This window comes from Pseudomonas sp. SORGH_AS_0199, assembly GCF_031453735.1.
Lineage (GTDB): Bacteria > Pseudomonadota > Gammaproteobacteria > Pseudomonadales > Pseudomonadaceae > Chryseomonas > Chryseomonas aestiva.
Window position 1 is genome coordinate 3,004,289 of the sequence record NZ_JAVJAE010000001.1, and the last position, 225,270, is coordinate 3,229,558.

214 protein-coding genes, 1 tRNA gene, 1 other RNA gene, 8 pseudogenes and 1 riboswitch (2 of these 225 only partly in view) are annotated in these 225,270 nt (G+C 64.9%); of the genes and pseudogenes, 143 read left to right on the forward strand and 81 right to left on the reverse strand.

Annotation, left to right across the window (positions count from 1 at the left end):
* Together QE444_RS14105 and QE444_RS14110 are read right to left on the reverse strand one after the other, a co-directional pair.
* Window positions 1-988, reverse strand: partial view of an ATP-binding protein gene (locus QE444_RS14105; RefSeq protein ID WP_285386733.1) — the 5' portion only. It extends 71 nt beyond the left edge of the window; the window shows 988 of its 1,059 coding nt (coding positions 1-988); it begins with the start codon at window positions 986-988; its stop codon lies beyond the left edge, outside the window.
* A 2-nt stretch (window positions 989-990) separates the two neighbouring features.
* Complete coding sequence (locus QE444_RS14110) at window positions 991-1,731, reverse strand: response regulator (protein ID WP_273861528.1); 741 nt, start codon at window positions 1,729-1,731, stop codon at window positions 991-993.
* Window positions 1,732-2,082: 351 nt separating this feature from the next.
* Here QE444_RS14110 and QE444_RS14115 point away from each other — a divergent pair, with 351 nt between their 5' ends.
* From QE444_RS14115 to QE444_RS14160, 10 genes and pseudogenes are all read left to right on the forward strand, one after another.
* Window positions 2,083-2,658 carry a sigma-70 family RNA polymerase sigma factor gene (locus QE444_RS14115; RefSeq protein ID WP_273861527.1) on the forward strand — a complete coding sequence of 192 codons (576 nt, stop codon included), beginning with the start codon at window positions 2,083-2,085 and terminating at the stop codon, window positions 2,656-2,658.
* Window positions 2,655-3,362, forward strand: a complete 708-nt coding sequence (locus tag QE444_RS14120; RefSeq protein ID WP_273861526.1) for an anti-sigma factor domain-containing protein — start codon at window positions 2,655-2,657, stop codon at window positions 3,360-3,362. The genes QE444_RS14115 and QE444_RS14120 overlap by 4 nt, the downstream gene beginning before the upstream one ends.
* A gap of 74 nt (window positions 3,363-3,436) precedes the next feature.
* A complete protein-coding gene (locus tag QE444_RS14125; RefSeq protein ID WP_273861525.1) occupies window positions 3,437-4,000 on the forward strand; it encodes a fasciclin domain-containing protein in 564 nt (187 codons plus the stop codon).
* 236 nt (window positions 4,001-4,236) lie between these two features.
* Window positions 4,237-4,737: a signal peptidase II gene (lspA, locus tag QE444_RS14130; RefSeq protein WP_263259211.1), complete on the forward strand. Its 501-nt coding sequence runs from the start codon at window positions 4,237-4,239 to the stop codon at window positions 4,735-4,737.
* Window positions 4,731-5,052, forward strand: a pseudogene (locus QE444_RS14135) (phage late control D family protein); the annotation flags it as partial. The gene lspA and the pseudogene QE444_RS14135, both read left to right, overlap by 7 nt.
* Before the next feature lie 68 nt (window positions 5,053-5,120).
* Window positions 5,121-5,495 carry a metalloregulator ArsR/SmtB family transcription factor gene (locus QE444_RS14140; protein ID WP_309739246.1) on the forward strand — a complete coding sequence of 125 codons (375 nt, stop codon included), beginning with the start codon at window positions 5,121-5,123 and terminating at the stop codon, window positions 5,493-5,495.
* The gene (locus QE444_RS14145) at window positions 5,489-6,778 is read left to right on the forward strand and encodes an arsenic transporter (RefSeq protein ID WP_187979308.1); all 1,290 of its coding nucleotides are present in this window, start codon (window positions 5,489-5,491) and stop codon (window positions 6,776-6,778) included. Before QE444_RS14140 ends, QE444_RS14145 begins: the two co-directional genes overlap by 7 nt.
* Window positions 6,779-6,786: 8 nt before the next feature.
* Window positions 6,787-7,260, forward strand: coding sequence for an arsenate reductase ArsC (locus QE444_RS14150; RefSeq protein WP_187979309.1), 474 nt, complete (start codon window positions 6,787-6,789; stop codon window positions 7,258-7,260).
* Entirely contained in the window at window positions 7,257-7,979 is a 723-nt protein-coding gene (gene arsH / locus QE444_RS14155; RefSeq protein WP_187979310.1) for an arsenical resistance protein ArsH, read from the forward strand. Before QE444_RS14150 ends, arsH begins: the two co-directional genes overlap by 4 nt.
* A gap of 129 nt (window positions 7,980-8,108) precedes the next feature.
* Window positions 8,109-8,564, forward strand: a pseudogene (locus tag QE444_RS14160) (phage late control D family protein); the annotation flags it as partial.
* Here the strand turns inward: QE444_RS14160 and QE444_RS14165 are convergent.
* The gene (locus QE444_RS14165; RefSeq protein ID WP_309739250.1) at window positions 8,561-9,094 is read right to left on the reverse strand and encodes a hypothetical protein; all 534 of its coding nucleotides are present in this window, start codon (window positions 9,092-9,094) and stop codon (window positions 8,561-8,563) included. The pseudogene QE444_RS14160 and the gene QE444_RS14165 sit on opposite strands and share 4 nt — an antisense overlap.
* Before the next feature lie 240 nt (window positions 9,095-9,334).
* The gene (locus QE444_RS14170; protein WP_337960392.1) at window positions 9,335-10,000 is read right to left on the reverse strand and encodes a DUF4113 domain-containing protein; all 666 of its coding nucleotides are present in this window, start codon (window positions 9,998-10,000) and stop codon (window positions 9,335-9,337) included.
* A 1,157-nt stretch (window positions 10,001-11,157) separates the two neighbouring features.
* Between QE444_RS14170 and QE444_RS14175 the strand changes: the two genes are divergently transcribed.
* The 3 genes from QE444_RS14175 to QE444_RS14185 are packed head-to-tail and all read left to right on the forward strand — an operon-like array spanning window position 11,158 to window position 13,122.
* The gene (locus QE444_RS14175; protein ID WP_309739252.1) at window positions 11,158-11,688 is read left to right on the forward strand and encodes an ATP-binding protein; all 531 of its coding nucleotides are present in this window, start codon (window positions 11,158-11,160) and stop codon (window positions 11,686-11,688) included.
* Window positions 11,689-11,690: 2 nt separating this feature from the next.
* The gene (locus QE444_RS14180; RefSeq protein ID WP_309739253.1) at window positions 11,691-12,734 is read left to right on the forward strand and encodes an N-acetyltransferase; all 1,044 of its coding nucleotides are present in this window, start codon (window positions 11,691-11,693) and stop codon (window positions 12,732-12,734) included.
* Window positions 12,712-13,122 (forward strand): ASCH domain-containing protein, encoded by a 411-nt coding sequence (locus QE444_RS14185; protein ID WP_309739255.1) that lies wholly within the window; start codon window positions 12,712-12,714, stop codon window positions 13,120-13,122. The genes QE444_RS14180 and QE444_RS14185 overlap by 23 nt, the downstream gene beginning before the upstream one ends.
* A 26-nt stretch (window positions 13,123-13,148) precedes the next feature.
* Here QE444_RS14185 and QE444_RS14190 read toward each other — a convergent pair whose 3' ends face one another.
* From QE444_RS14190 to QE444_RS14200, 3 genes are read right to left on the reverse strand one after another with little or no spacing between them, the layout of a single operon-like run.
* On the reverse strand, window positions 13,149-13,940 hold the full coding sequence (locus QE444_RS14190; RefSeq protein WP_309739257.1) for a DNA adenine methylase: 792 nt from the start codon (window positions 13,938-13,940) through the stop codon (window positions 13,149-13,151).
* A gap of 8 nt (window positions 13,941-13,948) precedes the next feature.
* Window positions 13,949-14,962 carry a phage portal protein gene (locus QE444_RS14195; RefSeq protein WP_309739259.1) on the reverse strand — a complete coding sequence of 338 codons (1,014 nt, stop codon included), beginning with the start codon at window positions 14,960-14,962 and terminating at the stop codon, window positions 13,949-13,951.
* Window positions 14,962-16,749 (reverse strand): terminase ATPase subunit family protein, encoded by a 1,788-nt coding sequence (locus QE444_RS14200; protein WP_309739261.1) that lies wholly within the window; start codon window positions 16,747-16,749, stop codon window positions 14,962-14,964. Before QE444_RS14200 ends, QE444_RS14195 begins: the two co-directional genes overlap by 1 nt.
* Before the next feature lie 154 nt (window positions 16,750-16,903).
* Here QE444_RS14200 and QE444_RS14205 point away from each other — a divergent pair, with 154 nt between their 5' ends.
* The 31 genes and pseudogenes from QE444_RS14205 to QE444_RS14355 all read left to right on the forward strand — a co-directional run bounded on the left by QE444_RS14205 (window position 16,904) and on the right by QE444_RS14355 (window position 39,593).
* On the forward strand, window positions 16,904-17,749 hold the full coding sequence (locus tag QE444_RS14205; protein ID WP_309739263.1) for a GPO family capsid scaffolding protein: 846 nt from the start codon (window positions 16,904-16,906) through the stop codon (window positions 17,747-17,749).
* Between the two features lie 28 nt (window positions 17,750-17,777).
* A complete protein-coding gene (locus tag QE444_RS14210) occupies window positions 17,778-18,794 on the forward strand; it encodes a phage major capsid protein, P2 family (RefSeq protein WP_309739265.1) in 1,017 nt (338 codons plus the stop codon).
* Window positions 18,795-18,797: 3 nt separating this feature from the next.
* Window positions 18,798-19,499: a phage terminase small subunit gene (gene gpM, locus QE444_RS14215; protein ID WP_309739267.1), complete on the forward strand. Its 702-nt coding sequence runs from the start codon at window positions 18,798-18,800 to the stop codon at window positions 19,497-19,499.
* Between the two features lie 102 nt (window positions 19,500-19,601).
* A complete protein-coding gene (locus QE444_RS14220; RefSeq protein WP_309739270.1) occupies window positions 19,602-20,063 on the forward strand; it encodes a head completion/stabilization protein in 462 nt (153 codons plus the stop codon).
* Window positions 20,063-20,287 (forward strand): tail protein X, encoded by a 225-nt coding sequence (locus tag QE444_RS14225; protein WP_309739272.1) that lies wholly within the window; start codon window positions 20,063-20,065, stop codon window positions 20,285-20,287. The genes QE444_RS14220 and QE444_RS14225 overlap by 1 nt, the downstream gene beginning before the upstream one ends.
* Before the next feature lie 22 nt (window positions 20,288-20,309).
* The gene (locus QE444_RS14230; RefSeq protein ID WP_027599397.1) at window positions 20,310-20,624 is read left to right on the forward strand and encodes a phage holin, lambda family; all 315 of its coding nucleotides are present in this window, start codon (window positions 20,310-20,312) and stop codon (window positions 20,622-20,624) included.
* Complete coding sequence (locus tag QE444_RS14235) at window positions 20,621-21,445, forward strand: N-acetylmuramidase domain-containing protein (RefSeq protein WP_309739276.1); 825 nt, start codon at window positions 20,621-20,623, stop codon at window positions 21,443-21,445. The genes QE444_RS14230 and QE444_RS14235 overlap by 4 nt, the downstream gene beginning before the upstream one ends.
* Window positions 21,442-21,648 carry a hypothetical protein gene (locus QE444_RS14240; RefSeq protein WP_309739278.1) on the forward strand — a complete coding sequence of 69 codons (207 nt, stop codon included), beginning with the start codon at window positions 21,442-21,444 and terminating at the stop codon, window positions 21,646-21,648. The genes QE444_RS14235 and QE444_RS14240 overlap by 4 nt, the downstream gene beginning before the upstream one ends.
* A pseudogene (locus QE444_RS14245) lies at window positions 21,645-21,998 on the forward strand (LysB family phage lysis regulatory protein); the annotation flags it as partial. The gene QE444_RS14240 and the pseudogene QE444_RS14245, both read left to right, overlap by 4 nt.
* Window positions 21,922-22,179 (forward strand): Rz1-like lysis system protein LysC, encoded by a 258-nt coding sequence (gene lysC, locus QE444_RS14250; RefSeq protein ID WP_309739280.1) that lies wholly within the window; start codon window positions 21,922-21,924, stop codon window positions 22,177-22,179. The pseudogene QE444_RS14245 and the gene lysC, both read left to right, overlap by 77 nt.
* Entirely contained in the window at window positions 22,176-22,706 is a 531-nt protein-coding gene (locus QE444_RS14255; protein WP_309739282.1) for a phage tail protein, read from the forward strand. Before lysC ends, QE444_RS14255 begins: the two co-directional genes overlap by 4 nt.
* Window positions 22,699-23,148: a phage virion morphogenesis protein gene (locus QE444_RS14260; RefSeq protein ID WP_309739284.1), complete on the forward strand. Its 450-nt coding sequence runs from the start codon at window positions 22,699-22,701 to the stop codon at window positions 23,146-23,148. The genes QE444_RS14255 and QE444_RS14260 overlap by 8 nt, the downstream gene beginning before the upstream one ends.
* Window positions 23,120-23,995 (forward strand): DUF2971 domain-containing protein, encoded by an 876-nt coding sequence (locus QE444_RS14265; protein WP_309739286.1) that lies wholly within the window; start codon window positions 23,120-23,122, stop codon window positions 23,993-23,995. The genes QE444_RS14260 and QE444_RS14265 overlap by 29 nt, the downstream gene beginning before the upstream one ends.
* A 175-nt stretch (window positions 23,996-24,170) precedes the next feature.
* Window positions 24,171-24,764, forward strand: a complete 594-nt coding sequence (locus tag QE444_RS14270; RefSeq protein ID WP_309739289.1) for a phage baseplate assembly protein V — start codon at window positions 24,171-24,173, stop codon at window positions 24,762-24,764.
* Complete coding sequence (locus QE444_RS14275; protein WP_309739292.1) at window positions 24,761-25,102, forward strand: GPW/gp25 family protein; 342 nt, start codon at window positions 24,761-24,763, stop codon at window positions 25,100-25,102. The genes QE444_RS14270 and QE444_RS14275 overlap by 4 nt, the downstream gene beginning before the upstream one ends.
* Window positions 25,102-26,025 carry a baseplate J/gp47 family protein gene (locus QE444_RS14280; RefSeq protein ID WP_017641673.1) on the forward strand — a complete coding sequence of 308 codons (924 nt, stop codon included), beginning with the start codon at window positions 25,102-25,104 and terminating at the stop codon, window positions 26,023-26,025. The genes QE444_RS14275 and QE444_RS14280 overlap by 1 nt, the downstream gene beginning before the upstream one ends.
* Window positions 26,018-26,653 carry a phage tail protein I gene (locus QE444_RS14285; protein ID WP_309739294.1) on the forward strand — a complete coding sequence of 212 codons (636 nt, stop codon included), beginning with the start codon at window positions 26,018-26,020 and terminating at the stop codon, window positions 26,651-26,653. The genes QE444_RS14280 and QE444_RS14285 overlap by 8 nt, the downstream gene beginning before the upstream one ends.
* Window positions 26,646-28,214: a sialidase family protein gene (locus QE444_RS14290; RefSeq protein ID WP_309739296.1), complete on the forward strand. Its 1,569-nt coding sequence runs from the start codon at window positions 26,646-26,648 to the stop codon at window positions 28,212-28,214. Before QE444_RS14285 ends, QE444_RS14290 begins: the two co-directional genes overlap by 8 nt.
* 2 nt (window positions 28,215-28,216) lie before the next feature.
* The gene (locus QE444_RS14295) at window positions 28,217-28,741 is read left to right on the forward strand and encodes a DUF4376 domain-containing protein (protein WP_309739299.1); all 525 of its coding nucleotides are present in this window, start codon (window positions 28,217-28,219) and stop codon (window positions 28,739-28,741) included.
* Window positions 28,738-29,232 carry a DUF1353 domain-containing protein gene (locus QE444_RS14300; protein ID WP_309739301.1) on the forward strand — a complete coding sequence of 165 codons (495 nt, stop codon included), beginning with the start codon at window positions 28,738-28,740 and terminating at the stop codon, window positions 29,230-29,232. The genes QE444_RS14295 and QE444_RS14300 overlap by 4 nt, the downstream gene beginning before the upstream one ends.
* A 2-nt stretch (window positions 29,233-29,234) precedes the next feature.
* Complete coding sequence (locus tag QE444_RS14305; protein WP_309739303.1) at window positions 29,235-30,629, forward strand: phage tail protein; 1,395 nt, start codon at window positions 29,235-29,237, stop codon at window positions 30,627-30,629.
* Window positions 30,630-30,637: 8 nt separating this feature from the next.
* Entirely contained in the window at window positions 30,638-30,919 is a 282-nt protein-coding gene (locus tag QE444_RS14310; RefSeq protein WP_309739306.1) for a phage tail protein, read from the forward strand.
* A gap of 166 nt (window positions 30,920-31,085) precedes the next feature.
* Window positions 31,086-31,775 carry a hypothetical protein gene (locus tag QE444_RS14315; protein WP_309739308.1) on the forward strand — a complete coding sequence of 230 codons (690 nt, stop codon included), beginning with the start codon at window positions 31,086-31,088 and terminating at the stop codon, window positions 31,773-31,775.
* A 93-nt stretch (window positions 31,776-31,868) separates the two neighbouring features.
* Window positions 31,869-33,035 (forward strand): phage tail sheath protein, encoded by a 1,167-nt coding sequence (locus QE444_RS14320; RefSeq protein ID WP_309739310.1) that lies wholly within the window; start codon window positions 31,869-31,871, stop codon window positions 33,033-33,035.
* A gap of 48 nt (window positions 33,036-33,083) precedes the next feature.
* Window positions 33,084-33,599, forward strand: coding sequence for a phage major tail tube protein (locus QE444_RS14325; protein ID WP_309739313.1), 516 nt, complete (start codon window positions 33,084-33,086; stop codon window positions 33,597-33,599).
* Between the two features lie 61 nt (window positions 33,600-33,660).
* Window positions 33,661-33,966 (forward strand): phage tail assembly protein, encoded by a 306-nt coding sequence (locus QE444_RS14330; RefSeq protein ID WP_309739315.1) that lies wholly within the window; start codon window positions 33,661-33,663, stop codon window positions 33,964-33,966.
* Window positions 33,967-33,974: 8 nt separating this feature from the next.
* A complete protein-coding gene (locus tag QE444_RS14335) occupies window positions 33,975-34,094 on the forward strand; it encodes a GpE family phage tail protein (protein ID WP_268581700.1) in 120 nt (39 codons plus the stop codon).
* Complete coding sequence (locus tag QE444_RS14340; RefSeq protein ID WP_309739318.1) at window positions 34,084-36,681, forward strand: phage tail tape measure protein; 2,598 nt, start codon at window positions 34,084-34,086, stop codon at window positions 36,679-36,681. Before QE444_RS14335 ends, QE444_RS14340 begins: the two co-directional genes overlap by 11 nt.
* 5 nt (window positions 36,682-36,686) lie before the next feature.
* Window positions 36,687-37,130 carry a phage tail protein gene (locus QE444_RS14345; protein WP_017641662.1) on the forward strand — a complete coding sequence of 148 codons (444 nt, stop codon included), beginning with the start codon at window positions 36,687-36,689 and terminating at the stop codon, window positions 37,128-37,130.
* On the forward strand, window positions 37,127-38,395 hold the full coding sequence (locus tag QE444_RS14350; protein ID WP_309739322.1) for a phage late control D family protein: 1,269 nt from the start codon (window positions 37,127-37,129) through the stop codon (window positions 38,393-38,395). Before QE444_RS14345 ends, QE444_RS14350 begins: the two co-directional genes overlap by 4 nt.
* A gap of 40 nt (window positions 38,396-38,435) precedes the next feature.
* Window positions 38,436-39,593, forward strand: coding sequence for a hypothetical protein (locus tag QE444_RS14355; protein WP_309739324.1), 1,158 nt, complete (start codon window positions 38,436-38,438; stop codon window positions 39,591-39,593).
* Here the strand turns inward: QE444_RS14355 and QE444_RS14360 are convergent, their stop codons facing one another.
* The 4 genes from QE444_RS14360 to QE444_RS14375 all read right to left on the reverse strand — a co-directional run bounded on the left by QE444_RS14360 (window position 39,594) and on the right by QE444_RS14375 (window position 43,797).
* Window positions 39,594-40,856: a Y-family DNA polymerase gene (locus QE444_RS14360; protein ID WP_309739326.1), complete on the reverse strand. Its 1,263-nt coding sequence runs from the start codon at window positions 40,854-40,856 to the stop codon at window positions 39,594-39,596.
* Window positions 40,853-41,281: a hypothetical protein gene (locus tag QE444_RS14365; protein ID WP_309739328.1), complete on the reverse strand. Its 429-nt coding sequence runs from the start codon at window positions 41,279-41,281 to the stop codon at window positions 40,853-40,855. The genes QE444_RS14360 and QE444_RS14365 overlap by 4 nt, the downstream gene beginning before the upstream one ends.
* A gap of 660 nt (window positions 41,282-41,941) precedes the next feature.
* Window positions 41,942-43,027 (reverse strand): putative phage abortive infection protein, encoded by a 1,086-nt coding sequence (locus tag QE444_RS14370; RefSeq protein WP_309739329.1) that lies wholly within the window; start codon window positions 43,025-43,027, stop codon window positions 41,942-41,944.
* A gap of 425 nt (window positions 43,028-43,452) precedes the next feature.
* Entirely contained in the window at window positions 43,453-43,797 is a 345-nt protein-coding gene (locus QE444_RS14375) for a helix-turn-helix domain-containing protein (protein ID WP_309739331.1), read from the reverse strand.
* 86 nt (window positions 43,798-43,883) lie between these two features.
* On the opposite strand from QE444_RS14375, the gene QE444_RS14380 reads away from it, so the two are divergent.
* The 9 genes from QE444_RS14380 (at window position 43,884) to QE444_RS14420 (ending at window position 49,745) form a co-directional block, all read left to right on the forward strand.
* A complete protein-coding gene (locus tag QE444_RS14380; protein WP_309739333.1) occupies window positions 43,884-44,114 on the forward strand; it encodes a DNA-binding protein in 231 nt (76 codons plus the stop codon).
* 29 nt (window positions 44,115-44,143) lie between these two features.
* Window positions 44,144-44,626: a YmfL family putative regulatory protein gene (locus QE444_RS14385; protein ID WP_309739335.1), complete on the forward strand. Its 483-nt coding sequence runs from the start codon at window positions 44,144-44,146 to the stop codon at window positions 44,624-44,626.
* 105 nt (window positions 44,627-44,731) lie between these two features.
* A complete protein-coding gene (locus tag QE444_RS14390) occupies window positions 44,732-45,085 on the forward strand; it encodes a hypothetical protein (protein WP_309739337.1) in 354 nt (117 codons plus the stop codon).
* Entirely contained in the window at window positions 45,082-45,438 is a 357-nt protein-coding gene (locus tag QE444_RS14395) for a hypothetical protein (RefSeq protein ID WP_309739339.1), read from the forward strand. The genes QE444_RS14390 and QE444_RS14395 overlap by 4 nt, the downstream gene beginning before the upstream one ends.
* A 74-nt stretch (window positions 45,439-45,512) precedes the next feature.
* Entirely contained in the window at window positions 45,513-45,752 is a 240-nt protein-coding gene (locus QE444_RS14400; RefSeq protein ID WP_309739341.1) for a hypothetical protein, read from the forward strand.
* 2 nt (window positions 45,753-45,754) lie between these two features.
* Window positions 45,755-48,568, forward strand: a complete 2,814-nt coding sequence (locus tag QE444_RS14405; protein WP_309739343.1) for a toprim domain-containing protein — start codon at window positions 45,755-45,757, stop codon at window positions 48,566-48,568.
* Between the two features lie 104 nt (window positions 48,569-48,672).
* A complete protein-coding gene (locus QE444_RS14410) occupies window positions 48,673-48,930 on the forward strand; it encodes a hypothetical protein (protein ID WP_309739344.1) in 258 nt (85 codons plus the stop codon).
* A gap of 2 nt (window positions 48,931-48,932) precedes the next feature.
* On the forward strand, window positions 48,933-49,472 hold the full coding sequence (locus QE444_RS14415) for a BRO family protein (protein ID WP_309739346.1): 540 nt from the start codon (window positions 48,933-48,935) through the stop codon (window positions 49,470-49,472).
* Between the two features lie 3 nt (window positions 49,473-49,475).
* Window positions 49,476-49,745 carry a pyocin activator PrtN family protein gene (locus QE444_RS14420; protein ID WP_309739347.1) on the forward strand — a complete coding sequence of 90 codons (270 nt, stop codon included), beginning with the start codon at window positions 49,476-49,478 and terminating at the stop codon, window positions 49,743-49,745.
* On the opposite strand, the gene QE444_RS14425 is transcribed toward QE444_RS14420, so the two are convergent.
* Complete coding sequence (locus tag QE444_RS14425; protein ID WP_309739349.1) at window positions 49,742-50,857, reverse strand: tyrosine-type recombinase/integrase; 1,116 nt, start codon at window positions 50,855-50,857, stop codon at window positions 49,742-49,744. The genes QE444_RS14420 and QE444_RS14425 overlap by 4 nt on opposite strands.
* A 105-nt stretch (window positions 50,858-50,962) precedes the next feature.
* Between QE444_RS14425 and dusA the strand changes: the two genes are divergently transcribed.
* Entirely contained in the window at window positions 50,963-51,973 is a 1,011-nt protein-coding gene (gene dusA, locus QE444_RS14430; RefSeq protein ID WP_309739351.1) for a tRNA dihydrouridine(20/20a) synthase DusA, read from the forward strand.
* 47 nt (window positions 51,974-52,020) lie between these two features.
* Window positions 52,021-52,947: a transaldolase gene (tal, locus tag QE444_RS14435; protein WP_133861615.1), complete on the forward strand. Its 927-nt coding sequence runs from the start codon at window positions 52,021-52,023 to the stop codon at window positions 52,945-52,947.
* Between the two features lie 12 nt (window positions 52,948-52,959).
* On the opposite strand, the gene rssC is transcribed toward tal, so the two are convergent.
* Together rssC and rssB are read right to left on the reverse strand one after the other, a co-directional pair.
* Window positions 52,960-53,442, reverse strand: coding sequence for an anti-sigma factor antagonist RssC (gene rssC, locus QE444_RS14440; RefSeq protein ID WP_007158388.1), 483 nt, complete (start codon window positions 53,440-53,442; stop codon window positions 52,960-52,962).
* Window positions 53,439-54,623 carry a two-component system response regulator RssB gene (gene rssB, locus QE444_RS14445; RefSeq protein WP_133861614.1) on the reverse strand — a complete coding sequence of 395 codons (1,185 nt, stop codon included), beginning with the start codon at window positions 54,621-54,623 and terminating at the stop codon, window positions 53,439-53,441. Before rssB ends, rssC begins: the two co-directional genes overlap by 4 nt.
* Before the next feature lie 204 nt (window positions 54,624-54,827).
* Between rssB and QE444_RS14450 the strand changes: the two genes are divergently transcribed.
* On the forward strand, window positions 54,828-55,127 hold the full coding sequence (locus tag QE444_RS14450) for a PilZ domain-containing protein (protein WP_187979315.1): 300 nt from the start codon (window positions 54,828-54,830) through the stop codon (window positions 55,125-55,127).
* A gap of 59 nt (window positions 55,128-55,186) precedes the next feature.
* Here the strand turns inward: QE444_RS14450 and QE444_RS14455 are convergent, their stop codons facing one another.
* Complete coding sequence (locus QE444_RS14455) at window positions 55,187-55,813, reverse strand: VacJ family lipoprotein (RefSeq protein ID WP_273861521.1); 627 nt, start codon at window positions 55,811-55,813, stop codon at window positions 55,187-55,189.
* 219 nt (window positions 55,814-56,032) lie between these two features.
* Between QE444_RS14455 and QE444_RS14460 the strand changes: the two genes are divergently transcribed.
* On the forward strand, window positions 56,033-56,302 hold the full coding sequence (locus tag QE444_RS14460) for a DUF4404 family protein (RefSeq protein ID WP_007158392.1): 270 nt from the start codon (window positions 56,033-56,035) through the stop codon (window positions 56,300-56,302).
* Here QE444_RS14460 and queF read toward each other — a convergent pair whose 3' ends face one another.
* Genes queF through QE444_RS14475 form a run of 3 tightly spaced genes read right to left on the reverse strand, consistent with a single transcriptional unit; the run spans window position 56,303 to window position 58,852 of the window.
* Window positions 56,303-57,130 carry an NADPH-dependent 7-cyano-7-deazaguanine reductase QueF gene (gene queF / locus QE444_RS14465; RefSeq protein ID WP_273861520.1) on the reverse strand — a complete coding sequence of 276 codons (828 nt, stop codon included), beginning with the start codon at window positions 57,128-57,130 and terminating at the stop codon, window positions 56,303-56,305.
* A gap of 13 nt (window positions 57,131-57,143) precedes the next feature.
* Window positions 57,144-57,923 (reverse strand): ABC transporter permease, encoded by a 780-nt coding sequence (locus tag QE444_RS14470; protein WP_133863077.1) that lies wholly within the window; start codon window positions 57,921-57,923, stop codon window positions 57,144-57,146.
* The gene (locus tag QE444_RS14475; RefSeq protein ID WP_309739368.1) at window positions 57,920-58,852 is read right to left on the reverse strand and encodes an ABC transporter ATP-binding protein; all 933 of its coding nucleotides are present in this window, start codon (window positions 58,850-58,852) and stop codon (window positions 57,920-57,922) included. Before QE444_RS14475 ends, QE444_RS14470 begins: the two co-directional genes overlap by 4 nt.
* A gap of 142 nt (window positions 58,853-58,994) precedes the next feature.
* Here QE444_RS14475 and QE444_RS14480 point away from each other — a divergent pair, with 142 nt between their 5' ends.
* Window positions 58,995-59,405 carry a PA2817 family protein gene (locus QE444_RS14480; protein ID WP_133863079.1) on the forward strand — a complete coding sequence of 137 codons (411 nt, stop codon included), beginning with the start codon at window positions 58,995-58,997 and terminating at the stop codon, window positions 59,403-59,405.
* Window positions 59,406-59,464: 59 nt separating this feature from the next.
* Here the strand turns inward: QE444_RS14480 and nfuA are convergent, their stop codons facing one another.
* The 3 genes and pseudogenes from nfuA to QE444_RS14495 form a co-directional block, all read right to left on the reverse strand.
* The gene (gene nfuA, locus QE444_RS14485; protein WP_133863080.1) at window positions 59,465-60,049 is read right to left on the reverse strand and encodes a Fe-S biogenesis protein NfuA; all 585 of its coding nucleotides are present in this window, start codon (window positions 60,047-60,049) and stop codon (window positions 59,465-59,467) included.
* 81 nt (window positions 60,050-60,130) lie between these two features.
* Window positions 60,131-61,097 (reverse strand): annotated as a pseudogene (locus QE444_RS14490) (diguanylate cyclase).
* A gap of 2 nt (window positions 61,098-61,099) precedes the next feature.
* Window positions 61,100-62,062, reverse strand: coding sequence for a response regulator (locus QE444_RS14495; protein ID WP_405046427.1), 963 nt, complete (start codon window positions 62,060-62,062; stop codon window positions 61,100-61,102).
* 266 nt (window positions 62,063-62,328) lie between these two features.
* Here QE444_RS14495 and metH point away from each other — a divergent pair, with 266 nt between their 5' ends.
* Together metH and QE444_RS14505 are read left to right on the forward strand one after the other, a co-directional pair.
* Window positions 62,329-66,045, forward strand: coding sequence for a methionine synthase (metH, locus tag QE444_RS14500; RefSeq protein ID WP_309739375.1), 3,717 nt, complete (start codon window positions 62,329-62,331; stop codon window positions 66,043-66,045).
* A gap of 93 nt (window positions 66,046-66,138) precedes the next feature.
* Entirely contained in the window at window positions 66,139-67,266 is a 1,128-nt protein-coding gene (locus QE444_RS14505; protein ID WP_187979320.1) for a PQQ-dependent sugar dehydrogenase, read from the forward strand.
* Window positions 67,267-67,301: 35 nt separating this feature from the next.
* Here the strand turns inward: QE444_RS14505 and QE444_RS14510 are convergent, their stop codons facing one another.
* Window positions 67,302-67,604: a DUF1883 domain-containing protein gene (locus QE444_RS14510; RefSeq protein WP_133863084.1), complete on the reverse strand. Its 303-nt coding sequence runs from the start codon at window positions 67,602-67,604 to the stop codon at window positions 67,302-67,304.
* Between the two features lie 85 nt (window positions 67,605-67,689).
* On the opposite strand from QE444_RS14510, the gene QE444_RS14515 reads away from it, so the two are divergent.
* From QE444_RS14515 to QE444_RS14560, 10 genes are all read left to right on the forward strand, one after another.
* Window positions 67,690-68,718, forward strand: a complete 1,029-nt coding sequence (locus tag QE444_RS14515; RefSeq protein ID WP_280307486.1) for an RNA methyltransferase — start codon at window positions 67,690-67,692, stop codon at window positions 68,716-68,718.
* A 100-nt stretch (window positions 68,719-68,818) separates the two neighbouring features.
* Window positions 68,819-69,223, forward strand: coding sequence for a 3-phosphoshikimate 1-carboxyvinyltransferase (locus QE444_RS14520; RefSeq protein ID WP_133863086.1), 405 nt, complete (start codon window positions 68,819-68,821; stop codon window positions 69,221-69,223).
* 51 nt (window positions 69,224-69,274) lie between these two features.
* A complete protein-coding gene (locus tag QE444_RS14525) occupies window positions 69,275-70,297 on the forward strand; it encodes a twin-arginine translocation pathway signal protein (RefSeq protein ID WP_309739380.1) in 1,023 nt (340 codons plus the stop codon).
* A 149-nt stretch (window positions 70,298-70,446) separates the two neighbouring features.
* Window positions 70,447-71,301, forward strand: a complete 855-nt coding sequence (efeU, locus tag QE444_RS14530) for an iron uptake transporter permease EfeU (RefSeq protein WP_133863088.1) — start codon at window positions 70,447-70,449, stop codon at window positions 71,299-71,301.
* A 41-nt stretch (window positions 71,302-71,342) separates the two neighbouring features.
* On the forward strand, window positions 71,343-72,497 hold the full coding sequence (gene efeO, locus QE444_RS14535; protein WP_309741992.1) for an iron uptake system protein EfeO: 1,155 nt from the start codon (window positions 71,343-71,345) through the stop codon (window positions 72,495-72,497).
* The gene (gene efeB / locus QE444_RS14540) at window positions 72,494-73,786 is read left to right on the forward strand and encodes an iron uptake transporter deferrochelatase/peroxidase subunit (protein ID WP_187979323.1); all 1,293 of its coding nucleotides are present in this window, start codon (window positions 72,494-72,496) and stop codon (window positions 73,784-73,786) included. The genes efeO (QE444_RS14535) and efeB overlap by 4 nt, the downstream gene beginning before the upstream one ends.
* A gap of 21 nt (window positions 73,787-73,807) precedes the next feature.
* Window positions 73,808-74,623 carry an iron uptake system protein EfeO gene (gene efeO, locus QE444_RS14545; RefSeq protein WP_309739383.1) on the forward strand — a complete coding sequence of 272 codons (816 nt, stop codon included), beginning with the start codon at window positions 73,808-73,810 and terminating at the stop codon, window positions 74,621-74,623.
* Between the two features lie 61 nt (window positions 74,624-74,684).
* Window positions 74,685-74,761, forward strand: a non-coding RNA gene (locus QE444_RS14550) — sX9 sRNA.
* Between the two features lie 203 nt (window positions 74,762-74,964).
* The gene (locus QE444_RS14555) at window positions 74,965-76,623 is read left to right on the forward strand and encodes a nitrite/sulfite reductase (RefSeq protein WP_273861513.1); all 1,659 of its coding nucleotides are present in this window, start codon (window positions 74,965-74,967) and stop codon (window positions 76,621-76,623) included.
* Complete coding sequence (locus QE444_RS14560) at window positions 76,607-77,107, forward strand: DUF934 domain-containing protein (protein WP_133863093.1); 501 nt, start codon at window positions 76,607-76,609, stop codon at window positions 77,105-77,107. The genes QE444_RS14555 and QE444_RS14560 overlap by 17 nt, the downstream gene beginning before the upstream one ends.
* Window positions 77,108-77,165: 58 nt before the next feature.
* Here the strand turns inward: QE444_RS14560 and QE444_RS14565 are convergent, their stop codons facing one another.
* Both QE444_RS14565 and sohB read right to left on the reverse strand, forming a co-directional pair.
* The gene (locus QE444_RS14565) at window positions 77,166-78,158 is read right to left on the reverse strand and encodes a YhdH/YhfP family quinone oxidoreductase (RefSeq protein WP_187979326.1); all 993 of its coding nucleotides are present in this window, start codon (window positions 78,156-78,158) and stop codon (window positions 77,166-77,168) included.
* A gap of 49 nt (window positions 78,159-78,207) precedes the next feature.
* Window positions 78,208-79,233, reverse strand: a complete 1,026-nt coding sequence (sohB, locus tag QE444_RS14570; RefSeq protein ID WP_133863095.1) for a protease SohB — start codon at window positions 79,231-79,233, stop codon at window positions 78,208-78,210.
* Window positions 79,234-79,491: 258 nt separating this feature from the next.
* Between sohB and QE444_RS14575 the strand changes: the two genes are divergently transcribed.
* Window positions 79,492-79,803 carry an SCP2 sterol-binding domain-containing protein gene (locus QE444_RS14575; protein WP_017640561.1) on the forward strand — a complete coding sequence of 104 codons (312 nt, stop codon included), beginning with the start codon at window positions 79,492-79,494 and terminating at the stop codon, window positions 79,801-79,803.
* A 51-nt stretch (window positions 79,804-79,854) separates the two neighbouring features.
* On the opposite strand, the gene QE444_RS14580 is transcribed toward QE444_RS14575, so the two are convergent.
* The 7 genes from QE444_RS14580 to QE444_RS14610 all read right to left on the reverse strand — a co-directional run bounded on the left by QE444_RS14580 (window position 79,855) and on the right by QE444_RS14610 (window position 94,982).
* A complete protein-coding gene (locus tag QE444_RS14580) occupies window positions 79,855-81,336 on the reverse strand; it encodes an efflux transporter outer membrane subunit (protein ID WP_309739389.1) in 1,482 nt (493 codons plus the stop codon).
* Entirely contained in the window at window positions 81,333-84,443 is a 3,111-nt protein-coding gene (locus QE444_RS14585; protein ID WP_309739391.1) for an efflux RND transporter permease subunit, read from the reverse strand. The genes QE444_RS14580 and QE444_RS14585 overlap by 4 nt, the downstream gene beginning before the upstream one ends.
* A gap of 1 nt (window position 84,444) precedes the next feature.
* Entirely contained in the window at window positions 84,445-87,576 is a 3,132-nt protein-coding gene (locus tag QE444_RS14590; protein WP_263259696.1) for a multidrug efflux RND transporter permease subunit, read from the reverse strand.
* 9 nt (window positions 87,577-87,585) lie between these two features.
* Entirely contained in the window at window positions 87,586-88,821 is a 1,236-nt protein-coding gene (locus tag QE444_RS14595; RefSeq protein ID WP_133863099.1) for an MdtA/MuxA family multidrug efflux RND transporter periplasmic adaptor subunit, read from the reverse strand.
* Window positions 88,822-88,979: 158 nt separating this feature from the next.
* Window positions 88,980-89,480 carry a thiol peroxidase gene (gene tpx / locus QE444_RS14600; RefSeq protein ID WP_208691293.1) on the reverse strand — a complete coding sequence of 167 codons (501 nt, stop codon included), beginning with the start codon at window positions 89,478-89,480 and terminating at the stop codon, window positions 88,980-88,982.
* 79 nt (window positions 89,481-89,559) lie between these two features.
* Window positions 89,560-93,252: a translocation/assembly module TamB domain-containing protein gene (locus QE444_RS14605; RefSeq protein WP_309739398.1), complete on the reverse strand. Its 3,693-nt coding sequence runs from the start codon at window positions 93,250-93,252 to the stop codon at window positions 89,560-89,562.
* A complete protein-coding gene (locus tag QE444_RS14610; RefSeq protein ID WP_309739402.1) occupies window positions 93,249-94,982 on the reverse strand; it encodes an autotransporter assembly complex family protein in 1,734 nt (577 codons plus the stop codon). Before QE444_RS14610 ends, QE444_RS14605 begins: the two co-directional genes overlap by 4 nt.
* A 121-nt stretch (window positions 94,983-95,103) precedes the next feature.
* Here QE444_RS14610 and xthA point away from each other — a divergent pair, with 121 nt between their 5' ends.
* Window positions 95,104-95,916 (forward strand): exodeoxyribonuclease III, encoded by an 813-nt coding sequence (xthA, locus tag QE444_RS14615; RefSeq protein WP_309739403.1) that lies wholly within the window; start codon window positions 95,104-95,106, stop codon window positions 95,914-95,916.
* Between the two features lie 69 nt (window positions 95,917-95,985).
* Entirely contained in the window at window positions 95,986-97,341 is a 1,356-nt protein-coding gene (locus QE444_RS14620) for a substrate-binding domain-containing protein (RefSeq protein WP_309739405.1), read from the forward strand.
* A 211-nt stretch (window positions 97,342-97,552) separates the two neighbouring features.
* On the opposite strand, the gene QE444_RS14625 is transcribed toward QE444_RS14620, so the two are convergent.
* On the reverse strand, window positions 97,553-98,026 hold the full coding sequence (locus QE444_RS14625; RefSeq protein WP_187979334.1) for a DUF192 domain-containing protein: 474 nt from the start codon (window positions 98,024-98,026) through the stop codon (window positions 97,553-97,555).
* Window positions 98,027-98,090: 64 nt separating this feature from the next.
* On the opposite strand from QE444_RS14625, the gene QE444_RS14630 reads away from it, so the two are divergent.
* Both QE444_RS14630 and QE444_RS14635 read left to right on the forward strand, forming a co-directional pair.
* Window positions 98,091-99,299, forward strand: coding sequence for an MFS transporter (locus QE444_RS14630; protein ID WP_187979335.1), 1,209 nt, complete (start codon window positions 98,091-98,093; stop codon window positions 99,297-99,299).
* Window positions 99,296-100,504 (forward strand): MFS transporter, encoded by a 1,209-nt coding sequence (locus QE444_RS14635; protein ID WP_309739411.1) that lies wholly within the window; start codon window positions 99,296-99,298, stop codon window positions 100,502-100,504. Before QE444_RS14630 ends, QE444_RS14635 begins: the two co-directional genes overlap by 4 nt.
* Window positions 100,505-100,575: 71 nt before the next feature.
* On the opposite strand, the gene QE444_RS14640 is transcribed toward QE444_RS14635, so the two are convergent.
* Window positions 100,576-100,770, reverse strand: coding sequence for a hypothetical protein (locus QE444_RS14640; protein ID WP_187981395.1), 195 nt, complete (start codon window positions 100,768-100,770; stop codon window positions 100,576-100,578).
* A gap of 250 nt (window positions 100,771-101,020) precedes the next feature.
* Between QE444_RS14640 and QE444_RS14645 the strand changes: the two genes are divergently transcribed.
* From QE444_RS14645 to mqo, 3 genes and pseudogenes are all read left to right on the forward strand, one after another.
* Window positions 101,021-101,437 carry a response regulator gene (locus QE444_RS14645; protein WP_273861502.1) on the forward strand — a complete coding sequence of 139 codons (417 nt, stop codon included), beginning with the start codon at window positions 101,021-101,023 and terminating at the stop codon, window positions 101,435-101,437.
* 239 nt (window positions 101,438-101,676) lie between these two features.
* Window positions 101,677-103,267, forward strand: a pseudogene (locus QE444_RS14650) (ABC-F family ATPase).
* Window positions 103,268-103,722: 455 nt separating this feature from the next.
* Window positions 103,723-105,219: a malate dehydrogenase (quinone) gene (gene mqo / locus QE444_RS14655; protein ID WP_187979341.1), complete on the forward strand. Its 1,497-nt coding sequence runs from the start codon at window positions 103,723-103,725 to the stop codon at window positions 105,217-105,219.
* A gap of 142 nt (window positions 105,220-105,361) precedes the next feature.
* On the opposite strand, the gene QE444_RS14660 is transcribed toward mqo, so the two are convergent.
* The 3 genes and pseudogenes from QE444_RS14660 to QE444_RS14670 form a co-directional block, all read right to left on the reverse strand.
* Window positions 105,362-107,155, reverse strand: coding sequence for a gamma-glutamyltransferase family protein (locus QE444_RS14660; protein WP_405046429.1), 1,794 nt, complete (start codon window positions 107,153-107,155; stop codon window positions 105,362-105,364).
* 77 nt (window positions 107,156-107,232) lie between these two features.
* Entirely contained in the window at window positions 107,233-107,733 is a 501-nt protein-coding gene (locus tag QE444_RS14665; RefSeq protein WP_273861501.1) for a DUF1294 domain-containing protein, read from the reverse strand.
* Window positions 107,730-108,567: pseudogene (locus QE444_RS14670) on the reverse strand (undecaprenyl-diphosphate phosphatase). The gene QE444_RS14665 and the pseudogene QE444_RS14670 overlap by 4 nt, the downstream one beginning before the upstream one ends.
* A gap of 266 nt (window positions 108,568-108,833) precedes the next feature.
* Here QE444_RS14670 and pnuC point away from each other — a divergent pair.
* From pnuC to QE444_RS14695, 5 genes are all read left to right on the forward strand, one after another.
* Window positions 108,834-109,397, forward strand: coding sequence for a nicotinamide riboside transporter PnuC (pnuC, locus tag QE444_RS14675; protein WP_280307727.1), 564 nt, complete (start codon window positions 108,834-108,836; stop codon window positions 109,395-109,397).
* A complete protein-coding gene (locus QE444_RS14680) occupies window positions 109,394-109,921 on the forward strand; it encodes an AAA family ATPase (RefSeq protein ID WP_187979344.1) in 528 nt (175 codons plus the stop codon). The genes pnuC and QE444_RS14680 overlap by 4 nt, the downstream gene beginning before the upstream one ends.
* A gap of 37 nt (window positions 109,922-109,958) precedes the next feature.
* Window positions 109,959-110,513, forward strand: a complete 555-nt coding sequence (locus tag QE444_RS14685; RefSeq protein ID WP_309739416.1) for a Smr/MutS family protein — start codon at window positions 109,959-109,961, stop codon at window positions 110,511-110,513.
* 63 nt (window positions 110,514-110,576) lie between these two features.
* Window positions 110,577-111,125, forward strand: a complete 549-nt coding sequence (folE, locus tag QE444_RS14690; RefSeq protein ID WP_133863117.1) for a GTP cyclohydrolase I FolE — start codon at window positions 110,577-110,579, stop codon at window positions 111,123-111,125.
* A 64-nt stretch (window positions 111,126-111,189) separates the two neighbouring features.
* Window positions 111,190-111,495 (forward strand): putative quinol monooxygenase, encoded by a 306-nt coding sequence (locus tag QE444_RS14695; RefSeq protein ID WP_187979346.1) that lies wholly within the window; start codon window positions 111,190-111,192, stop codon window positions 111,493-111,495.
* Window positions 111,496-111,705: 210 nt separating this feature from the next.
* Here the strand turns inward: QE444_RS14695 and QE444_RS14700 are convergent, their stop codons facing one another.
* Both QE444_RS14700 and QE444_RS14705 read right to left on the reverse strand, forming a co-directional pair.
* Window positions 111,706-112,674: an IS110 family transposase gene (locus tag QE444_RS14700; protein ID WP_252977129.1), complete on the reverse strand. Its 969-nt coding sequence runs from the start codon at window positions 112,672-112,674 to the stop codon at window positions 111,706-111,708.
* A 435-nt stretch (window positions 112,675-113,109) separates the two neighbouring features.
* Window positions 113,110-113,658 (reverse strand): adenine phosphoribosyltransferase, encoded by a 549-nt coding sequence (locus QE444_RS14705; RefSeq protein ID WP_187979347.1) that lies wholly within the window; start codon window positions 113,656-113,658, stop codon window positions 113,110-113,112.
* A gap of 209 nt (window positions 113,659-113,867) precedes the next feature.
* Between QE444_RS14705 and QE444_RS14710 the strand changes: the two genes are divergently transcribed.
* Genes QE444_RS14710 through rbsD form a run of 6 tightly spaced genes read left to right on the forward strand, consistent with a single transcriptional unit; the run spans window position 113,868 to window position 119,689 of the window.
* Entirely contained in the window at window positions 113,868-114,824 is a 957-nt protein-coding gene (locus tag QE444_RS14710) for a sugar ABC transporter substrate-binding protein (protein ID WP_309739419.1), read from the forward strand.
* 16 nt (window positions 114,825-114,840) lie between these two features.
* On the forward strand, window positions 114,841-116,397 hold the full coding sequence (locus QE444_RS14715; protein ID WP_309739421.1) for a sugar ABC transporter ATP-binding protein: 1,557 nt from the start codon (window positions 114,841-114,843) through the stop codon (window positions 116,395-116,397).
* Window positions 116,394-117,371: an ABC transporter permease gene (locus QE444_RS14720; RefSeq protein ID WP_133860615.1), complete on the forward strand. Its 978-nt coding sequence runs from the start codon at window positions 116,394-116,396 to the stop codon at window positions 117,369-117,371. The genes QE444_RS14715 and QE444_RS14720 overlap by 4 nt, the downstream gene beginning before the upstream one ends.
* Entirely contained in the window at window positions 117,371-118,390 is a 1,020-nt protein-coding gene (locus QE444_RS14725) for a LacI family DNA-binding transcriptional regulator (RefSeq protein ID WP_309739426.1), read from the forward strand. The genes QE444_RS14720 and QE444_RS14725 overlap by 1 nt, the downstream gene beginning before the upstream one ends.
* Entirely contained in the window at window positions 118,380-119,288 is a 909-nt protein-coding gene (gene rbsK / locus QE444_RS14730) for a ribokinase (RefSeq protein ID WP_280307517.1), read from the forward strand. Before QE444_RS14725 ends, rbsK begins: the two co-directional genes overlap by 11 nt.
* Window positions 119,285-119,689 (forward strand): D-ribose pyranase, encoded by a 405-nt coding sequence (rbsD, locus tag QE444_RS14735; RefSeq protein ID WP_273862017.1) that lies wholly within the window; start codon window positions 119,285-119,287, stop codon window positions 119,687-119,689. The genes rbsK and rbsD overlap by 4 nt, the downstream gene beginning before the upstream one ends.
* Here the strand turns inward: rbsD and QE444_RS14740 are convergent.
* A complete protein-coding gene (locus QE444_RS14740) occupies window positions 119,686-122,550 on the reverse strand; it encodes an EAL domain-containing protein (protein ID WP_273862018.1) in 2,865 nt (954 codons plus the stop codon). The two genes, rbsD and QE444_RS14740, sit on opposite strands and share 4 nt — an antisense overlap.
* 352 nt (window positions 122,551-122,902) lie before the next feature.
* Here QE444_RS14740 and QE444_RS14745 point away from each other — a divergent pair, with 352 nt between their 5' ends.
* The 3 genes from QE444_RS14745 (at window position 122,903) to QE444_RS14755 (ending at window position 125,116) form a co-directional block, all read left to right on the forward strand.
* Complete coding sequence (locus QE444_RS14745) at window positions 122,903-123,415, forward strand: ferritin-like domain-containing protein (RefSeq protein WP_187979352.1); 513 nt, start codon at window positions 122,903-122,905, stop codon at window positions 123,413-123,415.
* Window positions 123,416-123,454: 39 nt separating this feature from the next.
* A complete protein-coding gene (locus QE444_RS14750; protein WP_309739430.1) occupies window positions 123,455-124,354 on the forward strand; it encodes a manganese catalase family protein in 900 nt (299 codons plus the stop codon).
* Window positions 124,355-124,693: 339 nt separating this feature from the next.
* Window positions 124,694-125,116: a hypothetical protein gene (locus tag QE444_RS14755; RefSeq protein ID WP_273862020.1), complete on the forward strand. Its 423-nt coding sequence runs from the start codon at window positions 124,694-124,696 to the stop codon at window positions 125,114-125,116.
* A 46-nt stretch (window positions 125,117-125,162) separates the two neighbouring features.
* On the opposite strand, the gene QE444_RS14760 is transcribed toward QE444_RS14755, so the two are convergent.
* Both QE444_RS14760 and QE444_RS14765 read right to left on the reverse strand, forming a co-directional pair.
* A complete protein-coding gene (locus QE444_RS14760) occupies window positions 125,163-125,762 on the reverse strand; it encodes a glutathione S-transferase family protein (protein WP_285389810.1) in 600 nt (199 codons plus the stop codon).
* 1 nt (window position 125,763) lies between these two features.
* The gene (locus QE444_RS14765) at window positions 125,764-126,933 is read right to left on the reverse strand and encodes a PLP-dependent aminotransferase family protein (protein WP_309739433.1); all 1,170 of its coding nucleotides are present in this window, start codon (window positions 126,931-126,933) and stop codon (window positions 125,764-125,766) included.
* Window positions 126,934-127,013: 80 nt separating this feature from the next.
* On the opposite strand from QE444_RS14765, the gene QE444_RS14770 reads away from it, so the two are divergent.
* The 5 genes from QE444_RS14770 to QE444_RS14790 all read left to right on the forward strand — a co-directional run bounded on the left by QE444_RS14770 (window position 127,014) and on the right by QE444_RS14790 (window position 131,537).
* Window positions 127,014-127,493: a MarR family transcriptional regulator gene (locus QE444_RS14770; protein WP_309739437.1), complete on the forward strand. Its 480-nt coding sequence runs from the start codon at window positions 127,014-127,016 to the stop codon at window positions 127,491-127,493.
* A gap of 87 nt (window positions 127,494-127,580) precedes the next feature.
* Complete coding sequence (locus QE444_RS14775) at window positions 127,581-128,186, forward strand: LysE family translocator (protein ID WP_133860624.1); 606 nt, start codon at window positions 127,581-127,583, stop codon at window positions 128,184-128,186.
* A gap of 9 nt (window positions 128,187-128,195) precedes the next feature.
* On the forward strand, window positions 128,196-129,383 hold the full coding sequence (locus tag QE444_RS14780) for a benzoate/H(+) symporter BenE family transporter (protein ID WP_309739440.1): 1,188 nt from the start codon (window positions 128,196-128,198) through the stop codon (window positions 129,381-129,383).
* Window positions 129,384-129,438: 55 nt separating this feature from the next.
* Window positions 129,439-130,440: an NADP-dependent oxidoreductase gene (locus QE444_RS14785; protein WP_309739442.1), complete on the forward strand. Its 1,002-nt coding sequence runs from the start codon at window positions 129,439-129,441 to the stop codon at window positions 130,438-130,440.
* A gap of 173 nt (window positions 130,441-130,613) precedes the next feature.
* Complete coding sequence (locus tag QE444_RS14790; protein WP_280307526.1) at window positions 130,614-131,537, forward strand: GGDEF domain-containing protein; 924 nt, start codon at window positions 130,614-130,616, stop codon at window positions 131,535-131,537.
* Between the two features lie 30 nt (window positions 131,538-131,567).
* Here QE444_RS14790 and rluB read toward each other — a convergent pair whose 3' ends face one another.
* From rluB to zwf, 4 genes are all read right to left on the reverse strand, one after another.
* Window positions 131,568-132,629: a 23S rRNA pseudouridine(2605) synthase RluB gene (gene rluB / locus QE444_RS14795; RefSeq protein ID WP_133860628.1), complete on the reverse strand. Its 1,062-nt coding sequence runs from the start codon at window positions 132,627-132,629 to the stop codon at window positions 131,568-131,570.
* Window positions 132,630-132,922: 293 nt separating this feature from the next.
* Window positions 132,923-133,561, reverse strand: a complete 639-nt coding sequence (locus QE444_RS14800) for a bifunctional 4-hydroxy-2-oxoglutarate aldolase/2-dehydro-3-deoxy-phosphogluconate aldolase (protein ID WP_309739446.1) — start codon at window positions 133,559-133,561, stop codon at window positions 132,923-132,925.
* A gap of 20 nt (window positions 133,562-133,581) precedes the next feature.
* Window positions 133,582-134,292, reverse strand: a complete 711-nt coding sequence (gene pgl / locus QE444_RS14805) for a 6-phosphogluconolactonase (RefSeq protein WP_273862026.1) — start codon at window positions 134,290-134,292, stop codon at window positions 133,582-133,584.
* Window positions 134,279-135,748: a glucose-6-phosphate dehydrogenase gene (zwf, locus tag QE444_RS14810; RefSeq protein ID WP_027602213.1), complete on the reverse strand. Its 1,470-nt coding sequence runs from the start codon at window positions 135,746-135,748 to the stop codon at window positions 134,279-134,281. Before zwf ends, pgl begins: the two co-directional genes overlap by 14 nt.
* 164 nt (window positions 135,749-135,912) lie before the next feature.
* Here zwf and QE444_RS14815 point away from each other — a divergent pair, with 164 nt between their 5' ends.
* On the forward strand, window positions 135,913-136,782 hold the full coding sequence (locus tag QE444_RS14815) for a MurR/RpiR family transcriptional regulator (protein WP_133860632.1): 870 nt from the start codon (window positions 135,913-135,915) through the stop codon (window positions 136,780-136,782).
* Between the two features lie 186 nt (window positions 136,783-136,968).
* On the opposite strand, the gene QE444_RS14820 is transcribed toward QE444_RS14815, so the two are convergent.
* From QE444_RS14820 to QE444_RS14850, 7 genes are all read right to left on the reverse strand, one after another.
* Window positions 136,969-138,018, reverse strand: coding sequence for an AI-2E family transporter (locus QE444_RS14820; RefSeq protein WP_017640512.1), 1,050 nt, complete (start codon window positions 138,016-138,018; stop codon window positions 136,969-136,971).
* A 123-nt stretch (window positions 138,019-138,141) separates the two neighbouring features.
* Window positions 138,142-139,683 carry a methyl-accepting chemotaxis protein gene (locus QE444_RS14825; protein WP_405046430.1) on the reverse strand — a complete coding sequence of 514 codons (1,542 nt, stop codon included), beginning with the start codon at window positions 139,681-139,683 and terminating at the stop codon, window positions 138,142-138,144.
* Window positions 139,684-139,886: 203 nt separating this feature from the next.
* Window positions 139,887-141,224, reverse strand: coding sequence for a sensor histidine kinase (locus QE444_RS14830; protein WP_309739451.1), 1,338 nt, complete (start codon window positions 141,222-141,224; stop codon window positions 139,887-139,889).
* Complete coding sequence (locus QE444_RS14835) at window positions 141,221-141,886, reverse strand: response regulator transcription factor (protein WP_309739452.1); 666 nt, start codon at window positions 141,884-141,886, stop codon at window positions 141,221-141,223. Before QE444_RS14835 ends, QE444_RS14830 begins: the two co-directional genes overlap by 4 nt.
* Window positions 141,887-142,162 (reverse strand): PepSY domain-containing protein, encoded by a 276-nt coding sequence (locus QE444_RS14840; RefSeq protein ID WP_309739454.1) that lies wholly within the window; start codon window positions 142,160-142,162, stop codon window positions 141,887-141,889. It abuts the gene before it with no gap.
* A 20-nt stretch (window positions 142,163-142,182) separates the two neighbouring features.
* Window positions 142,183-142,491, reverse strand: a complete 309-nt coding sequence (locus tag QE444_RS14845; RefSeq protein WP_158896648.1) for a PepSY domain-containing protein — start codon at window positions 142,489-142,491, stop codon at window positions 142,183-142,185.
* A 74-nt stretch (window positions 142,492-142,565) separates the two neighbouring features.
* Window positions 142,566-142,823, reverse strand: a complete 258-nt coding sequence (locus QE444_RS14850) for a DUF3253 domain-containing protein (RefSeq protein WP_187979363.1) — start codon at window positions 142,821-142,823, stop codon at window positions 142,566-142,568.
* A gap of 90 nt (window positions 142,824-142,913) precedes the next feature.
* Between QE444_RS14850 and QE444_RS14855 the strand changes: the two genes are divergently transcribed.
* The 4 genes from QE444_RS14855 (at window position 142,914) to QE444_RS14870 (ending at window position 146,820) form a co-directional block, all read left to right on the forward strand.
* The gene (locus QE444_RS14855) at window positions 142,914-144,011 is read left to right on the forward strand and encodes a DNA topoisomerase IB (RefSeq protein ID WP_285389055.1); all 1,098 of its coding nucleotides are present in this window, start codon (window positions 142,914-142,916) and stop codon (window positions 144,009-144,011) included.
* A gap of 276 nt (window positions 144,012-144,287) precedes the next feature.
* The gene (gene aztA / locus QE444_RS14860) at window positions 144,288-145,022 is read left to right on the forward strand and encodes a zinc ABC transporter ATP-binding protein AztA (RefSeq protein ID WP_309739457.1); all 735 of its coding nucleotides are present in this window, start codon (window positions 144,288-144,290) and stop codon (window positions 145,020-145,022) included.
* Window positions 145,019-145,888, forward strand: a complete 870-nt coding sequence (locus QE444_RS14865; protein WP_064308864.1) for a metal ABC transporter permease — start codon at window positions 145,019-145,021, stop codon at window positions 145,886-145,888. The genes aztA and QE444_RS14865 overlap by 4 nt, the downstream gene beginning before the upstream one ends.
* An 11-nt stretch (window positions 145,889-145,899) precedes the next feature.
* Window positions 145,900-146,820 (forward strand): metal ABC transporter substrate-binding protein, encoded by a 921-nt coding sequence (locus QE444_RS14870; protein WP_309739461.1) that lies wholly within the window; start codon window positions 145,900-145,902, stop codon window positions 146,818-146,820.
* 128 nt (window positions 146,821-146,948) lie between these two features.
* Here the strand turns inward: QE444_RS14870 and QE444_RS14875 are convergent, their stop codons facing one another.
* Genes QE444_RS14875 through cobW form a run of 4 tightly spaced genes read right to left on the reverse strand, consistent with a single transcriptional unit; the run spans window position 146,949 to window position 153,467 of the window.
* A complete protein-coding gene (locus QE444_RS14875) occupies window positions 146,949-147,557 on the reverse strand; it encodes a VWA domain-containing protein (RefSeq protein ID WP_309741996.1) in 609 nt (202 codons plus the stop codon).
* A gap of 56 nt (window positions 147,558-147,613) precedes the next feature.
* On the reverse strand, window positions 147,614-148,657 hold the full coding sequence (locus QE444_RS14880; RefSeq protein WP_309739463.1) for an AAA family ATPase: 1,044 nt from the start codon (window positions 148,655-148,657) through the stop codon (window positions 147,614-147,616).
* Window position 148,658: 1 nt separating this feature from the next.
* Window positions 148,659-152,408, reverse strand: a complete 3,750-nt coding sequence (gene cobN, locus QE444_RS14885; RefSeq protein ID WP_309739465.1) for a cobaltochelatase subunit CobN — start codon at window positions 152,406-152,408, stop codon at window positions 148,659-148,661.
* 6 nt (window positions 152,409-152,414) lie between these two features.
* The gene (cobW, locus tag QE444_RS14890; RefSeq protein ID WP_158893935.1) at window positions 152,415-153,467 is read right to left on the reverse strand and encodes a cobalamin biosynthesis protein CobW; all 1,053 of its coding nucleotides are present in this window, start codon (window positions 153,465-153,467) and stop codon (window positions 152,415-152,417) included.
* A gap of 102 nt (window positions 153,468-153,569) precedes the next feature.
* A riboswitch (cobalamin riboswitch) is annotated at window positions 153,570-153,753 on the reverse strand.
* A 256-nt stretch (window positions 153,754-154,009) separates the two neighbouring features.
* Here cobW and QE444_RS14895 point away from each other — a divergent pair.
* Window positions 154,010-154,385 (forward strand): annotated as a pseudogene (locus QE444_RS14895) (cobalamin biosynthesis protein).
* On the opposite strand, the gene QE444_RS14900 reads toward QE444_RS14895, so the two are convergent.
* From QE444_RS14900 to QE444_RS14910, 3 genes are all read right to left on the reverse strand, one after another.
* The gene (locus QE444_RS14900) at window positions 154,376-155,104 is read right to left on the reverse strand and encodes a ScpA family protein (protein WP_309741997.1); all 729 of its coding nucleotides are present in this window, start codon (window positions 155,102-155,104) and stop codon (window positions 154,376-154,378) included. The pseudogene QE444_RS14895 and the gene QE444_RS14900 overlap by 10 nt on opposite strands.
* Window positions 155,105-155,214: 110 nt before the next feature.
* Complete coding sequence (locus tag QE444_RS14905) at window positions 155,215-155,844, reverse strand: L-threonylcarbamoyladenylate synthase (protein ID WP_158893925.1); 630 nt, start codon at window positions 155,842-155,844, stop codon at window positions 155,215-155,217.
* On the reverse strand, window positions 155,841-156,713 hold the full coding sequence (locus QE444_RS14910) for a PHP domain-containing protein (RefSeq protein WP_187979370.1): 873 nt from the start codon (window positions 156,711-156,713) through the stop codon (window positions 155,841-155,843). Before QE444_RS14910 ends, QE444_RS14905 begins: the two co-directional genes overlap by 4 nt.
* Before the next feature lie 60 nt (window positions 156,714-156,773).
* Here QE444_RS14910 and QE444_RS14915 point away from each other — a divergent pair, with 60 nt between their 5' ends.
* The 4 genes from QE444_RS14915 to QE444_RS14930 all read left to right on the forward strand — a co-directional run bounded on the left by QE444_RS14915 (window position 156,774) and on the right by QE444_RS14930 (window position 160,203).
* Entirely contained in the window at window positions 156,774-157,358 is a 585-nt protein-coding gene (locus QE444_RS14915) for a septation protein A (RefSeq protein WP_183629893.1), read from the forward strand.
* Between the two features lie 4 nt (window positions 157,359-157,362).
* Window positions 157,363-158,040 (forward strand): response regulator transcription factor, encoded by a 678-nt coding sequence (locus tag QE444_RS14920; protein WP_133860652.1) that lies wholly within the window; start codon window positions 157,363-157,365, stop codon window positions 158,038-158,040.
* A 111-nt stretch (window positions 158,041-158,151) separates the two neighbouring features.
* Window positions 158,152-158,586, forward strand: coding sequence for a Spy/CpxP family protein refolding chaperone (locus QE444_RS14925; protein WP_187979372.1), 435 nt, complete (start codon window positions 158,152-158,154; stop codon window positions 158,584-158,586).
* 243 nt (window positions 158,587-158,829) lie between these two features.
* Window positions 158,830-160,203 carry a HAMP domain-containing sensor histidine kinase gene (locus tag QE444_RS14930; RefSeq protein ID WP_309739469.1) on the forward strand — a complete coding sequence of 458 codons (1,374 nt, stop codon included), beginning with the start codon at window positions 158,830-158,832 and terminating at the stop codon, window positions 160,201-160,203.
* Here the strand turns inward: QE444_RS14930 and QE444_RS14935 are convergent.
* Entirely contained in the window at window positions 160,178-160,744 is a 567-nt protein-coding gene (locus tag QE444_RS14935) for a nitroreductase family protein (RefSeq protein ID WP_309739471.1), read from the reverse strand. The genes QE444_RS14930 and QE444_RS14935 overlap by 26 nt on opposite strands.
* Window positions 160,745-160,944: 200 nt before the next feature.
* Here QE444_RS14935 and QE444_RS14940 point away from each other — a divergent pair, with 200 nt between their 5' ends.
* From QE444_RS14940 to QE444_RS14955, 4 genes are all read left to right on the forward strand, one after another.
* On the forward strand, window positions 160,945-162,327 hold the full coding sequence (locus QE444_RS14940; protein ID WP_133860656.1) for an adenylate/guanylate cyclase domain-containing protein: 1,383 nt from the start codon (window positions 160,945-160,947) through the stop codon (window positions 162,325-162,327).
* Between the two features lie 1,013 nt (window positions 162,328-163,340).
* Window positions 163,341-164,441 carry an amidinotransferase gene (locus QE444_RS14945; RefSeq protein WP_309739475.1) on the forward strand — a complete coding sequence of 367 codons (1,101 nt, stop codon included), beginning with the start codon at window positions 163,341-163,343 and terminating at the stop codon, window positions 164,439-164,441.
* 168 nt (window positions 164,442-164,609) lie between these two features.
* Entirely contained in the window at window positions 164,610-165,833 is a 1,224-nt protein-coding gene (locus QE444_RS14950) for an ATP-grasp domain-containing protein (protein WP_309739477.1), read from the forward strand.
* A 63-nt stretch (window positions 165,834-165,896) separates the two neighbouring features.
* Window positions 165,897-167,141 (forward strand): serine kinase, encoded by a 1,245-nt coding sequence (locus QE444_RS14955; RefSeq protein WP_309739479.1) that lies wholly within the window; start codon window positions 165,897-165,899, stop codon window positions 167,139-167,141.
* 309 nt (window positions 167,142-167,450) lie between these two features.
* Here QE444_RS14955 and QE444_RS14960 read toward each other — a convergent pair whose 3' ends face one another.
* Window positions 167,451-169,145 carry a DEAD/DEAH box helicase gene (locus QE444_RS14960; RefSeq protein WP_133860657.1) on the reverse strand — a complete coding sequence of 565 codons (1,695 nt, stop codon included), beginning with the start codon at window positions 169,143-169,145 and terminating at the stop codon, window positions 167,451-167,453.
* A 281-nt stretch (window positions 169,146-169,426) separates the two neighbouring features.
* A complete protein-coding gene (locus QE444_RS14965; protein WP_208691347.1) occupies window positions 169,427-170,176 on the reverse strand; it encodes a spermidine synthase in 750 nt (249 codons plus the stop codon).
* A 112-nt stretch (window positions 170,177-170,288) separates the two neighbouring features.
* Here QE444_RS14965 and QE444_RS14970 point away from each other — a divergent pair, with 112 nt between their 5' ends.
* Window positions 170,289-171,635, forward strand: a complete 1,347-nt coding sequence (locus QE444_RS14970) for a class II 3-deoxy-7-phosphoheptulonate synthase (protein WP_133860659.1) — start codon at window positions 170,289-170,291, stop codon at window positions 171,633-171,635.
* Between the two features lie 19 nt (window positions 171,636-171,654).
* On the opposite strand, the gene QE444_RS14975 is transcribed toward QE444_RS14970, so the two are convergent.
* Window positions 171,655-172,854 carry a winged helix-turn-helix domain-containing protein gene (locus tag QE444_RS14975; RefSeq protein WP_285389022.1) on the reverse strand — a complete coding sequence of 400 codons (1,200 nt, stop codon included), beginning with the start codon at window positions 172,852-172,854 and terminating at the stop codon, window positions 171,655-171,657.
* A 34-nt stretch (window positions 172,855-172,888) separates the two neighbouring features.
* Window positions 172,889-173,140, reverse strand: coding sequence for a DUF1127 domain-containing protein (locus QE444_RS14980; RefSeq protein WP_187979382.1), 252 nt, complete (start codon window positions 173,138-173,140; stop codon window positions 172,889-172,891).
* A 101-nt stretch (window positions 173,141-173,241) separates the two neighbouring features.
* On the opposite strand from QE444_RS14980, the gene QE444_RS14985 reads away from it, so the two are divergent.
* Window positions 173,242-174,093, forward strand: coding sequence for a LysR substrate-binding domain-containing protein (locus QE444_RS14985; RefSeq protein WP_309741999.1), 852 nt, complete (start codon window positions 173,242-173,244; stop codon window positions 174,091-174,093).
* Window positions 174,094-174,237: 144 nt separating this feature from the next.
* Here QE444_RS14985 and QE444_RS14990 read toward each other — a convergent pair whose 3' ends face one another.
* From QE444_RS14990 to earP, 3 genes and pseudogenes are all read right to left on the reverse strand, one after another.
* On the reverse strand, window positions 174,238-174,978 hold the full coding sequence (locus tag QE444_RS14990) for a sulfite exporter TauE/SafE family protein (RefSeq protein ID WP_187981359.1): 741 nt from the start codon (window positions 174,976-174,978) through the stop codon (window positions 174,238-174,240).
* Between the two features lie 121 nt (window positions 174,979-175,099).
* The gene (efp, locus tag QE444_RS14995) at window positions 175,100-175,666 is read right to left on the reverse strand and encodes an elongation factor P (RefSeq protein ID WP_166655901.1); all 567 of its coding nucleotides are present in this window, start codon (window positions 175,664-175,666) and stop codon (window positions 175,100-175,102) included.
* 48 nt (window positions 175,667-175,714) lie between these two features.
* Window positions 175,715-176,842: pseudogene (gene earP, locus QE444_RS15000) on the reverse strand (elongation factor P maturation arginine rhamnosyltransferase EarP); the annotation flags it as partial.
* Window positions 176,843-176,980: 138 nt separating this feature from the next.
* Between earP and QE444_RS15005 the strand changes: the two are divergent.
* A complete protein-coding gene (locus tag QE444_RS15005; RefSeq protein WP_133860664.1) occupies window positions 176,981-177,682 on the forward strand; it encodes an endonuclease in 702 nt (233 codons plus the stop codon).
* Between the two features lie 6 nt (window positions 177,683-177,688).
* Here QE444_RS15005 and QE444_RS15010 read toward each other — a convergent pair whose 3' ends face one another.
* The 3 genes from QE444_RS15010 to QE444_RS15020 form a co-directional block, all read right to left on the reverse strand.
* Entirely contained in the window at window positions 177,689-178,300 is a 612-nt protein-coding gene (locus tag QE444_RS15010; protein WP_166655902.1) for a tRNA-(ms[2]io[6]A)-hydroxylase, read from the reverse strand.
* A 73-nt stretch (window positions 178,301-178,373) separates the two neighbouring features.
* Entirely contained in the window at window positions 178,374-178,850 is a 477-nt protein-coding gene (locus tag QE444_RS15015; protein ID WP_309739483.1) for a DUF1289 domain-containing protein, read from the reverse strand.
* Between the two features lie 109 nt (window positions 178,851-178,959).
* The gene (locus QE444_RS15020; protein WP_187979383.1) at window positions 178,960-180,405 is read right to left on the reverse strand and encodes an NCS1 family nucleobase:cation symporter-1; all 1,446 of its coding nucleotides are present in this window, start codon (window positions 180,403-180,405) and stop codon (window positions 178,960-178,962) included.
* 298 nt (window positions 180,406-180,703) lie between these two features.
* Here QE444_RS15020 and QE444_RS15025 point away from each other — a divergent pair, with 298 nt between their 5' ends.
* The 12 genes from QE444_RS15025 (at window position 180,704) to QE444_RS15080 (ending at window position 195,048) form a co-directional block, all read left to right on the forward strand.
* Complete coding sequence (locus QE444_RS15025; RefSeq protein WP_133860668.1) at window positions 180,704-181,408, forward strand: GntR family transcriptional regulator; 705 nt, start codon at window positions 180,704-180,706, stop codon at window positions 181,406-181,408.
* Between the two features lie 8 nt (window positions 181,409-181,416).
* Window positions 181,417-182,148, forward strand: coding sequence for an aspartate/glutamate racemase family protein (locus QE444_RS15030; RefSeq protein ID WP_187979385.1), 732 nt, complete (start codon window positions 181,417-181,419; stop codon window positions 182,146-182,148).
* Between the two features lie 350 nt (window positions 182,149-182,498).
* On the forward strand, window positions 182,499-185,099 hold the full coding sequence (gene acnB, locus QE444_RS15035) for a bifunctional aconitate hydratase 2/2-methylisocitrate dehydratase (protein ID WP_285389016.1): 2,601 nt from the start codon (window positions 182,499-182,501) through the stop codon (window positions 185,097-185,099).
* A 220-nt stretch (window positions 185,100-185,319) separates the two neighbouring features.
* Window positions 185,320-185,532, forward strand: coding sequence for a hypothetical protein (locus QE444_RS15040; RefSeq protein WP_082900463.1), 213 nt, complete (start codon window positions 185,320-185,322; stop codon window positions 185,530-185,532).
* A gap of 43 nt (window positions 185,533-185,575) precedes the next feature.
* Complete coding sequence (locus QE444_RS15045; RefSeq protein ID WP_309739494.1) at window positions 185,576-186,643, forward strand: endo-1,4-beta-xylanase; 1,068 nt, start codon at window positions 185,576-185,578, stop codon at window positions 186,641-186,643.
* A 280-nt stretch (window positions 186,644-186,923) separates the two neighbouring features.
* On the forward strand, window positions 186,924-187,142 hold the full coding sequence (locus QE444_RS15050) for a hypothetical protein (RefSeq protein WP_158897040.1): 219 nt from the start codon (window positions 186,924-186,926) through the stop codon (window positions 187,140-187,142).
* Between the two features lie 142 nt (window positions 187,143-187,284).
* Window positions 187,285-187,374 carry a potassium-transporting ATPase subunit F gene (locus QE444_RS15055; protein ID WP_017640468.1) on the forward strand — a complete coding sequence of 30 codons (90 nt, stop codon included), beginning with the start codon at window positions 187,285-187,287 and terminating at the stop codon, window positions 187,372-187,374.
* A gap of 9 nt (window positions 187,375-187,383) precedes the next feature.
* On the forward strand, window positions 187,384-189,081 hold the full coding sequence (gene kdpA, locus QE444_RS15060) for a potassium-transporting ATPase subunit KdpA (RefSeq protein WP_309739498.1): 1,698 nt from the start codon (window positions 187,384-187,386) through the stop codon (window positions 189,079-189,081).
* A 1-nt stretch (window position 189,082) separates the two neighbouring features.
* The gene (gene kdpB, locus QE444_RS15065; RefSeq protein WP_273862043.1) at window positions 189,083-191,113 is read left to right on the forward strand and encodes a potassium-transporting ATPase subunit KdpB; all 2,031 of its coding nucleotides are present in this window, start codon (window positions 189,083-189,085) and stop codon (window positions 191,111-191,113) included.
* Window positions 191,114-191,123: 10 nt separating this feature from the next.
* Complete coding sequence (gene kdpC / locus QE444_RS15070) at window positions 191,124-191,675, forward strand: potassium-transporting ATPase subunit KdpC (RefSeq protein WP_273862044.1); 552 nt, start codon at window positions 191,124-191,126, stop codon at window positions 191,673-191,675.
* On the forward strand, window positions 191,672-194,296 hold the full coding sequence (locus QE444_RS15075; RefSeq protein WP_285389008.1) for a sensor histidine kinase KdpD: 2,625 nt from the start codon (window positions 191,672-191,674) through the stop codon (window positions 194,294-194,296). The genes kdpC and QE444_RS15075 overlap by 4 nt, the downstream gene beginning before the upstream one ends.
* A gap of 62 nt (window positions 194,297-194,358) precedes the next feature.
* Entirely contained in the window at window positions 194,359-195,048 is a 690-nt protein-coding gene (locus QE444_RS15080) for a response regulator (RefSeq protein WP_208691362.1), read from the forward strand.
* 303 nt (window positions 195,049-195,351) lie between these two features.
* On the opposite strand, the gene QE444_RS15085 is transcribed toward QE444_RS15080, so the two are convergent.
* The 4 genes from QE444_RS15085 to QE444_RS15100 all read right to left on the reverse strand — a co-directional run bounded on the left by QE444_RS15085 (window position 195,352) and on the right by QE444_RS15100 (window position 197,996).
* The gene (locus tag QE444_RS15085; protein WP_208691363.1) at window positions 195,352-195,726 is read right to left on the reverse strand and encodes a histone-like nucleoid-structuring protein, MvaT/MvaU family; all 375 of its coding nucleotides are present in this window, start codon (window positions 195,724-195,726) and stop codon (window positions 195,352-195,354) included.
* Between the two features lie 350 nt (window positions 195,727-196,076).
* Window positions 196,077-196,652 carry a hypothetical protein gene (locus tag QE444_RS15090; RefSeq protein ID WP_187979391.1) on the reverse strand — a complete coding sequence of 192 codons (576 nt, stop codon included), beginning with the start codon at window positions 196,650-196,652 and terminating at the stop codon, window positions 196,077-196,079.
* Between the two features lie 155 nt (window positions 196,653-196,807).
* Window positions 196,808-196,884, reverse strand: a tRNA-Asp gene (locus tag QE444_RS15095).
* 164 nt (window positions 196,885-197,048) lie between these two features.
* Complete coding sequence (locus tag QE444_RS15100) at window positions 197,049-197,996, reverse strand: LysR family transcriptional regulator (RefSeq protein WP_133860679.1); 948 nt, start codon at window positions 197,994-197,996, stop codon at window positions 197,049-197,051.
* Window positions 197,997-198,174: 178 nt separating this feature from the next.
* Between QE444_RS15100 and QE444_RS15105 the strand changes: the two genes are divergently transcribed.
* From QE444_RS15105 to aldA, 5 genes are read left to right on the forward strand one after another with little or no spacing between them, the layout of a single operon-like run.
* On the forward strand, window positions 198,175-199,473 hold the full coding sequence (locus QE444_RS15105; RefSeq protein ID WP_187979392.1) for an MFS transporter: 1,299 nt from the start codon (window positions 198,175-198,177) through the stop codon (window positions 199,471-199,473).
* Between the two features lie 12 nt (window positions 199,474-199,485).
* Entirely contained in the window at window positions 199,486-200,670 is a 1,185-nt protein-coding gene (gene rhmD, locus QE444_RS15110) for an L-rhamnonate dehydratase (RefSeq protein ID WP_187979393.1), read from the forward strand.
* A 21-nt stretch (window positions 200,671-200,691) separates the two neighbouring features.
* Window positions 200,692-202,026 carry an MFS transporter gene (locus QE444_RS15115; RefSeq protein WP_187979394.1) on the forward strand — a complete coding sequence of 445 codons (1,335 nt, stop codon included), beginning with the start codon at window positions 200,692-200,694 and terminating at the stop codon, window positions 202,024-202,026.
* A 20-nt stretch (window positions 202,027-202,046) separates the two neighbouring features.
* Window positions 202,047-202,847, forward strand: a complete 801-nt coding sequence (locus QE444_RS15120; RefSeq protein WP_133860683.1) for an aldolase/citrate lyase family protein — start codon at window positions 202,047-202,049, stop codon at window positions 202,845-202,847.
* Between the two features lie 13 nt (window positions 202,848-202,860).
* Window positions 202,861-204,294, forward strand: a complete 1,434-nt coding sequence (gene aldA, locus QE444_RS15125; protein WP_280307574.1) for an aldehyde dehydrogenase — start codon at window positions 202,861-202,863, stop codon at window positions 204,292-204,294.
* Between the two features lie 146 nt (window positions 204,295-204,440).
* Here aldA and QE444_RS15130 read toward each other — a convergent pair whose 3' ends face one another.
* The 5 genes from QE444_RS15130 to glnT form a co-directional block, all read right to left on the reverse strand.
* Window positions 204,441-205,754 carry an ammonium transporter gene (locus tag QE444_RS15130; RefSeq protein WP_280307575.1) on the reverse strand — a complete coding sequence of 438 codons (1,314 nt, stop codon included), beginning with the start codon at window positions 205,752-205,754 and terminating at the stop codon, window positions 204,441-204,443.
* A 287-nt stretch (window positions 205,755-206,041) separates the two neighbouring features.
* The gene (locus QE444_RS15135; RefSeq protein ID WP_187979397.1) at window positions 206,042-207,367 is read right to left on the reverse strand and encodes an FMN-binding glutamate synthase family protein; all 1,326 of its coding nucleotides are present in this window, start codon (window positions 207,365-207,367) and stop codon (window positions 206,042-206,044) included.
* Between the two features lie 18 nt (window positions 207,368-207,385).
* The gene (locus tag QE444_RS15140) at window positions 207,386-208,069 is read right to left on the reverse strand and encodes a protein glxC (RefSeq protein WP_187979398.1); all 684 of its coding nucleotides are present in this window, start codon (window positions 208,067-208,069) and stop codon (window positions 207,386-207,388) included.
* Between the two features lie 12 nt (window positions 208,070-208,081).
* Window positions 208,082-208,987, reverse strand: coding sequence for a glutamine amidotransferase family protein (locus QE444_RS15145; RefSeq protein ID WP_280307577.1), 906 nt, complete (start codon window positions 208,985-208,987; stop codon window positions 208,082-208,084).
* Window positions 208,988-209,057: 70 nt separating this feature from the next.
* Entirely contained in the window at window positions 209,058-210,392 is a 1,335-nt protein-coding gene (gene glnT / locus QE444_RS15150) for a type III glutamate--ammonia ligase (RefSeq protein WP_187979400.1), read from the reverse strand.
* Window positions 210,393-210,667: 275 nt separating this feature from the next.
* Here glnT and QE444_RS15155 point away from each other — a divergent pair, with 275 nt between their 5' ends.
* From QE444_RS15155 to QE444_RS15195, 9 genes are all read left to right on the forward strand, one after another.
* Window positions 210,668-211,267 carry a helix-turn-helix domain-containing protein gene (locus QE444_RS15155; RefSeq protein ID WP_187981360.1) on the forward strand — a complete coding sequence of 200 codons (600 nt, stop codon included), beginning with the start codon at window positions 210,668-210,670 and terminating at the stop codon, window positions 211,265-211,267.
* Between the two features lie 195 nt (window positions 211,268-211,462).
* Window positions 211,463-212,326 (forward strand): formyltetrahydrofolate deformylase, encoded by an 864-nt coding sequence (purU, locus tag QE444_RS15160; RefSeq protein ID WP_187979401.1) that lies wholly within the window; start codon window positions 211,463-211,465, stop codon window positions 212,324-212,326.
* Window positions 212,323-213,195, forward strand: coding sequence for a bifunctional methylenetetrahydrofolate dehydrogenase/methenyltetrahydrofolate cyclohydrolase FolD (folD, locus tag QE444_RS15165; RefSeq protein ID WP_280307579.1), 873 nt, complete (start codon window positions 212,323-212,325; stop codon window positions 213,193-213,195). Before purU ends, folD begins: the two co-directional genes overlap by 4 nt.
* A gap of 13 nt (window positions 213,196-213,208) precedes the next feature.
* The gene (locus QE444_RS15170; RefSeq protein ID WP_280307581.1) at window positions 213,209-214,450 is read left to right on the forward strand and encodes an FAD-dependent oxidoreductase; all 1,242 of its coding nucleotides are present in this window, start codon (window positions 213,209-213,211) and stop codon (window positions 214,448-214,450) included.
* A 9-nt stretch (window positions 214,451-214,459) separates the two neighbouring features.
* A complete protein-coding gene (locus tag QE444_RS15175; protein ID WP_187979404.1) occupies window positions 214,460-214,756 on the forward strand; it encodes a sarcosine oxidase subunit delta in 297 nt (98 codons plus the stop codon).
* A complete protein-coding gene (locus QE444_RS15180; RefSeq protein ID WP_309739519.1) occupies window positions 214,753-217,656 on the forward strand; it encodes a 2Fe-2S iron-sulfur cluster-binding protein in 2,904 nt (967 codons plus the stop codon). The genes QE444_RS15175 and QE444_RS15180 overlap by 4 nt, the downstream gene beginning before the upstream one ends.
* The gene (locus tag QE444_RS15185; RefSeq protein WP_187979405.1) at window positions 217,653-218,342 is read left to right on the forward strand and encodes a sarcosine oxidase; all 690 of its coding nucleotides are present in this window, start codon (window positions 217,653-217,655) and stop codon (window positions 218,340-218,342) included. Before QE444_RS15180 ends, QE444_RS15185 begins: the two co-directional genes overlap by 4 nt.
* Complete coding sequence (locus tag QE444_RS15190; RefSeq protein ID WP_309739521.1) at window positions 218,339-219,151, forward strand: IclR family transcriptional regulator; 813 nt, start codon at window positions 218,339-218,341, stop codon at window positions 219,149-219,151. The genes QE444_RS15185 and QE444_RS15190 overlap by 4 nt, the downstream gene beginning before the upstream one ends.
* A 67-nt stretch (window positions 219,152-219,218) precedes the next feature.
* A complete protein-coding gene (locus QE444_RS15195; RefSeq protein ID WP_187979407.1) occupies window positions 219,219-219,785 on the forward strand; it encodes an NUDIX hydrolase in 567 nt (188 codons plus the stop codon).
* Between the two features lie 198 nt (window positions 219,786-219,983).
* Here QE444_RS15195 and gabD read toward each other — a convergent pair whose 3' ends face one another.
* Both gabD and QE444_RS15205 read right to left on the reverse strand, forming a co-directional pair.
* On the reverse strand, window positions 219,984-221,429 hold the full coding sequence (gabD, locus tag QE444_RS15200) for an NADP-dependent succinate-semialdehyde dehydrogenase (protein ID WP_309739523.1): 1,446 nt from the start codon (window positions 221,427-221,429) through the stop codon (window positions 219,984-219,986).
* A 52-nt stretch (window positions 221,430-221,481) separates the two neighbouring features.
* Complete coding sequence (locus QE444_RS15205; protein WP_309739525.1) at window positions 221,482-222,888, reverse strand: cytosine permease; 1,407 nt, start codon at window positions 222,886-222,888, stop codon at window positions 221,482-221,484.
* Between the two features lie 272 nt (window positions 222,889-223,160).
* Here QE444_RS15205 and QE444_RS15210 point away from each other — a divergent pair, with 272 nt between their 5' ends.
* The 3 genes from QE444_RS15210 to QE444_RS15220 form a co-directional block, all read left to right on the forward strand.
* Complete coding sequence (locus QE444_RS15210) at window positions 223,161-224,198, forward strand: LLM class flavin-dependent oxidoreductase (protein ID WP_309739527.1); 1,038 nt, start codon at window positions 223,161-223,163, stop codon at window positions 224,196-224,198.
* A gap of 84 nt (window positions 224,199-224,282) precedes the next feature.
* Window positions 224,283-224,873 (forward strand): amino acid synthesis family protein, encoded by a 591-nt coding sequence (locus QE444_RS15215; protein ID WP_133860690.1) that lies wholly within the window; start codon window positions 224,283-224,285, stop codon window positions 224,871-224,873.
* Between the two features lie 13 nt (window positions 224,874-224,886).
* Window positions 224,887-225,270, forward strand: the beginning of a protein-coding gene (locus tag QE444_RS15220; RefSeq protein ID WP_187979411.1) for an alpha/beta fold hydrolase. The gene runs 456 nt beyond the window's last position; 384 of the gene's 840 nt are visible here — the first part of the coding sequence; the start codon lies at window positions 224,887-224,889; the stop codon falls past the right edge of the window.

Genomic DNA, 225,270 nt, shown 5'->3' on the forward strand with positions numbered 1-225,270 from the left:
CCATGTGCGCCGCCGCTTCCCGCGCGATGGCCAGCCCCAGCCCGGTCCCACCCGAGGATCGATTGCGCGAGCCCTCCAGGCGATAGAAGGGTTCGAACACCGCTTCCCGATACTGGGCTGGTATCCCCGGCCCGCGGTCGAGGATGGAGATCAGCAGCCGCTCCGGTTGCTCGCTCAGGCGGATCTCCGCCTGGCCGGCGTAGCGCAGGGCATTCTGCAGCAGATTGCCCAGGCAGGAGCGCAACGCCATGGGCGCCACCTTCAACGGCTGGCAGCTGCCCTCGACAGCGACCTGGGCGCCCTCCTCCGCCGCATCTTCGGCCATGGCCTCGACCAGCGCCTGCACGTCGCAGAGGATGGGACGCTCCTGGCGGTGCTGTTCGCGGAGATACCTCAGGGTGCCGTCGAGCAACTCGATCATGTCATCCACGTCCTGGCTGACCCGGGCATGCAGGCGCGGATCGTCGATGTCCTCGATGCGCAGCTTCACCCGCGCCAGGGGCGTGCGCAGGTCATGGGAGATGGCCGTGAGCATGCGCCCGCGCTGCTGGAGCTGTTCGAGCAGATGCTGGTGCATGCGGTTGAGCGCCCGCGCGGCTTCCCGGGTCTCCCAGGGGCCGGTGACCGGAATGGGCGAACCGTCGAGGTTATGGCTGAGGTGTTCGGCGGTCTCGGTCAGCTGGCGTAGCGGCCGCGTCAGCAATCGCGCACCGAGCCAGGCGGCGATCACCAGCGAGCCCAGCTGGAAGATCAGCGGGCCGCCGAGAAACCACTCGATGCGCCGCCAGACGCCGGGCTCCCGGTGCGGGAAAGGCCCGGGCGGCGGTGGCCGATCGAAGGCGGCTTCACCCTCCATGGGTGGCGGCGGTGGCGCCGGTCGCTCGCCGAGTCCATGCCGAAACCAGAAAAAGGCCAGCAGATGGCCCAGCAGGATGGCCAGTAGAAAGACCGCGAACAGGCGGGCGAACAGCGTATCCAGGCGGCGCACGGCTAGTGCCCTATCTGCCTGGCATCGAACAGATAGCCCTCGCCGCGCACCGTCTTGATCAACTGCGGCGCGCGGGGATCGTCGCCCAGCTTGCTGCGCAAGCGCGACACCTGCAGATCGATGCTGCGATCGAAGGCCTCGATCGCCCGGCCGCGGGTGGCGTCGAGCAACTGCTCGCGGCTCAGGACCTGGCGCGGCTGCTCGATGAAGACCCACAGCAGCCGCACCTCGGCATTGGACAGGGGTACCATCACCCCGGCCGGCGAGTGCAGCTGATGCAGGATGCCATCGAGCTTCCAGCCATCGAAGCTGACACTGGTCCGCGGCGCCTTGCGCTGGGGCACGCGGCCATCCTGGGTCCGGCGCAGCACCGACTGGATCCGCGCGACCAGTTCCCGGGGCTCGAAGGGCTTGGCCATATAGTCGTCGGCGCCCAGCTCCAGGCCGATGATGCGATCCGCCGGCTCGCACTGGGCGGTCAGCATCAGGATGGGAATGCCGCTGTCGCGCCGCAGTGAACGACAGAGGGAAAGCCCGTCCTCCCCCGGCAGCATCAGATCCAGCACCACCAGATCGAAGGCCTCCTCCGCCAGCGCCCGGCGCATCTCCAGGCCGTCACCCACCCCCCGGGCATTGATGCTGAAACGCGCCAGATAGCCACAGATCAACTCGCGGATCGACGGATCGTCATCCACTAGCAGGATGCGCGAGGTCCAGCGCGGGGATTCGGATGACAGCGACATCGGGGCTACCTGAACAGTCGGACGATCTGGACGTGCATGCTAGCCGCTCAGCCCGCGAGGCAGCTACGGCCTGGCATGTAGCCTTGTGTAAAGGTGGTCAAGGAGCGGATACGGAGAGGGAGCCGGCAGGCCCGCGCGCCCTAAGCCACCCGAGCAAGCATTAGCGCACGAGGGTAATCGCGATTGCGAAGCCGCCCGTTCGATGGTAAATCGGACAGATCGCCCCTCGCTGCTGCGGTCGTCCGAGGCGGTGAAGCCATCAAGCACCGCAATCCCGGGCCTCTTGCTGCTCGGTCCCGATAGGGCTGACGCCCAGCTACCTTTGTTGCGCCTCCTTTCGGAACGCCATCCTTGACGAGCAGATCAGCCGTATCGGCCAGCCCTGAAACGAACCCGGAGCCCGTTGCGCTCAATGTCCTGCTGCAGGCCTGCGGCCAGGGCAATCGCCTGGCCTTCGAAACGCTCTACCGCGTGACCGCGAGCAAACTGTTCGGCGTGTGCCTGCAGTACGTGGGGGATCGCGCGGAGGCGGAAGAGGTCCTGCAGGAGGCCTATACCGCCATCTGGCTCAAGGCCGGCACCTTCGACGCCACACGTTCCAGCGCCCTGACCTGGATGGCGACCCTGGCGCGCCACAAGGGCATCGATCGACGCCGCGCCCAGCATCGACACGAGCCGCTCGACAGCCTGGCCGAGTGGCCGGCAACCCAGTCCGTCGCCGAAGACTTCGAAGCCCATCGCCAGCGTCGCCAGATCGAGCTCTGCCTGAAAACCCTGGGCAAGGACCAGCAGACCTATATCCGGGTCGCCTTCTTCGAGGGCTATTCCTATGCCGAACTGGCCGCCCGCCACAGTATCGCGCTCGGCACGATGAAAAGCTGGATCCGGCGTGGCCTCCTGCAACTGCGCGCGTGCCTGGGCCTATGAACGACAAGGAGATCCCCCCTTCCGACCGACAGGCGCTGCTCATCGCGGAATACGCCCTGGGCGTACTGTCCGCCGAAGAACGCCTGGAGGTGGAAGAACTCGTGCGGCGGGAGCCTGCTTACCAGGCGCAACTGGCGGCCTGGCAGCGGCATTTCGCCGAGTGGCTCGATGAGTTTCCGGTCGTCGAACCGCCGGCTCACGTCTGGCACGGTATCCAGAAACGGCTGTTCCCGACAGAGGAACCGGCACCCGAGCCGATCCGCCGCTGGAACAATCCGCGCCTGTGGCGCTGGACGACCGGGCTGACGCTGGTCGCTGCCCTCGTGCTGGCGCTGCTCGTGTTGCTGCGCCCGGTCCAGGTCGCGACACCTGCCCTGCTCGCCCGCCTGGAACAGAGCAATGGCAGCCTGGCATTCAGCGTCACCCTGCAGGGGAACGGCCGGCAGCTGCTGTTCGTGCCCACCGGCAAGCCGGATTGGCCAGACAGGAGCGCCGAGGCCTGGATCATCACGACGGATGGCAGACCCCATTCCCTGGGCCTGCTCGACGACGCTACGGCCGTGACCCTGGCCGTTCCCGCGGGACTCGCTTCGGCACTGACGCCAGGGGCGGTACTGGCGGTCTCCCTCGAGCCGCGGACCGGCTCGCCGACAGGCGCGCCGACGGGGCCGGTCATCGCCCAGGGAAAAATAATCGCGCTTTGATGCATCCGTTTGCCGGGCCGCTCCGTACATTCATCACCCTCATCCGGAGGGCCGAAGAACTCAGGAGACGCACCATGCACACCTTGCTCAAGCGCATCGCCATCGTAGCCAGTCTCGCGATCCTAGGTGCCACCGCCCCGCTCAGCTTCGCCGCCGATACCGTCATGGTCGGCGGCGCGCCCATGTACCCGTCCAAGACCATCGTCGAGAACGCCGTCAACTCCAAGGACCACACCACGCTGGTGGCGGCCGTCAAGGCGGCGGGTCTGGTCGACACCCTCAATGGCAGCGGCCCCTTCACCGTCTTCGCGCCGACCAACGAAGCCTTCGCCAAGCTGCCGGCCGGCACCGTCGATACCCTGGTCAAGCCCGAGCACAAGGCCGACCTGACCAGGATCCTGACCTACCACGTGGTGCCCGGTACCCACACCGCCAAACAACTGATGGCCGAGGCGAAGATGCATGGCGGCATGACCAAGCTGAAAACCGTCCAGGGCGAAGACCTCACCGTGAAGCTGCATGACGGCAAACTCTGGCTGGTCGACGCCAAGGGCGGCAAGGCCGCCGTCACCATCGCCGACGTGATGCAGTCCAACGGCGTGATCCACGTGGTCGATACCGTACTGATGCCGAAGTAACGGGCAGGCGGCGGGCGGACACCTGTGAGGGGTGTCCGCTTTTACTGGGTAGCGATCCGTGGGGCGGTTGCCTCTTCCGTGGCGAGCCATACCAGACCGCATTCTGACTGGTCAGCTGCGCGAGACGCGCCCGGATCCTGCGCCCTTGGAGTCTCGGCGAAATTCCCATCTGCGAAGCTAAAAGGCAGCTTTGATGCGATCATGCCGCCAGCTAACGTAGATAGATGGAGATTTGGATGAAGCGGAGCACTTGGACCCTTTGGGCCATCGCAGGGGCGGGACTGGCTTTTGTAGCGATAGACCAACTGATTAAGCTCGCTGCGTTGGCTCAGCTTGCCGCAATTTCCTATCGGCTTGGCACCTCCAGCCTATGGATGGATGTGGTCCTGAGTCTGAATCCTGGCGCCTTCCTCAGCATCGGTCAGGATCTGCCATCGACAGTGAAATCAGTGATTTTCCTTTGCGCGCTGGCAGCTGTCGCAGGCGTCAGCTACTGGGCGCTCTCGCGTTGGCAGCAGTCCCCAGGTCGCTCGGCGGCTCTGTACCTGATCGCTCTTGGAGGCGGTTCGAATCTCATCGATCGATTCTTTCGCGATGGCCACGTTGTCGACTACCTGGTCCTGAACCTGGGCTCACTCCACACAGGCGTCTTCAACCTCGCGGACGTAGCGATCATGGCAGGTGTGGCCTACCTGGCCCTGTCAGGATTTTCGAAAGAACAGAAGGCGCTAGCCTGATCTGCGAAGACGACGACCAGCACGGTAACTGCAGGGCTGCTCGCGAGAGCCACGACGCCATGCGGGCCTTCTGCCACGACATCTACAGCGCTAAAAAGCAGGAGGCCATTGCCGGCGGTGGCGACAACGTGAAGGACCTGCGCCACACCTTCGCCTACCAACTCGTCCCGGGCCGTCCTGAGCTCATGCCCGAACTCACCTACCCCCTGCAGGGCGTGAAGGCCGAGTATCTGGTACGGAGGAAGCGCGCAGCACAGCTTCATCGCAGACGGCGGCTACACCCTCCGCCTCGAGCTGGAAGCCAAGCTGCCGGAAGCTAGACCGCCAGCTGATACATATGTATTTTCGTATATACGGATTTTCATATATTCAAGGCTCCGGCTATGTCGCCCACCAGCTTCTTCAAATGTCTCGCTGACGATACGCGTGGGCGCATCATGCTCATGCTCTGCGCCGAGGCGGAACTGTGCGTTTGCGAACTCATCCACGCGCTCGACGACAGCCAGCCGAAAGTCTCACGCCACCTTGCGCAGCTACGCGCCTGCGGATTGCTTGAGGATCGGCGCCAAGGACAGTGGATCTACTACCGGCTGCACCCCCAATTGCCTGCCTGGGCCCGGGAGGTTCTGGAGCTGACGCTCGGGGCAAACCTGCCGTGGGTACAGCCTCAGATGGATCGCCTCGCCGCAATGGACAGCCGGCCTACCAGGCAGGCTGCTTGCTGCCCGCCAGGCGCGGTGGAGACCGCGTCATGCTGATTGCTGCATCGATCTTCCTTCTGACCCTGGTACTGGTGATCTGGCAACCAAGAGGGCTTGGCGTGGGCTGGAGCGCAGCGGGCGGTGCGGTACTGGCGCTACTGACGGGCACCGTCAGCCTGGCCGACGTCCCTGTTGTCTGGAACATCGTCTGGAATGCGACGGCTACCTTCATCGCCGTGATCATCATCAGCCTGGTACTGGATGAAGCGGGCTTTTTCGAGTGGACAGCGCTCCATGTCGCCCGCTGGGGACGCGGCAAATCAGGCAGGCTGTTCGCCTACATGATCCTGCTGGGCGCCGTCGTGTCCGCCCTGTTCGCCAACGACGGCGCAGCCCTCATCCTGACACCCATCGTGATCGCCATGCTGGTAGCGCTGCGCTTCAGTCCGGCCTCGACGCTTGCCTTCGTCATGGCTGCGGGCTTCATCGCCGATACGGCCAGCCTCCCACTGGTGGTGTCCAACCTGGTCAACATCGTTTCCGCTGACTTCTTTCAGATCGACTTCGGCGAATACGCCTCGATCATGTGGCCGGTCAATATCGTGAGCGTCGCCGCGACGCTATTGATGCTGTGGCTGTTCTACCGCAAGGACATCCCGGCGTCTTACGACCCGCACGCGCTCGAACAGCCGCAGAACGCCATTCGCGATCGCGCTACCTTCCAGGCGGGATGGTGGATCCTGGGTTTCCTCCTGGTCGGGCTATTCGCCCTGGAGCCGCTCGGGATTCCGATCAGTGCAGTAGCAGCGGTCTGTGCAGCTGTGCTGCTCATCATCGCCGGCAAGGGATCGGTCATCTCCACACGCCAGGTACTCGCCAAGGCCCCCTGGCAGGTCGTGCTCTTCTCGCTGGGCATGTACCTGGTGATCTACGGCCTGCGCAATGCGGGGCTCACCGAGGCCCTTTCCTCCCTGCTCAACACCTTCGCCAGTCATGGCCTGTGGTCGGCAACCCTGGGCACCGGCCTCACCGCTGCGCTGCTCTCCTCGATCATGAACAACATGCCCAGCGTCTTGATCGGCGCCCTGTCCATCCAGGGCGGTGAGGCCAGCGGGGTCGTCCAGCAGGCCATGATCTACGCCAACGTCATCGGGTGCGATCTGGGTCCGAAGATCACGCCGATCGGCAGCCTGGCCACCCTGCTCTGGCTCCACGTCCTGGCCCAGAAAGGCATCCGCATCACCTGGGGCTACTACTTCCGAGTGGGCTGCGTGCTCACCTTTCCCATCCTGATCGCCACCCTCGCCGCCCTGGCCGTGCGCCTCAGCATTCATCCGTAGGAGAAGCCATGAAAGTCCTCTTTATGTGCACGGCCAATAGCTGCCGCAGCGTTCTGTCTGAAGGTCTCTTCAACCACCTTGCACCTGCTGGCTGCTCTGCCGTGAGCTCAGGCAGCTTTCCCAGCGGACGGTTGAACCCTATCGCGGTCCAGACGCTGGAGGGCCTGGGCATCGATACTTCCGGCCTCTACAGCAAAGGGTCCGAGACCTTTGAAGGCAACCCGCCAGACATCATCATCACGGTCTGTGACAAGGCGGGAGGCGAGCCCTGTCCGGTCTTCTTTGGTCCCTCGATAAAAAGCCACTGGGGCTTGGCGGATCCTTCTGACGTTGTCGGCAATAATGACCAGGTCCAGGCCGCGTTCGATGCAACGGTGGCTCAGATCCGCAGAAGACTGGACGCCTTTTTCCGTCTAGACCCGAACGCATTGAGCCCAGCGCAACTGAAGCAGGCGCTCGATGAGATCGGAGAGATCCAATGAGCGCCACTCTCGAAACCAGCCCCAACCTGGACGAATCGCTATTCGACGTCCCTACCGTCGATAAGCTCTCCGAGCCGGAACAGCTTCAGCACAAGCCGCGCATCCTGCTGCTGTACGGATCGAATCGGGAGCGCTCCTTCAGCCGGCTGCTGGTTGAGGAAGCAGCCCGAATCCTGCAGCTCATGGGCGCCGAGACGGCAGTCTTCAATCCAACCGGCCTGCCGCTGCCTGACGACGCGCCGGTAGAGCATCCCAAGGTTCAGGAGCTTCGCGATCTGGTGCTCTGGTCCGAAGGGCAGGTGTGGTGCTCCCCCGAGCGCCATGGCTCGATGTCAGCGGTATTCAAGGCGCAGATCGACTGGATTCCGCTCACGCTGGGCGCGGTACGTCCTACCCAAGGCAAGACGCTCGCTGTCATGCAGGTCAGTGGCGGATCCCAGTCGTTCAACACGGTGAACCAGCTGCGGATCCTCGGCCGCTGGATGCGCATGGTGACCATCCCCAACCAGTCATCGGTCCCCAAGGCGTTCCTGGAATTCGACGAAGCGGGTCGCATGAAACCCTCGGCCTACTACGACCGGGTGGTGGACGTCATGGAGGAGCTGATGAAATTCACGCTTCTCACCAGAGGCCGGGACGCCTACCTGGTTGATCGCTACTCCGAGCGCAAGGAGAGCGCAGAAGCACTTTCAGCGCGGGTCAATCAGCGCTCGATCTGATCGACGGCCTTCCAACCTGTCCGCGGCAACTCCCCGACCGCGTCGTATACCCCCCGACAGCAGCTCCCGCCGCATCTACCACCGGATCGGCGGGCACAAGGCCGTAGCGTTTCCAGTCCTCAACTTGCTGCGTCTCGCCAGAGTCCCCTTTCAGCCTACGCCACACGACATTTTCCGCGCACTACCGCCACCCTTGCCTACCCGCTCGCCCTGGCCCGACCGAAGCTCATGCCCGAACCCGCCTACACCCTGCAGGGTGTGAAGGCCGAGATCGACGCCATCATCTGGTACGGCGGGAACGTGCAGCACAGTCTCACGGCGGACGGCGGCTACACCACGCGCCTCGAGCTGGAAGCCAAGCTGCCGGAAGACCTGGTCGCCGACCTGGTCGACGAGATCCAGGGCGACTACACCGGCATCATCGCCTACTACCGAGATCCCGAGACCGGCAAGGAGCACACCCTCACCGAGGGCGACCAGAGCAAGCCGCGGCGGCTCAGGCACCTGTACGCCACCAAGGCGACGGCGAAGCGGGCCGTGGAAAGGGAGTGGAAAAAGCTGAAAGAAACTGACCTGGCTACCTAACGCGGTAGAGCAGGCTGACAGTCCGAGGCACTAGCCAATGGAGAAACAACCCACTCACTACCTGGATCAATAATGGAAAACCTTTGGCGAGCTTCGCAAGGCAGTACCAAATACTTACCATTCACAGAGCCCACCAATATTGATTTATCAGCTCCAGAGAGCCTAGACGCCATATAAGTAGAACCCAGCCCTTTAGCAACTTCCTTATATTTCGAATCCGTAGCTATATAAATTAATACAGAGAGTAGAACAGGAACCCCCATGAAGTAAATTGAAAGATTCTTCGCCTCACGCTTCTCATATATGGAAAAAAATAAATCATAAAATATTGGCCCCATATAAACATAAGGGAACACCTCCATTACGGGGTCAAAAAACACTGACGATTTGGAGAATAATTTCGAAAGCCCGCCAGCGATCAAGAGGGAGACCAACCCTATCAACCCTAGGATAACCTGAGAATTCTGAAGCGAATTCTCTCGCCATTTTGTAAAGCTAAATATTACTGCCGAGACAAACGCCGCTGCCACCCCAACAGCGCCATTCGCTATAAAGTCTTGTGGCCCATGAAACCTAAGAACCTACGTGCAATCCAGAACCGCATATAGGACTGCTAGCTTTAGATAGCCCAGAGCATACGTGACAAGTGTAAGAGTCGTTATAATTGCCCCAAATTCGATGATTCGGCGGGGTGGTTTTTCAATGTCAGCAGAACCTTCCATGCTCGCACTTTCCTAACAGGCAAATTGTTATTAACCAATCATAGCGGATTAGATTGCATAATCTAGCCAGCCTGCGGTAACTCCCCCCCACCTTGTCATATACCCCCGCGACAACAGCTCCCGCCGCATCTGCCACCCCGGATCGGCGGGCACCCGCCCCACGTGTAGCGCCGCCCGCCCGTATCGCGCATTGATCCGGTCCACCACCCGCATCCGCTCGCTGGGCCGCCCCTGCCAGGCCGGGGCGAAGAGATCCGGCGTGAACTCGTCCGTCTGCACGATGCTGCCCAGCACCCCGGCGCACTTCGAGTAGGCGTAGCCCTCGCGATAAATGGGGTCCAAGCCGGCCAGAACGACCTGCACCAGGAGGCGGGTGTAATCGATAGGGTGCGCGAGCGGGATACACAGGCTGCGGTAGTAGCGGCGCTCCTCCAGCTCATGCTGCCCGGTCTGGATGCTCACCAGCGCCAGCGTTCGGGTGCTGGATATCCCGACGCCGATGGGCATATGCACTCGCGTCAGGCTCTTACGGTCCAGCCCCAGGACGCCAAGCAGGCCGATGAGGTCCGCCCAGCACTTGTTGATCGAATACGCCTCCACGTCCAGCACCATCCCCTGGATGGTCCGCACCACCCGGTTCGAGACGTCGGCGTAGAGCTTGTAGTTGGAATTGAGGAAGCCCACGTTGTGCTCTGGACACGCGCCATATCTCACTTTCTCATCGATACTTAAAGGGTCCGCTTCCAATCGGATGCCTGGCTTTCCTGATAGACTCAACCCTGAACTCCAGCATGCTGCAGACCCGGATTTCTACGCTTGTTCTGCCGTTTTTTGGCAGTGAGACGTTAGCGTTCCCCTTCCGATTCAACTCATGCTCCTTACGCTTGCGACCTTGCAGCTACAGCTCTACTGAAGCGGCTGAAAGGTAGCAAACCAGCTCCACACAGACGTACCGAGATGCTTGCCGAAACCGCCTCAAACCCAGCAACCACGCGCCCTGAGCCGTCCCGCCGCTTCTCCGTGGCGCCCATGATGGATCGGGTCGACTGAAGCTGAAACGCCCGTCTGGCGCGGCCTCCAGAACCTCCCGCTTCGCTTCGTAGCAAATTTGTAGCACTGACCTCTTCCAACCCCTCCTTTTCGCCCTCCTCCACTCGCGTTTCCGGGCTGTTTGTCGACGCCTCAGCCAGCGCCTGAGCGTCAGCATGTGAGCGTCTGTGAACGTGCGAGTGCGTCAGAGCGAGCGGCGGACGTTTAGCGCGCTAATTGGTCACTATCCCCGTTTTATATTCAGGCCAGGGGATACCGTTATTTCTGTTACCACTTTGGCGGATTCCCCTGGAGCCCTTGTGCCATGCGGCCTCCAACGATTGGTCTTACTGTTCCGGCTGCGTAATTTCACCGTTCTCCAGTAACAAACCCTACTGTTACGATGAAAAATAGATAAATCTATGTAATTCAGTAACTTAGAAAACTGGAACGCTGACAGGAACAGTGCCGTAACAGTAGCCAGGAAAGGCCACAGTCCAGGCGTGGCGCGGGTTGTAGCGGATTGGACTGGCTCGGGAACGGCGGTAACGGCCCCCCAGCCCTCTATGGAAAATGAGGGTCGCGGGCTTCGTGAGAAAAGCGTGGGTGGTGCAGGGATTCGCAGGGATTTTTAGCCTACGGTATCCCCCTTCCGCCCCAGTAGCGGCGCCGGCCGTAGCCTGGTGCAGGGCTGCAGAAAAAGTGACCCATTTAGCCCGCAGGCGTGGCGGGGGGACGACGGCGCGCGCTAGGTACACGACCGTAGCCGTTGAGCCGTCCCAGCTAGCGAGCTGGCTATCCGTTGTGATATCCATCACACAATCACTAAGCAAGGAGGCTGTATGACTGTGTTCGTCGCTGGCATTCATGGAGTGGGTAAGACGTACCTTTGCGAGGGGTTTTCCGTTCACACGGCGATACCTCATCGCAGCGCAAGCACACTGATCAAAAGCGAAAGGGAAAGAGTCGACTGGGGCAAGGACAAGCTAGTCAGCGGTATCGATGAAAATCAGCAGGCTCTTGCTACCGCCGTTAGCAAATGCCTACTGGAAAATGCAGACCTGCTGCTTGATGGTCACTTCGTGCTTAAAGACGCTTCCGGTAACTTCGTCAGACTGGCGCCACCGATATTCACATCTCTTGCGATCACTGCGGTAGTGCTTATAGAGAACGCGCCCGACGTCATTGCATCGAGACTATCTGAGCGGGACGGAACAGCAGTTCCGGACAATATTTCAGAATTTCTTACCGCAGAGCGAGAACAGTCTAAACTGGTAAGCAATATACTTGCTTGCCCGCTGATCACGCTCAACGCCCCTTCCGCGGCTGAATTTTACGACGCAGTTTTACCGCTATTTCAAAGGAGAGTATAAAGATGGAACTTAAATCCACCCAATTCAAACACGTAAACCTTGCCGATAGCTTTTTCGACTCACTAAAGGCTGCATATGCAGAGTTCAGTGATTGGTTCGAAAGGAAAGCGGATGAGTCGGCATATGTATTTGAAAATGAAAACGGCGTCCAAGGCTTTCTATACTTGAAACCGGAGGACGGGATCATTGACGATGTCAGCCCGCCTCTTCCTGCAAAGCGCAGGATCAAAGTAGGCACAATGAAAATTGTCGCTCACGGTACTAAAATGGGTGAGCGATTCGTCAAAAAAATCTTTGACCATGCGGTGTCAGCTTCGGCGGAAGAAATATACGTAACAGTATTTGAGGAACACGAAGGTCTCATTCGTCTTCTTACACGCTACGGATTCAGATTGATCGGAAGCAAACAAACAGATAACGGAACTGAGCAGGTGATGCTCAAGTCGCTCGAAGCGCCATTTGAAAATTTCTATTCTAGCTATCCGAAAGTCAGCTTGAGAAATGCCAACTGCTACGTACTTTCCATTTATCCACAATGGCACACTAGGCTTTTACCAGACTCCATTCTGAGAACTGAGCGGAGTGATATCGTCGAAGACATATCTAGTGCAAACAGCATTCATAAGGTATACCTCACCTCGATGAGAGGTGTGGAAGTCCTCAAGCCAGGAGACGCCATCGTTGTGTACAGAACAAGCGATGGTCAAGGCCCAGCTCATTATCGCTCCGTAACCACCTCGATTGGAGTGATTGAAGACTACAAGAACATCCGAGAATTTGCCACTAAAGATGATTTTTTCCGATACTGTAGAGCCCATAGCGTATTTACTCATGAAGAGCTTGAAGAATTCTGGAAAAGCAAAAAATACTTTCACGTATTCAAGTTTACGTATAATATAGCTTTCAGAAGGCGTGTAAATCGCGCAACCCTCATTGAAGAGCTAGGATTATCTTCGTCGTATTGGGGATTCTTCCAAATAAGTGACGAGCAGCTACGAGCGATCGCAGCTAAAGGCGAGGTAAATGAAAGTCTTATTGTCGATTAAGCCGGAATATGCTGAAAAAATTCTAAAGGGCACGAAGAAGTTTGAGTTTAGAAAAGCAATTTTCAAAAACCCAAGCGTTAAAACGGTCGTAATCTATGCCACCTTGCCAGTAGGCAAGGTGGTAGGCGAGTTCGACTTCGACGAGGTCTTATCAGGCAATCCTGAAGAGATCTGGCTAGAAACAAGGAAGCACTCTGGCATCACGAAAAAGTTTTTCAAGAGCTATTTCGACGGGCGAATAACAGCGCATGCCATTGCCGTTCGAGAAGTACGGCGATACGATTCGCCGCTAGAGCTAAACCAAGTAATACCAAGTGGATGCGCGCCTCAGTCTTTCTGCTATCTGTCTGAAAAGGCGCCGCAGCCACCTCTATCGCTTGCAAGTTAAAAAAGCCCCTTTTAGGGGCTTTTTTTTTAGAACAGCGACGGCGGCTCGGCCTCAGTGTCCCAGCTGAAGATCAGCACCTCCCCAGCCTTGCTGCCCTTTCCGCCGCCCACCGTATAGTTGATCTCAGTCGCCTCGATCCGGAACGCCTTGAAGCACTCGCGGATGGCTGGGTGATCGTTGAGGCTGATTATCGCCTTGCCCTTGAGCTGGCCCAGCATCCTGGCCATCTCCTCATACTGCTCGAAGCCGAAGGGCGCGCCGTACCCTTCCGTCTCCCAGTAGGGCGGGTCCATGTAGAAGAGCGTGTGCTCCCGATCGTACTTGCGCAGGCAGTCCTGCCAAGCCAGGTGCTCGACGTAAACCTCAGACAGCCGCAGGTGCGCAGCAGATAGGGTCTCCTCGAGGCGCAGCAGGTTCAGCCCGGGCGGCGTGGTCGTGGCGGTGCCGAAGGTCTGGCCAGCGACCTTGCCGCCGAAGGCGGACTGCTGAAGATAGTAGAAGCGTGCAGCGCGCTGGATGTCCGTCAGCGTTTCCGGGTTCGTCATCTGCAGCCACTTGAAGACCTGGCGGGAGCTCAGCGCCCATTTGAACTGGCGGACGAACTCCTCCAGGTGGTGCTGGACGACCCGGTAGAGATTGACCAGGTCGCCGTTGACGTCGTTGAGGACCTCCACCTCGGCGGGTACCGGGCGAAGGAAGAACAGCGCTGCGCCCCCGGCGAAGGGTTCGACGTAGCAGCTGTGCCTGGGGAAGAGCGGGAAGATTCGGTCGGCAAGGCGGCGCTTGCCGCCCATCCATGGAACGATAGGTGCGGACATCGGTTTCCTTACTGTGGGAGTTGCGTGAGTTCGTATGGCCGGAAGCGAATCACCTCCTCCCCCAGCCATTCGTTGACCTGGGCCAGGCGAGCCTGCAGCGGCTCAAGCTCATTGGCGGCGTAGACCAGGGCGGCATCGCGGATCGAGCCGAAACCGCCCGCGTTCTGCGGCACGATCCCCATCAGCTGCGGCGGAATGCGCAGGCCCGCGAGCATGTCGTCGCGGGTGATGCTCTTGATCGAGTTGAATTCGTCCTTCGCTGCCACCTCGCTGACCGGGATCAGCTGGATACCGTCTTTCTTGCCGTTGGGCGCGTAGACGAAGAGATTGCGGAAGTTGCCTGGGCCCTTGGCAGAGCGCAGCGCGGTGCGCAGGGAGTCGATGTCTTCCTCTTTCTGCGCGGCGTCGGTCATGTAGAAGATGAAGCCGGCGTGACTGCCGTTGTTGTAGTACTTGCGCCGGAACAGCGTGGCCGACTCGTTGAGCAGCGCCGACTGCATGGCCGCGAGCCACTCGGGCATGCCGTAGATCTCCTGGTTGATGTCGGCCTCGCGCAGGTGACAGATGGTGCCCGGCGCGAACTCATGTTCGTCCTGCCAGCCGCGCACCTGGAAGAAGCGGCCCTCCTCCCCTCGCCGCATATATTTGGCCAGCGGCGGCTGCAGGCTGATCGGCGTGCCCAGGCGCGATTGCCTGCGCTCCAGGTAGGCGTTGCCGCACCAGAGGTAGTCCAGGGCCAGTTGTTCGAAGGCAGCGCGGCTCAGCAGCGGGTGCGGGATGAAGGTGCGGGCCAGGAGGTTGCGCTTGAACTTGAGGCCCGAGTCCAGATAGACGCTGGCCCGGGTGGCCTTGGCCAGGCCGTCGAGGGATAGCGGCGGGTCGTAGTAGCGGCCGTTGAACCAGCACTCCAGGTAGTCAAAGACCTCGCGGCCGTCGAGCACCGGCGCCGGTTCGCCGAAAGTGAAGGCTTCGACGCCAGGCGCGTGGACGGCCGGGCTGACCAAGGCGGTGGAATCGCTCATCAGTAGATCTCCATGACGCCGGTGTTGCGGCCGGTCTGGCCCTCCAGCGGCTCGTTGTGCAGGGCATGAAAGAGGGCCCACGCGAGATCCGCGTGGCCCGTGGTGTCGTTGCGGCCGGCGGTATAGGTGAATTGCCGGCCGCTGGCGGTGGTGGTCTTGCGAATGGCCATGAGCGACTGGGCGACGTCAGTCCAGCCGGCGTCAAATTCGAGCCGGCCGTTCTTGATCACGTCGTAGGCCTTGAGCACCAGGCGGGTCTTCACCTCGGGCGAGTAGCTGAAGGTGGTCAGCCCCGGGAAGAACTGACGCACCAGCTGGGCCACGCCGCTGCCCATACCGGTGACATCGATGCCGATATAGCTCACCCAGTAGCGCTGACAGACCTGGCGGATCGCCTCGGCCTGCGCCGCGAAGTCCATGCCGCGGAACTGGTGACGCTCGAGTACGCGAAATTTGCCACCCGGTACCGCCGGCGGTGCGACCACCACCAGGCCGGCGGTGTCGCCGGTCTCGGCCGGGTCATAGCCGACCCAGACCGGGCGATCACCCAGCGGCCGGGCGGCGAAGGGCTTGTAGTCCTCGGCCCACTCGACCCAGCTGTCCACCATGCAGGGCTGCAGCATGGCCAGCGGGAAGATGCTCGCGCCGTCGTCGACGAACTGGCACATCAGCAGGTTCTGGAAGGCCTCGGCCGAGTATTCGAGCTTGAGCTCCTCCAGGTCGAACAGGTCGCAGCCGCGGGCCTCGGCATCCAGGATGGTGACGATCTGCCGCCAGATCCGGTCCTCGCAGAGCCGGCCCTGCTGCAGGGCGTCGTGTGAGACGTCCAGTTTGAGATGCTGGGCGACCGGCTTGCCCTTGTTGAAGCGCTCGCCGGTCCAGAAGGTGTAGGCCTCATGGGCCATCGAGCTGGGCGTCGAGAAGTAGGTTCGGCGGTACTGCTTCTGCATGGCCATGCCGCTGGCCACCTTGTTCAGCTCCTCGAAGCGGAAGGTCCAGAAGAATTCGTCGAAGTAGAAATTGCCGTGGTAGCCCTGGGCGGTGCGGGCATTGGTGCCGAGGAAGTGCAGCTCGGCGCCGTTTGCCAGGATGATCGGATCCCCGGTGACATCGACGCCACAGACCTCCCGGGCGAAGGCCTGGATATACGCCTTGAAGATATGCGCCTGATTCTTGCTGGCCGACAGGAAGATCTGATTACGCCCGGTGATCAGGGCGTCCAGGAAGGCTTCGCGGGCGAAGTAGAAGGTGGCGCCGATCTGCCGGCTCTTGAGGATGGCGCGGGTCCGCTGCTGGCCTGCCCGATACCAGTCGAGCTGGTAGCCGAAGCACTGGTCGCGGAACGCGCTCTCAAGGGCCTCGATCTGCTCCTCGGTGAATTCGTTGCGCGCGGCCTTCTTCTTGGGCCCGGCATTGCGGTTGTCCAGCTTGGGATTGAGCTCGGCCTCGGTACCGCCGCCTTGGAAGCGCTGGATCCGCGCCTGGCGCTCCAACTGGCGGTGCAGCAGGTCGATCTCCTTGAAGTCGCCACCGGTCTTGGCCTCCTTGAGGATCAGCTGCACCAGGCGCGCCTCCAGCGCCCCACCGATGCGCTCGACGTTGTCCGCCCGATCCCATTCGTCCCGAGCCTTCCAGCTATGGACGGTCTTTTCCTTCTCCTCGATCGCCTCGGCGATCTCCGTTACCCGCCAGCCCATCCAGTAGAGATGCTTGGCGCGGCGGCGCACGTCCATCAGCAGGTCGGTGGACGGGATAGGCACGGAGTCGGATTCAGGTAGGCTTTTCATGGCCGCCAGACTGCCGCCCTGGCTCCCTCCTCCATAGCGCGAGGATTTGTACAGCGCGTCGCTACAACGGCCTCTCGTTGCTGGGACGCGCGCGCGTCCCGACCATGCCCCTCATCGCCCAAGCACTCCCGCTAAGCCTTTGAGGATCCCCGGCATGGCCGACCCCAAGACCCCGAAACTTCGCTCTCCCTTCTTCCGCGTCGCCGTCGAGGGCGCCACCAGCGATGGCCGCCAGATCGAGCGCGCCTGGATCGAGCAGGCTGCGGCCAGCTACAACCCCAAGACCTACGGCGCCCGCATCTGGATGGAGCACATCCGCAGCAGCGTGGCGGACAGCCCCTTCAAGGCCTACGGCGATGTGGTCGCGGTGAAGGCCGAAGAGGTCGAGATCAACGGCCAGAAGAAGCTGGCCCTCTTCGCCCAGATCGAGCCCACCGCCGACCTGGTGGCCATGAACAAGGCCAAGCAGAAGATCTACACCTCGATCGAGATCTCGCCCAAATTCGCTGACACCGGCGCCGCCTACCTGGTCGGCCTGGGCATCACCGACAGCCCCGCCAGCCTGGGTACCGACGTGCTGTCTTTCGCCGCGGCCAATCCGGCGGCCAACCCCTATGCCAGTCGCAAGCTGCATGCGGACAACCTGTTCACCGTGGCCGAGGAAACCGCCCTCACCTTCGACGAGGTCGAGGACAAGCCCGGCCTGGGCGCTCTGCTTTTCGCCAAGGTCCAGGAGCTGCTCAAGGGCAAGGAGACGCAGACCCAGGGCGAGTTCGCCCAGTTCGGCGCCGCGGTCACCGCCGTGGCCGAGCACGTTCGCGAGCAGGACGAGCGCTTCACCCGCGCTGAGGCTGCCCTCACCGAGCTGGCCGGCAAGCACCAGCAGCTGCAGACCGACTTCGCCGCCCTGCAGCTGCAGCTTAGCCAGACCCAAGACCCCAACCAACCCAAGCGCCCTCCGGTCACCGGCGGCGATGGCCAGAACCTGACCGACTGCTGATCAGCCGTTCACCTTTCCGGAGAGATCCATGCGTAACGATACCCGTGTGCTGTTCAACCAATACCTGGAGCAGGTCGCCAAGCTGTCCGGCGTCTCCTCCTCCGCGGCGACCTTCGCCGTGGCGCCCACCGTCCAGCAGAAACTGGAGACCCGCATCCAAGAGTCCAGCGACTTCCTGAGCAAGGTCAACATCATCCCCGTCGACGAGCTGATGGGCGAAAAGGTCGGCCTGGGCGTCTCCGGCACCATCGCGGGCCGCACCGATACCAGCGGCACCGCCACCCGCCAACCCCGCGAGATGCAGGCGCTCGACAACCGCGGCTACGAGTGCAAGAAGACCGACTTCGACACCGCCATCACCTACCAGCTGCTGGACACCTGGGCCAAATTCCCGGACTTCCAGTCTCGCCTGCGTGACGCCATCGTGAAGCGGCAGGCCCTGGACCGGCTGATGATCGGCTTCAACGGCACCAGCGCCGCGGCCACCACCAACCGCGCCACCAATCCGCTGCTCCAGGACGTGAACATCGGCTGGCTGCAGCAGTACCGCAGCAACGCGCCCCAGCGCGTGCTGAAGTCGGGCAAGGCTGCTGGAAAGATCGTGATCGGTACCGGCAGCGACGCCGACTACAACAACCTGGACGCCCTGGTCTTCGACGCGGTCAGCAACCTGATCGACCCCTGGTACCGCAAGGACCCGGGCCTGGTGGTGATCCTCGGCCGCGACCTGGTGCACGACAAGTACTTCCCGCTGGTGAACAAGGAGCAGCCCGCCTCCGAGAAGCTCGCCACCGATGTGATTCTGGCCCAGCGCCGCATGGGCGGCCTACAGCCGGTGGAGGTGCCGTACTGCCCGGACAGCGGGATGCTCATCACCTCGCTGCAGAACCTGTCGCTCTACTACCAAACCGGCGGCCGCCGCCGCTTCGTCAAGGAGGCGCCGGAGAAGAACCGCATCGAAAACTACGAGTCGAGCAACGACGCCTACGTGGTCGAGGACTACGGCTTCGGCTGCCTGATCGAAAACATCGTGACGGGCATGTAAGCCATGGCCTCCTCTCCCGCGAAAAGCCACTTCCAAGCAGCTGCAGCGGCACTCGCCGCCGCGGCCGCCGGTCCGGCCGACAGCATGGCGGGTCGCACCGTGTACGAGCAGCAGCTGGCCCAGCTGCTGCAGGACCGGCTGCGACTCAAGCAGGTGCAATCCACTCAAGCCAAGGCCGAGCTCAAGCGGCAGCTGCTCGGCGCCTACGCCGACTACGTCAGCGGCGTGCTCGAGGGCGGCAACGGCGCCCAGGACGAGGTGCTGGTCACCGTGATGATCTGGCGCATCGATGCCGGCGAGTTCGCCGGTGCCCTGGACATTGCCGCCTACGTGCTGCGCCACGGCTTGCTGATGCCCGATCGCTTCGAGCGCACCCCGGGCTGTTTGATCGCCGAGGAAGTGGCCGAGAGCGCCTTGGCCGCGCAGAAGGCCGGCCAGACCTTCGACCTGGACATCCTGATCCGCACTGCCGTGCTCACCGATGAGCACGACATGCCCGACGAGGCGCGCGCCAAGCTCTATCTGGCCATCGGCCGGGCCGAGCTGGCGGACGTCGACGAGGATCGACCCGGCCGACCGGGCCAATTGGTCTCCGCGATCGAGATGCTGCGCAAGGCGATCGGCCTGCACGACCGCTGCGGCGGCAAGAAAGACCTGGAACGGGCCGAGCGCCTGGCCAAGAAACATGCCGCCCCTGGCGGTTAACCGAGCGGTCCCCCGCAACCCCGCCGGCTCGGGGCGGATCGGCCAGGCCTCGCCTGGGACCGTGAAGCCCCGACCACCGGCGACCCATTCGAGAGCAGCACCATGAGCGGATTCGTTGCAGGCGGCACCATCGTAAGCGGTCAGGTGGTGTCCGACCCCTTCTGGCCGGCGATCGATCTGGACCAGGTCCGCGCGCGGCTGCGGATCGACAGCAGCGTCAGCACGGAAAAGCTGAAAGCCGCGGTGATCGCCGCCGCCATCGGCGTCAACCGCGAGCTTGCCGGCTACCGCTTCGCCCAGTCCACCAGCGGCTACGCGACCCTGGCCACCGTGCCCGGGCTACTGGTCGACGGCATCAGCGAGCGTGCCCACCTGTACCTGCGCGCGATCGATGCCGCCACCGCGGCCGAGGTCGCCGAGCGGTACCGCAGCTACGACAGCACCGCCAAGGGCGACAAGGACGCTGAGGCGCTTACACCCACCATTGACGAGTACCGCCGCGATCAGCGCTGGGCCATCCGCGACTTCCTGGGCCTGGCTCGGACCACCGTGGAGCTCATCTGATGGCCACCGTCGTGCGCGCCCAGCAAGGCGACACCCTGGACCGGATCTGCCTGCGGCACTACGGGCGCACCCAGGGCGTCACCGAGGCCGCGCTCGAAGCCAACCCGGGCCTGGCGGAGCTCGGCCCCATCCTGCCGATCGGTACCCCTATATCCCTGCCAGACGCCCCCGCCCAAGCCTCTGCCGTCATTGCCGCGCAGCAGCCGGTGAACCTCTGGGACTGACCCCATGCACGAGAAACCTCCTATGCCCGACCGTCCCGACACCTGGGCCTGGCTCGCCGCCTGGCTCGAACACAACTGGCCTGCGCTCTACGCCGGGCTGGTCGCTGGCGTCATCGCCGCGCTGCGCATCGCCTACGGCGGCGGCACCCTGCGCCGCGTGCTGCTCGAAGCGCCTCTCTGTGGCGCCCTGGCCCTGGCCGCCAGCCATGGCCTCTCCCTGCTGGGCATCCCTGCCAGCACCGGCCCCTTCTGGGGCGGAATCATCGGACTGCTTGGCGTCGAGGGCACTCGCGCCGCGGCCAAACGCTTCGTCGAACGCAAGGTGGAAACGCAATGAACCAGCCCAAGACCCTGATCATCGGCGCCCACGGCCTGGCCGTGCGCGACCTGCAGAAAGCCCTGGCCGCGGCCGGCTTCACCGTCGACCTGGACGGCGACTATGACGAGGGCACCGAGCAAGCAGTCGCAGCCTTCCAGCGCTCGGTCGGCCTGGTGGCCGATGGCATCGCCGGACCGAAGACCTTCGCCGCCCTCCTCGGTAAGCGCGACCCGCTGCACCTGGGCTACGCCGACCTCGAGCTCGCCGCCAAGACCCTAGGCGTCCCCGTCGCGGCCGTTCAGGCGGTCAATGAGGTCGAGTCCAAGGGCGAAGGCTTCCTGGACAACGGGCGGGTGGTGATCCTGTTCGAGCGCCACGTCTTCTACCAGCGCCTGGTAAAGGCCCACGGCCAGGCCGAGGCTGATCGCCTGGCTGCGCTCAATCCGAACCTGATCAACCCGAAGTCCGGCGGCTACGCCGGCGGTGCGGCGGAGTGGCAGCGCCTGACCTCGGCCCGGCAGATCGATGAGGCCTGCGCGCTGGAGTCGTGCAGCTGGGGCCTGTTCCAGGTCATGGGCTACCACTGGCAGAACCTGGGCTATGCCAACGTCCAGGACTTCGTCACCCGCATGCAGGCCAGCGAGGCCGAGCAGCTCGACGCCTTCGTCCGCTTCGTCAAAGCGGAGCCCGCGCTGCTCAAGGCCCTAAAAGCCAGCAAGTGGGCCGACTTCGCCCGCGGCTACAACGGCCCCGCCTACGCCCGCAACCTCTACGACGTGAAGCTTGAGCGCGCCTTCGCCCGCTACGGCGCCGCCGCCCCGGCTAAGGACGCCGCATGAGACCCATCACCGATGTGCAGCGCCTGGTGCTACAGGATGGGGAAGTCTTCATCCTGCCGGCCGGCGCGTCCTTTGAAGAAGCCGAGCGCCTCTGCGAAGCCATCCAGACCGCCAAGCCGGGCGTGCTGGCTGTCGTGGTGATCGGCGAGCTCGAGCACCTGGACCAGGCGGCGTTGAACCGCGCTGGCTGGTACCGCCAATGATCAGCTGGAAGGAGAAGGCGCTCTTCGCGCTCGCCCTGGCCCTGACGATCGCCGTGCTGTACCTGACCCTCTATGCGCAAGGCCTGCGCATCGACCAGGCCAACCTGAAGCGCGAGGCCGCCGAGGACCAGGTCACCCAGCTGACCGGCGAGCGCGACCACCTCACCGCCACCCTCACCCAGCAGCGGGCCGCCCAGGCCCAGCTGCAGACCACCCAGACCGACCTGCGCCGCGAGATCGATGTCCGCAAGCGCCGGATCCAGGAGCTCGAAGATGAAAACGCCGACCTCAAGGCTTGGGCTGGCCAGCCTCTGCCTGCTGCTGCTCGCCGGCTGCGCCAGCGGCCCGTCCTCACCGGAGCCGCGGCTTACCGTGAGTGGCTGTCCAGTGGTAACGCGCTGCCAGCTGCCGTCGACCGCCCCGCGCAATAACGGCGAGCTCCTGGACGACAGCGAGGTCCTGGAAGCGGCCTGGGCCGACTGCGCCGCCCAGGTCGATATGGTCTATGACGCACAGCAGGCACGCCCATGAACAAGCCCGAAAGCCTCCGCGCTCACCTGCTCGCCGCTGTGCCGGAGCTGCGCCACAGCCCTGACCGGCTGCTGGTCTTCATCGACAAGGGCAAGCTGCGCTGCACCGCGGCGGCCAGCCTGTCCTGGGAGTACGGCTACGAGCTGCAGATCATCCTGACCGACTTCGCCGGCCACCCGGACGCCGTGATGCTGCCGCTGCTGGCCTGGGTCCGGACGAACCAGTCCGAGTTGCTCGTCAACCTGGACAAGTCCGCCCAGGGCATCGGCTTCGAGGCCGACATCCTGGACAACTCCAAGGTGGATCTGGCGATCACTCTGCCCCTCACCGAGCGCGTGGTCGTCAAGAGCCAGCCAGACGGCACCTATCAGCTGAGCCACGTTCCAGAATCGAAATACACCGAGTACCAGGAGCCAGGCACCTGGCAGGTCTTCGCCGGTGGCGAGCTGCTGGCCGAGTGGCAGTCCGGATCCGGTGGCGACGCACTCGCCCTGGAGACACCGCAGCCGGGCCGCAGCCGTGGCTGATCTCGAGGCGCTGGAGACCTGGCTCTCGCCGCTCCTGCAGAAGCTCGACGGCCGCGGCCGGGCTCAACTGGCACGGAAGGCTGCCCAGCACCTGCGCCGCAGCCAGCAGCAGCGGATCCGTGCCCAGATGAATCCGGACGGCTCACCGTTCGAGGCCCGCAAGCCGCGGGATCTGCGTGGCAAGAAGGGCCGCATCAAGCGGCGCATGTTCGAGAAGCTCAAGATGGCCCGGTACCTCAAGGCCAAGGGCTCGCCGCAGCAGGCGGTGATTGGCTTCGCTGGCCGCGTCTCTCGCATCGCCCGCGTCCACCAGTACGGCCTGAAAGACCGCGCCGAGCACGGGGCCCCCGAGGTCCGCTACACCCGTCGTGAACTGCTAGGATTGCAGAGTGACGACATCCAAGATTTGAGAGATGTCATACTCGAACAACTCGGCATTTAATATGAAAAATCCAACTGTCGATGCGCCAAGCAAAACCCTTTCTAAATTTTTCACTTTCAATGAGAACAGTCTTCAAGCTCTTTCCGAGCCCTATTTCTGGTTTTCAAGGCCTGAGGACTTCAATGATCCATTCGAAAGCAAGGTTTCTATAATTTATCCAGACAACGTTTGGAAATGTATAGAAGCGTTTGACGCACTCGCCGCCAGAAGCACACAAGAGGACTGGAGAGAACGCTCAGCTGCAGCTAGAGAAACAGCACAAACCGATCCTAACTACGTACTGGAACAACTGAGACCAAGGCTCGAAGAGATCGAAACCTTTTCATTCGAAAAAGTTAGAAAGGCATCAATGTGCTGCTTCTTTAATGAGCAAGATAACAAAAAAGACGATCTCAACATCCTAATGTGGGCCCATTATGGCAACGGATTGAAAGGCTTCAAAGTGGAATTCGAATCTCAGATTCTTATAGACACTCTCCCAAAAGAAATAGCAATGCTCCCAGTAGCGTACTCAAAAAAGTTTCCTACCGTGAAAATGCTGGATCTAGTTAATGCATATGCCAGAAGTGATATTTCGGGCGCAGCGTTGCTACTCGTAGCTCACATAGGAACGAAGCATTCCGCATGGAAGTACGAAAAGGAATATAGATTTATATCTGATACTCGTGGAGAGCATAAATACGATGCGAAAGCTATCAAAACAGTCACTTTTGGAGAAAAGATGCCTGAAGCTCAGCGAAAAGTGATCGCTGCAGTTACCAGATCAATAAATCCTAACATTCATTATTATGAAGCCAAACGAAGTTCAGATAGCTATCAGCTTATTAAAACACCCTTAACCCTCTGACCCAGTAAGGCGAACGTGCTAGTAAGTAATTACTGATTCATACCCCAAAAAATCATTACCACATACTCTATGTACAGAGGTTTTCACGAGGCTCCGCGGGATAGATTTTTGTAGCACACGCAGGTACACCGTCTAATAGCTGCAACCCGCGTACACGACCGCCATCCTCCGCGGCATGACCGACATCGCCGCCCTTTCCCGCCTCATCGAGAACCTGATCCGCCTTGGCACCGTTGCCGAGGTCGACCATGGCAGTCTCCAAGACAAACGCCCTGCCCGGGTTCGGGTTCAGAGCGGCGACCTGCTGACCGGCTGGCTGCCCTGGACCGCCCTGCGCGCCGGCACCACGCGCGACTGGGACCCGCCAACCGTGGGCGAGCAGGTCCTGGTCCTCAGCCCCAGCGGCCAGACCGCCCAGGGCATCGCCGTCACTGGCCTGTTCAGCGCCCTCATCCCTGCCAACGGCGATCGCGCCGGCCTGGACCGCCGCACCTACCCAGACGGCGCCGTCGTCGAGTACGACAGCGAAGCCCATCGCCTGCGCGCCATCCTGCCCGCCGGCGGCGTCACCGATCTGACCAGCACCGGCGGCATCAACATTATCGGCCCGATCAACCACCAGGGCGACTACACCCAGACCGGCAACCAGAACGTCACCGGCAAGGTGACCGTCAGCGAGGACGTGGTCGCTGGCGGCATCAGTCTGGTCAAGCACCCGCACGGCGGCGTGCAGCCCGGCAACGGTAAGACCGGAGCGCCCACGGCATGAACCGAACCACCGGCCTCACCGTCACCGAGCTCGAGCACCTGCAGCAATCCGTGGCCGACATCCTCACCACGCCGATCGGCACCCGGACCATGCGCCGCGAGTACGGCTGCGATCTGTTCAGCCTGATCGACCAGCCGCTCAACCCGGCCCTCGCCCTGCAGGCCAAGGCCACCGCCGTGACCGCCCTGCTGCGCTGGGAGCCGCGCCTCAACCTCACCTACATCGGCATCAGCCTGGGCGACGCCCCGGGCCAGGCCTTCGTTGACCTCGAGGGCTACAGCACCGTCAACGATGCCGCCGTCAGCCTCCGCGCACCGCTCACCCTGGGAGGCCTGTAATGGTCGACACCTTCAGCCCCATCGACCTCAGCCAGCTGCCGGCCCCGACCATCGTCGAGACCCTGGACTTCGAGACCCTGCTCACCGCCCGCAAGGAGCGACTCATCAGCCTCTACCCCGCGGCCGAGCGCGCCGCCATCCGCGAGCGCCTGGCCCTGGAGTCGGATCCGGTCAACAAGCTGCTACAGGAGAACGCCTACCGGGAGCTGGTGCTGCGCCAGCGGGTCAACGATGCCACCCGCGGCGTGATGTTGGCCTTCGCCGTGGGTACCGACCTGGACCAGCTGGGCGCGAACTTCAGCGTGACTCGGCTGCTGCTCAAGGCTGCCAACCCCAACGCCGTGCCGCCCACCGCGGCCGTCTACGAATCCGACGACGACTTCCGCGCGCGGATCCAGCTGTCCCCCGAGGGCTACACCACCGCCGGCAGCCAGGGCAGCTACGTCTTCCACGGCCTGTCCGCCGATGGCAACGTCCGCGACGTCCAGGCCATCAGCCCGGCGCCGACCCAGGTGACCATCTACGTGCTGTCGCGCCTGGGCACCGGCTTGGCCTCGCCCGAGCTGCTGGCCAAGGTCACCGCCGCGCTCAACGCCGAGAAGGTCCGACCGCTCACCGACAAGGTGACCGTGCTGTCGGCCAACATCGTGGACTACCAGGTCAACGCCGAGCTCACCCTCTACGACGGCCCGGATTCCGATGTCGTGGTCGCGGCCGCCTACAAGGCGGTCGAGGACTACGCCGCCAGCGTGAAAAAGATCGGCTATGACGTCGCCCTGTCCGGCCTGTACAAGGCCCTGCACCAGTCCGGCGTCCAGGCGGTCAAGCTCACCCAGCCCGCCGCCAGCCTGGTGCTGGGCAATGGCGAAGCCAGCAACCTGACCGGCGTCACCCTGACTGTGGCGGGTGCTACCAATGTCTGAGCTGCTGCCACCCAACAGCACGGACCTGGAGCGGCGCCTGGCTGAAACCGGCAGCGCCATCAGCGACGTGCCGGTGCCCACCCGGTCGGTCTGGGACCCGAACACGGCCCCGGCCGAGCAGCTGCCCTGGCTCGCCTGGGCGCTATCCGTCGACGCCTGGGATCCGCTGTGGAGCGAGAACCAGAAGCGCCAGACCATCCGCGCGAGCATCCAGGTCCACCGCACCAAGGGCACCTTCGGCGCCATCAAGGACGCCCTGGCCGCCCTGGGTTTCCCGATCCGCGTCCAGGAGTGGTACCAGCAGGATCCGCCCGGCAGGCCCGGCACATTCCGTCTGCTGATCGACGTCGACCAGGTCGGCGTGCCCAACAGCAGCGCGCTGCGCTTCATGCCTGTCGTTGAGGCGGCCAAGAACCTGCGCTCGCACCTGGACACCATCGAGCTGCGCGTCGCGACCAAGACCCGCGCCTATCGCGGCGCCGTCTCCGCGGCCGGCTTCGAGCTGACCGTTCGCCCCTCCGACACCCAATACGCCGCCCTGGAGCCTGGCTTCGTCCTGGCTGAATCCGAGCTGCACCAACTCACCAACGTGGACCTGGTCCAGGCGCTGGAACTGAAAAATGGCTGACTTGACCCTACCCGAGGTAATCACCCGCTTCCGGGGGAATGAGGCGCGCATCGCTGAATTCACCAACGGCAACGCCGCGGGCTACTACATCACCGTCGACGGCAAGAAAGTGGAGACGCTGCCCAGCGTGGTCTCCCGCCTTGCCGCTGCGATAGCGGCCGCCAGCGCTACCCGAAACGACCTGGCCGCCGCCGGCGGCGCGAAGCTGATCGGATTCGGAGCCGTCACGCTCGACGCGGCCCTGGTCGCCCAGGCGAAGGGCATCGCTGACAACGCGAAAGCCATCGCCGACCTGGACACCGCCAAGCTCGCCAAGGGTGGCGGCACCATGACCGGCGCGCTCACGCTGGCTGGCGCTCCGACCGACGCGCTCCACGCGGTCCCTAAGGGCTGGGCGGACGGCACCTACTGGAAGCCGGGTATCGGTGACGTGCTGGCCACTATGCGCGGTGCGCCAGATGCGTCGTGGATTCCCGACAACGCGACATACCTACAGGCCAGCTATCCAGCGCTGTTCGCAAGGGTCGGCACCATCAATTACGACTCCACCGCCTCAGGCTTCACCAAGCCCGGCTATTCGTTCAACACCACGGGAGGACTCTGTCTTTTAGGTATGGGCGGAGTCTTTCTGACTACGGATAGAGACCCGAACAATAGCCAACAATACCTGCTCCGTAGCACGACCAACGGCGCCTCCTTCACGCAGACAACGCCGCCATACTCGCTAATCAACTGCGGCGCTACCGACGGCGCAGGCGTCTGGATTCTCGGATGCACCGGCGGCCGCGTCCTGCGCAGCGTGGACAACGCCCAAACGTGGACGGTTATCGACACGGGCGGCGCGAACGACTTCAACGCCATCGCTACCGACAAACTTGGCCGCTGGATTGCCCCATCCTCGGGCAATTTCATGATGCGCTCGACCGACAACGGGCTGACCTGGACCAAGGTTCTCAGCCCGAACAGCAACGCCGGGGCTTGCATCGCGGCCAATGGCAAAGGGACCTGGGTCATTGGTAGCACCGGCGGCGGGCACTACTTTTCTACGGACAACGGCGCCACCTGGGCGGTCAATGTGCTGCAAGTCGGCTCGTGGGTTACCAACGTATGGTCGGATGTCGCCTATGGCGGCCCCGGTGTGTTTGTCATGGTCGGCTACATGAACACGAATAGCGGGTGGTATGCCGCCGCCGCGTATTCCGCCGATGGCGTGACCTGGAAAACCAGCACCCTCCAAAACAACACCGCCTCTTCAAGCTGGCGGGTAGCAATCGGCAAGGATGGGACGACCATCATGGCCGGCTACACCCAAGGGATGAACCGGACCATTGTCTCCCTCGACGCCTCTGGCCAGCCTACCTGGTCGGCATTTTCCGGAGGCGGCGCCGGCCTCTATCCGCTGACCATCGCAACGGACGGAATGGGGACCTGGATGTCCACCGCCTCCAGCGACAAGTTCCTCTGGCGCTCTGTCCCTAGCTACGACATCAAGACGCAATTCTACGTCCCCAAGGCTGCTGCCCAGCCGGCCCCCTACGCCAACTTCATCAAGGCCAAATGACCATGGACACCATCACCCTCTACCAATGGGGCGCCGATGGCGTCCTGGCTGGATCCATCCAGGCCGACCCTATGGCGGGCATTCCCGAGCGCAGCACACCGACTGCACCGCCCAAGCTCAAGACTGGCCAGGTGGCCGTCTGGAATGGCCAGGGCTGGAGCGCTGCGGACAAGGCCCCCGGGCATCCTGGACCGTCCCAGGCTGAGCAGTTGGCCGCCATCGCTGCCAAGCGCTTCACCGTCGAAACCGGCGGCATCTCCGTGCAGGGTCTGGCTATCGACACCTCCCGCGACAGCCAGAACTTGATTACCGGCGCTGCCTTGGCTGCGGACCGCGACCCGGCCTATAGCGTGAAGTGGAAGACGGCGGGCGGCTTTGTCGAGCTATCCGCCGCGCAGCTGCTGGCCCTGGCCGACGCCGTTCGCAAGCACGTCCAGGCCTGCTTCAACCGCGAGGCCGACCTGGCCGAAGCGGTCGACACCGGCACCTACCAGGCGGCGATGCTCGAGCAAGGGTGGCCGGTATGACCAAGGGCCACTTCGAGAGCCGCCCGGCCATGCGCCAGGTGGACCGCTGGACCTGGGAGCTGGTCGAGCCGCTGGTCTTCGTCGACCCGGTCTACGGCCGCATCGTCGTGCCCGTAGGCGAGCGCAGCGACCTGGCATCGATCCGTTTTCTGCGCGAGGTCGCGCGCTGGGCCCTGATCCTGGCGGCTGTGACCTGGGCCGCCGGCGCACTCTGCGCCCTGCTGCTGCCCCTGCAGGCGGCCGCGGATCCGCTGCTGTGGACCAGCCTGGCCGCCACCGGCATCTATGCCGCCCTGGCCGGCTACGCCGTGCTGGCGGCGTTCGTCCACGACTTCCTCTATCGCACCGGCCAGCTGCCCCGGGCGGCGGCGGACGCGGTGCTGTACCGCGCCTGCCGGGCTGAGGGCGAAGCGCGCTGGCGGGCATTCATCTTCTGGATCGGGCCACGCCTCGGCGGGGCCAGTCACTACCACACCGGCAGCAAGGGCTGATCATGGACTTCCACACGATACACACCGCCTACGGGCTCAAGCGCCTGGCCCAGGCTGAGGCTGCCGGCGTCGCTATCAACCTGACCCAGGCGGCCGTGGGCGATGGCAACGGCAACCCCGTCACGCCGGCCGAGGGCATGACCCAGATGGTGCGCGAGCGTTATCGCACCACCATCAACCGTGTCTACCAGGATCCAGACGAGCCGCGCGGCTTCATCGCCGAGATCGTGATCCCAGCGGCGACCGGCGGCTTCACCCTGCGCGAGGTCGGCCTCTTCGACGACCAGGGCAGCCTGTTCGTAATCGGCAACCTGCCGGACACCTACAAGCCACTGCCCGGCGAGGGCGCCTACTCGGACGCCGTGCTGCGCGTGCAATTCCTGGCCTCGAATGCCTCGGTGATCAATCTGCAGGTGGACCCGAACCTGGCGGTAGCCAGCCACACATGGGTGCTCAACACCTTCGCCAAGGCCTTGATCATCCCCGGCGGCACCACGAACCAGGTGCTGGCCAAGACTGGCAACGCCGACGGCGCCTATGCCTGGACCGACCCCACGCAGGCCAATGTGGTAGTGCGCTCGATCGAGGAGATCCAGACGCTGGCCGCCAACCAGACCGTGGTCAACCTGGCCAAGACCACCACCGTGGGCCTGGCGGTCTACATCGCGGGAACTCGGCTGCGCGCTGGCGAGGAGTGGACCGCTACCAGCAGCACCGCGCTCAAGCTCACCAGCAGCTACGCCGCCGGCACCAAGATCGTGCTGGCCCAGAATGACCCGCTCGGCACCTTCTTTGATCCGCTGCTGCGCGCCCAGAACCTGGCCGACGTGCCAGACAAGGCCAAGGCCCGGACCAACCTAGAGCTCTACAGCAAAACCGAGGTGGACGCGCTGATCACCCGGGTACCAGCGGGCACGGTCAGCTACTTTGCCGGCACCACCGCCCCGGCCGGCTGGTTCAAAGCCAACGGCGCGGCGATCTCGCGCACCGCCTACCCCGATCTATTCGCCGCTCTGGGCACCTATCACGGCGCGGGTGATGGCTTCACCACCTTCAACCTGCCGGATCTGCGCGGCGAATTCATCCGCTGCCTGGACGACGGCCGCGGGATCGATAAAGGCCGCGGCCTGGGTACCGGCCAACTGAGCCAGAACCAGGAGCACACCCACACCGGCAAGACGGCCCAGGCCGGCGCGCATTCCCACGTCTACACCAACACCGATACCGCCGAGACCAGCAGCAGCGGCCTGTCCGGCGGCAACAACTTCACCGACCGCGACACCAACTACAACACCACCACCAACGGCGACCACAGCCACGTCGTCACCATCGATCCGAGCGGCGGCAGCGAGGCGCGCCCGCGCAACATCGCGCTGCTGGCCATCATCAAGTACTGAGGCAACCCATGGACAAGATCGTCTATCAAACCGACCAGGCCGGCTTCTACCAGGGCCAGACCTCCGCCGACGAGTCGCCGCTCGAGCCTGGCGTTTACCACCTGCCGGCGCGCTGCGTGGAAACGCCGCCGCCCGCCACCTGGGAGGACAACGAGTGGCCGCGCTGGGACGGCACCGCCTGGCGTCTGGTCAACCGCCCGAAGGCCTTTGACGCCGAGGATCCAATTGAGAAGCTCAAGTCTTTTCTCGCGGGAAATCCCGACATTGCTAAAATCATCTACTCAGGCTAAAAAACAGCTCCTCAACAACTTTTGCCTAACCCAAATGCATTATCAAGATTTTCAGAAATTAGCCAAAGAATACAACAAGATATTTGGATACAGCCTTAGAAAAGAGTCATTCAAGAGTAAGCTATTTTGGATAATAGTTGTCTCTTTCCTGATCACGATAACGCTCATGATTTCGCGCATAACAGAATTAATACCGCTCATACCAGGAACATATGCGCTAGCAGGAGCAGCCTTATTCGAAATAACAACTATCGTTTTGTATGCATATTTTCTGGAAGAACAGAAAAAAGCCAAACTAATCTTCCTTGGTGTGTTCAACCCAGAAGCTGACAACGATCGACTTCCATTAGAGGTCCGGGGTGACTGGCTACGCAGCAGAATCCCCTACTCTCGTGATCAGTACTTAGATTTAGTGGAAGGTTTCGAAAAGCTGGATGCTCGGCTGAATGTAAAAAAGCCAAGCACCTATTTCTTTGAAAGCTATATACAGGGAATTATTAACTGGACGAACAAAACAAAGTCTATAGTGACACTACTTTTTATTCCGATCGCCATATTTATCACACAAGCGATCCTGGAGGATAAGCCATGGACGAGGCCTATAAAGCTCAACCTCACCACTGAAAATCTTGGCAATGCCGGCCTGCTAGTATCAGCCCTAATCGTACTCGGCGCAGTCCTCGCATTCATTGTAAGCATGATTAAGCTGGCATTTGACTATTGGTTAGATGTGATAACGCCACATGGCGTCAGCGACGTCAGTGTTACGAGACTGACACACGACCTGCTACGCCTGTCCAAGATAAGCATGCCGCCTACAGCAACAGATCCTGACCAAACCAAGCTCAATATGTAGCAACCTCCGCTACAACTCCCGCCCCGCGACCCGCGCGCGCGGATCCGCCAGCCTGTGCAGCGTCACCTACCCACCTGCGCAGGATTACCCTCCATGGCTGACTTCCATCACGGCGTGCGTGTCCTCGAGATCAATCAGGGCACCCGCTCCATTTCCACCGTTTCCACGGCCGTCATCGGCATGGTTTGCACCGGCAGCGATGCCGATGCCACCACCTTCCCGCTCGATACGCCCGTTCTGCTGACCAACGTCCAGGCCGCTGTCGGGAAGGCCGGCACCAAGGGCACGCTGGCCCCTTCTCTGCAGGCGATCGCCGACCAGTCCAAGCCCGTCGTGGTCGTGGTCCGAGTCGCAGACGGCGCCAGCGCGGCCGAGCTGCAATCCAACCTGATTGGTGGCGTCGTCGCCGGCCGATACACCGGCATGAAGGCCCTGCTCGCGTCCAAGGCCAAGCTCGGCGTGACGCCGCGCATCCTGGGCATTCCCGGGCTCGACACCCAGGCTGTGACCGCCGCCCTGCTGCCGATCGCCAAGCAGCTGCGCGCCTTCGTCTACGCCAGCTGCTATGGCTGCGCCAGCAAGGAAGAGGCCGTCGCCTACCGCACCCAATTCAGCGCCCGCGAGCTGATGCTCCACTGGCCGGACTTCCTAGCCTGGTCCACCACCGACAACAAGACCGTCACCGCGGCCGCCACCGCCCGCGCCCTGGGCCTGCGTGCCCAGATCGACCAGGAGACTGGCTGGCACAAGACCCTCTCCAATGTCGCCGTGGCCGGCGTCACCGGCGTTTCCAAGGATGTCTTCTGGGACCTGCAGAACACCGCCACCGACAGCGACTACCTCAACGGCAACCAGATCACCACGCTGATCAACCATGAGGGCTACCGCTTCTGGGGCTCGCGCACCTGCAGCGATGACGCGCTCTTCACCTTTGAGAACTACACCCGCACCGCCCAGGTGCTGGCGGACACCATGGCCGAGGCGCACTTCTGGGCGGTCGACCGCCCGATGCACCCGAGCCTGGTGCGCGACATCGTCGAAGGCATCAACGCCAAGTTCCGCGAGCTGACCCGCCAGGGCTACCTGCTGGGCGGCGAGTGCTGGTACGACGCCGACGGCAACGCTGCCAGCACCCTCAAGGCCGGCAAGCTCTTCCTGAACTACGACTACACCCCCGTCCCGCCGCTGGAAGACATGACTCTGCGCCAGCGCATCACCGACCGCTTCCTGGCCGACTTCGCGACCCGCGTTAACGCCTGATCCTGATCACCCGGCGCCCCTACGGGCACCCACTGGAGAGCTGCCCTCATGGCCATGCCCCGCAAACTCAAGAACATGATGCTTTTCAACGACGGCCACTCCTACCTGGGCGTCGCCAAGTCCGTCACCCTGCCGACCCTCGGCCGCAAGATGGAAGCCTTCCGCGGCGCCGGCATGAACGGCCCCGTCAAGGCTGACCTGGGTATGTCCGACGACGGTATCCAGCTGGAATGGACCCTGGGCGGCCTGGACCTCACCGTCCTCAAGCAATTCGGCGCCGTGGGCGCCGCAGCCGTGCCCCTGCGCTTCACCGGCAGCTACCAGCAGGACGACACCGGCGAGGAGACCGCCGTCGAGATCGTCGTCCGTGGTCGCCATGAATCCATCGAGATGGGTGAAGCCGCCGCCGGCGAGGACACCGAGCACAAGATCACTACCGCCGGCAGCTACTACAAGCTGATCGTGGACGGCGAGACCGTGATCGAGATCGACCTCCTCAACTTCATCGAGATCGTGGGCGGCGAAGACCGCCTGGCCAAGCAGCGCGCCTCGCTCGGCATCTGATCCCGCCCCTTTTCAGCCCGCCCCGGCGGGCAATCCCTAGCCTATTCCCTGGAGTACCACCATGAGCGATACCACCCCCGAGAACGTCGTCGTCTTGGACCAGCCCATCGTCCGCGGCGCCACCACCATCGACCAGATCACCCTGCGCAAGCCCAACGCTGGCGCACTGCGCGGCATCACCCTGTCCGACCTGCTGCAGATGGACGTCAACGCCATCGTCCGCGTGATCCCGCGCATCAGCACCCCGACCCTCACCGAGGCCGAGGTCCGCGCCATGGACCCCGCCGACCTGGTCGACGCCGGGAGTGTCGTCGCCAGTTTTTTGCTCAAGAAGTCCATGAAGGCGGATCTCTTCCCCGCCACGTAGAGGATGCGATGGCGGATCTCGCCATCACCTTCCACTGGCACCCCGCTCAGCTCGACCAGCTGAGCATTTCCGAACTGATGGACTGGCGCGAACGCGCCCGCAAGCGAGTCTCCCCCGATGGCCAATGACCTGCAGATCCGCGTCCTCTTGTCCGCCCTGGACAAGGTCACGGCCCCGCTCAAACGCATCGCCGGGGGCGGCAACGCGACCGCCCGGGCGCTCAAGGCTGCCCGGGACCGGGTCAAGGAGCTCAACCAGCAGCAGCAAGACATCAGCGCCTACCAGCGCCAGCGCGAGGCCGTGCGCCAGAGCGCCGAGGCCCTGGCCAAAGGCCAGGAGAAGCTGCGCGCCTACCGCGAGCAGCTCAAGGCCATGGACGCCCCGTCCGCCGCCTTCCAGAAGACCTTCGCCAACACAGCCGCTGCCGTCGACAAACTGCAGGCCAAGCACACCGCGCAGCGCACCGAGCTGCAGCGCCTGCTGCCCGTCATGCGCGCCAGTGGCGTTGATACCCGCGACCTCGGCGGCGCCCAGGCGCGGCTGCAGGCGCAACTCACCAGCGCCAATGCCGCGATCGACACCCAGCGGGGCAAGCTCGAGCGCCTCAATCGTATGCAGGAGAAGCTGGCCAGCGTCCGCAACAAGCTCAAGCGCGGCCAGGAGTTCGCCGGCAATGCCGCCATGGCCGGAGCCAGCTCGGCTGCCACCGGCGCCGCGATCGGCGGCCCGGTGCTGGGCATGATCAAGGCCTTCGCCCCAGCCGAGGATGCGGCCACCCAGCTGCGCGCCTCGCTGATGCTGAGCGACGGCACCGCCCCCAAGGAATTCAAGGAAATCTCCGACCTGGCCACGCGCCTGGGCGATCGCCTGCCCGGTACGACGGCTGAATTCCAGGAAATGATGACCATGCTGGTGCGCCAGGGGATGTCGGCCAAGACCATCCTCGGCGGCATGGGCGAGGCTGCGGCCTATCTGGGCGTCCAGCTCAAGATGCCCGTCACCGAGGCCGCGGAGTTCGCCGCCAAGATGCAGGACGCCACCCGCACCAGTGAGAAGGACCTCATGAGCCTGATGGACACCATCCAGCGCGGCTTCTACCTGGGCGTCGAGTCCAACAACATGCTCGAGGGATTCAGCAAGATCAGCCCGGCGCTGGACATCATCAAGAAGGAGGGCCTCGAGGCCGCCAACGCCCTTGCTCCCTTGCTGATCCAGCTCGATCAGACCGGTATGGAGGGCGGCGCTGCCGGCAACGCCCTACGCAAGATCTTCCAGATGGGCATGGATACGGACAAGGTCGGCAAGGCCAACAAGGGCCTCAAGGACAAGGGCATCAAGCTGGACTTCACCGACGGCAAGGGCGAATTCGGCGGCATGGAGAAGCTCTACGCCCAGCTGGACAAGCTCAAGGGGCTCAACACCGAGACCCGCCTGGGTGTGCTGAAACAGGTCTTCGGCGACGACTCCGAGACCCTCACCGCGCTCAATACCTTGATGTCCAAGGGCCTGGCCGGCTACCAGGAAGTCCAGGGCAAGATGAAGGCCCAGGCGGACCTGCAGATGCGCGTCAACGAGCAACTCAAGACCGTGACCAACCTCTGGGATGCCGCCACTGGTAGTTTCACCAACGCTCAATCCCAATTCGGGGCGGCCGTCGCGCCTCAGCTCAAGGAAATCATCACCTGGCTGACCGATGCTGCCTCCGCCACGGGCGCCTGGGCCGAGGCCAATCCCACGCTCGCCGGCAACCTGGTCAAGGTTGCCGCCGTGATCTCGGCCGTGTCGATCGCCTTCGGTACCGTCGCCCTGGGCGTCGCCGGCGTGCTCGGCCCCTTCCTCGCGCTGCGCTTCATGCTTGCCCAAGTCGGCATTCGCCTGCCGAACCTCATCGGCCTGCTGTTCAACCTCGGCAAGACTGCCCTGCCCCTGGTGGCTGCCGGCTTCCGGCTGCTCGGCGCCGCCGTGATGGCCAACCCCATTGCCGCAATCATTCTCAGCCTGGTCACCGCCGGCTCCTTGCTCTACGCCAACTGGAGCACTGTTGGCCCGTGGTTCAGAGGGTTATGGGAAGAGATGAAGACGGGAGTCAGGGGTGGTATTACCGGGATCGCCAAGCTGATCCTGGACTTCTCCCCGATCGGGCTCTTCTACCGCGCCTTCGCGGCGGTGATGAACTACTTCGGCGTCGAGCTGCCGGCCAAATTCACCGACCTCGGCGGCATGATGATGCAGGGCCTGGTCAACGGCATCACCAGCGGCCTGGGCGCGGTGAAAAACGCGGTGATGGGCGCCGGCGAGAGCGCGATCAACTTCTTCAAGGAGAAGCTCGGCATCCACTCGCCGTCCCGCGTCTTCGCCTCCCTGGGTGAGTTCACCATGCAGGGCCTGGCCATCGGCCTGGGCAAAGGAGAAGGCAGCCCGCTGGCCCAGATCGCCGATACCGCCAAGCGCATTGCCAGCGCCGGCGCGGTCGCCCTGGGCGTCGGTACTGCCGCCACCCCGGCGCTAGCCAACGGCATCACCTTTGACGACCGACCCGCGATGTCCGCCGCCGCGCCTGCTGCGCCGGCAGGCGGCGACGCCTACCACATCACCATCAACGCGGGTGCCGGTACGGACGCCCAGGCGATCGCCCGCGAGGTCCAGGCCGCCCTGGCCCGCATCGAGAGCCAGAAGGCCGCCCGCAGCCGCAGCAGCCTCAAGGACAGGACCTGACCACCATGATGATGGCCCTCGGCAATTTCATCTTCAGCCTCTACACCCTCGCCTACCAGGAGCTCCAGCGGCAGACCGACTACCGCCACGCCACCAGCTCCCGCGTGGGCGCCGCGCCGGCGCGCCAGTTCCTGGGCAAGGGCGACGACAGCATCACCCTGCCCGGCTGGCTCGCCCCAGAGCTCGCCGGCACGCCCAGCAGCCTGGACGTCCTGCGCTACATGGCCGGTACCGGTGGCGCCTGGCCGCTGATCGAGGGCAGCGGGCGGATCTACGGGCTCTGGGTCATCGAGAGCATCACCGAGACCAAGACCCTCTTCTTCCAGGACGGCACCCCGCGCCGCATCGAATTCAGCATCGCCCTCAAGCGCGTCGACGACGACACCGGCCGCGAGCTACTCGGCGCCGGCATGGCCGGCATGGGCACCCTGCTGAGGAAGCTGCTGTGATCCAGGAGCTGCTCGACACTGCCACCGGCCAGCTGCGCACCCTCGGCCGCGACCTGGTGCAGGGCGCTACCTATGCCCAGGCGCGCTACCAAATCCTGGTCGACGGCAAGGACATCAGCGCCCTCATCGCGCCGCGGCTGATCAGCCTGGATCTGACGGACAACCGCGGCCTTGAGGCCGACCAGTTGAGCCTGGTGCTGTCCGACCACGACGGCCTGCTGGCCATCCCGCCCCGGGGCGCCAAGATCCGCCTCTGGCTGGGCTGGTCCACCACCGGTCTGATCGACAAGGGCCTCTACCTCGTCGACGAGACCGAACACAGCGGCGCGCCGGACGTCCTCAGCATCCGCGCCCGCAGTGCAGACCTGCGCAAGGGCCTCAAGACCAAGCGCGACCAGAGCTACAGCGCCACCACCCTCGGCGCCGTGCTGCGCACCCTGGCCGCGCGCCAAGGCCTCACACCGGTGATCGCGCCAGACCTCGAGGCGCAGCAGATCCTGCAGCTGGACCAGACCGGCGAATCGGACGCCAACCTCCTCACCCGCCTGGGCGAGGACTACGACGCGGTAGCCACCGTGAAGGCGGGACGGCTGCTGTTCCTCCCGGCCGGCGGCGGCAAGGCCGTCAGCGGCGCCGACCTGGGCCACGTCACCCTCACCCGCCAGGACGGCGACCAGCACAGCTACCTGCAGGCCGACCGCGAGAGCTACGACGCCGTGCGCGCCTTCTACTACGACGTCAACAGCGCAAAGAAGCAGGAGGCCATCGCCGGCGGTGGCGACAACGTGAAGGACCTGCGCCACACCTACGCTGACCAGCTCTCCGCACTACGCGCCGCCCGGGCCGAGTGGAACCGCCTGCAGCGCGGTACCGCCACCCTCACCTACCACCTCGCCCTGGGCCGCCCGGAGCTCATGCCCGAGCTCACCTACACCCTGCAGGGCGTGAAGGCCGAGATCGACGCCATCATCTGGTACGGCGGGAACGTGCACCACAGCCTTACCGCGGACGGCGGCTACACCACGCGCCTCGAGCTGGAAGCCAAGCTGCCGGAAGACCTGGTAGCCGACCTGGTTGACGAGATACAGGGCGACTACACCGGCATCATCGCCTACTACCGCGACCCGAAGACCGGCAAGGAGCACACCCTCACCGAGGGCGACCAGAGCAAGCCGCGACGACTGCGACACCTGTATGCCACCAAGGCCACGGCGAAGCGGGCGGTAGATCGCGAGTGGAATAGGCTATTTTATTCAGGTAGATAAGCTAATGATTTGGCGAGCAATTGAAAGGATTACAAAAATTATGGACTACTCGTTCTTTTTGAGGCGATCAAATCCGGAACTCGACGCAATTCTAGAGGTTAAAGGTGGACTTTTTTACCCACCAGAGGGCGACGAACCAGCCCCTCTTTTACTTTATACTCACCAGCGCCTAGCGGGTCTAAGGTCTTGGGCCGAGAACACACTATACGATAAGCGCCCCTGCCCTATTGAGTTTGGATTAATATGTGCAAACGAACTTAATGCCTTTGCATATACATCAAAAAACGAAGACCCTAATAAACTGGATTTTATAGGAATAAACATCGGACCAATCGGAACTCTATACAATATATTCCATAGAATACTATCAGTGCCAGATAGCTTCTCTGAGATAGGAAACCCCGATCTAGAAACGAAAGATAGAGGCGCACTACCCTACCTGACCACAAACACCAGACAGTCTGGATTTGAATTTCAATTTCCTAACTGCCCTATAAGACAGCAATTTGCCAGTGAACTTGCACAAATCGCTATCGAGTTTCTTTTTCTTCATGAACTAGGACATCTAAGAAATGGACATGTGGATTTTGTAAGGCAAGAAATGTCTTTCGACTATCTCCCAGAGGCGTTCGATGGCAGAGGCATGCGCAACGCAAATCTTATTTGGCAGACCCTCGAATTTGACGCTGACGCTGCGAGCTTGGTGCTATGCGCAGCTCAGGCACATACCAGATCCAGAATAGTCTCATCGAACATAAAAGATTATGAGTCAAACAGCGCACTAAAAGCAATCTACGAAAACTTTGAAACTACAATGCAAATGGTCAGCTATTCAATCTACATAGCATTCAGGCTATTTGACCTCTCAGAATGGTCTTGGATGAATCAGCCTAATCTTTCCCATCCTTCCCCGCTATTCAGACTAGGAAGTATCGCACCAACGTTCTTTCAGTTATTCTCTGTCAAACCCATATACGAAACCTCACCCCAATTATACATGACTAACTTTGAGCAAACCCTATACAGAGCCGAAATTGATTGCGGCCTAATTCAAGGCACCGAACCTGACCCCCGTGGAATTTATGACTTTGCCAATAGCCCTCAACGCTACGACTACCTGCACCAACTAGAAGCCTGCTGGAAAGAAATCCGCCCCCTACTGAACAACTACGTAAGAGGCGGAAACTTAGCTCCTTGATTACCCCGCCCGCGGCAACTCCCCCCACCGCGTCGTATACCCCCGCGACAGCAGCTCACGCCGCATCTGCCAACCCGGATCTGCGGGCACCCGCCCCACGTGCAGCGCCGCCCGCCCGTATCGCGCATTGATCCGGTCAACCACCTGCATCACCTCGCTAGGGCGCCCCTGCCCGGCCGGGGCGAAGAGGTCCGGCGTGAACTCGTCCGTCTGTACGATGCTGCCCAGCACCACGGCGCACTTCGAGTAGGCGTAGCCCTCGCGATAGATGGGGTCGAGTCCGGCGAGGGCTGCCTGCACCAGGATGCGGGTATCGTCGGTCGGATGCGCCATTTGGATGCCCAGGCTGCGGTAGTAGCGGCGCTCCTCGGGTTCGTGCTGGCCGGTCTGCACGCTCACGAGCAACGTGGAGCACAGCGAGCCTTGCTCGCGTAGCTTCTCAGCCGCCCGAGTCACGTAGGTGGCCATCGCCTCGCGCAACGCCTCCAGGCGATACACCCGGTGGCCGAACATGCGCGAGCTGATGATTTCCTTCTTCAGCGGGGGCGCCTCGTGCAGGCGCATCCACTGCTCGCCGCGCAGCTCCCGCGCCGTCCGCTCCAGGACGCGGGAGAATTCCTTGCGCAGCACCCGCAGATCCGCCCGGGCCAGGTCCTGGGCCGTGGTGATGCCGAGCCCCTGCAGGCGGGTGGTCAGCTTGCGGCCCACGCCCCATACATCGCCCACCGGCGCCAGCGGCAGCAGACGTCCCCGCCGGAGCGAGTCGGTGAGATCCACTACCCCGCCGGTCGCGCGCCAGGTCTTGCCCGCCCACTGGGCCAGCTTCGCCAGCGTCTTGGTGGTCGAGATCCCGACGCCGACCGGAATGCCCACCCAGCGGTGCACCCGCGCCTGGATCTCGCGGCCGAATGCTTCCAGATCACCAGGCATGCCGGTGAGATCCGCCCAGCATTCGTCGATCGAGTACACCTCCAGGTCCGGCACCATCCCCTGGATGGTCCTCATCACCCGATTCGAGACATCGGCATAGAGCTCGTAATTGGAGCTGAAGACAGCCACGTTGTGCTGCCGCAGGAAGGCGCGGTTCTGGAAGTACGGCACGCCCATGCCGATACCCAGCGCCTTTGCCTCACGGCTTCGGGCGATCACACATCCATCGTTGTTCGACAGCACCACCACCGGCCGGCCTTTCAGCTCGGGCCGGAACAGCCGCTCGCAGCTGCAGTAGAAGGAGTTGCAGTCGATCAATGCGTAGACGCTCATGGCCGCAGGTCTCGCATCAGGAAATCCACCACGCCCCAGAGCTCTACCTCGCCTACCAGGTCGAGCGTGCGCGGGTGTCCGTCGCGCCCGATTGTCGCCAGCAGCTGCTGCCGCTCCTGGTTGGTCAGCACCGTGCAGAGCCGGTGCTCACAGTCGGCCACGACGATCACTGCGCGTCCGGGCTCGACATCGCCGGCACGGTCCACGACCAGCACGTCCCCCTGGTGGATGCTCAGCCCCGCCAGGGCTTCGCTGTTCACCAGCCAGAGCCAGAGGTTCGGCGCTCCCCAGCCAATCGCCTCATCGATCGAGAGTGGCAACTGCGCATGATCCTCGGCCGGGCTCTGAAAGCCGGTGATCTTCAACCGCGCCTGGGAAAGCGCGAGCTGGGCGAGTCTGCGACCCCGTGTCTGAAAAGCGTCCATGATGGCACCTTGATACTGTACGTTTAAACAGTATAGGTGACGGCATCAGAACTAGGTCAACAGACGAAGCGACGAGTGGTGCCCTAGTGCCTGGGAAAGAGGGGACCGGTAGTGCGGGCAATGCCACGGATGACCAGCAGTACCCGCTCTTGATCGGCATCAGGTAGCTGCCGAAAGATGTCCAGCATCTCGACTTCGCGCCTGATCAAACGCCGATAGCGCTTCTTCCGATTTCCGAAAAATCGTTGGGGTAAAATTACCTGGTCCATGGTCGGATAATCCTCCAATAGCTGTATTTGCGTACAGTACCGCCTAGCACGCAGGTAGCCAACCCTCTACTATCTTAAGGAAACGCTTCGTAAGGAGGACCGTGCCTAGATTGCAATACCCATACTATTTAAAGATTGACTGAGCCCAGTCACGCTGCCCTACTAGCTACTTAAATACACGATGGCAAATAACTCTCTTTCTCTCAAGCACCGAACTAAAGTACTAATACGCCCTCATTGCCAGTCATCTCTTCGGTATTAGATATCACACCCTTTAAGGTCTCAGCTAAAGAATATTTAGCGAAGGCCAGCTAAACTGAAGACCCGACCAAGCTCGATTCTTTAAATTTCATTCAACAACATAGCATCTAAACATGAAAATTCTAAAAAGTTATCTTGACGAGCTTGTTCGCTGAAAAGCTCTTCTCATTAAATCCTTTTCATGCTTCCTTTCCAAATCAAAGATCGCTCTTATATCCAAATCCTCATAATCAGCGAACGCTGAGTTATCAATTTTTTCAATCAAACCAGGATGATCGGAAAAAAAACTCGTATCCAGCCCCTTAAGCAGAGAGTATTTTTCCACGTAATATCTCAAGCCCTCGCCTTTAAAACTGAGCGAATTCAAGAAAATTAGTATTAATTCATTCTGACTCAACTGGGATCTTAAAATATTTGAAAACTGCCTCTTCTCGATGTAACTCACTCTGAACCTGCGGATCGACTTTACATCACGCCCTAAAACCTCGTCACCAACATGATCGTAAGCATCTACACGGGAATCAATGAATTTCATTACTTGAAACAAACTCCTCATATACCTGGAATTTGTATCACCTAGCGACGCCGTATATACGAAAGGCAGCGTCTCAAGCTTTTTAGTCAACTCAATGTAATTCGGATCGTGGGGGACCGACTCATATACTCTCCGGTCACGTTTATAGTTATCTCTATAACTGCAGAAATCTTCGACAATCGCCATTATGGCCGCCCTACCTTTAAGCGTTCCGCGTCCGTAAGCAAAAGACATATCCTCGACAACTTTCAAATGAAGAGTTATCAGGGTTAGCAGACTAGCCTCGACACTTTGGCGCCTGTAGATTCCAGTCTGTGAGTTTTGTATAACGTTGGCTCTACTCGCTTCTTTACGGGCCTCCTGTATATCCTTACGCTGGAGATTCAAACCGTACACCACACTCATCAAAGCAGCAAAACTCAATATAGGATTCAGCATCCCTCCAAAAAAGTCGCCAAGTTGCCCCCAGTAAGCAGCACTGGTAGAATTCTTGAACTCCAGATAAGGCAAATCAACTCCTAAGAAAAAATGACAAACGGCAACAGTCAATATAATAAAAACAAAAGAAGCAGGGAAAAATATTAGCAGTACAGTTATCCAGTGCTCTTTCATCCACCCAATTAAGAGCTCCGACCTACTCGGCCTCACCGGACTACCATCCATCGTCATTCTAATTTTCACAAAACAGCTCCAAATTTGAATTTGCTATTAAAACCCAAGCAAAAACCTGAGTTTAAATTTAAGTTCATGGTTATATTTATTTAACTTTATATATCTCACTGACAATCGCCATAGCGTCGTATTAGCTTATGCTCGAAGTCCATTCCACTAACCAAAGGGCTGAGCGCGTAAAGTAGTTAGATCTAGGCCCCTGGAAAACTGCGCGCCCTCTGGTCGAGCCTGTGGCGCATGAGAGAGGCGCATTAGGAGATAACTATCACTTTGAAGGTAATAGTTTTTGACCCTGGCCCAGGAAAAGGAGGTTGAGGCGGCCGGCATGCTTGCCAGAGAGAAGCGGTGCTCTGTAGTGGAGAGATGCACAGCCATGAAACTGCTCCTTGCTGGTATCCACTCTTCCCGACCCTCATGGCCAGGGCCGGCAGCGCTTACGCACTACCGGAATCCAGTACGCCATCCGCCGCTGCCAGTCCGAAAACCACCCGGCGGGCAGCGTCTTTGCTCTCCTCTGACATTCCCCGGAAGTACCTAAGCAGCTCCACCTCATCATCACTAAGGCTATCCAGCGCCGTTGGTGTCTGCTTGCCGAAGAGGACGAAATTTACATCGACGCCAAGGGATGCAACGGCTATCAGATAACCCGCATCGGGGTTGCGCTCATCTTTTTCATAGTTGAGTTGAGTGTTCTTAGAAACACCAGCCGCCGAGGCCAAATCGGTCTGGCTCATGCGTAGCCGCGCCCGCTCATCCTTCAGGCGTCCACCGATAGTCATAAAATTTGTACCTCGACGCGTTGAAAGTCCCAAAAAATTGGACCAATCTTCACGTCACTCCACTCATAATCACACGATTGTTCACTATGGCCGACACCTACGCTACCGAGCAAGCCTGTAAGGAAGCCCGCGTCCGCCTTGAGATGCAGGGGATCTCTGTCAAGGATTTCGCGCTCAAGCATCAGCTCAGTCCCAGCACTGTGTACGCGGTAATCAATGGGCAAAAGAAGTGCCTGCGTGGCGAAGCACATCGAGCTGCGGTGCTGCTCGGCATCAAGCAAGGCGAGATCCCTGCCACTACCGCGACCCAACACTAGGGCCGCCTGGCCCAGGGAGAAACTGGAAGATGAAACGCCCTGCCCTAGAGACCCGTCGCCAGGTCATCAGCGCCGTGATCTGCGCCTACCCGGGCGGTCGTGAGTGCGCCGCCGCCCGCCTCGGCCTGCCGCTCAAGAAATTCGACAACCACGCCTACGAGACCGCCGGCTGCCGCCCGCTCAATGACCACCAGATCCTCCTGCTGGAGCAGGAGACCGGCACCACCTACCTGGTGGACTACCTCGCGGCTCAGTACGGCGGCTTCTTCGTGCGCCAGGCCGAGGTCGGTGATCTGGACAACCTGGACCTCTACGCCCGCGCCGTGAAGACCGCCGTCAAGCGCGGCCTGGTGGACCAGATCATCGGCCAGGCGCTGGAGGACGGCGTCATCGATGAGCAGGAAGTCGTCCAGATCCTCGGCGCCCACCGCCGGCACCTGGCAGCGCGCGAGGAAGAGATCTGGGCGGTGATCACGCTGCATGCGGCGAGAGGCAGCGGCCGCAAGCACTAGTCACAAGACACACCCTGAAAGCCTGCCAGGACGGCGGGCACGAAGTCGGCGCGGAGCGCCAGAACCCGGCGAGGCCGGAGCCGCAACAGGCGGCAGGGAAGAGAAATGGCGTTGTTCAAGAAACAGAAGAAGGGGCAGTTCTGGTGCTGCTTCTGTGGTGCGCCCCTGGTCTGCCGGACCAGTTGGTTCGCCCACGTATTCCTGCGCCAGCAGGTGTTCCAGTGTCACTTCGCGCCCTGCAGCGCGTCGTTCTATGCCCACACCGAGCTGACCCACCTGGCGAGCCCCAGCGGCCTGCCCAACGCACCCGCCTGCGAGCTGCCGCCCAGCACCAGCCACCTCAACGCCATGGCGCAGAAGGTGTACGCCAGCAATCTCGCTATGCGTGAGCAGCAGCTCGGTCTGCTCGACGACCAGGAAGAAGCCCAGCAGCCCGCCAGAGAGGACATCGCATCGTGAACACCGCCAACCACCCCGCTGACTACCTCGACACCATGCAGGCCGCTGCCCTGACCTACCTACGCCGGCATGAGTGCGAACACCTGGGCCACAGCCAGGCCCTGTTCACCTGCGCCGCCGAACACCTGCAGCTGATGGGCGTGCCCCAGCACACTGCCGAGCGCCTGGTGGTCCGCGCCCATGACCAGATCGAAGCCCTCAAGGGTCATCGTTTCCTGGACATCGACTCCAGCACCGGCGACGTCGTCGTCCTGGTCAACCCGGCCACCGGCCTCCGCTACCGCATTCCGGTCCAGGAGATCTTCGACGCCCTGATCGACGAAGACCCCGGCACCCAGCGCGCCACCCGCTAACCCACTGTCTGCCTGATCCATGCCCGCCTTGCGTGGGTATGGGTGAACTGCGCCTTTTTGCCGCGAGAACCACCATGCCGAACCCCCTTCCCGTCCACATCGAGCTGCCGCCGGCGGTCGCCGAAACCTTCGCCCGCTGGCTCCAGGGCCGCGCCGATTACACCGTCAACCAGCACTGGAACGAGCCGCGCTATGTCCGCATCGAGGACACCGACAAGCGCCGCGCCGCCATCCTGCGCCGCTTCCCCTCCATGCTCGCCGCCCACCAGACCGCCACCCAGATCCGCGCTCAGCTCGCCCAGGTGGAGTGCTGAGCATGTACGCGATGGATCACCAGCTCCGCGCCGACGTGCTGCAGCGCCTCGAGGGCGATCTCGGGATGCGGCACATCGCCGGGACGAACTACATGCGCAAGGGCGAGTGCCCGGCCTGCCACAAGCGCGAGCTATTCACCGATCACCGCGCGCCCTGGGTGCTCAAGTGCGGCCGCGAATCGAAGTGCGGCCAGACCTGGCACGTCAAGGAGCTCTACAGCGACCTGTTCGAGGACTGGTCCGAGCGCTTCAAGCCCACCAGCGACGCTCCGGCCGCGAGCGCCAATGGCTACCTCCAGTTCGCCCGCGGCTTCGACCTGAGCCTGATCAAGGGCTGGTACAGCCAGGAAAACTACTGGGACCGCGCCCAGAGCATCGGCTCGGCCACCGTGCGCTTTGCGCTGGCCAAGGGCGGCTATTGGGAACGGCTGATCGATCGGCCAGCGCGCTTCGGCAGGCAGAAGGCCCGCTTCCAGCCCGGCGCCAGCTACCGCGGTGTCTGGTGGTGCCCGCCGAGCCTGGATCTGCAGACGGTCCAGGAGCTCTGGATCGTCGAGGGCATCTTCGACGCCATCGCCCTGACTCACCACGGCATCGCCGCCGTCTCGGCCATGAGCAGCAACGCCTACCCCGAGCATTCCCTCAAGGACCTGGCCAGCGCGCGCCAGGGCAAACTGCCGAAACTGGTCTGGGCCCTGGACAACGAACCCGGTGCCCACCGCTACATCCGCCGCTGGGCCCGCCAGGCCCGCGAGCTAGGCTTCAAGTGCGAGGCCGCGCAGATCCCGCAACTGTCCAGCCGCAAGGTCGACTGGAACGACCTGCACCAGCGCTGGGCCTTCGAACAGGACGACGCAAAGCGCGAGGAGCGCCGCGGCCAGGACTTCAAGGAGGCGCGGTACCACGGCGCCCTGCTGCTTGCTGACACCGCTGCGGAGAAGGCGGTGCTGATGTACGAATGGCGCGAGCGCCATGAATTCCACTTCACCTTCGAGAGCCGCCTCTACTGGTTCAAGCTCGACCTGGACAAGTACAACAAGGCCCTCACCCACATCGAGGAGTCCGAGCGCGACGAAGACCGCGAGCTGACCACCAAACAGCAGCGCGACAAAGCCATGCGCCTGGCCGGCAACGTGGTCGAGATCGCCAACTGCGCGCCCCAGGCGCTGTACTTCCAGCGCAACGAGGTTACCGACGAGTCCTGGTACTACTTCCGCGTCGAGTTTCCCCACGACGGCGCGCCGGTGAAGAACACCTTCACCGGCGCCCAGGTCGCCGCCGCTAGCGAATTCAAGAAGCGCCTGCTCAGCATGGCCGCCGGCGCCGTCTTCACCGGCAGCGGCACCCAGCTCGACAAGATCATGAAGGACCAGCTCTTCGGCCTGAAAACCGTGGAGACCATGGACTATGTCGGCTACAGCCGCGAGCACGGCTGCTATGTCTTCGGCGACTTGGCAGTGCGGGACGGCCAGCTGCACCAGGTCAACGACGAGGACTACTTCGACTTCGGCAAGCTGCGCCTCAAGACCCTGCAGAAGACCATCGGCCTCAAGCCCAACCCTGCTGCCGGCGACTACCGCAGCGACTGGCTGCCGCTGCTCTGGACCTGCTTCGGCGCCAACGGCCTCACCGCCCTCACCTTCTGGTTCGGCTCGCTGTTCGCCGAGCAGATCCGCGCCCGCTACCAGTCCTTCCCCTTCCTGGAAGCCACCGGCGAGGCCGGCGCCGGCAAGACCACGCTGCTGACCTTCCTCTGGAAGCTGTTCGGCCGGGCCGGCTACGAAGGCTTCGACCCGTCCAAGTCCTCCACCGCCGGCCGCAGCCGCGCCATGGGCCAGGTCGCCGGCATGCCCATCGTGCTGATCGAGGGCGATCGCAATGACCCGGAGAAGGCCCACGCCAAGAGCTTCGATTGGGACGAGCTGAAGGACTTCTTCGGCGGCGGCACCCTGCGCACCCGCGGCATGAAAACGGCAGGCAACGAGACCTACGAGCCGCCCTTCCGCGGCACTATCGCCATCAGCCAGAACGCCCCGGTCAGCGCCTCCGAGGCCATCCTCACCCGGATCGTGAAGCTGCACTTCACCCGCCCGGTGCTGACCGACGAGAGCCGCGCTGCGGCCGACACCCTGAGCCGTATGGACGGCGAGGCCCTGAGCCACTTCCTGCTGCTGGCCACCCGCAAGGAGGCCGAGGTGCTGGCCCGCTTCCACGAGCTCTTCCCGCAGTACGAGGCCAAGCTGCGCCGCCTGGGCGACACCTGCTTTTGCTGCGGTGCCCGCCTCAGCATAGGCGACCACCACTGCCACAGCTGCCAGAGCGACCTGGTCGGCCACCTGCGCATCGAACGGATCGTGAAGAACCACGCCATGATGCTGGCCCAGCTCGATTGCCTCTGCCTCGTAGTGGCCATTCCCGAGGGCATGGTGCGCCAGACCCAGCGGACCATGGTTCGTATTGCCTTGGAGCGCCAAGCCGCCATCAGCGCGGACAACCCGGTCGTCACCGAATTCTGGCAGGTCTACGACTACCTCGAATCCATGAGCAGCGACCCTGTCGTCAACCACAGCGACGACGACAGCCTCATCGCCATCAACCTCAACGAGTTCATCGAGCGTGCTGCCGAGCACCGCCAGCGCCTGGCCGACCTGAGCACCCTGCGCGAGCTGCTCAAGGACAGCCGCCAATTCCGCTACCTGGACAACAAGGTCATTACCAGCCGCATCCGCAAGAACCAGCGCCGCGCCAACCCCCTGGACACCCGCGCGGACAAGGTCCGCTGCTGGGTCTTCGCCAACCCGGCGGGCCCAGCATGACCGGCTTCGAATTCCCTCCCTGCGCGGGCCAAAGCGCGGAAACGAAAAAGCCCGGAGGAGCGGCAACTCCCCCGGGCCCTACCACCAACCCCTGGAGAACCATCATGCGAATGATCCAGAGCAGCAGCACCACACAGCCTATCACGCTCCACCCAACCCTCGCCCACCGGTGCCGAGCCACGGCCCTGCTCGGCGAGGCGCTGATCCGCTACCAGGTCAGCCACACCCTGGGCGACCGCATCCACCTGCTGGCCCTGGCCAGCATGGCCAACGCCCTCGGCGCCCTCACCCAGCAAGACGCCGAGGTCATCAACACCGCTCTGGCCAAGCCGGCCCAGCAGCACACCGGTAAAGGGGCTTGAACATGAACAACCTCAATCTCATCAGCAACGCCTTCCAGTTCGCCGAGCGCGACGTTCGTACCGCCATCGGCGCCGATGGCGAGGTATGGTTCTGCGCCAAGGACGTCTACGAGGTGCTTGGCATCAGCTGGAAAGGTGCGTCAGGCAGTCTGAAAAACATACCCGAAGAGTGGCGGGGGGTATGCTACTGCCAGACCCCTGGCGGGGGTCAGGAGGTGATTTTCATCTCAGAACCCGCTGTCTATCAGACCATCTTCGCCTCTCGTAAACCGGAGGCACAGGCCTTCGCTGGATGGGTCTGCGGTGAGGTACTGCCCGCCATCCGCAAGCAAGGCTTCTTCGGCACCGTCCCCGGCCCGCAGCGGGCCGCCTACTCCCGGCAGATCGCCAAGCTCACTCAGCAGCTGGTGGGCACCAAGGACGCTTTCGCCCGCCAGCTCTTCATCGGCGAGTTGCGCGACCTGTGCAATCTGGTGGGCAGACCGATGCCGGACCTGGCCTTGCTGGGCAAGGACCATCAGCAACTGCCGCTGGAGGTGTGACCGGTGAACACCCTCTTCCTGCTCATGGCCCAGTACCAGGGCGCCGCGGTGGTTCCGCTGGAGCGCCTCTGCACCGACTACTTCAGCCACCTGACGCCCACCAAGCTACGGAGCAAGATCATCGCCGGCGTGATCGACCTGCCGCTGGTGCGGATCGAGAACAGCCAGAAGGCCGCCCAGGGCGTCCACCTCGCTGACCTCGCCCGCTACCTGGACGTGCAGCGCGAGCGGGCCGTCCGCGAGAACGACAAGCTGCACAACCGGGCGAGCTAGCCCGGGACGCGCGCGCCGAGCGTCACCGGCGCCGCGATGATCCTCTCCAACCAGGGCCATCCCGCATAGGGATCGCCCCGGCCTCTCAGGTGCGTATAGCGCCGCAGCGAATTCCAGTCCCGATGGCCCGAGACGCTGGCCACTCGCGGAATGTCCCAGTCCATTTCGAACAGCCGGCTCACGCCGTCGTGCCGCAGATCATGGAAGCGCAGATCCTGCAGGCCGAGGAGCTGGCAGGCCTTGGTGAACGAGGCCGAGATCGAGTCGCCGTTGTAGGGAAAGATCTCCGCGCGCTCGCGCGGCATCGACTGGACGATGGCCCAGGCTTCGTGCGGGAGGTGGCACCAGACGTGGTTGCCGATCTTCTGCCCAGGGTTCTTCATGTCACGCACCAGCACCGCCTGCCGGCGTTCGTCCAGGTCGTCCCAGCGGATCCGCGTGATCTCTTCCTGGCGCCGGGTGGAGAAGATGGCGAAGGCAATGACCTTGGGCATGTTGATCGACGCCGGCCGACGTCGCTGCATTTCGAAAAAGTGCTCCAGCAGCAGATCCAGCTCCTGCAGCTCCGGCCGCCGATCGCGCTCCTTGCTCTTGCTGACCATGCCCATCTTCTTCAGCACCCGGCGGGCGTCGCTCATGGCGTGCGGATCGATCTCGTAGCCCCACGCCGGCCTGGCGATCGACAGCACCGCCGCCAGGTGCGAAAGGTCATTGCCCACCGTCTGCGCCTGCACGCCACCACCCTCGGCACCCATCCGCCACTGGCCGTACTCCACCAGCCGCTGGCTGGTGAGCTCGCGATCCTGCAGGTCACCTAGCCAGGTCTCGCCGATGGCCTTCAGCGTCGCCTCCTTGGTCCGCCCCAGGGTGCCGCCGTACTGCTCCAGATACTTCCCGATCATCTGGCGAACGGTCGTGCCTTGCCGCTGGGCCCGCGCCAAGGCACCTGGCTGGGCCAGCTCCGTTTCCCGCTTGCGAATCCAGGCCTGTGCGGTCTGCTTCCGCTCGAAGGTCTGGGATTCTTGGTAGACTATGACTCCTTCGCGGCGCAGCCTGATCTGGGCGGTATACCTCACGCCCTTCTTGGTTTCCCGCCGTGTAATCGTGCCCATTTGCCGTCCAGTGCTTAAAGTTTTTCCGTAGTGCTTAAATTTAGCACTGACCTCCGAAAAACCAGCAAAAACACGGCAAAACAGTGCTACAAACGAAGCCTCTCAATGCTAGCCGAAACCGCCTCAACCCCAGCCACCACGCGCCCTGAGCCGTCCCGCCGCTTCTCCGTGGCGCCCATGATGGATTGGACGGACCGCCATTGCCGCTATTTCCATCGTTTGCTGTCCCAGCATGCCCTGCTCTATACGGAGATGGTCACCACCGGTGCCCTGTTGCATGGCGATGCCCAGCGCTTTCTGCGCCATGACGAGACCGAGCATCCCCTGGCGCTGCAGCTAGGCGGCAGCGTGCCGGCCGAGCTGGCCGCCGCGGCGCGGTTGGGTGAGCAGGCGGGGTATGACGAGATCAACCTGAATGTCGGCTGCCCCAGCGACCGGGTGCAGAACAACATGATCGGCGCCTGCCTGATGGCCTATCCCGAGCGGGTGGCCGACAGCGTCAAGGCAATGCGCGATGCCGTGGCTATCCCGGTGACGGTCAAGCACCGCATCGGCATCTCCGGGCGCGACAGCTACGAGGCCCTGCGGGACTTCGTCGGCCAGGTCGCCGAGGCCGGTTGCCGCAGCTTTACCGTGCACGCGCGCATCGCCATCCTCGAAGGGCTGTCGCCCAAGCAGAATCGCGAGATCCCGCCGCTGCGCTACGACGTGGCCGCGCGGCTGGTGCAGGATTTTCCGGATCTCGAATTCATCCTGAATGGCGGGATCAAGACCCTGGACACCTGCCGCGAGCAGCTGGAGGTCTTCGATGGGGTGATGCTGGGTCGCGAGGCCTACCAGAATCCCTACCTACTGGCGGAAGTGGACGCGGCGCTCTACGACTGCGACCGCCCGCAACTGACCCGCCATGAGGTCATGCTGCAGCTGCGGCCCTATGTCGAGGCGCATCTGCAACAGGGTGGGCTCATCCATCACGTCACCCGCCATATCCTGGGCCTGGCGCAGGGCTTTCCCGGCGCGCGGCGCTTCCGTCAACTGCTGTCCACCGATCTGCATCGCAGCCCTGAACCGCTGCGCCTGTATGACGAGGCCACTGAACTTCTCAGGGGCCACTGAGTCACGTCTCCACGATGTCCATTCGTTAACCGAAGGAAAGACCTGCCATGAGCAAGCTGGAACAACTCAAGCAATACACCACGGTCGTCGCCGATACCGGCGATCTGGACGCCATCGCCCGCCTCAAGCCCTACGACGCCACCACCAACCCCTCGCTGCTGCTCAAGGCCGCTGCCCTGCCCCGCTACGAAGAACACCTGCAGGCTGCCTTCAGCGGCGCCAAGGGTGACATCGGTCTGGCCTGCGATCGCTTCGCCGTGGCCGTCGGTGGCGAGATCCTCAAGCTGATCCCCGGTCGCATCTCCACCGAGGTGGACGCGCGCCTGTCGTTCGACACCGCCGCCACCCTGGATCGCGCCCATCGCCTGATCGAACTGTACGAGAAGGCCGGTATCGGCAAGGACCGCGTGCTGATCAAGATCGCCTCCACCTGGGAAGGCATCCGCGCCGCCGAGCAACTGGAGAAGGAAGGCATCCAGACCAACCTGACCCTGCTGTTCTCCTTCGCCCAGGCCGCCGCCTGCGCCGAAGCGGGCGTATTCCTGATCTCGCCCTTCGTCGGTCGCATCTACGACTGGTACAAGAAGGCCGAAGGCCGTGACTACGAAGGCGCGGAAGATCCGGGCGTGAAGTCCGTGACCCGCATCTACCAGTACTACAAGGCCAATGGCTACGACACCGTGGTGATGGGTGCCAGCTTCCGCAACCTGAACCAGATCGAGCAGCTGGCCGGCTGTGATCGCCTGACCATCAGCCCCGAATTGCTGCAGCAGCTGTCGGAAGCCCAGGGCGACCTGCCGCGCGTGCTGAACGCCGACAGCACCGGTGGCGAGCCCAAGCAGCAGCTGAACGAGGCCGCCTTCCGCTGGGCGCACAACGAAGACGCCATGGCCACCGAAAAGCTGGCCGAAGGCATTCGCCAGTTCGCGCGGGATCAGGAAAAGCTGGAAGTGCTGCTGCCCGGCAAGCGCTAAGGGATCATTCGGTCAGTGCCTTTCGAGGGCACTGACCAGATCGCGAAAGGCATTGCGGTTGGATTCATTGAGGCCCATCAACACCCGATGGGCTTCAAGCACGCGACTGCGCACCTCGGCTTCGGACTGGTCCTGCGGTGGCAGGTCGGTCAGGCAATCCGGGCAAGGCAGTACGGTCTCGACGATGTTGAACACCTGATCGAAACCCATGGAATCCAGCAGGCGCAGGATGTCCGGGTTGTTGGTGGTCAGCATGGGCAGCAGCCCGATGCGCTGCCGCGACAGGATCGACAGCTTGGCCAGGAGGCCCAGGGTGGTGCTGTCGATACTCTGCGTCTCGGTCAGGTCGATGACGATGGACGAGAAATTCAACGACGAGAAGATGTGTTCGATGGTCGCGTCCAGCGCCGAGCACAGGGTGAGACGCACCTCGCCGGTAAACTTCAGGACGAAGGTGCCATCCTGCTCGGCAAATTGGATTTTTCCGGTGCTCATGCCAGGTTCCTGCTCAACACCAGCAAAGCGATATCGTCGGGCATCTCGGTGACGGATGCCAGATCCAGGGCTTCGCTCAGGCCTGCCAGTGTACCGCCGGCGCGGCGGACGTAGTCGGGCAAGCTGTGTTCTTTCTCTTTCAAATTGTCTCCCGGCAGCAGGTCGAAGATGCCATCCGAAAAGAGGGTCAGGCTGAAACGCTCGGGCAGATCCATCTGGTGGTCATTGTAGGTCGCCTCTTGGAACAGGCCGACCGGCAGCCCCTTGCCGACCAGGAATCGCGTTTCTTCCGGGGTATGCAGGACCGGCAGCGGCAGATGGCCACCGATGCTGTACGCCAGGGTACCCGTGGTTTCGTCGATGACGCCACCCAGCATGGTCACGTGCTTGCCCAATTTGCAATCCAGTAGACCCCTGTTGATGTGGCCGAGCACATCCGAGGGCTTGAATTCGGGCAGGGTGCCGTTGCGCTTGGACTCGTAGAGCAGGCGCGTGGTCATGAACTTGAGCAGCACGGTCACGAAGGCCGAGGACGCGCCATGGCCGGAGACGTCGGCCAGGTAGAAGGCAACACGGTGTTCGTCGATGCGAAAGTAGTCGACGAAGTCGCCGGACAGATACAGCGACGGAATGATCTCGTGGGCGAAGTTCAGCCCTTCGGTTTCCCAGGGCGTCACTGGCAGCATGTTCATCTGCACGTGGCGTCCGGCGTTCTGATCTTCCTGCAGCAGGCTCAGGCTGGCCTGCAGCTCGCGATTGGTGTTTTCCAGCTTGACCCGGTAGCGATCGTTTTCCAGACGCAGACGAGCGCGATCCAAGGCACGGTTGACCGAGTGCTCGAGCACCATCAGGTCTTCCAGCGGCTTGATCAGGTAATCGGCGGCGCCCAGGCGCAGGGCTTCCACGACGTCGCTCATGACGCCGGCGCCGGACAGCACCAGCACGGGCGTATCGATGGACAACTCGCTGATGCGGCGCAGCAGCGTCAGCCCGTCGACCTGCGGCATGCGCAGGTCGCAGATGATGAGGTCGGGCTGTTCGCGCTCGAATATTTCCAGGCCCTGCTGACCATTGCTGGCCTGCAGGACGTTGAAGCCACTGTCTTCGAGATAGTCGGCGAGACTGAGGCGAACCACCTCGTCATCGTCAATGATCAAGAGCGTGGCAGGCGAATTAGACATAGAGGATCCAGGCATGCACCCGAACGGCAAACCGGCGGACACTATCCGACACGGGCCACGGTGATTACGACACGGCGGAGACACTACTCCCATCCACCGGGGCGTTCAAGCTTGCCAACCGGATGGAATTTCTTTACAGGGTGCCGTTATGGAGTTTATACCTCCAGCAACCCGTCATCCATCCTCCCAAGCAGTAGGATTGCCATGAGTACCATCGACCGTTCTTACAGTGAAAAGCGCGACTTCATTCGCATGCATGTCGACTCCAAGGCCTTATTGAAGGTCGGCGACGCCTCCTTCGAGGCGCGTTGCGTCGATCTGTCCAGCACCGGCTTCCAGATCGAGGCCGCCACCAGCCTGCAGATCGGCGACAAGGTGACCGTGCTCATCCCCTCCAGCCATGCCGAACTCCCCGGCCTGGAAGCCGATACCGAGGTCCTGCGCGTCCAGGCGACGGACTCTGGCAAGCAGCTGCTCGGCCTGTCCGTACTGGAAATGCGCTAGAGGCTCCGATCCCCAATAAAAAAGGCAGCCCGTAGGCTGCCTTTTTTATTGGACGGCGACTAGAAGTCGTCGACCACCTGGCCATCCTTGACCTTGAATTCGCGGGTCTGCAGGTAGGCATTGCGGATGAAAACATACTTGTCGCCGGTGATCAGGCGCTCGGCCTGCAGCAGACCGGCCCGGGTGTCGACGGTGCTGAGGGCGAAGGCGCTGTTGCGCACGGCGACATCGTCGACATAGGGATAGGCGCTGGTGTAGCTGTCCGGAATGCGGCCAAGGCCGTCACGCACGCTGCTGGGACCGAAGAATGGCAACACCAGGTAGGGACCGCTGTTGGCGCCCCACTTGCCCAGGGTCTGGCCGAAATCCTCGTCGTTGCGCTGCAGACCGGCCTTGGTCGCCACGTCGACCAGGCCGAGGCCACCCAGGGTGGTGTTCATCAGCAGGCGCGCGGTATCGACCCCGGCGTGCTCGACCTTGCCCTGCAGCAGATCGTTGGCCAGGTTGCGCACGTCACCCAGGTTGTTGAAGAAGTTGCTCACGCCGGTCTGCACGAAGCCGGGCGTGAAGCGCTGATAGCCCTGGGCGACCGGCTTGAGGGCATAGGTATCCAGGGTATCGTTGAACACGAAGATCTTGCGGTTGAAGCCTTCCCAGGGATCGGGATTCTCGGCTTCGGCCGCCATCGCCTGACCGGCAAACGTCAGGGCCGTTGCAAGGAGCGCTCCCCAAACCCTGGAACCACGTCGCTCGACCGTCATCGCTTCTCTCCTCGTTGCACTCAGACGCCTGAAAGGCGCCGATTATAGTCATAGCTTTGCCAGTTTGGCTTAGGGCCCGGCGCTGTGACTCGATCTTTGACCCAAGGTTGCGGTCAAAGAATCCGAACACAGGAGAAACGCCTTATGACCACCTCTCATCTGCAGGAACAACTCGACCACCTCCGCCACCAGTTGGACCAGGATCCGCCCGCCTCGCCCGAGGACCGGGAAGAACTGGAACTGCTGATCCGGGATATCGAATTCCAGCTGGCCAACGAAGATGCCACCCATACCCGGGATGGCAGCCTGGTGGAAGGCGTCAATCTGGCGGTGGAGCGCTTCGAGGTCAGTCACCCGACCATGGCCGGCACGCTCCGCTCGATCATGAACAGCCTGAGCAGCATGGGCATCTGATCACTGCCGGACGTAACGTTCCGCGGCGGGCTGGATGGCGTCACTGCTCCGGTAGGGATTGATGTCCAGTCCGCCACGCCGCACATAGCGGGCGAACACGGTTAGCTTCGCCGGCTTGAGCAGCCGCCACAGATCCAGATAGATGCGCTCGACGCACTGCTCGTGGAAATCCGCATGCTGGCGGAAGGCGACCAGGTAGCGCAGCAGACTGGCCGCGTCCAGCGCCAACCCCTCTTCATAGTCGATCACCACCGTGCCCCAGTCCGGCTGGCCGGTGACCGGGCAGTTCGACTTGAGCAGGTGGCTGTAAAACCTCTGACTATCCCGCGCCTCACTCACGCTCAACAGTTCAACCTGCGGGTGGGCGTAGCGATCCAGGCTGATATCCAGATCGTCGACGCACTGGCCAGCGGGGCGTCGCACACCCCGTGCCGTCCAGTCATCCAGGGATACCAGGCTGACACCGACGGTACCGCCGGCTGCGGCGCTCAGATCTTTGACCAGTACGGCTTCGAGTTCGGCCGGGCTGGCGAACATCGACTGGTTCAGGGAGTTGAGGTACAGCTTGAAGGACTTGGACTCGATGATGTTCGGCGAATCGGCCGGGATGGCGAATTCGCCAATGGCCACCACCGGCTTGCCGGACGGCAGCAGCCAGGACAGCTCGTAACAGGTCCAGACGTCCACCCCGTGAAACGGCAGGTCCTGCCCGTCCAGGCCCAGCTCCGCCCACTTGGGCGCGCGCGGGATCGGATACAGCAGCGTCGGCGCGTACTGGCTGACGTACTCGGTGCTTTTGCCCAAGGGCGATTGTTCTACGCTATGCATGAAGCTCTGACACTCAATGACGCATGCCGCGCCCGCTCACGAGCAGGCGGATGCTGACCAGATAAAGCACGACCACGGCGAACAGCATGAAGGCGATCGCCACCCCGATGCGGATGTCGGACACCCCGAGGATGCCATAGCGGAAGGCGTTGACCATGTGCAGGATCGGATTGATCAAAGACACCTTCTGCCAGAAGGCCGGCAGCAGGTCGATGGAGTAGAAGACCCCGCCCAGGTAGGTCAGCGGCGTCAGCACGAAGGTCGGCACGATGGAGATGTCGTCGAAGTTGCGCGCGTAGACGGCGTTGATGAAGCCGCCCAGGGCGAAGATCGCTGCAGTGAGGATGATCACCAGCAGCATGATGCCCAGGTGGTGCACCTGCATGTGGGTGAAGAACAGCGACAGCACGCTGACGATGGCGGCCACGGCCAGGCCGCGCAGGATGCCGCCCATGGCATAGCCGATGAGGATGACGTGCGGCGACACAGGCGAGACCAGCAGTTCTTCCACCGAGCGCTGGAACTTGCTGCTGAAGAAGCTGGAGACCACGTTGCTGTAGGCGTTGGTGATCACCGACATCATGATCAGGCCCGGCACAATGTACTGCATGTAGGTGAAGCCACCCATGCCACCGATGCGATTGCCGATCAGATTACCGAAGATCACGAAGTACAGGACCATGGTGATCGCCGGGGGCAGCAGCGTCTGCGCCCAGATGCGGGTGAAGCGGCGCACTTCGCGATGGACGATGGTCCGCAGCGCCACCATGTTGGCTTGGAATTCGGTACTCATCGGGCGACCTTGGCTAGATTCTTTTCCACCAGGGAGACGAACAGCTCCTCCAGGCGATTGGCTTTGTTTCTCAGGCTCTGCACCTGGATGCCGGCGGCGTCCAGCTGGCGGAACAGGGCGTTGACCCCACTGGCCTTGTCGATCTGCACCTCGAAGGAGTGCTCGCCCAACAGCTTGGCCGGATAGCCGTCCAGCTGCGGCGCTGCCGTCAACGGCTGGACCACGTCGACGATGAAGGTCTCGACGTTGAGCTTCTGCAGCAGCTTGCGCATGCTGGTGTGCTCGACCAGCTCGCCATGGTCGATGATGGCGATGTTGCGGCAGAGGTGCTCGGCCTCTTCCAGGTAGTGGGTGGTGAGGATGATGCTGGTCCCCTGCTTGTTCAGCTCGGTGAGGAAGCTCCACATGGAGCGGCGCAACTCGATGTCGACCCCGGCGGTGGGTTCGTCGAGGATCAGCAGGCGCGGCTTGTGGATCAGGGCGCGGGCGATCATCAGACGGCGCTTCATGCCGCCGGAGAGCATGCGCGACGGCGTATCGCGTTTGTCCCACAGCCCGAGCTGGGTCAGGTACTCCTCGGCGCGTTCACCGGCGATGCGTGCCGGGATGCCGTAGTAGCCCGCCTGGGTCACCACGATGTCGAAGGCTTTCTCGAACTGGTTGAAATTGAATTCCTGGGGCACCACACCGAGGCAGCGCTTGAGGCCTGCCGGATCCTTGTCCAGGTCGTTGCCGAACACCGACACCTCACCGCCCGACTTGTTGACCAGGGTCGAGAGGATGCCGATGGTGGTCGACTTGCCCGCTCCGTTCGGACCGAGCAGTGCGAAGAAATCACCTTCGACCACATCGAGGTCGATGCCCTTGAGGGCGGTGAAGCCGTTGTTGTAGGTCTTGGTCAGACCTCGAATGGAGAGAGCTAGACTCATGTGCCTCCCGGCAAGAACTGATTCGCAAAGAAAAGTGCTACTTCCTATAACCCCGGCAGAGGGCAAAGGTTCGATCCTAGTCGAACCAGACAACGTCGGACAGTGCCCCTATACTGCGCAGCCGCTTTTTCAGGAGACACCCATGGCCACTTCCTATCTCGACCACCACGTTGCCCTCCTCGCCCAGTTGCGTGCGCTCCTGGCCGACGTCGGCACGGCCGAGCAGGTGCCGTCGGAAAATCACGCGCTGTTCCTCGACCGCTTCGACGAGCTGGTCGCCGGCCTGCCGCAGGCGCCCGAAGAATACGCCTATCTCGGCCAGGACCTGCTCAGCCAGATCTTCAGCCGCTATCCGCAGATCGCCCACCGGGTACCACGCGACCTGCTGTGGTTCTTTGGCGGCGATTGCCTGCACTTCATGCCGGACGAAGAGCTGGCGCTCTATCAGCGACTGGACGAGCGTCGTCACGAGGCGGAATCCCGCGGCGAGGTCTTCGACTGGGCGCAGGAACAGCGCCTGATGGCCCTGCCGGCTGACGCCGCGCGCCACTGAAACGCCGAAGGGCTATCGAACCGGTCGATAGCCCTTCGTACCCGCAAAACGCGCTATCTCTAGTAGTAGGCGTTTTCGCGGTTGGTATGGTCGGTCACGTCGCGCACGGCGGTGAGCTCGGGGATCCGTTCCAGCAGGGTGCGCTCGACGCCATCCTTGAGGGTCAGATCGACCTGGCCACAGCCCTGGCAACCACCGCCGAAACGCAGCACGGCCACGTTGTCATCGACGATGTCCACCAGGCTGACCATGCCACCGTGGCTGGCGAGCCCCGGATTGATCTCGGTCTGCAGGTAGTAGTCGACGCGCTCGTTGAGCGGGCTGTCCTCGTTGACCATGGGCACCTTGGCATTGGGCGCCTTGATGGTCAGCTGGCCACCCATACGGTCGGTGGCGTAGTCCACCAGGGCATCTTCAAGGAAGGGCTGGCTGATGGCATCGAGGTAGGCGGTAAAGCTCTTCAACCCTACGGGCTGATCATCGGGCTTCTCTTCGCCAGGCTTGCAATAGGCGATGCAGGTCTCGGCGTACTGGGTGCCGGGCTGGGTAATGAAGATGCGGATACCGATCCCGGGGGTGTTCTGCTTTTCCAACAGGTCGGCCAGGTAATCCTGAGCCGCGTCGGTAATCGTGATGGCGCTCATGGTCACTCCTCAACAGGTGTCCCAAGTTTACGCCACCCCACCCCGCGACGAAAGCCCTAGTGAAACAGTCGGATAATCGACTCAATCGAGCCGCTGCACGAAGCTGGTCACCCGGTTGCGCCCGGCGTGCTTGGACTCGTAGAGCGCCTTGTCCGCCTGCTGGATCATCTGCTCGTGATTTGCCCAAGGGCACCGACAGATCGGTAAGACCGATACTGATGGTGAAGGCGATGGGTGTTCCCAGCACATCGAGACGCATGGCCTCCACGGCCTCGCGCAGGCGCTCGGCGAGCAGCCGCGCGCCTTCCACGCCGGTGTCGAGCAGCACCACGCCGAATTCCTCGCCACCGTAGCGCCCGGCGATGTCGGCGTTGCGCACATGGGTCTTGATCACCCCGGCCAGCGCCTTGATCGCCTGATCGCCGACGGCGTGGCCGTGGGTATCGTTGATGCGCTTGAAGTGGTCGATGTCGAGCATCATCAGCGCCAGGCGGCCGCCATAGCGCTGGTGGCGGGCGAATTCCTCGGTGAGCCGCTCTTCCCAGTAACCGCGATTGGCCAGCCCGGTGAGGCGATCGGTGCGCGACAGCTCCTGCAGCTTGTCGTTGGAAAGCTCCAGTTGCCGCTTGTTGATGGCGACATCGGTGACGTCGTAGATCACCACGCAGATATGGGCGATGGCCCCGGTGGAATCCCGCAGCGGCAGCAGGGTCACGTTCTGGTACATGAAGGCTTCCACGCCGGTGATCGGCTGGTAGCTCTTGAAGTGGACCAGGTAGGGTCGCTGTTCCCAGATGGAAAAGGCCCGGGTGCCCAGCAGCACCACGCTCTCGGCCTTGGCGCGAAACCAGGCTTCGTCGATCTCGGCGAAGACGGCGAACAGCGACTGCTGGCTGACCTCGCTGAGGATCCGCCCGGAATGGTTTTCCATGAAGCTGTTCCAGACCTCGATACGGTAGTCGAGATCCAGCACCACCACGCCGACATCGATGTTCTGCACGATGTCCAGCAACCAGTGGAGTTCGTTGATATCGATCTGTGCGGCCATGCTCAACTCATCAGGTAGCCGATCTTGCGGGTGATGCGCTTCACCGAATCCTCGGTGAACAGCAGCAGCAGATCGAAGTGGACGTTATGGCCTTCCAGGCTGTAGCTGAGTTCGACCGCCAGGGTCTTCTTCCAGCGCGTCTTGTTGACGACGATGAGTTCGTCGATGGACGCATGGTGACCGAGGATGGTCGGGTGGCCCTGGGAAAAGCGGATGTCGAACTGTTCGGCGATGCCGGCCAGGCAGGCGCCGATGATGATGCTCGACAGGTCCAGCAGCATCTCGATGTCGCCGGACTCCCCCGCCTCGCGCCAGCGCACCAGCTGGGCCATGTCGTCGAGTTCGGAATCATGGAAGATCAGCAGCGCCTCGCCGGCGATGCCCTCGCCGATGTAGCCCTGGCAGACCGCACTGAGGCGATCCTCACGCTGGGCGTCCACCAGCGTCATGTGCAGCTCGCTGACTTCCAGGATATTGACGTTGGGAATCGGCAGCTGGACGAAGACGTTCAGCGCCTTGGCCAGCAGCGCCCCGGCACGGCCCATGGAAACGTTGACCACCTCGCGGAAGGCATCGCGGAAACTGACCTCGAACTCGGGGCGCGGGACGGGCTCCGCCGGTACCGCCGGATTGGGGCTGTAGAGGCCGTGGCGTGCGAGCACCGCGGCCAGTTCGGCGGGATCGGCGGGCTTGCGCAGGAAGTCCAGGGCGCCCAGTTCACGTACCCGGGCCACCGCCTGCTCCTGGACGTCGCCGGAGACGACGATCACCTTGACCGCCAGGCCTTCGTTGCGGATGGCCGCCAGGGTGCCATAGCCATCCAGGATCGGCATGGTCAGGTCCAGCAGCATCACCTGGCCCAGACCCTGGCGCAGCGCCGTGAGGGCTTCCTCGCCATGGGTGGCCTGGGTGATGGATACCGCCCAGCCTTCGGGCAGGGAGCGAACCAGCTGCTTGCGCGCCATGTTCGAGTCGTCGCATATCACCAGAGGAATCACGGCCACCTTCCATGACGCAGTTTTGACGCACAGTAAACGTCGGTCATCTGTCAGTAAAGCAGCACTTCGAGGGCTTGCCCACCGGCCGCTCTAGATCGCGAAATATCCCTGGCATGAAAGACTCGCCGACCCTTCATGAGCGCTGCTCATCATGGACCACTGCCGATACCGGGGCGGGCGCCGGCTTTTGCTATGCTGCCACCCTTTGTCCAGCGTCTCTTCATCTCTGTGGAATGCCCATGACCGATCGCAGCTCTCGCCTCGCCGCCCTCCGCCACGCCCTCGCGCAGCGCATCCTCATCCTCGACGGCGGCATGGGCACCATGATCCAGAGCTATCGGCTGGAAGAAGCCGACTACCGCGGCGAGCGCTTTGCCGACTGGCCAAGTGACGTCAAGGGCAACAACGACCTCTTGCTGCTGACCCAGCCGCGGATCATCGCCGAGATCGAAAAGGCCTATCTGGACGCCGGCGCCGATATCCTCGAGACCAACACCTTCAACGCCACTCGCGTCTCCCAGGCCGACTACGGCATGGAAGAGATCACCTACGAATTGAACCTGGCCGGTGCCCGGGTCGCCCGCGAGGTGGCCGATGCCAAGACCCTGGAGACGCCGGATCGACCACGCTTCGTCGCCGGGGTCCTCGGCCCGACCAGTCGGACCTGCTCCATCTCCCCGGACGTCAACAACCCCGGCTACCGCAACGTCACCTTCGATGTGCTGGTGGAGAACTACACCGAGGCCACCCGTGGCCTGATCGAAGGCGGCGCCGACCTCATCCTGATCGAGACCATCTTCGACACCCTCAACGCCAAGGCCGCGATCTTCGCCGTCCAGGGCGTGTTCGAGGAGGTCGGCATCGAGCTGCCGATCATGATCTCCGGCACCATCACCGACGCCTCCGGCCGCACCCTCTCCGGCCAGACCACCGAAGCCTTCTGGAACTCGGTGCGGCATGCCCAGCCGATTTCCGTGGGCCTCAACTGCGCGCTGGGGGCAAAGGAACTGCGGCCCTACGTCGAGGAGCTGGCAACCAAGGCCGACACCTTCGTTTCCGCCCACCCCAATGCCGGCCTGCCCAATGCCTTCGGCGAATACGACGAAAGCCCCGAGCAGATGGCGGCGGTGGTCGAGGAATTCGCCGCCAGCGGCCTGCTCAACATCGTCGGCGGCTGCTGCGGCACAACGCCGGCGCATATCCAGGCCATCGCCGAAGCCGTCGCCCGCCATGCCCCGCGGCAGCTGCCGAATATCCCCAAGGCCTGCCGCCTCTCCGGCCTGGAGCCCTTCACCATCAGCCGCGAGTCGCTGTTCGTCAACGTCGGCGAGCGCACCAACATCACCGGTTCAGCCAAGTTCGCCCGCCTGATCCGCGAAGAGAATTACGCCGAGGCCCTGGAAGTGGCCCAGCAACAGGTGGAAGCCGGGGCCCAGGTCATCGACATCAATATGGACGAGGGCATGCTGGATTCGAAGGCGGCCATGGTCACCTTCCTCAATCTGATCGCCTCCGAGCCGGACATCTCCCGGGTGCCGATCATGATCGACTCCTCCAAGTGGGAGGTGATCGAGGCCGGTCTCAAGTGCATCCAGGGCAAGGGCATCGTCAATTCCATCTCCATGAAGGAAGGCGTCGAGTGCTTCATCCATCACGCCCGGCTGTGCAAGAGATACGGCGCGGCGGTGGTGGTCATGGCCTTCGACGAAGACGGCCAGGCCGACACCGAGGCGCGCAAGAACGAGATCTGCGCGCGCTCCTACGACATCCTCGTCAACCAGGTCGGCTTCCCGCCGGAAGACATCATCTTCGATCCCAACATCTTCGCCGTGGCGACCGGGATCGAGGAGCACAACAACTATGCGGTCGACTTCATCAACGCCTGCGCCTATATCCGCGACAACCTGCCCTACGCCCTGACCTCGGGCGGCGTATCCAACGTCTCCTTCTCCTTCCGCGGGAACAACCCGGTGCGCGAGGCCATCCACTCGGTCTTCCTCTACCACGCCATCCAGAACGGCCTGACCATGGGCATCGTCAACGCCGGCCAGCTGGAGATCTACGACGAGATCCCGGCCGCGCTGCGCGAGCGGGTCGAGGACGTGGTGCTCAACCGCACCCCGGCCGGCACCGACGCCCTGCTGGCCATCGCCGACGACTACAGGGGCGGTGGCGCGGTCAAGGAAGCCGAGACCGAGGAATGGCGCGGCCTGCCGGTGGGCAAGCGACTGGAGCATGCGCTGGTCAAGGGCATCACCACCCATATCGTCGAGGACACCGAGGAGTGCCGCAAGCAATGCGCGCGCCCCATCGAGGTCATCGAAGGCCCGCTGATGAGCGGCATGAACGTGGTCGGCGACCTGTTCGGCTCGGGCAAGATGTTCCTGCCCCAGGTGGTCAAGTCCGCCCGGGTGATGAAGCAGGCGGTGGCGCACCTGATCCCTTTCATTGAAGCGGAAAAAGGCGACAAGCCCGAGGCCAAGGGCAAGATCCTCATGGCCACGGTCAAGGGCGACGTCCACGACATCGGCAAGAACATCGTCGGTGTGGTGCTGGGTTGCAACGGCTACGACATCGTCGACCTGGGCGTCATGGTCCCGGCGGAAAGGATCCTGCAGACCGCCATCGCCGAGAAGTGCGACATCATTGGTCTGTCCGGCCTGATCACCCCCTCGCTGGACGAGATGGTCCACGTCGCCAAGGAAATGCAGCGCCAGGGCTTCACCCTGCCGCTGATGATCGGCGGTGCCACCACCTCCAAGGCCCATACCGCGGTCAAGATCGAGCCGCAGTACAAGAACGATGCCGTGGTCTATGTCACCGACGCCTCCCGTGCGGTGGGCGTGGCTACCCAGCTGCTGTCGAAAGAACTCAAGGCCGGCTTCGTCGAGCGCACTCGCGCCGACTACGTCGAGGTCCGTGAGCGCACCGCCAACCGCAGCGCCCGCACCGAACGCCTGTCCTACGAAAAGGCCGTGGCCAACAAGCCGGCCTTCAACTGGCTTGGCTACAAGGCACCCAAACCGACCTTTACCGGTGCCCGGGTGCTGGAAGACATCGACCTGGCGGTGCTGGCCGAGTACATCGACTGGACCCCCTTCTTCATCTCCTGGGACCTGGCCGGCAAGTACCCGCGCATCCTCAGCGACGAGGTGGTGGGTGAAGCCGCCACCGCGCTGTTCGACGATGCCCAGGCCATGCTCCGCAAGCTGATCGACGAGAAGCTGATCAAGGCCCGCGCCGTGTTCGGCTTCTGGCCGGCCAATCAGGTCCGTGACGACGACCTGGAAGTCTACGGCGAGGACGGCCAGCCCCTGGCCACCCTGCACCACCTGCGCCAGCAGACCATCAAGCCCGAGGGCAAGCCCAACCTGTCCCTGGCCGACTTCGTCGCGCCAAAGGAGACGGGCGTGACCGACTACATGGGTGGCTTCATCGTCACCGCCGGCATCGGCGCCGAGGAACTGGCCAAGAACTACGAGCGCAAGGGCGACGACTACAACTCGATCATGGTCAAGGCCCTCGCCGACCGCCTCGCCGAGGCCTGCGCCGAATGGTTGCACGAGCAGGTGCGCAAGGAGCACTGGGGCTATGCCGCGGACGAGACCCTGGACAACGAGGCGCTGATCCGCGAGCAGTACAAGGGCATCCGCCCTGCCCCCGGCTATCCGGCCTGCCCCGATCACACCGAGAAGGCCACCCTGTTCAAGCTGCTGGACCCCGAGGCCAGCTTCAACGAGGCCGGTCGCAGTGGCGTCTTCCTCACCGAGCACTACGCCATGTTCCCGGCCGCCGCCGTCAGCGGCTGGTACTTCGCCCATCCCGAAGCCCAGTACTTCGCCGTGGGCAAGATCGACCGGGATCAGGTAGGCAGCTACACCGAGCGCAAGGGCCAGGAGCTAGCGGTGACGGAGCGGTGGCTGGCGCCGAATCTGGGGTATGACAACTAGCCCGGCAGACGCCTCAGGTAACAAAAACGCAGCCCTTTTCGCGGGCGTCCCTACTAGGGTGTAGGGACTTCCATCGACGAGGACCGCGTGCCCATGAAAGGCCTTACCTTAGCCGCCGGCAGTCTCCTGTTCGGTCTCGCCACCCTGAACGCCAATGCCGCACCCCAGGCGCTGAGTGAAGCTCAGTGGCCCTTCACCGCGACGTCACGAGCCACCCTGGATGCGCCCTGGGCCATCGCCTTTCTCCCGGACGGCACGGCGCTGGTCACCGAGAAAGGCGGCGTCCTCAAGCACCTGAACGTGCAGACTGGCAAGGCGCAGGACATCGGCGGTGTGCCCAAGGTGGTCGCCGCCGGCCAGGGCGGGCTGGGCGATGTCATCCTGCATCCGCAATACGCCAGCAATCAGCTGATCTACCTGAGCTACGCCGAAGCCGGCGAAGACGGTACCCAGGGTGCTGCCGTGGCCCGTGCCAAGCTGACCTTGAAAGAAGATGGCAGCGGGTCGCTCAGTGACCTCAAGGTGATCTGGCGGCAGACCCCCAAGGTCAGTGGCAATGGTCACTATGGCCATCGTATGAGATTCGGCCCGGACGGCAAGCTGTGGATCACCTCGGGTGAGCGGCAGAAATTCACCCCGGCCCAGGATATGACCGGCAACCTGGGCAAGCTCATCCGCCTCAACGATGACGGTAGTACGCCTGCGGACAACCCCTTCGCCCAGCAGGGCGGCGTAGCGGCGCAGGTCTGGTCGCTGGGTCACCGCAACCCGCTGGGCATCGCCTTCGATGCCCAAGGCCGCTTGTGGGAACAAGAGATGGGTCCCCAGGGCGGTGACGAGCTGAACCTGATCCAGCGCGGCGGCAATTACGGCTATCCCGAGGTCTCCAATGGCGATCACTATGGCGGCAAGCCGATCCCGGATCACGCGACCCGCCCGGAATTCATCCCGCCGAAGATCACCTGGACGCCGGTGATTTCCCCGGCCGGATTGATGATCTACGAGGGCAGCCGCTTCCCGGCCTGGAAAGGTAATGCCTTCATCGGCGGCCTGTCTTCCAAGGCGCTGGTGCGGATCGAACTCAAGGGCGAAGAGGCACGCGAAGTCGAGCGCTATGCCATGGGCACGCGCATCCGCGACGTCGAGGAAGGTCCCAACGGCAGCCTCTGGGTACTGGAAGACGGCGCCAACGCACGGCTGCTGGAGTTGCAGCCGAAATAGCCAGCAGGATCACCCAGGGACGGGTGACCGCTGTCTCAACGCAACTCGGAAGGCGAGCGACGGACGATCTTGATCGAGTGCTTGATCTCGGGCTTGCGGGTAACGCTGATCGGCCGCTTGGTGACGGTGTCCAGGGTGATGTTCCAGAAGCCGGTGCTCGGGACGGTGATGCGCGCCGGAAAGGTGTCGAAGGCGCCGCCGTGATAGGAGTGGCGGCCGCCGTTCTTGAAGCTGCGGAAATTGGCATCGTTCATCAGGCGGATGTTGCACACCCCCGAACTCTGGATGACGACCAGATCGCCCTCGTTGAGATGCTCGCGCTGGTGGATGAACTTCATGACGGGTCCTCGTCTTGCAAAGGACTAGGATAGCATCCCTGCCCTGTCCTATTATCGCCGCCCGCCCTCGACCTGCCCTTTTCCCATGCGTATTTCCGATGTCGTCCAGTTGCTCGCCGATGCCGGCGCCAAGCCCAAGCACAGTGCCCGTATCCTGCGCGCCTGGTGCCAGGGACTGGCCCTGGATACCGGCACCCGGCGCCAGCAGGCGGAAAACTTCCTGCCGCTGGAGGTACGCCAGGCCATCCCGGCACTGACCGCGCGGCTGGAAGGCCTGGCCCGGGTGACCTCGGAGCATCCGGGAGCCGACGGTTCGGCGCGGATGCTGGTGACCCTGGGCGATGGCCAGGCGGTGGAAAGCGTGCTGCTGCCGCGCGACGGGCTCTGCGTGTCGTCCCAGGTCGGCTGCGCGGTGGGCTGCGTCTTCTGCATGACTGGCAAGAGCGGCCTGCTGCGCCAGGTGGGCAGCGCCGAGATCGTCGCCCAGGTCGCCCTGGCGCGACGCCTCAGGGCGGTCAAGAAGGTGGTCTTCATGGGCATGGGCGAGCCGGCGCACAACCTGGACAACGTGCTGGAGGCCATAGACCTGCTGGGCACCGCCGGCGGTATCGGCCATCGCAACCTGGTGTTTTCCACCGTCGGCGATCCGCGGGTGTTCGAGCGACTGCCCCAGCAGACGGTCAGGCCGGCATTGGCGCTGTCGTTGCACAGCACCAATGCCGAGCGTCGGGCCCGCCTGCTGCCCAAGGCGCCCCGCTACGAACCCGGCGAGCTGATCGAACAGGGTGAAGCCTATGCCCGACTGATCGGCTATCCCATCCAGTACCAGTGGACGCTGCTCGCCGGCATCAACGACGGCCAGGACGAGATGGACGAATTGCTGCGGCTGATGAAGGGCAAGTACGGCGTACTCAACCTGATTCCCTACAACAGCCTGGAAGTGGACGACTACCAGCGCCCCGACGGCGAGCGCATCGTGCAGATCGTGCGCTACCTGCACAGCCGCGGCCTGCTGACCAAGGTGCGCAATTCCGCGGGCCAGGATGTCGACGGCGGTTGCGGCCAGTTGCGCGCCCGGGCCGAGGTGCTGCGCCCCGTACGCGTCAGCGCCTGACCGATCGTCCTGCGCGGGGCCCCGCCCATCAGGTGCGGCGGAACGCCCGGTCGGGCGCCCCCTCAGAGTGCATTCGCACCATTCAGAGGGAAGCTTTTCCATGCAGGATCGCATCAAACGCCACGACCCCTTCATCGCCGGTCTGAAGGAACGCCTGCCCGAAGCGCTGCGTGAATCCTTTACCGAGGAGCAGCTGGAAGCCCTCAAGCTGGCTTTCGGCACCCGCAGCTGGGGCAAGCACAGTGTCGATCTGCGCGGCACCGTCAAGTTCTGGCACCGCCGCTACTACTTCGTCTTCCTCGCCGGTCGCAACTACCGTCAACTCTCGCGCCTGGAGCAGGAATTGTCCCTGCTCGGCAAGGCCACGGTGCTGGCGGTGATCCTGCTGGCCTGCGGCCTGGTGGGCCTCTTGCTGCTCTATCTGCTCAAGTCCGCGCTGGGCATCGACATCTTTCCCGACTACTCCTTCGGAGTTTGGACCTGGTTCAAGGGTCTATTCGAGTAGCACGGATTCGCTTGACCCTGGCAGGGAGGCTTGCCCCTTGGGAGACCTCCTATGCCCCACCTGAATCGCCGTCAGACCCTCGGCCTGCTGGCTGCCAGTGCCGCCCTGCCCCTGCTGGGCGGCTATCCGCTCCGCGCCTTCGCAGCGGGCAATGGATACCTCGCCCTGGTCGAGAAGGAAGCCCCCGGCATCGGCTTCTATCGCCTGGCCGATGGCAAGCGCGTCGGCAGTCTGGAATTGCCGGAGCAACCCCATGAGATCGTCGCCGACCGCCAGGGTCGCTATGCCTATGTCGGCCAGTATGGCGTCAAGAGCTGGCAGGCGCCTGGCGAGGGCGGCCACCAGGTCAGTGTGATAGATCTCGCCGAGCGCCGCCTGGTGAGATCCATCGACCTGTCGCCCTATCACCGCCTGCACGGCATGCGCCTGGACGACCAGGGTCGCCTCTATGTGCTCAGCGAAACCGACTCGCTGCTCATCCGCTTCGATCGCCCCGCCACCGCCGAATCGCCCAGCCAGATCGTCCCGGTCGGCGGGACCCGCAGCCACTACTTCGTACTGACCCGTGACGGACGCCGTGCCTACGTCGCGGATACCCTGAGCGGCCTGGTGATCCTGGTGGACGCGCACAATCCCGCCGTGCTGCCGGTCAAGAAATATCTCGGCCAGGCGCCGGAGGGCTGCTGCCTGAGTCCGGACGAGCGTACCTTCTATGTACTCGACCGTTTCGCCGGCATCCTCCATGCGCTGGATGCCCGCGACCTGGCGCCGATCCGCCAGATCAAGCTGCGGGGCGAAGCGGTACGGGTAGCCGCCCTGCCCGATGGCCGCCTGCTGGTGTCCAATCTGGCGGACAAGAGTCTTTCGCTGCTGCGGCCCGATACCCTCGCCGAAGTGGCCTATCTGCCCATGGGCAGCGCGGTGCCCGGCCTCAACCTCGATCCCCGCGGCGAGCGGCTGTTCGCGGCGCTGGAAGATAATCAGCTGGCAGTGGTCGACCTGCGCAACTGGCGGGAGATCCGTCGCTTCGCCACCGGCAAGGCTCCGGATACCGCCGTGGTCTTCCAGGCCTGACGCGCGCCTCCACGCTGATCCGCTGCCAACCAGTCGGCGGATCCATAAGGCACGAGAATCATCCGCATTTAACAATCCGAATCATTGTGATACAAATCACCGACCTCCGGGCGCGTCGGCGCCCTTAGCTTCCGTCGGTGATAGCTTTCATGCTCGTTCCCTTTCTGATCATGCTCCGCGAAGGTATCGAAGCGGCGCTCATCGTTGGCATCATCGCCAGCTATCTGCAACGCACCGGTCGTGGCCACTGGATGCCCGCGGTCTGGATCGGGGTGATGCTGGCCGCCGCCCTGTCCCTGTTCGTGGGCGCCGGACTGCAACTGGCCAGTGCCGAATTCCCGCAGCGTCAGCAGGAACTGTTCGAAGCGGTAGTCGGCCTGGCGGCCACCGCCATCCTCACCTCCATGGTGTTCTGGATGCGCAAGGCGGCGCGCTCGATCAAGACCGAACTGCACGACTCCCTGGAAAACGCCCTGTCCGCCTCGCGCAACCAGGTCTATGCCCTGATCGGCATGGTCTTTCTGGCGGTTGCGCGGGAGGGCCTGGAAACCGTGTTCTTCCTGCTCGCCATCTTCCAGCAGAGCGCCGGCCCCGGTGCGCCCCTGGGTGCCCTGCTTGGCCTGATCATCGCCATCGCGGTGGGCTACGGCCTCTATACCGGCGGCGTGCGACTGAACCTGGGCAAGTTCTTTCGCTTCACCGGCCTGTTCATCCTCTTCGTCGCGGCCGGCCTGTTCACCAACTCGGTCAAGGCCCTGCATGAAGCCGGCCTGTGGAATTCGCTGCAGCAGGTGCTGTTCGACTGGAGCCACGTGCTGCCCGCCGACGGCCCGGTGGGTACGGTGCTGGCCGGCATGTTCGGCTACCAGGACACCCCGACCGTGAGCACCCTCGGCGCCTATCTGCTGTTCCTGGCGGTCACCCTGCCGCTGTTCTTCCGCACCCCGGCGCCGCCCCAGCGTCCTGTGGTAACCACCCCCGCCTCGCTGGAGCGCCCGTCTTGAACAACGCCAACCCCCATTCGCCGAAGCAGGGCTCCACGGCCATGCGCCTGGCCCTGATCGGCTCGGCAACCCTGCTGATCGCCGCGGGCGCCGCCTTCTATTACGCCTCGCGCTCCGCAGGCGAGCGTCACGCGACCGTCGCCGACGGCGAGATCAAGGTCGATATCCTGGCCAATCGCTGCGAGCCCAACGCCCTGGAAGTGCCTGCCGGACCGGCGCGCTTTCGTATCGTCAACCGCTCGGATCGGGCGGTGGAGTGGGAAATCCTCGACGGCGTCCTGGTGGTCGAGGAGCGCGAGAACATCGCCCCCGGTCTCAGCCAGGTCATCAATGCCACCCTGGCGCCTGGCGACTACGCCATCACCTGCGGGCTGCTGAGCAATCCGCGGGGTACGCTGAAGGTACTCCCGACCGCCGCCTCGGAAGCCGCCAGCAAGGCCGGCCCGACCCTGACCCAGTTCGTCGGTCCGCTGTCGGAATACCGCGTCTATCTGAATCAGCAGAGCCGCCTCTTGCTGCAGGGTCTCACTACCCTCCAGCAGGCCCTGCCCGCGGGCGATCTGGCGCAGGCGCGCGCCGCCTATGCCGCCGCTCGCCTGCCCTACCAGCGCCTAGCGGCAACCGCGCAGCGCTTTGCCGAACTGGACAATCGCCTCAACGCCCGCGCCGACTACTACGAAAAGCGCGAACAGGATCCGGCCTTCGGCGGCTTCCATCGGCTCGAACAAGGCCTCTTCGCCGGCAACAGCACCCGGGACCTGGAACCCGTTGCTGCCCGCCTGCAACAGGACGCCGCCGCCCTGCGCGATGCCCTGCTCGGCCAGTCGCTGCCGCCCGAGCAACTCAGCGGCAACGCCGCACGCCTGCTGCACAACCTGGCCAACACCCGGATCTCGGGCGAGGAAGAACGCTACAGCCAGCTCGTGCTGCCCGGCTTTGCCGCCAATCTGGACGGCACGCGCAAGGTGATCGAGTTGCTGCGCCCGCTGCTCGGCAAGGGGCATCCCGAGCTGCAGCAAAGCCTGGATACCCAGGCCGACGCCCTGGCCGCGGCCCTGGGCGATGTTCAGCGTCCCTACTCTTCCCTTTCCCCTGACGACCGCCAGCGCATCGCCGCCGCGGCCCAGGCCCTGGCCGACTCCCTCGACCAGGTCGCCCCGGCCCTGGGCCTGGCCGCGACCAAGACCACGCCATGAAGAAGTCCGCTCCCGATCAGCCCAATATCGACCGTCGCCGCCTGCTGGGTGGGCTCGGCGCCGCCAGCGTGGCCCTGGCCGGTGCCGGGCTCTGCCCGATGCACGCCCGGGCGGCCAGCACCGCCGAGGTGACCCGTGCCCCCGGCAGCGCCAATACCCACCAGCGCCAGGCGTTCCTCGGCCAGCACCAGAGCGGCATCGTCACCCCACGGCCGGCGGCCGGGATGATCGTGGCCTTCGATGTGCTGGCCAGCGACCGTGACGACCTGGAACGCCTGCTGCGGACCCTCGACGAGCGCATCCGCTTTCTCATGCAGGGCGGCCCGGTACCGGAGGTCGATCCCAGGTTGCCGCCGCTGGATTCCGGCATCCTCGGTCCGGTGGTGACGCCGGACAACCTCACCATCACCGTCTCGGTGGGCGAGTCGCTGTTCGATGACCGTTTCGGCCTGAGCGCGGTAAAGCCGCGCCAGCTGCAGCGCATGACCGGCTTTCCCAACGACGCCCTGGAAGCGGACTGCTGCCACGGCGATCTCTGCCTGCAGTTCTGCGCCAATACCCCGGACACGAACATCCACGCCCTGCGCGACCTCCTGAAGAATCTGCCCGACCTGCTGGCGATCCGCTGGAAGCAGGAAGGCAGCGTGCCGGTGCAGGATCCGCCACCCGGGCAACCGGCGGAAAGCGCGCGCAACTTCCTCGGCTTTCGCGACGGCTCGGCCAACCCCGATTCCACCGACGCCCAGGCGATGGACCGGATCGTCTGGGTCCAGCCCGGCAGCGGCGAGCCCGCCTGGGCCGCCCAGGGCAGCTACCAGGCGGTGCGCATCATCCGCAATTTCGTCGAGCGCTGGGATCGCACCCCGCTGCAGGAGCAGGAAGCCATCTTCGGGCGGCGCAAGGCCAGTGGCGCGCCCATGGCCGGCGGTCACGAGACCGATGTGCCGGATTACGCCAGCGATCCCAAGGGCAAGGTCACGCCGCTGGACGCCCATATCCGCCTGGCCAATCCCCGTACCCCGGAGAGCCAGCGCAACCTGATCCTGCGCCGCCCCTTCAACTACTCCAATGGCGTGCGCAAGAACGGCCAGCTCGACATGGGCCTGCTGTTCATCGCCTACCAAGCCGATCTGGAGCAGGGCTTCATCGCCGTACAGAAACGCCTGGATGGCGAGCCCCTGGAGGAATACATCAAGCCCATCGGCGGCGGTTACTTCTTCGTCCTGCCGGGGATCACCGATGCCAAGGACTATCTCGGCCGCAGCCTGCTGGCCGCCGCATCGCTTTAAAACCTCGACAGGAGAAGTCGAATGAAACGCTCGTTCCTCGCCGCTGCCCTCGGTCTGGCCCTCGCCACGCCGGCCTTCGCTGCCAACTCGCCGCTGGATCTGGTCGGCCCCATCTCCGACTACAAGATCTATGTCACCGACAACCTGGCCAAGCTCACCGAGCAGACCCAGGCCTTCACCGCGGCGGTCAAGCGCGGCGACCTGGCCACCGCGCGCAGGCTCTATGCCCCGACGCGGGTCTCCTACGAGCAGGTCGAGCCCATCGCCGAACTCTTCAGCGACCTCGACGCCGCCATCGACTCCCGCGAAGACGACCACGAGCAGGGGGTCAAATCCGAGGACTTCACCGGCTTCCATCGCCTGGAGCACGCCCTCTTTACCCAGAACACCACCGAAGGCCAGGGTCCCCTCGCCGACAAGCTGCTGGCAGACGTCAAGGACCTGCAGGCCCGCGTCGATGGCCTGACCTTCCCGCCGGAAAAGGTGGTGGGTGGCGCCGCGGCGCTGATGGAGGAAGTGGCGGCGACCAAGGTGTCGGGCGAGGAAGAGCGCTATAGCCACACCGACCTCTATGACTTCCAGGCCAACGTCGATGGCGCCAAGAAGATCGTCGACCTGTTCCGCCCGCAGATCGAGAAGCAGGACCAGGCCTTCGTCGCCAAGGTCGACAAGAACTTCGCCACGGTCGACAGGATCCTGGCCAAGTACAAGACCAAGGACGGCGGCTTCGAGACCTACGACAAGGTCAGCGAGCGTGATCGCAAGGCCCTGGTCGGTCCGGTCAACACCCTGGCGGAAGATCTCTCCACCCTGCGCGGCAAGCTGGGCCTGAACTAACCGCGGCTGCTAAAACTACTGCGCGTCCGCCAAACGGGCGCGTGCAGTGCTCGGAATCCTCATGTACCGCTCGTACACTCCGGTTCCTGCGCGCCGCGCGCACCCGCCCTGACAGCCGCTCGCTACGTTTTATCAACCACGGTATTCATAAGTGGTATCCGGCGCCGCCCACCCTGCTCTCGCTTATCGCCGGAATAGATTTATATATAAAGAAACATCGCTTTTAAGCATATAGACCTGCTGCTATCGTGCACGGCCTAGAAAAGTCTCCAGAGCACCCCAGGGGTGCCCAGGACTTCGATCACGCGCAGCCGTGCGCGCCGCCTGACAGCAGGATGACCATGTACGTTTACGATCAGTACGATCAGCGGATCGTCGAAGAGCGTGTCGCCCAGTTTCGCGACCAGACCCGCCGCTTCCTGGCCGGAGAGCTGGGTGGCGAAGAATACCGCCCGCTGCGCCTGCAGAACGGTCTCTACATCCAGCGCTACGCGCCCATGCTGCGGGTCGCGGTGCCCTACGGCCTGCTGAACACTACCCAGGTGCGCAAGCTGGCGCAGATCGCCCGTGACTACGACAAGGGCTACGCCCACATCAGTACCCGGCAGAACTTCCAGTTCAACTGGCCGGAGCTGGAAGACGTCCCCGAGATCCTTGCCGAGCTGGCCACCGTGCAGATGCACGCCATCCAGACCAGCGGCAACTGCATCCGCAACACCACCACCGACCAGTTCGCCGGCGTCGCCCATGACGAACTGATCGATCCGCGCCCCTGGTGCGAGATCATCCGCCAGTGGTCGACCTTCCACCCCGAATTCGCCTTCCTGCCGCGCAAGTTCAAGATCGCCGTCAACGGCGCCGCCCTGGATCGCGCCGCCATCGAGGTGCACGACATCGGCCTGGAAGCGGTGCGTAACGAGGCCGGCGAGCTGGGCTTCCGCGTGCTGGTCGGCGGCGGCCAGGGCCGTACTCCCCACACCGGTGAATTCATCCGTGAATTCCTGCCCTGGCAGCACCTGCTCAGCTACCTGGAAGCCACCCTGCGGGTCTACAACCGCTACGGCCGCCGCGACAACAAGTTCAAGGCGCGCATCAAGATCCTGGTCAAGGCGCTGGGTGCCGACGCCTTCGCCGAAAAGGTCGAGGCCGAGTGGGCCCACCTCAAGGACGGCCCCGTCACTCTGACCGACGCCGAGGTCGCGCGGGTCTCCGCCTTCTTCGTCGATCCGCCCTATGCCGAGCTGCAGGACCAGGACGCCGCCCTCGCCCGCCTGGACGCCGAGCACCCCGGTTTCTCCCGCTGGCGCCAGCGCAACACCTTCCGCCACAAGCGTCCGGGCTATGTCGCCGTGACGCTGTCGCTCAAGCCCACCGGCGTCGCGCCGGGGGACGTGACCGATCTCCAGCTGGACGCCATGGCCGAGCTGGCCGATCGCTACAGCTTCGGCGAGCTGCGCACCTCGCACCAGCAGAACGTCATCTTCGCCGACGTCCGTCAGGACCAGCTGCTGGAGCTCTGGCACGAGTTGCGCGAGCATGGCTTCGCCACCCCCAACATCGGCCTGCTGACCGACATGATCTGCTGCCCGGGCGGTGATTTCTGCTCCCTGGCCAACGCCAAGTCGATCCCCATCGCCGAAGCCATCCAGCGCCGTTTCGACGACCTGGACTACCTGTTCGACATCGGCGAGCTGGACCTCAACATCTCCGGTTGCATGAACGCCTGCGGTCATCACCACGTCGGCCACATCGGCATCCTCGGCGTGGACAAGAAGGGCGAGGAGTTCTACCAGGTGTCCCTGGGCGGCGACGCCGGCCGTGACGCCACCCTGGCCAAGATCCTCGGCCCCTCCTTCGCCCAGGACCAGATGCCCGAGGTGATCGGCAAGCTGATCAACGTCTACGTCGAGCGACGCACCGAAGACGAGCGCTTCATCGACACCTACCGCCGTATCGGTATCGACCCCTTCAAGGAGCGCGTCTATGCAAAGAATCATTAAGGGCGACCAGCTGGTCACCGACAACTGGCATCTGCTGCCCAAGGACGTCGCCTTGGCAGACGTCCCCAACAGCGACGACGTGATCATCCCGGCCGCCCTGTGGCTGGAGCACGGCCATGCCCTCACCTGCCGCGATGGCAAGCTGGGCATCTGGCTGGACAGCGATGAAGAGCCGGAGAGCATTGCCGGCGACCTCGCGCACTTCGCCCTGATCGCCATCAACTTCCCGGCCTTCGTCGACGGGCGTGGCTATTCCTATGCCCGCCTGCTGCGCGAACGCTTCGGCTGGACCGGCGAGCTGCGCGCCATCGGCGATGTCCTGCAGGACCAGCTGTTCTTCCTCAAGCGTTGCGGCTTCGATGCCTACGTGGTCCGTGCCGACCGCGATCCGGAAGCGGCCCTGGCCGGTCTGCGCGACTTCAGCGTGACCTATCAGGGCGCGGTCGACCAGGCCGAGCCGCTGTTCCGCCGCCGCCAGGCCTGATCGCCGCGGACGCAAAAGAAAACCCGCCGCGGCGGGTTTCTTTTTGTCTGGCCTTCGCTCAACCGAGATCGACCACCACACGCCCCACCATCTTGCCCGCCAGGATCTGACTGATGGTGTCGGGCAGTTCGGCAAGGCCGACCTCGCGGGTCAGGCTGTCCAGGTCGTCCAGCTTCCACTGCACCGAAAGCTTGTCCCAGAGCGCGGCCTTGGCCATCAGTGGCAACTCGACAGAATCCACGCCCAGCAGATTCACCCCGCGCAGGATGAAGGGAAAGACCCCGGCGGCGAAGGTGGTGCCGGCGGTCATGCCGCAACAGGCCACGCTGCCGCCGTATTCCAGCGACTTGATGACGTTGAAGAGGATGTCGCCGCCGACGGTATCCACCGCCCCGGCCCACTGCTGGTCCAGTAGCGGCTTGCCGACGCCATCGGCCAGGGTGGCACGGTCGAGGATCTGCCGGGCACCCAGCCGATGCAGCCACTCCGCGCGCTCCAGCTTGGCCGTGGACGCCGCCACGTGATAGCCCAGGCGTGCCAGCAACTTGACCGCCAGACTGCCCACGCCACCACTGGCACCGGTGACCAGCACGGTACCGGCTTCAGGGGTCAGGCCCATCTGTTCGAGCTTCTCGACGCACAGCGCCGCGGTGAGCCCCGCGGTGCCCAGCACCATGGCTTCACGCAGGCCGAGATTGTCCGGGCGGCGGATCACCCAGGCGGCCGGCACCCGGATGTACTGGCCGAAGCCGCCGGGAGTGCTCATGCCCAGGTCGTAGCCCGTGACCAGGACCTCATCGCCCACGGCGAATTCGCCAGCGTTGGAGTGCTCCACCACCCCGGCAGCGTCGATACCCGGGGTATGGGGATAGCGCCGGGTCACGCCGCGGTTGCCGATGGCCGACAGGGCGTCCTTGTAGTTGAGCGAGGAGTAGCGCACCCGGATCAGCACCTCGCCCGCGGGCAGGTCGTCCAGGCTGCGCGTCACCACCTCTTGCCGGAAAGCACCATGGGCCCCTTCGGTCACCCAGAGCGCCTGAAAATTGCTCATCGCATAACCTCCATTGGAGTCTTGTTATGGGCCGTCAGTCCCTTGGACCTCAGCGCCAGCGGGTCGACTCGGCCAGGCGCTCCCACCAGGTGCTCACCAGACGATCGACCCCGAGGCTCGCGGCCATGCCCAGGCGCTCGGGCAACGACTTCTTCTCGACGAAGCGCAGCGAAAAGACTTCGACCACCTGGGCCCGTTCGGCCAGGTATTCGTCACTGGTGCGCAGCTCGTCCACCAGTTGCTTGCCCAGCGCGGCCTGGCCGAGCCAGACCTCGCCGGTGGCGACCTCGTCGATATTGAGCTGCGGCCGGTAGTGGGCGACGAAATTCTTGAACAGCACATGGGTAGTATCCAGATCGTGCTGGAATTTTTCCTTGCCCTTCTCGTCGTTCTCGCCGAACACCGTAACGGTGCGCTTGTACTGGCCGGCGGTGAAGACCTCGAAGTCCACGTCATGCTTCTTCAGCAGGCGGTGGACATTGGGCAACTGGGCGACCACACCGATGGAGCCGAGGATGGCGAAGGGCGCACAGAGGATACGGTCGCCGATGCAGGCCATCATGTAACCGCCACTGGCCGCTACCTTGTCGACGCAGATGGTCAGGGGAATTCCCGCCTGGCGGATGCGCGCCAGCTGCGAGGCGGCCAGGCCATAGCTGTGCACCAGGCCACCGCCGCTTTCCAGCCGCACCACTACCTCGTCCTTGGGCGTCGCCAGGGTCAGGACGGCGGTGATCTCGTTGCGCAGGTGTTCGTTGGCCGTGGCCTTGATGTCGCCATGGAAATCGAGCACATAGACCCGCGACTTGCCGGTCTCGCTCTTGCGCTTGGTCTTCTCGGCCTTGGTCTCGCGCTTGCGCAGGGCCTTGAAGGCTTCCTTGCCCAGCACGCTCTGCTGCAACCTCAGCCGCAGATCGCGATAGAAGTCATTGAGCTTCTGTACCTGCAACTGGCCAGCGGAGCTGCGCCGGTTGCGGCCGCGGACGGCGACGGTGAACAGCAGCACGGCGATGATGGCGACCACCACGGTGACGGTTTTGGCCAGGAAACTGGCATAGTCGGCAAGAAACTCCACGGACTCTCCTAGGATGGCGGCAGCAGTGCCCTGCCCAGCATACCGAGTCGCCCGACCGATAGAAACTCGGCGATTCCCGGCGGTCTTCCGGCACCGGCTAGCCATTGGCAGCGATCAATCCGTGCACGCGCACCAGCCTTTCAAACAAGCGTATGAATATCCGTTGACAGGCCTCCTGCCGCCCCCTACCCTCGGTCGAGTGCCCTGCCCCTCCCGCCGGAGTGGGCCTCATCGAAAAAGACCACAAGGACCCTCGCCATGAGCGCAGCCGAAGCCATCGCCACCCTGAAGAGCAAGTTCGACCCCTCCGCCGCGGCCGGCCTGGATCTCACCTATCAATTCGACGTCGAGGGCGGTGACAACTACTACGTGGTCGTCAAGGACGGCACCTGCGACGTCCAGCAAGGCGACGCCGCCGACCCGGATTGCACCCTGATCATGGACCAGGACACCCTGGCTGGCATCGTCAGCGGCGAAACCGACGGCATGCAGGCCTTCATGTCCGGCAAACTGCGCGTCGAAGGCAACATGATGCTGAGCATGAAGCTGGGCGAACTCTTCCCCAACTAAGCGCCAGTCATGAAAAAGCCGGGCAATCGCCCGGCTTTTTTGTGCCCGGGATCAAGGTCGCCGCGGCGGCGCCGGTAGGGTGACGTTGCCATCCCAACCACCACCGAGCGCGGCGATCAGTTGGACGCTGGCACTGAGGCGGCTGCCCAGCAGGGTCAGGTTGGTGCGCTCGTTGCTCAGGGCGGTGGTCTGCAGGGTGACCACGTCGAGATAGCCAATCAACCCGGCCTGGTACTGGTTCTCGGCCAGTTGCAGGGCGCGCCGCGCGGCATCCAGGGCATCCTGGCGCACGCCGGCTTCGTCGCCGTAGGTGCGCAGCTGCACCAGATAGTCCTCCACCTCGCGGAAGCCATCGAGCACGGTCTGGCGATAACCGGCGACGCTGGCGTCGTAGCTGGCTTCGGCCGACTCCACCTGGGCGCGGCGCAGGCCACCATCGAACAGCGACAGGGCAAAGGATGGCCCGATCGACCAGAAGCGATTCGGCGTGCTGATCAGATTGCCCCACTGGCTGGCACTGTAGCCACCGCTGGCACTCAGGGTCAGATCGGGGTAGTAAGCCGCTTCGGCGACGCCGATGGCGGCATTGGCGGCCATGACCTGGCGCTCGGCCTGGGCGATGTCCGGACGCCGCTCCAGCAGGGTCGAGGGCACGGCGCTCGGCAGCGGCGGCAATTCGGGAACTGTCTTGACCGCGCCCAGCTGGAAATTGGCCGGGACTTCGCCGACCAGCACCGCGATGGCGTTTTCCAGCTGGGCACGCTGGTACCTGAGGTCGATGGCGTCGGCCTGGGTGCTCTTCAGCTGGGTGGTCGCCTGGGCCACATCCGCCGGCGTGACGATGCCGGCGCGGTACTGGTTCTGGGTCAGGCGCAGGGATCGCTCGTAGGCGGACACGGTGGCGTCGAGCAACCGCTGCTGGGCGTCCAGCACCCGTAACTGCAAATAGTTGGTCGCCAGTTGCGTCTGCAGACTCAGGCGGGTGGCCGCCAGCTCCGCAGCGCTGGCCTGGGCGGAAGCCCGATCCGCCTCCACCTGGCGCCTTACGCGCCCCCAGAGATCCAGCTCCCAGCTCACCCCCAGGCTGGCGTCGTAGGCGTTGCTGATGGTGCTGGTGCCACCGCTGCTGAAGGTGCTGCTGGTGCCATTGGAGTTGCGGATGACGGTGTTGCTGCCCGAACCGCCCCCGCGCCCGGAGCGGGTGGCGCCCAGGCTGCTGGACAGGGTCGGGAACAACGCGGCCCGCGCCTGACTGACCAGGGCCAGGGATTGCCGATAGGTCGCCTCGGCCTGGGCCAGGCTCTGGTTGCGCTGGTTCAGCTGGACCATCAGGCGATCCAGGGTCGGATCATCGTAGCGGCGCCACCAGTCGCCACGGACCTCCAGATCCCTGGGCGCGGCGGCCTGCCAGCCCTCGGCATGACGGTAGGCGACCGGCACCGCAGTGGTTGGCCGCTGGTAATCCGGGCCCAGGGTACAGCCGGCCAGTAGCAGAGCCAGGGTCAGCGTCGGCAGGCGCAGGGTTGGAGTCATAGCGGCGTATCCAGGGCAGCGTCGGTACGGATGCCGCGCCAGCGATTGACGCGGCGGCGCAGGCGTTCGAAATAGAGATAGACCACCGGGGTGGTGTAGAGGGTGAGGATCTGGCTCAAGACCAGGCCACCGACGATCACCAGGCCCAGTGGCTGGCGCATCTCTGCGCCTTCGGTATTGCCGATCAATAGCGGTACGGCACCGAGGATGGCGGCCATGGTGGTCATCAGGATGGGCCTCAGGCGCAACAGACAGGCCTGGCGAATGCCCTCCTCGGGCGTCAGTCCCTGCTGGCGCTCCAGCTGCAGGGCCAGATCCACCATCATGATGGCATTCTTCTTCACCACCCCGATCAGCAGGAACAGGCCGAGCATGGAAATCAGGCTGAACTGGCCACCGGTGAGCTGGATGGCGAGCAAGGCCCCTACCCCGGCCGACGGTAGCGTCGAGAGGATGGTCAGGGGATGCACGTAGCTCTCGTAGAGCACGCCTAGGACGATATAGACCAGCACCAGGGCGCCGAGAATCATCAGCGGTTGCCCCGACACCGTGCTGGCGAAGATGTTGGCGGATCCGCCCAGGCGACCCTGGACATCGGTCGGCAAGCCGATGGCCGCCACCGCGCGCTGTACCGCCCGGGTCGCCTGTTCCAGGCTGACGTCCGGCGCCAGGTCGAAGTTGATGCTCTCCGAGGCGAACTGGCCATCGTGGGTAACCCGGTCCTCGGCGAGGCTGTTGGTGTAGTAGGCGAAGGCCGACAGCGGGACCTGGGCGCCGCTGGCGGTGATGACCCGCACCTGCTCGAGGACGGTCGGATCCTGGGCATAGCGCGGATTGATCTCCATCACCACCTTGTACTGGTTGAGCGGCTCGTAGATGGTCGAGATCTGCCGCTGGGCGAAGGAGTTGTTGAGCACCGCAGCGACGGTCTCCATGTCCACGCCGAGGCGCTTGGCCTTCTCGCGGTCGATCTGCAGGGTGATCTGCTGGGTGCTGCCTTCGCGGCCGTCCACCGCGGTCAGCTCCGGCAGCGCCTTGAGTGCGGCCAATACCTTGGGCTGCCAGGTTTCCAGCAGCCCGACGTCGCCCGAGAGCAGGTTGTACTCATAGGACGAGGTGCTCTGCTGACGACCGCCGAATCTCAGGTCCTGGTCGGCCATGAGGAACAGCTGGGCGCCCGGCACCTTGGGCGCGTTGGCGCGGATGCGCTCGATGACCTTTTGCGCATCCAGCTGGCGCTCGGCGATGGGCTTGAGGCGAATCAGCATCACCGCGTTGTTCACCCCACTGCCGGAGCCGGAACTGCCGACGAAGCCGGAGGCGCTGGCCACCGCCGGATCGGCCAGCAGCGACTTGCGCAGGATCTCGATCTTCGGCTGCATGACCTGGAACGACAGCGCATTGTCGCCGCGGATGAAACCGATCAGCTGGCCGGTGTCCTGCTGGGGCATGAAGGTCTTGGGCACCACGACATAGAGCAGCACATTGAGCGCTATGGTCGCGATCAGACTCAGCAGGGTCAGCCGCCGATGACGCAGGGCCCAGCCGAGGCTGCGGTCGTAACCCGCCACCAGCCGGCGATGGGCCCGCTCGCTGAAGCGCTGCAGGCGGCTTTCGGTGGCGGGATCGTGAGGCCTGAGCCAGCGCGCGCAGAGCATGGGCGTCAGCGTCAGGGACACTACCAGCGACACCAGGATGGCGGCGGCCAGGGTCAGGGAGAATTCGCGGAACAGCTTCTCGACGATGCCGCCGATGAAGAGGATGGCGACGAAGACGGCCACCAGGGAAACATTCATCGACAGCAGGGTGAAGCCCACCTCGCGGGTGCCCTGGTAGGCCGCCTTGAGCGGCGCCATGCCGTTATCGATGTGCCGGGCGATGTTCTCCAGCACCACGATGGCATCGTCCACCACCAGCCCCGCCGCCAGGATCAGCGCCATCAGCGACAGGGTATTGAGCGAGAAGCCGAGCAGGTACATGACGGCGAAGGTACCCACCAGGGAGATGGGCACCGCCAGGGCCGGAATCACCGCGCTGCGCAGCCGGCCGAGGAATAGCCAGACCACGCCGATCACCAGGAAGACGGCGATGATCAGCGTCAGCTCGGCTTCATGCAGGGTGGCCTTGATCACCCCGGATCTGTCCATGGCCACTTCCAGGCGCGCGCTGGCCGGGACGATGGCCTCCAGCGCCGGCAGGCGCGCCTTGAGCGCGGCGATGGTCTCGATGATGTTGGCATTGGCCTGCCGATTGACCACCAGCAGCACGGCGCTCTGGTCGTTGTAGAAGCCGGCGTTGTAGCGGTCTTCCACGGCATCGCTGACCTTGGCGACATCGCGCAGGCGCAACGTCGCGCCATCCTGGTAGCGGATGATCAGGGGCGCATAGTCGGCGGCCTTGAACAGCTGGTCGTTGGCCTGGATCTGCCAATTGTGTTCGTCATTGGCCACCGCGCCCTTGGGGCGGCGCTGGTTGGCACTGTTGATGGCGGTACGGACGTCGTCCAGCGCCAGCCCGTAATGCTCCAGCTGGCGCGGTTCCAGCTCGATGCGCACCGCCGGCAGGGAGCTGCCACCGATCTGCACCTCGCCCACGCCGCTGACCTGGGACAGGCTCTGGGCCAGCACCGTGGACGCCAGGTCGTAGAGCTCGCCCTTGCTCAGGGTCTTGGAGGTCAGCGAGAACACCATGATGGGTGCCTGGGACGGATTGACCTTGCGATAGCGTGGCATCTGGCGCATGCCGCTCGGCAGCAGGTTGCGCGAGGCATTGATGGCCGCCTGCACCTCGCGGGCGGCGGTGTTGACGTTCTTGTCCAGATCGAACTGGATGATGATCTGCGTCGAGCCCTGGCTGCTGCGGCTGGTCATGGAGCTGATGCCGGCGATGGTGCCCAGGGAACGCTCCAGCGGCGTGGCGACGCTGGAGGCCATCACCTGGGGACTGGCCCCGGACAGGGTCGCCGAGACCGTGATGGTGGGAAAGTCCATCTGCGGCAGGGGCGCCACCGGCAACAGCCGGAAGGCGATGGCGCCCAGCAGCAGCAACGCCAGGCTCAGCAGCAAGGTCGCGACCGGCCGGGCGATGAAGGGCGCCGAGAGATTCACCTCAGACCGCCCTGCGTCGACCCAGGCGCTCGCCCAGGCTGTCGAAGGCCAGGTAGATCACCGGGGTGGTGAACAGCGTCAGCACCTGGCTGACCAGCAGGCCGCCGACCATCACCAGGCCCAGCGGCTGGCGCAACTCGGCGCCGGCGCCGGTGGCCAGCATCAGCGGCACCGCGCCGAACAGCGCCGCCAGGGTGGTCATGAGGATCGGCCGGAATCTCAGCAGCGCCGCCTGGTAGATGGCCTCCTCCGGCTGCAGTCCCTGGTGGCGTTCGGCATCCAGGGCGAAGTCGATCATCATGATGGCGTTCTTCTTGACGATGCCGATCAGCAGGATGATGCCGATCACCGCGATCAGGCCGAGGTCATTGCCGGTGAGCAGCAGCGCCAGCAGCGCGCCGATGGCCGCCGAGGGCAGCGTCGAGAGGATGGTCAGCGGATGGATGAAGCTCTCATAGAGCACCCCCAGGACGATATACATCACCACCACCGCCGCCAGGATCAAGAGCAGGGTACTGGACAGCGACGCCTGGAAGGCCGCTGCCGCGCCCTGGTAATGGGTATTGATGCCTACCGGCAGGCCGATCTCCTGCTTGGCCGCGTCGATGGCCGCCACCGCGGCGCCCAGGGAAACGCCGCTGGCCAGGTTGAACGACAGGGTCACCGCAGGGAACTGGCTCAGGTGGTTGATCACCAGACGGGTCGGCCGCTGTTCCATCTTCACCAGGCTGGACAGCCGCACCGGGGCGCGACTGGTGTCCGTGGTGGTCTCGGTGTTGGTGGCCGTACCGGTGCCGCTGCTGCCGCTGGACGAGGAGCCACTGCCCGCCTTCACCCAGACCTGGCTGAGGGCATCCGGTCCCAGGCTGTCGGCGGCGGCGCTGGCCAGCACCACCCGGTACTGGTTGGCCTGGGTATAGATGGTCGAGATCTGCCGCTGACCGAGGGCGTCATAGAGGGCATCGGTAATGGCCGAGACCTGTACGCCGAGCCGCGCCGCGGCGTCGCGGTCGATGGTCAGGTACAGCTGCAGCCCCTTGTTCTGCAGATCGCTGGTGACATCGGTGAGTTCCGGGCGCTCGTGCAACGCCTCGATCAGGCGCGGCACCCAGGTGTCGAGCAGGCTGGCGTCGGGCGAGTCCAGGCTCAGCTGGTACTGGGTCCGGCTGACCCGGTCCTCGACGCTGAGGTCCTGCACCGGCTGCATGTAGAGGGTGATGCCCACCACCTTGGCGACCGCGGGACGCAGCCGGTCGATGACCTCCTGGGCGGTGACGTCGCGCTCGCCCTGCGGCTTGAGGTTGATCTGCAGGCGACCGCTGTTGAGGGTGACGTTGTCACCGTCGACGCCGATATAGGAGGACAGACTCGCCACCGCCGGGTCTTGCAGCACCACCTCGGCCAGTGCCTGCTGACGCTCGCTCATGCCGCGGAAGGAGATCGACTGGGGCGCCTCGGTGATGCCCTGGATGGAGCCGGTGTCCTGGGCCGGAAAGAAGCCCTTGGGCACCAGCAGGTAGAGCACCGCGGTGAGCACGAAGGTCGCCACCGCCAGCAGCAGCATCAGCGCCCGGTGCGCCAGCGACCAGCGCAGCGCGCGGCCATAGCCGGCGATCAGCCGCTCCAGCCAGACCAGTTGGTGCTCGCCCGCCTCCTCGCGCTTGAGCAGCCGCGCGCACATCATCGGTGTCAGGGTAAGGGAGATCACCAGGGAGATGAGGATGGCCACCGCCAGGGTGATGGCGAATTCACGGAACAGCCGGCCGACCACGTCCTGCATGAACAGCAGCGGGATGAGCACCGCGATCAGCGAAACGGTCAGGGACACCAGGGTGAAACCGATCTGGCGGGCGCCCTTGAGCGCCGCTTCCATGGGTGTGGCGCCCTCTTCCAGATGCCGGGAGATGTTTTCCAGCATGACGATGGCATCGTCGACGACGAAGCCGGTGGCGATGGTCAGGGCCATCAGCGACAGGTTGTTCAGCGAGAAGCCGGCCAGGTACATGGCGCCGAAGGTGCCGATCAGCGACAGCGGCACCGTGACCGAGGGAATCAGGGTGGCGCTGAACCGGCGCAGGAAGACGAAGGTGACCATCACCACCAGTCCTACCGCCAGCAGCATCTCGTGCTGGACGTCGGTGACCGCGGCGCGGATGGTCTCGGTACGGTCGCTGAGCACGGCGATGTCGAGACCGGCCGGCAGGCTTTCCCTGAGGCTGGGCAGGAGCGCCTGGATGCGATCCACGGTCTGGATGACGTTGGCACCCGGCTGGCGCTGGACGTTGACCAGGATGGCACCGCTGCGATTGGCCCAGGCAGCCAGGCGGTCGTTTTCCGCACCCTGGGCGATGGTGGCCACGTCACCCAGGCGCAGGGCGCCGTTGTCGGCGTAGTTGAGGATCAGGTCGCCATAGGCCTTGGGATCGCGCAACTGGTCGTTGGCGTCCAGGGTGGCGACCCGGGTGGGGCCGTCGAAGCTGCCCTTGGGCTGGTTGGTGTTCTCGCTGGTGACCAGGCTGCGCACATCGGCCAGGGTCAGGTTGTGGGCCGCGAGCTTGTCCGGATCGACCTGGATGCGCACCGCCGGGCGCTGGCCGCCGGCGAGGCTGACCATACCGACCCCGGTCACCTGGGCGAGCTTCTGCGCCATGCGGGTGTCGACCAGGTCGTAGAGCGTGGGCAGCGGCAGCGTCCTGGAGCTGATCGCCAGGGTGACGATAGGCGTATCGGCCGGATTGACCTTGTTGTACACCGGTGGTGCCGGCAGATCGTTGGGCAGCAGGTTGTTGGCCGCATTGATCGCGGCCTGGACTTCCTGTTCGGCGACCGACAGGTCCAGTTCCAGGTTGAATCTGAGGGTGATGACCGAGGCACCACCAGAGCTGGTCGAGGCCATCTGCGACAGGCCCGGCATCTGGCCGAACTGACGCTCCAGCGGCGCGGTGACGGCGCTGGTCATGACATCGGGGCTGGCACCGGGATAGAGGGTGAGCACGCGGATGGTGGGATAGTCCACCTGCGGCAAGGCCGCCACCGGCAGCAGACGATAGGCCAGCAGACCGGCGATGAGCAGCGCCACCATCAACAGGGTGGTGGCGACCGGGCGCAGGATGAAGGGGCGCGAGATATCCATCGCGGCCGATCAGCCCTGGGTCTTGCCGGGCTTGCGTACCGCCGGCTTGGCCGGTTCGCTGGGCGCCGCCGAAGCCCCGGTGACCACCTCCACCTCGTTGCCCTCGCGCAGCCGATCGGTGCCTTCGGTCACCACCCGGTCGCCAGCGGCCAGGCCTTCGGTAACCACGGTCAGGCTGCCGTCATCCGGGCCCAGCTTGAGGCTGCGCACCTGGATCTTGTTGTCGGGCCCCACCACGTAGGCGAAGGTGCCATTGGAGCCGAACTGGATGGCTGCCGAAGGCACCACCAGCGCCTGGTCCAGCACCTGTTCGCGCACCCGTACGGTCACGAACTGATTGGGGAACAGCGCCTCGTCGCCGTTGGCGAAGCGGGCGCGGAACTTGAGGGTGCCGGTGGCGGTGTCGATCTGGTTATCGAAGCTCTGCAGGGTGCCATCGGCGACCTTGCGCGAGCCACCGCGATCCCAGGCTTCGACCGCCAGGGTCTGGCCGGCGCGGGCGCGCTTGAGCAGCTCGCCGAGCTGGCTTTCCGGCAGGGTGAAGACCACCGAGATCGGCTGGGTCTGGGTGATCACGGCCACCACGGTGCTGTCGTTGGCGGACAGCAGGTTGCCGCCGTCGAGCTGGCGCAGGCCGACGCGCCCGGCGATGGGCGCCTTGATCTGGGTGAAGGCCAGATTCAGCTTGGCATCGGCCACCGCCGCCTGGCTGTTCTTGAGGGTGCCGCGGTACTGGTTGACCAGGGCTTCCTGGGTATCCAGCGTCTGTTTGGCGATGCTGTCTTCACGGAACAGACCCTGGTAGCGCTTGAGGTCCAGCTCGGCATTGCGCAGCTGCGCCTGATTCTGCTGCAGGGTGCCTTCGGCCTGCTGCAGCGCCACCTGATAGGGTCGTGGATCTATGGTGGCCAACAGGTCGCCGGCCTTGACCTTCTGGCCTTCGTCGAAGGCGACGCGTACCAGCTCGCCGGCGACCCGGGTGCGCACATTGACGGTATTGAGGGCCGTCACCGTACCGATGGACTTGCGCACGATGGGAAAGCTGCGCTGCTCCACCGCCACCACCCGTACCGGAGTCGGACCGGTCATGCCGAAGGGCGAGCGCGCGCCCTTGCCGGCGGCGGCCTCGCCCTTCTGTCCGTGCTGGTGATACCAATACCAGCCACCCGCGGCCGCCAGCGCCACGAGGACGAGCAGCCAGACCAGTCGGCGACGGGAGGAAGAGCGAGGCGAAGAGTCGGACATCGAGAATACGTACACGCTGGGAAAGACGGAAGATAAGCAGTAGCGAGACGGCTAACCAGCCCCTTTACCGCGTTTTTACCTAAAGCAAAACGGGCAGACACGAGAGGCGCCTGCCCGTTTCGAAGCGCCCACCGCACCGGGCGGTGGGTCGTCGACGATCAGCCGAGAACGGCGAGTGCCGCCGCGTAATCCGGCTCCTGACCGATCTCGGGCACCAGCTCGCTGTGCAGCACCTTGTCCTGCTCGTCCAGCACCACCACGGCGCGGGCGGCCAGGCCCTGCAGCGGACCGCTGGCCAGGGCGACGCCATAGTCCTGGAGGAATTCGGCACCGCGCAGGGTGGAGAGGTTCACCACCTTTTCCAGGCCTTCGGCGCCACAGAAGCGCTTCTGGGCGAACGGCAGGTCGGCGGAGATGCACAGCACCACGGTGTTATCCAGCTTGTCGACTTCGGTGTTGAACTTGCGTACCGAGGTCGCGCAGGTCGGGGTGTCGACGCTGGGGAAGATATTGAGCACCTTGCGCTTGCCGGCGAGGCTGGCCAGGGTGATGTCCTGCAGATCACCATTGACCAGGCTGAAGGCCGGGGCCTGTTGCCCAGGCTGCGGCAGGCTGCCTTGCACGTCGACCGGGTTGCCACGCAAATTGACGGTTGCCATGAACTGCTCCTTTCTCATGAGACGGGACAGGGAGTAAACACGTTTTCCGCAGGCGATCAAAGCGTTACGCGCCCCGGCTTCAAAAATCGCGGCGATAGAAGAAATCCAGGGAATTGGCGAGACCGCTGGCGATCTCCAGATAAAGCCGCCTGGTGAGCTGGTAGCGCAGGGCGACGGTGTTGGCTGAAGCGAACACCCCGACCCCATAACGCACCGACAGCCTGTCGGTCAGGTTACCCGAGGCCACCACGCTGGTCTTGTCCCCCGAACCCGCCGTATCCAGCTGGAAGTTCTGGATGCCCAACCGCTGCGCCAGGGCGCCCGCGGTACCGGAACTGCCGGCCAGGCCCAGGGCCAGCGCCGCCTGGCCGAGCACGTTGTTGTCCCCTTCGCTGCCGCTGGACAGCGGGCGACCCAGTACCAGGTAGGCCAGCGCCTGCTCCTGGCTCATGCTCGGCTCGGAAAACACCTCGATGCGCGGCTGCTGGGCAAAGCCCGAGAGCCGCAGGCCCGCGGTGACATTCTGCTCCTGCACTACCCGCACGGCTTCCACATCGATATAGGGCTGGGCGATGGGGCCCTGGAAGAACAGCCGGGCGCGCCTCATGGTCAGGCGCTGACCGTAGGCGTTGTAGCGTCCGTTGCGCAGATTCAGCTCACCGCGCGTGTCGAGGTTGTCGCCGATGTGTACCTTGCCGACGATCTCGGCGGACAACCCGAAGGCATCGAAGGTGAGCTTGTCGGAACCGACCAGCACATCGACGTCCATCGCGATCTGCATGGCCTGCTGCCTGGCAGGCGCTTCCTGGCCGACGATGACGGCATCGTCCGACACCTTGACCGTGGACGGCGGCAGCTGCTGGACCCGGATGCGCCCGCGCGGCACCCGCACCTCACCGGCCAGGGCCAGACGACCATCCTTCATCAGGATCTTGAGATTGGGCGCCACTTCCAGCTGGGCATAGGGCTCGACGTTGACCGGCAGCCTGTCGCCGGTGACCGCCACGTTGACGTCCAGGCCATTGGCCCAACCGACGCTACCCTGGATCTGGCCACGCCCCTGGGGTCCGCTGCGCCAGCCGCCATCGAGCACGGCGCTATCGCCCTGGATGCGGGCGGTCAGACCGAGATCCTGCAGGCGCGTTGGCACGCTGCCACCGCCGATGTCGCCACCGCTGAGCTGGAGCTGACCATTGACGCGGGGTTGCAGCAGCGTCCCTCCCAGTTCGCCGGCGCCATTGATCTTGCCTTCGAGGTGTTCGATGCCTTCGACGAAGGCCTTGCCCAGGGCCAGATTCAGGCCCTGCAACTGGAAACGACCGGTCAGTGCCTGGCTCGGATCGCGGGGATCCAGGCGGGCCTGGACGTCGAGCCGGCCCAGATCGGCACTGGCCAGGCGCACCTGGGTGTCGACCTGCTGCGGCTTCAGGGCGCTGGTGACGTCCAGGCTGTCGTAGCTGAAGGTCTGCCACTGACCGGCAGCGTCGCGCAGCCTGAGGCTGCCGCGCCCGGCCTGGAGGCGGATTTCGCCATCGGGTCCGGCCTTGGATAGGCGCAGGTCGACGTCGCCGTCGAGGGTGCCTTGCCAGGCCAGCTCCGGCGGTAGCAGCGGTTGCAGACTGGCGAGCGGGAAGGCGCGCAGGTGCCAGGCGAGGCGGGTATCGGGCAGCAGTTGCTGATCGTCGCCACAGAGGCTGGCCGCACCCGAACGCCAGCAGTGGCGGCCCAGCTCCAGGCGCCCGTCGACCAGGCGCTCGATGCGTGCCGGACTCTGCAGCGACCAGTTCTGGCCACTGGCGGCGACCGAGCCACGCGCCAGCTGACCCTTCCAGTCCCCGTTGTCGGCCAGCGTGCCACCTGCTGCGAGCATCAGGTTCAGTTGCGACCCCTTGAGCGAGAGATCCGCCTGCTGCTGACGACGATCACCCTGCCCCTGCAGGCGCAGGACACCGAAATCACGACCAGCGGCCTGCAGCCCCTGGGCGGTAAGGTCCAGGGTGCCGCGTTGGCGATCATCCAGGTTGGCGGCCAGCGCGAGGCTGCTGATGCGGTTGTCGGCATAGGTCAGCTGGCGACCGTTGAGGCGCAACTGACCGGCAGGGGCCTTGAGGGTCCCGGCCACGTCCAGGCGGCCCTGGGCGCTTCCGGAAAGGTCGGGCCAGAGCTGGGCCAGGCGGCGCAGGTCCAGCTGGAGCTGACCTCGCAGACGCTGGTCGAGGGCGCCCTGCCCCTGAATCCGATTGTCACCCAGGCGAATGTCGAGCTCGGATACCTGCCACTGCTCGCCGGCGCCCTTGGCCTTGGCCGCCAGCACGGCCGGCTGGTTGCGCAGTCGACCCTTGAGGTCCAGATCGGCATCCAGCTGCAGGCGCCCATCCTTGAAGGCGCCCGAACTGCGCAGCGGACCGCCCAGGCTGCCGGGCAGCTGGGCTACCCAGAAGGCCGGATCGAGGCGGCTCAGGTCCAGGGCCACCTGCCAGCTGACGCCGTCGGTGAAGCCCAAATTGACCTTGCCCTGCGCCCGCCCCTGGCCAGCCTGGAGATCCAGCGATGGCAGATTGAGCTGAGTGGTGTCGCCACTGAAGGGGGTGGCCAGGGTGAAGGCGCCGGCCGGGCCGGTGGCGGCGGCCTTGAGATTGCCCAGGTAGGCGCCGTCCCGGTAGGCCACCTCGCCTTGCAGGCGCTGCAGACTCACCGGTGGCTCCGCCATGGGATACAGCCGCCGCCAGGGGAAATCACGCCAATCCAGCGTGGCATCGGCGGCCAGTCCCTGGTGCCAGTCGACCTGTCCGGCCAGTGCCATGCGCTGTTCGGGCGCGGCCTGCAAGCGCAGCGCCGCGATCCGCGCGCCCTGGGCATCGACGCGGCCATCCAGATTCAGCTCCACCGGACCGCCCTCGCCCGGCAACCGGGCCTGGCCGACCAGGGCGTAGCCCGCGGCCAGGTCGCCCCGTGCGGTCAGCTTGAGATCGTTGAGCCGCAGGGTATCGGGCAGGCTGGCGGCCGCCTTGAAGCCATCGGCCACCAGCTGCAGGTCGGCCGGGACGTTTTCCACCAGCGGCTGCACCGTGCCGGTCAGGCGTCCGGGCAGATAGCCGCTGCTGTCAGCCTCCAGGTGCAAGGTCTTCTGCAATTCACCGTCCAGCTTGAGCGCCAGCGACCAGGGCGCGGCCTCCGGCGCGGGCAGACCCAGAGTGCCCTGCAACTGCAGCGGCCAGGCGCCACTCGGTTGCAGCTGGCCATGGATATCCAGGGTGATGCCGTGGGCCAGGCCGGCCAGCCGCTCGATGACGATGCCCTCAGCCTGCCAGCGCGCCTGGAGTGCCAGGTCGCGAGCCTGTTCGGCGCCGTTGTAGCGGATTTCGCCGATTCGCACCTCGCCCAGCTGCACCCCCAGCGGCAAGCCGAGGCTGGGCAACTGGATGGGCCCGTTTTGCTCGGGCGTAGGCTCGGGACTGGGCGCCTGGTCGATGGCGATGCGCGAAGCGACCAAGGTATCGATGCACAGCTGCAATCTGAGCAGGCAGCCGGGTCGCCAGGCGAATTCGGGCGTCTCGACCGTCACCCGGGTAGCACCACCGTCCCACACCAGCTGCCGGGCTTGCCAGTGGCCACCGAGGCGACCCTGGAAATCGCTCAGGGTCAGACCAGGAACGTGATCCAGCACCAGGCGGCCGATACTGCCGTTACCCAGCATCAGGGCCAGCAACAGAACCAGGGCGCCCAGCAGGGCCGCCAGTACACCGAGGATGACACCGCCTACCGACTTCACAGCTCAGGCCCTATGGAAAAGTGCAGGCGGATACCGCCGGGTTCGTCGAGACCGTGGGCCAGGTCCACACGGATCGGTCCTACCGGCGAGACCCAGCGCACGCCCACGCCGACGCTGGTCTTGAGCTCGTAATTGTTGAGGTCGTTGAAGGCGCTGCCCTGGTCGATGAAGGTGGCCAGCCGCCATTTGTCGCGCAGGGGATACTGGTATTCGACCCCACCGGCGACCAGGTAGCGACCGCCCACGTAGTCGCCCTCATCGTTTTCCGGCGACAGGGTCTGGTAGTCGTAGCCGCGAACGCTCTGATCGCCGCCGGCGAAGAAGCGCAGCGACGGCGGGACCTTGTTGTAGCCGTTGGTGAAGTTGCCACCCAGTTGCAGGCGCCCGAGAAAGCGGTGCCCGTCGTCCACGGTGATCAGCCCACGGGCCAGCGCCGTGGCATGGATCATGTTGGCATCCGAGAGCAGTCCTTCCTTCGCCGCCGACACGCCGAACTGCAGACGGTAGCCGCGATTGGGGTCGATGCGGTTGTCGCTGCGCAGCAGGGAGAAATCCACCCCGGGCATCACCAGATTGGAGGTGCCCTCGTCATTACCCAGCCGATAGCTTTCGTTGCGCCACTTGAGCGAGAGCACCCGCTCCCAGCCGTTGGGAAACTTGCGATGCCACTCGGGGCCCACGGTCAGCAACTGGCTGAGGGAGTCGTCGTTGGCGATCTGCTCGTACTGGTAGCCGCCAGCGAAGCGGAACTTGTCGTTGATCGGGTCCTGCCCGGGAATGTCGTACCAGGTGGCAATGCTCTGGCGTGGCGCCGACAGCTCCGCTTCCGCACCCAGGCTGTGACCCTGAGGATTGAGCCAGTGGTTTTCCCAGGTGAATCTCAGCCGGGGGCCGACATCGGTGGAATAGCCGGGACCGAAGCCGAAGGTCCGTGGCTTGCGGGTCCGCAGGGTGACCGTCACCGGCACCTCGGCAGCGCCTTCCTGCTTGGGATAGGTGTCGAGCCGTGCGCCATCGAAGAAGCCGCTGGCCAGCAGGTTGCTCTGGAAGTCGGCGATCAGCTCGGAATCGTAGGGCGTGCCCTGGGCGAAAGGCACCATGCGCTGGAGCAGATCGGGATCGAAGGGCGCATCCCCTTCGAAGGACACCTTGCCAAGGACAAAGCGTGGCCCGCTGGCGAACACCAGGGCGATATCGGCAAAGCCGGTGGCGGGATCGATACGCAGCTGATGCTGGGTGAAGGTGCCACGAAAGAAGCCATACCGCTGCGCCTGGTTCTGGATCAGGCTCTTGGCGTCTTCGTAGAGACCCTGGTTCAGCGGCTGGCCCGCCTTGAGCCCGGCCGGAACCGGCTGGCGAAAGGCGCGCAACTCGCGCGCCGGACCTTCGATGCGGATATCGACGTTGCGCAGCCTGACCGGCTCGCCCGGCCGTACCTCGACCACCAGCCGTGGCGTCTCCCCCGGCTCGACCCGGGTCTCGATCTGCGCGTGGTAGTAGCCGAGTGCCTGGGCGGCCTGTTCGGCCTGCCGTTCCGTCGCCGGACGCAGGCGCTGCAGCCCGGCGACATCTCTTCCCTCGACCGAGCCGATATAGGCCTGGATGTTGTCTCGCAACGCGTTGTTGGCGGGTTGGACGCGAACGCTGACTTCGGCCGGTGCCGCCCAGGCCACGCCGTGCAGACAACAAATTCCAATCAGGGCGCGGCGTAGAGCGTTCGGCTTATTCATACAGGGATGCTAACGGGCGTTGCGCTGTGAGACAAACGGGAGTGGCCAGGGTTCGCCAGGTGGCCGTTTCGGCAAGAAGCTTTCTGCTAGGCTAGGGCCATCCACGTTTCGGGAGGGTGTCATGAAGGTAGTTTGCTTCAATATCAATGGCTTGCGCGCAAGACCTCATCAACTTTCCGCCATCATCGAACGCTATGATCCGGATGTGATCGGTCTTCAGGAAACCAAGGTCGCGGATGACCAGTTTCCCCTGGCTGAGGTCGAGGCCCTGGGTTATCACGTGCACTACCACGGGCAGAAGGGCCACTACGGGGTGGCCCTGCTGTCACGCCTGGCGCCGCTGGAGTTGCACAAGGGCTTTCCGGGCGATGGTGAAGAATCCCAGAAGAGATTCATCTATGGCGTCTTCGCGGATCGCCAGGGTCAGCCGCTGGTGGTCATGAACGGCTATTTTCCTCAAGGCGAGAACATTGCCCACCCGACAAAATTCCCAGGCAAGAGGAAGTTCTACGCGGATCTTCAGAATCTACTTGAAGAGCGCTTCTCACCGGACACACCCTTGCTGCTCATGGGCGACTTCAACATCTCCGCCCAGGATCACGACATCGGCATCGGCGCAGCCAACGCCAAGCGCTGGCTGCGTACCGGCGCCTGCAGCTTCCAGCCGGAAGAACGCGAATGGATGCAGCGGCTGCTCGGCTGGGGCCTGATAGACAGCTACCGCCAGCTGCACCCTGAGATCGATGACCGCTTCAGCTGGTTCCCCTATCGCAGTCGCGGCTTCGAAGACGAACCCAAGCGCGGCCTGCGCATCGATACCATCCTGGCCTCGCGGATCCTGCAGGAGCGTATCGTCTCCGCCGGCGTGGACTACGACATCCGCGGCATGGAGAAACCCTCCGACCACGCGCCGATCTGGCTGGAATTGACGTGAGGTCCTGTCACATCGACGTCATGCGACATCCCTAAGGTGTCGGCCTCGCCTTAGGCTCGAGGCCGACCCATGAACTGCTCTGCTCCGGTATTCCGTCGCGCCTTGCTGCGGCGAGCGGCGCTCGCGACCTTGCTTCCGCTGCTGCCTCTCCCCCTGCTGGCCAACGACGCCCCAACCACCCTCCTGCGCCTGCAGGGCTCCAATACCATCAACGCCCGCCTGGGTCCGCGCCTGGTCGCGGCCCTGCTCGCCGAGCGCGGCTTCCGCGATCCCCAGGTGGTACCCACCGCGGTGATGGATGAATGGCAGCTGGTGGCGCGCGCCCCGAACGGCGCTAGCGTGGCCGTGCAGATCGCGGCCCATGGCTCCAGTACCGGCTTTACCGCCCTGGCGGCGGGCACAACCGATCTCGCTGCCGCCTCGCGCCCGGTCACCGATGCCGAGGTGAACACCCTGGCCGGCCTGGGTGACCTGCGCAGCAAGGAGGCGGAGTACGTCATCGGCCTGGACGGCCTGGCGATCATCGTGCATCCCGGCAATCCGCTGCGAGAACTCGATCTGCAGCAGCTGGCGCAGATTTTCTCCGGCGACATCGGCGACTGGCACCAACTGGGCGGCAAGGCCAGCCCGATCCGACTCTATGCGCGGGATGATCGCTCGGGCACCTACGACACCTTTCGCGAGCTGGTGTTGAGTCCTGCCGGCAAACGCCTGAGTGCTGCCACCAGGCGCTTCGAATCCAACGAAGAACTGGCGCAGCGGGTGGCCGAGGATCCCGCCGGCATAGGCTTCACCAGCCTGGCGGCGGCTGCCGGGTCGCCAAAGCTCGCCCTGCGCGACGGTGAAGGCCGCGCCATAGCGCCGAGCGAAGCCAGCATCGCCACCGAAGACTATCCGCTCGCCCGCCGCCTCTTCCTCTATGCGCCGCCTGCCCAGCGTTCGGACTGGGCGCAGAGTCTGCTGGAATTCAGCCAGACCCCGACGGGTCAGGCGGTGGTGCAACAAAGCGGCTTTGTCGCCCAGCGCATCGAGCCTCTGACCATAGACGGCACCCGCGGCATGCCACCGGCCTACGGCAAACTGGCGCGCCGGGCGCAGCGCCTCACCGTAAACTTCCGTTTCACCGCCGGCAGCGCGCGCCTGGACAACAAGGCGCTGCGTGATGTCGAGCGGCTGGCCACCTTCATGCGCCAGCCGGAAAATGCCGGTCGGCAGCTGATTCTGGTGGGCTTCAACGATGCCACTGAAGATCCGGCACGCGCCTCCCTGCTGGCACGCCTGCGAGCCACCGCGGTCGCCACGGCGTTGCGTCACCAGCAGGCCTTTGCCGGCGAATTGCTTTCTCTTGGCGACCAGCTGCCCGTTGCAGGACTGTCGCCCAATGGCCGAGTAAAGAACCGGCGTGTCGAGGCCTGGATTCAATAGTAATCAAGGTGTTATGCCAAGAACGTGAAGAGGTATAGCACACCCCTACAGCGCCAGCCGGCAGTGCACGCACAGCGGTCGCCAGGCAATTCAGATTCGTAAAAAACTTAAGGTAACGTCTTAAAAGTAGATTCTAATTAAGATTATAAAATAACCGTATCTAATTGATTTAGAACAAAATATAAAATTATCTTGATACCAAATCGAAGGACTATCGGGAGGCAGGCGCGACCGTCTCCAGCCCCTGTACAGCTTCGCCCGGCTTGATCCCACGCCCTGAAAACCAGCCGGCTTGGGTCTCCAGCGCGTAGCGCGCCGGGGCCTTAGAGCAATGATGGGTATCGGTCAGTGGCTGCATCTCGACGGTATTGAGGATCCTGCCACTCTTGTCGATGAAGGCGGCGGCCAATGCGCTGGGGGTATCGCGCATCCACAGGCAGCGTTCGTCATCCCCGGCAAAGACGAACAGCATCCCTTCACGGGCGCCCAGTGGCGGTCGCCCCATGAGTCCCCGAGCCCGCTGCGCAGGTGTCGCTACCACCTCGACGGCCAGGCGCTGCCCACCGATCCGCAATTCGATCCGCTCCGCTGCCCAACCGGGCATGGCGACCAACAGCAGGAAACCGACCCAAGTAGGACCTGGCGCTCGTTTCGCTTCCTCGCGCGCATGGACAAAAAATGTCATCGCATGTGACCTTTACCGGACGAAAGCAATCTATCCCACATTGTCAGACAACCTCTCGAGTCCGATGTCGACCGCCAGCCTACCGCCCGCACCCTCACCCGCTCTGGCCACCCGCATTACCCTGGGCACGGTGCTCTTTACCTTTATCGCCTACCTTACCATCGGCATCCCCCTGGCCGTGCTGCCGGGCTACGTGCATGACCAGCTGGGCTTCAACTCCATCATCGCCGGCCTGGTGATCAGCAGTCAGTACCTGGCGACCCTGTTTTCGCGCTCCCACGCCGGACGCATCATCGATACCGTGGGCGCCAAGCAGTCGGTGCTCTACGGCATGCTCGGCTGCGGCCTCAGTGGCGTGCTAATGCTGGCCTCGGTGCTTCTCCAGGCCTGGCCCTGGGTCAGCCTCACCGCCCTGCTGCTCGGCCGACTGGTGCTGGGTTGCGCCGAAAGCCTGTCGGGCACCGGTGCCATTTCCTGGGCGATCGGCCGGGTCGGCCCGACCAATACCGCCAAGGTGATTTCCTGGAATGGCGTCGCCAGCTACGGTGCCCTGGCCATAGGCGCGCCGCTGGGGGTGGTCTTGGTGGATACCCTGGGGCTGTGGATCATGGGCGTCAGCATCATCGGGCTGGCCGCCGTGGGTTATCGCATCGCCAAACCCCGTCCGCCAATCGTCCCGGTGCGCGGCGAACGCCTGCCCTTCACCACCGTGCTGGGTCGGGTCCTGCCCTTCGGCCTCGGCCTGGCGCTGGGCGGCATCGGCTTCGGTACCCTGGCGACCTTCATTACCCTCTATTACGCCAGCCAGGGCTGGAGCGGCGCGGCCCTGTGCCTGACCGTATTCGGTTCCTTCTTCATCGGTGTACGCCTGGTCTGTGCCAACGCCATCAACCGCCACGGCGGCTTTCGCGTCGCCATCGTCAGCCTGGCGGTGGAAGCGGTCGGTCTGGCGGTCCTCTGGCTGGCTCCTAGCGTGACCACCGCCCTTATGGGTGCCGCCCTTACCGGGATCGGCTTCTCGCTGGTATTCCCGGCACTCGCCGTGGAAGCGGTGCAGCGGGTCCCGTCCTCCAACCGGGGCGCCGCCCTGGCCGGCTATTCGGTATTCATCGACCTTTCGCTGGCAGTCACTGGCCCCCTGATCGGCGCCGTGGCCACCCACTTCGGCTATGCCGCCAGCTTTCTCTGCGCCGCCCTGGCCGCGCTCGCGGGCCTGGCCCTCAGCGTCCGCCTCCTCTGCCGTTTCGACGAGTCCTCTCGAGAACAGCCATGACCACGACAGTCCCTCCCGCTACCTCGCTCGCCATCACGCTGCGCATCGTCTCAATCGTCGTCTTCAGCTTCCTGCTGTTCCTGGCGATTGGCCTGCCGCTGGCGATCCTGCCGGGCTACGTGCACGACGATCTCGGCTACGGCTCGGTGATCGCGGGACTGGCGATCAGCATCCAGTACCTCGCCACCCTGTTCACCCGGCCCCTGGCCGGCAAGCTGGCCGACAGCATTGGCGCCAAGCGCGGCGTGATCTACGGTCTGTTCGGCTGCGTCGCCTGCGGCGTGCTGACCCTACTGGCCACCTCGCTGCAGAGCCTGCCTGGTCTCAGCCTGGGCCTGCTGATCGTCGGCCGGGTCATCCTCGGCATGTCCCAGGCCCTGATCGGCACCGGCTGCCTGAGCTGGGGCATGGGCAGCGTCGGCATGCAGCACGTGAGCAAGGTGATCTCCTGGAATGGCATAGCCGCCTACGGCGCCCTCGCGATCGGCGCGCCGCTGGGCGTGGCCATGGTCGCCGGCCTCGGCCTATGGAGCCTGGGCGTAGCGATCGCGCTGCTGGGTGCCCTGGGCCTGGCCCTGGCTTGGAACAAAGAACCGGCGCCGGTGATTCCCGGTGAGCGACTGCCCTTTCACAAGGTGTTCTGGCGCATCAGTCCCTTCGGTCTCTGCCTGCTGCTGAGCTCCATCGGCTTCGGCGCCATTGCCACCTTCGTTACGCTCTACTATGCGAGCAATGGCTGGCCCAATGCCGCCTTCTGCCTGACTGCCTTCGGCGCAGCCTTCATCTGTGCGCGGCTGTTGTTCGCCGGCACCATCAACAAACTGGGTGGCTTTCGGGTCGCCCTGGCCTGTTTCACCGTCGAGAGCCTGGGCCTGCTGCTGCTCTGGCTGGCAGTCACCCCGCAGATGGCACTGATCGGCGCGGCCATGGCCGGCTTCGGGCTGTCGCTGGTCTATCCCGCCCTGGGGGTAGAGGCCATCGTCAAGGTGCCGCCCACCAATCGCAGTGCCGCACTGGGTGCCTACTCGCTGTGCCTGGACCTGGCGCTCGGTATCACCGGGCCGCTGGCCGGTGCCATCGCCAATGGCTTCGGCTTCAGTGCCATCTTCCTGTTCGCCGGCCTCATGGCCCTGGCTGGCCTGGGCCTTAGCGCCCTGCTCTACCGCCGTGCATTGCGTGAGCGGCCGAACATGCCGCCAACCTGACCAACTGATAGCGTCAGCGTCAGGCACCTGCGAATCACTTAGCGGATGTCGCCTGCCGGCTCCTGTAACCCCTACAGCGGACCAGGATCCGGGATCGGCGCCGGGGGCTTGGCGGGTTCGGTCAGGTTCTCGACTATCTCGTCGGGGATCTCGGTATCGATTTCCTCGTCGACCATGTCGGAGTCGTTCAGCGGTGCCTGATCGCCGCCCAGCCAGAGGGCCAGCGGCGAGGTGGTGTCGGGCGCGGGAGAAAGAGAAAGGATCATGCCGTGGCTCCTGTGCCGGTCGGTCTCAGAGATTAGTAGGTCGGCGGGGCCGGATGTTTCATCCAGACCCCTACCGCACGTCGCCGGATGGCAGGCAACTGACTGGTGTACGCCAGAGCGGCTGGTGACCTTCCAGGACAGAATTCGCCAAGCCTGGCAGCAGGTGCGGCCGCACATCCTGGCGATTGGCCAGGCGGAAGGTCCAGGCCTGACTAGACTGAGAAGATTCTCCACCCAGGAAAGGCCGTCCATGGAAACCAACGCTCTCCCCCCTCACGCCTCGAATCTGCTCGCGGTCGTTTCGGAAGACGAGTTGCTGCTGCAAGCGCTGGTCCGTGAGGTCCTGAAACAGGAAGGCTTCCATGTGGAGACCTTTGGCACTGCCGATGCCGCCCTGCAGTTTCTCGAACGGCATTGGCAGCAGGTCAACGTGGTGGTGTCCAACGTGCGGATGCCGGGGGTGATCGATGGCGTGCAGTTGGCCAGGATCGTCAGCGAACGCTGGCCCGGGGTGCCCGTCGTGCTGATGTCCGGCTACACCGGCCTGCGCAATGACATTCCGTCCGGAATACCCTTCCTACACAAACCCTGGACGCTGGATCAACTGACCGACGCGGTCTGGAACGTGGTACCACGCCCTGGCTCTCCCGGCCCGACCGCCCACTAGTCCAGCGACACCCGGCCGCCGCCTGCCCCGTACAAACGACCTCGCAGCTATGACACAATAGGCGGCATGTCGGGCACCGCCCGCCTTTACCGCAGCCCAGCCAGGCCGCCGCGCACCGTCGCTGCCCATTGACCCTGCCCGCTGGACCTCTGCCCATCCGATCGAAACGCTCTGTCCTGGCTGCCTGCCGGCCCGGACAGCGGCCGAACTCCGGTCCGAAACCCCTTACAGGTACCCCCTTGATCTCCACCGCTAACATCACCATGCAGTTTGGCGCCAAGCCGCTGTTCGAGAAACGTGTCCGTCAAATTCGGCAACGGCCATCGCTATGGCCTGATCGGCGCCAACGGTTGCGGCAAGTCCACCTTCATGAAGATTCTCGGGGGCGATCTCGAGCCCACCGGCGGGCAGGTGATGCTCGAACCCAACGTGCGCCTGGGCAAGCTGCGCCAGGACCAGTTCGCCTACGAGGACTGCACGGTCATCGACACCGTGATCATGGGCCACGCCGAGCTGGCCAAGGTCAAGGCCGAGCGCGACCGCATCTACTCCCTGCCGGAAATGAGCGAAGACGACGGCATGGCCGTGGCCGAGCTTGAGGTGCAGTTCGCCGAATACGACGGCTACACCGCCGAAGCGCGGGCGGGCGAGCTGCTGCTCGGCCTGGGCATCCCCCAGGACCAGCACTTCGGCCCCATGAGCGCCGTCGCCCCCGGCTGGAAGCTGCGGGTGTTGCTGGCCCAGGCACTGTTTTCCGATCCGGAACTGCTGCTGCTCGACGAACCGACCAACCACCTGGACATCAACACCATCCGCTGGCTGGAAGGCATCCTGGTCGCGCGCAACAGCACCATGATCATCATCTCCCACGACCGCCACTTCCTGAACAGCGTCTGCACCCACATGGCCGACCTGGATTACGGCGAACTGCGTCTGTTCCCGGGCAACTACGACGAGTACATGACCGCCGCCACCCAGGCACGCGAGCGCCTGCTGTCGGACAATGCCAAGAAGAAGGCCCAGATCGCCGAACTGCAGCAATTCGTCAGCCGCTTTTCGGCCAACGCCTCCAAGGCCAAGCAGGCCACCAGCCGGGCGCGCCAGATCGACAAGATCCAGCTGGACGAGGTCAAGCCGTCCAGCCGCGTCAGCCCCTTCATCCGCTTCGAGCAGAACAAGAAGCTGCACCGCCAGGCGGTGACCCTGGAAAACGTCACCCAGGGCTTCGACGGCACCCCGCTGTTCAAGCGTCTGGGTCTGCAGATCGAAGCCGGCGAGCGGGTCGCCATCATCGGTCCCAACGGCATTGGCAAGACCACCCTGCTGCGCACCCTGGTGGGCGAGATGGCTCCTCAGAGCGGTGAAGTGAAGTGGACCGACAGCGCTGATGTCGGCTATTTCGCCCAAGACCATGCCGAGGACTTCGCTGACGATGCCACCCTGTTCGAGTGGATGGGCCAATGGACGCAGGGCGGCGAGCAGATGGTACGCGGCACCCTGGGTCGCATGCTGTTTTCCAGCGACGACATCCAGAAATCGATCAAGGTCATCTCCGGTGGTGAGCAGGGGCGCATGCTGTTCGGCAAGCTGATCCTGAAGAAGCCCAACGTGCTGGTGATGGACGAGCCCACCAACCACCTGGACATGGAATCCATCGAGGCGCTGAACCTGGCGCTGGAAAACTATCCGGGCACCCTGATCTTCGTCAGCCACGACCGCGAATTCGTCTCGTCCCTGGCGACCCGCATCCTCGACATGAGCGAGACCGGCGTGGTCGATTTCAGCGGCAGCTACGACGACTACCTGCGCAGCCAGGGCATCAACGGCTGACCCCAGGGTTCGTGTAGTGGGTCGCGCCACCCACTACACGAACAAAATAGATGGTGCCCTAAGCAGTTACCCTAGGTATCATTTCGCACCGAAACGGGTACTCGACCAGGATCGCCGCGATCATCACCTATCGTTTGCGCCGGGAGACCAGGGGTCTCCTGCCACGTCTCGTAACACGTAGCGCCCCCTTCCGGCACGCTCGACGGGTTCCCTGTCGCATCCTGATCGCCCCTCCTGGCACCGGCCTCCGCCGGCCTGCCAGGACGCTTGGCCCCCACTCAATAAATCAGAACATTGCCGGACGGCTGCTGTCGCAACTGACTGCCATGCCCTACCGGTTGCCCACCCCTGCCTGTCCGTTCGCGGCCAGCTCGGGGTTGCCCAACTCGAGGTCGGGCTCCGACGCCCGCTCTCCCTCAGGTGTAAAGCGAGACACTGTCTCAGGAGTACGATGAATGCACAGTGGTAACGAAGAGTCGGATTTCGTTTTCGTCGGCGCGGGAATCATGAGCGCGACCCTGGCGGTCATGCTCAAGGAGCTGGAGCCCACGAGTACCGTCGAGGTACTCGAACTGCTCGACGTAGGCGCGGCGGAGAGTTCCAACCCCTGGAACAACGCCGGAACCGGCCATGCGGCCCTCTGCGAGTTGAACTACACGCCCGAAAAGGCGGACGGCAGCATCGACGTCACCAAGGCCCTCAGCATCAACGGCATGTTCGAGGCCTCCAGGCAGTTCTGGTCCTACCTGGTCGAGGAAGGCCACTTCGGTTCGCCGCGTGCCTTCATCAGCCCGGTGCCGCACATGTCCTTCGTGCATGGCGCCAAGGACATCGCCTTCCTGCGCAAGCGCTATGAAGCGCTCAAGGACCACGCCTGCTTCGACGGCATGGAGTATTCCGAGGATCACGCCAAGCTGCGCGAGTGGATGCCGCTGGTGATGGAAGGCCGGCCGGCCACCGAAGCCGTGGCGGCGACCCATGTGGCCGGGGGGACCGATGTAAACTTCGGCGCCCTGACCATGAGCCTGCTGGGCCACCTGCAGACCCGCCCCGGCACCCAGGTCCGTTACAACCAGAAGGTGGTGGACCTGACCCGCGAGGCCGACCAGCGCTGGCGCCTGACCATCGAGGACAGTCGTTCGGGTGCCACCCGGACGCTGATCGCCAAGTTCGTCTTTCTCGGCGCCGGGGGCGCGGCCCTGCCGCTGCTGCAGAAGTCGGGCATCCCCGAAGGCGCTGGCTATGGCGGTTTCCCGGTAAGCGGCCAGTGGCTGCGCTGCGACGATCCGCACATCGTCGAGCGCCACCAGGCCAAGGTCTACGGCCTGGCCGGGGTCAATTCGCCGCCGATGTCGGTCCCGCACCTGGACACCCGGGTGGTGGATGGCAAGAAGTCGCTGCTGTTCGGACCCTTTGCCGGCTTCACCACCAAGTTCCTCAAACGCGGTTCCTTCCTCGACCTGCCCAAGTCGATCAAGTCGGGCAACATCGGCCCCATGCTCGCCGTGGCGCGGGACAACATGCCGCTGACCCGCTACCTGGTCGGCCAGGTGCTGCAGTCATTCGACCAGCGCGTCGAGGAATTGCGTGCCTTCTACCCCGCCGTGCGCAAGCAGGACTGGCGCCTGGAAGTGGCCGGCCAGCGGGTGCAGATCATCAAGAAGGATCCGCAGAAAGGCGGTGTCCTGCAGTTCGGTACCGAGATCGTCGCCTCCGGCGACGGCACCATCGCCGCCCTGCTGGGCGCCTCCCCGGGCGCTTCCACCTCGGTGTCCATCATGCTGACCCTGGTCGAGCGCTGCTTCCCCAGCCGTTATCAGAGCGCAGAGTGGCAGGCGAAGCTGCGCACCATGTTCCCGGCCTTCGGCCACAAGCTCGCGGAAGAACCGGAGCTGCTGCGCGAAGTGCGCGAACGCACCACCCGGGTGCTGCAACTCGACCAGCCGGCGTGATGCCGCAGACGCCGGACCGTTCACCCGGTCCGGCGTCTTCTTCCCCGCAAACCTGCTTCGAAGCTCCCTATCCCGTCCAATCGCCTCCTCCCCGCCCGGGGGAGGGCTGGGGTGAGGGAGTCTTTATCCGCCAGGCTTCCGCCTAATCCCCCAGCGCCACGCCTTCCCGCCGCGGATCGGCACCCCCCTGCCAGCCAGATCCGACCCGGCGAATGACCTGGATGCCGCTGGTCATCTCGTCCTCGCGCACCTGATGCCCACGCTGCTCCAGCGCCTGGCGCAGGGCCGGGGTGGTCTCGCCGCGCTCCAGCTCGGTGGGGCCGTTGCGGCTGCCGAAATTCGGCAGGCCCGCCGCCGCCTGGGGATCTAGCTGCCAGTCCAGCAGGCCGACCAGGGTCTTGACCACATAGCCGGCGATCTGCGAACCGCCCGGCGAGCCCAGCGCGGCCAGCAGCTCATTGCTCTGGCGATCGAATACCAGAGTCGGCGACATGGTCGAGCGCGGTCGCTTGCCCGGCTCCACCCGATTGGCCACCGGCAGGCCCTTCTCCTGCGGCACGAAGGAAAAGTCCGTCAGCTGATTGTTGAGCATGAAGCCCTTCACCATCAGATGGGAGCCGAAGTAGCTCTCCACCGTGGTGGTCATGGACAGGGCGCCGCCCCAGGCATCCGCGGCCACCACCTGGGAGGTAGAGATGCGCAGCGGCGAGCGATCCGGCGCCCAGGCCAGGGTCGGTCCGGGCGGAACACCCGGCGCGGCCTTGCCCAGGCTGCGCTCACCAACCTGCTGGGCGCGACTGGCCAGATAGCCCGGATCGAGCAGGCCCTTGACATTGACCGGCACCAGCTCCGGATCAGCCACGTACTGGGCACGATCGGCATAGGCCAGGCGCTCGGCCTCGGCGATCAGATGCACGGCTTCGGGACGCGGCTCCTGGCCCGCCGGCAGCGCGGTCGGCACCGGCCGCAGCGGCGCCAGGGCCCAGGCCGGATCACGGGCTTCCAGGGCCTGGAGGATGCCCAGGGTCTGGGCCACGGTGATGCCGCCGGCGGGCGGTGGCATGCCGCAGACACGCCAGCGCTGGTAGTCGGTGCACAGTGGCGTACGGGTCCTGGCTCGATAGCCGGCCAGATCCTGGAGACTCAGGCTGCCGGGATTGGGGCTTTGCTGCACCGCCGTGGCGATGGCCTTGGCCAGGTCGCCACGATAGAGCGCCGCGGCGCCTTCCCGGGCGATCAGCGCCAGGGTCTCGGCCAACTCGGGGTTGCGCAGCCGGGTACCCACCGGCTTCACCTGGCCCTGGGCATCCAGGTACAGCGCGGCCATGCCGGGCGACTGCTTGAGGAAGGGATCGTGCACAAGCTGGTTATGCAGTCGCGGCGACAACGGGAAACCCTCGCGGGCCAGGCGGATGGCCGGCTCGAACAGCACCTGCCAGGCCAGCTTGCCGTGGTCGCGATGCGCCAGCTCCAAGGCGCGCAACACCCCGGGCACCCCAACCGAACGGCCGCCGATACGCGCCTCCTCGAAGGCCATGGGGCTGCCATCCGCATGCAGGAAGAGCCTTTCCGTGACGCCCGCCGGCGCGGTCTCGCGACCATCGTAGGCCTGGACCTTGCGACCGTCCCAGTAGAGCAGGAAGGCGCCGCCGCCGATTCCCGAGGATTGCGGCTCGACGAGGGTCAGGACCGCCTGCATGGCGATGGCGGCATCGATGGCCGAGCCACCCTGGCGCAGGATCTCCCGCCCTGCCTCGGCGGCCAGGGGGTTGGCCGCCGCCGCCATCTGCCGGGTGGCTGCGCTGGCCGTCAACCCAGGGCGGTAACCGGAACCGGCCTCGGGAGCCGTGGGCAAGGAGGTCTCGCGACCCTGGCTACAGGCCGCGAGAGTCAGGGACAGGAAGAGAGGCGTAAGGATCGACAAGGGAGTTCGCAACGTGGGGCTCCTGGGCAACGGGGGCTTTCGCCCGCCAAGCCTAGCCCATCAGCTGCACCCATGCCGCCTGGCTGATCTCAGAGCGGCAGGTGACGATGTAGAAAGCCGCCGCAGAGCACATCCAGCCAGAGCAGCTGGTGCAGGGCGACGATGGCGAAGAACACCAGCCGAAAGCTCAGCTTGACCGTCTTGTGGCGGAATCGCTGCTGGGCGATCAGGGCGCCCGGCCAGCCGCCGAGCAGTTCGCCCAGGTGCAGCATGCGCTCCGACACGCGCCAGCCCTTGTCGCGGGCGCGCTGCTTGTCGTGCTTGTAGAGCAGGTAGGTGACGATGCTCGCGACCAGATAGAGCGGCAACGGCCAGAGCACCCCGCGGCCGAAGGCCTGGGACAGCATGCCCACCGAGGGCAGGATGAAGACCGCGATCTGCAACAGCGCCAGCATGTCCTGGCGGGCGATGGCCGCGCGTTGCTGGTAGGGCGTCAGCGACCCTGCCCGCTTGGCGGCCTTGGGGGACGCGTTCTGCGTAGCCGCACGAGCCGGCTTGCGCCGGCTCTGCTGTTCCTGCTCGGGTTTCACCCGGCCGCCTTGGCCGCGTGCCAGTCGATCCAGCCGAATTGCCAGGTGGCCAGGATCAGCAGTCCGAAGACGATGCGGTACCAGCCGAAGACCACATAGCTGTGGTTGCCGATGAATTTCAGCAGCGCCTTCACCGCCAGCATGGCGAAGATGAAGGAGGTGACGAAGCCGACCGCGAAGATCATCGCATCGCTGGGAACGAACATGTGGCGGTACTTGTAGACCGAGTAGACGGTCGCACCCACCATGGTCGGCATGGCCAGGAAGAAGGAGAACTCGGTGGCCGCCTTGCGCGACAGGCCGAACAGCAGGCCGCCGATGATGGTGGAACCGGAGCGCGAGGTGCCCGGAATCATAGCCAGGCACTGGGCGCAGCCGACCTTGAGGGCGTCATGCCAGCGCATGTCGTCCACCTCCTCCACGCGGATGCGATGCTTGCGCTTTTCCGCCCAGATCATGATCACGCCGCCGATCACCAGGGCGAAGGCCACGGTGATTGGGGTTGAACAGGTATTCGTGGATCAGATCACCAAGGATCACGCCCAGCACCGCAGCGGGCAGGAAGGCAACGATCAGATTGCCGGTGAAGCGCTGCGCATAGGACTTGCGCGGCAGGTCGGTGACGATCTCGAAGACCTTGAAGCGGTACTCCCAGACCACGGCCAGGATGGCCGCCAACTGAATCACGATGTTGAAGGCAATGACGGTATCGCCGCGAAAGCCGATCAGATCCGCCACCACGATCTGGTGGCCGGTACTGGAAACCGGCAGAAACTCGGTGATGCCCTCGACGATCCCCAGAATCAGCGCCTGCAAGGCACTCCATAGGTCCATGGTATTACTCCATCCAAGTGAAACATTTGCAGGTAGCCGGAGCTGCAGGCTCCGGCGGCAACGGGGTTCGAACCGTGACGCTCCGCAGGGCATGGCCCTTCGCGGTACCCAAGACAGCATGTGCTGAAGTCAGCGCCCGGCACCTTACCAGAGCGAGACCGGTTGAAGAGACCGATAGACGGCCATTAGGTGCCGTACAATGACAAATCCAATCTTTCCGGATGTGAAGCATGTCGTTTCTGGAGTCCCTCACCACCCTGCTGGGCATGTCGCCCGTGGAGCTGCTGGCCGCCGTTCTCGGGGTGATCGCCGTCTGGCTGACGGTCCGCCAGAACATCTGGGCCTGGCCCATCGGGCTGGTGATGGTGGTGCTCTACGCCTGGATCTTCCTGGACGTGAAGCTGTATTCCGACATGCTGCTGCAGTGCATCTATGCAGTGCTGCAGCTCTATGGCTGGTGGCAATGGCTGAGGGGTGGCCAGCAGCACCAGGGTCGGGTGGTCAGCTCCCTCGCGGCGAGGCCCCTGCTGACGGGTCTGGCCGTAGGTGCGCTGGGTAGTCTTGCCCTCGGCTATCTCATGGGCACCCATACCGACGCCGCCCTGCCCTGGCTGGATGCCGCGCTTACCGGTTTCAGCCTGGTCGCGCAGTTCTGGATGGCGCAGAAGCGTCTGCAATGCTGGATGCTGTGGTTCGTGCTGGACGTCATCTATGTGGGCCTCTTCTATTACAAGGGCCTCTACCCCACCGCGATCCTCTATGCGGTCTTTGTCGGCCTCGCCGCCTATGGCTGGCTGGACTGGCGCCGCGCCCTGGCGACCGCACGATGAAGGTGGTGGTGTTGACCGGCCCCGAATCGAGTGGCAAATCCTGGCTGGCGACGATCCTGAGCGAGAGATTCGGCGGTGTCCGGGTCGACGAGTACGTTCGCGAATACTGCGAGGCGCATGGCACCGACACCAGCCTGGCGGATGTGGAGCTCATCGCCCGCGAGCAATTGCGTCGCGAAGACCAGGCGCGGGCCAGTGCACCGGCCTTGCTGCTGCTGGATACCCATCTGCTGAGCAACCTGCTGTGGAGTCGCCTGCTGTTCGATGCCGCGCCCGCCTGGCTGGAACCGGCGCTGCTGGCACGCCGCTATGACCTGCATCTGCTGCTCGACCCGCGCGACGTCGCCTGGCAGGACGACGGTCAGCGCTGCCAGCCGGAGCTCACCGAGCGCCTGGCATTCTTCGCCAACTGCCGGGACTGGCTGCGGACCCATGGCCAGCCGGTGCTGGAAATCGCCGGCGACTGGCCCGAGCGGCAAAGGGCCGCGCTGGCCGCGGTGAGCCGATTGCTGCACGAGTCTTGACCCGTCGGTAGAATGACGTCCTACACCGGAGAACGCCATGCACGACGACGATGCCTCTTTCGCTGACTTCACCCGCGGGATCCGTCCGCTCAGGCAGGATCGCGCCGACACCGGCAAGTCACGCGCCGACCTGGGCCAGATCGCCCAGCGCCGGGCCAATGCGACCAGGACCTCGACCACGACCCGGGTGGATGGCCTGAGCGATGCCTTCGTCATTGATGTAGGCGCCGAAGACGAACTCTACTGGGGCCGCGATGGTGTCCAGGACACCCAGCTGAAGCGCCTCAAGAGCGGCCAGATCCCCTTCGAGGGCAGCCTGGACCTGCACGGCATGACCGTGGAAAGAGCCCGGGAGACCCTCTGGGACTTTCTTGCCGAGGCCACCCGCCTGGAAATCCGCTGCGTGCGCATCACCCATGGCAAGGCCGCGCGCGTCGATGGGCGTCGGCCGTTGATCAAGAGTCACGTCAACACCTGGTTGCGCCAGCACGCCCAGGTGCTGGGCTTCACCTCCTGCCTGCCCCGCCACGGCGGCACCGGCTCGCTTTATGTGTTGCTCAAGCGCACCATGCTCGAAGGTCGCGACGAGTGACTCCGCGACTCGGATGACGTCTCATCCGAGCGCCAACCTCCTTATCGACAAACAGGAACCCAAATGTCTCTCGAACAGCACTACTCCTCGATCCTGACCGGACTTGGCGAAGACATCGGCCGGGAGGGGCTGGTGGACACGCCCAAGCGCGCGGCCAAGGCCATGCAGTACCTCTGCCGCGGCTATACCCAGACGCTGGAAGAGGTGGTGGGCGAGGCGCTCTTCACCTCGGACAACAGCGAGATGGTGCTGGTCAAGAACATCGAGCTTTACTCGCTGTGCGAGCACCACATGCTGCCCTTCATCGGCAAGGCCCACGTCGCCTACATGCCCAAGGGCAAGGTGCTGGGGCTGTCCAAGGTGGCACGCATCGTCGACATGTTCGCCCGCCGACTGCAGATCCAGGAAAACATGACCCGGCAGATCGCCGAAGCCATCGAGAAGGTCACCGGTGCGGCCGGTGTTGCGGTGGTCATCGAGGCGCAGCACATGTGCATGATGATGCGTGGCGTGGAGAAGCAGAATTCCTCCATGGTCACCTCGGTGATGCTTGGCCAGTTCCGCGCCAGCGATGCCACCCGCGCCGAATTCCTCAGCCTGATCAATCGCTGAGTCGGCCGCGACGTCCGCCAGCCCGGAGGGTCGAAGCCTGGAATCTCCAGGAGACCTGCACGCCATGGCGGACGTCCACAGCCTTACCCTGTTCAGAGCCCAACCCGAACGTTCCCAGGCGCTGGGCGCCCACCTGCTGGATCTGGCCGCGGTGGCAGTGCACGACGAGGGGTGCCTGGATTATCGGGTATTCCAAGGTAGCGAGGACAATGACGTCTGGGTGGTCCAGGCCCGCTGGATCTCGGTCGCCGCCCAGGACGACCACTTCAACCAGCCACACACCCTCGCCTTCCTCGACGAGCTGCCCAAGCTGGCGGACGAGGTGGATCTGTATCCGCTGGCGCCCAAAAAGCCTTCGGCTGAGCTTTGACGCCAGGCTGCCTGGGTTGCGATGAAGCGTAGAGTGGGCCGAGACGGCTCCCTCGTCGAAGTCCAACGGGACCGACGCAGAGGCAGGAGCTGTTGGGCTTCGCTGCGCTCAGCCCAACCTACGACTTGATTGACCTTTTACGGCCATGGCGATCTGCAGACGCGGCCGGTCCCGCAAAGGTACCACCGTCGTAGATACCGTCTTCGCCCCTCAGTGTGCAATCGCTAAAGCAGGGTCGAAAGGCTTGCCTGATTTGAGCACGCCATAGGCGATGGTCAGCAGCTTGCGCATGGCGGCGCAGACGGTTTGTTTACCTTTCTTCCCCCTGGTTTTCAGACGCTCGGCTTGCGCCTTGATAGCCGGGTTGTAGGTCAGCGCCACGACGGCGGGTAGGTATAGCGCACTTCGTAAGCGGACCGATCCCATGCGCGAGATGCCGGTATGGCCGCGGTAAAGACCTGATTCCTGTAGGCGTGGGTTCAAACCGGCAAAGGCGGTCACGGCGCGGGCATCGGCGAAGCGACCGATATCACCGAGCTCCGCCAGGATCAGGGCGGCGGTCTTGTCGGCGATGCCGTCTATGCTCACCAGCAGATCACGTTTGCCGCTCAGGTCCGGGTCATCGTCGATATGCCGTTTGATCTGTTCGAGCGTCCAGGCGATCTGCTCATCGAGCCGCTGCACGACCGCCTGGATCGAGTTTTGGACTTTTTCCGGGCTGACCTCGAGCCGATTGAGCTCCATCTGCCGTAGCGATTGGAGATCCTCCAGGCGCCGGGTCAGCGCGCGAAGCGTGCGGATGGACACAGGCTCCGGGTGCCAGGCCCGCAGGCTGTCTTCATGCCGCTGGCCATAGGTGGCGATCAGCTTGGCGTCGAGTTTGTCCGTCTTGCTGCGCTGCAACTGGCTTTGCGCATAGCGAGCGATCTGTGCCGGATTGAGCACGGCGATTCGGTAGCCCAGCGCATGGAAATGCTCGGCGAGCGCTTCGTGATAGGTGCCCGTGGCCTCCATCACGATCCAAGCGCCTGGCTCGGCATGCTGTTGCAGCCAGTCGGCAAAGACCGCGAAGCCTGACGGATCGTTGCTCAGCCTGCCCTTGGTCCGGTGCTTGCCATTGGATTGCAGGACCGCCAGATCGAAGCTGCGCTTGGCGATATCAACACCGATTACGGCCATGATGTCTCCTCCTTCAGATGCGACACGATCACGTCATCCCGTCCAACCTTGTGCAATACGAGCTCTGGAGGCTCTAGATACCGTTCGGACTCGGGGATGGGTGTGGAGGAGGCAGCCTATCTACGTTGCAAGCTCAAAGGCTTAAGGGTGGACACGGCCTGCCATCCTCCCCCGATGATCAGTCGGGGACTATGCCCCCCTAAGGAGGCTGTCGTCGAGATACAAGGGTGGACAACGGCGCAGCCCTGTCCACGAACGGGCATCGGCATCAGGTGGAAAACGCTACGCGGTTTTCCACGCTACGGGCTGGACGCAATCGCGGCCATGGGCCGCTCCTACATTTGTTCGGTGTACCTGTAGGAGCGGCCCATGGCCGCGATAAACGAGAGCAAAGGCACAGCAGTGCGGACCGCGATGGTCGCGATCAACTGCAACTCAATACTCGGACAGCGCGAAGCTCGTCAGGGCGAAGGTGGGGATGCCGGCGGCTTCCAGGCGCCTGGAGCCGCCCAGTTCGGGCAGGTCGACGATGGCGGCGGCTTCGTGGACTTCGGCGCCCAGGCGGCGGATCAGGTTGCCGGCGGCGACGAGGGTACCGCCGGTGGCGATGAGATCGTCGACCAGCAGCACCGAATCACCGGCACCGACGCTGTCCTTGTGTACCTCGATCACCGAATCGCCGTATTCGGTGCTGTAGACCTCGGTCAGCAGCTCGGCGGGCAGCTTGCCCTGCTTGCGGAACAGCACCAGCGGCTTGCCCAGTTCGTAGGCCAGGATCGGGCCGATGAGGAATCCGCGCGCATCCAGCGCCCCGACGTGGGTGAAGGTCGCCGAACGATAGCGCTCCAGCAGCTCCGCCATGACGGCGCGCAGCCCCTCGGGCGACTGGAACAGTGGCGTGATGTCCCGGAAGATCACCCCCGGCTTGGGAAAATCGGGCACGGCACGGATGAGGGACTTCAGGGCGGATTCGGAAAAGGACATGGCAGAGACTCTTGGGCGCCGGGCGCCTGGTTGAATACGATTGCCCAGTATACCGGTGCCCGCCCGGCCAGGGCCCAACCCGCCATCCCTGCGCGCTGAATCGATTCATGTAGTGAGTCGCGTTGACAGCTACCAGCGAAGCGGACATCCTCGATAACGCGCAAACGTTTGCGCGACCACAAGAACCATAAGAATTCGGAGATTCCCCTATGCTGGCCTTTCGCCCTGCCCGCCTGCTGGCGGCTATCGCTCTCGCCTCCGCTTCGCTGATCCTGCCGCTCACCGCCAGTCATGCCACGGCCGCCGAAAAGCCCAAGGTCGCGCTGGTCATGAAGTCCCTGGCCAACGAATTCTTCCTGACCATGGAAGACGGCGCCAAGACCTACCAGAAAGAGCATTCCGCCGACTTCGATCTGATCTCGAACGGGATCAAGGACGAGACCGACACCTCCAGCCAGATCCGTATCGTCGAGCAGATGATCGTGTCCAAGGTCGACGCCCTGGTCATCGCCCCGGCCGACTCCAAGGCGCTGGTCCCGGTGCTGAAGAAAGCCAGCGACGCCGGCATCAAGGTGGTCAACATCGACAATCGCCTGGATCCCGACGTGCTCAAGTCCAAGTCTCTGGACATTCCCTTCGTCGGCCCCGACAACCGCAAGGGCGCACGCCTGGTGGGCGAGTACCTCGCCAAGCAGCTCAAGCAGGGTGATCAGGTCGGCATCATCGAGGGCGTCTCCACCACCACCAACGCCCAGCAGCGCACCGCAGGCTTCAAGGACGCCATGGAAGCGGCCGGCATGAAGATCGTCGGCGTGCAGTCCGGCAACTGGGAAATCGACAAGGGCAACGCCGTCGCCGCGGCCATGCTCAACGAATACCCCGACCTGAAGGCCCTGCTGGCCGGCAACGACAGCATGGCGCTGGGCGCCGTCTCCGCCGTACGGGCCGCGGGCAAGAAAGGTCAGGTGCAGATCGTCGGCTACGACAACATCAAGGCCATCCACCCGATGCTGAAAGACGGTCGCGTCCTCGCCACCGCCGACCAGTTCGCCGCCAAGCAGGCCGTGTTCGGTATCGACGCCGCGCTCAAGCTGGTCAAGGGCGAGCCCACCGGTGCCAAGGACGGCGTGATCGAGACGCCGGTCGAACTCGTCACCCAGCCCTGAGCCAAGGAGAGCCCCCATGTCGTCCGAGGTCATCCTCAGCGCCCGTGGCATCGGCAAGACCTATGCCCAGCCGGTACTCGGCGGCGTGGACCTGGAGTTGCGCGCCGGCCAGGTGCTGGCGCTCACCGGGGAAAACGGCGCCGGCAAGAGCACCCTGTCCAAGATCCTCTGTGGCCTGGTGCAACCCACCACCGGCGAGCTGAGCTTCCTCGGCCGACCCTATGCCCCGGGCAGCCGCCGTGAGGCGGAAGCCCAGGGCGTGCGGATGGTCATGCAGGAACTCAATCTGCTGCCCACCCTCACCGTGGCGGAAAATCTCTTTCTCGATCGCCTGCCCCGGCGACTGGGCTGGATCGACCGCCGCCAGTTGCGCGAGCAGGCGCGGCTGGCCATGGCCCAGGTCGGCCTGGAGGCCATAGATCCGGATACCCCCATCGCCGAACTGGGTGTAGGTCACCAGCAGATGGTGGAAATCGCCCGCAACCTGATCGGCGATTGCCGGGTGCTGATTCTCGACGAGCCGACCGCCATGCTCACCTCGCGCGAGGTGGATTTGCTGTTCGCGCAGATCGAGCGCCTGCGCGCCCGGGGCGTGGCCCTGGTATACATCTCCCATCGCCTGGAAGAACTCAAGCGCATCGCCCAGCAACTGGTGGTGCTGCGTGATGGTCGGCAGGTGGCCGATGCGCCCATGGCCGAGTACGGCACCGACCAGATCGTCAGCCTCATGGTCGGCCGCGATCTCGGCGAGCACCTAGACATGGGCGAACGCCGCTTCGGCCCGCCCCTGCTGGAGGTCAAGGGTCTCTCGCGCGCCGACAAGGTCCAGGATGTCTCCTTCAGCCTCCGCGCGGGCGAGATCTATGGTATCTCCGGCCTGATCGGTGCCGGACGGACCGAACTCCTGCGCCTGATCTTCGGCGCCGATCGCGCCGATTCCGGCACGGTGCACCTGGCCGGCAAGCCGGTCGACCTGGGTTCGCCGGCCAAGGTAGTGCGCCAGGGCATCGCCCTCATCACCGAGGATCGCAAGGGCGAAGGCCTGCTGCTCAGCCAGCCGATCAGCGCCAACATCGCCCTGGGCAACATGGCCAAGGTCGCGCGACAGGGCCTGGTCAGCGGCACACGCGAAGCGGCCCTGGCCGAGCGCCATATCAAGGGCATGCGCATCCGCTGCAACGACGGCACCCAGCCCGTGGGCGAACTCTCCGGTGGCAACCAGCAGAAGGTGGTGATCGGACGCTGGCTGGAACGCGATTGCCAGGTGATGCTGTTCGACGAACCCACGCGCGGCATCGACGTCGGCGCCAAGTTCGAGATCTATGGCCTGCTGGCCGAACTCACCCGCCAGGGCAAGGCCCTGGTCGTGGTCTCCAGCGACCTGCGCGAGCTGATGCTGATCTGCGATCGGATCGGCGTGATCTCCGCCGGCCGCCTGGAAGCCACCTTTGAACGCCATGACTGGGATCAGGAGCGGCTGCTGGCCGCCGCCTTCGCCGGCTATCGCTCCCGCGAAGCCCTGCTGGAAGAACCTGTCCCGCCGCAAACCCTTTCTCAGGAAGCCATTCGATGAGCAGCCTTCCCGTCACCTCTTCCCGGCGCGCCTTCGGCCTGGGCCTGGGCACCTACATCGGCCTGGCCGCTGCCCTGCTGGCCATGATCGTGCTGTTCTCCCTGATGAGCAGCCACTTTCTCTCCTACGCCACCTTCACCACCCTGGCCAACCAGATCCCCGATCTGATGGTGCTGGCGACCGGGATGACCTTCATCCTGATCATCGGCGGCATCGATCTCTCGGTGGGTTCGGTGGTCGCCCTGGCCGCCGCCGTGGTCAGCGTCGCCACCCTGGAATGGGGCTGGGGCATCCTGCCGGCAGCCGCCCTGGGCATGTTCTGCGCGGCCCTGACCGGCACCCTCACCGGCAGTGTGACCGTGGCCTGGCGCATCCCCTCCTTCATCGTCTCCCTCGGCGTGCTGGAAATGGCCCGTGGCGCCGCCTACCAGCTGACCAATTCGCGCACCGCCTATATCGGCGATGCCTACGCCTGGCTGTCCACGCCCTTCGCCTTCGGCATCTCGCCCTCCTTCGTCATCGCCCTGCTGGTGATCGTGGTCGCGCAACTGCTGCTGACCCGCTCGGTGCTCGGGCGCTACCTGATCGCCATCGGCACCAACGAGGAAGCGGTGCGCCTGGCCGGGATCAATCCCAAGCCCTACAAGGTCATCGTCTTCGCCCTCATGGGCCTGCTGGCGGGCCTGGCCGCACTGTTCCAGATCTCCCGCCTGGAAGCCGCCGACCCCAACGCCGGCGTCGGCCTGGAACTGCAGGTGATCGCCGCCGTGGTGATTGGCGGGACCAGCCTCATGGGTGGGCGCGGCTCGGTGATCAGCACCTTCTTCGGCGTGCTGATCATCTCGGTACTGGCCGCAGGCCTGGCCCAGATCGGCGCCAGCGAGCCGACCAAGCGCATCATCACCGGCGCGGTCATCGTGGTTGCCGTGATCCTCGACACCTATCGCAGCCAGCGCGCCAAGAGCAAGGGCTGATGGCGACCATCAAGGATGTCGCCGCCCGCGCCGGCATCTCCTACACCACCGTCTCCCACGTGGTGAACAACAGTCGCCCGGTCAGTCCGGGCGTCCGCAAAAAGGTCGAGGCGGCCATCGCCGAGCTGGGCTACGTGCCCAGTGGCGTGGCCCGCTCCCTGCGCAGTCGCGCCACCGGCACCTTCGGCGTGCTGGTGCCCAATGCGGTCAACCCCTACTTCGCCGAACTGGCGCGGGGGATCGAGGATCACTGCGAGCGCCAGGGTTACAGCGTCATCCTCTGCAATTCCGATGACGATGCCGACAAGCAGCTGCGCTATCTGCGGGTGCTCAAGGAGCGCCGCATCGACGGCCTGGTGGTCGCCACCGTGGACGGCGATCCGCGCTTTGCCCGCGCCCTCGCCGGCCTGCGCATCCCGCTGGTGCTGGCCGACCGGCCGCTGGACGGCGTCCAGGCCGCGCATATCCGCATCGATCACCACCAGGGCGGCCTGCTCGCCACCCGCCATCTGCTGGAGCTCGGCCATCGGCGGATCGCCTGCATCGGTGGCCCGGCCGACTCGCCCGTCGCCAGCGAGCGGATCACCGGCTACCAGGAGGCCCTGGCGGACGCCAGCATCGCGCCTGGCGCCATCCAGCGCTGTCCCTTCACCGCCGCCGCCGGTCATGCCGCGGCCCGCGAATTGCTGGCCTCGGGGGAGCGTCCGACCGCGATCTTCGCCGGCAACGACACCATCGCCCTGGGCGTGTTGCGCGCCGCCGCCGAGCTGGGCCTGGACGTCCCCGGCCAGCTCTCGGTGGTGGGCTTCGACGACATCGAACTCAGCCGCTATCTCTATCCGGCCCTGACCACCATCGGCCAGTCGATCCGCGACCTTGGCGAGCGCGCCGCCCAGCTCCTGCTGGCGCGCCGCGAGACGGTCGGCAGCCCCTCCACCCACGACATCGCCGTACCCCGGCTGGTGCTGCGCGAATCCACCGCGGCGCCCTCTGCTCTGGAGACCTCCCATGCACCCTGACGTCGTCGTCATCGGCAGCCTGAACATGGACCTGGTGGTGCGCACCCCGCGCCTGCCCAAGGGCGGCGAGACCCTCGCCGGCCATACCTTCACCACCGCACCCGGCGGCAAGGGCGCGAATCAGGCCGTCGCCGCGGCACGCCTGGGCGCCCGGGTCGCCATGATCGGCTGCGTCGGCGCCGATCCCTACGGTGACTTCCTCACCCGCAGCCTGGTGCAGGAAGGCATCGACTGCCAGGGTGTCTCGGTGGCGGCCGATGTCCCCACCGGCATCGCGTCCATCCTGGTGGATGACCAGGGCCAGAACGCCATCGTCATCGTCGCCGGCGGCAACGGCGAACTGTCCGCCGCGCACCTGCAGGCCCAGGAGCGCGTGCTCGACCAGGCCAAGCTGGTGATCGCCCAGCTGGAGGTGCCGCTGGCCACCGTGGGCGACGCCCTCGCCCGCGCCCATGCGCTGGGCAAGACGGTGATCCTCAATCCGGCGCCGGCCACCGGTCCGCTGCCGGCCGAATGGTACGCCCATATCGACTACCTGGTGCCCAATGAAAGCGAAGCCAGCCTGCTGACCGGGTTGCCGGTGGACACCCTGGAGCAGGCCGAAGCCGCCGCACGCCAGCTGGTCGCCGCCGGCGCCCGCCAGGTGCTGCTGACCCTGGGTGGCCAGGGCCTGCTGCAGGTCACGTCCGACAGCTGCCGCCACCACCCGGCCACGCCGGTGAAGGCAGTGGACACCACCGCCGCCGGCGACACCTTCCTCGGGGGCTTCGCCGCCGGACTGGCAGAAGGTCTGAGCGTGGAGGCCGCCATCGCCCTCGGCCAGCAGGCTGCCGCCATCGCCGTCACCCGCCCGGGCGCCCAGCCGTCCATCCCCACCCGCCAGGAGCTCGCCCGGTGAAAAAGACCTCTCTGCTCAACATCGCCCTGTCCCAGGCCGTCGCCAGTCTCGGTCACGGCGACCTGGTGGTTATCGGTGACGCCGGCATGCCGGTACCGCCGGGCACCCCGCTGGTCGATCTGGCCGTCACCCCGGGCGTGCCGGACTTTCTCAGTGTGCTGCAGGCGCTGCTCAGCGAGATGCAGGTGGAAAGCCATCTGCTCGCCGAGGAAACCCTCAGCGCCCAGCCCCCGGCCCTGGGCGAACTGGAACGCCTGACCGGGAGCGGCGCCCTGGGCAGCCGCCGGCTGGTCTCCCACGACGAGATGAAGGCGCTGTGTCGCCAGGCACGGGTGCAGATCCGCACCGGCGAGTGCCAGCCCTACACCAACCTGATCCTGATGGCCGGCGTCGCCTTCTAGTCGGCGGCCCTGGCCAGCAGCCGCCGGGTCGCCAGCAGATCCAGCGGGCGGGCGAAGAAATAACCCTGGGCGTGGCGGGCACCCATGTCCCTGAGCAGTTGCAACGCCTGGGCGTCCTCGACGCCCTCGGCGACCACATCCAGCCCCAGTGACTCGGCCATGCGCACGATGGCGCGAACGATGGCGACACTGCGTGCGCTCTCGGCCAGACGCAGGACAAAGGACTTGTCGATCTTGAGGCCGCGAAAGCGATACTCGTGGACATAGCCCAGCGACGAGAAGCCCGCGCCGAAATCGTCCAGCACCACCGAGACGCCATGGCGATCCAGGGCCTCCATGGCCGCCTTGGCGCGTTCCGGTTCGGCGACCAGGGCGCCTTCGGTCAACTCCAGGCAGATCCGCGACGGCGCCACGCCATACGCGGCCAGGATGCTCAGCACCTCGTCGGCGAACTCCGGGCGCACGATGCTGTAGCTGGAGCAATTGACGTGCACCACCGGCCAGTGCGCCTGGGCCGGTTCGGCCAGGGTGGCGGCGATGCGCGTCAGCATGTAGGTATCCAGGCGTCCGATCAGCCGCAGGCCTTCCAGCTCGGGTAGAAAGGCCCCTGGCGCCAGGACGCTACCGTCCGGCTGACGCCAGCGGATCAGCGCCTCCAGCGCCGCCACGCGGCCGCTGGTGACGTCAATGATCGGCTGGAAGAAGGGCTCCAGTTCGTTGCCATTCTTCAGCGCCTTGCGCAGCGCGCCTTCACGGACCACCTGATCGGACACCACCTGGCGCAGTTCCTGGTTGAAGACCGCGAAGTTGTCGCGCCCACCCTGCTTGACCCGATACATCGCCGTATCGGCGTCGCGCAGCAGGTCATCCGGCTGGCGATGCAGGCTGGGATCGGCCAGCACGATGCCGATGCTGCAGGAGGTGAACAGGCTGTGGTCGTCGATCACCAGTGGCCGGTCGAAGGCTTCGATAATGCGCTGGCCGATGGCTACCGGTGAATCCAGGCCGCCACCGGGCACCAGGATGGCGAATTCGTCACCGCCCAGTCGTGCCAGCAGGTCGGTCTCGCGCAGGCAGCTCGACAATCGCTCACCGGCCGCCACCAGCAGCAGGTCGCCGAAGGGATGGCCGAACTGGTCGTTGATGCGCTTGAATCTGTCCAGGTCGAGAAACATCACCGCCAGACCGGCCCCGTCACGCTCCAGCGCGGCCCAGAGCTCGCCCAGGCGTTGCTGGAAGAAGCTGCGATTGGGCAGCCGGGTCAGGGCATCGTGGTTGTTCTCGTACAGCAGTCGGGCGTTGGCGGCGTCCAGCGCCCGGGTGCGCTCCTGCACCCTGACCTCCAGGGCCTGGCGCGACTGCTGGATGGCTTCCGCGGCGCTGCGCCGGGACAGCGCGGTATCGATATGGCGCGAGACGAAGGTGAGCAGCTCCTGGTCGCGCCGGCTGTAGTAGACGTCTTCGCGATAGCTCTGTACCGCCAGCACGCCGCGGACGTGCTTGCCGTCGTAGAGGGGGATACCCAGCCAGGAGCAGGCTTCCGGGGTGCCCTCGACCGGGGTGATCTCGCCCTGCTCGATCAGCAGCCGGGCCTTGTGCCGATCGATGATGCAGGGTCGCCGTTGGCGGATGGTGTACTCGGTATAGCCGCGGGTGCCGCGTCGGGCGACGGGTGCGCTGGTACGGCGCTCATCGGCGAAATAGGGGAAGCTCACCTCCCCCGAGGCATCGTCGTAGAGGGCGATATAGAAGTTGTGGGCATAGAGCAGCTCACCCACGACGCGGTGCAGACCGCCCAGGAGGTCTGGCATGTCGGTACTGGCGCTGGACAGCTCGGCAATGCGAAACAGCGCCGCCTGCAGCTGCTCGGCGCGTTCGCGCTCGGCGATCTGCTCGCGTAGCCGGGCATTGACCTCCGAAAGCTCCTGGGTCCGCTGGCCCACGGTGGCTTCCAGGGATTCACGCCGGAGGATGCGATCCAGGGCCATGGCCACGTCGCGGGCGATCACCTGGAACAGCGCCTGGTCCTCGGGGCCGTAGCGACGCTCGCGATCGTAGACCTGCAGGCTGAGCACGCCGAAGGTGCGATCGGCGCCGTCCTTGAGCGGGATGCCCATCCAGAACTCGGGGACCGAGCCCTGGCAATAGTAGGGCCCTGACACCTGCGCCGCTTCGATGGCTTCCTTGGGCAGCAGCAGCGGTGTGCCGTGCATGAGCACATAGGCGGTCAGGCACGGCCGCTCGCGATCCAGCAATTCGAAGGAGCCGGGCTCGGGCGGACTCTCGTCGCGCTGGTCGAAATAATAGGGATAGTGGATCTGGTCCGAGTCGGCATCCTGCAGCGCCAGGAAGAAATTCTCGGCATCGATCAGCGAGACCAGCAGCTCGTGGGTACGCTGCATGAACAGCTGGCGATCCAGGGTCGAACTCGCCAGGTAGGTGATGTCGTAAAGCACCTGCTGGATCGCCTGCGCCCGCTGCAGCTGCAGGCGCTGCAGGACGAAGCCGAATCTCAGGGCCAGGGCGGCGAAATCGGTGTGGTCATCGGGGCGGGCGAGCAGCCAGCCCAGCGGGGTCGGGCCGCTGCCGGTGGGATGGCAGCTGAGCCCGGTCTTGGCCGACAGCTGCGCCAGTTCCTCGTCGTCGAGCAATTCCGGCCAGGCACTGGCGCCATTGCCGGTGGCCATGCACGACCAGTTGCCACGGCGCTGATACCAGGCCCAGTCGGCATCGGCAGCGGCTGCACGCAGTTGCGCGATGATCTGCTCCGCCGCCAACCCCGGCGCATTCGGATCCGGCCAGCGTGTCTCCGACGGCCTGGCCAGGCGTGCACCTGGCGACTGTTCCTCAGGCCCTTTCATGCTGACTCCTTCCCGTGCATTCCCCGAATCCTGACACAGATGCCCCGGGCTTCGGCAACTACCGAATGAACGGTTTCCCTAGGGGCGCGAACGGCAAAGATATGACTAAAGGCCCGGATTGACTGGGACAAGAGTTGTACAGCCACGAGCCCCCTGTCCAATAACCCGACCTGCCAGACAACGCCCTGCCGCTGGGCTTGTAAAACAAAGCGCACGGGGTTTGCCCATCGATCCGAAAGACTGTCGCGACGCGAATCTCTCGCTAAGCCAGGACCACTAATAAGCAGACAGTACGCAATCTGGCGGGGCTCTCCAACCCGTTGTCGCCCCTCTTCACGAGCAGGAGTTTTCCATGACCGCTTCCAAGCAGGACAACCTCATCGACTGGCTGCGCGATGCCCATGCCATGGAGGAACAGGCCGAGAAGATGCTCTCCGCTCAGTCCGCCCGGCTGGAGCACTATCCGCAATTGCGCCAGCGCATCGAACAGCACATCAGGGAAACCCAGGAGCAGCGCCAGCTCATCGAAGGCTGCCTGAGTCGTCATGGCAGCAGCGCCTCGACCCTCAAGGACATGGGCGGCAAGTTGATGGCGCTGGGCCAGGCCCTTGGCGGCGCGCCCATGAGCGATGAGGTCATCAAGGGCGCCATCGCCGGCTATGTCTTCGAGAACATCGAGATTGCCACCTACACCACGCTGATCGCGGCGGCTGCGGAGATCGGCGACACCGAAACGCAGCAGGCCTGCGAACGCATCCTCGAACAGGAGAAGGCCATGGCAGCCTGGTTGCTGGAAGACCTGCCCGCCACCACCCGTGCCTTCCTCGAACGCTCCGCCGATCCCGATCTGACCGCGAAGCGCTGAACCGCCCGAGTTATACCGTGACTAGCCCCTGGAGGTTACATGTTCGTCCATAACAAGCGACTGCAATACACCGTGCGCGTGTCCGAGCCCAATCCCGGCCTGGCCAACCTGATGCTGGAGCAATTCGGCGGCCCCCAAGGCGAACTCGCCGCCGCCATGCGCTACTTCACCCAGGCGATAGCCGAGCTCGACCCGGGCCGCAAGGACATGCTGTTCGACATCGCCACCGAAGAGCTCAGCCACCTGGAAATCATCGGCTCGATGATCGCCATGCTGAACAAGGGTGCCAAGGGCGACCTGGCGGAAAAGACCCAGGACGAAGCGGACCTGTACCGCTCGCTGACCGGTGCCGGCAACGACTCCCACCTCACCCAGATTCTCTATGGTGGTGGTCCGGCCCTGACCAACTCGGCTGGCGTACCCTGGACTGCGGCCTACATCGACACCATTGGTGAACCGACCATCGACCTCAGGTCCAACATCGCCGCCGAAGCCCGGGCCAAGATCGTTTACGAGCGCCTGATCAACGTCACCGACGATGCCGGCATCAAGGACACCCTGAGCTTTTTGATGACCCGCGAGATTGCGCACCAGAAGTCCTTCGAGAACGCGCTGCATTCCATTCAGCCCAACTTCCCCCAGGGCAAGGTGCCGCCCCGTCCCGAATTCGCCAGCGTCTACTACAACCTGTCGCAAGGCGAAGGAGATCAGCGCGGCCCCTGGAATCAGGGGCAGGACTGGGAATACGTGGAACAGCCCGGGCCGGCTGTGGATGGCGGCGATGGCCTGGCCAGCGTCAAGCTGCCTCCGATGCAGGCCAAGGCGATCGAACAGCTCGCCACCCGCACGATGTCAGATCCGAACGCCGCGCCGGTGACGGGTGCCGACCTGGGCGCCGGCCTGGCCAAGCAACTCGACAAGAACCGTCTGGAAAAGTGATACCACGGTGACGACGTCCACCGGGCGTCGTCACCCTCCCCCCGGCCTGACGACCTTTCGTCGGCCAGCCACTCTCGCTCTCGACCTCGCCAGAACCTGGCCATTTGCCATCGGTCCTACTGCCGTCATCGCAGTAGGGAAAGCCCTGATGGAAGATTATCTCCTGGCGTTCGCCATGGTCGCTCTGACCGCCCTGTTCATAGGTCTCACTACCGTCGGTCTGGTGGAATTCACCTGATGGCGCTTTGCCGCCTTGCGCGCTGAACATTCGTTCGGCGGCGCAGTCTGCCGCTGTGCATTGATGCAACCACGTTGTACCGACGTAGTCAGGGACGCCACATGAAACGCCACCTTTACGCCTTTGCCCTCGTTGCCGCCGCCGTCTGCAGCGCACCCGCCTTCGCCATGGATCAGAATGCCCTGCAATTCGAGCAGGCCAGCATGATTGCCTTCAAGAGCTGCGCGAACAAGGCGGTGATCGCCGGAACGCGCATTGGCGACACTGCCCGCTTCTCCGATACCGACACCTGCGTCGTCCAGGCGCTGTCGCAGATCGAGCCGGCCTATCAGCGAGCCCTCACCTCCCTGCAGAACAACGGCACCGCCCGACGTTGTCTGCAGACCTACTACAGCAACTGGCTGACGCTGATGAAATCCCTGCCTGAGCTGCAGTCCAAGCCGCCATCCTCGGTGCTGCTGACCGCCAATGGTGGCGAGCGTCGCCTCAACCAGTATTGGCAATTCGTGGTCAGCGCCCGCTGATCACGCCCTGGAATCCCCTGGGGAGCCCGGCTCCCCTGTTCGCCTTTCAGTCGATGGCGACATGTCCCGGCTGCGCTGCCACGCGCGCCAGCCAGGCCTGGATCGCCGGATAGTCGTCCAGTCCGAAGCCGCCCTCATGGGCAACGTGGGTATAGGCATAGAGTGCGATGTCGGCGATCGAGTACTGCTCCCCGACCAGGAAGGGCGTGCGTTGCAGCTGCTGCTCCATCACCCGCAATGCCTTGTAGCCCCGTACCTGGCAGACCTCGTACTCCTCCAGACGCTCTGCCGGCAGCCCCTGGTAGAGCCGGATGAAACGCGCCACTGCCACGTAGGGCTCGTGGCTGTATTGCTCGAAGAATTGCCACTGCAGCACCTGGGTCCGCAGGCGGGGCTCGTTGGGCAGGAAGCGCGTGCCATCGGCGAGAAAGTTGAGAATGGCGTTGGACTCCCACAGGCAGGTGCCGTCTTCCAGCTCCAGTACCGGAATCTTGCCGTTGGGATTCATTGCCAGGAAGGCGTCGCTCCGAGTCTCGCCGGCGAGGATATCGACCTCGTGCCAGCGATACTCCACGCCGAGCAGGTGCAGCATCAGCACCACCTTGTAGCAGTTGCCGGAACGACGATCGCCATAGACCTGATACATCTCACAGCTCCTTGTTAGAGGGGGTGGCTTCGCGGATCACGCCGGCCAGGCGCGCGAGACCGGTGTCCAGCCGCTCGGGCAGCACATGGCTGAAATTGAGCCGCAGCAGACCGAGGTGACGCTCCGGCTCGGCGAAGAACGGCTCGCCCGGCATGAAGGCGACATCCTGCGCCAGGGCGGCGTCCAGCAGCGTACGGGTATCCAGGGGCGTTTTCAGCCGTAACCAGAAGAACAGACCGCCCTGCGGAATCTGCCAATCGGCGATATCGCCGAAATGTCGTGTCAGCGCCAGGGCGAAGCCATCGCGGCGTTCACGGTAGAAGGCCCGCACCTCCTCCAGGTGCTGGGCGTAGCGCTCGCTGCCCAGCCATTGCTGTACCTGCCACTGGCTCATGCGACAGGTATGCAGATCGGCGGCCTGCTTGAGCGCCCGCAGGGGCTTGAGCAGGTCGGGCGAGGCGATCAGATAGCCCACGCGCAGACCGGGCAGCAGCGTCTTCGACAGGCTGCCGGTGTGGATCCAGGCGCTGCGTCGGAGCTGGGCGCAGAGCGGTCGCGCCGGCGCGCCGTCATAGCTGAGCTCCCGGTAGGGCTCGTCCTCGACCAGGGTCACAGCGTACTCGTCCAGCAGGGCCGCCACCGCCGCTCGGTTGGCCGCGGAATAGCGCACGCCGGAAGGATTCTGGAAGGTCGGGATCAGATAGGCGAAGGCCGGACGCCGCCGTTCCAGCTGCAGACGCAAGGCAGCCAGATCCAGCCCCTCCGGGGCCAGACTGACTTCAAGGCAATCCGCGCCAAAGAACTGGAAGCTCTGCAGCGCCGCGAGATAGGTGGGGCCTTCCACCAGCACCGGCGTGCCGACGTCGAGATAGAGTTTGGCGATCAAGTCCAGGGCCTGCTGCGAACCCGTGGTCACCAGCACCTGGTCCGCCGTGCAGTCCAGACCGTAGCCGCGCGCCTGAGCGGCGATGGCTTCGCGCAGCGCCGGCTCGCCCTCGCTCATGCCGTACTGACCCAGGCCGGCCGGCATCCGGCTCCAGTCCACCGCCGGCAGACAGCGCTCGGCGGGCAGGCCGCCGGCGAAGGACATCACCTCCGGACGCTGCGCTGCCGCCAGGATGTCGCGGATCAGGCTGCTCTTGAGTCGGCTTACCCGTTCGGAAAATGCCATCTGCCCTCCTGTGGCCCGTGGCCGGCTAATGAGTCAAACTACTTGACCGACCCTAATGCACTCCGGAAAGACAAGTCAATATGCTTGACCTAAATCAGACCACCCAGCAGCGCCTGGTCATGGAGACCTTCTTCTTCGGCTATCAGGCGTTCACCGCCAAGGCCGACGACATGCTGGCGCGGCGCGGCCTGAGCCGGGTCCACCAGCGCATCCTGTTCTTCATCGCTCGCGAACCGGGACTGAGCAACAAGGCCCTGCTGGACGTGCTCAACGTCAGCAAGCAGGCGCTGAACATTCCGCTGCGGCAGTTGCTGGAGATGCAACTGGTGGCCATGGCGACGGACGCGGCGGACAAGCGCAAGCGACGACTGTCGCTCACCCGCGGCGGCGCCGCGCTGGAGCAGACCCTTAGACGCGAGCAGATGCGTCTGGTGCAGGCCGCCCTGGCCATGGCCGGAGCGGACGCCGCCGAAGGCTGGCTGGCCTTCAACCAGGCGCTGGCCGGGCGCCATGAGGTCGAAGGTAGCCAGGACAGTTCGCTACCCTCGGTCGACTCCTGAAAACTGTACCGCTGGTTCGCGACCTCGGTGTACGGATACCCGCCAGGGACGCCTGGCTAAGCTGGCGCAAAGCCCAGGGATGCCCTCATGACCGTCGAACTGCTCACCGCCTTCATGCTCTTCGCTTTCGTCTCCTCCGCCACGCCCGGCCCCAACAACATGATGCTGCTGGCGTCAGGGGTCAATTTCGGCTTTCGGCGGACCCTGCCGCACATGTTCGGCATCAGCCTGGGCCACATGCTGCTGGTCATCTGCACCGGTCTCGGCCTGGGTCAGCTGTTCGTGCTCTATCCACCGCTGCAGATCGCCTTGCGGGTCATCGGCGGCGGCTATCTGCTGTATCTGGCCTGGAAACTGGCCACCGCCGCTGCCCCGACGCCGCGGGAGTCGGGCAGCGGCAAGCCCTTCGGCTTCTTCCAGGCAGCGGCCTTCCAGTGGGTGAACCCCAAGGCCTGGGTGATGGCCATCGGTGCGGTCACCGCCTATATTCCGGCCGAGAACTTCACCGCCAATCTGCTGCTGGTCGCCCTGCTCTTCGCCCTGATCAACCTGCCCAGCGTCAGCCTCTGGACGCTGTTCGGCATGGGCCTGCGCCGTCTGCTCAGCAGTCCGGCACGCCTGCGGCTGTTCAACTGGAGCATGGCGCTGCTGCTGGTGCTGTCCCTCTACCCCATCCTGTTCGGCCATCATTGAGGTTTTTCGATGCACGCGGCTCCACAACGCCTTACCCCGCTGGCCGATACCTCCCCCGCCGCCGTGGTCGCCGGCTTCGTCGCCATGCTGGTGGGCTACACCAGCTCCCTGGTGCTGATGTTCCAGGCGGGCCAGAATGCCGGCCTCAGCACCGGGCAGATCTCCTCATGGATCTGGGCGCTGTCCATCGGCATGGCCCTGACCACCATCGGCCTGTCGCTTAAATACCGCACTCCCATCGTCATCGCCTGGTCGACCCCCGGCGCTGCGCTGCTGGTCACCAGCCTGCCGTCGGTACCCTACAGCGACGCCATCGGCGCCTTTGTCATCTGCGCCGTACTGCTCGCCCTCTGCGGTCTCACCGGCAGCGCCGACCGTCTGCTGCGCCGGGTACCACCAGCACTCGCCGCCGCCCTGCTGGCCGGCATCCTCTTCCGCATCGGTATCGAGATCTGCGCCGCGGCTCAGCACCAGACCGCACTGGTCCTGGGCATGGCCCTGGCCTATCTGGTGGCCAAGCGGCTGTGGCCGCGCTACTGCGTGCTGGTCGCCCTGGTAGTCGGCCTGCTGCTGGCCGCCGGGCTGGGGTTGCTGGACTTCCACAGTCTGCGGCTGGAGTTGGCGGTGCCGGTGTGGACCACCCCGACCTTTTCCCTGGCGGCCACCATCGGCATCGCCATCCCGCTGTTCGTGGTGGCCATGGCCTCGCAGAACATGCCGGGTATCGCCGTGCTGCGTACCGATGGCTATGCGGTTCCGGCTTCGCCGCTGATCGCCACCACCGGCCTCGCCTCGCTGCTGCTGGCGCCCTTCGGCTCCCATGGCATCAACCTGGCGGCCATCAGCGCGGCGATCTGCACCGGCCCCCAGGCCCATGAAGATGCCAGCAAACGCTATACAGCGGCGGTCTGGTGCGGACTCTTCTACGGTATCGCCGGGCTGTTCGGCGCCACCCTGGCGGCGCTGTTCGCCTCCCTGCCGAGCGAGCTGGTGATCTCGGTGGCTGCCCTGGCGCTGCTCGGCTCCATCATGAATGGCCTGCACGGCGCCCTGGCCGACCCTGGCCAGCGCGAGCCGGCGCTCATCACCTTCCTGGTCACCGCCTCGGGCCTGAACCTGGCCGGGATCGGCTCGGCCTTCTGGGGCCTGGTCGCCGGCCTTTTGGCCAGTTTGCTACTCACCGCACGCCGCGGTTAGAACCCGCGCCCCTCCTGACGGGTCGGAATTGGATCCTTAACGTCAGGAGAACACCATGTCCCGTACCAATCGCCAGTTCCTGCTCGCCAAGCGCCCGTCCGGCGAACCCACCGCCGACACCTTCGAGCGTGTCGAGCAGCCGATCGGCGAACCCGGCGCCGGTCAGGTGCTGATCAAGAATCTCTATCTCTCCCTCGACCCGGCCATGCGCGGCTGGATGAACGAGGGCAAGTCCTATATCAAGCCCATCGGCCTCGGCGAAGTCATTCGTGCCCTGGGCGTGGGCGAGGTAGTGGCATCCAACCACCCGGAATTCAAGGTCGGCGACACGATCAACGGCATGCTCGGCATCCAGGATTACTACCTGGGCGAGCCCCAGGGCTTCTACAAGGTGGACCCCAGCAAGGCCAGCCTGCCCCAGTATCTCTCGGTACTCGGCATGACCGGTCTGACCGCCTACTTCGGCCTGCTGGAAATCGGCGAGCCCAAGGCCGGCCAGACCATCGTGGTTTCCGGCGCTGCCGGCGCGGTCGGCAGCATGGTCGGCCAGATCGGCAAGCTCAAGGCCTGCCATGTGGTGGGTATCGCCGGTGGCGCGGAAAAATGCCGCTATCTGATCGAGGAACTGGGTTTCGACGCCGCCATCGACTACAAGGCCGAAGCGGACCTGGCGTCCGCCCTGCACCGTGAATGCCCCAACGGTATCGACGTCTACTTCGACAACGTCGGCGGCCCGACCCTGGACGCGGTGCTGGCGCAGATCAATTTCCGTGCACGGGTAGTGCTCTGCGGCGCCATCAGCCAGTACAACAGTGACAAGGTGCAGGGCCCGCAGAACTACCTGGCGCTGCTCAGCAATCGCGCGCGCATGGAAGGCTTTATCGTGCTGGACCACGCCGCGCGCTACGCCGAGGCCCAGCAGCAGCTGGCGATCTGGCTGGCCGACGGCCAGCTCAAATCCCGCGAGCACGTGGTGGAAGGCCTCGATACCTTCCCCGAGACCCTGATGAAGCTGTTCTCCGGCGAGAACTTCGGCAAGCTGGTGCTCAAGGTCTAGGTCGCGCGTCGGAAAGTCGTCACCAGCGGGCCGCAATGGCGGCCCGTCTGGACTTCAGGCGTCAAGTTACAGACGGCCAATCGCCACCATCGTGCTAAGCCATTGATTTGATTGACACTATAAGACTGGCACGCTTCTCGCTGTAGGGGGACTATCCGCCAAGGAGAACAGGCATGGTCCCGCCCTCGTCCAACACCATCAATCTCGATCGCGCTCGCCAGCAGCGCAACGCCAACCTGGCTGGCCCCGCCCGCGACAGCGATCCGGCGGTGCTGGGCGCCCTGCGCCAGCGCCTGCTCGGCGTCTTGCAGACATCGCTGGATCTCGAGCGGGTCCTGCAACTCTTCCGGCAGGAGGTGGATACGCTGGTGGACCTGCCCGGCCTCACCTACCGCAATGCCGCGGAGGACGTGGCCATCGACCTGGGTGAAGACCAGGGTCATCAGGTGCACTATCACCTGAGCCAGGGAGACCTGCGCCTGGGTGATCTGACGTTCTACCGCCAGGAGCGCTTCCAGGACAGCGAACTCGGCGCGCTGGAATACCTCCTTGGCAGCCTGCTGTTTCCCCTGCGCAATGCCCTGCTCTATCGCGAGGCCCAGAACAATGCCCTGCGCGATGCCCTGACCGGTGTCGGCAATCGCAGCGCCCTGGATCGTGCCCTGGTGCGTGAGCTGGAACTGGCCCGACGGACCCAGCAGCCGCTGTCGCTGCTGATGCTGGACCTGGACCACTTCAAGCGCATCAACGACCGCTTCGGCCATAGCGTCGGTGACGACGTGCTGCGCCAGACTGCCCGCACCCTTGGCAACAGCCTGAGAAGCATGGACATGGTCTTTCGCTTTGGCGGCGAGGAATTCTGTGTGCTGCTGTCGGCCACCGGCCATGAAGCGGCGCATATCGTGGCGGAACGCCTGAGAGCGGCGGTGGAGGCCCAGTCGGAGACGGCCGGCGCCATCCCGTTGCCAGTCACCCTGAGCCTGGGTCTGGCGACCCTGCGCGACGTCGAGTCACCGCGTTGTCTGCTGCTGCGCGCGGATCGGGCCCTCTATCAGGCCAAGGCCGAAGGCCGCAATCGATTCTGCAGCCTGGCCTGAGGGTCGCCTGGGGCCAGGCGACCGCTCTGCTTAGCGGCGACCGCCCTTGCCGGTACCGCCACCGCTCGGCCCGCGACGCGGCGCAATGCCCGGCGAGGTACGGCCCTTGCTGACCGGCTTGCGGCCCATTTCGCTGGGACGCTCGGCCACGGCCGACCCCTGGGGCTTGCTGGCCTTGCCCGTCTTGTTGAGCTTGTTGCGCGAACCCCGACCGGCATCGATCGGCCGCGCGGTCTTGCGCTGCTGACGCTCGAGCTTTTCCTTGGTCTTGCCGCCCATGGCCGGCAGCGCCACCGGCGGCAGGCCGACTTCACCCGCGAGGATGTCGATCTCCCCCTGGGTCATCTCGCGCCAACGGCCGACCGGCAGATCGCTGGTCATGAACACCGGACCGAAACGTACGCGCTTCAGACGACTCACCACCAGTCCCTGGGATTCCCACAGCCGACGGACTTCGCGGTTGCGACCTTCCATCACCACGCAATGGAACCAGTGGTTGAAGCCATCACCTTCCGGCGCCTGCTGGACGTCGGTAAAGCGCGCCGGGCCGTCTTCGAGGATCACCCCGTTCTTCAGGCGCAGCAGCATCTCTTCGGTCACCTCGCCCCGGACCCGTACCGCGTACTCGCGATCCATCTGGTAGGACGGGTGCATCAGCCGGTTGGCCAGTTCGCCATCGGTGGTGAACAGCAGTAGGCCGGTGGTGTTGATGTCCAGGCGACCGACATTGATCCAGCGGCCCTGCTTGGGCTTGGGCAGGCGGTCGAAGACGGTGGGCCGACCTTCGGGATCGTCACGGGTGCAGATCTCGCCTTCGGGCTTGTTGTAGATCAGCACGCGCCGCACAACTTCCTCGGCCTGGTCGCGCTTGAGCAGACGGCCGTCTACCGCGATGGCGTCCTTGGGCATGACCCTCAGACCCAGGGGCGCGACCACGCCGTTGACCTTGATACGGCCTTCGCCGATCCAGGCTTCGACGTCACGCCGCGAGCCGACGCCCAGGCGCGACAGCACCTTCTGCAGCTTTTCGCCCGCCGGCGCGGGGACGGTTTCATCGAGGGATTCGTTTGGGGGATTCTTGTCGAGGGTCATCAGGCACCTCCCGGTGTAGTGGACGACAAAGGCGCCGCGGAACGGGCGCCAGGAAAAAGACAGGGGCGCATGATAGCGCCCCTGCTCGCGCCAGCCTAGCGAGTGTGGTGTCTCAGAAGTTGACTGCACAATCCTGGCGGCGCTTTTTCGGCTCTGGCAGCGTTGCCACTCCTCGCCATAGCCCTGCTATGACTCGTACCGGCGCCTAGCCAAAGCCAAAAAAACACTCGCCAATTCTTGTGCGAACTTCAGAGACACCGCACTAGCCTGGCGGGTGACGGATGGCCGCAGGCTTAGTCCAGCGTGGCCAGGGCTTCGCGGCAGAGCTGCTCGACGCGCGTCCAGTCCTTGGCCTTCACCACGTCGCCGGGCAGCATCCAGCTGCCGCCGACGCACAGCAGGTTGGGCTGCTGGAAATAGTTCTTCACATTGCCCGGGTTGACGCCACCGGTGGGGCAGAACTTGAGTTCGGCGAAGGGACCGGCGAACGCCTTGAGCGCATCCACGCCGCCATAGACGTTGGCAGGGAACAGCTTGAAGCGCCGATAACCCAGGCGGTAGGCCTGCATGATCTCCGAGGGCGTGGCGATGCCCGGCAGCAGCGGGATGGGCGCCGATACCCCGGCCTGGAGAATTTCCTCGGTGGTGCCCGGAGTGACGATGAACTGGGCGCCCGCCTCGACCGCAGCGTCGAACATCCGCACGTCAAGCACGGTGCCCACGCCAACATCCAGCTCGGGACGTTCCTGCCGCAGCAGGCGCACCGCGTCAAGCCCGTGGGCCGATCTCAGGGTGATTTCCAGGGCGGTGAGCCCCGCCACGGCCATGGCGTCGGCGAAGGGCAGCACGTCGGCGGGATCGTTGATCACGATCACCGGCAGGATCCGCGCGCGGGCGCACAGGGCATCTAGGGTCGCGATCTTGTTCTGCATGTCCAAAACTCAACTCCTCGTCAGGGGCACCAATAGACGACCAGGGGTTCGCGCAGGAACGCCTTGATCGGAGTGGCCAGCTCATCGCCCTCGGCCAGAGCGGTTTCCAGCACCTGTCGCTTGCCCGCGCCCTGGATGGCGAGGATCTGCTGCCGCGCGCGACTCAGGTAGGCACGGCTCAGGGTGATGCGGGTCTGGGGCGCGGACGGTGCCACGCCAGGAAAACTCAGGCGCTCGCTGGCCGGATCCAGAGCCTCTTCCAGGCCGGGACTACCGGGGAACAGCGAGGCGGTATGGGCGTCGTCGCCCATGCCCAGCACCAGCACATCGGGGGTTGCCAGGGTGTCGCGCAGCCGGGCCTCGGTCTGGGCCATACCCTCTTCCGTGGAAGCGGCCGGGCTATAGAGATCGACGAAACCTGCGGCGGCAGCGGGTCCCTGGAACAGGTGCTGGCGCAACAGGCCGGCATTGCTGTCCGGATGGTCACCGGGTACCCAGCGCTCGTCCGCCAGGGTGACCAGCACCTTGGACCAATCCAGCTCGGCCTGCGCCAGGCGCTCCAGGAAGGGCACCGGACTGCGGCCGCCGGAAACGATCAGCAGCGCCTCGCCGCGGGCCGCCAGGGCCTCGCGCAGCGCCGCCGTGACCGTTTCGGCCAGCGCCGTGGCGTGGGCCTCGCGGTCGGGCAATTCGCGCAGGGTCACACCCTGCCCCAGATCAGACGTCGCCATACCAGGATCTCCCGTCTCGTGCGATCAGTGCGATGGAGGTCAGCGGACCCCAGCTGCCGGCGGCATAGGACTTGGGCGAGTCGCCCATTTTCGACCAGCCATCCATCAGCTGATCGCACCACTTCCAGGCCGCTTCGATCTCGTCCTTGCGAACGAACAGCGACTGATTGCCCTGCATGACTTCCAGCAGCAGTCGCTCGTAGGCATCCGGCGTGCGCAGGTGCTTGAAGGTCTCGGAGAAATTGAGCTGCAGCGGACCGCTGCGCAGCTGCATGCCCTTGCGCAGGCCCTGGTCCTTGCTCATCACCTGCAGCGAAATGCCTTCGTCCGGCTGGATGCGGATGATCAGGCGGTTGCTGATCAGGCTGCGCTGCTCGGGGGCGAAGATGTAGTGCGGTGGTTCCTTGAAGTGGATGACGATCTGCGACAGCTTCTGCGGCATGCGCTTGCCGGTACGCAGATAGAAAGGCACGCCTGACCAGCGCCAGTTGCGGATGTCCGCGCGGATGGCGACAAAGGTCTCGGTGCGGCTTTCGGTGTTGGAATTGGGTTCTTCCAGATAACCCGGCACCGGCTTGCCGTCGCTGTAGCCGGAGGTGTACTGACCCAGGACCACGCGGCTGGCGAGCTGGTCGGCGGTAATGGGCTCCAGCGCCTTGAGGACCTTGACCTTCTCGTCACGGATGCTGTCGGCCGACAGATCCGCCGGCGGGTCCATGGCGGTCAGGCAGAGCAGCTGCAGCAGGTGGTTCTGCACCATGTCGCGCAACTGGCCGGCCTGGTCGAAATAGCCCCAGCGACCCTCGATCCCGACCTTCTCGGCCACGGTGATTTCCACGTGGGAAATGTAGTTCTGGTTCCACTGGGTCTCGAACAGGCTATTGGCGAATCTCAGGGCGATGAGGTTCTGTACGGTCTCCTTGCCCAGGTAATGGTCGATGCGGTAGACGCGGTCTTCCGGGAAGAAGCGCGCCACGGCGTCGTTGACCACCTTGGAGGATTCCAGGTCGTAGCCGATGGGCTTTTCCATCACCACCCGGGTGCGCTCGCACAGGCCGACGGCGGCGAGGTTTTCGCAGATGGCACTGTAGACCAGTGCCGGGGTGGCGAAATAGGCGATCAGTGGCGAGGTCTCGCCCACATCCTCGGCAAGTCCCGTATAGTCTTCGCGATTGCGAAAATCGATGGCGCGATAGCCCAGGCGACCGCGCATCCGGGTCCATACCGCTTCGTCCCAATCGGCTTTGGGCACATAGTGGCGCAGGCGCTCCTCGATGTGCTCCAGCTGCTTGACCCCATCGCCCTGGTCACGCGCCAGCGCCATGATGCGGGTATCCTCGTGCAGCAGACCTTCGCGATCCAGCTGATACAGGGCAGGGAAAAGTTTGCGCAGGGCCAGGTCGCCCAACGCGCCGAAGATTGCCAGGGTACAGGGTAGAACTCGGACGCCAGCCATAAATATTCGTTCTTTTACTTAAAGTTTGAGATATTCCAGCACCATCATAGGGGAGCCGGGGCGATTCGCGTAGTCTTTATATTAAAAAATACGGCGCAGGGGTAAGCCCAGCCCATACCTTTTATAGCCTTAGGATAGAGGCACAACAACCACTAGGAGTTCTCATGGATCGTGCCAGCACCCTGCTGCAAACCATCCAGAACCGCATCGGCGAACTCAACCGCGCGGAACGCAAGGTCGCCGAGGTCATCCTGCAGAATCCCCGGCAGGCCACGCGCTACACCATCGCGGCCCTGGCCCAGGCGGCCCAGGTCAGTGAGCCCACCGTCAATCGCTTCTGCCGTTCCCTGGGCGTGAGCGGCTACCCGGAGATGAAGATCCAGCTGGCGCAGAGCATCGCCAGCGGCGCGGTCTATGTCAGCCAGGCGGTGGAAGCCAACGACGAATCCGAAGCCTACGCGGAAAAGATCTTCAGCAGCACCATCGCCTCGCTGGACAGCGCCCGCCAGCGACTGGACGCCCGCACGGTGGATCGCGCGGTGGACCTGATGATCCAGGCGCGGCAGATCCACTTCTTCGGCCTGGGCGCCTCGGCCCCCGTGGCCCTGGACGCCCAGCACAAGTTCTTCCGCTTCAACATGGCGGTATCGGCGCATTCGGACGTGCTGATGCAGCGGATGCTCGCCTCCATCGCCAGGACCGGCGATCTCTTCGTGATCATTTCCTACACCGGCCGCACCCGCGAACTGGTGGACGTGGCCAAGCTGGCCCGCGACAACGGCGCCTCGGTGCTCGGCCTCACCGCCAGCAACACCCCGCTGGCCAAGGTCTGCACCCACAGCCTGGACATCCCGCTGCCGGAAGACACCGACATCTACATGCCCATGACCTCGCGTATCATCCAGCTCACCGTGCTGGACATCCTGGCTACCGGGGTCACGCTCAAGCGCGGCGTGGATTTCCAGCCGCACCTGCGCAAGGTCAAGGAAAGCCTAGTCGCCACCCGCTATCCCTCGGAGCCCGACCAGGGCTAAGCGCCCTCACTGTGCAAAACCTGCTTAGGATCTCGCGAGCCAGAGCCAGACAAGGCTTGGGCGGCCCCGCGAAAGCGCCTAAGGAAGCTGCGTTTACCTAGAGTAAATGAGCATTCCGACGGGGCTGGCCTTCCAGGGCGCTTTCAACGCGGTCCGGCCGACGCGCAGCAGATCGTGAGCAGGTTTTTAGATGTCGTCGCGATGGCTGAACAGATCCCAGGTCGACATGAACAGCGCGGCGATCAGCGGGCCAATCACGAAGCCATTCAGGCCGAACAGCGACATGCCACCAATGGTGGAGATCAGTACCACGTAGTCGGGCATCTTGGTGTCCTTGCCGACCAGGATGGGGCGCAGCAAGTTGTCCACCAGGCCGATCACCACCACGGCGAAGACGATCAGGATGACCCCTTTGATCACCGAACCGGTGGCCAGGAAGTAGATGGCCACCGGTACCCAGATCAGCGCCGAGCCGACCGCGGGCAGCAGCGACAGGAAGGCCATCAGGGTGCCCCAGAGCACCGCGCCCTGGACACCCAGCACGCCGAGGATGAAGCCGCCGAGGGCACCCTGCACCACGGCGACGATGATATTGCCCTTGACCGTGGCACGCACCACGGCGGTGAACTTGGCCATCAGGCTGCGCTTGTGCATGTCGCTCAGCGGAATGGCCTTGCGGATCAGCGCCACTAGCTGCGAACCATCGCGCAGCAGGAAGAACAGCAGATAGAGCATCACACCGAAGCCGATCAGGAACTGGAAGGTGCCCTGACCGAAGCTGAAGGCCTGGGTAGCGACGAACTGGCTGCCCTGCATGGCGCCTTCGGAGAGCTTCTGGCGAATGCCATCCAGGTCACCGGCACCGAAGCGCTCCAGCACGCCACGCACCGAACCCGGCAAGGCGCCCCAGATCTGCTGATAGTACTGGCCGAAGTTGAGCTGACCGCTGCTGACCTGCTGGTACAGCAGCGAGCCTTCCTGCACCAGGGAAATGGCGATGAACACCACCGGCAGGATGACGATGAGCAGGATCACGAACAGGGTGCAGAGCGCCCCGAGGTTGCGTCTGTTGTTGAAGCGCCGGACGAACCAGCGCTGCAGCGGGGCGAACAGGATGGCGAGGATGGCGCCCCAGAACACCGCCCCCAGGAAGGGCGTGAGGATCCAGACGAAGGCCAGCGAGACCACCACCAGCAGGATCAGGAACGTCTTGTTTTCCAGCCGAGCACTTTTCATTGGCTTTCGCGATTCCAAACAAGGATGACAGGCCTTGCTTAGAGCCTCGGAAGCCGTGGGGTTCCCATAAGCACCCCCAACTTGGCCCGAAGAGGCGCGCCGGCGTAGCCAGCGCGCCCGGGATCATACGCGAAACTGACGTACCAGGCCGTCCAGGCGCTCACCGAGGCCAACCATGCCGGCGGTGTTGCGCGCGCCTTGCTGGGCGCCTTGGGCCATGCTGTCGACGGCACTGGCGATGGTGTGGACGCTGCGATTGACCTCCTCGGCCACCGCCGTCTGCTCCTCGGCGGCACTGGCGATCTGGCTGTTCATGGCGTTGATGGTGGCGATCAGCTCGCTGATCGCGGCCAGGGCGGTACCGGCCTGCTCGGCCTGGGCCGTAGTGGCCTCGCCCATGCCGCCCGAGCGTTCCATGGCCCCGACCGCGCGGCCGGTGGCCTGTTGCAGGCGATCGATCATGCCCTGGATTTCCTGGGTGCTCTGCTGGGTCCGGCTGGCCAGGGCGCGTACCTCGTCGGCGACCACGGCGAAACCGCGACCGGCCTCGCCCGCCCGGGCCGCTTCGATGGCGGCATTGAGCGCCAGCAGATTGGTCTGCTCGGCAATGGCGCGGATCACGTCGAGCACGCCGACGATGGCGCCCACGTCCTGCTTGAGGCCATCCAGGGACACGCTGCTCTGGCGTACCTCCTCGACCAGTTCGTGAATGCGCGCCACGCTGGTGGCAACCGTCTCGCGGGCCAGCCGACCTTTCTCCTCGGTCTGACGGGTGGCTTCGGAGGCCTGCAGGGCACTGCTCGCCACCTCCTGGGCCGCCGCGGACATCTGGTTGATGGCGGTGGCCACCTGGTCGGTTTCGCTGCGCTGGCGCTGCATGTCGCGATCGGTGCGCTGGGCCTGCTGGGAGACGTCGTCGAGCAGACCGGTGAACTGGTGGGTGATGTCGACGACCTGGGCGATGGTGCCCTGGATGCGATCGACGAAGCGATTGAAGGCGGTGGCGAGCTCACCAATCTCGTCGCGCCCATTGACCGGCAGGCGGCGGGTCAGATCGCCCTCCCCGGCCGCGATGTCGTCGAGATTCTCCCGGATCTGCGCCAGGGGTCTGAGGGTGCGGGCGGCAAACAGCTGCGCGGCGATGCCGATCACCACCAGCAGCACGCCGGCCACGCCGAAGATCAGCCAGAGCTGGTCCTGGGTGCGTTTGGCGACCTGCTGGGCCACGGCCGCGACCTCGGCCTCCACGCCATCCAGATTCACCGCCGAGCCGATCACCAGATCCCATTTGGGCAGGTAGTCGGTGTAGGCGAGTTTGGGCACCAGCACGTCCTTGTTGCCGGGCAGCGAAGAGCTGTAGCGACTGAAATGCGAGCCATCCTTGCCGACTCGGACCAGTTCCTGGTTGAGGTAGAGGCCACTGGGATCGCGATTGTCCTTGAAGCTCTTGCCGATACCGGCCGGATCGTTGCCCTTGAACAGGCGGACCACGTTGGAATCGTAGCCGAAGATGTAGCCGTCCTTGCCGTAGCTGATGGCCGACAGCAGGCCGATGGCCTCCTTGCGCGCCTCGGAATCGCCCGCAGCGGCCTTGTCGTACAGCGGCTTGACCACGGTCATGGCCGCTTCCACGCTGTTCTGCAGGGCGTTGCGACTCTGGACCATCAGCCGCTCGCGAGCGTCGGCGACGTCCCTGGCGGCCTGCTCGTGCAAAAACCCAATAGGACAGTCCACCCAGCACCAGCGTGAACAGGCAGACGGGCAGGACTGCCAGTAAGGTGACTTTGAATTTGAGGCTCACGAGGTTCTCCTTGGTCGCAAGAGCTTGGGCGGTTATCGGCGCCCTGCCCGATAACTTGACCAGGGAGTCACCTGAGTGACGGGGTGCGCGCTGGCAACGGCAGCCGGATGACCACTGCCAGCCCACCCAGCGCGGAGGTTTCTAGAACGAGGGTTCCGCCGCAGCTGTCGATGATATCCTTGGCGATTCCCAGCCCCAGGCCGTGACCGCTGACCGCTTCATCCAGCCGGGCACCCCGATCGAGGATCGTCTCGCGCTGGGCTTGCGGCACACCGGGCCCGTCGTCCTCGACCTGGATCAGATAGCCCTCTGCACCCTGCGCCACCTCAAGCCGAACCTGCTGATCCGCCCATTTGCCGGCGTTGTCCAGCAGGGTTCCGAACAGTTCCAGCAGGTCTTCCCGGTCCCAGGGCAGCCGCAGCCCCGCGGGCAGCCGACACTCGAACTGCAGGTGCTCGCCATGCAGCCGATTGAGCAGCGTGCAGAGCTCGCGAAGCTCGGCGCCGTCCAGGTGCGCGCCCGGCAGGGCCTCGCCGGCCAGCCGGGCACGGCGCAATTCCCGCTCCAGGCGCTGGCGGATACGGCCCAGTTGTTCGCGCAACACCTCGCGCTGTTCGGGCAAAGCCTGCAATTCGGGACGCTCGGCCAGGCTGGTCAGCACCGCCAGCGGGGTCTTGAGCGCATGACCCAGATTGCCGATGCCATGCCGCGCGCGTCTAAGGCCGTCTTCGGTGTGACGCAGCAAGGCATTCATTTCTGCCACCAGCGGCTCGAGTTCAGCCGGCACGCTGGCGTCCAGCGTCGAACGGCGTCCCTGATGCAGCTGGGCGATCTGCTCGCGCACCTGCTCCAGCGGGCGCAGCGCCCGGCGCACGATCAGCCGTTGCAGCAGCAGGACCAGCAGCAGGGTCGCCAGCCCCAGTAAGCCACCGAACGCGAGGATGCGCGTCAGGTTGCCCAGCAGGGGGTTGTAGTCGTCGGCGACCGTTACCTGCACTGCCTGGCCGTAGCGCTGGTAATCGGCGCGATAGGCGAGCAGTCGCTGGCCACTGGGGCCGTCCGCCAGGCTCTCGCTCAGGCCGGAGCCAGGTGGCGCTTCCAGTTGCGCGTCCCACAGCGAGCGCGAGCGCCAGCGAATGTCCAGCGCCGGGATCTCGATAAGGAAATAGCGGCCGGACAGCGGGCGGGTATAGAGACTGCCCAGCCGGCCCTCATCCAGTTGCAGGCCATGGGGACCGCGCACCAGGGCGGCGAGCAGGTTCTCCGTCTCGCCGCGCAGACCGGTTTCCAGATAACGGCGCAAGGCATGGTCCACCAGCCAGGCTCCCCCCAGCACCAGCACCAGACCGGCCACCAGCAGGATGGCCACCAGCCCGACCCTAAGCCGGGCCTGGATGGATTTCAATCGACACCGCCCAGGCGATAGCCCTGGCCGCGCCGCGTCTCGACGACCGCGCGCCCCAGCTTGCGCCGCAGATGATTGACGTGGACCTCAATGACATTGGAGTCGCGCTCGCTCTCGCCATCGTAGAGATGGTCGTTGAGCCGCGTCTTCGACAGGATCTGCCCGGGATGCAGCAGGAAGCAGCGCAGCAGGCGAAACTCCGCCGCGCTCAGGGCGATGGTTTCACTGCCACGCACTACGCATTGGCGCGCCTCGTCGAGCGCGAGTCCGGCAGCCTGCAGCAACGGCTGGTTGGCCACGCCGCGCACCCGCCGCAGCAAGGCGGCGATACGCAGGCCCAGTTCTTCGGGGTGGAAGGGTTTGGTGAGGTAGTCATCGGCTCCGGCCTTGAGGCCGTCGATGCGCTCCGCCCAGCTGTCGCGGGCGGTCAGGATCAGTACCGGAGTCGCCAGCGCCTTTGCACGCCATTCCCCAAGCACCTCCAGCCCGGGCCGGCCAGGCAGACCCAGGTCGAGCACGATGAGGTCATAGGGTTCCTGGGCGCCCTGCCAGGCGGCATCGCGGCCATCGGCCAGCCAGTCGATGGCGTAGCCCTGCCGCGTGAGGAACGCCGTGATCTCGTCGGCCAGGGCCACATCGTCTTCCACCAGCAACAGGCGCATCTAGTCGTCCACCTCATCCTTCATGATGGCGCCATCCATCGCGCCGATTTCCAGTTCGCGGACGACATCGCCGACGAGGATCTCGATCTCGTAGCGATACTGGCCGTCCTCCTCTTCCAATTCGGCTTCCAGCAGCCGCGCCTGGGGATAGCGTTCGTTGACTCGCTGCAGCAGGCTTTCCAGCGGTCGGATCACGCCTTCCTTGCGCAGCGTGAGCGCCTCGTCCTGATCCAGGTCACGGGCCTGGATCAGGGGCGAGAGGCTGCCGAGCAGCACCAGCCCGGCGAGCCCGACGGTCAGTCGTCGCGCTGGTCTTTCAGGACTTCGCCAGTGGTGGCGTCGAGTTCCAGATCCCATTTCACACCTTTGGGGTCACGCAGTTCCAGTTGGTAGATGTAGCGCCCGTACTCTTCTTCCAGTTCGGTCTCGTGAGTCGTCGAGCCCGGATGCTTGGCGATGGCAGCCTGGTTGAGCACCTCGAAGCTCTTGATCTTGCCGCTGTCACGCAGCTTGAGGGCCTCGTCGGGGCCGAGATCCCGGGCCTGGGCGACGCCCATACCGGTGAGCAGGAGGGCGGCAGTCGCGAGGGCGGTCAGCTTTTTCATGATGATTCTCTCTGGTTGCTGTTTGATCTGGGTCCAGAGTAGCGATCCGCCATTAATCGAAACTTAAACGCCGATTAAGCCAGGCTTAAGCGGATCGGACCACGCCAGGGTGCTTCGGCATCCAGGGCTTCGCCCTTCTGCGTCACCTGCAGCCGGCCCTCGCGAGCCAGCTCACGCGCCATAGCGCGCAGGGGCTCCATCAGCGGCCGCCAGTCCGCAGCCAGGTCACGCGCCACCTCCGACGGACAGAAGGTCGTCCCTGGACGGCGCGCCTGTGCCTTGGCCAGCAAGGCTTCGCGCAATTGTGCGTCGGTCGGCTTGAGCGCTGTCATGAGAACCGGGTCCCTTCTCCAAGAGTCCACCGTTTCGACCAGGAAATTGTCGGTGCAGTCATGACCTCTCGCTCGAAAGTCTCGAAAGTAATGCAACGCCTCGCCCAGACCGACCTGCCCATCCCCGCCGATGAGCGTGACGACACTGGTACCGCCCTCTGCACGCCCTTGCCGCCCGACCTCAATTATGTCGATGACTGCCAGGCGGGCCTGAGCCGACGCAAGCTGCGCGGCAAATGGGCTTATTTCACCCCCGATGGCGAACGCATCTGCGATCAGGCGGAAGTCGAGCGCATCAACAAGCTGGCCATCCCGCCGGCCTATACCGATGTCTGGATCTGCCCGGACGCCAATGGCCATCTGCAGGCTACCGGACGCGACGCCCGCGGCCGCAAGCAGTACCGCTACCACCCGCGCTGGCGCGAGATCCGCGATACCGACAAGTACGAGCGGATGCTGGCGTTCGGGCAGGCCCTGCCCAAGTTGCGGCAGCGGGTGGAAGAGGATCTCGCCCGGCGCGGCCTGTGTCGGGAAAAGGTTATGGCCACGGTCATCAGCCTGCTCGACGCGACCCTAATCCGGGTCGGCAACGCCCAGTACGCCAAGAGCAACAAGTCCTATGGCCTCACCACCCTGCGCAACCGACATGCCGAGGTACATGGCAACACCATAGCCTTCCACTTCCGCGGCAAGAGCGGGGTGGAGCATGACATCAAGGTCAGCGATCCGCGGCTGGCGCGTACCGTAAAGAAGTGCCTCGAGCTGCCAGGTCAGCACCTCTTTCAATATGTGGATGGGGACGGCGATCGCCATACCGTTACCTCGTCCGACGTGAACGCCTACCTGCATGAACTCACGGGCGCCGACTTCACTGCCAAGGACTACCGCACCTGGGCCGGCAGTGCCCTGGCGCTGGAAGCCCTGCGCGAGTTGCGGTGTGAAACCCAGACCGACGCCAAGAAAGAGCTGGTGGACATGGTCAAGGCGGTATCCCGCACCCTGGGCAACACCCCGGCGGTCTGCCGCAAGTGCTATATCCATCCGGGCGTGCTGGATGCCTTCCTCGCCGGCGACCTCTGCACCTTGCCCAAACCGCGCAAGCGCAAGGGGCTCAAGGAGGAAGAGGTGCTGCTACTCAACTTCCTGCAACGGCTGGAACAGCGGATGGCGGAGACCCAGGCGGCCTGACCACGTCGCACGCTACCCTGCCCCCTGTGCGGGGCGGGACGGGGCGGGGAGCATTCTGCGCAGGCGCCAGTCATGCTCGCCTGGCGTGACTCCTTCCCGACGCCCAGATGACGACGCCGCATTTGTTATGTTATAACTTTTGCACGTCATTCAAGGCTCCGTCATGGCATCCCCTCGCGCTTCCCTTCTCCTCATTTCCGTGCCCGTTCGGCTGTCGCTCGCCGCCATCCCATTGGTCGCGCTTTGGCTGGCGGTACTCTGGGCGGTCGCCCTGCCATGAGCGCCGCCATCGAACTTCAGGACCTGACCCTGGCCTATCAGCGGCATCCGGCCATCCATCATCTCAGTGGTAGCTTCCGGACCGGCAGTCTGACCGCCATCGTCGGCCCCAACGGGGCGGGCAAGTCCACCCTGCTCAAGGCCATCGCCGGCACCCTGAGACCGGTCAGTGGTCGCGTGGACCGGGCCGTGCCCCAGCGCCGGCTGGGCTATCTGCCGCAAGCCGCGGAGATCGACCGCAGCTTTCCCTTGAGCGTGCTAGAAACCGTGATACTGGGCGCCTGGCGCGGCTTGGGCGTCTGGCGCGGGGTCACCGGCGCCCATCGCGAGGAAGCGTCCCGGGCGTTGCAGGCGGTCGGCCTCGAAGGCCTCGAGGATCGCTTAGTCGGCGCCCTGTCCTCCGGGCAATTCCAGCGAGTGCTGTTCGCCCGGCTGCTGTTGCAGGATGCGCCGGTGCTGCTGCTGGATGAGCCTTTCACCGCCATCGATGCTCGCACCACCGCGGACCTGCTGACCATCGTCCGTCGCTGGCATGGTCAGGGTCGCACGGTGATCGCCGTGCTGCACGACCTGGAGCAGGTCCGCCAGCACTTCCCCGAGACCCTATTGCTGGCTCGGGAAGCCATCGCCTGGGGCGCCACCGATCAGGTGCTGGTCAGCGAGCATCTGGCCCGCGCGCGCAATCTCGCCGAGCACTGGGACGCCAATGCGGCGGTCTGTGAGCGCGCATGACCCTCTATCAACTCCTGTTCGAACCCTTCGTCGAATTCGGCTTCATGCGTCGCGCCCTGGTGGCCTGCCTGGCCCTGGCGCTGGGCGCCGGTCCGGTGGGCGTCCTGCTGATGCTCAGGCGCATGAGTCTGGTGGGCGATGCCATGAGTCACGCCGTGCTACCAGGCGCGGCCCTGGGCTTCATGGTCGCCGGCCTGTCGCTACCGGCCATGGGCATCGGCGGGATGCTTGCCGGACTCTTGGTGGCCGGACTCGCCGGCCTGGTCAGCCGCTTCACCAGTCAGCGTGAAGATGCCAGTTTCGCCAGCTTCTATCTGATTTCCCTGGCCGCCGGGGTGCTGATCGTTTCGCTGCACGGCTCCAGTGTGGATCTGCTGCATGTGCTGTTCGGCACCATCCTGGCCATCGACGCCACGGCGCTCTATCTGGTCGCCGGCATCGCCACCCTGTCGCTGGTGGTGCTGGCGGTGATCTACCGACCGCTGGCGCTGGAGTGCTTCGATCCGGGCTTCCTGCGCGCCGTAGGCGGGCGCGGCTCGCTCTATCACCTGCTGTTCCTGCTGCTGGTGGTGCTCAACCTGGTCGCCGGTTTCCAGGCGCTGGGTACGCTGATGGCGGTGGGCCTGATGATGCTACCGGCCACCGCGGCGCGCTTCTGGGCCAACAGCCTGCCCGGACTGATGGCGGTGGCCAGCCTAATCGCCAGTCTCAGCGGCCTGATCGGCCTGGTGCTGTCCTATCACCTCGGCTGCGCCTCGGGTCCGGCCATCGTCCTGACCGCGGGCGGCTGCTACCTCCTCTCCCTGCTGTTCGGTCGCCTGGGACTCTACCGGCGGCTGCGCCCTCGCCCTCACCTCACCCACTGAAAGGAGTCATCATGAAATCCCTGTTTTCCCTGGGCGCTGCCCTGCTGCTCGCCACTGCCGGCCAGGCCCAGGCCGCACCGGTCAAGGCTGTCGCCACCTTTACCGTGATCGCCGACGTGGTCAAACAGGTCGGTGGCGACCAGGTGCAGGTTTCCTCCCTGGTCGGTCCCAATGGCGATCCCCATGCCTACGAACCGACGCCCACCGATGCCCAGGCGCTGAAACAGGCCGATGTGGTGTTCATGAGCGGCCTGCACCTGGAAGGCTGGATGGATCGCCTGATCAAGGCCTCCGGCCAGGCGCGCCCGCCGGTAGTGCTCAGCGCAGGGATCAAGACCCGCGAGCTGGCGGACGACGAGGATGAACACGGCCACGCCGACCACGATCACGACCATGGCGGCATCGATCCCCATGTCTGGAACAACCCGCTCAACGTGGTCGTCTACACCCGCAACGTGGTGAAGGCGCTGTCCTCGGTGGATCCGGCGCAGGCTGCCACCTTCAAGGCCAACGGTGATCGCTACATCGCCGAACTGGAAGCCCTGGATCGCTATGCCCGAGAACAGATCGGTCAGGTCCCCCAGGCCAAGCGCAAGGTGCTGACCTCCCACGATGCCTTTGGCTACTTCGCCGACGCCTATGGCGTGACCTTCATCTCGCCGCTGGGTCTGTCGACCGAGGCCGAAGCCTCCGCCCAGGACGTCGCCAAGCTGATCCGCCAGATCAAGCAGGAGCATGTCGCCACCTACTTCTTCGAGAACTCCAACGATCCGCGCCTGGTGCAGCAGATCGCCAAGGCCAGCGGCGCCCAACCGGGTGGTGAGCTGTACGTCGAGGCGCTATCGCCGGTAGACGGCCCGGCTGCGACCTATGCGGCCATGTTCCGCTACAACGTGGATACCCTGGTCAAGGCTATGAAGGGCGGGCATTGAGGTTAAAGGTCTTCTGGTAGGTTGGCGCTGAGCGCAGCGAAGCCCATCAGCGTGAGGGTTCAGCACCTTCACGTTGGGCTTCGACGGTGGAGCCGTCTCAACCCAACTTACGCCAGAAAGCTGGTTAGCTAGACCACCGGCACCTCTTCCAGGTGCCGGTATTCCGCGCCCAGGCGCCGGGCGAGCTCCCCGGCCCGTCCCAGGCGCAGCGGTCCCAGTTCGATATCCAGCACCTGGACAGGACAGTCCGGTACTGCCAGCTCTTCCAGGTTGCGCAGGCGCCCGTCAGTGACCAAGAGCAGCTGGCATTCCTCGCCAGGGCGCTGCCGCCGACGACTTCGCAGCCATGCTTGAGCTTCGGACAGGCCAGCCAGCAAAGGCGTTCCGCCTCCCGCTCCCAACTGCTCCAGCCAGGCCTGCAATGCCTGACCGCTGCGCTGGCCCTGGAACGACCATTCCGGTCGCTCCCCTGCCGCCTGCAGGACCGCGACCCTGACCCGCTGGCGATAGGCCTGTTCGAACCAGTCGGCCAGCAGGCCCTTGGCCTGGGCCAGGGCGCCGTGGCGGCGGGTGGACGCAGAGTGATCGACGATTACCAGCCAGAGCTGCGCCGGGCGCTGCCGGCGCGGTTGCCGCAAGAGATCACCAGCGCGACGCGGACGCCCCCGGAGCAGCGTCGGCACCCAGGCGATGGGACCTGCCGTGCCTGGCGAACGGGCGCCTTGACGCCCGCCCAGGGCCTTGCCCGTCCCGCTTCGGGCATCACGATCCGGGGCATGAGGTGATCGGACGCCTAGGGCTTTTTTGCCGCGCCCAAGCGGCGTCTGGGGCCCGTCGCGGTGGGCTCCGGCGCCAGGGCACCCCAGCTATCGCCCTTACCCGCCGTGGGCTCGGCATCACCCTGTCGCTGTTGATCGCCAGGCCCCTGCTCCTGAGTATCAGCAGCTGAATTATCTTTCAGGGGTGGTATTACTGCCGGAGTGTCCGGTAACGCGCGGCGCCGGTGGCGCAGGGCGAATTCGGCCACGGCGGCGATATCGGGGTTTTCGATCGCAGGCGCGCCGCGCCAGGCGGCATGGGCGCGAGCCGCGCGCAACCAGACCAGATCGGCGCGCAGGCCATCGACCCCGGCCTGGTGGCAGCCTGCGGTGATGGCTTCCAGCGCGGCATCGTCCAGCGGTATGTCCGCAAGCCGCGCACGGGCCGCGGCGCAGCGCTGCCGCAGCTCCGCCTGGGCTGGTTCCCACTGGGCATTGAAAGCTGGCGGATCGCTGTCGAAGGCCAGGCGGCGGCGCAGGATCTCGGCCCGCTCCCGGGGTGCCGGCCGGCTGTCCAGCGCCAGGGCGAAGCCAAAGCGATCCAGCAACTGCGGACGCAACTCGCCCTCCTCCGGATTCATGGTGCCTACCAACAGAAAGCGAGCGGCGTGCTCGTGAGATATGCCGTCGCGCTCCACCCGGTTGATCCCACTGGCCGCCACGTCCAGCAGCAGATCCACCAGGTGATCCGGCAGCAGATTGACCTCGTCGACATAAAGTACGCCGCCATCGGCCGCCGCCAGCACACCTGGCGCGAAGCGGGCCCGCCCCTCGCCGAGGGCCGCATCCAGATCCAGCGTGCCGACGATGCGTTCCTCGCTGGCACCCAGCGGCAAGGTCACGAAGGAAGCGCCTCCGAGCAGATCGGCGAGACCCCGGGCCAGGGTCGACTTCGCCATACCCCGGGGACCTTCGATCAATACGCCGCCAATACGGGGGTCGATGGCATTGAGACACAGCGCCAGTTTCAGGGACTCGGCGCCAACCACGGCAGCGAGGGGAAAGACGGGAGCGGTCATCTCAGGCTTCATCCATATCCATCAGGAGCTGTTCAAGGGCTTCACGGTAGTCGCCTGGCTCCTGCCAGAGGCCGCGTTGCTGGGCTTCCAGCAGGCGCTCGGTCATGTCGCGCAGCGCCTCGGGGTTGTGGCGTTCGACGAAGTCGCGGGTATCGGCATCGAGCAGGTAGGCATCGGCCAGTTGCCGGTACTGATGATCCTCGACCAGCTCGGTGGTGGCGCCGAAGCCGAACAGGTAGTCCACGGTGGCGGCCATCTCGAAGGCGCCCTTGTAGCCGTGGCGCTTCATGCCGGCGATCCACTTGGGATTGGCCGCCCGGGAGCGCACCACGCGGCCCAGTTCTTCCCTGAGGGTACGGATCCTGGGGAGATCGGCCTGGGCGTGATCGCCGAAGTAGCTGGCACGCCGCTGGCCGCTCAGGGTCTCGGCAGCGGCCAGCATGCCGCCCTGGAACTGGTAGTAGTCGTTGGAATCGAGCAGGTCGTGCTCGCGGTTGTCCTGGTTCTGCAGTACGGCCTGCAGGCGACCCAGGCGGCGCGAGAAGTCGTCGCGGGCAGCGGTGCCGTCATCCTCGGCGCCATAGGCGTAGCCGCCCCAGTTGAGATAGGCGGTGGCCAGTTCGCTACGTTCCTGCCACTGTCGCTCTTCCACCGCGCCCTGGACGCCAGCGCCATAGGCGCCGGGCTGGGCGCCGAAGATGCGCCAGCCGGCCTGACGGCGGGCCAGATCAGCTGCGGTACCCGCCGCTTCCAGGGCAGCACGCTCGCGGCGCACCTGGGCGGCCAGGGGGTTGAGGTCGTCCGGCTCGTCCAGCGCGGCGACCGCCTGGACGGCGGCATCGAACAGCCTGACCAGCCCACCGAAGGCATCGCGGAAGAAGCCTGAGATGCGCAGGGTGACATCCACCCGCGGGCGATCCAGCAGCGACAGCGGCAGGATCTCGAAGTCCTCGACCCGGGCACTGCCGGTCTGCCATACCGGGCGCACGCCCAGCAGGGCCATCGCCTGGGCGATGTCATCGCCGCCGGTCCTCATGGTCGCCGTGCCCCAGACCGAGAGACCTAGCTGACGCAGGTGATCGCCCTCCTCCTGCAGATGACGCTCCAACAGCAGGTTGGCCGACTGCCAGCCCAGCCGCCAGGCGGTCATGCTCGGCAGGTTGCGCACGTCCACGGAAAAGAAGTTGCGCCCGGTGGGCAGCACGTCCAGCCGCCCGCGACTCGGCGCGCCGCTGGGGCCGGCGGGAACGAAACGCCCCTCCAGTGCCCTCAGCAGGCCGCCGATTTCAGCGGGACCGCAGCTGTCCAGGGCCGGCGCGACCTGGCCGACCAGGTGTTCCAGCACCGGGCGGGTGGCAGGCAATTCGTCCAGCGCCAACGGCAGCGGCTCGGCATCGACGGTCGCGGCAACCAGGGCCAGGGCCAGGAGCTCCAGCCGCTCCCGGGTATCGCCCAGGGTGCGCCAGGGTTCGCTCGACAGCCCCTCCAGGCACGCCGGACGCGGCCCCTGCCAGGACTCGCCGAGGTCAGCGGCCAGGGGATCGAACCCCAGCTGCAGGTCCTTGGCCAGCACTCGCAGCAGGCTGGCATTGGCGCCCTGGGCATCGCCCCGGGGAATGCGCAGCAAGGCCACCAGGGTATCGCGACGAAGCTGGCCGGTCGGGGATTCACCGAACACATGCAGGCCGTCGCGGATCTGGGACTCCTTGAGGTCGCACAGGTAGGCGTCCAGCTGCGGTAGCCAGCTGTCCGGATCGTCGGTGATCACCAGCCCCAGCTCGCGATCCAGGGCGGTTTCGCGGACCAGCTGCAGGATCTCGCCGCGCAATTCGGTGGCGCGTCGGAGGTCCAGCAGGCTGGCGTCGTAGTATTCGTCGGCCAGGCGCTCCAGGTCGCGCAGCGGCCCGTAGCTCTCCGCGCGGGTCAGCGGCGGCATCAGGTGGTCGATGATCACCGCCTGGGTGCGCCGTTTGGCCTGGGCACCCTCCCCCGGATCGTTGACGATGAAGGGATAGACGTTGGGCAGCGGTCCGAGGATGGCGTCCGGCCAACACTCCGCCGACAGCCCGACGCCCTTGCCCGGCAACCACTCCAGATTGCCGTGCTTGCCCAGATGCACCACGGCTTGGGCGCCATAGGCCTCGCGCAGCCAGAAATAGAAGGCCAGGTAGCCATGGGGCGGCACCAGCGCAGGATCGTGATAGACCGCCGCCGGATCGACGTCGTAGCCGCGCGCCGGCTGGATGCCAACGAAGGTCAGGCCGAAGCGCACCCCGGCCACCATGAGCCGACCCCGACGGTGCATGGGATCGGCCTCGGGCCCGCCCCAGCGCTCGGTCACCGCCTGCTGCAGGCTGAGGGGCAACTGGGCGAATAGCGACTGGTAGTCCTGCAGCGCCAGACTCTGCAGGGCCGGGCGCAGATCGCGCAGGGCGCTGTCGTTGGTCACCCCACCGAGCAGGCGCTCGATCAGGGCGGTACCGCTTTCAGGCAGATTGGCCACCGGGTAGCCGGCCGTCTGCAGCGCCTGCAGCACCTTGAGCGCCGCCGCCGGGGTATCCAGGCCGACGCCATTGCCGATGCGGCCGTCGCGGGTCGGATAGTTGGCCAGGATCAGGGCGATGCGCTTGTCCGCGGCAGGACGCTGCGCCAGTTCGATCCAGCTGCGCGCCAGCCGCGCGACGAAGGCCATGCGCTCGCCATCGGCCTGGTAGTTGACCACGTCGCTCTGGCTGCGCTCGCAGCGCCAGGCCAGGCCCTTGAAACTGATCGGCCGGGTGATGATGCGCCCGTCCAGCTCCGGCAGGGCGATGTGCATGGCCAGGTCGCGGGCGCCCAACCCCTGGGGGTTCTCTTGCCAGCGCTCGCGATTATCCTGGGCGCAGATGGCCTGGAGTACCGGTACCGGCCGACGGAACGGCGTGAGAGTCGGCCGTTCCGGACTGGATTGGGCAAAACCTGTGGTATTGAGGATCAGCGCCGTAGCGGTCTCGTCCAGCAGCCGTTCCACCTCTTCCAGGCAGGCCGACTCCTTGAGACTGGCCACGACGATGGGCAGCGGATTCAGCCCCTGAGCTTCCAGCTGCTGGCAGAAGACATCGACGAAGGCGGTGTTGGCCGACTGCAGGTGGGTGCGATAGAACAGCAGCGCCACTGCAGGCCAGTCCGGTCGCCAGCGCTGACGCCAGCCATCCAGACCCAGGGCGTCTGGGTGATAGACGGCCACCCGCGGCAATTCCCGCGGCGGCTGGTAGGTGTACCGGGCATCCAGGCACTCGCTGGCCAGGCAATGCAGGAAATCCCGGGCATTGCCCAGGCCGCCCTGGCGCAGATAGCGCCACAACCGTTCGGCCAGCTCGGGCGCCACCGTACCCAGGGCCATCAGTTCCGGGTCGGGCCGGTCGCAACCGGGTACCGCGATCAGGGTCAGCCCCCGCGCGGCCAGCTCGGCCAGCCGCTCCATGCCATAGCGCCAGTAACCCTGGCCGCCATGCAGGGAAATGAACACCACCCGCGCCTGGCTCAGCACCTCGTCGACGTAGAGATCCACCGAGGCGTGGTTCTGCAGCTGCATGGGATTGGCCAGGCGCAGACTGGGATAGCGCTCGTCCAGGCTACGGGTCGCCTCGGCCAGCAGCGCCAGGTGCGAATCGCCACTGCAGAGCACGACGATCTCGCCCGGTGTCTGCGCCAAATGGGCGATGCCATCGTCCGGGACGAAACCGCCCGGCTGAGTACGCAGCAGATGCATCCGGGGTCAGGCCACCGCGGCGCGCAACTGGGCGGTGATGGCCGCCTGGTCCAGCTCCTGACCGATCAGCACCAGCTGGGTGCTGCGGGTCTCGCCGGTCTTCCAGGCACGGTCGAAATGCTTGTCGAAGCGGGTGCCCACGCCCTGCACCAGCAGCCGCAGCGGCTTGCCGGCGATGGCGGCGAAGCCCTTCACCCGCAGGACGCCATGACGCTTGACCACCTCGGTCAGCGCCGCCAGCAGGGTCGCTTCCGCCACCTCGGGCAACTCGACGCCAAAGGAGTCGAATTCGTCGTGGTCATGGTCTTCATGACCTTCGAGGTCATGGTGGGTCGGACGGCTGTCGATATGGGCCTCGGACTCGGCCTGCAGGCCCAGCAGCACCGACAGGGGCAACACGCCACGACTGGCTTCCACCACCTTGACCGCCGGCGGCAACTCTTCGCTCACCTCGGCGCGGACCCGGGCCAGGGCCTCGGCGTCCAGGCCGTCGGCCTTGTTGAGGATCACCAGGTCGGCACTGGCGAGCTGATCTTCGAACAACTCGTGCAGCGGCGATTCATGGTCGAGGTTGGGGTCCTGCCGACGCTGGGCATCCACCTGCTCCGGATGGGCGGCGAAGGTGCCGGCCGCCACCGCCGGGCTGTCGACCACGGTGATCACCGCATCCACGGTGCAGGCGGTGCGGATCTCCGGCCACTGGAAGGCCTGCACCAGGGGCTTGGGCAGGGCCAGGCCGCTGGTTTCGATGAGGATGTGGTCGATGTCGCCCCGCCGCGCCACCAGCTCCTTCATCACCGGAAAGAATTCTTCCTGCACGGTGCAGCACAGGCAGCCATTGGCCAATTCGAAGACGCGGCCCTGGGCCTCTTCCTCGCTACAGCCGATGCTGCACTGGCGCAGGATCTCGCCGTCGATGCCCAGCTCGCCGAATTCATTGACGATCACCGCGATGCGCCGGCCTTCGGCATGGTCGAGCATGTGCCGCAGCAGGGTGGTCTTGCCGGAACCGAGGAAGCCGGTAACGATGGTGACGGGAGTCTTGGCCAGGGTTTTCATGGGCTGCCCTTAGAAAGAAAGCGAAAAAAGACGGGCAGGCATGCCGGACGCCCGCGTGACGGCGAGGCCCTGGTGGCAGCCCGGATCACCCCGCCCGGTTGCATGTTCGAAACGTGACGAGGCAGGTCTCCTGGCTCGCGGCGCCCGGCTCCGGCCTTCCCGCGTGAGCAGTGGCCTGGTGGAGTGGCTGAAGATGCCGCTTACAGTTGCGGGGGCAGCCGCGGTATCGCACCGCGTTCCCTTTCAAGCTCTTGCCGACAAGAGCACCTCGGAACGCGACAGGCTACGAGCGCCCCGCCAGGGTGTCAATCCGCCAGGCTTGACCGGCGGACGAGGCGCGTGGTCTTCTCGAAGCGGTCGCCAAGGGCGAGCCACCGCCTGCCTTCCTCCGCCTCAAGACCTGCCATGATCGCCATCACGCGCCCCTTCGCTACCTTGAGCCAGAACGATATTTCGGCGTGGCGCCCGTTCGCCCTTCGCCCGCTGTGCTGTTCAGACTCTGGACTGGACTGCCACGCTTCGTCCAAGGGCGTTCAAGGCTGATGGGCCTGGTTCTCGGCCTCGGCTGCCGCCAGGACTGTTCGCTGGACGAACTCGCCGAACTGGCGCTCGGGGTCTTGCAGGAAGCCCAGTGCGATCGCACTGCGCTGACCGCACTGGCTACCGTTGCGAGTCGACTCGAGGAACGCGGACTGCGCGCCCTCGCCCAGCGCTGGCAGCTGCCTCTGCACGGCTTCACCGCCGAGCGTCTGGCGCAGCAGCGCGGGCATAACTGCCGCCAGCGATCTGGTGTTGCAGCACACCGGCAGCCCCAGCGTGGCTGAAGCCGCGGCCCTGGTTGCGGCCGGTGAAGGCGCCCGCCTGTTGGTGAGCAAACGCAAGAGCGCGGCGGCAACGGCAGCCTTGGCCTACGCCTGAGACGCCTCTTCCCCGTCGGCGTCCCTGACCCGGGCGCGGACATGGATGGGGCTGAAGGGCTCGTTCTGCACCAGTTCCACCAGGGATTCCTTGACCAGTTCCAGAATGGCCATGAAGGTCACCACCACCCCCAGCCGGCCTTCATCCAGGGTGAACAGCGCCACGAAGGGCACGAAGGCACCCTCCTTGAGGCGCTCCAGCACCTGGCTCATGCGCTCGCGGGTGGACAGCACCTCGCGGGTCACCTGGTGGCTCTCGAACAGGTCGGCGCGGCGCAGGACCTCGCCCATCGCCAGCAGCAACTCGCCCAGGTCCACCTCGGGCAACAGCTTGCGTGCCCGCGCATCCGGCGCCGGCAAGGTGGGCACCACGAAGTTGCGGCCTTCGCGCGGCAGGTCATCGAGATCCTCGGCGGCCTTCTTGAAGCGCTCGTATTCCTGCAGGCGGCGGATCAGTTCAGCGCGGGGGTCCTCTTCCTCGGCGTCCAGGCCTTCGGCGCGCGGCAGCAGCATGCGCGATTTGATCTCCGCCAGCATCGCGGCCATCAGCAGGTATTCGGCGGCCAGTTCAAGTTGCACCGCCTTCATCAGCTCGACATAGCTCATGTACTGCCGGGTGATCTCGGCGACCGGGATGTCGAGGATGTTGATGTTCTGCTTGCGGATCAGATAGAGCAGCAGGTCGAGCGGTCCCTCGAAGGCTTCGAGAAAGACCTCCAGGGCATCCGGCGGGATATAGAGGTCCTGGGGCAGCTCGGTGAAGGCCTCGCCATAGACCAGCGCCAGGCGCAGCTGCTCGGGTTCGAGCAGCTGGGGGTCCAGGGCTTCGCTCATGCTTCGATCATGAAGGGCGTCGGATCCCCGGCACCGACCCGGATCACTTCCGGTTCGTCATCGGCCAGGCTGATCACGGTGGACGGCTGCAAGCCACCCGGACCGCCTTCGATCACCAGATCGACGAAATGCTCGAGCCGCTCGCGGATCTCCCAGGCATCGCCCAGGGCTTCGTCATCCCCCGGCAGAATCAGGCTCACGCTCATCAAGGGCTCGCCCAGTGCCTCCAGCAGCGCCAGGGTGATGGGATGCTGGGGCACCCGCACGCCGATGGTGCGCCGCTTGGGATGCAGCAGCATGCGCGGCACCTCGCGGGTGGCATTGAGGATGAAGGTGTAGGGCCCGGGGGTATAGGCCTTGAGCAGGCGGAAGGCACTGGTATCCACCTTGGCATAGATGCCCAGCTCGGAGAGATCGCAGCACACCAGGGTGAAGTTGTGCTTGTCGTCGAGCTGGCGGATGCGGCGGATACGCTCCACCGCGCTCTTCTCGCCGATACGGCAGCCCAGCGCATAGGAGGAATCGGTGGGATAGGCGATGACACCGCCGGACCGGATGATTTCCACGGCCTGACGAATCAGCCGCGGCTGAGGATTCTGCGGATGAATTTCGATGAACTGGCTCATTGGGGTTCCCGAATCTGAGGGTATAGCGGTTGACTGAAGCGCGCCCAGAGGGGCGGCAGATCTTCGGGCAACGGACGGTACATGCCCAGCTCCGACCACTCGGCCGGCGCATGGAAATCGCTGCCCGCACTGACCATCAGACCGAATTCCCGCGCCAGAATTGCCAGGGTGCCGACCTGCTCCGCCGGCTGCACGCCGTTGACCACCTCGATGGCATGGCCGCCGCCGCTGACGAATTCGCCGATCAGCTTGCGCAACTTGGTGCGGGTGAACCCATAGGCCAGCGGATGCGCCAGGCTGATCCAGGCCTTGGCGCCCTTGAGCGTCGCCAGGGTCTCGGCCAGGGTCGGCCAATGCTGCTTGACGTCGCCGAGCTTGCCGCCGCCGAGCCATTTGCGGAAGGCATCGCCGCGGTCCGCGACATGGCCGGCCTGCACCAGGTATTCGGCAAAATGCGGCCGGGCCGGCGCATTGCGGCTGTCGCCCAGGGCCAGTTGCACCGCGCGAGCCCCTTCCAGGGTGCCGGGCATGCCCTTGGCCGCCAGCCGCCGGTCAATTTCCCGGGCGCGCTCCCAGCGACCTTCGTGCAGCGCTTCCAGGGCGGCATTCAGCTCTGGCGCCTCAGGGGCGAAGTTGTAGCCCAGCACATGCAGCGTGGCGCCGCCCCAGGTACAGGACATCTCGATACCGGGGAGCAGGCGCAGACCCAGTCCGTCCGCGGCTTGCAGGGCTTCGGCGTAGCCGTCCAGGGTGTCGTGATCAGTGATGGCCAGCAGCTGCACCCCGCGCTCATGGGCCCGTCTGACCACCTCGGCGGGCGCGAAGGCGCCGTCCGACGCGGTGGTATGACAGTGCAGGTCGATACGCATGGCTTTCTCCTCCGGCTTCATCAGGTATTATGCCGCGATGCACTGCTATCGGCTGCGTTAATGAAACAATTCATCGATTTCATCCCCCTGCTCCTGTTCTTCCTGGTCTACAAGCTCGATCCGCGTCCGCTGGAATTCGCCGGGCATGCCTTTACCCTGGGCGGCATCTTCAGTGCCACCGCGGTCCTGATCATCGCGTCCCTGGTGGTCTATGGCGCGATCTTCGCGACCCAGCGCCGGCTGGAAAAGAGCCAGTGGCTGACGCTGATCGCCTGTCTGGTGTTTGGCGGCATGACCCTGGCCTTCCATAGCGAGACCTTCCTGAAATGGAAGGCACCGGTGGTGAACTGGCTGTTCGCCGTGGCCTTTCTGGGCAGCCAGTTCATCGGCGACAAGCCGCTGATTCAGCGCATGCTGGGCCACGCGGTGCGTCTGCCGGCGCCGATCTGGACGCGGCTGAACATCGCCTGGATCATCTTCTTCATCGTCTGCGGTTGCGCGAATCTCTATGTGGCCTTCACCTACGAAAGCTTCTGGGTCGACTTCAAGGTCTTCGGCAGCCTGGCGATGACCCTGGTGTTCATGCTCGGCCAGGGCCTCTATCTGGCGCGCCATCTGCAACCCATGGATGAACCGCGAGACTGATCCCATGAGTCAGATACTGCTGATCGACGATGACCAGGAGCTGTGCGAGCTGCTTGGTGCCTGGCTGAAACAGGAAGGCTTCGAAGTCACCGCCTGCCATGCCGGCAGCGATGCCCGCACCCAGTTGCGCGAAGCCACGCCGGACGTGGTGGTACTGGACGTGATGCTGCCGGACGGCAGTGGCCTGGAGCTGCTCAAGCAGTTGCGCAGCGATCATCCGCAACTGCCCGTGCTGATGCTGTCGGGACGTGGCGAGCCGCTGGACCGCATCCTCGGCCTGGAACTGGGTGCCGACGACTATCTGGCCAAACCCTGCGATCCGCGTGAACTCACCGCACGGCTGAGAGCCATCCTCAGGCGCAGCCATCCGGCCCAACCCGCGGCCCGCCTGCAGCTGGGCGATCTGTCGCTGAGTCTGGCGCGGGGCGTCGCCAATATCGGCGAAACCGAGATCACCCTGACCCTCACCGAGAGCCGCATTCTCGAAGCCCTGCTGCGCCAGCCGGGCGAACCCCTGGAAAAGCAGGCGCTGGCCCAGGCAGCCCTCGGACGCAAGCTGACGCTCTACGACCGCAGTCTGGACATGCACGTCAGCAATCTGCGCCGCAAACTCGGCAGCCATGCCGACGGTCGCCCCCGCATCCTCGCCCTGCGCGGCCGCGGCTACTACTACAGCGTTTAGCCCTCCGCGCAGCCTTTACCCCCTCTTTACGCCCGCTGACCGCCACTGACTTCCCCGCTCCTAGACTGGGCTCATCCGGTATTGCACCGGTCATCCCAAGGAGATTTCCCGATGCGCAAACTCATGCCCGCCGTGCTGTTCGCTGCCCTGCTGCCGACCCTGACCCTGGCCGCGACCCAGGACAGCGCCGACATCGCCCCGCCGCCCCACGGCAAGCTGATGGACGGTGGTCCGCGTGGCGATGGCCCCCTGCGCGGTCTCAAGCTGACGCCCGAGCAACGCGAGCAGGTCGGCAAGCTGATGGGCGAGGAACGCCAGCAGCAACGCGAGATCGTCAAGAGCTATCTCGACAAGCTGCCCGAAGATCAGCGCAAGGCCCTGCACGATCAGCTGGATGGCAATCGCGACAAGACTCGTCAGTCCATTCGCGCCCTGCTCAAGCCCGATCAGCAGAAGCGCTTCGACGAAATGGAAAAGAAGCGCGAGGATCGCGCCAAGGAGTGGGCGGAATTCCAGCAGTGGAAGCAGGACCACAAGTCCTCGTAATCCCCGATCGCTGCGCCGACGGTCCTCGGCGCGGCGTCTGACCGAGAACCTGCCCAACGTCTCGCGAGCTGGAGACAAACAAGGCCTAGGCGGCCCCACGAAAATGTCTGAGGAAGCGGATCGGACCCGCGCTCGGGTTTACGAGTAGTAAATGAGCATTCGGACGGGGCTGGCCTTCCAGGGCATTTTCAACGCAGTTTGGCCGACGCGCAGCAGACTTTGAGCAGTTTCTAAGGCGACCGCATGGTTTTTCGTTCCCTTTTCTGGCGCATCTTCGCCACCTTCTGGCTGGCCATCCTCTCCGCGGTCGGCCTGACCATGCTGCTCGGCCACCTGGCCGACCAGGATTCCTGGATCCTCGCGCAGCATCCCGGCTTGCGCGACCTTCCCGAACAATGGGTGCAACGCTATGAAAACGACGGTCCCGCCGCCGCCCAGGGCTTGCTCGAACAGCGCAAGGGCCGCTATGGCATCGATGTGCTGGTGCTGGGCGAAAACGGCTCGCCCCTGGTGCGCGGCACCTTGCCACCGCGCATCTTCGACCAGGATCTCGACCAGCCGCAGCATCAGCAGCGTCCCGGCCCTGGCGCCCGCGATCCCAACCGGCCACTGCCCTGGCGACGCCTGACCGACGAATACACCAGTCCGAGCGGTCAGAACTACCTGTTCATCTACCACCTGCCCACGCCCGAGCTGGGCGCCTGGCGCCGGCAGAGCCTGTTCTGGCCGGTCGGCATGCTGGCCATCGCCACCGTGGTACTGACCCTGTTCAGCCTGCTGCTGACCCTGAGTCTGACCCGCCCGCTCAATCATCTGCGCCGCGCCGTCCACGATCTCGGCCAGACTGCCTATCAGCAGGACACCCTGGCCCGCCTGGCCCGGCGCAAGGACGAACTGGGCGTGCTGGCCGAGGACTTCAATCGCATGGGCGCCCACCTGCAGCGCCTGATCGACAGCCAGCGGCAGCTGCTGCGCGACGTGTCCCACGAATTGCGTTCACCGCTGGCGCGGCTGCGCATCGCCCTGGCGCTGGCCGAACGCTCCGATCCTCGTGACCTGGGCAACATGTGGCCGCGGCTGACCCTGGAATGCGATCGCCTGGAAACCCTGATCGGCGAGATCCTCGCCCTCGCCCGCCAGGAAGCCGACCCGGGCCCACCCGAGCAACTGGAATTGCATCCACTGCTGGAAGGCCTGGTGGAGGATGCCCAGCTCAGCGCACCCCAGCAGCGCGTGGAACTGGTCGTGCCCACCGCCCTGCGGCTGGATGGTTGGCCGGACGTGCTGGAACGCGCGCTGGACAATCTGTTGCGCAATGCGCTGCGCTTCAATCCACCCGCGCAGCCCATTGTCATTTCGGCAACGGCGGCGAAAGGCGAGGTCCGCATCCAGGTGCGCGACCACGGGCCCGGGGTCAAGACAGCCGACCTACCCCGCCTGGGTGAGCCCTTCTTCCGCTCGGATCAACAGCACGCCACTGGCTATGGCCTCGGCCTGGCCATCGCCCGCCGCGCCATCGAGCGCCATGGGGGCGAGCTGCACCTGAGCAATCACCCGGACGGCGGCTTTCTCGCCACCGTCATCCTGCCGCTCAGGCCGGTCCTGGCCAATGGCTGACCTGCGCGCTCAGATCACGCGGCGCCGGGACGCGCGGCGCTACCTCCGGCGTGCCCAGGTAGATGTAGCCCACCAGCTGTTCGTTTTCGGCCAACCCGAGCCCCTGCAGCACCCAGGGGTCGTAGCTGAAGTCACCGGAGCGCCAGACCGCCCCAAGTCCCAGGGCGAAGGCCGCGTTGACCAGGCCGTGGGCAACGCAGCCAGCGGTAATGATCTGCTCCTGGACGGGCACCTTGGGGTGCTCCTGCAGGGTGGCAACGACGGCGATCACCAGGGGGGCTCGCAGTGGCATGCGCCGAGCCTTGTCCAGGGCCGCTGCATCCGCATCGGGCTCGCGACGGCGCAGGGCGTCCGCATAGAGCTCGCCGAGCACAGTACGGCCCTCGCCGGCCACCAGGATCAGCCGCCAGGGGCGCAGCAGCTTGTGGTCCGGCGCCCGGTCCGCGGCGCGCAGCAGGGTCTCGAGTTGCTCGGGGGTCGGGCCTGGCCCGGTCAGGCGACCGACCGAGGCGCGATTGCAAAGGGCTGCGAGGGCATCCATAGCGTCTCTCCTGTAAAGATGCCGCAGTGTAACCCAGGGATGACTGTCGAATTTGGCTGTCACAGCAGCGGAACGGCCGACAATCTTGGCCCTCGCCGGGGCGGTCGGCTAAGATCGCCAATGCAAGAAAACCCGGCCGCTTTCATCGTCGCGAACGGAGTTATCCCGACCTCTCGCCTTTTTCGAAACGGACCCGACAGATGAAGTTTGCGCTCAACCGGTTCCTCGCAGCGTCCGGTGACAGCCTGGGCGTCTACTACGCCCGGGTATTCGCCTATCTGATTGCCGCCGCCAGCGTCACTGCGGGCTACTACGTCCAGGCCGATGCCGTGGGCCTCTGGCTTATCCCCTATGCCTTGCTCTATCCGCACGTGGCCCAGACCCTGAGCCTCAAGCTCCGGCGCGACCGCGGCGCCCAGACCGATATCCTGCTCGCCGCCATAGACGCCATCCACGTCGGCATGGCCGCGGTGGTGTTGCGCTTCCCGCTGATGCCTACCCTGATGCTGCTGTTCATGCTCGGCTACACCAGCATGCTGCGCGGTGGTCCCCGCCTGCTCGGCCTCTGCCTGCTGTTCGCCACCAGTGCAGCGGCGCTGGGCAGTGCCACCTTCTTTCATGGCGTCGACCTCACCAGTCCGCTGCTGGTGGCGGTCACCAGCGTGGTGGGCACCATGCTGCACCTCTGGGGCACCGGCTACTTCCTGCACCGGCAGCGCAAACGCCTCATCCAGATCAACGACGATCTCAAGCGCGAGCAGGAGAAGTCGGCGATCCTGGCGCACAATCTGGCGAAGTACCTTTCGCCCCAGGTCTGGGAATCCATCTTCACCGGCAAACAGCACATCGCCCTGGGCACCCAGCGCAAGAAGATCACGGTGTTCTTCTCCGACATCAAGGGCTTCACCGAGCTGTCCGAAGAACTCGAGGCCGAAGCCCTCACCGACATGCTCAACAACTACCTCAACGAGATGTCGAAGATCGCCGTGAAGTACGGTGGCACCATCGACAAATTCGTCGGCGACTGCGTGATGGTGTTCTTTGGCGACGCCAACAGCCAGGGCGCCAAGAAGGACGCCGTGGCCGCGGTCTCCATGGCCATCGCCATGCGCAAGCACATGAAGGTCCTGCGCCAGCAGTGGCGCAGCCAGGGCATCAACAAGCCCCTGGAGATCCGCATGGGCCTGAACACCGGCTACTGCACGGTCGGCAACTTCGGTTCCAGCACGCGCATGGACTACACCATCATCGGTCGCGAAGTGAACCTGGCCAGCCGCCTGGAAAACGCTGCCGACGCCGGCGAGATCCTGATCAGCCACGAGACCTACTCGCTGGTCAAGGAAACCATCATGTGCCGCGACAAGAGCTGGATCACCGTCAAGGGTTTCAGCAAGCCGGTGCAGATCTACCAAGTGGTGGACTTCCGCCGCGACCTGGGCGCCTCCCCCAGCTACGTCGAGCACGAACTGCCGGGCTTTTCCATGTACCTGGATACCAACAACATCCAGAACTACGACAAGGACCGGGTCATTCAGGCGCTGCAACTGGCGGCGGAGAAGCTGAAGGACAAGGTGATCCTTTAACGCTACCGCAGACCCTGCGGCCGCATCCAGACGCACCTCGGCACCCTTGGCCGGGCGCAATCAGACCGCTAGCGCGAGCAACATTCGGGCTGGTGCCTAACCGGGCGCTGATGTATCGCTGAGAGGCCGGAAGCGCAGCAGGCCAGCCCTCCTCCCGGCAATACCCGTTGCCGCCCACCAGATCGCGTGTTGGCCCGGTAAACATACAACCGCGTAGCTGAAGCGAACTCGTTGTTTAGGCCTAGCTGCAAAGGCCCAGGCCAACGTTGGACGGCGCGCACTCATGCGCTTTCGATACCCACGCTGCCCGGCCTCTTCCAGGAGCACGCGAAGCCGAAGGCTTACTTACGACTCCAGGACGGGCAACGCCAGTGATGGGGCCACCTTCCCTTGGGCTGCTGGCGAGCCGGCCTATCCCGATTTTCTGAAAGGTAGTCGGGCGACGATCAGCCTTGGCCAGCGAATCTACGCGGCGCAAAGTACCGATGCGGGTCAGGTGCAGCCCAACCTCCTGGGCAGCGTTCACGGTGAGCCTTCAATAGCGCCCTGAAGCGCCTCTCCCCATCCTTGAATCGCCCAGAGCGATTTCAATAACCCATGAAGATGCACGCCATCTCCGCCATGACATGCCGGCCGCATGATCTTCAAAGAAGTACTACCAGCATATTAATTTTCGCCCTGCTTATTAAATGTACGCCAATACCTATCGTGCAGGCCGATGCATCTCCTTTTTATCAAATAGCCTGACCGGATCAAGCCGCCAACCACAGTCCCTCTAAAGAAATACAGCAGCAGTCAGGAAGACGCACTAAAAATCATCACCCCACAAGAAACATCAATTAAGCAGAAGGCGCGCGCACTCACCCGCACTTTTGACCCCAACACTCGACCAACACATAGGAATACCGTTATCTTATAATCCGACAATATATATTTACTTAACCTCCACTCTTGCCACCCAGTATTTTTTCGCCAAACATACACTCTTCACTTACTGCCGGAGGCCATTGACCATGGAATTCCAAACAGAAGAGTCGTCATCTTTTTCCAACCTGGAAATCCCTGTAGAAGTCTATACGGAGTGGGACCCCCTGGAAGAGGTCATAGTTGGAATAATGGATGATATTCGCGTACCTGAATGGGATACCGGCCTGAAAGCCATCATACCCGGAGAATCGAGCGACTTTTTCCAGACCTACTCAGGACGGCGTTTTCCAGATGAGCTGGTCAGCAAAGCCAGGCAGGAAGTCAATACGCTGGCCAGAATCCTGGAAGCCGAGGGCATAAGAGTAAGACGGCCAAACGAGTCCAATCACCATCAGCCCATAGTGACTCCCCATTTCACGACAGGTGGCACCTTCTACTCCGCCATGCCAAGGGACTGCCTCTTTGCGATCGGCAAGAAGATCATTGAAGTACCCATGGCCTGGCGCAGCCGTTACTTCGAGACCTTCGCTTTTCGTGACATCATGAACGATTACTTCAGCAGAGGTGCCGACTGGATCTCGGCGCCCAAGCCGATGCTGAAAGACGACATCTGGAAAAAGGATTATGACTTCGATCAGGAGATTCCATTCAATTCCATAATCACTGAAGCGGAACCACTATTTGACGCTGCCGATTTCATGAAAATGGGCCGTGACATCATCGGGCAGCGTAGCCATGTAACCAACAACAAAGGAATCGAATGGCTGCGCAGAACCCTGGGTCCGGACTATCGCATCCACATCTATGAGTTTGAAGAGCCGGGACCCATGCATATCGACACAACGATATTGCCACTGGCACCAGGTCGTGTACTGGTCAACAAAGGCTGGGTACCGCAGATCCCTGACATCTTCAAAGACTGGGAAATTTTAAATCCTCCACCGTCCAACCTGCCAGATGACCATCCGCTTTACATCACCTCCAAGTGGATTCACATCAATGTACTGATGTTGGACGAAAGAACTGTCGTCGTTGAACAGGACGAGGAGGCATTGATCAGCGCCTTTCGCAAGTGGGGATTCAAGACCATCCTCTGTCCGTTCAAACACTTCCAAACCTTTGGAGGCTCCTTTCACTGCGCGACGCTGGATGTCAAACGTCGCGGGAGCCTGAAAAGTTATATCTGATGATGGTCGGCGCCCTGTTTGCAGCACAGGGATGCCCTTAGCGCGCAGGACCGGAGGCCCTGCGCGCTCGACGGCCCCATCCCGCCGGAAAGGTCTATTAGCGCAGAGCATTTCCAGACAGCGCCCAAGGAGCGATACGGGCAGCCGAACCCAAGCCAGGGAATTGAAATGAAAGACAAACCTACTGTACTGATCGCTTCTTCCGACCTTGATGTCACCGCGAAGCTGGAAGCGATAAGGGCGCTGCATGACCTGGAGGGCTGGGCGTTCGTCTTCCTGCTGGAGGATTACCTGGGCGAAGCAGGCGCCGAACTGAAACGGCCGGAAAACTTCATCGTTTCCGACTTCGCTAACGCCACTGAGGTAGCGGGTGCGCTGGATAGAATAGCTTGCAACTATAAAATCTCTACGGCGATCGCTTTTGATGAATTTTCGCTCTACGTCGCCGCCTCAGCAAATGATCGCTGGCAACTCCAAGGCATAACTCGAAAAAATGCTCAACGGTTTCGCGACAAAAAGAAGATGAAAGAAATTGCTCAGCGAGCAGGCATCAAGACAGCCAGGGAAATTACCCTTGATGAAATCAAGCGCGCAGAGATCCAGTTCCCCCTCATCATCAAACCGCGTTCACTGGCAGGGTCTCAAGGTGTCCAGATCATTTCCACAGCAGAAGAACTTTCAAGAATAGATATCAATTTCGACCCTGACTACCAGGACATGAGTGAGCGTCAGTATCTTATCGAAGCCTACAATCCAAGCAGTATCTATCATATAGACTGTGTCGTTCTCGAAGGAACTCTGGCATTCATATCGGTCGGCGAATACCTGGGAAAACCCATTGATTTCCTGCAGGAAAAACCTGTCGGCACGGTGTCCGTCCCCGAGCGGATGATCGAGGATACCTGGCGCCAATTCACTGAAGGCGTGATAGCCGCATTCGAAGCGCCTGACGGGGTTTATCACATAGAAGCCTTCGCCGGTGCAGAACTGCTGGAAATCGCCTACCGACCTGGCGGGGCAGCCATCGTGGAGATGATAGAGATGGTCTATGGGCTGGACCTGAAGCATATCCATCTTGCCGCACAGCTGGGTTTAGCGCCGTCACTCGATATCCAACGCAAGGAAGAGGCCTTTGGCTACATGACCTTTCCTAAAAAACATCTTGCTACCGAGCCGCTCTACGTCACACAGACCGCCTTTCCGCCCCTCGAAAACATGCCGACTCTGAGAACCTATGCGATGCCCAGAGCAGGCGATCTAGCGTCGGGAAAATTCTACTGCTACAAGGATTCGCTGGGTTCTTTCGTATTTTGTGGCAACCGCAAGCTCGTGCTTCAGGACATCGACTACCTGAATAAAAACTACCGGGTCGACGTGGCCGCTGAACAGTGAAAAGCCGCTTTGGAATAATCCTGCCTCAGAGGATTCTCCACAAAACTGGAGGCTAATTTCGTCATGAGAATAGACCAGCCAAACACCATACTGATTATTTCCTCTGAACTGGATGTCAGTGAAGTAATCGCTAACATCAGCAACACCTACCCAATACCGCATTGGACGTTCGTCTATCTTCTGGAGGATCTGCTGGATCAGGCCGGAGCGGAATTGAATCGCACCGACACCTTTCTGGTTCGTGACTTTGCCGCCCATGCCGAGATTGAAAGAGCCTTTGACCGAATCGCCAGCGAGTACCGGGTAACTGCGGTCCTACCCAATGATGAATTCGCGGTACACATTGCAGCTTGGGCCAATGAGCACTGGGGACTGCCAGGGCTAACGCTAGAGGTGGCGGCACGGTTTCGCGACAAGAAGCGAATGAAGCAGATCGCCCAGTCGTTCGACATTCCGACGCCCAGAGAACTCACACTCGACCAGATCAAGGGCGGCGCGGCGACATTCCCGATCATCTTGAAACCCCGGTCCCTGGCTGGCGCCGTCGGGGTCAAGATCATCACCAGTGCCCTCGAGCTTTCCGACATTCACAGCGGTGAGGATGACGCCTATCAGGATATGAGCGACCGTCAGTACATCCTTGAAACCTACAACAGCCAGCCGCTGTATCAGCTAGATGCAGTCGTCCTAAGGAAACAGCTGGCATTCCTGTCCGCGGGAGAATACCTGGGAAAACCCATCGACTATCTCGCCGAGCGCCCGTTGGGGTACCTCTCCGTACCCGAAGACGATCTTCAGGCACGCTGGCGACCCTTCATCGAGCGCGTGATGGTTGCGTTTGACGGGCCTGATGGGGTCTACCATATCGAAGCCTTCGGCGACGCCGACGATGGCTTCGAGCTGCTGGAAATTGCCTACCGCCCTGGCGGAGGACCTACGGCCGAAATGATAGAGCTCGCCCATGGAATAGACCTGCGCCTGCTTCACCTGACGCTTCAATTGGGTCTCTGCGAATCCCTACAGGCCCACCACAGTGCCGAAGCCTGGGCCTACCTGATGTTTCCAAAAAGACACCTGTCCCGTGAGACGCTTTATGTCACGCACCTCTCGCTCCCGGATAGCGAGAACCTGCCGACATTGAAAATCAGCACCCTTCCGCGCCCAGGGGACACAGCATCGGGTGAGTTCTTCTGCCACAAGGATGGCCTTGGAACATTCGTATTCTGTGGTGGGCGGCAAAGAGTCGCTGAAGACGTTCACTACGTTCTGGATCATTACCAGGTCCATCTCGAAGCCAGAAGCAGCTAGGCGCCAACAAAGGGGGGGTAAAGGTTCTCCGGCAAGAGGGACGGGCGTGCAGCCCGCCATTAGGGCACGCACCTGCGCTACCATCGCCTGCAGCCTCACTCCCAGCTACCGTGTCTTGTCTGGGCGGCTGCTGCCAGGGCGATCTCGGCGCCCCATGCTTTGTCGCCAGGCACAGGAGGACAGCGACCCCTATGGCTCACTCCAGCGCGGGTAGCGTGTTCATCAGCCGGGCAACGATTCGATCCCAATAAAAAGGCCCCGACGCCTTACAGCGCCGGGGCCTGATTTTCGCCAGCGAAACGCTGGGGATCAATCCTCGCGATAGCGACGCAGGCGCAGGGCCTTGCCGGCTACGCGGGTGTCCTTGAGCTTGGTCAGCAGACGCTCCAGGCCGTCCTCGGGCAGCTCCACCAGGCTGAAGGAGTCACGGATCTGGATACGGCCGATGGCCTCGCGATCCATGCCGCCTTCATTGATGATGGCACCCAGCAGATTCTTGGCGGCAACGCCGTCACGGGCGCCCAGGGCGGTGCGGCAACGCACACGGCCTTCCGGCAGCGGCTGCATCGGGCGACGCTCACCACGATCCGGACGCTCGCCGCGCTCACCACGCTCAGGACGATCGCCACGCTCGGTACGCGGACGGTCGCCACGGCCCGCGCCGGGGGTCAGCGGCTGCTCACGGCGCAACGACTCGATATCGAGGGCGCGGCCGGCGGTCAGCTTGGCCAGCAGCGCAGCGGCCAGGGTCGAAGGATCGCATTGCAGACGCTCGCACAGCTCCTGACGCAGCGCGCCGTGGGTAGCATCGGCATCGGCCAGCAGCGAACCCACGCCATCGGCCAGACGGGAGATACGGGCTTCCAGCACGGCTTCGGCGTCGGGCAGGCGGATCTCGCCAACCCGCTGACCGGTAACGCGCTCGATCACCTGCAGCATGCGCCGCTCGCGCGGGGTGACCAGCAGCAGCGCGCGGCCTTCACGACCGGCACGACCGGTACGACCGATACGGTGCACATAGGACTCGGGATCGTAGGGCATGTCCACGTTGAGCACGTGGGTGATGCGCGCCACGTCCAGACCGCGCGCCGCCACGTCGGTGGCGACCACGATGTCCAGCGAACCGTCCTTGAGGGACTCGATGGTCTTCTCGCGCTGAGCCTGGGGCATGTCGCCGTTCAGGGCGCTGACGCGATAGCCCTGGCGCTCGAGCAGCTCGGCCAGGTCCAGGGTCGCCTGCTTGGTCCGCACGAAGGCGATCAGGGCGTCGAAGTTCTCCACTTCCAGCAGGCGCAACACCGAGGCGGGCTTCTGGTCGGCATGGACCATCAGATGCGCCTGCTCGATGCGGGCGACGGTCTGGGTCTTGGCCGCGATGCGGACGTGTTGCGGGTTCTTCAGATGACGTTCGGCGATGGCGCGGATCGACGGCGGCAGGGTCGCCGAGAACAGGACGGTCTGGCGGGTTTCCGGCATGGCTTCGAAGATGAATTCGAGGTCGTCCATGAAGCCCAGCTTGAGCATCTCGTCGGCTTCGTCGAGCACCAGGCGCTGGACGGTGGCCAGCAGATTGTCGTCACGGCGCAGGTGGTCGCACAGACGGCCGGGGGTGGCGACCAGTACCTGGGCACCCATGCGCAGGGACTTCAGCTGCGGACCCATGGGCGCGCCGCCGTAGAGAGCCACGACTTTGACGCCAGGCATCTCGGTGGAATAGGTTTCGCAGGCGGTTGCGACCTGCAGGGCCAGTTCACGGGTAGGAACCAGCACCAGAATCTGGGGTTCACGACGGGACGGGTCGAGCTGCGAGAGCAGCGGCAGAGCAAAGGCTGCGGTCTTGCCGGTACCGGTCTGCGCCTGGCCGATCATGTCGTGGCCGGCGAGGATCACCGGAATGGACTGCGACTGGATGGGCGACGGCTCTTCGTAACCGACGGCCTTGATGGCGGCGAGGATGGCGGGATTGAGATTGAGCGCAGCGAAATTGCTGATGTCCTGGGTCATTGTCTTGCCTCGTGTGCTTCGCAAAGACCCCAAAGCCAAGAGCTGCGCTTATCCGAATGACCGAAGTCGCCCAGGCAGCCAAGGTGTGAGCTTTTTGCGAAATAGCGGATGAAAGGGGGTGAAGCGTCTAGGATTGTTCGCCGTTGGGCGAACGCACGACCGGGGTGGCCATGGTGGCGGACCGGGAGAATGCAGTTCCTGAACGGAAGGTCAAAAAGACCGGGGCGAATAATACCCGAACCCTGGACATTTCTCCAGAGAACCTTGGTCTACTTTTGAGGTCAGGTTGCCGCACGCAAGTTGTCCAGATAGGACTCCAGATCGAAGCCGATGCGCAGGCTCAGTTCCCGAACGCGCTGCCGCGTAGCCGCCTCGTCCAGCTCCTGTTCCAGACTCGCCGGTACCAGCAGGATCACGTTGCCCTCCACCACCGGGCACTCCCAATAGTGATGACGGAACAGCCCGCGCAGCAGCGCGGCGCCCAGCGGCTTGCCGTCGGTGGCACTCCACTGGTTGATCATCAGCCAGCCGCCGGGATTGAGCTTGGCCTGGCAGTTCTCCAGAAAGCGCCAGGCCAGATGGGCGCTGGAGGGGCCGACGTCGGTGTAGAGATCGACAAAGATCAGATCGGCAGGCGCTGCGCTGTCGAGCAGGTCCAGGGCATCGCCGATGCGGATCGCCAGGCGTGGATCCTCGGCCAGGCCCAGATGCTGGCGGGCCAGGCGCGGCACTGCGGGGCGCAGCTCCAGCGCCTCCACCGCCTCCAGGGGCAACCACTTGAGGCAGGCCTGAGTCAGGGTACCGGCGCCCAGCCCGAGAAACAGCGCACGGCGTGGCTGCGGGTGGCAGAGTGCGCCCAGCAGCATGGCGCGGTTGTAGTCATATTCCAGCCAGGCCGGGTCCTGGGTGAAGACGCAGCTCTGCTCCACTTCCTCGCCGAACTCCAGAAAGCGATAAGGCCCCACCTCGACCACCCGGATCCGGCCATGGTCGTCGACGACCTCTTCCAGCAACACTTCCGTCTCGACCATCACTACCCTCCTCTATAGCCGCCCATGGTAGCCGCGATGGGCACTGTCTATCGAGCGTTGCGCCCGTCATCGGTTACCATGGACGGCTTCGTCGCACCACTCAGAGAAAATCATGTCCGCGCCCTGGAGCCCCACCAGCTGGAGAAGCCTGCCCATCCAGCAACAGCCCGAATACCCCGATCAAGCCCGCCTCGCCGATGTCGAGCGCACCCTGGCCGGCTATCCGCCCCTGGTGTTTGCTGGCGAAGCCCGTGAATTGCGCCGGCAGTTCGCCGAGGTGACCCAGGGTCGGGCCTTCCTGTTGCAGGGCGGTGATTGCGCGGAAAGCTTCTTCGAATTCTCCGCGGGCAAGATTCGCGACACCTTCAAGGTGCTCCTGCAGATGGCGGTGGTCATGACCTTCGCCGCGGGCTGCCCGGTGGTCAAGGTCGGCCGCATGGCCGGCCAGTTCGCCAAGCCGCGCTCCTCTGGCGACGAAATCCAGGACGGCGTCTCCCTGCCGGCCTACCGCGGCGACATCGTCAACGGCATCGACTTCACCGAAGGCAGCCGCATCCCGGACCCGCAGCGGCTGATCCAGGCCTACAACCAGTCCACCGCAACGCTCAACCTGCTGCGGGCCTTTGCCCAGGGCGGCTTCGCCGACCTGCACCAGGTGCATCGCTGGAACCTGGATTTCATCGCCAACTCGGCCCTGGCCGACCGCTACCACCAGTTGGCGGATCGCATCGACGAGACCCTGGCCTTCATGCGCGCCTGCGGCCTGGACACCGCGCCGCAGGTCAAGGAAACCAACTTCTTCACCGCCCATGAGGCGCTGCTGCTCAACTACGAAGAAGCCTTCGTCCGCCGCGACAGCCTTACCGGCGACTGGTACGACTGCTCCGCGCACATGCTCTGGATCGGCGATCGCACCCGCCAGCCCGACGGTGCCCACGTCGAATTCCTGCGCGGCGTGAACAACCCCATCGGCGTCAAGGTCGGTCCTTCCACCACCAGCGAAGACCTGATCCGCCTGATCGATACCCTTAACCCGGAGAACGATCCGGGGCGCCTCAATCTCATCGTGCGCATGGGCGTGGGCAAGGTCGCCGATCACCTGCCGCGCCTGATCCAGACCGTGGAGCGCGAAGGCCGCCAGGTGCTGTGGAGTTCCGACCCCATGCACGGCAACACCATCAAGGCCTCCACCGGCTACAAGACCCGGGACTTCGCCAGCGTGCTGGGCGAGGTCAAGGAGTTCTTCGGCGTGCACCAGGCCGAGGGCACCTACGCGGGCGGCATCCATATCGAGATGACCGGCCAGAACGTCACCGAGTGCATCGGCGGCGCCCGCCCGGTCACCGAAGACGCCCTGTCCGACCGCTACCACACCCATTGCGACCCGCGTCTGAACGCCGACCAGTCCCTGGAACTGGCCTTCATGATCGCCGAGACGCTCAAGGGCATCCGCCGCTAGGCAGAGGGCGCGGCGCGATCTAGTGCCGCGCAACAGCCTCACGCAAGACGTCCGCCGGCCCGTGCAACTGCAGGTCGGCGAGACCCAGCCAAGCAGCCAGGGAGCGCAACTGCGCCGCCAGGGCATCCAGTCCTTCGTCATCCAGGCCTGCCGCCTCCAGATGCACCGCATGCACTGCCAGGCGCGACTGCGCCCGCTCGGCGCGCAGATCCACCCGTGCCGCCAGCCGCTCCCGATAGAGAAAGGGCAATACGTAGTAGCCATAGACCCGTTTGGGCGCCGGGGTATAGATCTCCAGTCGATAGCGGAATCCGAACAGCTGCTCGGTGCGCTCGCGCTCCCAGACCAGGGAGTCGAAGGGCGACAGCAGCGCCGCCGCCTGCACCGGACGCCCGGGATTCGGCGCCTCGGCCACATAGGCCGGCTTCGACCAGCCCTGCACCTGAACGAGCTGCAGACTGCCCTCCTCCTGCAATTCGGCGATGCCCTGCCGCGCTTCGGCGGGACTCAGGCGAAAGTAGTCGCGCAGCTGGACTTCGCTCGCCACGCCCAGGGCACGGGCACTGCGCAGCAGCAAGGCCCGGCGCGCGGCTTCCGGCGTAGGAGCAGGCGCCGCGAGGATCTCCGCCGGGAGCACCCGCTCGGGCAGGTCATAGAGGCGCTCGAAGCCGCGCCGTCCGGCCACCGTCACCTCACCCGCGGCGAACAGCCACTCCAGCGCCAGCTTGCCCGGACTCCAGTCCCACCAGGGACCGGCCTGCTCGACCCGCTTCGCCAGGCTGCCAGCGCCCAGGGCGCCCCGTTGCACCACCGCCTCCAGGGTCTGGGCGACGACCTGCGGCTGCTCGACGGCGAACCGCGCCAATTGCCGATAGATGCCAATGCCCTGGCGCGCCTGATCGCGTCGCCAGCGCAGTTCGGCCCAAACCTCGGCCGGCACCAGCGAGGCTTCATGGGCCCAGCATTCATAGAGCTGCCGCTTGCGCCCCTGACCCCAGGCCAGGGCATCGAAGTCGGCGAAGGCATAGCGGCCGAGACGACTGAACAGCGGTAGATAGTGCGAGCGCACCAGGGCATTGACCGAATCGATCTGCAGCACATTCAGGCGTGCGGCCTGCCGATACAAAGCGGCCAGGCCCGCACCGCCCTTGGGTTGACTCCCGAAACCCTGGGCACGCAAGGCCAGGCGCCGGGCTTCGCGCAGGGAAAGGCTATCCATCCGAGCTCCTGACAGAGAGAGGTGATCTTCCACCCTAGCAGGATCGGCGGCGGCCCTCCTCTGCGGGTTGCCGCCAGAACGGCTTGTCGGCTTCCTGCCAGGCATCGGCGCGACTCAGGCCGAGGTCGTGCAGCGCGCCCTCATCCAGGCGATAGAGGGCCCGGCGTTGGCGAGATAGCTCGACCGCCCGGCGCAACCACGCCCAGACCTGCCGCAGACGGAAGATGACGCCCGGAACACCCGGGGTACGCGCAGACGAATCTTGGTGAGCGATGAGCTGAGCCATGGTGAATCTCCTGCTCCAGGGGGTATGGCTCAAGTCTGAAAGCTGGCATAACATCAATCCAACGAATCTTTCTGATGCGATCCATTCGCCTGGTTGATGCCATGAGTTATCCGAGCATAGAGACCGATCTGTTGCGCACCTTCGTCGCCATCGCCGATCAAGGCGGCTTTACCCGCGCGGCCGAGGTGGTCAATCGCACCCAGTCGGCGGTGAGCATGCAGATGCGCAAGCTCGAAGAGAACGTACTGCAGCGGCGGCTGTTCGAACGGGAGGGCCGCCAGGTGCGCCTGACGGCGGAGGGTCAGATCCTGCTGGGCTTCGCCCGGCGCATCCTCAAGCTGCATGGGGAGGTGATGACCACCCTGCGCGAACCGCACATGGTGGGTACGGTGCGTATCGGCACCCCCGATGATTACGTGATGAGGTTCATTCCCGGCATCCTGGCGGGCTTCGCCAAGGCCTATCCGCTGGTGCAGGTGGACGTCCATTGCGAGACCACCGCCGGCCTGCTGCAATGCCAGGACCTGGACCTGACCATCGTCACCCGTGCACCGGGCAACGAGATCGGCCTGCCCCTGCGTCGCGAGCGCTTCATCTGGGCGGAGGCGCCGGGTTTCGATATCCACCAGCGCGATCCGCTGCCGCTGGCGATGTTCAACACCTCGTGCTTTCTCAGCGAATGGGCGCGCCGGGCGTTGGACAATCGCGGCCGCGGCTATCGCCTGGCCTACAGCAGCCCGAGCCTTGCCGCCCTGCTCGGCATCGTCAAGGCCGGCCTCGCCGTCACCGCGCAGCTGGAAAGCCTGCTGCCGAGCGAGCTGCGCCGGCTGGGAGAGGCCGACGGCATGCCCGACCTGCCGGCCTGCTCCATCGAACTGCTGCGCAATCCGCGCAGCGCCTCGCCGATCATCGACACCCTCGCCGAGCACATCGCCGAGGGCTTTCGGCAGTAGGACTTGTCTGAAAAGTCGCCGAGCGAAGGTGAGGCAAGGCAAAAATCAGCGAGGAAGCGGAGTTTACAAAGGGTAAATGAGCATTCCGAGCTGATTTTTAACGCAGCATCACCAATGCGCAGGCAGTTTTCAGACAAAGTCTAATCAGCGCAGCGCCAGCAGCACCGCACACAGCAGCAGGAAACCGCAGAACAGCAGACGCAGCAGCCGCTCCGGCAACTGGTGCGCCAACTTCACGCCCCAGCTCACGCTGAGCAGTCCACCCAGGGCGAGCGGAATACCCACGCTCCAGTCGACTTCCCCATGCCAGGCATAGCTGGCCAGGGTGACCCCAGTGGTCGGCAGCGCCATGGCCAGGGACATGCCCTGGGCCGCCACCTGGGTCATGCCCATCACCCCGGCGAGAATGGGGGTGGCGATCACCGCGCCACCGACGCCAAACAGCCCGCCGACCAGCCCCGCCACCAGCCCCAGCACCCCGAGCCCCAGGCGACTCGGCGTCGTCAGCGGCGGCTGGCCACGGCGATAGAGTTGCCAGAGGTTGTAGAGCACCAGCACGAGCAGGAAGCCGACGAAGCCGTGGCGCATGGAGCGGGCGTCCAGGGACACCGCCAGCGCCGTACCCGCCAGGGCCGAGAGCATGCCGGCGGCGGCCAGCAGACCGGCGCGCTGCCAGTCGATGCGATTGCGCTGGTTGTACTTGTAGACCGACAGCAGCACGTTGGGCACCACCATCACCAGGGCGGTGCCCTGGGCCAGTTGCTGGTCGAGGCCGAACAGCAGGGCCAGCACCGGAATGGCGATCAAGCCACCGCCGATGCCGAACAACCCACCCACCACACCCAGCACCGCCCCGAGGGCGATATCGATCAAGAGCTGAGACAGCAATTCCACGGCGCACTACCCAGAAGCGAATAGATTCGGAAACCGTTGTCCGGCGCACCGCCAGCGGAGCGCCAGACAGCAAAAAGCCCGGCAAGCCGGGCTTTCTAGCGAGACGCCGGGTTTAGACCTTGGCGCGCGACTTGTACTCGTTGGTACGGGTGTCGATCTCGATGTGGTCACCGATGTCGCAGAACTCGGAGACCTTCAGCTCGTAGCCGTTGTTCAGGCGAGCGGTCTTCATGACCTTGCCCGAGGTGTCGCCGCGAACGGCCGGCTCGGTGTAGGAGATCTGGCGCACGATGGTGGTGGGCAGTTCGATGGAGATGACGCGGTCGTTGTAGAACACCGCTTCGCAGACGTCGGTCATGCCGTCTTCGATGAAGGCGATGGCATCGCCCAGGTCGTCTTTCTCGACTTCGTACTGGTTGTAGTCGTTGTCGACGAACACGTACAGGGGATCGGCAAAGTAGGAATAGGTCACTTCCTTGCGATCCAGAATCACCGGCTCGAGCTTGTCGTCGGCGCGGAAGACGGTCTCGGTCGCGCTGCCGGAGAGCAGGCTCTTCAGCTTCATCTTGACCACTGCAGCGTTACGGCCGGACTTGTTGTATTCAGCTTTCTGGATGACCCAGGGAGCGTTGTCGATCATGGCCACTTGGCCGGCACGGAACTCTTGTGCGGTTTTCATGCGGTTATCCGTATGGATGGAAGAACGGGATTTCGAGGCGCCATATGATAGCCAATCTGTATGGAAATGCACCAGGCTGGCGGCAAGATCGCTGTGAGAAGCCATCCGATCGCTCCAGTCACGCGCCAACAGACGCCATTCCCCGACCTGTGTGTCCAGCGCCGACCAGGCGGCTGCCAGGTCGCCGCGACCGTTCCAGGCCAGCCACAGGGCACTGACCGCGGAGCCCAGTTCAGGAGTGCCAGACGCCACATAGCGCGCCAGGAAGGCCTCGAGCTTGACGAAGTGGGCGTCCTCTTCCTGCGGGTAGATGTGCCAGACGAAGGGATGCGCCGCCCACTGCGCGCGGACGAAGGAGTCCTCCCCGCGGATGGCATTGAAGTCGCAGCACCACAGCAGCCGGTCGTACTCCTGCTGGGAGACGAAGGGCAGCACCTGCACCCGCAGGGCGCCGCGACGGTGGCCGTCGCCGGCCTTGAGCCAGTCCACGCCGAGCCAGGCGGCGACGTTCGCCAGCACCCGTCCTTCCGGCACCAGCAGGCAGGTAGGCTGGGAGCCGACGCTGAGGGCGTCGAGCCAGTCGATCAGCGCCGGGTTCTCGTAGGCGAACAGCGAGAACAGCCGCTCCCCGGGCTGGCGCCGCACGCCCAGCCCAGCGAGAAAGTCGTCCCGGACCGCGGCAGCCTGGAGGAAGCCGTCACGCTGATCGAGCAGATCGTGCTCACGCAGCAGCCCGCCCACCTTGGCGGTAAAGCCGGGAAAGAAGAAGTACTTGTTCAGCCCGGTGGGCTGCAGCGAAGGCAGCGCGTGACAGCCTTCGATCCACTCCTCGGCGCTCAGGTATTCCAGGTTGAGCCAGAGCGGGCGCTCGGCGCGACGCGCCATGGCGGTGACGAAACCTTCCGGCAACTGACAGGCGAAGGCTTCCACCACCACGTCGCCGGGCTCGGCCGCCGTCCAGTCGGCGTGCCAGAGCCGCACCTCGACCCCGCGATGCCATTGCTGCTCGGCGGTGCCATCGACCCCCGGCTGGATCCGCGCCAGGGGATAGAGGTCGTCGATCCAGAGGCGGACCTGCTGTCCATGCTCGGCGACCAACTGATGGGCCAGACGCCAGGTGATACCCGCGTCGCCATAGTTGTCCACCACCGTGCAAAAGATGTCCCAGGCTGCCATGCCATACCTCTAAGTCATTGATATCGAATCGTGTTCCGCCTGATTGGCGGGCGGACGCGGGACGGCTTCTAGTGAACCCAGTCACACCGCGACCAAGAGCGGGTCGGTAGTATCCGCGCTTTTTCGGACGGATTCTAAATGTCGTTGCGCCCTGCCCTGCTGTTCTGCCTGAGCCTGGCTTCCCTGAGCGCCCTGGCGACGCCCCAGCCGCCGCAGCCGCCGCGTACCTTCGGCGAAGCCAAGGTAGTGGCGGCCAAGGTCTATGCCAAGCAAGGCGTGGACTTCTATTGCGGCTGCCACTACAGCGGCAAGACCGTGGACCTCAAGAGCTGCGGCTACGTCCCACGCAAGAGCGCCCAGCGCGCCAGCCGCATCGAGTGGGAACACATCGTCCCCGCCTGGGTGATCGGCCACCAGCGCCAGTGCTGGCAGAAAGGCGGTCGCCAGAACTGCACGGCCAACGACCCGGTGTACCAGAAGGCCGAGGCCGACCTCTTCAACCTGGTACCGGTGGTCGGCGAGGTCAATGGCGACCGCAGCAACTTCGCCTTCGGCTGGCTGCCGCAGAAGCCCAACCAGTATGGCGCCTGCCAGATGGTGGTGGACTTCAAGGCCAAGACCGCCATGCCCCGCCCGGAAATCCGCGGCATGGTCGCCCGTACCTACTTCTACATGAGCGATCGCTACGACCTGCGCCTGTCCAAGCAGGATCGCCAGCTCTACACCGCCTGGACCAAGCAGTATCCGCCGGAGGCCTGGGAGCGTCAGCGCAACCAGCGCCTGGCCTGCATCATGGGGCGCGGCAATCCCTATGTCGGCGAGACCAAGGCCTGCAAATAATGCGCTTCAAGCAGCGGTTGGAATCCCGCTGTGGAATCTCAACTCGCGATCGCTGGAGGTGATCAATTCCACCTCCAGGGCGCGGACCTCGGCGATCTTGGCGTCGACGTCGTCGCGCTCGCCATAGAGATAGGCGAGCTTGAGATAGTCCTGGAAATGCCGGGCCTCGGAGGCCAGCAGACCGCTGTAGAACTTGCCCAGCTCCGCGTCCAGGTGGGGCGCCACCGCACCGAAGCGCTCGCAGGAGCGACATTCGATGAAGGCACCGATCACCAGGCTGTCGGTCAGCTTCAGCGGCTCATGGTTGCGGCAGAGCTTGCGCAGGGCGCCGGCATAGCGGGCCGAACTGACGTTGCGGTGCTCGATGCCGCGACGCTTCATGATCTGCAGCACCTGTTCGAAATGGCGCAGCTCTTCGCGGGCGATGCGCGACATCTTCCAGGACAGCTCGGCGCGATTGGAATAGGTGAACAGATAGTGGAAGGCGGCGCCGGCGGCCTTCTTCTCGTTGTTGGCGTGGTCCTGCAGCAGCGTCGGCAGGTCCTGCAGCGCGGCCTCGACCCAGGCATCCGGCGTGCGGCAACCGAGGAATTCGTTCATCTCGGGCAAGGACATCAGCGTGCTCCCGTGCAAAAGCCGCGCATTATAGAGAAAGGCAGGCGCCTGGGCAGCGCCGCCTGCCTGCTGGCGTTCAGACGCGGCTGTCGATGCCTTCGAGCAGGAAGCGCGGAGCGATGTAGCGGTCGTAGTGGGCTTCGGAGAGCAGGAAGAATTCCCGGTCGATGGCGTCGCGCAACTCGGCCAGGGGGCGATCGCGAAACTCCGGCAGCAGGCGCAGCCCATAGGCATCCAGTTGCTGGATGTGGCGCGCGCCCCGGGCCAGCAACTGATAGGCCCAGCAATACTCCGACTGATCGGGCCGGAAGCGGATGCTGCGTTGCTGCAACTGCTGGTGCAACAGTGCCGGATCGAAGACATCGACCTTGGCCGACACCACCTGCACCAGCAGCAGCTCCAGACGTGCCCACACGGCGCGCCGCTCCTCTTCGCTGTAGAGATTCCAGTTCACCACCTCGTGGTGGAATCTCTTGCAGCCACGACAGACGTGGTCGCCGAACATCGTCGAGCACAGGCCGACACAGGGCGTCTTGATGACAGGAGCGGGCATGGGCGGCAAGCCTTGGAGCAAAACGCCTAGTCTAGCCGGAAACGTCAACGACCGGCGCGGGTGGCCCGCGCCGGTCGTGCAGAATCCCATCCTGATCACAGGATGCGGATCACACCGCGGCGACACCCCGGCTCGCCAGCGGACTGGCGCTGCGGCGGCTCAACCCGTAGAAGAACAGTCCACCGAGGAAGCAGCCGGTGAACCAGGCGAAGTTGGCGATCGGCTTGAACCAGGGCACGAAGGTGAAGCACAACCCGATCAGCGCCGCGGCAACCAACGCCTGCACCGCCACCCAGTTGACGCCGCCGCTGTACCAGTAGGCGCCATTCGGGGTGTCGTCGAACAGCGCATCGACCTCGATCCGGCCTTTGCGCAGCAGGTAGTAGTCCACCAGCAGGATGCCGAACAGCGGGCCGATGCAGGCAGCCAGGACGTCCAGGGTGTAGTGGATCACCTCGGGGTTGTTGAACAGGTTCCAGGGGGTGAGGAAGATCGAGGCCACCGCGGCGATCATGCCGCCCGCGCGCCAGCTGATCTTGCTGGGCGCCACGTTGGCGAAGTCGAAGGCCGGCGAAACGAAGTTGGCGACGATGTTGATGCCGATGGTGGCGGTGACGAAGGTGAAGGCGCCGAGCAGCACCGCGGTGGTGTTGTCGATGCGGGCCACGGTGGCGATGGGATCGTGGATCATCTCGCCGAACACCGGGAGGGTGCCGGACACGATCACCACGGTGACCAGGGAAAACGCCAGGAAATTGATCGGCAGGCCCCAGAAATTGCCGCGACGCACATCCTGCATGGAGCGGCAGTAGCGGCTGAAGTCACCGAAGTTGAGCGTGGGCCCGGAGAAATAGGACACCACCAGGGCGATGGCGACGATCACCTGGCCGAAGGCGGCCCAGCCGGTCAGCTGCTTTTCCGCCAGGGTGAAGCTGATGTTGCTCCAGCCGGCGCGCCAGACAATCCAGGCGGCGAGCAGGAACATCACCGCATAGACGGCCGGACCGGCCCAGTCGATGAAGCGGCGGATGGATTCCATACCCGCCCAGAAGACGCAGGCCTGGAGGAACCAGAGGGTGAGGAAGCCGCCCCAGCCGAGATAGGACAGGCCCAGGAAGCTGCTGTCGCCATAGACCGCCAGCGCGGGAAAGAAGCGCAGCACCACGATGACCAGGGCACTGGAGGCCAGATAGGTCTGGATGCCGTACCAGGCCACCGCGATCAGGCCGCGGATCACCGCCGGGATGTTTGCGCCGAAGACGCCGAAGGCCAGGCGACAGATCACCGGATAGGGCACGCCAGCCTGCTGGCTGGGCCGGGCGACCAGATTGGCGATCACCTGAACGATGCAGATCCCTACCAGCAGGGCGATCAGCACCTGCCAACTGGCCAGGCCCAGGGCGAACAGGCTGGCGGCGAAGACATAGCCGCCGACGCTGTGCACGTCGCTCATCCAGAAGGCGAAGATGTTGTACCAATTCCATTTCTGCTCGACCGGGCCGAGGTCTTCGTTGTACAGACGTGGGCTGTAGCCCGGGGGAATCTGCTGGTTCATGGATCGCCTCCTCCGTGGTGGCGGGCACCTGCATACGGCGCCTGCCTTGTTTTGTATACAATCCCTCCAGGCAGAGTCCGTGCCAGGTGCTCCAAAATGGTCTTAACTCGCTGGCTCCATAGGAAATTTCCAGGAAAGGAGGCTCTAAGTCAGACGCCGGAGCGTTACCGGGGATGCACTCCCCTGGGGCGTTAGGTGGCAATGAGGCGCTACCTTGGCGCACAGAGCCCGACGCATTCGCGCATCGTCAGCGCTCTATACTTTGTATACAATTCAGGCAAATCGCCGGAGTCAGCCCATGAGTGCAGTACCCGCGTCACTCGCCGTTGCCGCCTCTCCCCGGGACGAGCGGATCTACCAGGACATCCTCGAGGCCATCGTCGAGCATCGCCTGGCGCCAGGCACCCGGCTGCCGGAAGACACCCTGGCGGAGACTTTCGGCATCAGCCGCACCGGCATCCGCAAGGTGCTGCAGCGACTGGCGCTGGAACGCCTGGTGACCCTGCGCGCCAATCGCGGCGCCCAGGTCGCCCAGCCCAGCGCCAAGGAAGCCCAGGACATCCTCGCCGCGCGCCAGCTGATCGAGCCGGCGCTGATGCCCCTGGTGGCCGCCCGGGTCGACAGCGCGCAGCTGGCGTCCCTGCGCCAGCTCTGCCTTGAGGAGCACGAGGCCCAGCACGGCGGGCGCCACAGCCTGGCGATCCAGCTGTCCGCGCGCTTTCACGTCGAACTCGCCGCGCTGGCCGACAATCAGGTGCTGACCGAACAGGTCGCCCAATTGGCCAGCCGCTCTTCGCTACTGATCGCCATCTACGGCTCGCGGCACAGCCTGGGCTGCGATTGCGGCCAGCACGAAGACCTGCTGGACCTGCTCGCCCGGGGCGAGGGTGCGGCCGCCAGCGATTGGATGGCGCGCCACCTGCGCCTGATCCGCGAATCCCTCCGGATCGACCGGCCCACGGCCGCCGAGCCCGATTTCCGCAGCATCTTCAAACGCAGTTGAGGCCCCTCATGCAGATCCAGGTCATCAATCCCAATACCAGTGCCAGCATGACCGCCAAGATCGGTCGCGCGGCCCAGGCCATCGCCCGTCCGGGCACCACCATCCTTGCCAGCAATCCCGAAGCCGGCCCCGTGTCCATCGAGAGTCACTACGACGAGGCCGTGGCCGCGGTCGGCGTGATCGAAGAGATGCGCAAGGGCGTCGAGGCGGGCTGCGCGGCCCATGTCATAGCCTGCTTTGGCGATCCGGGCCTGCTCGCCGCGCGGGAAATGGCCAGGGGGCCGGTGCTGGGCATCGCCGAGGCCGGCTTCCATCTGGCCAGTCTGCTGGCCACCCGGTTCGCCGTGGTGACCACCCTCACCCGCACCCGCATCATCGCCGAGCACCTGCTGCAGCGGTACGGCTTCGCCGAACTGTGCACCTCGGTACGCTGTATCGACCTGCCGGTACTGGCCCTGGAAGCCGCCGATGACAGCTTGATCGAACTGATCGCCGCCGAGGGTCGCCGCGCCCGCGACGAGGAAGGCGCCGGCGCCATCGTGCTCGGCTGTGGCGGCATGGCCGATCTGCGCGAGGCCCTGAGCGAGGCCATCGGCATCCCGGTGATCGAAGGCGTCAGCGCCGCGGTCAAGCTGGCCGAGTCACTGGTGGACCTGGGACTGGGCACCAGCAAGCATGGCGACCTGGCCTACCCCATCGCCAAGCCCTTCAGTGGACGCTTCGCCCATCTGGGCCGCTAGCGTGCCACCGGGGTCCAACGACCGGGAGCAGATGCGACAACGCAGCGCTTAACTTCGCCCGAGGCTTGGCGTAGAATTAGGCAGCCTTATAGGCGCAATGTCCGATACGAAGCTGTTTTCAAAGCGTCACGAGCAAAGTATCCGGTGATCCGGCAGCGGCGGCCTCATCAACCGCCCTGCCGCCGATCAGCTCTTCAGCAGCCGGCGTAAAACTTTGAAAACAGCTTCCGGCGGAATGCGTCCGGCGCGACGGCGGTCCTGCCCGCAGCCTCCCCCGTCATACCCTGCCGGATACATTCCGGGGCGCCAGCCCCCGGACGCAATATTGGACCACTGATGAGGGTCAACCTGTGCTTGAAGCCTATCGTAACCACGTAGAAGAGCGTGCCGCCCAGGGCATCGTGCCCCAGCCGCTGAACGCCGAGCAAACGGCCGGTCTGGTCGAACTGCTGAAGAATCCCCCGGCCGGCGAAGAAGAATTTCTCGTCGACCTCATTACCAACCGCGTACCGCCGGGCGTCGACGAAGCCGCCTATGTGAAGGCCGGTTTCCTCTCCGCGGTCGCCAAGGGCGAAACCCAGTCCCCGCTGATCTCCCGCCAGCGCGCCACCGAACTGCTGGGCACCATGCAGGGCGGCTACAACATCGCCACCCTGGTCGAGCTGCTGGACGACGCCGAACTGGGCGCCGTGGCCGCCGAACAGCTCAAGCACACCCTGCTGATGTTCGATGCCTTCCACGACGTGGCCGAGAAAGCCAAGGGTGGCAACGCCCACGCCAAGGCCGTCATGCAGTCCTGGGCCGAAGGCGAGTGGTACAGGAAGCGTCCGGAAATCGCCGAGAAGTACACCCTGACCGTGTTCAAGGTGCCGGGCGAAACCAACACCGACGACCTCTCTCCCGCCCCTGACGCCTGGTCGCGTCCGGACATCCCGCTGCACGCCCTGGCCATGCTGAAGATGGCTCGCGACGGCATCGTGCCCGAGCAGCAAGGCAGCATCGGTCCGCTGAAGCAGATCGAGGAAGTGCGCGCCAAGGGCTTCCCGGTCGCCTACGTCGGTGACGTGGTCGGTACCGGTTCTTCCCGCAAGTCCGCCACCAACTCGGTGCTGTGGTTCTTCGGCGATGACATCCCCTACGTGCCGAACAAGCGCGCTGGCGGTTTCTGCTTCGGCTCCAAGATCGCCCCGATCTTCTACAACACCATGGAAGACGCCGGCGCCCTGCCGATCGAATTCGACGTGTCGGAGCTGGAAATGGGCGACGTCATCGACGTCTATCCCAAGGCCGGCAAGGTCACCCGCCATGGCAGCGACGAGGTGCTCGCCACCTTCGAACTCAAGACCCCCGTGCTGCTGGACGAAGTCCGCGCCGGCGGCCGTATCCCGCTGATCGTCGGCCGCGGCCTGACCGAGAAGGCACGCGCCGAACTGGGCATGGGTCCGACCGACCTGTTCAACAAGCCGGACCAGCCGGCCGAGAGCAGCAAGGGCTACACCCTGGCGCAGAAGATGGTCGGCAAGGCCTGCGGCGTCGAGGGCGTACGCCCCGGCACCTACTGCGAGCCGAAGATGACCACCGTCGGCTCCCAGGACACCACCGGCCCGATGACCCGCGACGAGCTGAAGGACCTGGCCTGCCTGGGCTTCTCCGCCGACCTGGTGATGCAGTCCTTCTGCCACACCGCGGCCTATCCTAAGCCCATCGACGTCAAGACCCACCACACCCTGCCGGACTTCATCCGCACCCGTGGCGGTGTCTCCCTGCGTCCGGGCGACGGCATCATCCACAGCTGGCTGAACCGCATGCTGCTGCCCGACACCGTCGGCACCGGTGGCGATTCCCACACTCGCTTCCCGATCGGCATCTCCTTCCCGGCCGGTTCCGGCCTGGTGGCCTTCGCCGCGGCCACCGGCGTCATGCCGCTGGACATGCCGGAGTCGGTACTGGTGCGCTTCAAGGGCAAGATGCAGCCCGGGATCACCCTGCGTGACCTGGTGCATGCCATCCCCTACTACGCCATCCAGAAGGGCCTGCTGACCGTCGAGAAGAAGGGCAAGAAGAACATCTTCTCCGGCCGCATCCTCGAAATCGAAGGCCTGGAAGACCTGACCGTGGAGCAGGCGTTCGAGCTGTCCGATGCCTCCGCCGAGCGTTCCGCCGCCGGTTGCACCATCAAGCTGTCGCCCGAGTCCATCACCGAGTACCTGCAGTCCAACATCACCCTGCTGCGCTGGATGATCGAGGAAGGCTACGGTGATCCCCGCACCCTGGAGCGCCGTGCGCGCGCCATGGAAGCCTGGATCGCCAACCCGGAACTGCTCGCCGCCGATGCCGACGCCGAATACAGCGAAGTCATCGAGATCGACCTGGCCGAGGTCAACGAGCCGGTGCTGTGCGCCCCGAACGATCCGGACGACGCCCGCCTGCTGTCCCAGGTGGCCGGCGACAAGATCGACGAGGTGTTCATCGGTTCCTGCATGACCAACATCGGTCACTTCCGCGCCGCCGGCAAGCTGCTGGACAAGGTCAAGGGTTCGATCCCGACCCGTCTGTGGCTGTCGCCGCCGACCAAGATGGACCAGCACCAGCTGACCGAGGAAGGCTACTACGGCATCTACGGCAAGGCCGGTGCGCGCATGGAAATGCCGGGTTGCTCGCTGTGCATGGGCAACCAGGCCCGCGTGGCCGCCAACGCCACCGTGGTGTCCACCTCCACCCGTAACTTCCCCAACCGCCTGGGCGACGGCGCCAACGTCTACCTGGCGTCGGCGGAACTGGCCGCGGTGGCCTCGATCCTGGGCAAGCTGCCCAGCGTCGAGGAATACATGGAATACGCGAAGAGCATCGACAGCATGGCCGCGGACGTCTACCGCTACCTGAGCTTCGACCAGATCGCCGAATTCCGTGAAAGCGCCGAGAAAGCCCGTATCGCCGCCGTCGAAGTCTGACGCTAGCGTTCGGTACTGAAAAACCGCCCCTCGGGGCGGTTTTTTTATGGGGGTTTCGCCGTGGGGTGGACAAGGCGAAGCCTGTCCACGGAGCAAGCCGGGAACGGCCTTGGTGGCTGTCGGTAAAACAGGCTGCGCCGTTTTCCACGCTACGAAAGCCTTAAGCGGCACTTAACCCGGACGTTCTAGGCTCCGGGTTCCCTTATGCCGAGGTCTGCCCATGAAACGTCTTGCGGTCGTCATCCTGTCGGTCTCCCTGCTCGGCCTCAGCCAGGCGAGCCTGGCGGCGGGTTGCATCAAGGGTGCAGTGGTCGGCGGAATGGCCGGGCATGTCGCCGGTCACCATGCCATCGCCGGCGCCGTAGCCGGTTGTGCCATCGGCCACCACCTGGCGGCGAAGGCCAAGGAAGACGCGCAGCACGCTCACGGCTGATTGGCCGTCCGCCATCACGACCGACTGCTGGAGGATCATCCGGATGCCGCGTCCACTGCTTGCGCTGCTGTTGTCGCTGGGTCTCTGGAATGCCGCTGCCCTGGCCGCGGAGCCGACTGCCACGCGCTCCCTGGCCACGGCCTATGGCGCCCGGCTGAAAATCGGCGCGGCGGTCGAGCCCGAACAACTCGCGGACGCCGACGGGGTGCTGCTGGCCCGGCAATTCAGCAGTCTGGTAGCGGAAAATGCCATGAAGCCCCTGCGCATTCATCCCCAGGAAGACCGCTATGTCTTCGGACCGGCCGATGCCCTCGTCGCCTTCGCCGAACAGCACGGCCTGGCGGTGCGGGGTCATACCCTGCTCTGGGGCAGCCATACCCCGGACTGGTTCTGGCAAGCTGCCGATGGCCAGCCGGCCACGCGCGACCAGGTGCTGCAGCGCCTGAAGCAGCATATCGCCACGGTAGTCGGCCATTACCGCGGGCGGGTCTATGCCTGGGATGTGGTCAACGAGGCCATAGACCCCAATCAGTCCAGTTGCCTGCGCGACGATCGCTGGATGCAGGTGGTCGGTCCTGACTATCTCGCCGTGGCCTTTCGCGCCGCCCATGCCGCCGATCCCCAGGCACGCCTGTTCATCAACGACTTCAACACCCAGGAACCGGCCAAGCGCGACTGCCTGGCGCGGGTGGTGAAGGGCCTGCTGGCCGAGGGCGTGCCGGTGCAGGGCATCGGCCACCAGACCCATATCAGTCTCTACTGGCCATCCCTGGCGGCCATCGACCAGTCGCTCACCACCTTCGCCCGCCTCGGACTGGAAAACCAGATCACCGAGCTGGACATGAGTCTCTACCAGCATCACGACTACCAGCCGCCGCAGCCACTGGCGCAGCGCCTGAACCTGCAGGCCGAGCGCTATCGCGACCTCATGGCCCTGGTGCTGGCCCATCCCGAGGTCACCGCGGTGACCTGGTGGGGCGTGGCCGATGATCACAGCTGGCTGAACCACCAGCCCGGGGCGCCCGGGGACGATCAGCCGCTGCTGTTCGATCGCCAGCAGCGGCCAAAGCCGGCCTATTGGGCGGTGCTGCACCTGCGACCGCATCAGTGAGCACGCCTTGCCAACGGCTCTGACGCAGCCTCTCAACTCTCGCCCAGGCCGAGCCTTGTTGCGGCTGGCACCTGGATCGCGGCCTTGGACCGCTCCTACAGTCATACATGAGGCGGTAGGAGCGGCCCATGGCCGCGATATCGATGGCCCTCTGACGATGCAGGTGATTGGTGGCGTCCACGGCACGCTGGTGGCCGAGAGGGAGAGCCGGAGAACTGATACGGATCGGCCTGGTCAATTGTTACAGGACATTACTTCGCACCCACGAGAGGTCGCCACCATGAAGCTCCTGCCTACCCTTGCCCTGTCTGTTCTGCTGCTCGGCGCCAGCCAAGCCACCTTCGCCGCCGGTTGCGTCAAGGGCGCCGTGGTCGGCGGCGCCGCGGGCCATGTTGCCGGTGGTCACGGCGTCGCCGGTGCCGCGGCGGGCTGCGCCATCGGTCACCACGAGGCCAACAAGAAGGCCAAGGAAGAACAGCAGGCCGCGCCCAAGCAATAGTCCCAAGGCCCCGCCCGCACTAGCGGGCGGGGCCGATTTAACGCTTTCTTTACGCCCCGCCAACACTCCCCGCCTCGCTTCTTTACGCCCCTCCTCCTGACAATTTCTCCACGCGGCAACGGCCGTCTTTGGAGAACTCGTGATGACCCCCTGGAATCTTCTGGCCCTGCTCCTGGCACTGGGTCTGTTCGTCTATCTGCTGGCGGCGCTGCTACGCGCCGGCCGGTCCTAGGGAGGCGGCATGGACAGCCAAGCCGCGTTCCTGATCCTGGCCTTTCTGGCCCTGACCTTTCTTCCAGCGCCCTTCCTGGGGCGCTACTTCTACCGCGCGCTGGAAGGCGAGCGGACCTGGCTGACCTTTGTCGGCGGACCCCTGGAGCGCCTGACCCTAAGGGTGGTGGGCACCGATGGCCGCGGCCAGGACTGGCGCACCTATGCCATCGCCCTGGTGCTGTTCAATGGACTGGGCATCGGGCTGCTGTTCGCCATCCTCGTGCTGCAGGGCAGTCTGCCATTGAACCCGCAGCAGCTGCCCGGGCTGGAATGGACCCTGGCGCTGAACACCGCCATCAGTTTCGTCACCAACACCAACTGGCAGGCCTACAGCGGCGAAGCCTCGCTGAGCTATTTCAGCCAGATGGTCGGCCTGGGCGTGCAGAACTTCGTCAGCGCCGCAGTGGGCGTAGCCGTGCTCGCCGCCCTGGCCCGCGGCATCACCCGCCGCAGCGCCCAGGAGATCGGCAACTTCTGGGTCGACCTGTTCCGCGCCACCTTCTATGTGCTGCTGCCGCTGTGCGTACCCCTGGCGCTGTTACTGATCTGGCAGGGCGTGCCCCAGACCTTCGCGAGCTATGTCGATACCACCACCCTGCAGGGCGCGACGCAGACCCTGCCCTTGGGCCCGGCCGCCAGCCAGATCGCCATCAAGCAGCTGGGCACCAACGGGGGCGGCTTCTTTGGCGTCAACTCCGCGCATCCGTTCGAGAACCCCACGGCGCTGAGCGATCTGCTGGAGCTGTCGGCCATCCTCATGATTCCGGCGGCTCTGGTGTTCAGCTTCGGTTACTACGTCAAGGATCGGCGGCAGAGCTGGGCGATCTTCGCTGCCATGTTCGGCCTGCTGGTGGTTGGAGGCACTGTCGCCATCGTTGCCCAGAACCACGCCAACCCCGCCTTGGCCGGCCTGGCGATCACCCAGGGGGCGTCCCTGGAAGGCCTGGAGACGCGCTTCGGCGGTACTGCGTCAGCGCTCTGGGCGACGGTCACCACGGCCGCCTCGAACGGTTCGGTGAACTCCATGCATGACAGCCTGGCGCCGCTGACCGGCCTGATCGCGCTGTTCAACATGATGCTTGGCGAGGTGATCTTCGGCGGCGTCGGCGCCGGTCTCTACGGCATGCTGCTCAATGTGCTGATCGCCGTCTTCATCGCCGGCCTGATGGTGGGCCGCACCCCGGAATACCTGGGCAAGAAGCTGGAAGCCCCCGAGGTGCGGCTGCTGGTGGCGACTCTGCTGGTGATGCCGCTGGGCGTCCTGGTGCTGGGCGCCATCGCCGCCAGCGTCCCGGCCGGCGTCGCCGGGATCGCCGCCACGGGTCCCCATGGCTTCAGCCAGCTGCTCTATGCCTATACCTCGGCCACGGCCAACAACGGCTCGGCCTTTGGCGGCTTCGGTGCCAATACGCCCTTCCACAACCTGATGCTGAGCCTGGCCCTGCTGATCGGTCGCTTCGGCTACATCCTGCCGGTCCTGGCCATCGCCGGCAGCCTGGCGGCCAAGCGCCCCGTGCCGCTCGGCCCCAACAGCTTTCCCACCCACGGGCCGCTGTTCGTCACCCTGCTGGTGATCACCCTGCTGCTGGTGGGTGGCCTGACCTTCCTGCCGACGCTCGCCCTGGGGCCGATCGCCGACCATCTGCAACTGTTCGGAGTCCGTTGAAATGGATGCCCAGACCCACACCCTGCCCACTCCTACCCCTGGCACCCTGTGGCGCCAGGCGCTGCGGCAGGCCTTCGTCAAGCTCGACCCGCGCCAGCAGATCCGCTCGCCGGTGATGTTCGTGGTGGAGATCACCGCGCTGTTCTCCACCCTGCTGTGCCTGGCGCCCAACAATGGCGTGAGCACCGGGGTGGCGGTGCAGATCACCCTCTGGCTGTGGTTCACCCTGCTGTTCGCCAACTTCGCCGAAGCCCTCGCCGAGGGGCGTGGCAAGGCGCGCGCCGACAGCCTCAAGGGCATCGGCCAGAACCTCGCCGCGCGCCTGGAGGAAAACGGCGAGCAGCGCATGGTGCCGGCCAGCTCGTTGCGCAAGGGCCAGATCGTGCAGGTGGAAGCCGGCGAGCTGATCCCCGGTGACGGCGAGATCATCGAAGGCGTGGCCGCGGTCAACGAAGCGGCCATCACCGGGGAATCGGCCCCGGTGATCCGCGAATCCGGCGGCGATCGCTCGGCGGTCACCGGCAACACCCGGGTGGTGTCGGACTGGATCCGGGTGCGCATCACCGCCAACCCCGGCGAATCGACCCTGGACCGCATGATCGCCCTGGTGGAAGGCGCCAAGCGCCAGAAGACCCCCAACGAGGTCGCCCTGGACATCCTGCTGATCGGCCTGACGCTGATCTTCCTGCTGGTGGTGGTGACCCTGCAGCCCTTCGCCGCCCTGGCCGGTGGCGAGCTGCCGCTGCTGTTCCTGGTGGCGCTGCTGGTAACCCTGATCCCCACCACCATCGGCGGCCTGCTCTCGGCCATTGGCATCGCCGGCATGGATCGCCTGGTGCGGCTGAACGTGATCGCCACCTCGGGGCGCGCCGTGGAAGCCGCCGGTGACGTCCATACCCTGCTGCTGGACAAGACCGGGACCATCACCTTCGGCAACCGCCGCTGCAGCGCCCTGTACGCGGCCCAGGGCATTACCCCCAAGGCCCTGGCCGAGGGCGCCCTCTATGCCTCGCTGGCCGACGAGACCCCGGAAGGCCGTTCGGTGGTGGAATACCTGCGCAACCTGCACCCGCTGGAAGAGCCGCCGCGGGCCCAGGTCGCGGCCATTCCCTTCAGCGCCGAGACGCGCCTGTCGGGTATCGACTGGCAGGGCCGCGCGTATCGCAAGGGTGCGGTGGACGCCGTGCTGATGTTTCTCGGCCAGACCCGCGCCGACCTGCCGGAGGTGCTGGCCCGGGAGATCGAGACCATCGCCAAGAGCGGCGGCACCCCGCTGCTGGTCTGCGGCGAAGGCCGGCTGCTGGGCGCCATCCACCTCAAGGACGTGGTCAAGCCGGGCATCCGCGAGCGCTTCGCCGAGTTGCGCACCCTGGGCATCCGCACCGTGATGGTGACCGGCGACAATCCCCTGACCGCCACCGCCATCGCCGCCGAGGCCGGGGTGGACGATGTCATCGCCGAAGCCACCCCGGAGAAGAAGCTGGAGCGCATCCGCAGCGAACAGGCCGAGGGCAAGCTGGTGGCCATGTGCGGCGACGGCGCCAACGACGCCCCGGCCCTGGCCCAGGCCGATGTGGGCATGGCGATGAACGACGGCACCCAGGCCGCCCGCGAGGCCGCCAACTTGGTGGATCTGGATTCGGACCCCACCAAGCTGCTCGACGTGGTGCAGGTGGGCAAGGAACTGCTGGTGACCCGCGGCGCCCTGACCACCTTCTCGGTGGCCAACGACGTGGCCAAGTACTTCGCCATCCTGCCCGCGCTGTTCGCCGGCATCTATCCGCAGCTGAACGTGCTCAACGTGATGCACCTGGCCAGCCCGCAGAGCGCCATCCTCTCGGCCATCGTGTTCAACGCCTTGATCATCGTCGCGCTAATTCCCCTGGCGCTGCGCGGGGTGCGGGTCAAGGCCGCCAGCGCCGCCGCCCTGTTGCGCCGCAACCTGCTGATCTATGGCCTGGGCGGCATCGTCGTGCCCTTCGTCGGCATCAAAGCTATCGACCTGGCGCTCGGCGCCCTGGGTCTGGTCTGAGGAAACCGCCATGCTCATACAATTGCGTTCCGCCGTGTTGATGCTGCTGCTGCTCGGCGCCCTGACCGGGGGCGCCTACCCGCTGCTGGTGACGGTGCTCGGCCAGGCGCTGTTCGCCGACCAGGCGGGCGGCAGCCTGCTCCACCGCGCCAACGGCAGCGTGGTCGGCTCACGCCTGATCGCCCAGAAATTCACCGGCCCCGAGTGGTTCCAGCCGCGCCCCTCGGCAGGCGACTACGCCACCGTCTCCAGCAGCGCCAGCAACCTGGCCCAATCGGCGCCGGGGCTGCGCGAACGGATCGAGAAGGCGCTGCCCGACGTGCAGGTGGCCGACCAGGGCCCGGTGCCCCAGGAACTGGTGACCACCTCCGCCAGCGGCCTCGATCCGGACCTCACCCCGGCCGGCGCCCGCTATCAGATCGCCCGTATCGCCGCCGCGCGAGGTCTCCCACCGGAGCGGCTGGACGCCCTGGTGAGCGAGCAGACGCACACCTCGCGCTTCGGCCCGGCAACGGTTAATGTCCTGCTTCTCAATCTGGCCCTGGCGGAACTGGCTCCATGACCGACAGCACCGGGCGCGCCGAGGCGCTGCTCGCCGAACACCGCGAAGGCCGTGGACGCCTCAAGGTCTTCCTGGGGGCGGCGCCTGGCGTAGGCAAGACCTACGCCATGCTGCAGGCGGCACAGACCGCCCTGCGCCAGGGCCGCCGGGTGCGCGCCGGGATCGTCGAAACCCATGGGCGGAGGGAGACCGCTGCCCTCCTCGCCGGCTTGCCACAGCAGCCGTTGCGGCGGGTCGAGCACCGCGGCCTCAAGCTTACCGAACTGGATCTGGAAGGCCTGCTGGCCGACCCGCCGGAACTGGTGCTGGTCGACGAACTCGCCCACAGCAACGCCCCCGGCAGTCGCCATGCCAAGCGCTGGCAGGATGTCGAAGACCTGCTTGCCGCCGGCATCCACGTCTATACCACGGTCAACGTTCAGCACCTGGAAAGTCTCAACGACGAGGTACGCGACATCACCGGCGTCCAGGTGCGCGAGACGGTGCCCGACCAGGTGCTGCTCGACGCCGATGACCTGGTGCTCATCGACCTGCCACCCCGGGAGTTGCTGGAGCGGCTGCGCGAGGGCAAGGTCTATGTGCCCGAGCAGGCGCGCGCGGCCATCGATGCCTTTTTCAGCCAGACCAATCTGACCGCCCTGCGCGAACTGGCCATGCGCACCGCCGCGGCCCAGGTGGACTCGGCGCTCGCCCTGAGATACCGCCAGCAGGGCCAGGCCGCGCCACCACTGCTGGGGCGCCTCATCGTCGGCGCCGGCACCGCGCCTTCGGCGGAGCGCCTAGTGCGCCATGCCAGCCGCCTCGCCGACCAGCGCCACCTGCCCTGGACCCTGGTCCATGTCGATACCGGCCAGCCGCTGGACGATACCGCCCGCGCCAACCTCCAGGCCAGTCAACGCCTGGCCGAACGCCTGGGGGGTGAGGTGCTGACCCTGAGAGACAGCGATCCGGCCCGCGCCCTGGTCCGCCATGCCCGCGACCAGCGCGCCAGCGTGCTGCTGATCGGTCGCGGCCGCCCGCGCGGCTTCAGCCTGCGACGCCGTCTGGCCAGTCGCCTGCTGCGCCTGGCCCAGGGGCTGGAGATCGCCATCCTTGATCTGGATCGCGACGCGCCGCCCGCCGCCCGGCCACGCCGGGCGCTCAGGCCCGGTCCCTATGGCGCCGCCGTCCTGGCCACCGCCGTGGCCGCGGTCATCGCCGAGGGCCTGTCCGGGCTGCTGGAACTGCCCAATATCTCGCTGATCTTTCTTGCCGCCGTCCTGCTGGTGGCGGTACGCAGCAGCCGCGGTCCGGCGCTGTTCTGTGCCCTGCTGGGCTTTCTCGCCTACGATTTCCTGTTTATCCCGCCGGCCTTCTCGCTGACCATCAACCGCGAGCAGGACGTTCTCACCCTGGCCTTCTTCCTGCTGATGGCCCTGCTCACCGGTGACTTGGCCGCCCGCCAGCGGCGCCAGCTGCAGGCACTGCGCCGCACCCAGCGCGAGACCCTGGCGCTGCTGGACTTCACCCGCCAGCTGAGCGCCGCCAGCGATCGCCAGGCGGTGGTCAGCGTCACCCTCAAGCAATTAGGGGATGCGACGCGCCACATCTGCCTGCTGCTGCCGGAAAAGGCGGGGCAACTGGTGCCCCAACCGGGCGACCTGCTCCTGGCCGACCACGAACGCATCGCCGCCGAATGGGCCTGGAAGCAGGAAAAGCCGGCCGGCTGCGGCACCGACACCCTGCCCTCCGGTGGCTGGTGGTGGTGGCCGCTGCTCGGCGAGGGCGGCAGCCTGGCCGTATTGGGCGTACGGCGTGACGATGCCCAGCCCCTGGACCACGCCGAGCGGCGCCAGCTGGCCAGCCTGGCGCAGCCGCTGGCCCAGGCCCTGGCACGGGTGCGCCTCAGCGAGGATCTCGAAGCCGCGCGCCTGCATGGCGAGACCGAACAGCTGCGCAGCGCCCTGCTCGCCTCGGTGTCCCATGACCTGCGCACGCCGCTGACGGTGATGCGCGGCTCCATCGATGCCCTGGCGACCCTGGGCGACGCGATTCCGGCCAGCGATCGCCAGGAGTTGCTGGACGCCACCCGCCAGGAGGCCGAACGCCTCGATCGTTATATCCAGAATCTGCTCGACATGACCCGCCTGGGCCATGGCAGCCTGCAGCTGGCGCGGGACTGGGTCGACCCCGGCGACATCCTCGCCAGCGCCATGCAGCGCCTGCAGCCGCTGCTGAGCGGATTGCAGGTAGCCACCCGGATCGAGCCGGGCCTGCCGCTGCTCTGGGTTCATCCGGCGCTGATCGAACAGGCGCTGGTCAATGTGCTGGAGAACGCCATCCGCTTCTCCGCACCCGGCGGCCGGCTGGAAATCAGCGTGCTGCGCCAGGGCAATGAACTGCAGCTGGCCGTGGCCGACGAAGGCCCGGGCATTCCGCCCGAGGATCGCACGCGGATCTTCGACATGTTCTATACCGCCGCCCGCGGCGACCGGGGTGGGCAGGGAACCGGTCTGGGGCTGGCGATCTGCCAGGGCATGGTCGGCGCCCATGGCGGACGAGTCAGCGTGGAAGACGGCCTCGATGGTCGCGGCACCACGCTGCGCATGCACCTGCCACTGCCCGCTCCTCCGGCCGAATAAGGCCAGGCCACCCGGCAATCGCAGCGGCTATGATGACGCCTTCTCGTGTGGAACCCGCTCAGATGCCCGCTCACGTCCTCGTCATCGACGACGAACCCCAGATCCGCAAATTCCTGCGCATCAGCCTCGCGGCCCAGGGCTACCAGGTCAGCGAAGCCGCCACCGGCACCGAGGGCCTGGCCCAGGCGGCGCTGAGCCAGCCGGACCTGGTCATCCTCGACCTGGGCCTCCCCGATCGCGATGGCCAGGAGGTGCTGGTCGACCTGCGCGAATGGTCCGCGGTGCCGGTGCTGGTGCTGTCGGTGCGGGCGGACGAGCGCGAGAAGGTCCGCGCCCTGGATGCCGGCGCCAACGACTACGTGACTAAGCCCTTCGGTATCCAGGAATTCCTGGCCCGCAGTCGCGCCCTGCTGCGGCAGACCCCGACCACGGCGACCCAGCAGGTCGCGGCGCTGGAGGTTGGCGATCTGAAAGTGGATTTCGCCTATCGTCGGGTCGTTCTGGGTGGCAGCGAAGTGGCCCTGACGCGCAAGGAGTACGCCGTGCTGGCCGCCCTCGCCCACCATCCGGGACGGGTGGTGACCCAGCGGCAATTGCTGATCGATATCTGGGGCCCGACCCATGCGCAGGACAGTCATTATCTGCGCATCGTGATTGGTCATCTCCGGCAGAAGCTGGCGGATGATCCGCTGGCGCCGCGCTATATCGTGACCGAACCCGGCGTGGGTTATCGCCTGCGCATCGAAGGTTAGCCGCCCTGGGCTGAATACCGCTTACCGAGTGCGGAAAGAGGCCGCCTTCCCCGTTATCGCACTGTCCTTGGCCGTCGACCTAAGTCAGGCGGGCTTTGGCTGCTCTTAAACGCGCGGGGGTGATTAAAAGATATGATGAATGCGCTGATCGCCGCAGTTTGATAGGCGTCTGGAAAACCATCCCGCCGGTATGAACTTGAACGTGGCGAAATAACGGGCGGCGCTGAGGTTGCAGCGGTCGGAAAAGGATTCCGGTCGGTAGATCTGCCTTGCGCAGCTACCGACCGCAACCCGGGCAAGACGTTACTGCAACCAGCCTTCCACGGTATCGGCGCCGTGTTCGGCTTTCCAGGCTTTGAGCAACTTGTGGTTGCCGCCCTTGGTCTCGATGATTTCGCCGGTCTTGGGATGCTGATAACGCTTGGTGCTGCGCGGACGACGCTTGCCAGCCGGCTTTTCCGGATGCGGCGTCTGCGCCTTGTGCTTGGGGGCAGCATTGGGATCCAGAATGCCGATGATATCGCCCAGGTTCATGTGATATTCATCCATCAGGGCCTGGAGCCTACTTTCGAATTCGATTTCTTTCTGCAGGGAACTGTCTTGCTTGAGATCTTCGAGCAGTTGCAGTTGGGCACGAAGTTGCTCTTCGGCAGCACGGAATTCGGCGAGACGGGACATGGGCACTCCTGGCAACAATCTGAAAAAGGCTAATGGAAACTTCGCCCGCGAGCGAAAGTTGCAGGCGAAGATAAAGGATTGACGCCTCGGATGCCAGCGACACGTAATCCTTTTAAAAAAATAGCGGCCACTTCTTGCGACGGCAAGTTTGAATATTAAGAAAACCTTAAGCCAAGCCGGAGAATTGGCGCCAACAAGGTCTTGATAGGCATCTTCGCGAGTAATCTGGCAGTAACCGAATCCATCGAAGCGTTGCCAACTGAAAACAAACCCTCAGTTCAACTGCATAATCATGCAGAAGTTGGTGAAACTTGCAGGTTTTGACTTCGCGAAGCGCTCTGGCATGCCCCTCAGGCGGATGCATCCAGATCGGGTTGCGCCTCGATCATGGGCGGCCAGTTGAACGTCCGGGCTATTACTCGCCGGTATTCGGTGTCTATGGCTACCGGCGTCCGGCGGATATAGTCGCGCGCATGCGCCTGCCGCTCGTGGTCGAGTTTGCGCAGGTAGTCCAGCGCCTGCTCCGCCGTGGGCATGCGCTGATTGAGGCCGCCGCTGCGCGGCGGCAAAGCGGTCCAGACCACGGCGTCGACACCCTGCCCCGCCGCCCAGGCGGCGATGCGCTGCTGGAACGGCGAGTGCGGGCCGCTTGGCCAGCTGCCGATACACTCGGGTTGCTCCCGCGGTACCCCTTCGCGCTCGCGCAAGGCGTCGCGTGCCTTATCCAGAGTGTCGACCGCCAGATAGGACCAGAGCACCTGGACCTCGGCCACGCCCTCGCAGATGACCGTGGCCAACTCGCCGCTGTCGCCCTCCCGGGCGAATTCGATGGGCAACCAGGGTCCGTCGGCGAACCAATCCGAGGCGACCGGCAACTCCGCCGCCTTCCAGATCAATGAACCCCAACCCAGACAGGCGATCTTCATGGCCACTCCCGCGCATCGATGATAGCCATTGGAGGCTACCGAAGCGTTGGGGTTTCCCGGCGGCAAGACGTGGAGACAAAAATGCAGGACGAAAAAAAGCGGCCTCGAGGGCCGCTTCTTTCGTTACCCGCGAGGCAGAGCTCGCGAGAGGTATGTGGCGCAGCGGACGGGACTCGAACCCGCGACCCCCGGCGTGACAGGCCGGTATTCTAACCGACTGAACTACCGCTGCGCATGGAAGCCTTGCGGCATCCCGCTGGTACCTAGCGAGAACCTGTTCAGCGGGGTTCTCTGCACCAGCGGCCGCTAAGATACTGATTTATCAGGGAAGAAACAACAGGGCCAGCGAAAATATTTCTCGCCATGCAAGGGCGGCGGCGCACGTCAGGGCGGCGCTCAGACAGGGGTGCCCGCGGCCTGGCGTCTGAGCAGGCCGAGAAAGCCCTCCAGCGCCGCGCTGGGTACCTGGCCGGTGCGCAACAGGATCCCGAAGGGTGTCAGGGGTTCGGTGATTTCCAGGTCGAGCGAGACCAGCAGTCCGGTACGCAGGTGATCGCGCACCACCGCCTCGGTCAGCACCAGGATGGCGTCGGTGATCTGTACCAGCTGCAGCATGGCGAACACCGAGCCGCATTCGATGACATCGGCCGGGGGTGGCAACTGGCGCCGGGCGAAGGCCGCCTCCAGCGCCACCCGGGCCGGACTGGCTTCGGGTTGCAGGATCCAGGGCCAGTCCGCCACCAGCTCGGCCAGATCGGGTGGCGCGCGATCGGTCAGGGGATGTCCGGTGCGCACCACCACCGCCAGGTGCTCGTTGCCCAGCGGCTCGAAGGTGAAGCGACCGAGGTCGGCCGGCTGGGTGAAACGGGCGATGGCCACATCGATCCGCTCCTGTTCGAGCAGTTCGGTGAGCTGGTCGCTGGTGTCGCCGAGGATACGCAACTGCAGGCCGGGTTGGCGCGCCTTGCTCGCGGCGATGGCGCGCACCACCAGATCGGGCAAGGCACCCATGATGGCCCCCACCGCCAGATGCCCATAACCGCCGGAGCGACGTGCATCGAGGTCTTCGGCGCAGCGATCCAGGCCATTGAGGGCGCGGCGGGCGAATTCGATGATCTCCACGCCCAGCGCCGTGGGCGTCAGGCCCCGCGCCTGACGCTCGAACAGCACGCAGCCAAAGGCCTCCTCCACGTCCTGCAGCATGCGCGTGGTGGCCGGCTGCGACATGTGCAGGGCTTCGGCAGCACGGTGCAGATTGCGGGTCCCGGCCAGGGTCACCAGCATCAGCAGGTGCTTGTAGCGCAGCCGGCCGAACAGCGCACGGGCATGGGGGGAAGCGTTCATCGGCAGCATCCTGGAGGCGCGAGCGGAGGCGTCCAGCCGGGCTCGACGGCTCTGGCCAGGCGGGTGAGGCATACCGATACCTTAAGGGTATCGGTCCTAAACAAAAAGCGATTATCCAGGCATTGCAACTGCGACTACCTTGAGCCGTGGCCGAATCACAACAACAAGAGAGATCGCCATGCACACCACCCTGTCACCGGGGCTGGTCGCCAAGGTCACCCGGCGCCTGCTGCCCTTCCTGCTGCTGATGTACGTCATGGCCTTTCTCGACCGGGCCAACGTGGGTTTCGCCAAGGTCGCCTTTCAGGCCGATACCGGCATCTCAGACGCGGCCTTCGCCTTTGGCGCCGGGGTCTTCTTCGTCGGCTACGCCTTTCTCGAGATTCCCAGCAATCTGATCATGCACCGCGTCGGTGCCCGGCTGTGGATGTGCCGGATCATGGTGAGCTGGGGCCTGATCTCCGCCGCCATGATGTTCGCCCACACGGCGACGGCCTTCTATGTGCTGCGCTTCCTGCTCGGGGTGGCCGAAGCCGGCTTCTTCCCCGGCGTCATCCTCTACCTCACCTACTGGTTCCCCTCGCGCTATCGCGCCCGGGCACTGGGCTTCTTCTACTTCGGCGCGCCCCTGGCCTTCATCTTCGGCAGTCCGCTATCGGGCCTGCTGCTGGAATTCGACGGGCTCGGTGGTCTGCGGGGCTGGCAGTGGATGTTCCTGGTCGAAGGGGTGCTGGCCAGCCTGGTCGGTGTCTGGGCCTGGTTCTACCTGGACAATCGGCCGCGCGATGCCCGCTGGCTGAGCGACGCGGAAAAGCAGGCGCTGCAACAGGCGCTGGACGCCGAGGACGCCGCCAAGCCGCATCAGGGCGGACTGCTGCGCCTGCTCGGTCAGCCGCGCATCCTCCTGCTGTGCAGCATCTACCTGCTGATCCAGGCCAGCGTCTATGGCGTGGTCTTCTACCTGCCGACCCAGGTGGCCGGGCTGCTCGGGCAGAAGGTCGGGCTGCTGGTCGGCCTGGTCTCGGCGATTCCCTGGGTCTGCGCCCTGCTCGCCGCCTGGCTAATCCCCAGCTGGTCGGATCGCACCGGCGAACGCCGTCGCACCGCCGCCGCCACCCTGGCCATTTCCGGCCTGGGCATCGCCGCCTCGGTGACCTTCTCGCCGCTCTATGCGCTGCTCGCCCTGTGCTTCGCCGCCGCCGGCTTCATCGCGGTGCAGCCGCTGTTCTGGACCTTTCCGTCCGACCAGTTGCGCGGCAGCGCCGCCGCGGGCGGCATCGCCCTCATCAATACCTGTGGCGCCATCGGCGGCTTCATCGCGCCCCTGGCCAAGCGCTGGGCCGAGGTGACCTTCGCCCATCCCGGCGCCGGCCTCTATCTGCTCGCCGGCACCACCCTGGTGGCCGCCGCCCTGATCCTCGGCCTGCGCCGCCGCGACCACGCCGATCCCCAACCCCAGCTCACGCCCAGTCATTAAGGGAGCTTCGCCATGACCCTACCCACCATCAAGCAGGTGCGCGCCTACACCCTTCGCGGCGGTGGCGCCGACTATCACGACCAGGGCGACGGCCACTGGATCGACGACCACATCGCCACGCCCATGGCCAAGTACCCGGAATACCGGCAGAGCCGCCGCAGCTTCGGCATCAATGTGCTGGGCACCCTGGTGGTGGAAGTCGAGGCCAGCGACGGCACCGTGGGCTTCGCCGTCACCACCGGTGGCGAGCTGGGTGCCTTCATCGTCGAGCGGCACCTGGCACGCTTCCTGGAGGGCGCCAAGGTCACCGACCTGGAAAAAATCTGGGACCAGATGTACCTCTCCACCCTCTATTACGGGCGCAAGGGCATCGTGCTCAACACCATCTCCGGGGTGGATCTCGCGCTCTGGGACCTGCTCGGCAAGCTGCGCCAGGAACCGGTGCACCAGTTGCTCGGCGGCGCCGTGCGCGACGAATTGCAGTTCTACGCCACCGGCGCCCGTCCGGATCTGGCCAAGGAGATGGGCTTCATCGGCGGCAAGCTGCCGCTGCAGCATGGCCCGGCCGAGGGCGAGGAAGGCCTGCGCAAGAATCTCGAGGCCCTGGCGACCATGCGCGAGCGGGTCGGCGACGACTTCTGGCTGATGCTCGACTGCTGGATGAGCCTGGACCTCAACTACGCCACCCGCCTGGCCCAGGGCGCCCGGCAGTACGGCCTCAAGTGGATCGAGGAGGCGCTGCCGCCGGATGACTACTGGGGCTATGCCGAACTCAGGCGCAACGTGCCGAAGGGCATGCTGGTCACCACCGGCGAGCACGAGGCCACCCGCTGGGGCTTCCGCCTGCTGCTGGAGATGGGTTGCTGCGACATCCTCCAGCCGGACGTCGGCTGGTGCGGCGGCCTCACCGAGCTGATCCGCATCTCGGCGCTGGCCGATGCCCACAACGCCCTGGTGGTGCCCCATGGCTCCTCCGTCTACAGCTACCACTTCGTCATCACCCGCACCAACAGTCCCTTCGCCGAGTTCCTGATGATGGCGCCCAAGGCCGACGAGGTGGTGCCCATGTTCCATCCGCAGTTGCTCGACGAACCGGTCCCGGTGCGGGGCCGCATGCGCGCCTCGGCGCTGGATCGGCCCGGCTTCGGCGTGCGCCTCAATCCGGAGTGCGCCCTGGAACGTCCCTATCGCCACTGAGGCGTTGCCCAGGAGGGCTGGATGAAAGCGACCCAAGACACCCTGGCGGCACCCGTGGCGGATGCACGTCCCGCGGCGACGCCGCTGCCACCCAAGAGCGCTCGTCTCAAGCGGATCCAGGTGATCGCCCTGGCGCTGCTGGTACTGGCCGGCTTCGTCAACTACCTCGACCGCAGCACCCTGGCCATCGCCAACCAGACCATCAGCGGCGAGCTGGGCTATACGCCGACCGAGATGGGCCTGCTGCTGTCGGCCTTCGCCTGGGCCTATGCCTTCGCCCAGTTGCCCATCGGCGGTCTGCTGGATCGCTTCGGTGCGCGCCTGACCCTGGGCCTGGGCATCTGCCTCTGGTCGCTCGCCCAGGGCGTGCTCGGGCTGCTCAGCAGCCTGCACCTGATGATCCTCGCCCGCATCGGCCTGGGCATCGGCGAGGCGCCGCAATTCCCGGCCGGCGCCAAGGTGGTCAGCGAGTGGTTCAACGTGCGCGAGCGCGGCCTGCCCTCCGGCATCTTCAACCTGTCGTCCTCGCTGGGGCCGGCGATCTCCCAGCCGATCCTCACTGCGCTACTGCTGTGGCTGGGCTGGCGGCAGATGTTCATCGCCATGGGGGTGCTCGGCGTTGCCGTCGCGGCGCTCTGGTACCTGAGCTATCGCGACCGGGTGCAGGTGGTGCTGGACGCCGCGGAGCGGGCGCACCTGGATGCCGGCCTGCCACCCCAGGACGCCGGCCAGCGGCTGACCTTTGCCGACTGGCTGGGGTTGTTCCGCCGCCGCCTGACCTGGGGCGTGGTGATCGGCTACGTCGGCATCATCTACATGCTGTCGCTGTTCCTGACCTGGCTGCCGGCCTACCTGGAGCGGGTTCACCACCTGTCCCTGTCCCAGGCCGGCTGGGTCGCCAGCCTGCCGTTCCTGGCCGGTGCCTGTGGCGTGATCGGTGGTGGCCTGCTGGTGGATCGCCTGACCCGCAGCGGGCGCAGCCTGGCCTTCAGCCGCAAGCTGCCGATCTGCGGCGGTCTGGCGGCGGCCGGATTATTCGCCCTGTGCAGCGCCGGGGTGACCGGCATCGGCAGCGTCATCCTCTGCTTCAGCCTGGCACTGTTCAGCCTCAACGTGGCGGTAGCCGGCACCTGGTCGCTGGTGAGCGTCGCGGTGCCCTCGCACCAGGTGGCCTCGCTGGCCAGCATCCAGAACTTCGGTGGCTACTTCGGCGGCGCCTTCGCCCCGGTCATCACCGGCATGATCGTCCAGCAGACCGGCTCCTTCGGCCTTGCCCTCGGCATCGCCGCCGCGGTCGCGGTGGCCGGTGCCCTGAGCTATGGGCTGCTGGTGCGCCTGCCCGACACCCCTTCCTGATTCCACTGGAGACGACCGTCATGGATCTGCCGCGCAATCCCTTCAAGGCCCGCCTCACGGGCAGCGACACCCTCTACGGCCTCTGGGCCGGCTTCGCCACCGGCTATGCCGCCGAGATCGCCGCCGGCACCGGCTACGACTGGCTGCTGATCGACGGCGAGCACGCCCCCAACACGGTGCCAAGCATCCTCGCCCAGTTGCAGGCGGTGGCGCCCTACCCCACGGCGCCGGTGGTGCGTTGCGTGACCGGCGATGCGGTGCTGATCAAGCAGTTGCTGGACATCGGCGTGCAGACGCTGATGGTGCCCATGGTGGAGACCGCCGAGCAGGCCCGCGCCCTGGTGCGCGCCATGCGCTATCCGCCCCACGGCATCCGCGGCGTCGGCGGCGGCCTGGCCCGCGCCACCCGCTGGGACGCGGTACCCGACTACCTGCACAACGCTCACACCGAGTTGTGCCTGATCGTCCAGGTGGAATCGCGGCTGGGCAGCGACAACGTCGCCGAGATCGCCGCAGTGGAGGGCGTGGACGCCGTCTTCGTCGGCCCCGCCGACCTCTCCAGCGGCCTCGGCCATGCCGGCAATCCGGGCCATCCCGAGGTGCAGGCACGTATCCGCGCCGCCATCGATGCCACCCGCGCGGCCGGCAAGGTGGCCGGGATCCTGGCGCCCCAGGAAGACGATGCCCGGCGCTATCGCGACTGGGGTTGCCAGTTCGTCGCCGTCGGCATCGACATCAGCCTGTTCCGCCAGGCGGCGCTGGCCAACCTGGCCCGCTATCGCCCCCTCGAAGCGCCCCAGGCGCCCTCTCGCACCTATTGACCCGGAGTCCGCCATGGCCGATCTGCCTCTTTACCAGAACTACATCGATGGCCGCTTCCTGCCGGCCGCCGAGGACTTTCTCGTCCATAACCCGGCCACCGGCGAGGCCCTGGCCCGGGTACCGGCGTCCAGTCGCGAGGACGTCGACCAGGCCATCGCCGCCGCCCGCCGTGCCCAGAAGGCCTGGGCGCGCAAACCAGCCATCGAGCGCGCCGGCTACCTGCGGCGCATCGCGGCAAAGCTGCGTGAGCACGCACCGCGGCTGGCCCGGACCATTGTCGCCGAACAGGGCAAGGTCCATGGCCTGGCCGAGGTGGAGGTCAATTTTACCGCCGACTATCTCGACTACATGGCCGAGTGGGCAAGGCGCATCGAAGGCGAAATCATCACCAGCGACCGACCCGACGAGCAGATCTTTCTGCTGCGCAAGCCGCTGGGCGTGGTGGCCGGCATCCTGCCATGGAACTTCCCCTTCTTCCTGATCGCGCGCAAGCTGGCGCCGGCGCTGCTCACCGGCAACACCATCGTCATCAAGCCCAGCGAAGAAACCCCGATCAATGCCCATGAATTCGCCCGCCTGGTGGCCGAGACCGACCTGCCGCCCGGGGTCTTCAACCTGGTCAGCGGTGCCGGCGCCGTGGGGGGCCAGCTCAGTGCCCATGCCGGCATCGACATGGTCAGCTTTACCGGCAGCGTCGGCACCGGCTCGCGGATCATGGCCGCTGCCTCGCCGAATCTGACCAAGCTCAACCTGGAGCTGGGCGGCAAGGCGCCGGCCATCGTCCTGGCCGATGCCGACCTGGACCTGGCGGTCCGGGCGATCCGTGACTCGCGCATCATCAACACCGGCCAGGTGTGCAACTGCGCCGAGCGGGTCTATGTGGAACGCGCGGTGGCCGAGGACTTCATCGAGCGCATCGGCCGCGCCATGGCCGCCACCCGCTATGGCGACCCCCAGGCCGACACCAGCGTGGAGATGGGACCGCTGATCAACGCCGCCGGCCTGGACAAGGTGGCGGCCAAGGTCGACGTCGCCCTCGGTCAGGGCGCCCGCCTGGTCACCGGTGGCAGTCGCGCCGACCTGGGTCGCGGCTTCCACTTCCAGCCCACGGTGCTGACGGACTGTCGCGCGGACATGCCGATCATGCGCGAAGAAATCTTCGGCCCGGTGCTGCCGATCCAGGTGGTGGACGAACTCGACGAAGCCATCGCCCTGGCCAACGACTGCGAATACGGCCTCACCTCCTCCGTCTATACCCGCAGCCTGGGCAAGGCCATGCACGCCATGCGCGAGATCGACTTCGGCGAGACCTACATCAACCGGGAAAACTTCGAGGCCATGCAGGGCTACCACGCCGGGGTGCGCAAGTCCGGCATCGGTGGCGCGGACGGCAAGCACGGGCTCTATGAGTACACCCACACCCAGGTTGTCTATCTGCAGGGCTAGGGGTCGAGGCTGGTGGCTACCCGCTTCGCTCGAATGTTCCTGGGCGAACGCGGGTCGAAACAGGCGCAATCCAAGATCAGGCACGGGCCCAGCGCTGAGCGGAACCAGCCACCGCAGCGATGGCTGGCGGGCCGCGCGGTGCCGCCTTAGCCGTAGGCTTTCTCGCCATGCTGGAAGAGGTCCAGGCCCTGAGCTTCGGTCTGCTCGCAAACGCGCAGGCCGCGGGTCAGGACCCGGGTGACGCAGAGCAGCACGAAGGTCATGACCCCGCAGAAGAGCACGGTGAAGAGGACGCTCTTGAGCTGGATCAGCACTTGGCTGGCGATGGCGATGTCCTGGTAGCCGCCCAGGCTCTTGCTGGCGAAGACGCCCGTCAGCAGCGAACCGACGATGCCGCCGATCCCGTGCAGCCCGAAGGCGTCGAGCGCATCGTCGTAACCGAAGGTGCGCTTGAGATAGACCACCGCCGCGTAGCAGAGGGCGCCGGTCAGCAAGCCCATGGCGAGGGCCCCGGCCGGACCGACGAAGCCGCAGGCCGGGGTGATGGCGATCAGGCCGGCCAGGGCGCCGGAGGCGACACCGAGGGCGCTGGCCTTGCCGGTGCGCAGCCACTCCACCGCGAGCCAGCCGAGGATGCCGGCACAGGCGGCGATCTGGGTGGTGAGCATGGCCATGCCGGCGCTGGCGCTGGCGGCCACCGCAGAGCCGACGTTGAAGCCGAACCAGCCGACCCAGAGCAGGGCCGTGCCGGTCAGGGCGAAGCCCAGGTTGTGCGGCGGCATGGCCTGGAGGCTGTAACCCTGACGCCGACCGAGCATCACACAGGCCACCAGCCCGGCAACGCCGGAATTGATGTGCACCACGGTGCCACCGGCGAATTCGAGGATGCCCCAGTCATAGAGCAGACCACCCGGCCCGCTCCAGGCCATGTGCGCCAGAGGCAGGTAGCAGAAGGTGAACCAGAGGGCACAGAACAGCACGGCGGCGCTGAATTTCATGCGCTCGGCGAAGGAGCCGGCGATGATCATCGGGGTGATCAGCGCGAAGGTCATCTGGAAGGTGGCGAAGACGCTTTCCGGAATGGTGCCCACCAGGCTGTCACGCACCACATCGAGCAGCATCCAGTGCTTGAAGCCGCCGATCAGGCTATGGAGGTTGAACTCGCCGGCCACCATGCCGGTGGTGTCGGCGAACAGACTGTAGCCATAGACCACCCAGAGCACGCCGATGACTCCGGCCACGGTAAAGCTCTGGGTGAAGATCGAGAGCAGGTTCTTCGACCGCACCAGGCCGCCATAGAAAAGCGCCAGGCCGGGGACCAGCATCATCAGCACCAGCACGCTGGAGATCATCATCCAGGCCGTGTCGCCGCTGTCGAGCCTGGTCTCCTGGGCCAGGGCCATACCGGGCATCCCGAGGGCTGCCACCAGAACCGCAACCGCCTTGCCTTTACCGATCATGTCGAGCTTCCTTCGCTGAGGGATGAAAGGGAACGTGAGTCGTCGTGCGGCCCGGCGCCCGAGGCTGCCTGGCCGAAGAAACGTGTTGCAGACCGCCCGATCGCCACCATGGCGAGCGGCCGTAGGTTGGGTTGAGCACAGCGAAGCCCAACGTCGCCCCGAGGGCCGGCAATGTTGGGCTTCGACGATAGAGCCGTCTCAACCCAACCTACGGTCTATCGCCACCCTGACCGCTAGCAAAAGGCAGCTCCTTTCAGGACGAGTCGCAGAGAGAAACGACCACACCACTAGAACCCGGTTTGCCCCGGTACCCAACTGGTACCCGCCAGCGGCACCCGCGCCATGGCCGCGGCCTCGATGGTCAGGGCCACCAGGTCTTCCGGGTCGAGGTTGTGCAGGTGCGACTTGCCGCAGGCGCGCGCCATGGTTTGGGCTTCCAGCACCAGCACCCGCAGGTAATTGGCCAGCCGACGACCGCCTTCCACCGGGTCGAGGCGTCTGGCCAGTTCCGGGTCCTGGGTGGTGATGCCCGCCGGATCGCGGCCGTTCTGCCAGTCGTCGTAGTAGCCGGCGGCGGAGCCGAGCTTGCGCAGTTCGGCATCCAGCCGCGGATGGTTGTCGCCCAGGGCGATCAGCGCCGCCGTCCCGATGGCCACGGCATCGGCACCCAGGGCCATGGCCTTGGCCACGTCGGCGCCATTGCGGATGCCCCCGGAGACGATCAGTTGCACCTTGCGGTGCATGCCCATCTCCTGCAGCGCCTGCACCGCCTGGGGGATCGCCGGCAGGATGGGAATGCCGACGTGCTCGATGAATACCTCCTGGGTCGCCGCGGTGCCGCCCTGCATGCCGTCGAGCACCACCACGTCGGCGCCGGCCTTGACCGCCAGCTTGACGTCGTAATAGGGCCGACTGGCGCCAATCTTCACGTAGATGGGCTTTTCCCAGTCGGTGATCTCGCGCAACTCGGCGATCTTGATCGCCAGGTCATCCGGACCGGTCCAGTCGGGATGGCGACAGGCACTGCGCTGGTCGACGCCGATGGGCAGGGTCCGCATGCCGGCCACCCGCTCGGTGACCTTCATGCCCAGCAGCATGCCGCCACCGCCGGGCTTGGCGCCCTGCCCCAGGACGATCTCGATGGCGTCGGCCTTGCGCAGGTCGTCGGGATTCATGCCGTAGCGCGACGGCAGGTACTGGTAGACCAGGTGCTGGGACTGGCCGCGCTCCTCGGGGGTCATGCCGCCGTCGCCGGTGGTGGTGCTGGTGCCGGCGATACTGGCACCGCGGCCGAGGGCTTCCTTGGCATTGGCCGAGAGCGCGCCAAAGCTCATGCCGGCAATGGTCACTGGGATCTTCAGGTGGATGGGTTTCTTGGCAAAGCGGGTACCGAGCACCACGTCGGTACCGCACTTCTCGCGGTAACCCTCCAGCGGGTAGCGCGAGACGCTGGCGCCCAGCAGCAACAGGTCATCGAAATGCGGCAGCTTGCGCTTGGTGCCGCCACCACGGATGTCGTAGATGCCGGTCTCGGCGGCACGCTGGATTTCCTGGATGGTGAGGCGATCGAAGGTGGCCGATTCGCGCAGCACGGGGGTGTTCTGGTCAGTCATGGCGATTCTCCTGCGCGATCAATAGGCCGAGGCGTTGTCGACTTTGAAGTTGTAGAGCTGGCGGGCGGAGCCGTAGCGCTTGAAGTCGGCGGCACGCTCGGCGAAGCCGGCGGTGTCGAGCAGTTCCTGCAACTCGGCCAGGTGTTCGGCGCGCATCTCCTTCTCGATGCAGTCCGAGCCCAGGGAGGCCACGCGGCCTTTCACATAGATACGCGTCTCGTACAGCGAATCGCCCAGGGCGTCGCCGGCGTCGCCGCAGACCACCAGGCGCCCGGCCTGGCCCATGAAGCAGCTCATGTGGCCGATGCTGCCCCCGACGACGATGTCGACGCCCTTCATGGAAATACCGCAGCGCGCGCCGGCGTCGCCTTCGATGACCAGCAGGCCGCCATGGGCGGTGGCGCCGGCGGCCTGGGAAGCGCTGCCCTTGACCCGTACCGCGCCGGACATCATGTTTTCCGCGCAGCCGACGCCGACATTGCCATGTACGGTAATGGCGGCATGCTGGTTCATGCCCGCGCAGTAGTAGCCGGCGTGCCCGTTGATATCCACGGACACGGCAGCGTTCACGCCCACGGCAAGGTTGTGGGCGCCATTGGGATGGGTGACCACCCACTCGCGCTCGGTGGCGGTCTGGGCGACGTCGTGCAGGGCCTGGTTGAGCTCGCGCACGGCGATTTGGGTGAGATCAAAGGTTTTCATCTGCGCTGCTCCTCAGGCCAACTCGCGTTCCCAGACGTACAGGGTGGCCGGTGCCGGCTCCCAGACCTTGGCCCGCTCGATGCCGGGCAGGCTCGACAACGCCTGGTACTCGGAGGCCATGGCCACGTAGTCGTCGGTTTCGGCGAGGATCGCCGGCTTGCAGGCGATGGGATCGCGGATCACCGCGAAGCCGTTGCGGGTGCCGATGGCAAAGGTGAAGAAGCCGTCCAGATCCTCCAGGGAACGGTCCAGTGCCTGCTTGAGGCTGTCGCCCTCGCGCAGTCGCCAGGTCAGGTAACCGGCGGCGACCTCGGTGTCGTTCTCGGTCTCGAAGGCAATGCCCTCACGCCTGAGGCTCTGGCGCAGCCGCGAATGGTTAGACAGCGAGCCATTGTGCACCAGGCAGAGGTCGGCGCCGGTGGAAAATGGATGGCTGCCCTCCAGGGTCACGGCGCTCTCGGTGGCCATGCGGGTGTGGCCGATGATGTGGCTGCCCTGCATCCCGGCCAGGCCGAAGCGGCTGGCGATCTCCTGGGGCAGGCCCATGCCCTTGAGGATCTCGATGCTGCGCCCGGCGCTCATGATGCGTAGCTCAGGCGCCAGCTCGGCCAGCACGGCGCGGACCTCGGCTTCCGCCGCGCGGATCTTGAGCACGAGGGCGCTGGCGTTCTGGAACCAGTCCAGCTCGGCATCAAGTTTTTGCTGCAACGCAGTGACCAGGGCGGCGAAGTCATAGCCGTCGGAGGTGGCCTGCAGGGTCAGCTTGACCCAGCCCTCGGCCACCTCGTCACCGTAGATGGCGAAGCCGGCGCTGTCCGGACCTCGGTCGGTCATGGCTTCGAGCATGGGCTCGAAGAGGCTGCCGAGCTGGGCCTCCAGCGCCGGGTTCTTCAGATAGAGTCCAACGATTCCACACATGGGTGTCACTCCTTCGCAGGCAGGGGGCGTACCGGGGGCGCCCGAAGATCGATCGATAAAGAGGGGGCGATCAGAAGAATTCGGTGTAGCGCTGGATCTCCCAGTCGGAGACGTGGCGGCTATATTCCACCCACTCCATGCGCTTCAGCTTGATGAATTCGTCGACGATTTCCGGGCCGAGCATCTCGCGGAACAGCGGGTCGGCGTCCAGGGCGTCGCAGGCTTCCTTGAGGCTCTGCGGCAGGGTCTCGATCCCCCGCGCGGCGATGGCCTCGAGGCTCAGGTTGTAGAGGTTCTCGTTGCAGGGCGCGCCCGGGTCCAGTTCGCGCTCGATGCCGTCGAGACCGGCGGCGATGATGGCGGCGGTGACCAGATAGGGATTGCAGCCGGCATCGGGCAGGCGGAATTCCAGGCGGCCATAGGGCACCCTTATCATCGCCGAGCGGTTGTTGGCGCCGTAGGCGATGAAGGCCGGCGCCCAGGTGGCGCCGGACAGCGAGCGGCCCACCACCAGGCGCTTGTAGGAATTCACCGTGGGCGCGGCGAAGGCGCAGAGCGCCGGACCATGGGCCAGCAGGCCGGCGAGGAAATGGTAGGCCAGTCGCGACAGGCCCATGCCGCGCGGATCGCTGTCGTCGTGGAAGAGGTTGCGGCTGGTGGCGCTGGCCAGCGACAGGTGGAAATGCATGCCGTTGCCGGCGCGCTTGGGATCGGGCTTGGGCATGAAGGAACAGATCATGCCCAGTTCGTTGGCGATCTCGCCGGCGGCCATACGGAAGAAGGTGAAGCGATCCGCCGACTCCAGCGCCTCGCTGTAGGTGTAGTTGATCTCGAACTGGCCGTTGGCGTCCTCGTGGTCGATCTGATAGATGTCGAAACCGACCGGCTGCAGGGCTTCGGTGAGCTTTTCCAGAAAGAGCCGCGAGCGCGACAGACCCTTGTAGTCGTAGCAGGGCTTGTCCAGGGTGTCGCTGCCATCCACCAGGGACAGCTTGCCGACCTCGTCGCGGCGCATGAGGAAGAACTCGGGTTCCAGCCCGGTGTTCAGGCTCCAGCCGCGGTCGCCAAGGCGCGCTACCTGGCGCTGCAGCACGTAGCGGCTGTCATAGGGATGGGGCTTGCCGTTGACATGACCGATGCACACCACCCGCCCGTAGCCAGCCTGCCAGGGCACCGGAATCAGGGTGGAGAGATCGCCCCGGGCCATGAAGTCGGGTCCATGGGGCTCCATGCCCATGCCGCAGATGGCGAAACCGGCGAAACCCGCTCCTTCCTCCGCCACGGCGGCGAGGCCGGCCACCGGCACGGACTTGGTCTTGGCGGAACCATGGATGTCGACGAACTGGGCCAGCACGTAGCGGATACCGTGCTGGTCGATGAGATGCTGGGTTTCGCTGGGCAACATGACGGGCTCCTTGGCTGAGATCCACTATATTCCCAATGGGAATTTATTCTTCCCAACAGGAAAGCAAAGACTTTGCCAAGTCGCGTCCGCTTTGCCGACCGCTATGCCAGAACCTTCCCGTCAGCGAGTTAACCCTGCGGATCCCAAGGAGAATCCCGGCAGCAGCCCGCGGGGATTTTTTCCGGCATGATGGGAGCCCCATCGGACGCCCGCGCGTATCCGCCCTCCTTCCTGCACTTTACTGGTGCGAATTTTTTATTCCCAAAACTAAAATGATGCAAGAATCCCCGAGTCGTGAACCACGCCTGAAGATCGAGCAGTACATAGGCATCCAGATTCGTCGCCAGCGCCAGGATCAGGGTCTGAAGACTGCCGAGGTGGCGCGCATGGCCGGTATCAGCCAGGGCATGCTGAGCAAGATCGAGAACGCCCAGGTCTCCACCAGCCTGGAAACCCTCGGCCGGCTGTGCGACACCCTGGGCCTGCCGCTGTCGCGGCTGTTCAGCCAGTACGACCAGCAGGAACGCGACGCCCTGCTGGTCAAGGCGGGCGAAGGTCTCGAGGTGGTGCGCCGGGGGACCGACAAGGGACACACCTATCACCTGCTCAACCACTCCCGCGGGCCGAAGAAGAGCCTGGAGGCCTATCTGGTCTCCATGGACGATGCCAGCGAGGAATTCCCCACCTTTTCCCATCCTGGTACCGAGTTCATCCACCTGCTCGAAGGGAGCCTGGTCTATCGCCACGGCAACCACCTCTATGAAATGGGCCCGGGCGACAGCCTGACCTTCGACAGCGACGTCCCCCACGGCCCGGAGCGATTGAACCAGGTGCCGATCAAGCTGCTGTCGATCATGACCTTCAAGGACGACTGAGCCGCGCCCGGCTCGCCGGTGAAAGGGAATTTCGCCGGTAAAAAGACCGCCTTATAACTGGTAGGAAATTTTTATTACTCGACTCTGGACGAGCGCCTGCGCTTGCCCTATAACAGCATCCGTGAATTTTATATTCCCAACAGGAAATAACGCCGCAGCGAAATGTTCCTCCACTGGTGAAATCCGGACGCGCATATGGAAACCTTGCCCACCTACATCCTCAATGTCAGTTGCCCGGCCACCTCGGGCATCGTGGCCGCCGTCAGCACCTATCTCGCCCGCAACAATTGCTACATCGCCGAGATGGCGCAATTCGACGACGATTTCACCGAGCGCTTCTTCATGCGCACGGTGTTCCGCTTCAACCCGGGCGCCAGTACCGGCATCGAGGCGCTGCGCGACGGCTTCGCGGCAGTCGCGGCCGACTTCGCCATGCAGTGGGCGCTGTACAGCACCGCCCGCCCCACGCGGGTGCTGCTGATGGTGAGCAAGTTCGATCACTGCCTCACCGACCTGCTCTATCGCCACCAGAAGGGCGAGTTGCCGATGGAGATCACCGCCATCGTCTCCAATCACCTGGACCTGCGCCCCATGGCCGAACGGGAAGGCATCCGCTTCGTCTACCTGCCGGTGACCAAGGACAGCAAGCGTCAGCAGGAACTCGAATTGCTGCGCCTGGTGGAGGAGACCGGGACCGAACTGGTGGTGCTGGCGCGCTACATGCAAATCCTCTCGAACGAGCTCTGCCAGGAGCTCGCCGGCCGCGCCATCAACATCCACCACTCCTTCCTGCCCGGCTTCAAAGGCGCCAAGCCCTACCACCAGGCCTTCGAGCGTGGCGTCAAGCTGATCGGGGCCACCGCCCACTACGTGACCTCGGACCTCGACGAAGGCCCGATCATCGAGCAAGAGGTGCAACGCGTCGACCACGGCTATCGTCCCGAAGACCTGGTCGCCATCGGCCGGGATACCGAGACCGTTGCCCTGTACAAGGCGGTGAAGTACCACATCGAGCGGCGGCTGTTCCTCAATGGCAATCGCGTGGTGGTGTTTCGATGAGCGCCCGACTGATCGACGGCAAGGCCGCCGCCGCCCGCCTGCTGCAGGAGGTCGCCCAAGATGTGGCCGAGGTGCGCGCGCGGGGTATCCAGCCGGCCCTGGCGGTCATCCTGGTGGGCAGCGATCCGGCCAGCCAGGTGTATGTGCGCAACAAGCTCCGCCGTGCCGCCGAAGTGGGCATCCGCTCGCTCAGCCATGAGTTGCCGGCGGATCTTGAGCAGATCGAGCTGCTCGCCCTGATCGCCGCGCTCAACGCCAACCCGGAAGTGCACGGCATCCTGGTGCAACTGCCATTGCCGCCGCAGATCGACGAGGCGGCGGTGCTCCAGGCGCTTCGCCCGGACAAGGACGTCGATGGCTTTCACCGCGAGAACGTTGGCGCCCTGGCCCTGGGCCAACCCGGTCTGGTGCCCTGCACACCGGCCGGCTGCCTGCGGCTGCTGCAGGACCAGCTGGGTGATCTCAGCGGACGCCATGCGGTGGTGGTCGGCCGCTCCAACATCGTCGGCAAGCCCATGGCGGCTCTGCTGTTGCAGGCGCACTGCACGGTGACCCTGGTGCATTCGCGCAGCCGCGACGCCGCCGCGCTGTGCCGCCAGGCCGACATCCTGGTGGCCGCGGCCGGCCAGCCCGGTCTGGTCACCGTGGACTGGGTCAAGCCCGGCGCGGTGGTCATCGACGTCGGCATCAATCGCGTGGAGCACGCCGCCGGCGCCCGGCTGGTGGGCGACGTCGCCCCCGAGGTAGCGGCCGTGGCCGGTGCCCTCACCCCGGTGCCGGGTGGGGTCGGGCCCATGACCATCGCCCTGCTGCTGCACAACACTCTGAGCGCCGCCCAGCGCCAGCACCCCCACGCCGTCGCGACCTGACCGGGAGCCCACCATGCCTTTCAGCCTGTTGAAATACGGCCTGTCCGCCGACTACCCGGTGGAGGTCGACCTGCCGCCACCCAAGGAACTCAAGTCCAGCTACGACGTGGTCATCATCGGTGGTGGCGGCCATGGCCTGGCCACCGCCTACTACCTGGCCAAGTACCACGGCATCACCAATGTCGCGGTGCTGGAGAAGGCCTACCTGGGCGGCGGAAACACGGCGCGCAATACCGCGGTGATTCGCTCCAACTACCTCACCAGCGAAGGGGTGAAGTTCTACATCGAGTCGGTGCGGCTGTTCAAAGAGCTGTCCAACGAATTCGATTTCAACATCATGTATTCCGAGCGGGGCCAGCTGACCCTAGCGCACACCGACACCACGGTGCGCGCCTTCCGCCAGCGCGCCGAGGTCAACAAGCACTTCGGCGGACGCACCGAACTGATCGACCGCCAGCAGATCCGCGAACTGGTGCCCTGCCTCAACCTCGATCCCGGCCACCTGCCGGTGCTGGCCGGGCTGTGGCACATCGATGGCGGCACCGCCCGTCACGACGCCGTGGCCTGGGGCTACGCCAAGCAGGCGGCCAAACGCGGCGTGGAGATCCACCCGTTGACCGAGGTGCAGGACTTCGTGGTGGAGAACAATAGAATCACCGCCCTCAAGACCAACCGCGGCACGGTGCGCTGCGGCTGCGCGGTACAGGCGGTGGCCGGTACCAGCTCGCTGCTGATGAACAAGCTGGGCATCTGCGCGCCGCTGCACACCTACCCGCTGCAGGCCATGGTCACCCAGCCGTTCAAGCCCTTCCTCGACCCCCTGGTGAGTTCCAGCGCCCTGCACTGCTACGTACAGCAGACCAGCCGCGGCGAGATCGTCTTCGGCGGCGGTTCGGACCCCTATCCGCTGTACCACACCCGCTCCACCCTGGAGCTCAAGGAAAGCCTGCTGGCCCACGCCATCGAGATGTTCCCCTTCATGGCCAACGCCAAGCTGATGCGCCAATGGGCCGGGATGACCGACATGACCCCGGACTACAGCCCGCTGATGGGCCTGTCGCCCATCGATGGCTACTACCTGGACGCCGGCTGGGGCACCTGGGGCTTCAAGGCCACGCCGATCTGCGGCAAGACCATGGCTGAACTGGTGGCCAGCGGCGGGCGGGTGCCCGAGCTCATCGCCCCCTTCGGCCTGGACCGGTTCAGCCGCTTCCAGCAGGTCAACGAGATGGGCGCCACCGCGGCCAGCCATTAAGGAGCTGTCATGAAGATTCTCACCTGCCCGCTCAACGGGCCGCGCAACATCAGCGAATTCACCTACGGCGGCGAACTCAAGGCCATGCCCGATCCCCGGGCCTGCAGCACCGCCGAATGGGCCGACTACGTGTTCAACTGCGGGAATCGCCGCGGCGTGGTCACCGAATGGTGGCTGCACAATGCCTCCAGCTACTGGTTCCTGGCCGAACGCCACACCGGCACCGACGAGGTGCTGCGCACCTTCGATCCCCGCGAGCTGTTCACCCAGCGTGTCGACTTCGCCGTTGCGGAGGTGCGCCCATGACCCGCCTGCCGGCCCCCATGGGGCTGCTGATCGATCGCAACCGTCCGCTCGCCTTCCGTTTCGAAGGCCAGACCTGTCACGGCTATGCCGGCGATACCCTGGCCAGCGCCCTGCTCGGCGAGGGTCGCTGGCTGCTGTCGCGTTCCTTCAAGTATCACCGGCCCCGCGGGCCCCTGACCCTGGCTGGCCAGGACGCCAACACCCTGGTGCAGTTGCCGGACGAGCCCAATGTGCTGGCGGATGAACTGCCGCTGCGCGAAGGTTTGAGCGCCACGGCGCAGAACGTCAGCGGCAGCCTCGAGCGCGACCGCGATGCCCTGCTCGGCACCTTCTCCAGGTTCATGCCGGTGGGCTTCTACTATCGCGCCTTCTACAAGCCCAAGGGCATGTGGAAGCGCTGGGAGCCGCTGATCCGCAGGAAGGCCGGCCTCGGCGTGCTCGACCTGACCTTCGTCCCCACCTACCACGACAAGGCCTATCTGTTCTGCGACGTGACGGTGATCGGCGCCGGTCCCGCTGGCCTCAGCGCAGCGCTGGCTGCGGCCCAGGGTGGCGCCGAGGTGCTGCTCATCGAACAGCAGCCGCTGCTCGGCGGCGCCCTGGCCTGGGGTCGTTTCGGCCTCGATGCCGGCCAGGGTGAAGGGCTACGCGAGGAACTGGTGGTCGCGGTGCGCGCCGAACCACGCATCCGGGTGCTGGAGGCCGCCGTGTGCAACGGCTGGTTCGCCGACCACTATCTGCCGGTCATCCAGGGCAACCGGATGTTCAAGGTCAGGGCGCGGCAGACTATCCTCGCCAGTGGCGCCTTCGACCAACCGGTGATCTTCCGCAATAACGACCTGCCCGGCATCCTGCTGACCAGCGCCGCCCAACGCCTGATGCGTCTCTATGGCGTGCGACCGGGCCAGCGTGCCGTGGTCCTGGCCGGCAACGACGATGGCTATCTGGCGGCCCTCGACCTGCAGGAGCAGGGGGTCACCGTCGCCGCGCTGCTCGATCTGCGCGCGGCGCCGCGGGATGCGCAGTTGCAGCAGGCGGTAAGCGCACGCGGCATTCCCGTACACCTGGGCCATACGGTGTACGAGGCCCACGCCGATGCCGCTGGCCGCCAGCTGGCGCGGGTCGATGTCCGGCCCATCGTCGGCCAGGGCCAGGTCGGCCCCGCGGGCCTGACCCTGGATTGCGACCTGCTGTGCATGTCCGCCGGCTACATGCCGGTCTACCAGCTGGCCTGCCAGGCCGGCGGCACCCTGGGTTACGTCGACGAGCAGGCCGCCTTCAGCCTCGGCAATCTGCCGCGGGGCCTGCACCTGGCCGGCTCGGTCAATGGCCGCCATGCGCTGGAGCGGGTGCTGTCCGACGGCCGCGCCGCCGCGTCCCGCGCCCTGGCCGAACTGGATCTCGCCCCGCTCACCACCGAGCAGACCCAGGCCGACGACAGCCAGGTCAACTTCCCCTGGCCGATGTTCGCCCATCCCCAGGGCAAGGAGTTCGTCGACTTCGACGAGGATCTGCAGATCGCCGACATCGTCAACGCCACCCGCCACGGCTATCGCGACGTCCAGTTGGTCAAGCGCTTCTCCACCGTCGGCATGGGCCCCTCCCAGGGTCGCCATTCGGCGCTACCCACCGCGCGCCTGGTGGCTGCCGCCACGGCGCGCAGTGTCAGCGACACCGGGGTGACCACCGCCCGCCCGCCCTTCACCGCGGAAAAGCTCGCCCACGTCGCCGGCCGGGCCTTCGATCCCTATCGGCGCACCGCCATGCACAGGCGCCACCTGGAACTGGGAGCCAGCCTGATGCCGGCGGGTGTCTGGCAACGGCCGGCCTTCTACGGCCCGGCCAGCGAACGCCAGCGGTGCATCCAGGCCGAGGTCCGCCAGGTCCGCGAGGGCGTGGGCCTGATCGACGTCTCCACCCTGGGTGGGCTCGACGTACGCGGCCCCGATGCCGCCGAATTGCTGGAACGGGTCTACACCTTCGGCTTCCGCAAGCTGCCCGTGGGGCGTACCCGCTACGCCCTGATGACCGCCGAAGACGGCGTGGTGATCGACGACGGCGTGGCCGCGCGCCTGGGCGATGAGCACTTCTACGTCTCGGCCACCACCAGTAGCGTCGACCGCGTCTATCGCAGCCTGCTGAAGTGGAACGCCCAATGGCGGCTGGACGTGGACATCGCCAACGTCAGCGCCGCCTTCGCCGCCGTGAACCTGGCCGGTCCGCGCTCGCGGGAGGTGCTGCGCGAGCTCTGCCCCGAGCTGGACCTGACGCCCGAGGCCTTCCCCTACCTCGCCGTGCGCGAGGGCCGCGTCGCCGGGATTCCCGCGCGGCTATTACGGGTCGGTTTCGTCGGCGAGCTGGGCTACGAGATCCATGTGCCGGCACGCTTCGGCGAGCGCCTCTGGGATGCCCTAATGGAGGCAGGCGCCCGCTTCGGCATCCGTCCCTTCGGCGTCGAGGCCCAGCGCCTGCTGCGGCTGGAGAAGGGCCACGTGATCATCGGCCAGGACACCGACGGCATGACCCATCCGGCCGAGATCGACATGGGCTGGGCCATCGGTCGCCAGAAGCCCTTCTTCGTCGGCCAGAAGTCCATCGAGATCCTCGAAAGCCAGCCACTGCGCCGCAAGCTGGTCGGCTTCACCCTGCCGGCCACCGCCAGCCAGCCGCTGGAAGGCCACCTGGTGCTGCGCGGCGACGACATCGCGGGCAACGTCACCTCCTGCGAATTCTCCTCCACCCTGGGCTGCATCATCGGCCTGGCCTATGCCGCCGCCGACCAGGCCGAGCCCGGCATGTCCCTGCCGATCCGCGTCGAAGGGGGCGAGATCGTCCAGGCCACGGTGATACGCCTGCCCTTCTACGATCCCCAAGCCCAACGCCAGGAGATGGGAGCATGACGCTGAATCCCGTGGAGTTCGACGAACGCAGCCCGCTGGTCGAATTGCAGCTCGATACACCCGTACTGCAGCATCAGGGACGGATCTTTGCCGAGCGTCTGAGTGCTGGCGACGAAGCGGCGCTGCTCCGCCGCGGTGGCCTGGCCGACCTGAGCAATCTGCCGCGCTTCGGCCTGCGCGGCCCGACCGCCGGCGACCAGCTGCGGGCCCAGGGCTATGTCCTCCCGGAGCGGCCCAACCAGGCGCTGCGCCAGGCGACCGGGGAATGGCTGCTGCGGCTGTCGCCGAGCGAATACCTGCTGCTTGGCGCCCTGGGCGACGGCGGGGCCCGGGTCGCCGCCCTGGAAGCGGCTGCCGCCGAACTTGGCCCCGGCTGCTACCCGCTGCCGCGCCAGGACTCCCACGCCTGGCTGATCCTCACCGGGTCCCAGCTGCCCGCGCTGTTCGCCAAGCTGTGTGGCGTGGACCTGGGCAAGCCCTTCGCGGTCGGCCAGGTGGTGCAGACCTCGGTAGCCAGACTCAACGCCATCCTGCTCAATGCCGGCGACGGTACTCTGCCGCATGTCCACCTGCTCTGCGACCGCGCCAGCGCCCATTACCTCTGGCACGTGCTGCTCGATGCGCTGGAAGAGTTCGACGGCGGTGCGCTGGGGGTCGCGGTGCTGCTCAAGGCGGGCATCCCATGACCGTCGTCGAAGCGACGGCGGTCGAGGCGGACGGCGACTATCGGGTGCCCGCCCTGCTGCGTGGCCTGAGGGTCCTGGAACTGTTCGACGCGAAGCGACGCCTGCTGACCCTGCAGGAGATCGCCGAGGGTCTCGGCGGCTCGACCTCGTCGGTCTACCGCATCGTCATGACCCTCACCGAGCTGGGCTATCTGGAGCGTCAGTCCAGGACCGGATACGGCCTGGGCATCAAGGTGGTCAGCCAGGGCTTCGCCTACCTGGCCAGCCGCGACCTGGTGGACATCGCGCAGCCCCACCTGGAACGGCTGCGCGACGTCACCTCGCTGTCCTGCCATCTGGGCATCCGCGATCGTACCGAGGTGGTCTATCTCTACCGCGCCATGGCCAGCCAGCGGCTGACGGTGAACGTCCCGGTGGGCACCCGGCTACCCTGCACCCGTACCGCCCTGGGCCGAGTGCTGCTCAGCGGCCTCGACGCCGAGGCCCTGAGCGCCCTCTACCAGCACGAGCGGCTGGATGACCAGCCACCGCCCGCGCCCCGTACCCTGCCGGAGCTGTTGCGCCTGGTCGAGCAAGACCGCCGTCAGGGTTGGGTCCTGCACCGCTCCGACTACTCCACCGCCATCGCCACCGGCATCCGCGATCATCGCGACCAACTGGTGGCGGCGCTCAACGTCTCCGGCCCCGATGCCGTGATGGATGCGGCCGCGACGCGGGAATGGGTCGGCGCCCTGCTGGCCGAGACCGCCGCGCGGATCGCCACCGAGCTGGGACACCGCCCCCACGCGGACGCCCGACGTTCCGACTAGGCCGCTGAGACGTTCTGGTATACCGTAAGACTAGAATAATCAGAGCAGTGACCAGGCCGAGGTCAGCATGAGCCCTTCCCCACGTTTCTGCTGCCAGTGCGGCAGCGCCGAATTGCGTCGTGGCCAGCCTGCGGGCGATAGCCATGAACGGTTGCTGTGCACCGCCTGCGGCCATGTACTCTATGACAATCCGCGGGTGATTGCCGGGTGCCTGGTGGAGCATCAGGGCCGCTATCTGCTCTGTCGCCGGGCCATCGAGCCGCGGCTTGGCTACTGGACCCTGCCCGCGGGCTTCATGGAGAACGGCGAGAGCGCCGAGCAGGCGGCCTTGCGCGAGACCTGGGAAGAAAGCGGGGTGCGGGCGCGAATATTGGCACCCTATTCCATCTTCAACGCCACGACGGTCAATCAGGTCTATTTGATCTTTCGCGCCGAATTGATCGAGATCGCCGCCGACGCCGGTGTCGAGACCCTGGAGCGCCGCTTCTTTGCCCCGGACGAGCTGCCCTGGGCCGAACTGGCCTATCCTTCGATCCAGCAGATCCTGGAGCGCCGTCTGCATGAGCAGGCGCAGGGTCAGCATGGCCTCTATTTCGGTACGGCCGAGGCCGGGCAGTTGCATCCCTTGGGTTGATGGCGCCGGGAGCTGTTGGGCTTCGACGATGGAGCCGTCTCAGCCCAACCTACCTCGATCGTAGGTTGGGTTGAGCACCGCGAAGCCCAACACGTCCAAACTCGGTGCGCCCGTTGGGCTTCGACGATAAAACCGTCTCAACCCAACCTACGGGGGCTGGTAGGTTGGGTTGAGCGCCGCGAAGCCCAACGAGAGCGATCAGATCCCCAGGCAGAGGTACTTGATCTCCAGGTAGTCCTCGATGCCGTACTTGGAGCCTTCGCGGCCCAGGCCCGAGGCCTTGACGCCACCGAAGGGCGCGACCTCGTTGGAGATCAGGCCGGTGTTGATGCCGACCATGCCGTACTCCAGCGCCTCGGCCACGCGGAACACGCGGGACAGGTCGCGGGCATAGAAGTAGGAGGCCAGGCCGAATTCGGTGTCGTTGGCCAGCTCGATGACCTCGGCCTCGTCCTTGAAGCGGAACAGCGGCGCCAGCGGGCCGAAGGTCTCTTCCTTGGACACCTTGGCGCTCCTGGGCACGTCGGCGAGGATGGTCGGCTCGAAGTAGCTGCCGCCGTTGGCGTGGGCCTTGCCCCCGGCGATGACCCTGGCGCCCTGGCTCACGGCGTCGTCGATGTGTTCCTTGACCTTGGCCGCCGCCTTGGCGTCGATCAGCGGGCCAATGGTCACGCCCTCTTCCAGGCCGTTGCCGACCTTGAGCTTGGCCACCGCGGCCTTGAATTTCTCGGCGAAGGCGTCGTAGACACCGTCCTGGATATAGAGGCGGTTGACGCAGACGCAGGTCTGGCCAGCGTTGCGGTACTTGGAGGCGATGGCGCCTTCCACGGCCTTGTCCAGATCGGCGTCGTCGAAGACGATGAAGGGCGCGTTGCCGCCCAGTTCCAGCGACAGCTTCTTGATGGTGGGCGCGCTCTGCTCCATCAGCTTGGCACCGATCTCGGTGGAGCCGGTAAAGGAGATCTTGCGCACGATGGGGCTTTCGGTCAGCTCGGCGCCGATTTCGGCGGCGGAGCCGGTGACCACGCTCAGCACGCCCTTGGGAATGCCGGCGCGCTCGGCCAGCTCGACCAGGGCCAGTGCCGAGTACGGGGTCTGGCTGGCGGGCTTGATGACCATGGTGCAGCCGGCGGCCAGGGCCGGACCGGCCTTGCGGGTGATCATCGCGGTGGGGAAATTCCACGGCGTGATGGCGGCGGTGACGCCGATGGGCTGCTTGATCACCAGGATGCGCTTGTCGGCCTGGTGGCCGGGGATGGTATCGCCATAGATGCGCTTGGCTTCTTCGGCGAACCACTCGATGAAGGAGGCGGCATAGGCGATCTCGCCCTTGGCCTCGGCCAGCGGCTTGCCCTGCTCCAGGGTCATCAGCCGGCCCAGGTCGTCCTGGTTCTCGATCATCAGCTCGTACCAGCGCCGCAGCTTGGCCGAACGCTCCTTGGCGGTCAGCGCGCGCCAGCCCGGCAGGGCGCGATTGGCGGCGTCGATGGCACGCTTGGTCTCGGCGCGGCCGAGCTTGGGAATGGTGCCCAGGGTCTCACCGGTGGCCGGGTTGTCCACGGTGACGGTGGCACCGCTGTCGGCGTCGATCCAGGCGCCGTCGACATAGGCTTGCTGGCGAAACAGGGGAGCGTCTTGCAACATGAGCGGGGTTCCTCGGGAGGGGATTGAAGGTGGTTTTCGACAGCGCCGCCGATCATTGTGCCGAGGTAGCCTGCAGCCGGGCGGCCTGGGCCGGCGAGCCCTGGTAGGCCAGCCAGAAATACAGCGGGCAGGTCACCAGCAGCCCGAACAGCCAGGACAGATCGGCGCCCGCCACCAGGTCGGCATAGGGCCCCTTGAACAGCGCCGTGTTGGCGAACGGCAGCTGCACCAGGATGCCGACCGCATAGGCGGCGATGGCATGGCCGTTGAAGCGGCCATAGCGGCCGCCGTCGGCGGCGAACAGCGAGGGGATGTGATAGTCGCCGCGCTTGATCAGATAGAAGTCGATCAGATTGATGGAGGCCCAGGGCACTAGGATCATGGTCATGGCCAGCACCAGGCCGATGAATCTTTCGATGAAATCGGCGGAGGCCATCAGCGCCACCCCGCAGCAGCCCACCAGCACTAGACTCGACAGCACCACCTTGACCCTGACACCCGGCGTCCAGCCAGCAGCGAAGGTCTGCACGCAGGTGATGATGGCCAGTACCGCGCCATAGAGGTTGAGCGCGTTGTGACTGATGATGTTGAGCAGGAACAGCACCATCAGCACCGGACCCAGCCAGCCGGTGGCCTGGGCCACGGCAGCCATGGCGTCGCCGCCGGCCGGCACTGCCAGTACCGCCACCACACCAAAGGAAAAGGCCAGGATGGTGCCCAGGGTGGCGCCGAGATAGGTCGCCCAGAAGGGGCGCGCGATGCCGACGGCTTCCGGCAGGTAGCGCGAATAGTCGCTGGTGTAGGGCGAGAAGCTCAGTTGCCAGATTACCCCCAGCGACAGGGTGGCGATGAAGCCGCTGGCGTTGAGGCCGCCCCGGGTCAGGAAATCCGCCGGCAGCGGCTGGCTCAGCATCATGGCGAAGCCGGCCAGCAGTCCGGCGCCCATCACCCAGGTGCCCCAGCGATTGAGGGTGTGGATGCAGCGATAGCCGATCACCCCGATGGCCGTGGCGCTCAGGGCACCGAGCACGATGGCCAGCGGCATGGGTACGGCCGGCACCAGACCCTGGATCGACTTGCCGGCCAGCACCACGTTGGAGGTGAAGAAGCCCACATAGATCAGCGCCGTGACGCAGACGATCAGCAGGGCGCCATAGCGACCGAACTGGCCGCGACTCTGCACCATCTGCGGGATGCCCAGGCGCGGCCCCTGGGCCGAGGCCAGGGCCAGCACCACCCCGCCGAGCAGATGCCCGAGCACGATGGCCAGCAGGCCCCAGGCCAGATTCAGGTGGAAGGACTGGACCACCATGGCGCCGGTGACGATGGGCAGCGGCGCGATATTGGTGCTGAACCAGAGGGTGAAGAGATCCCGGCTATGGCCGTGGCGTTCGGCCGGGGCGACGTGATCCACGGTATGGGTTTCGATAGCGACGGCAGAGCGAGGGGCTGCGGACATCCAGGAATTCCATTGTTGTAGTTGTGGAAGACGCCTGCTGGACAGGTCGTCCTGGTGAGCAGAAAGTATTACGGTATACCAGATTACACAACCGCCTTTTGGCCTGTGGAAGTGACGTCTGGGGACTACCGCCGAATCTCGTTACATCTCTGCTTGCCAGCTCACGTATTATGGTATACCAATAAAAACATCGACTGGCCGAGCCGTCGCGTACCGCCAACAAGAGACACCCGAGCCCTGGGCCGAGGTGGAAGACAAGAGGTAGGCTTCTTATGAAATTTTCCCTGTTCGTGCACATGGAACGCTGGGACGAAAGCGTCAGCCATCGGCAGCTGTTCGAAGAGCTGACCGAATTGACCCTGATGGCCGAAGCCGGCGGTTTCTGCACCGTCTGGGTCGGTGAGCATCATGCGATGGAATACACCATCTCCCCCAGCCCCATGCCGATCCTGGCCAACCTGGCGGCGCGTACCTCGACCATCCGCCTGGGCGCCGGCACCCTGATCGCGCCCTTCTGGCACCCCCTGCGTGCGGCTGGCGAATGCGCCCTGCTCGACGTGATCAGTGCAGGCCGCATGGAAGTGGGCCTGGCCCGTGGCGCCTACCAGGTGGAATTCGATCGCATGGCGGGCGGCCTGCCCGCCACCGCTGGCGGCAAGCATCTGCGCGAACTGGTCCCGGCGCTGCGCAAGCTCTGGGAAGGCGACTACGCCCACGATGGCGAAGTCTGGCAATTCCCCACCTCCACCAGCGTGCCCAAGCCGATCGGCACCCCGCCGATCTGGATCGCCGCGCGGGATCCGGATTCGCACAATTTCGCGGTGGCCAACGGCTGCAACGTCATGGTCACGCCGCTGATGAAGGGCGACGAGGAAGTGGTGGACCTCAAGCACAAGTTCGACAACGCCCTGGCCAACAACCCCGGCGTAGCCCGGCCCAAGCTGATGGTGCTGCGCCACACCCATGTGCACGCGGCGGAAGAACCCGAGGGCTGGAAGATCGGCGCCCAGGCCATCGGCCGTTTCTACCGCACCTTCGATGCCTGGTTCGGTAACAAGGAAACCCCGGTCAACGGTTTCCTCGCCCCCAGTCCGGAAGAAAAGTTCGCCGGCCGCCCGGAGTTCGAGCTGGAGAACATCCGCAAGAACACCATGATCGGCACCCCCGACGAGGTCATCACCCGCCTGCGTCACTACGAGGAACTGGGCGTCGACGAATTCAGCTTCTGGTGCGACAACAGCCTGCCCTTCGCCGAAAAGAAGAAGTCGCTGCAGTTGTTCATCGACAAGGTGGCACCGGCCTTTGCCTGATCCAGGGTCCGCGCCCCGGCGCGGACCTGCAACACGCCCGAGGGCGTGGCATACCATCATCCAACAGACATCCCAGGAGTCAGCATGAGTTTCGAAATCCGCAAGGTCGTCACCTATCTCGAAGAGACCCACAGCGAAGGCGGCAAGGCCACCGACAAGCCGGTGACCATGGCCGGCGTCGCCGTGGTGATCCGCAATCCCTGGGTCGGCAAGGGCTTCGTCGAAGACCTCAAGCCCGAGATCAAGGCCCACTGCTCCGACCTCGGCGCCTTCATCGTCGAGCGCCTGACCCGCGCCATCGGCGGTGCCGAGCGCATCGAGGCCTATGGCAAGGCGGCGGTGGTCGGCGCCGACGGCGAGATCGAACACGCCTCGGCGGTGATCCACACCCTCAGATTCGGCAACCACTACCGCGAGGCGGTCCAGGCCAAGAGCTACCTGAGCTTCACCAACAAGCGCGGTGCCCCGGGTACTTCCATCCAGATCCCCATGATGCACAAGGATGACGAGGGCCTGAGATCCCACTACATCACCCTGGAAATGCGCATCGAGGACGCACCGCGGGCCGACGAGATCGTGGTGGTGCTGGGCGCCGCCGACGGTGGCCGCCTGCATCCGCGCATCGGCAACCGCTACATCGACCTCGAGGAACTCGCGGCTGAAAAGGCGCGCTGAGGAGAATCCGCGAATGATCCGGTCTACAGACGCCAAGACCCCCGCCGGCACTGCCTACCGTATCGCCGGCGATGGCAGCCCGCTCGTCCTGATCCATGGCGTGGGGCTCAGCAAGGAAATGTGGGGCGGTCAACTCGCGGGCCTCGCGCCGCGCTACCAGGTGATCGCCTATGACATGCTCGGCCATGGCGAAAGCCAGCGCCCGGCGGCGCAGGCTACGCTCGACGACTATGCCGCGCAGCTCACCGAACTGCTCGATCACCTGGGGCTGGCAACGGCCGTGGTGGTCGGCTTCTCCATGGGCGGCCTGGTGGCCCGGGCCTTCGCCCTCGGCCATCCGCAGCGACTGGACGCCCTGGTGATCCTCAACAGCGTGTTCAATCGCTCGGTGGAGCAG

Excerpts from the sequence above, each read along its gene's own strand:
- QE444_RS14180 (WP_309739253.1), top strand. The coding sequence starts at position 11,691 with ATGGAACTTAAATCCACCCAATTCAAACACGTAAACCTTGCCGATAGC.
- QE444_RS14720 (WP_133860615.1), top strand. The coding sequence starts at position 116,394 with ATGAGCAGCCTTCCCGTCACCTCTTCCCGGCGCGCCTTCGGCCTGGGC.
- folE (WP_133863117.1), top strand. The coding sequence starts at position 110,577 with ATGTCTCTCGAACAGCACTACTCCTCGATCCTGACCGGACTTGGCGAA.
- QE444_RS14415 (WP_309739346.1), top strand. The coding sequence starts at position 48,933 with ATGAACAACCTCAATCTCATCAGCAACGCCTTCCAGTTCGCCGAGCGC.
- QE444_RS14280 (WP_017641673.1), top strand. The coding sequence starts at position 25,102 with ATGGTCGACACCTTCAGCCCCATCGACCTCAGCCAGCTGCCGGCCCCG.
- QE444_RS14780 (WP_309739440.1), top strand. The coding sequence starts at position 128,196 with ATGCACGCGGCTCCACAACGCCTTACCCCGCTGGCCGATACCTCCCCC.
- QE444_RS15020 (WP_187979383.1), bottom strand. The coding sequence starts at position 180,405 with ATGAACCAGCAGATTCCCCCGGGCTACAGCCCACGTCTGTACAACGAA.
- QE444_RS14930 (WP_309739469.1), top strand. The coding sequence starts at position 158,830 with ATGGTTTTTCGTTCCCTTTTCTGGCGCATCTTCGCCACCTTCTGGCTG.
- QE444_RS15055 (WP_017640468.1), top strand. The coding sequence starts at position 187,285 with ATGACCCCCTGGAATCTTCTGGCCCTGCTCCTGGCACTGGGTCTGTTC.
- QE444_RS14525 (WP_309739380.1), top strand. The coding sequence starts at position 69,275 with ATGCCCCACCTGAATCGCCGTCAGACCCTCGGCCTGCTGGCTGCCAGT.
- QE444_RS14315 (WP_309739308.1), top strand. The coding sequence starts at position 31,086 with ATGATTTCGCGCATAACAGAATTAATACCGCTCATACCAGGAACATAT.
- QE444_RS14195 (WP_309739259.1), bottom strand. The coding sequence starts at position 14,962 with ATGAGCGATTCCACCGCCTTGGTCAGCCCGGCCGTCCACGCGCCTGGC.
- QE444_RS14265 (WP_309739286.1), top strand. The coding sequence starts at position 23,120 with ATGTCATACTCGAACAACTCGGCATTTAATATGAAAAATCCAACTGTC.
- QE444_RS15085 (WP_208691363.1), bottom strand. The coding sequence starts at position 195,726 with ATGTCCCGTCTCGCCGAATTCCGTGCTGCCGAAGAGCAACTTCGTGCC.
- QE444_RS14385 (WP_309739335.1), top strand. The coding sequence starts at position 44,144 with ATGAAACGCCCTGCCCTAGAGACCCGTCGCCAGGTCATCAGCGCCGTG.
- cobN (WP_309739465.1), bottom strand. The coding sequence starts at position 152,408 with ATGCATCTGCTGCGTACTCAGCCGGGCGGTTTCGTCCCGGACGATGGC.
- QE444_RS14205 (WP_309739263.1), top strand. The coding sequence starts at position 16,904 with ATGGCCGACCCCAAGACCCCGAAACTTCGCTCTCCCTTCTTCCGCGTC.
- QE444_RS14750 (WP_309739430.1), top strand. The coding sequence starts at position 123,455 with ATGTTCGTCCATAACAAGCGACTGCAATACACCGTGCGCGTGTCCGAG.
- QE444_RS15120 (WP_133860683.1), top strand. The coding sequence starts at position 202,047 with ATGGATCTGCCGCGCAATCCCTTCAAGGCCCGCCTCACGGGCAGCGAC.
- QE444_RS14405 (WP_309739343.1), top strand. The coding sequence starts at position 45,755 with ATGTACGCGATGGATCACCAGCTCCGCGCCGACGTGCTGCAGCGCCTC.
- QE444_RS15170 (WP_280307581.1), top strand. The coding sequence starts at position 213,209 with ATGCCTTTCAGCCTGTTGAAATACGGCCTGTCCGCCGACTACCCGGTG.
- QE444_RS14580 (WP_309739389.1), bottom strand. The coding sequence starts at position 81,336 with ATGACTCCAACCCTGCGCCTGCCGACGCTGACCCTGGCTCTGCTACTG.
- QE444_RS14360 (WP_309739326.1), bottom strand. The coding sequence starts at position 40,856 with ATGAGCGTCTACGCATTGATCGACTGCAACTCCTTCTACTGCAGCTGC.
- QE444_RS14510 (WP_133863084.1), bottom strand. The coding sequence starts at position 67,604 with ATGAAGTTCATCCACCAGCGCGAGCATCTCAACGAGGGCGATCTGGTC.
- QE444_RS14800 (WP_309739446.1), bottom strand. The coding sequence starts at position 133,561 with ATGCAGAACAAGATCGCGACCCTAGATGCCCTGTGCGCCCGCGCGCGG.
- QE444_RS14110 (WP_273861528.1), bottom strand. The coding sequence starts at position 1,731 with ATGTCGCTGTCATCCGAATCCCCGCGCTGGACCTCGCGCATCCTGCTA.
- QE444_RS14125 (WP_273861525.1), top strand. The coding sequence starts at position 3,437 with ATGCACACCTTGCTCAAGCGCATCGCCATCGTAGCCAGTCTCGCGATC.
- QE444_RS14635 (WP_309739411.1), top strand. The coding sequence starts at position 99,296 with ATGACCACGACAGTCCCTCCCGCTACCTCGCTCGCCATCACGCTGCGC.
- QE444_RS14320 (WP_309739310.1), top strand. The coding sequence starts at position 31,869 with ATGGCTGACTTCCATCACGGCGTGCGTGTCCTCGAGATCAATCAGGGC.
- QE444_RS14230 (WP_027599397.1), top strand. The coding sequence starts at position 20,310 with ATGCCCGACCGTCCCGACACCTGGGCCTGGCTCGCCGCCTGGCTCGAA.
- QE444_RS14855 (WP_285389055.1), top strand. The coding sequence starts at position 142,914 with ATGCAACGCCTCGCCCAGACCGACCTGCCCATCCCCGCCGATGAGCGT.
- QE444_RS14725 (WP_309739426.1), top strand. The coding sequence starts at position 117,371 with ATGGCGACCATCAAGGATGTCGCCGCCCGCGCCGGCATCTCCTACACC.
- QE444_RS14235 (WP_309739276.1), top strand. The coding sequence starts at position 20,621 with ATGAACCAGCCCAAGACCCTGATCATCGGCGCCCACGGCCTGGCCGTG.
- QE444_RS14785 (WP_309739442.1), top strand. The coding sequence starts at position 129,439 with ATGTCCCGTACCAATCGCCAGTTCCTGCTCGCCAAGCGCCCGTCCGGC.
- QE444_RS14475 (WP_309739368.1), bottom strand. The coding sequence starts at position 58,852 with ATGAGTCTAGCTCTCTCCATTCGAGGTCTGACCAAGACCTACAACAAC.
- QE444_RS14850 (WP_187979363.1), bottom strand. The coding sequence starts at position 142,823 with ATGACAGCGCTCAAGCCGACCGACGCACAATTGCGCGAAGCCTTGCTG.
- QE444_RS14225 (WP_309739272.1), top strand. The coding sequence starts at position 20,063 with ATGGCCACCGTCGTGCGCGCCCAGCAAGGCGACACCCTGGACCGGATC.
- QE444_RS14870 (WP_309739461.1), top strand. The coding sequence starts at position 145,900 with ATGAAATCCCTGTTTTCCCTGGGCGCTGCCCTGCTGCTCGCCACTGCC.
- QE444_RS14740 (WP_273862018.1), bottom strand. The coding sequence starts at position 122,550 with ATGAAAGGGCCTGAGGAACAGTCGCCAGGTGCACGCCTGGCCAGGCCG.
- efp (WP_166655901.1), bottom strand. The coding sequence starts at position 175,666 with ATGAAAACCGCACAAGAGTTCCGTGCCGGCCAAGTGGCCATGATCGAC.
- QE444_RS14375 (WP_309739331.1), bottom strand. The coding sequence starts at position 43,797 with ATGACTATCGGTGGACGCCTGAAGGATGAGCGGGCGCGGCTACGCATG.
- QE444_RS14940 (WP_133860656.1), top strand. The coding sequence starts at position 160,945 with ATGAAGTTTGCGCTCAACCGGTTCCTCGCAGCGTCCGGTGACAGCCTG.
- QE444_RS15145 (WP_280307577.1), bottom strand. The coding sequence starts at position 208,987 with ATGTGTGGAATCGTTGGACTCTATCTGAAGAACCCGGCGCTGGAGGCC.
- QE444_RS15115 (WP_187979394.1), top strand. The coding sequence starts at position 200,692 with ATGAAAGCGACCCAAGACACCCTGGCGGCACCCGTGGCGGATGCACGT.
- QE444_RS14410 (WP_309739344.1), top strand. The coding sequence starts at position 48,673 with ATGCGAATGATCCAGAGCAGCAGCACCACACAGCCTATCACGCTCCAC.
- QE444_RS14495 (WP_405046427.1), bottom strand. The coding sequence starts at position 62,062 with ATGGCGCGCAAGCAGCTGGTTCGCTCCCTGCCCGAAGGCTGGGCGGTA.
- QE444_RS14915 (WP_183629893.1), top strand. The coding sequence starts at position 156,774 with ATGAAACAATTCATCGATTTCATCCCCCTGCTCCTGTTCTTCCTGGTC.
- rhmD (WP_187979393.1), top strand. The coding sequence starts at position 199,486 with ATGACCCTACCCACCATCAAGCAGGTGCGCGCCTACACCCTTCGCGGC.
- QE444_RS14625 (WP_187979334.1), bottom strand. The coding sequence starts at position 98,026 with ATGACATTTTTTGTCCATGCGCGCGAGGAAGCGAAACGAGCGCCAGGT.
- QE444_RS14365 (WP_309739328.1), bottom strand. The coding sequence starts at position 41,281 with ATGGACGCTTTTCAGACACGGGGTCGCAGACTCGCCCAGCTCGCGCTT.
- QE444_RS15185 (WP_187979405.1), top strand. The coding sequence starts at position 217,653 with ATGACGCTGAATCCCGTGGAGTTCGACGAACGCAGCCCGCTGGTCGAA.
- QE444_RS14945 (WP_309739475.1), top strand. The coding sequence starts at position 163,341 with ATGGAATTCCAAACAGAAGAGTCGTCATCTTTTTCCAACCTGGAAATC.
- QE444_RS14305 (WP_309739303.1), top strand. The coding sequence starts at position 29,235 with ATGGACTTCCACACGATACACACCGCCTACGGGCTCAAGCGCCTGGCC.
- QE444_RS15155 (WP_187981360.1), top strand. The coding sequence starts at position 210,668 with ATGCAAGAATCCCCGAGTCGTGAACCACGCCTGAAGATCGAGCAGTAC.
- QE444_RS15135 (WP_187979397.1), bottom strand. The coding sequence starts at position 207,367 with ATGACTGACCAGAACACCCCCGTGCTGCGCGAATCGGCCACCTTCGAT.
- mqo (WP_187979341.1), top strand. The coding sequence starts at position 103,723 with ATGCACAGTGGTAACGAAGAGTCGGATTTCGTTTTCGTCGGCGCGGGA.
- QE444_RS15175 (WP_187979404.1), top strand. The coding sequence starts at position 214,460 with ATGAAGATTCTCACCTGCCCGCTCAACGGGCCGCGCAACATCAGCGAA.
- QE444_RS14685 (WP_309739416.1), top strand. The coding sequence starts at position 109,959 with ATGCACGACGACGATGCCTCTTTCGCTGACTTCACCCGCGGGATCCGT.
- queF (WP_273861520.1), bottom strand. The coding sequence starts at position 57,130 with ATGCATAGCGTAGAACAATCGCCCTTGGGCAAAAGCACCGAGTACGTC.
- QE444_RS14630 (WP_187979335.1), top strand. The coding sequence starts at position 98,091 with ATGTCGACCGCCAGCCTACCGCCCGCACCCTCACCCGCTCTGGCCACC.
- QE444_RS14790 (WP_280307526.1), top strand. The coding sequence starts at position 130,614 with ATGGTCCCGCCCTCGTCCAACACCATCAATCTCGATCGCGCTCGCCAG.
- rluB (WP_133860628.1), bottom strand. The coding sequence starts at position 132,629 with ATGACCCTCGACAAGAATCCCCCAAACGAATCCCTCGATGAAACCGTC.
- QE444_RS14425 (WP_309739349.1), bottom strand. The coding sequence starts at position 50,857 with ATGGGCACGATTACACGGCGGGAAACCAAGAAGGGCGTGAGGTATACC.
- QE444_RS14140 (WP_309739246.1), top strand. The coding sequence starts at position 5,121 with ATGTCGCCCACCAGCTTCTTCAAATGTCTCGCTGACGATACGCGTGGG.
- QE444_RS15040 (WP_082900463.1), top strand. The coding sequence starts at position 185,320 with ATGAAACGTCTTGCGGTCGTCATCCTGTCGGTCTCCCTGCTCGGCCTC.
- QE444_RS14700 (WP_252977129.1), bottom strand. The coding sequence starts at position 112,674 with ATGGCCGTAATCGGTGTTGATATCGCCAAGCGCAGCTTCGATCTGGCG.
- QE444_RS14325 (WP_309739313.1), top strand. The coding sequence starts at position 33,084 with ATGGCCATGCCCCGCAAACTCAAGAACATGATGCTTTTCAACGACGGC.
- tpx (WP_208691293.1), bottom strand. The coding sequence starts at position 89,480 with ATGGCAACCGTCAATTTGCGTGGCAACCCGGTCGACGTGCAAGGCAGC.
- QE444_RS15180 (WP_309739519.1), top strand. The coding sequence starts at position 214,753 with ATGACCCGCCTGCCGGCCCCCATGGGGCTGCTGATCGATCGCAACCGT.
- efeO (WP_309741992.1), top strand. The coding sequence starts at position 71,343 with ATGCGCCTGGCCCTGATCGGCTCGGCAACCCTGCTGATCGCCGCGGGC.
- QE444_RS14145 (WP_187979308.1), top strand. The coding sequence starts at position 5,489 with ATGCTGATTGCTGCATCGATCTTCCTTCTGACCCTGGTACTGGTGATC.
- QE444_RS15210 (WP_309739527.1), top strand. The coding sequence starts at position 223,161 with ATGAAATTTTCCCTGTTCGTGCACATGGAACGCTGGGACGAAAGCGTC.
- QE444_RS14330 (WP_309739315.1), top strand. The coding sequence starts at position 33,661 with ATGAGCGATACCACCCCCGAGAACGTCGTCGTCTTGGACCAGCCCATC.
- QE444_RS14555 (WP_273861513.1), top strand. The coding sequence starts at position 74,965 with ATGTACGTTTACGATCAGTACGATCAGCGGATCGTCGAAGAGCGTGTC.
- QE444_RS15050 (WP_158897040.1), top strand. The coding sequence starts at position 186,924 with ATGAAGCTCCTGCCTACCCTTGCCCTGTCTGTTCTGCTGCTCGGCGCC.
- QE444_RS14745 (WP_187979352.1), top strand. The coding sequence starts at position 122,903 with ATGACCGCTTCCAAGCAGGACAACCTCATCGACTGGCTGCGCGATGCC.
- rbsK (WP_280307517.1), top strand. The coding sequence starts at position 118,380 with ATGCACCCTGACGTCGTCGTCATCGGCAGCCTGAACATGGACCTGGTG.
- QE444_RS14565 (WP_187979326.1), bottom strand. The coding sequence starts at position 78,158 with ATGAGCAATTTTCAGGCGCTCTGGGTGACCGAAGGGGCCCATGGTGCT.
- aztA (WP_309739457.1), top strand. The coding sequence starts at position 144,288 with ATGAGCGCCGCCATCGAACTTCAGGACCTGACCCTGGCCTATCAGCGG.
- QE444_RS14300 (WP_309739301.1), top strand. The coding sequence starts at position 28,738 with ATGACCAAGGGCCACTTCGAGAGCCGCCCGGCCATGCGCCAGGTGGAC.
- purU (WP_187979401.1), top strand. The coding sequence starts at position 211,463 with ATGGAAACCTTGCCCACCTACATCCTCAATGTCAGTTGCCCGGCCACC.
- xthA (WP_309739403.1), top strand. The coding sequence starts at position 95,104 with ATGAAGGTAGTTTGCTTCAATATCAATGGCTTGCGCGCAAGACCTCAT.
- QE444_RS14910 (WP_187979370.1), bottom strand. The coding sequence starts at position 156,713 with ATGCGTATCGACCTGCACTGTCATACCACCGCGTCGGACGGCGCCTTC.
- QE444_RS14935 (WP_309739471.1), bottom strand. The coding sequence starts at position 160,744 with ATGGATGCCCTCGCAGCCCTTTGCAATCGCGCCTCGGTCGGTCGCCTG.
- QE444_RS14295 (WP_309739299.1), top strand. The coding sequence starts at position 28,217 with ATGGACACCATCACCCTCTACCAATGGGGCGCCGATGGCGTCCTGGCT.
- QE444_RS14775 (WP_133860624.1), top strand. The coding sequence starts at position 127,581 with ATGACCGTCGAACTGCTCACCGCCTTCATGCTCTTCGCTTTCGTCTCC.
- QE444_RS14210 (WP_309739265.1), top strand. The coding sequence starts at position 17,778 with ATGCGTAACGATACCCGTGTGCTGTTCAACCAATACCTGGAGCAGGTC.
- QE444_RS14620 (WP_309739405.1), top strand. The coding sequence starts at position 95,986 with ATGAACTGCTCTGCTCCGGTATTCCGTCGCGCCTTGCTGCGGCGAGCG.
- QE444_RS14120 (WP_273861526.1), top strand. The coding sequence starts at position 2,655 with ATGAACGACAAGGAGATCCCCCCTTCCGACCGACAGGCGCTGCTCATC.
- QE444_RS14380 (WP_309739333.1), top strand. The coding sequence starts at position 43,884 with ATGGCCGACACCTACGCTACCGAGCAAGCCTGTAAGGAAGCCCGCGTC.
- QE444_RS14515 (WP_280307486.1), top strand. The coding sequence starts at position 67,690 with ATGCGTATTTCCGATGTCGTCCAGTTGCTCGCCGATGCCGGCGCCAAG.
- efeO (WP_309739383.1), top strand. The coding sequence starts at position 73,808 with ATGAAACGCTCGTTCCTCGCCGCTGCCCTCGGTCTGGCCCTCGCCACG.
- QE444_RS14335 (WP_268581700.1), top strand. The coding sequence starts at position 33,975 with ATGGCGGATCTCGCCATCACCTTCCACTGGCACCCCGCTCAGCTCGAC.
- nfuA (WP_133863080.1), bottom strand. The coding sequence starts at position 60,049 with ATGAGCGCCATCACGATTACCGACGCGGCTCAGGATTACCTGGCCGAC.
- QE444_RS14640 (WP_187981395.1), bottom strand. The coding sequence starts at position 100,770 with ATGATCCTTTCTCTTTCTCCCGCGCCCGACACCACCTCGCCGCTGGCC.
- kdpA (WP_309739498.1), top strand. The coding sequence starts at position 187,384 with ATGGACAGCCAAGCCGCGTTCCTGATCCTGGCCTTTCTGGCCCTGACC.
- QE444_RS14835 (WP_309739452.1), bottom strand. The coding sequence starts at position 141,886 with ATGCGCCTGTTGCTGGTGGAAGACGATGTGGCCCTGGCCGACGAGATC.
- QE444_RS14240 (WP_309739278.1), top strand. The coding sequence starts at position 21,442 with ATGAGACCCATCACCGATGTGCAGCGCCTGGTGCTACAGGATGGGGAA.
- QE444_RS14520 (WP_133863086.1), top strand. The coding sequence starts at position 68,819 with ATGCAGGATCGCATCAAACGCCACGACCCCTTCATCGCCGGTCTGAAG.
- QE444_RS14275 (WP_309739292.1), top strand. The coding sequence starts at position 24,761 with ATGAACCGAACCACCGGCCTCACCGTCACCGAGCTCGAGCACCTGCAG.
- QE444_RS15090 (WP_187979391.1), bottom strand. The coding sequence starts at position 196,652 with ATGAAGATCGCCTGTCTGGGTTGGGGTTCATTGATCTGGAAGGCGGCG.
- zwf (WP_027602213.1), bottom strand. The coding sequence starts at position 135,748 with ATGGCTGGCGTCCGAGTTCTACCCTGTACCCTGGCAATCTTCGGCGCG.
- QE444_RS14560 (WP_133863093.1), top strand. The coding sequence starts at position 76,607 with ATGCAAAGAATCATTAAGGGCGACCAGCTGGTCACCGACAACTGGCAT.
- QE444_RS15080 (WP_208691362.1), top strand. The coding sequence starts at position 194,359 with ATGCCCGCTCACGTCCTCGTCATCGACGACGAACCCCAGATCCGCAAA.
- QE444_RS14340 (WP_309739318.1), top strand. The coding sequence starts at position 34,084 with ATGGCCAATGACCTGCAGATCCGCGTCCTCTTGTCCGCCCTGGACAAG.
- QE444_RS14880 (WP_309739463.1), bottom strand. The coding sequence starts at position 148,657 with ATGACCGCTCCCGTCTTTCCCCTCGCTGCCGTGGTTGGCGCCGAGTCC.
- QE444_RS14595 (WP_133863099.1), bottom strand. The coding sequence starts at position 88,821 with ATGTCCGACTCTTCGCCTCGCTCTTCCTCCCGTCGCCGACTGGTCTGG.
- QE444_RS14345 (WP_017641662.1), top strand. The coding sequence starts at position 36,687 with ATGATGATGGCCCTCGGCAATTTCATCTTCAGCCTCTACACCCTCGCC.
- pnuC (WP_280307727.1), top strand. The coding sequence starts at position 108,834 with ATGTCGCCCGTGGAGCTGCTGGCCGCCGTTCTCGGGGTGATCGCCGTC.
- QE444_RS14175 (WP_309739252.1), top strand. The coding sequence starts at position 11,158 with ATGACTGTGTTCGTCGCTGGCATTCATGGAGTGGGTAAGACGTACCTT.
- QE444_RS15075 (WP_285389008.1), top strand. The coding sequence starts at position 191,672 with ATGACCGACAGCACCGGGCGCGCCGAGGCGCTGCTCGCCGAACACCGC.
- QE444_RS14450 (WP_187979315.1), top strand. The coding sequence starts at position 54,828 with ATGAGTACCATCGACCGTTCTTACAGTGAAAAGCGCGACTTCATTCGC.
- QE444_RS14470 (WP_133863077.1), bottom strand. The coding sequence starts at position 57,923 with ATGAGTACCGAATTCCAAGCCAACATGGTGGCGCTGCGGACCATCGTC.
- QE444_RS14310 (WP_309739306.1), top strand. The coding sequence starts at position 30,638 with ATGGACAAGATCGTCTATCAAACCGACCAGGCCGGCTTCTACCAGGGC.
- QE444_RS14575 (WP_017640561.1), top strand. The coding sequence starts at position 79,492 with ATGAGCGCAGCCGAAGCCATCGCCACCCTGAAGAGCAAGTTCGACCCC.
- QE444_RS14200 (WP_309739261.1), bottom strand. The coding sequence starts at position 16,749 with ATGAAAAGCCTACCTGAATCCGACTCCGTGCCTATCCCGTCCACCGAC.
- QE444_RS14255 (WP_309739282.1), top strand. The coding sequence starts at position 22,176 with ATGAACAAGCCCGAAAGCCTCCGCGCTCACCTGCTCGCCGCTGTGCCG.
- QE444_RS14820 (WP_017640512.1), bottom strand. The coding sequence starts at position 138,018 with ATGAAAAGTGCTCGGCTGGAAAACAAGACGTTCCTGATCCTGCTGGTG.
- dusA (WP_309739351.1), top strand. The coding sequence starts at position 50,963 with ATGCTAGCCGAAACCGCCTCAACCCCAGCCACCACGCGCCCTGAGCCG.
- tal (WP_133861615.1), top strand. The coding sequence starts at position 52,021 with ATGAGCAAGCTGGAACAACTCAAGCAATACACCACGGTCGTCGCCGAT.
- QE444_RS14970 (WP_133860659.1), top strand. The coding sequence starts at position 170,289 with ATGTCCGCGCCCTGGAGCCCCACCAGCTGGAGAAGCCTGCCCATCCAG.
- QE444_RS14505 (WP_187979320.1), top strand. The coding sequence starts at position 66,139 with ATGAAAGGCCTTACCTTAGCCGCCGGCAGTCTCCTGTTCGGTCTCGCC.
- QE444_RS14770 (WP_309739437.1), top strand. The coding sequence starts at position 127,014 with ATGCTTGACCTAAATCAGACCACCCAGCAGCGCCTGGTCATGGAGACC.
- pgl (WP_273862026.1), bottom strand. The coding sequence starts at position 134,292 with ATGGCGACGTCTGATCTGGGGCAGGGTGTGACCCTGCGCGAATTGCCC.
- QE444_RS14590 (WP_263259696.1), bottom strand. The coding sequence starts at position 87,576 with ATGGATATCTCGCGCCCCTTCATCCTGCGCCCGGTCGCCACCACCCTG.
- arsH (WP_187979310.1), top strand. The coding sequence starts at position 7,257 with ATGAGCGCCACTCTCGAAACCAGCCCCAACCTGGACGAATCGCTATTC.
- lspA (WP_263259211.1), top strand. The coding sequence starts at position 4,237 with ATGAAGCGGAGCACTTGGACCCTTTGGGCCATCGCAGGGGCGGGACTG.
- kdpC (WP_273862044.1), top strand. The coding sequence starts at position 191,124 with ATGCTCATACAATTGCGTTCCGCCGTGTTGATGCTGCTGCTGCTCGGC.
- efeU (WP_133863088.1), top strand. The coding sequence starts at position 70,447 with ATGCTCGTTCCCTTTCTGATCATGCTCCGCGAAGGTATCGAAGCGGCG.
- QE444_RS15105 (WP_187979392.1), top strand. The coding sequence starts at position 198,175 with ATGCACACCACCCTGTCACCGGGGCTGGTCGCCAAGGTCACCCGGCGC.
- QE444_RS14680 (WP_187979344.1), top strand. The coding sequence starts at position 109,394 with ATGAAGGTGGTGGTGTTGACCGGCCCCGAATCGAGTGGCAAATCCTGG.
- QE444_RS14815 (WP_133860632.1), top strand. The coding sequence starts at position 135,913 with ATGGATCGTGCCAGCACCCTGCTGCAAACCATCCAGAACCGCATCGGC.
- QE444_RS15005 (WP_133860664.1), top strand. The coding sequence starts at position 176,981 with ATGTCGTTGCGCCCTGCCCTGCTGTTCTGCCTGAGCCTGGCTTCCCTG.
- QE444_RS14705 (WP_187979347.1), bottom strand. The coding sequence starts at position 113,658 with ATGTCCTTTTCCGAATCCGCCCTGAAGTCCCTCATCCGTGCCGTGCCC.
- QE444_RS14455 (WP_273861521.1), bottom strand. The coding sequence starts at position 55,813 with ATGGCGGCCGAAGCCGAGAATCCCGATCCCTGGGAAGGCTTCAACCGC.
- rssB (WP_133861614.1), bottom strand. The coding sequence starts at position 54,623 with ATGTCTAATTCGCCTGCCACGCTCTTGATCATTGACGATGACGAGGTG.
- QE444_RS14985 (WP_309741999.1), top strand. The coding sequence starts at position 173,242 with ATGAGTTATCCGAGCATAGAGACCGATCTGTTGCGCACCTTCGTCGCC.
- QE444_RS14955 (WP_309739479.1), top strand. The coding sequence starts at position 165,897 with ATGAGAATAGACCAGCCAAACACCATACTGATTATTTCCTCTGAACTG.
- QE444_RS14285 (WP_309739294.1), top strand. The coding sequence starts at position 26,018 with ATGTCTGAGCTGCTGCCACCCAACAGCACGGACCTGGAGCGGCGCCTG.
- QE444_RS14610 (WP_309739402.1), bottom strand. The coding sequence starts at position 94,982 with ATGAATAAGCCGAACGCTCTACGCCGCGCCCTGATTGGAATTTGTTGT.
- QE444_RS14150 (WP_187979309.1), top strand. The coding sequence starts at position 6,787 with ATGAAAGTCCTCTTTATGTGCACGGCCAATAGCTGCCGCAGCGTTCTG.
- QE444_RS14965 (WP_208691347.1), bottom strand. The coding sequence starts at position 170,176 with ATGGTCGAGACGGAAGTGTTGCTGGAAGAGGTCGTCGACGACCATGGC.
- QE444_RS15015 (WP_309739483.1), bottom strand. The coding sequence starts at position 178,850 with ATGCCCGCTCCTGTCATCAAGACGCCCTGTGTCGGCCTGTGCTCGACG.
- QE444_RS14390 (WP_309739337.1), top strand. The coding sequence starts at position 44,732 with ATGGCGTTGTTCAAGAAACAGAAGAAGGGGCAGTTCTGGTGCTGCTTC.
- QE444_RS14355 (WP_309739324.1), top strand. The coding sequence starts at position 38,436 with ATGGACTACTCGTTCTTTTTGAGGCGATCAAATCCGGAACTCGACGCA.
- QE444_RS15205 (WP_309739525.1), bottom strand. The coding sequence starts at position 222,888 with ATGTCCGCAGCCCCTCGCTCTGCCGTCGCTATCGAAACCCATACCGTG.
- QE444_RS14920 (WP_133860652.1), top strand. The coding sequence starts at position 157,363 with ATGAGTCAGATACTGCTGATCGACGATGACCAGGAGCTGTGCGAGCTG.
- QE444_RS14980 (WP_187979382.1), bottom strand. The coding sequence starts at position 173,140 with ATGGCTCAGCTCATCGCTCACCAAGATTCGTCTGCGCGTACCCCGGGT.
- QE444_RS14960 (WP_133860657.1), bottom strand. The coding sequence starts at position 169,145 with ATGACCCAGGACATCAGCAATTTCGCTGCGCTCAATCTCAATCCCGCC.
- QE444_RS15190 (WP_309739521.1), top strand. The coding sequence starts at position 218,339 with ATGACCGTCGTCGAAGCGACGGCGGTCGAGGCGGACGGCGACTATCGG.
- QE444_RS15030 (WP_187979385.1), top strand. The coding sequence starts at position 181,417 with ATGCAGATCCAGGTCATCAATCCCAATACCAGTGCCAGCATGACCGCC.
- QE444_RS14695 (WP_187979346.1), top strand. The coding sequence starts at position 111,190 with ATGGCGGACGTCCACAGCCTTACCCTGTTCAGAGCCCAACCCGAACGT.
- QE444_RS15140 (WP_187979398.1), bottom strand. The coding sequence starts at position 208,069 with ATGAAAACCTTTGATCTCACCCAAATCGCCGTGCGCGAGCTCAACCAG.
- QE444_RS14400 (WP_309739341.1), top strand. The coding sequence starts at position 45,513 with ATGCCGAACCCCCTTCCCGTCCACATCGAGCTGCCGCCGGCGGTCGCC.
- rssC (WP_007158388.1), bottom strand. The coding sequence starts at position 53,442 with ATGAGCACCGGAAAAATCCAATTTGCCGAGCAGGATGGCACCTTCGTC.
- QE444_RS15130 (WP_280307575.1), bottom strand. The coding sequence starts at position 205,754 with ATGATCGGTAAAGGCAAGGCGGTTGCGGTTCTGGTGGCAGCCCTCGGG.
- QE444_RS14765 (WP_309739433.1), bottom strand. The coding sequence starts at position 126,933 with ATGGCATTTTCCGAACGGGTAAGCCGACTCAAGAGCAGCCTGATCCGC.
- cobW (WP_158893935.1), bottom strand. The coding sequence starts at position 153,467 with ATGAAAACCCTGGCCAAGACTCCCGTCACCATCGTTACCGGCTTCCTC.
- kdpB (WP_273862043.1), top strand. The coding sequence starts at position 189,083 with ATGGATGCCCAGACCCACACCCTGCCCACTCCTACCCCTGGCACCCTG.
- QE444_RS14460 (WP_007158392.1), top strand. The coding sequence starts at position 56,033 with ATGACCACCTCTCATCTGCAGGAACAACTCGACCACCTCCGCCACCAG.
- QE444_RS14185 (WP_309739255.1), top strand. The coding sequence starts at position 12,712 with ATGAAAGTCTTATTGTCGATTAAGCCGGAATATGCTGAAAAAATTCTA.
- folD (WP_280307579.1), top strand. The coding sequence starts at position 212,323 with ATGAGCGCCCGACTGATCGACGGCAAGGCCGCCGCCGCCCGCCTGCTG.
- QE444_RS15025 (WP_133860668.1), top strand. The coding sequence starts at position 180,704 with ATGAGTGCAGTACCCGCGTCACTCGCCGTTGCCGCCTCTCCCCGGGAC.
- glnT (WP_187979400.1), bottom strand. The coding sequence starts at position 210,392 with ATGTTGCCCAGCGAAACCCAGCATCTCATCGACCAGCACGGTATCCGC.
- QE444_RS15215 (WP_133860690.1), top strand. The coding sequence starts at position 224,283 with ATGAGTTTCGAAATCCGCAAGGTCGTCACCTATCTCGAAGAGACCCAC.
- QE444_RS14865 (WP_064308864.1), top strand. The coding sequence starts at position 145,019 with ATGACCCTCTATCAACTCCTGTTCGAACCCTTCGTCGAATTCGGCTTC.
- QE444_RS14755 (WP_273862020.1), top strand. The coding sequence starts at position 124,694 with ATGAAACGCCACCTTTACGCCTTTGCCCTCGTTGCCGCCGCCGTCTGC.
- QE444_RS14975 (WP_285389022.1), bottom strand. The coding sequence starts at position 172,854 with ATGGATAGCCTTTCCCTGCGCGAAGCCCGGCGCCTGGCCTTGCGTGCC.
- QE444_RS14825 (WP_405046430.1), bottom strand. The coding sequence starts at position 139,683 with ATGGTCCAGAGTCGCAACGCCCTGCAGAACAGCGTGGAAGCGGCCATG.
- QE444_RS15100 (WP_133860679.1), bottom strand. The coding sequence starts at position 197,996 with ATGAACGCTTCCCCCCATGCCCGTGCGCTGTTCGGCCGGCTGCGCTAC.
- lysC (WP_309739280.1), top strand. The coding sequence starts at position 21,922 with ATGAAAACGCCGACCTCAAGGCTTGGGCTGGCCAGCCTCTGCCTGCTG.
- QE444_RS14925 (WP_187979372.1), top strand. The coding sequence starts at position 158,152 with ATGCGCAAACTCATGCCCGCCGTGCTGTTCGCTGCCCTGCTGCCGACC.
- efeB (WP_187979323.1), top strand. The coding sequence starts at position 72,494 with ATGAAGAAGTCCGCTCCCGATCAGCCCAATATCGACCGTCGCCGCCTG.
- aldA (WP_280307574.1), top strand. The coding sequence starts at position 202,861 with ATGGCCGATCTGCCTCTTTACCAGAACTACATCGATGGCCGCTTCCTG.
- QE444_RS14290 (WP_309739296.1), top strand. The coding sequence starts at position 26,646 with ATGGCTGACTTGACCCTACCCGAGGTAATCACCCGCTTCCGGGGGAAT.
- QE444_RS14950 (WP_309739477.1), top strand. The coding sequence starts at position 164,610 with ATGAAAGACAAACCTACTGTACTGATCGCTTCTTCCGACCTTGATGTC.
- QE444_RS14270 (WP_309739289.1), top strand. The coding sequence starts at position 24,171 with ATGACCGACATCGCCGCCCTTTCCCGCCTCATCGAGAACCTGATCCGC.
- QE444_RS14845 (WP_158896648.1), bottom strand. The coding sequence starts at position 142,491 with ATGAAAAAGCTGACCGCCCTCGCGACTGCCGCCCTCCTGCTCACCGGT.
- QE444_RS14905 (WP_158893925.1), bottom strand. The coding sequence starts at position 155,844 with ATGAGCCAGTTCATCGAAATTCATCCGCAGAATCCTCAGCCGCGGCTG.
- QE444_RS14715 (WP_309739421.1), top strand. The coding sequence starts at position 114,841 with ATGTCGTCCGAGGTCATCCTCAGCGCCCGTGGCATCGGCAAGACCTAT.
- QE444_RS14190 (WP_309739257.1), bottom strand. The coding sequence starts at position 13,940 with ATGTCCGCACCTATCGTTCCATGGATGGGCGGCAAGCGCCGCCTTGCC.
- QE444_RS14710 (WP_309739419.1), top strand. The coding sequence starts at position 113,868 with ATGCTGGCCTTTCGCCCTGCCCGCCTGCTGGCGGCTATCGCTCTCGCC.
- metH (WP_309739375.1), top strand. The coding sequence starts at position 62,329 with ATGCCCATGACCGATCGCAGCTCTCGCCTCGCCGCCCTCCGCCACGCC.
- QE444_RS15045 (WP_309739494.1), top strand. The coding sequence starts at position 185,576 with ATGCCGCGTCCACTGCTTGCGCTGCTGTTGTCGCTGGGTCTCTGGAAT.
- QE444_RS14760 (WP_285389810.1), bottom strand. The coding sequence starts at position 125,762 with ATGTATCAGGTCTATGGCGATCGTCGTTCCGGCAACTGCTACAAGGTG.
- QE444_RS14480 (WP_133863079.1), top strand. The coding sequence starts at position 58,995 with ATGGCCACTTCCTATCTCGACCACCACGTTGCCCTCCTCGCCCAGTTG.
- QE444_RS15195 (WP_187979407.1), top strand. The coding sequence starts at position 219,219 with ATGAGCCCTTCCCCACGTTTCTGCTGCCAGTGCGGCAGCGCCGAATTG.
- gabD (WP_309739523.1), bottom strand. The coding sequence starts at position 221,429 with ATGTTGCAAGACGCTCCCCTGTTTCGCCAGCAAGCCTATGTCGACGGC.
- gpM (WP_309739267.1), top strand. The coding sequence starts at position 18,798 with ATGGCCTCCTCTCCCGCGAAAAGCCACTTCCAAGCAGCTGCAGCGGCA.
- QE444_RS14220 (WP_309739270.1), top strand. The coding sequence starts at position 19,602 with ATGAGCGGATTCGTTGCAGGCGGCACCATCGTAAGCGGTCAGGTGGTG.
- QE444_RS14645 (WP_273861502.1), top strand. The coding sequence starts at position 101,021 with ATGGAAACCAACGCTCTCCCCCCTCACGCCTCGAATCTGCTCGCGGTC.